Origin of the sequence: Synechocystis sp. PCC 7509 (assembly GCF_000332075.2) — a bacterium.
Taxonomy (GTDB): domain Bacteria; phylum Cyanobacteriota; class Cyanobacteriia; order Cyanobacteriales; family Chroococcidiopsidaceae; genus Aliterella.
In genome coordinates, this window is sequence record NZ_ALVU02000001.1 from 2,233,121 (window position 1) to 2,463,806 (window position 230,686).

Below are 230,686 nucleotides of genomic sequence, written 5' to 3' on the forward strand. Positions count from 1 at the left end.
GATAACCATGATAGCGTAAGGCAAGTAAAGGCTGGCGTTGAAACTTACCAAAAGCCTCAATAAAATCTCTATCGGTTATGTTTTGAGCTTCTAATCCCAAAGTTGGTAATACTAAGTCATTGCGAAAACGTAAAATTTGTTCGGGAAATTGCGCCGCTTGAACTATATCGTAGTATTCACCGCCCAAGGATTCAATGGTGGGTTCGTAATTGATACTAAGCAGGGGATTTGTCATGTTGATGTCTGCGCTACTACTTTCTTTTAGCTCAAAACTAGAGGCTTAGTGATTGGTCACTGGAAATTGTCACCCATTACCCATTATCCATTACCCATTTATTAGTCTTCAATTTGACCAACGCGACGAATATTGAGAATATCGCTCATTTTTTTGATTTGGACAAATACTTGTTCTAATTGATGACGATCGCGTATTTCCAAACCCAAGTCAATAATAGCCGGTTGTCCGTTAGTGGTTTTAACGTTAGCATTTCGTACATTGATACTGTAATCGCTGAGGCGAGATAAAATGTCTTTGAGTACGCCTACCCGGTCAATGGCTTCTATTTGTACGTCAATGGGGTAGGTTTGGGGACGACCTTTGTTTGAGTCTATAGGATTCCAGTTTACCGGAATTAAGCGATCGCCTTCCACAGTTTCAACATTTTGACACCCTTGGCGATGAATAGAAATCCCGCGATTGCTGCGCGTCACTACACCAATAATTGCTTCTCCAGGAATTGGACTACAACAACCCGCCAAGTGATACAACAATCCCTCTACCCCCGCAATGGGCGATTCGCTGGCTTTTTTGGTCGGTAAAGTAGTTCGGGGCGCAGTTGTTGGTAAAGTAATAACTTCTGTATTATCAACGCTTTGCTGGGTTTTAAATACTTCTCGCCAGCGATTGAGTACCAAGTTTAAAGTTACTTCTCCGTAACCCACCGCCGCTAATAAGTCTTCTACACTGTGATAGTTACACTTTAGGGCTACTTGCTCCATTGGCGCAGATTTTAGCAAAGATTCAAAGCCAGTTTTGCCTAGTTCTTTTTCTAACATATCTCTACCACGAGTGATATTTTCGTCGCGGTGCGATCGCTTGTACCATTGTCTAATTCGATTTTTTGCTGCCGATGTGCGCGCAAAATTCAACCAATCTAAGCTGGGATGGCTGTTTTTATGGGTCAGAATTTCGACAATATCGCCATTTTTAAGTCGTGTATCTAGCGTTACCATCCGTCCATTTATCCGCGCACCACAACAGCGATTTCCTACTTCTGTATGAATTCGATAGGCAAAATCTACCGTAGTTGCACCCGGATTCAAAGCAATTACATCGCCTTTAGGCGTAAACACATAAACATCGTCTTCAAACAAATTATCTTTGACGCTTTCCAAATATTCCTGCGCGTCTTTAAGATCGTTTTGTCCTTCTACTAACTGTCTTAGCCAGGTAAACTTTTCTTCCCCTGGGGCTATTTGCGTATAGTTGCTACCTTTTTCTTTATACTTCCAGTGTGCCGCAATTCCATACTCGGCGATATGGTGCATTTCTACCGTGCGAATTTGCAATTCTACGGGTCGCCCAGTGAAGCCTACCACCGCCGTATGCAACGATTGATAGTGATTTGGCTTCGGTAAGCCGATATAGTCCTTAAACCGCCCTGGAATCGGTTTAAATTCGTCATGAACTATAGCTAAAGCTCTGTAACATTCTTCATTAGTTTGAACCACAATCCGAATGGCGGCTAAATCGTAAATTTCCCTAAATTCTTTCTGTTGGCGCTGCATCTTTTGATAAATGCCATAAAGATGCTTAGGACGACCGCTAATATCAGTGTATTTAATTCCTGCTTGGTCTAGCCTAGCTTTTAATACTTCGGTAACTCTCGCAAGTCTAGCTTCTCGGTCGCCGCGTTTTTCGGCAACTAAGTCTTGCATTTGACGATAAGCTTCGGCTTCTAGGTATTTAAACGCCAAATCCTCCAATTCCCATTTAAACCGCCCAATTCCCAACCGATGAGCTAGAGGAGCAAAAATATCGCGGGTTTCAGTGGCAATACGGCGGCGCTTTTCGTCGGCTAAGTGTTCTAAAGTTCGCATATTGTGCAAGCGATCGGCAAGCTTGACTACAATTACCCGTATATCTTGCACCATTGCCAAAAACATTCGGCGGATGTTTTCTGCTTGACTTTCCGTCTTGCTAGAAAAATTAAACTTAGATAACTTAGTAACACCTTCTACTAATTGCCGGACTTCTGGATTAAATATTTGTTCTATTTGTTCAATTGTGATATCTGTATCTTCTACTACATCGTGGAGGAATCCCGCCGCAATCATTGCGCCATTACCGCCTAAATCGCGCAATAAACCCGCTACGGCTACCGGATGACAGATATAAGATTCGCCGGATTTGCGATATTGTCCTGCGTGGAGTTTATAGGCAAACTCAAAAGCACGACAGATGATCCCCGCGTCGCTAGAATCGTTATCTGATGATGTAATCAAACACTTATGTAGCCATTCAGGAAGATCGCAATCAAAGGAGGCAGTAGGAGCAACAACAACATTCATAGGATCGGGCTGCAATTAACTATTATTAGGTAGAACTATTAGGAAATGCGATCGCAATTATTGAGCGACTAAGAAAAAAAATATTAGGTTTGTTAATATTAGCGCCAATTGTGCCAAAACATAGTCAGCGCAAGTAGAAAAAATATTTGGATCGAAGTAGCAATAGTTTGCTAAACATCTCCAATTCATTTGTAGGGCAAAATTCTTTATATTAATTCTATGCTAAGTAGCCTTATGTTGCCAGAATATCAACAATTTGCTCAACTTTTAGAACAGATGCAAGCGGCATCTCAACAGCAAGATGTTATCGAGTTACGTTCTCGCTACCAAAAAGCCCAGCAATTTTTCCTAGAACAAATACTAACTTTAGAGCCAGCAGATAATTATCAAATCCGCTCCTACCAAACCGAGATTGCTAAGGAGTTGCAATTAATCGGAATGGATGTAAGATTTTTGCAAGCAGCCAAAGTACCAGAAACTTCCGCAATTAGACAAAAGCAACTACTCGCTCGCCTTCCCACCTTACTTAAATATTGCAATGCCATCCTGCAATTAACAACAAGTCTGTAAAACATGAAATCCCTACTCAGTATAGAAAATCTTAAAGTAGCCTATCCTCAACGCCGACAACTAGAACAACAGACTACTTGGGCAATAAACGATGTATCTTTAACTTTACAACCAGGCGATCGCTTAGGCTTAGTAGGAGAATCGGGCTGTGGTAAATCAACGTTAGGTAGAGCCGTGATGCGTTTGCTACCAGCAGGATCGCAAATTGAAGGTAGTGTAAGTTTTGATGGTAAGTCAGTTTTTGAAATGACGAGCGCCGAAGTACGAAAGTTTCGCGGCGAAGCTGTGGCGCTAGTATTTCAAGACCCGATGACAAGATTAGATCCGTTGATGACTATTGGCAAACATTGTACCGAAACTTTGCAAGCTCACTTGCCCCAACTTTCTGCCAAACAAGCTAAAGACAAAGCAATTTCTACTTTAGAAGCTGTAAGTATACCTTCTAGTCGCTGGAATCAGTACCCTCACGAGTTTAGCGGTGGTATGAGACAAAGAGTAGCGATCGCTTTAGCATTATTACTCAATCCCAAACTAATTGTTGCTGACGAACCCACTACAAGTTTAGATGTAACTGTCGCCGCGCAAATACTTAAAGAATTAACGAGATTGTGTCAAGAGCGAGACATGGCGCTGTTATTGATATCTCACGATTTGGCGCTAGTAGGGGAATACTGCGATCGCATGGGCGTAATGTACCAGGGATCGCTCGTGGAGTTAAACGACTCTAAAAGCGTCTTGCAGCAGCCCCAGCATGAATATACTAAAAGCCTTTTAAAAGCTGCGTTACGCTTGCACGAGAACGATGTCAAAGCCCCAATAAATCAGCAAGAGCGATCGCCATTACTAAAAATTTCTAACTTACAGCAACACTACACCATCGAGCCAAATATAATTGAGCGCTTGTTAAAAGTACAAGAGCAGACCATTAAAGCCGTAGATAACGTCAATTTAGAACTGTATGAAGGGGAAATATTGGGACTTGTGGGGGAATCTGGTTGTGGCAAAAGCACCCTTTCTCGTACCATATTGCAGCTAATTCGCCCTACGGGGGGAAAAGTACAGTTGCAAAACACCGAACTTACAACCTTGTCGCGGCAAAACTTGTTACAGCAACGGCGACAAATGCAAATGGTATTTCAAGATCCCCATGCTTGTCTAAATCCGATGATGACTGTAGGCGAAAATATTGCCGATCCTGTATTGATTCATAAGCTAGAAACTCCAGACTTTTCCGCACAGCAGCAAGCGCTAAAGATGTTGGAAAGAGTGGGTTTAGTTCCAGCACAGGAGTATTACGAACGTTACCCATCGCAGTTATCGGGAGGACAACAACAGCGAGTTGCGATCGCACGAGCGGTAATTACTCATCCTAAACTACTAATATGTGACGAACCTGTAAGTATGCTAGACGCGAGTATTCAGGCGCAAGTATTAGATTTGATGTTGGAATTGAAGCAGCAATTTGAACTAACGTATTTATTTATTACACACGATCTTTTTGTAGCGCGATTTTTATGCGATCGCATTGCGGTAATGCAAGCTGGACAAATTGTTGAAATTGGTGCTACCGGAGATATTTTTAATAATCCCCAGCATCCTTATACGCAAACGTTATTAAGTGCTGCACCGTTATTAGCGCGATCGTAAACTAACTACAATTATTTTTACCTATTCAGGACGAGGTTACTGAATTAATTGCGATCGTATTACATAGTACCTAAATTTTTAAGTATCCTTATTTGGGCAGATGTCAAATCAGAAGCACTAGAGATATTCAGGGAGAATCTCAGTTTTGCAAATAGTTAGTTGTAGATAGCATTCCATTAAGATAAGCAGTGCGATGAAAGAGAACTTGCGACACATTGTGTTTGTTTCATTGTGCGCCGGAGATTTTTACCAGTAATGGAAATAACCAGAAAAATCTAAATCGTGAGGTTTGGAAGCTCCGCACCTTCAGGTCGGAGAGATGTCACTCTAGTAGCCTAACAGACGAAGAGTAGGAAATCCTTGAACCCTTGTCGAGGGCTTTTGTCGTTACAATTTTATTTCCAAATAATATCCCGATGTGGGGTGATATCAAGAAAGCTTCTGAATATCGTTCTAATTTATGGTAGTGCGTCAATTCAATGTGGGATGATATAGTGACAGGGTGGTTTTAAACTCGAAGCATCTCTATGGATTGTCCTCTGTGTGGTCACATTAAAGCCCATAAACATGGCAAGATGCCGAACGGACATCAACGTTACCTGTGTCCCGCTTGCCATCAAACGTTCTCGGAATCCTTCGACAGTTTGTACTATCGTCGACATATTAGTCCTGAACAAATTCGCCAAGTGTTGCAAGCACATAGTGAGGGCAGTAGTTTACGAGGGATTAGTAGAACAACTGGGCTTGCCTACAACACAGTTGTGAGTATTGTTCGCGCTGCCAGTCAAAAAGCCCAATTGGTTCACAATGCCGAAGTCCAAGCTGTACAAACAGAGGAGGTAAGTGCCGATGAGATGTGGTCATTTGTCTCAAAAAACAGAAACAGTGTTGCGCTCAAGAACTAGAAGTCGGGGATTGTTGGATCGGTCTGAGTCTTGCCGATTCAAGTGGCTTAATTCTGGCGGCGCGAGTTGGCAAACACACTGATGAACTGATTGGTCAGTTAGTCCTCAACACCGAGGGAAAAACAAATTGCAAGCAATTTAACAGTGATGCTTGGGGCGGGTATGAGCGAGTTCTACCTCCTGAAATTCACCACTACATTGGCAAAGACAAAACGCAGCGATTAGAACGTACTAATGGTACTGTGCGACAACAAACCGGAAGATGGCATCGACGACAGAACAAGTTTGGTAAGGTGTGGGAACAGACAAAAGTGACAACTCGATTAGTGGTGAGTTACTTCAACTGGATTTGGCAGCATAGCCGATTCAAAACAACTGCTGCACAACGAGCCGGATTAGCAACGAGAGCGTGGAGTTGGCATGATATTGCTACCTATCCCACATTAATTTGATGCATCACCTAATTTATGATGATACTTAGAAAATCTCGACGATTGATCGGGCTTTACTTTATGCCGATATTTTTGGCGGATATCACCCCAATTTTCAGGGAATAGACGGAAACTTTCCGTACAATAAATAATTAGGCTTCATCTCATCTCTTTCACCTACCTCTTATGCCAAATCAACCCGCATCAGAAATCGAGTTGCTGCGCGCAGCGTACGCGGCTTTCAACGCGCGCGACATTGATACCGCTCTCGCCCTCATGACTCCCGACGTAGCTTGGCCGAGGGCGTTCAAAGGCGGTTTTGTCCGTGGGACTGAAGAAGTCCGCGCTTACTGGACGGAGCAGTGGAGCGAGATCGATGGACGCGTCGAGCCAGTTGCCTTTCACCCAGAGGATGCTGGGCAGATATTGGTCGAGGTGCATCAGGTCGTGCGCGATCTGTCCGGCGGCGTGCTTGCCGATGAACACGTTGGACACCGTTTCACCATTGAGCATGGCTTGATTCAAGCCATGGAAGTTTGTTCACTTCCATCGTCCAACCCCGGTGACTAACCAAGCGCTGTAGCCGACCGCCAGGGCGTACAGCGTCTCTGCTGAACTCCGTGCTTGGTTTCGCTCCGGCGGCGGTTGAGCTTGGCTCGTTAGACAGAAAGATATTCAGTGATTTTTGCTGTGTATCCTTGCAACTAATTCAATTTGGCGTTGGCGTAAGCCTGCCGTAGGCACAACCTGTCCTTTGGATAATCGCCCATAGTATCGAGATATCTCAAATAGGTTCTATATTAGTAGCAGAAGCAAAAGCGGCGGCAAACTCTTTAGCAAAATCCGTCAGCTTAACTCTTCCCATAATTGGTTTATGGCGATAATAATCCTCTGCTAGTAAACCGCTATAAAGACTGGCATACATTTCAACTAAACCAGCAGCAATTTGTGGATTCATCCCAGCGCCTTCTAAACCACTTAGCATTTGTTCGTTGGGAATAATTTTCCACTTTAGATCGGGGTTTCCCATAGCTGCACCTAAAATGCTTGCCGTTTCGTTACCTGTAAGTTCTTCACTTGCTACATACCGCACTTTTCTACCTACAAACGGTGTAACAATTTCTTCAGCAATTGCAGCAGCAATATCTATGGGAGAAACCCAAGGGATGATTTTGTCTGCACCATAGTTTGCGGCAATAAATCCTTGATTTTTAACCATATCTACATAAGCATATAGATTGTAGTAGAAAGAAGTTGGGCGAATATGGGTAAGGGCTACATCTGGTGGTAGTTCATTAAGAATCTTCTCTACATTGTGAGCGCCAAATAGAATTCCTGAACCTTTCTCTAGATGAGCGCCAATGGTACTTAGGTTGACTACACGCTTTACGCCCGACTGTTGAATGGCTTGGGCATAGTTATTGCCGATTCTGCGATAGTACGCAATTAGGTCGAGGCTAAGATCGAAGTAGTTGTTTGGCGGCACCATACAATACACGGCATCTGTACCTGTAAAAGTGGAAACTAGGAAATCAACGTCTTCCAATGTACCAATCGCGGCGATCGCACCCATTGCTTCAATATCTTTTTGCTTTTCAAGATTGCTGCTAATCACCGTAACCGTATGACCTTTTTGCACTAATTCCGTTGTCAGTGGCTTACTGATGTTTCCTAATGAACCTGTGACTACAAGTTTCATAAATTTTTCCTTTCATGTGATTTGCTTGAGTGAAAGTGAGCAGGATCTCGTTGCCGATGACCTGCCATACATGGCTTTTTCCCTAAAAAGAGTGGGGAAGATGTCAGTTTAGATTGCTATTACCAGTCGCATCTACATGGGGTCTAAATGTCCAGTTAATGCGATCGCCAACTGGACGAGCAGTTTTTGGCACTGCGTGAACCCAGTCTTCTTGACAGCCAGGGAGCATGATTAACAAAGACCCGCTCTCTAGTTGGTAGTCAACGGCTTGACCGCTCTCCTTGTGCCGCAGCTTAAATTTGCGAGTGCTACCCAAGCTTATTGATGCGATCGCAGGTCTTTTACCGATTTGAGGAAAATCATCGGAGTGCCAGCCAATCGAGTCTTTGCCTGTGAGGTAACGATTACCGACGGCAAAATTAAACTTATATCCGCTTAAAGCGTGAATGCGGTCGCGCGCCTCTAGCAAGAAGTCCGGCCAGGGAGCGGCTTTTATTTGGCTGCCACGATATGCGTAGTGCAGGTCGTCGCCAAATAAGGACTCCTCACGCGGTACAGGAATTAATTTTCCATACATACTTATTTCACCCCGCGTCCATTCTAGTTTCTGTGACTTTTGAAACCAATCGAGGTTATCTACGGAGTTGAGAAAATTGGGGTAAAACAGAACGGGCGGCTTAATTTTGGTTAGAAAACTACTCATGTATCTTCTCCTTTTATTAATTCCTTATGGTGAGGGGATGCCAATGGTTCGTTCTTCTCTACGAGACGCTACGCGATCGCCATCAGGTTATTAACTAACTGAAACTACCAAGGAATTTCTCCCGTTTCTGGATTGTATTCTTCACTAAAAAACCTTCCTGTTGGACTGTTGCTGTCAATAATGGCGTATTTGGCTATACGCGCACCAGCCTCCTCGACGGTTCCGGTTCCTCGGTGATTATTAAAATCGGTGGCAACAAAGCCGGGGTCGACAGCATTTACTTTAACTGGTGTATCACGTAATTCGTAAGCCAGGTTAATGGTATACATATTGAGGGCAGCTTTTGAGGATTGGTACACGGCTGCTTTATGGTTGTAATACGAATTGGTTGGATCGTCGCTTAAGGTAAGCGAACCCTGACTCGAACTTACATTTACGATGCGGGGTTGGGCGGACTTTTGCAGCAAATCCATAAAAGCTTGGGTGACTCTAACTACGCCAAACACATTAGTATCAAATACCTTTTTAAATGCGTCTATACTGGCATCAGTTGCTGATTGCGGCAAACCACCGCTAATCCCGGCGTTATTGATCAGCACATCCAACACTTCGGTTTTTTTGCCTATTTCGTCACGGGCTGCCTTTACCGATTCATCATCGCTGACATCTATTTGGATGGCTTCCAGATTGGTTAATCCTTCGGCTTTAAGCTTTTCGACAGCTTCCAATCCATTCTCCAAATTACGGCTGCCTAAGTAAATGTAGTATCCCTTCTGCAACAGTTGGCGGGCGGTTTCAAAACCAATACTTTTGTTGGACCCTGTTATTAGTGCTTTTTTCATGATTTGTTTCCTTGTAGTTATTAATTAATCTACTGATACAAGTAGATTTTGAAATACTGTTGTATTTAACCGTCTGGTGGCTGCTGTTACAAAGATCGTGGTAGCTCTCCTTTCTTTAGTTTTGCTTGCATATTGCTTCTACGTCTTCACGCGCGATCGCCGTCAGCATTAGTCAAGCGAAATATCTGCTCTTTCAGGTTGCTGTGTATCCGCCATCAATCACGATAGGCTGACCTGTAATGTAGCTGGCAGCATCAGAACATAAAAACACAACAGTTGCCGCGATTTCTTCAGCTTGACCCAGCCGCCCCATTGGGACAATCGGTGCCATCTGCTCTGGATTACCCTTAGAAAGGCGATCTATCATGTCTGTCGCAATCAGTCCAGGATTCACCGCATTAATCCGAATGCCTTGCTTGGCATAGTCAAGGGCAGCAGAACGAGTCAATCCCATTACGGCATGTTTACTAGCGATATAGGGACTTACCCCAGGAAAGGCAATCAGTCCGCCCATTGAAGAATTGTTGACAATTACTCCTGCTCCTTGAGTGAGCATCTGCTGAATTTCGTGTTTCATGCACAGAAACAGTCCCCTGACATTAATCGCTATCAGTTTGTCGAAGTCTTCAACCGATTGCTCATGGAGCGGCTTTGTGGGGGGGTCAATTCCGGCGTTGTTGAACGCACAATCTAAGCGACCGTAATATTCAACAGTTTTCTGAATCAGTGCTTTGACCTCTGCTTCACTCGATACATCAGAGCGCACAAATAAGCACTCAGCACCCGATTGACGAATCAAATTTGCGGTGTCTTCACCTTCCTTTTCGCGTCTGCCGGAGAAAACAACTTTTGCTCCAGCTTTGCCGAAGGCAAGAGCGGTTGCTTTGCCAATTCCTGAAGTCCCGCCTGTAACCAAGGCAACTTTATTCTCAAGTATTTTCATAGCTGTTTATTTTTAGTTGTTTAGTGGTTTCAAAGAATCATCGTGGCATCAGACAGACATCTGTTGGTTCAAAGCTATGTCCCGACTTGCAAAACAATTTTGCCGCGCGATCGCCCGCTTTGAGAAAGTTGATGCGCCTTTTTCACTTCTGTAAGCGGTAGAACCGTTTCGATGTGTATTTTCAATTTGCCTTCTTCAATCAAACGGTTAATTTCGGCTAGTTGCCCCGCGTTCGGCTTACAAAAGACAAAGGCAGCTTCTACGCCCGATTCGCGTGCTTTTTCTGCGGACGGAGTCCCCGCCGACGTAACCAGAAAGCCGCCCTTTTTCAGAGTTTGAAAGGCTCTCTCCTGGGTGTCGCCGCCGACTGTATCAAAAACTACATCAACGTCTTTGACGACTTCTTCAAACGGTTGACGTGTGTAATCAACGAATTCATCCGCGCCCAAATCGCGGACGTACTGTTCATTTTTTCCCGAAGCCGTGCCGATAACGATCGCGCCTTTTGCTTTAGCCAATTGAACAGCCATCGAGCCTACTCCGCCCGACGCTCCGGTGATCAAGATTTTTTGTCCGCTACTCAGATTTGCTAAATCGAACATCGCTTGCCACGCAGTCAATGTGCCGATGGGGATCGCTGCCGCCTCTTCAAAATTTAGGCTTTCTGGTTTGAGCGCGATCGCATCTGCTTTGGCGATCGCATATTCGGCATAACCACCAGAGAATCCCCCGGACACGGTCATCCCATAAACCGCATCGCCCTGCTGGAAATTTGTAACCTCAACGCCAACCTCTTCAATAGTTCCGGCGATGTCGCCGCCAAGAATGAGCGGAAGTTTGAGTCCGAAGTTTTCGCCCATCCCATCGCGGATTTTCCAGTCCGAGGGGTTGACTGCCACGACGTGAACTTTTACCAGAACTTCGTCTGCTTTCGGCTCTGGACGTTCGACATCGACGTAATTCAAAACGTCCTCATTGCCGTAGGTGTTAATGACAATTGCTTTCATCTTTTTTCCGATGTTTAGGTGGATGTTCTAACCAAGTGATTTCTCTGGTAATACTTCCAGTTCAACCGATAGCAATCCAACTTGCGCGTATTTAGGAGGGCGATCGCTTTGCCCTCCTTTATTTGGAGATAGCAGAAGTAGGTGTTTCGGTAAGGTTTACTGTTTTTGGCAGTCGTTGCAGGAGTTAACTTGATGAAACCTCAACAACATTTTCCGCAAAGCTCTTGTAAGCACTGCCTATTTGTTTAGCCATCGAATCAGGAAAGACATGAAAATCCCCAGTTTTCAGGGCTTCTATTATCCCTTCTGCCACAAGCAAGGGTGGCTCCGCAATCTCCGTCAGCCCTGCCGCATCGCCCATATCTGTAGCAATCGGCCCAGGATGAACGCTTAACACAACCGTACCTTGCTCGTTCAGTAGTTCTCTTAGTGCCTGGGTAATCGAATAGGCAGCAGCTTTTGAGGCGCAGTAAGTGACAGAGTTGGAGTAACTTTTCAGCGAAGCAACAGAATTGATCTGAGCAAAGACACCACCTCCATTAGCTTTGAGAACTGGGGCAAACGCCTGAGCCATGTAAATCAGTCCGTAGACGTTGATGTTCATCTGAAATTTGAGAGTAGCGATCGCATCGTCGCCCATGAGAGATCCAGCTTGAAAGACTCCCGCGTTATTAACCACCACTTGCACATCTTTGGCAGTTTGAGCGGCAGCAATAATAGATTGAGGATCGCTTAGATCAACTTGAATCGGCACTACCCGATCGCCGTATTGTTCAACTAATGAGGAAATACTGTCTAGATTGCGAACAGCCCCATAGACTTTGGCGGCTCCGTGTTTAATAAAGGACTCAACTATCGCTTTGCCAATGCCGCGATTTGCGCCTGTAACCAGAATAGTTTTGTCTTTGATGTCGTCGTAGTTCACTTGGATCTCTCCTTACAGTTTTCAATCGTTTAAAAGCAAATTCTCTTTAGCAATCTGCACGTAACTACTTAATAAGGACTTGCTGTTGGTCTAACTATAATTTCGCTGATATCCACATCATCAGGTTGGGAAATCGCAAATAAAATTGACCGAGCGATCGCATTAGCCGGAATATATATTTGTCTAAATTCTTCCATTCCTTTTTTGGCAGTTTCATCACTGATGCTATCGGCTAACTCTGATTGTGTTGTACCAGGAGAAATCACCGTTACCCGAATATCGCCGCCGACTTCTTGCCTCAATCCTTCAGATATCGCGCCAACGGCGAACTTAGTAGCGCAGTAAACCGCCGCCGTTGGATATACAGCATGACCGCCAATGGAGGAAAGATTAATAATTTGACCGGATTTTTGGGCTTTCATGATCGGAAGTACCGCCGCGATGCCGTACAAAACACCTTTGATATTGACATCGATCATGCGATCCCATTCCTCAACTTTCAATCGGTCAAGGGTTGATAAGGGCATGACTCCAGCATTGTTAATTAACACATCCACGCGACCAAATTTACTTAGAGTAAATTGGGCGATTTGTTCCATTTGACTTCGTTGAGTCACATCGAGAGTTTGATATTCAGCTATTCCGCCGTCAGCATGAATGTCTTTGGCGATCGCTTCTAATCTATCGGTGCGCCGCGCTCCTAAAACTACTTTTGCGCCGTTCTTTGCCAGTAACCGGGCTGTAGCTTCACCGATGCCGCTACTCGCACCTGTAATCACTACAACTTTCTGAGTGTTATCAGAAGTCATTAAAGTATCTCCAATTTCTTTTATGTTCGTGAGGCTAGATTATTTGGTAGTGCTAGGACTACTAGATTGAGCAGCGAAGACTTCCCGTAATGCTTGTGCAGCATCAATAGAGCGCGGAAATCCCGCCGTTACTGTCGTCAAGTAAACAATTTCTTTAAGTTCATTCTGAGTCACGCCTAGCCGGAGGGCATAGCCTGCATGAATTTTCAGTTGCGGCAGATTGCCTTGGGCAGCAAAAGCGGCGACAGCAGCAAGCTGACGAGTGCGATCGTCAAGCTCGCTCCGCGACCAAACTTCACCAAGAGAGTAATCTACAATTGCATCTGCTAAAAAGGGGAAATCTTGACGTAAGCCTTCAAGGACAGGCTGTCCAGCACCGCCTGACAACTTATTGATGACTTGATTGCCTTGCTTGCGGCGACTCTGGTTTTCTGGTGGAGTTTGGGCAGTGGCAGCAACAGGTAAGGCGATCGCAATACAAGATAAAAACGCGATCGCTTTATTTATCAGTTCTTTCCAGTACCTAGCTTGCCCGCGCTGGTAACTAATAGATTCACTGCTGCTATTGGCTCTAGTGACGATCGCAGCTTTGTTTTCTACGTTTAGCATAATGATTGATTTGAATTAAATAGATTGACCGCCAGAGACTTCGATTCTCTGAGCGTTCACCCATCTGTTGTCTTCAGAAAGTAATGATGCGATCGCGCCCCCAATGTCATCGGGAACACCCACTCGACCTAAAGCAGTTTGTGAGGCGATGAATTTATTAATCTCTGGATTGTCGCGGACTGAGCCGCCTGCGAAATCCGTTTCAATCGCGCCAGGAGCAACAACGTTTACGGTAATTTGTCTCGATCCTAGTTCTTTTGCCAGATATCGAGTCAACACCTCAATCGCCCCCTTCATACTTGCATAGGCGGAATACCCAGGTAGAGTAAAACGGGCAAGACCTGAAGAGAGATTAACAATCCTTCCCCCGTCTGCGATCAACGGCAGAAGTTTCTGCGTGAGGAAAAACACACCCTTAACCTGAATATTCATCAATCGATCGAAGTCTTCCTCGGTTGTCTCTGCAAACGGTGCATAAACACCAATACCTGCATTATTCACCAGAAAATCAAACTGCTCGCTCTGCCACTTATCTTGGAGTGACTGCTTGAGTTTCTCTACAAAACCATCAAAGGTTTTAGTGTCTGAACTGTCTAGCTGTATTGCAACGGCTTGACCACCCATCTCTTCAATGGTAGAGACGACGTTCTTTGCTTCGTTGAGACTTCTATTGTAAGTGACAATGATGGCAACTCCTTTTTTAGCAAGTGCTAAAGCAGTATTTTTGCCCAACCCTCGGCTCGATCCTGTGACTAATGCGATCTTCATGCTATTTGTCATAGTTATTCTCCTCATTGTTGAGATTAGCGATTTAATGAATGTGCGTTGAAAACTTTTACCAGCCCAAAGATTTAACACATTCGGTTGTTAGTCTTTGCTTACTGCATGGTTTTATCCTAGGCTTGAAAAGCTTTGACAGGAATACACAAACCTAGCAGATGATTGCCTAATCCTCTCAAGTCAGATAATCTTTCCTATAATGAACACAAAAGCAGCGTTTAGGTGAAGACAGCATGATTCAGACACAGGATCGCCAAAGTGCGATCGCTAACTGTAGAGAATTAGCGGCATTAGTCGATAGACACGCATCTGGTCAGGGAAACGGTTTTTATTCAACGGCGTTCGACCCCTTAGAGTTTATGCGAGAGAGCGACCCTGCTACCGCTATACAGGGAGTTAGCGAACCACTGCTGGCGATCGTAGTTCAGGGCAAAAAAGAAGTGCTGCTGAACGAAGAAACCTATCAGTACGGTGTCGCTCAGTATCTAGTTTTGTCCGTGGATTTGCCAGTGAGGGGATGCGTGGTAGAAGCGACCACCGATCAACCATTTTTAGGCTTTAAGCTGAGTTTAGACCCCGTTCAACTCTGTGAGATCATTGCTCAAATAAAAATAGACATCGGCAAGAAAGAATCAGTTAGAGGCTTGTTTGTCAGCAATGCAGACTCATCCTTAATTGATTGCGCTATTCGACTCACAAAGCTGTTAGATACACCGCAGAATATCCCGTTTCTTGCACCGATGATCGTCCGCGAAATCTATTATCATCTACTCATCGGCGAACAAGGGGAAGCGGTTCGTCAGATTGCCACTGCTGGTAGTAATATGCAGCGCATTGCTGAAGTGATTAAACGACTCCAAGCGGATTTTACCAAACCTCTGCGGGTCGAGGATTTAGCTGAACAAGCAAATATGTCTGCTTCGTCCTTACACCGCCACTTTAAAGCAGTCACTTCGATGAGTCCGTTGCAATATCAAAAACAATTGAAACTCTTGAGCGCTCGTCAGATGATGCTTATTGAAGACATTGATGCAACCCAGGCTGCTTATCAGGTGGGGTATGAGAGCGCTTCGCAGTTCAGCCGGGAATATGCTCGGATGTTTGGCGCACCACCCATCAGGGATATTGAGCGGCTGAGAGTAGCCTAAATATAACTACAGATGCAGCGTTGGTGTTAGTCCTGGAATACAATGTAGGCGCTGAACCACCTCTACCTATACGACGGCGATGAATAGACCTCTTGCAAAAGTCGGTGATAGAATAGCAGATAAGTAGCCCATTAGAAGTAAAAGTGACTTATAAAAAGGTAAAGAATCTAAAAGCGGAAGATTTTAAACGCTTGACTGGAGTGCATTTAGACATCTTTAATCAAAGGGTAGAAATAGTCAAGCAAGCGGAAAAATCACGAAAGAAACCTGGCAGACCACCAAAATTAAGGATCGAAGACCAAATTTTAATGCTCTTAGAATATTTACGAGAGTATAGAACTTTTTTTCATTTAGGTGCTACTTGGGGAGTAAATGAGTCCACAGCCTACCGAATTATTCAGAAAATTGAAAACATTTTAATCAAAGCTCCTCAACTAAGACTACCAGGAAAAAAAAGATTAATCGCCGATGATTGTCCGCTAGAAACCGTAGTAATAGATGTAAGCGAAACTCCCATAGAAAGACCTAAAAAAACAAAAAACCTATTATAGCGGCAAGAAAAAAAGACATACGTTGAAAGCCCAAGTGATTATTGACCAAAAGAATGGGCAAATACTATGTACCGCTTATGGCAAAGGGAGAGAGCAGGATTTCAAGTTATATAAAAGAAGTAAAATAAGAATTAGAAAAAAGGTTAGATGTTTAGCAGATAAGGGATACCAAGGAATTAAGAAGCATCATCATTTCAGTCAAACACCTAAAAAGAAACCAAAAAAAAGTAAGCTTTCTGTAGCAGAGATAAAAGAGAATAGAAAGTTAGCTAAAAAGAGAATAATTATTGAGAATATTTTTGCCCATTTAAAAAGATTTAAAATTTTACAAGGGCGATATAGAAATAGAAGAAAAAGATTTGGATTAAGGTTTAATTTAATAGCTTCTATTTATAATTACGAGCTTAAATTAAATGAAAATCAATCTTAAAGCTTATTTTTGCAAGAGGTCTATAGTACAAAACTCCCAAGTTGGCATAGATGGCCATTTTTGAGCTATATTCGCCCTCTGGGGTTTGTGATACCGTTTCTAAAACAAAATTGGGGGAATGTAATCTTCTTCCCACATTACATAGCTATTGCGTGATGCATTTCCCGACTTGCGGCGATTAACTCCTAAGCTCAAAAAACCATCGGGAATTACAGGAATAAGAGGATTAGCGCCAGTGGTGTGATAAACACCCATATCAACGGCGAAAAACCAATCGGTGCGCTCTGACCAGATAAACTCTAATAAAAATAACAGAAAATTGGGAATAAAGTTTTGATTTTCGTTATCCACTGGCGCATCGTCCGAACAAGGCAATTCCTCACTACTTGGTAAGTTGAGCTTGGAGTCAAATTTTACCATTGGATAATCCTCAATTCCTTGTCCCTTCTATTTTAAGTTTAAATTAGCCGCCAGTGCGATCGCCGGTGGTAGTATACGATGTTCTTGAATTTGAATGCGATCGTGTAAAGTTTCGGCGGTATCGTAGGGTAATATAGGCACGGCAGCTTGACATAAAATAGTCCCGCTATCTACTTCTGGGCTTACTAAATGCACCGTACAACCAGTTATCTTAACTCCCGCGTCTATTGCTTGTTCTACAGCTTTCACGCCTTTAAAACTAGGTAATAAACTGGGGTGGATATTGATAATTTTTCCAAGAAAAGCATTAATTAAAACTGGTGTAACTATTCGCATCCAACCCGCCATAATTACCCAATCAACACTATAATGCTGCAAACATTGAATAATTTGCAAATCTAATTCTTCCCGATTACTAAAATCGCGGTGATTTAACAAAACGGCTGGTACATTCCACTTAGCTGCCCGTTCTACGACTTTTGCACTGGGATTGTTGTAAATTAATACTTGAATTTGAGCGTTTAACTGCCCATTTTTGATAGCTGCTGCTACAGCTTCAAAGTTACTACCACTACCAGAAGCTAAAACTCCTAGTTTTAAAGGTGTTTCTGGGTTTGGGATAGAGGAACTACTTGGAGAAACTAAACTATAAGCAGATTCATCAATGGCTAAAGGCAGCGTCATACAGGAAAAAGTTGATAAATGGCAAAACTATATAGTAGGACGAGGTGGGATAATGAGGAAGTTACCGCCTGGATTTTTTTAACTCCCGCACTGATATTTTTGGGTGTATTTCTCCTTTACCCGATCGCTTATTTGTTTTACCTTAGCTTTACTGCGGGTAGTTTTACATCTTCTGGTATTAAATGGATAGGTTTAAGAAACTATTGGCGTTTGCTAGTTACCCCCGATTTTTGGCAAGTTTTAGGAAATACTGCTTATTTCACCATTGCGACAGTAATTCCTAGTTTAATAATTCCTTTAGGATTAGCCGTACTATTAAATCGTTCTATCAGCTTACGCGGACTATTACGCAGTGCCTATTTTTTGCCTTCAATAACTTCTCTTGTGGCGGCTGGTTTGGGATTTCGTTGGCTGTTTCAAACGGAAGGCGCGGTTAATGGACTATTAAATGTATTTGGATTTACGCCAATTTCTTGGCTGAGTAGTACAGTTTGGGCGATGCCTGTATTGATTTTATTAAGTATTTGGAAACAAATAGGTTTTAATATGGTGGTATTTTTGGCGGGGTTGCAAGCAATTCCGCCTAGTCGTTACGAAGCGGCGGAACTAGATGGCGCAAATGGTTGGCAGCAATTTCGGCATATTACTATACCTGGATTGCGCCCAACAATTGTTTTTGCGGCGATTACTACAGCAATTTTTACGTTACGGAGTTTTGAACAAGTATATGTAATTACTGGCGGTGGCCCGTTAAATACTACTAACTTGCTGGTGTACTATATTTACGGGGAAGCTTTTGGGCAATTTGATTTTGGTTATGCGGCAGCAGCAGCTACAGTGTTACTTGCGATCGCATTTATTCTCGTATACCTGCAATTGCAAACTTGGGAAGAAGATACTTAAATAGTTGACGATTCGTAGCTAGATACGGATTCTGTGTTTTTCTCTAAGGTGTGCATAGAGTTTAATGATAAAAACCCAAAGCCAACTTTGGAAGTTATATCTAGTATGGTATAAAACATCGTCTCTGTACCTTGATTAACGGCGTTAAACCCAGTATTACCAAGCAGCCAAACGATCGGGTAAAGCGTCCACAATACTAAATGCACTGATAACAATTTACGAAACACTTTTTTAGCTTGGGGATAGTTGCGTTCCGCTTGTTTGCGATATTGATTGACTAATAAATAAACCGTAGCCAAAAAAGCAAAGCAGCTAACAACATACCAAATATGCCCAATAGTTCTATCGGCGGAAATAGTCGCTACAAAACCTGTAGCAATCATATAAGCGTTAGCACCGAGCAAACTTGCGGTAATTGGTAAACTAGTTTTACCCAAAAAAGTTAAGTCAAGAATTAATAGCGGTGTGGACAAAAACCAAGTAATGTATCTTACCCAAACCGTAGGACGACCAGCAATAACGCTTCTACCTTGACCTAACGCCATTGATAAATATAAACCAGTGGCGATCGCACAAATAAAGAAATTAATTGTAAATAGTATCTTCCACCGCTCATTTTTGGCATTGTGCGCGCCGATTCCAAAAAAGATCGATCCCAGCGCCATCCCAATTACACCAATCCACAGCCAAATCTGAGCCATACTAAACCTTGAAAGCTAATAACGGTTAATTTACTAAGGTTTTGGTGGTTTGGCTTCCTCAAAAAGTAGGAAATTAAACTGCTATAAGTTGCCAAGTAAACTTGCTGAATCTGAATCTAAAAATAATGTTGCTTGACTGTGCTGGCGTAAAATGGAAGCTGGACAAGTTGGAGAAATAGGAAGTCGCAACATATTCTTGACGGCTATAGCTTTCCGCTTTTCTGGCGCGAGACAGAGGATCTTTCTACTCTGGCAAATCTGGCGAATTGTGAGAGTAAAAGCATATTGCGGTACGTCTTCAACGCTAAGAAAATGTCCTTCGCCTACTTGTTGCTGCCGAGTTGCTGGTTCTAGCTTTACTAATTTTATCTGCCTAGTTTCGTCGAAAGATGCTACCGATGGTTCGTTAAAAGCTAAGTGTCCGTTTTCACCAATTCCTAGAAAACATAGATCGATAGGTTGGGTTTGTAATAATTGACTATAGCGATCGCATTCTGCTAATGGTTCTACGGCATCGCCTTCTATATAATGAAAATCAACCGCATTTATGCGTTTTTCAACGTTTTTGTGTAAATAATAGCGAAAACTAGCCGGATGTTGGGGGCTAATTCCCAAATATTCATCAAGATGAAAAAATACAACCCGCGACCAATCTACACCACCCAAAGCAATTAGCGCCTCTAGAAACTTTAGTTGAGAGTTACCTGTTGCTAAAATCACCCTTGCTTGATTCTGGGTTTTTAGTAGAGATGATAAATAATTTTGGGCTATTTTTGCTGCATCATCCGTTAAAGTAGTTGAGCCGCATAGTCGTACTGTTAAATTATCAACTTGAAAGTTTTTAACAGGTGCGTGCAAAGAAGTTGTAAGTTCAAACATGAATTTTAGGGTAGAAAAGCTATGTTACAGCACTGGTATAAGCTAGGTTAGACTTTCACTATTTTAAATATCAATGAATTATTGGTTGATTAAGTCTGAACCGGAAACCTACAGCATTTTACACTTAAAAAAAGACCGTCAGACGGTTTGGGATGGAGTTCGCAATTATCAAGCGCGTAACTTTCTGCGCCAAATGCAGCAAGGAGACAAAGCATTTTTTTATCACTCTAATACCAAAATTCCCGGTATTGTCGGCTTAATTAGCGTAGCCAAACCCCAAATTGTCGATCCTACCCAGTTTGACCCCGATAGTAAATATTACGATCCTAAGTCCACTCCCGCAGCCCCGCGCTGGCAGACAGTTGTTATAGAATTTATTGAAGCTTTCCCAACTTTAATATCTTTAGAAACACTAAAACAAGAATTTAGTAGTGATGAACTTTGGGTAACAAGACGCGGTAATCGCTTATCTGTAATGCCTGTAGATGAAGTAATCGCTAACAAGATTTTGCTATTGACACGTTAAAAAACATCCGCCGGATCTGCTGATCGAAGTTTTCGCATTGCGATCGCACCCGAAACGCTACACATAATAACTGTTAGTACAAATACCGTTACCGCTCGATCTACCGTCATTGAAATCGGTAAAAGTGTCGCTGCATAGGTAACTTGATAGAGTCCAAAAGAAAGGGCAAAACCAGGAAGAAAGCCTAAAATCGCCAGCAATAACGCTTCTTGGGTCAAAACTCCCAGCAAATATAAGTTTGTATAACCCATTGCTTTTAGGGTGGCATATTCTGGCAAATGATCGGAGACATCAGCATACAAAATTTGATAAACAATTACGATCCCGACAATAAACCCCACTCCTACACCCAAACCAAATATAAACCCGATTCCCGTACCGCTTGCCCAATAATCTTTTTCAATTTGAGCAAATTCTTCAGTAGTCAACACTTTGACATCATCGGGTAAACCAGCAATTAGTTGACTTCGCACTTGTTCAATATCTGCGCCAGGAGTTAGATTAATTAGACCAACTTCGATTTGTTCTGGTTTGCGATCGGGAAACAGTTGTAAAAACGTTGAATCGCTAGTAATAACATTGCCATCCGCCGCAAAAGACGATCCGTTGGTAAATAAGCCTTTAACGCTAATACTTTTGCTATTTAGTTCTGTTTCCAGCGTACCTGTTTTATTAAAGCTATCGGCAATTGTGCCATATTCGGGACGACCAGCTTGGTCAAACAAAACCTGATTTAATAGCTTTAACTGGTCTAAATTTTGGTTAACTTCAGGAAGCTTAAACACAGGTTTTGCGGGATCGACTCCCCACACTAAAATAGCGCGGGTAATACGAGTTTCTGGATTGCGCCATAGTCCGCTATCAATGTAAAGAGGACTTACTGATGCTACACCTTCATAACTCAAAGTTTGATACAGACGTTCTCTAGAAAAGCTTTTGACTGCAATCAGTGCTTGCAATTGTGGATTAATTAAAACTAAATCGGCTTGTAAGCTGCGATGAGGTTTGACGGCGGAATCGTACAACGCACCCTCAAAACCCATTTGGATAAATATTAGCAAGTCAGCAAAGGCAATTCCAGAAATCGCCACAGCTAAACGGGTTTTTTCTCTAGTTACTTGCAGCCATGCTAGAGGAATTTTGTTAAACATAATTATTTTTGTTGGCTTTTCACCACAGTAGATCGTTCATAAAACCGTAAATTTTCACAAAATCAATCTTTGCTAAAGTCACCATCAAGCGAACTTGCTCTTTAGTTTTTTCAGTTCCATTTGAGCAAATAACTTTACTTGATGCGATCGCAATAATCACCCAAGGGTAAGTTTTGCGGCGAAAAAAGCGAAACCAAACAAATGATGTTTTGTACAACATGGCTTTCTGTTGTTAGTTAAAGCTTTACAGATGCGCGATCGCTTTCTTCCAGCTTGCGCTGTCTCATTAGTAAAAATAACGGTAATCCCAACGAAACCCCAACGAGCAAATTACTAGCAACATAAACCCATAGATTTTTCATTCCTAGCCGCGAACCTTCCCAGAATACAAAAACCCAAAGCACTAGCGATGACACAATCAAATCCATAGCAAAAAAGCTAGAGATGCGATTAATAAATAGTTGCTCAAAAAAAAGCTGTAAGTTTAATCCGTGTTTTACTAAAAAAGGCACAAATTGAGAATAAGGTAATATAGTTCCTAAAATGCAAAAAATTAAATAGGTAGTTTGAATCATAAATTCCTCCTTATATCAAACATTCGTTATAAGTTGAGTTAGAGCGGAAGTCTGTAGTTTTTGCAATTGCCTTTGAACTGTCTCTAAACTATTAAAGTTTTACGCCTTGACCATAGATAAAATATGTATCTGTAAGTTTTACCTGTGCTTGGAAGCCAGCTTGAGTTAGTTTGTGGAGCAAGACATCAGGTTGATAATAAATTTTAAATATCTGAAACTCTCGCTCGTCATTTAGCTTGCGCTTTTGGTAAATTTCATTTTTGTCTTGAAGCGGATGATCTTTAGCTGAAGATGTTATTTCAAAATAAGAATCAATAATCAAAACTTTGCCACCGGGAATAACTGAGTCATAAACTTTGCTCAAAAACTCATCAACTTTTATAGGGGGAATGTGAGATAGCCAAAAAGAAAAGAAAACTAGATCGTATTGTTTATCTGGTTGCCATGAAAATAAATCTAGCTGCCGATATTCTACGTTAGGAGCGTTGTTTAGTTTTTGGCGATTAATTTCAATCATTTCTTGGGAAGCATCTATCACTGTAACTTGCTTACCAATCTTCAAAAGTTCTTGCGTCCATATGCCAGTACCACAAGCTAACTCTAATATTGAATCAACAGTTCCTACTTGCTGGACAACATTTTTGAGAATAGCAACTTCATCAAACCAACGTTGGTTTATTTCCAATCCGCGATCGTAGCGCCCAATTCGATAAAACCATTCATCATATTCTTTAGCTCTAGCTTTGTAGTAAGTAATCTGTTCTTGGATTGTTTCTTGCGTCACTTGGTTTTCCTCCAAGGATTAAAGTTTATAAACATCTCATTAATGTAAGTTCACGAAAAGCTAGAGATTAATAGCTGTCTGTACTTGCAAATTAGTTAGCCCAGCAACCCGCTTGCTACCAGTAGGGTTGAGGCGAATTTTGACTTCTACTATACGGCGATCTAAGTTTTCTCCTGGTTGATCGCTAAATACTTTTTGACGCTCTACTTGTAAACCAATTTGCGCTACTGTGCCTTTAATTTCTCCATCAAAAGCTTGACTTGTAATTACTGCAAGCTGTCCAACTTTAACTTTACTAATATCAGTTTGATAAACTTCAGCTATTGCCAGCATTTTGTCAGTTTTTCCCATCTCAACAATCCCGTCATCGCTGAGTTTTTCGCCAGGGTAAGTATGAATTTTTAAAATTTGCCCTGCTATCGGCGAACGGATATAAGCTCGATCCAAAGCAGTTTGAGCGCTTTTGACGGCAGAAAGTGCAGTTTCTACCTCTGTCTGCGCTGCTTGCACATCTACTGGGCGCACTTCAGAAATTTGATTTAAGGTAGCTTTAGCTTGATTAATTTGAGCTTGCAGACTTGACAAATTACGGTCTTTAATTGCGATCGCTTCCTTTAATTGCGCCGATGCGGTTTCTGCTACCAAACGCTTGCTATCTAAGTTAGAAGCTGCGATCGCGCCTTGCCCATACAACTGTACAAAACGGTTATACTCAGCCGAAGCTGTGCGTACTTCCGATTCCCACCGAGCGATCGCCGCATTTTGAGTTTCATTACCACCATTTAATTCTGCCTCTAACTGCCTAATTGTTGCTTGTTGCGCCTGAATTTCCCCGGTTTTTGCCCCAGCTTTAACTTGATTTAGCTTGGCAATAGCGTTTTTTACTTGTTCTTTTGCTTGCTGTAATTCATCGCTGAGGCGATCGCTAGAATCTAATATTGCTAATACTTGTCCAGTTTTAACTATGTCCCCTTCAGTCACTAATAATTGCGCTAGGCGATCGCCATCCAAAGCCACCGGGGCAGCCAAGCTAATTGTTTCCGCTTCTGGCTCTAATCTGCCTAAAGCTGTTATTTTTTTTGCTGGAGGTGTTGTTACGACAGTCTGCGGGGCTGTTTGCGTCAACATTCCCGACTGAGAAATGCCATAATAAGCGATCGCACTTGTTGCCGCTATAGCTGCTATGACTAAACCAATTAACTTTTTATCTTTAGGAATGGGAAGAAGTCGCGCATCTTTCATATTTCTTCTCCTACATACTTAGATAACATTTCGCTTACCAACCCCCCTTGTTCTGTATAAGAAATAGTTTCTTCGCCAAATAACCGCCGCAAAACCAAGCCGTAAAGCGAATTCAGAACAAAATCAACCAGCACCCTTTGGGAAACTTGCAGATAGTTGGCAATCTCTGTAATTGTTTGTTCGTCTACTTCTCTAAGCTTTTGTTTAATCGATATATCTGACCAAGCCTGTTGTTGATGAAAATCAATCCATAGCAACGATTGCTTGCCTATACGATCTTCATTTTTAGCTACAAACTTAAACAAGCAAGCAACTCGCTCTTTTAACGTGGGCGGGTTTCCTGCTTCTGCTAAAAATTGCAATATATTTTGCTGTTCTAATTCTTCTACCAACTGCAAAAATAAAGCTTCTTTACTCGGAAAATAGTGATACAACGTTCCTGTAGAAACCCCTATCCCTTGCGCTAACTGCCGCATGGTAATTGAGCTATAACTTTTTTGAGCAAATAAGTCAAAACTTTTCATCAACAGTTCTTGGCGGTACTGGTCGCGGTCAACAATCTTCGGCATACTGAGCAACAGACTTAATACCTATAATTATCTCCGATCGCTAGATTTTATATCGAACATAAGTTATAAAATAACAGATTGTTAATTGAGGTGCAAGTATTGGTGACTTTTTTAAAATTCCCGTTGGGCAAATACTAGAATAGCGATCGCCAAAATCAATACAATATAAACCACGCCATAAGCAGCATTGGCTAGGAGTGTTAGCGAGTTTGGTAATAATTCTGATCCGTAAACTGCTAGATTTTTTAAGTCTAAACGCGATAAGTCAGGCAATATTAAGTATAGAGTTTGAGTTAGGCGCTCAAAACCAGGATTTTTACTAATACGCCCAATAGTAACTAAGTCTTGGCTAAAATTGCCCATCAAGAACACGGCAAAAGTTAGCAGTGTTGCTAGTACCGAACTTGTAAATACTCCCAAAGCCAAAGCAAAAGCAGTAATCAAACTTAGCTGCAAAACTAAAAACACCGCCGCCAGCAAGATGCTACTAAGTGAGTAATTAATACCTTGAAATTGCAACAAAGCAAGATAAATTACCATCATTACCGCGATAAGTAACCCTAAAACACTAGATAAACCTAAATGTTTGGCAATAATAAATTCAGCGCGACTAATCGGTTTAGCAATTAAAGATAAAACTGTGCGTTTTTCAATCTCTTTACTAACTAACCCCGTACCGACAAACACCGCCACAATTAAACCTAGTACACTCATCGCCGCCAGTCCAAAATCTAAAAAGATTTTGTCTTCGGTACTAGCGGCTATTTGCGGAAGTAGCTGCATAACTACTACCATTAGCAACGCATAGAAGCCAATAATGTATAAAATGCGATCGCGGATTACTTCCCGAAACACATTAGTTGCCATCACAAAAATTCTACCCAAACTCACTATAAACTTCCTTTAGCGTGTGGACGCAACGACGGGAATATTAGCAACAAACAACTGTAATTGTTGATCGGGATAGTCGGTAAGTTGCAATGATAGGCTTTTCACATCATCAAGTAAAGCTGTAGGAATGCTAATTGTCCCCGTATTATTTCCGTCGGGTGGTAATTCCTCTGGTAAGCCTTCAGTGTTGGCGCTTAAAGCTCGTCCGCGATCGTCGGTTACATCCATAAAACTATACAAAAAACGCACAGTTTTATCCCCTTTATTTTTAAAATCTAACTTCAATACCAATGCCCCGCCAGAATACCGAGCCGAGGTAACACTTAAAGTTACATCTTGATTAGTATTGCTAATGGGAAAACCTGCTTGAGGCGTTTCGGTAGCGGCCACTAATTGAGCTTTTGGCGCTACAGAATTATTACTTTGAGTAGTACGCACTTTTTGAGGTCTAACTTTCTTGCCTTTGCCAGAAATTCGGGCTTTGACGGTATTGAGAATATCTTGCTCTTTCAACATAACTACCGAGCCTTCTTTTTGCGAAGTGGGCTTGCGGACTTTTATTTTGGTAGCGGGGCGAGCATCAGGCTTAGTAACGCTTTTGAGTGCCTCATGTCCAATCCCGTAAGCCAACACCGAACTTAGATAACCCGAACCTACCATCAAGGTTAATAATACTAAAGTTAAAATTGCTGTGGAATTTAATTTCATTGGGCAAAATATATTTTAAAAAATAACAAAGTCGTTGTTATGATAATATATGCGATTGGATGGGCGATCGCGAACTTGATAGGTTTTAGATCCATCCAGCAAAAGTCGATATAGCATCGATATACTAAAATGTAGTCTGCGGCAGTTGGCCGAGCGGTTGAGGCAACGAGCTCATAATTCGTGTTAGGCAGGTTCAACTCCTGCACTGCCGATTACAAGTATTTCAACTATTGAAAGATTTTTTGTACCATCATTGGGTGAAAGTGCTAATATTTGTGATCGAGCTAGGGGTGTCTGATAGACCAGGCTGAGATAGTCCCTTAGAACCTGAGACTGGGTAATACCAGCGTAGGGAAGCTGTGATTAGAGGTAATAAATAATGCGGACAGAATGGATTGCCAAACGCCAGGGTCAAAGCAATGTGTCACAAATGCACTATGCTCGTCAAGGTGTTGCTACCGAAGAAATGCAGTATGTGGCAAAGCGCGAAAACTTGCCCGTTGATTTGATTCGAGCAGAAGTAGCACGGGGAAGAATGATTATCCCTGCCAATATTAACCATCCCAATTTAGAGCCGATGGCGATTGGGATTGCTTCTAAGTGTAAAGTCAATGCAAATATTGGCGCGTCGCCCAACTCCTCAGACTTGGCAGAAGAAGTTGCTAAGTTACATCTAGCCGTCAAATACGGCGCAGATACTCTCATGGATTTGTCCACTGGAGGCGGAAACTTAGATCAAATTCGCACTGCAATTATCCAAGCATCCCCTATACCAATTGGTACAGTGCCAGTATACCAGGCATTAGAGAGCGTTCATGGCACAATTGAAAGTCTTACCGCCGATGACTTTTTACACATTATCGAAAAACACGCCCAGCAAGGAGTAGATTATCAAACTATTCACGCGGGGATACTAATTGAGCATTTGCCTTTAGTACGCGATCGCCTAACCGGAATTGTATCGCGCGGCGGGGGGATTTTGGCGCGGTGGATGCTGCACCATCACAAGCAAAATCCTCTATATACTCACTTTAGCGACATCATCGAAATATTTAAAAAGTACGATGTGTCTTTTAGTTTGGGCGACTCTTTGCGTCCCGGCTGCGCGCACGATGCCTCTGATGCAGCGCAACTAGCAGAATTAAAGACGTTAGGACAACTAACTCGCCGCGCTTGGGAAGATGATATCCAAGTCATGGTAGAAGGGCCTGGTCACGTACCGATGGATCAAATTGAGTTTAACGTCAAAAAACAGATGGAGGAGTGTTCGGAAGCACCTTTTTATGTTTTGGGCCCGTTAGTTACAGACATTGCTCCCGGCTACGATCACATTACCTCAGCAATTGGGGCAGCAATGGCGGGGTGGTATGGCACAGCGATGTTGTGCTACGTGACCCCTAAAGAGCATTTAGGGCTGCCAAATGCGGAAGATGTGAGGAATGGGTTGATTGCCTACAAAATCGCCGCTCATGCCGCCGATATTGCCCGTCATCGTCCTGGTGCTAGAGATAGAGATGACGAATTATCTAAAGCTCGTTACAACTTCGATTGGAATCGCCAATTTGAACTATCTTTAGATCCAGAACGAGCGAAGGAATACCACGATGAAACTTTACCCGCAGACATATACAAAACTGCGGAATTTTGCTCAATGTGCGGGCCTAAGTTCTGCCCCATGCAGACTAAAGTAGATGCCGATGCGCTGACAGAGTTAGAGAAGTTTTTGGCAAAAGAGCCAGTTAAGGCGTAAATTTTGATTTTGTTGCAGTGCAACGTCTGAAATTTTGATGTAGAGACGTTGCACTGCAACGTCTCTACATTGCCCGAAATCGCTCTTGAAGGTCAGTAATTGTAAAAATTGACTGGAAATTCAAACCCGCCGACTTATACAACTGTTCTCCTCCCTGCTGTCTATCTACTAGCGCCATTACGTCAGTAACGCTATAGCCCGCGCCTGTGAGCCTCTCTACGGCTTGTAATGCTGATTGTCCGGTAGTTACCACGTCTTCTAGAACTACCACCGGCGCACCCATAGGTAAAGTTAAGCCTTCGATATACGCCATAGTTCCATGTCCCTTTGCTTCTTTTCTGATAATTAAAGCGGGAATTGGGCGGTTTTCATAAACCGAAACTACACTCACGGCGCTTACAATCGGATCTGCTCCTAAAGTAAGACCTGCCACTGCTTGAGTCTTGTTAGGAAGCTGGGATAATAGTAGACGGGCGATCGCAATTGCTCCTTGAGGATGTAAAGTTACTTGCTTACCATTAATGTAGTAAGAACTTTTTTGACCAGAAGAAAGTACAAAATCACCCTCTTGATAGGCTAAAGTACAAAATAAATCGAGCAAATGAGATTTTACGAGCGTTAAATCGGCATCAACGGCCCAAACTTCCGTATTTATCTGGTTGGGGATTTGGTTAGTCATCATTAAAATTTAATAGTTGTGGCAAAGCCAAAAATAAGCTAACACTGATGCTAGATGCAACCATAAACAAAAAATTTACAAGTGAGGAGCAACATTATGGGTATAAGATTTAATGGTTTGATAGGCGCTTTGGCGCTGTTTACAACGGTTTGTATTGGTTCTACCGCAACGGCGCAAACTACTCCAATAAACCAGTATTCTCAGCCCAAAACCCTCGCCGATCAGTTTGAGGAGGTGTTTTTTACTAACGATAAAGAGTATGTAGAAAATCGTTCTTTTCTGCGGCAGCTAGACTTTCTCCTCGGTTTTGGTTCGTTCAATACGTCCTTTACAGACAAGGAAATTACCGCCGATACCGAAGCAATTACTATTTTTTACAAAGAGGCGCTGTTACAGCAGGGTTCTAGCGATCGCGTAGTTAGGACTAGAGATTTACCAAATCCTTACAACACCTCAATTTTACGCTCTTCGCGTCCTAATGTTAGGCGTGGGGCTACACCTACACAATAAGAATTTTACCGCAATATTAACTTATTCTTGGCTTGGGGCATAAATATTTTATGTCCCAAATTTTATTAGACATCTCCGAAAACACTTAGAAGTATTCAGCCACTAGCTTTGAGCAGGCAATTGCATGATTATCAGCAAAGTAGTATTTTGAGATGCTTTTTATTAAAAACGTCTCAAAATATCAGTCTAAAATGTTAGTATGCATATATCCCTCTTCTGTCATTTTCCGAAGTAAGTCTTGCTGTAAAAGAGTTGCAGCCATTAATTGAGCAAGTTAATTATCATTATCAAAAAGATGAATGGGGTTTCCATCAACGATATTTAGATCGACAAGTACATATTATTGGTAAGATGCTTCTCCAAATCTATTGAAATGCACGATCTGGTAATTGGGTTATTTATCAACCGTTATGAGTTTGGACTACTAATTTAATCCCTTGTCAACAGGTTTGAGCCATTACCACCTTTATTCTCATAACTAATTATTTACTATCAGTCAGTACATAAATACTAACGTTGTGGCGATCGCAAATCATCTTGCTCATCATCAAACCCCCAATCGTCATCATCTCGTACTGGATTAGGCGACTTGTAAGGCGGTGTCAGCACTCGATAGTCAGCATCGTATACTGATTGCGTTTTTCCTACTTCAGAACTCTCCGGCTCTCGGTAACTATAGGAATAAACCGATCCTTGGCGTTTGCTGCTCTTGGGTTCGCTATTTACTTCGTAGCTTCTATCTTGGGGATAAGAATCAGCGTTCTGGGAGTCTTGCGTATTTTCTTCATCCTGCCAATCCTCGTCATTGATAGGATCTTCTAACCAGTCATCAGCGCTGTTATTGCTACTTGCCTCTTGAACTGGTCGCTTAGTATAAGGATTAGATGATGGTTGAGAACGAGACGGCGGTGTAACTTGGCGCTTTTTGGTGGGTTTGGGAGCAAAGTAATTTGCTAGATTAAATAAACTAGCGATCGCTATTGATGTACCGGCACCCGCAACTAAACTAATTAGAATCCATACTGCTAGTGGCAAAGCTGGAGTTGTTAAACCCAAAAATACCAAGGGAATAACTGGCGACCAATTTTGCACTAATAATAATGCTAGTCCCCCTAGGATTGCCAACAGCAAAATGATTTGCATAAATTAGTTTTGGTTGGGTGAAACGAAAATAATGTTAGATAGTCTAGAACTATTTTCTATTGTGCCTTTAAGTACGACCTTGCCACCGTTCGATGGGGATACAATCAATATCTAGCTGATCTAAAGTGCGGGCTACTACAAAATCTACTAAGTCTTCAATAGTTTGAGGGTGATGATACCAAGCAGGAATTGCTGGTACTATTCTAGCTCCAGCCTGGGCTAAAGTGGTTAGATTTTGCAGATGAATGAGGCTGAAAGGAGTTTCGCGCGGCACTATTACAAGTTTGCGCCCTTCCTTTAACTGCACGTCCGCCGCCCGTTCCAACAAATCTGAGCTTAAGCCCGCCGCTAACTTGGCGGCGGTACTCATACTACAGGGGATGACGACCATTCCTAGGGTACGAAAAGAGCCACTAGCAATATTCGCACCTACATCGCCCCAAGGATGACAAGTTAGTTTACCTAAGCCACTTTCGACTCCAGCTTGCTGTCGCCAAAATTGCTCTTGCTGGAATGGTTCTACAGGCATCTTTACATCTTGTTCTGACTGCCAAACCATATAAGTAGATTTGGAGGCAACAAGTTCGATATTGTACCCCGCCGCCAACAGAAACTTGACAGCGCGGACAGCATAAATCAGCCCGGATGCGCCAGTAACACCCAATATTATTGGTATTGGCGCAGGTAGGGAATCTAATTGAATAGGGTTAGACACGCAAAGTTAAAAATAGAGAACTATAGCTCATCGTCAGTATAAGGTTCTAAGTCCTCTTCATTCAATTGGTCGCCGTCCTCAGTAGCGTTGAAGTTATTGTTATTGGCAGTAGTTGTCTGACCATTATTACTACTATTTACCGTGACTAAATCAATTTGCTGGCGGTAATAGTCAACGTTTTTGACTTGAACTTCTACCCGATCGCCTAAACGATAAGAAGCGCGATTTTTGCGTCCGAATAGTGCTTGCAATCTAGCTCTATACTCATACCAATCATCTTTAAGCGAACTGACATGAACTAAGCCTTCAACTTGTAATTGTCTACCATTTTCTGCTTGCAGGGCAATTTCCACAAAAAAGCCGTAAGACTGCACTCCAGTAATTAATCCTTCAAAAACATCACCAGTACGCTGCTTCATAATTTGCGCCTTTTGCAGCCCTAACAAGTCTTCCTCCGCGTCTTGAACTTCTTTTTCGCGATCGCCCATGGGGACAATTACTCGTCCTAAATCTGCTTCTAGTTCTTGATGAATCTCTGTAGGTAAAACGTTCCAACTAATGTTACCTCGCGCCGAACTATGGCGAAGATTGACACTTTCCTTGGCGCGGGTGGTACGGCGATCGCGTCCTTGTTCAAATATGTGATGCAGTACCCTCTGAATCAGCAAATCGGCATAACGTCGCAATGGGTATGTACACCGGGTGTAATACTCCAAAGCTAAACTAAAATGAGGTTGAGGTTGCAGACTATAAGTAGAGTTTTTGAGCGTCGCTTGCAGTAAATAATTTAATACTTGCTCCGATGGCAAAGTGGAAAATTGCTCTAAAAAACCCTGAAAATCATTCGGTGTAACCAAATTATCCGTAAGAGTTAATTGCGCTCCTAAATTACTTGCAAGTTTAATCATTTCTTCTACGTCTTCTACATCAGGGGCGGATTGCGAGCGATAGATTGCTGGAACCCCAAGCGCTTGTAAGTGACTTGCGACTACTTGATTTGCCAGTAAGACAAATTCTGTCATCATCAACCCAATTGCTGGCGACGGTGGCTGATTTTCGCTAGAAGCAACTACTACTGCTCCTAAAATTCCTTCATCTTTGTATTGATTAAGGCGAGGTGGTAACTTGAGTTCAAAACTACCGCGTTGCAAACGCCCAACTCTAATTAATTCACTTACTGTCAAAAGCTGCTCTAGCTTGCTATTTACTTCTTCCCCAGGGCTGAGGGCTTCCTTTGCGGTTAATTGGTGATCTACGTTTATTACCGTCGGTTGAATTTCAAATTCAACTATTTGTCCGCTTGTAGCATCAATAGTAATCAGTACCGAGATGCAGAGGCGATCGCTTCCCGGCAACAAAGCGCAGCACTCTAAAACGGCTTCTGGCAACATCGGTAGGACTGTTTCGCCCAAATAAACAGCGCTACCTCGTTTTAACCCCTCTCGATCCAAGGCGGTTGATTCAGGGGTGATGTAGTGGGCAACATCGGCTATATGGACTCCAAGCTGCCAGTGTCCCGCCGGAGTTTGCTCTAAAGAAAAAGCATTTTCGAGCGGTATTGCCCCCATTCCTGTATCTTCTTCAACAATTGTCAAAGTAAAGAGCGATCGCAAGTCAAGCCTAGCTTTGATCTCGTTTTTACCAACAGTTTTAGGTAAGTTTTGAGCCGCAAGTTCTACCGAGGAAGAAAAAACTCTTGGTAAGTCATGCTTGCAGCAAACTAAATCTATATCTGCGGCGGCTTCCGCATCGCTACCGAGAATTTGGACTACTTTACCAACCGGGGGAAATTGGGCGAGAGGATAGCGTTGAATTTCTACGTGAACCAAATGATTAATTGCTTGCTCTAGGTTATGTTCGCCATCTGGTTGCAGATCGATTTCAAATAATAAGCGATCGTCTAGAGGTACAGCACGCATTGCGCCGTTATTTGCCTGTTTAATCCGGGCAAGCAAGCTGTGATTTGAGCGCTCGACAATTAGCTTTACTTCTCCTTCAGGACTGCGGCGACGGCTGCCTTCTTTGGTAAGTTTGACTAAAACGCGATCGCCATTCCAACCTGTACTCAGATGACTTTCGCGAATATATATATCTTCTACTCCTTCCCCTTGTTGAATTGCAAAGCAAAAACCTTTACTCGAACAGCGCAATTTTGCCTCAATCAAATCTTCTTCGTACACTCGGCGGTATTTGCCGCGATCTTTAGCAACGATCCCAACTTTTTCTAGGACATCCAAAGCAATATGTAGTTTGCCAATTGACTGTTCATCAGCACAATCAAGTTTTTTTTCTAGTACCTTGGCAGCTAGCAGCTTATCATCGGTAAAATTTGCCAGTAGTGTAGCGATTGAAAAAACTTCCATGTAGCGACCCGTCCTCCGGTGGAAAAATTATTATTATTACCATCTCAATCAGCGCGATGTAACCTTAATGCTACCCAATAGACACTTAGACTAGCAGCGCCAGCAAGTTTTTTGATGTTTTCAAGTTTTGGCTGGCGATCGCCCTAAAATTAATTGTTGCAACGGTAACTAAAGCGCTCGCCCTGTTAGTCCTTAAACAGGTAACTGTGGTTAACTATAGCAATCCTATTTGATTCATAGTAGGGGCGCAATGCATTGCGCCCCTACTACAACGTTCTATCTATTGTATTTATTCTAAGATCGAGCGGGCTTATCGATAAACATCTAGGATAAGAAAGTAATAATCAAGGGTCTAATTTTATCAAGTTAGTCTTTGATATTTTATAGATTGCCCGTAGCGATCGCACTTTTTGCGCCGCTAGATAAGTTAAAAAATTATTTTCGTAAATTGTTATATGTTGTTGGCTCAATTTCAAGAACACTATCCTCAAGCTTTTCTCTTATCGCAGTTACTAACTATTTATCAAGGTAAATTTGTAGTTCAAGTATCCGTCAAAATAGAAGGTGTAGTTCGTGCTACAGGCATGGCGGCGGCGGAAACGATAGAACTAGCAGAAGACCAAGCAAGAACAAGAGCGATCGCCCTAATTCCTACTCAAAACATTGTTTCTCCTCAACCCCCAGAAAGTAATAGCGTTACTTTTATCCCCAAAGTAACTGATACTAACTTAAGTAATTTAGATCGCAGGTTTACACCTACTGTTTCTCCTACAGAAAATTATCCAGAATTTGCCCCAATTAGTTTAAAAGATGACTTATCGCTAACAGAACTTAATTCTGACCCAGTAGAGGAATTTGGGGTTGAACTTAAAACTGCATTTCCTAACAATCCAGTCTCTGAACTTAGTAATGTTACGCCTTTTATCCCCCGTGACTCTAGAGAAGATGCCCAATTAATCGAGCCTACAGCCGTTACTGAGCCAATAGACCTATCTGATACATTGATTGCCATTGAAACAGAATTAAGAAACTTGCGCTGGACAGCCAAGCAAGAACACAATTATGTCCAACGCATTTATAAAAAAGAATCTCTCGATTTACTAAGTACGGAACAATTGTATGAATTTTTGCATTACTTACAAGTGTTTGCTCAAACTAGCAAAGAACTAGAACGTTTGGGGTGGGATAATCAACAAGGTCAAGATTATCTGATGGAAAACTACAACAAAAAGTCGCGCCAATACTTAAGCTACCAAGAATTAAAAGAGTTTTTGCAGCATTTGCAAGCAGCCAGCTAAAAAACAAATCCTCTTGTTTGCAAACAAGAGGATTTGTTTCTCCAAAACCAAAAGTTTTAGCTAACCACTGCCATTGGTCGGCTACCCGCAGCATGACGGTTGATTACTTGGTCAATTAAACCGTAATCTTTAGCTTCCGTTGGCGACATAAAGAAGTCTCGCTCGGTATCTTCGGCGATTTTCTCCAGGGGTTGACCCGTATGTTCGGCTAAATGCTCGTTGAGCTTTCTTTTGTGGTAAAGAATTTCTTTAGCTTGAATTTCGATGTCTGTAGCTTGTCCTTGCGCTCCGCCGAGAGGTTGGTGGATCATAATCCGCGAATTAGGCAAACTCATGCGTTTACCTTTGGTCCCCGCACTCAGCAAAAAAGCCCCCATACTAGCCGCAAGACCAGTACATATAGTACAAACATCTGGGCGAATGTGCTTGATTGTATCAAAAATGCCCATGCCCGCAGTTACTGAGCCGCCAGGAGAATTGATATATAAGAAAATATCTTTTTCTGCGTCTTCGGCATCTAAAAACAGCAATTGAGCAACGATCAAGTTGGCTAAGTTGGAATCAACTTTTTGTCCTAAAAACACTATCCGCTCTCTTAAAAGGCGGGAATAAATATCAAAAGCGCGTTCCCCGCGACCGGATTGCTCAATAACGATAGGAATCACTTAATTTAGCCCTGCTTATTTTGAGAATGTTCCTTAATTTTAGCGATTATCTGAGTTTTCCTTGGCGGTGTAAAGTAGAGTTTTCCCTAATCTCTACTTACTTGAGGAGAGGGACTAGCTTTAGCAACTATTGGTTGGCTAGGCGGCAGTCTTTCAATGGCAATTAACGATTCTATAATTGATTTGACTACGGGAGCGGCGGTAGTAGAGCCAAAAGCAATGCCTTTTGGTTCATCCACTACGACTAAAACTACATAACGGGGAGCTTCTATCGGAAAAATACTCACAAAGCTAGTAATTTTCGCTGCACTAGAATAACCACCCATCGGACTAGCTTTTTGAGCAGTACCAGTTTTTCCTCCCAAACGATAGCCGGGAATTTGAGCAGCTTTGCCTGTACCTTCTTTAACTACTTTTTCCATCATTGTTACTACCTGCTGGGTAGTTTTGGGTGAAAAAATTTGCTGGGGTGGTGGCAAAGTTGCTTGCCAGTGGCTTTGTCCTTTAGCATCTACAAGTCCGCGCACGACGTGAGGAGTAACCAATTTACCGCCATTAGCCAAAGCCGCATGGAGTTGGACTAACTTAATTGGGGTGAGCGAAAATCCTTGCCCAAAGGAAGTAGTAGCGCTTTCAATTGGATAGTTAATAAACTGTTTACGGTCTTTAATTTGCCCTACAGCTTCAAAAGGCAAATCTATACCTACAGGTTTATTTAAGCCTAATTTTTCCAACCATTTGTAATATTCAACGGGTTTCATTCTTTGCATAATTTGCACCATGCCAACATTGCTGGAATACTGCAAAATTCCGGCTACAGAGAGGGAGTAGCGATTTTCTCTTTCCGCATTTCTAATTGGCCAGCCGCCAACTTTAATCACATCGGGATCGCCAAATACGCTAGTTGGTTGAATTAAGCCACTCTCTAGAGCGATCGCCACATTTATTGGTTTAAACGTCGATCCTGGTTCGTAAAGGTCTGATAGCGCCCAATTTTTAAATAACTTTACATCTGATTTGTAATAAATATTAGGATCGTAGGAAGGGTAAGACACCATGGTTAGGATTGCCCCATCTTTGGCATCCATGACGATCGCACTACCGCGTTTAGCGCCAAACTTTTGTAATTGTTCCTTTAGTCGCAGACGGGAAGCTCTTTGCAGACGAGTATCGATTGTTAACTGTAGCCTTAAGTCATCTACGTGCAGAAATCCTGAAGGCAAGCGATTGCTTAGTAACGCTCCATCGCCCCGACGGTTAATTTTAACTGACTCTAAGGGGCGTTCTAGCCTCTTTTGTTGACTGTACTCTACTCCTGCTTGACCGCTACGATCGAGATTGACGTAGCCGACTATATCCCCAACTAAATCCTGTTGAGGATAAAAACGAGTATACCTGCGATCGCTTAACTCTATTCCTGACAAGCGTAACTTAGAAATCTTGTCGGCAATTTCTTCCTCTACTACTGGGGCTATTTTAATGCCTGTAGGACGGAGGCTAAATTGATTTACAAACTCTACGGCGGGGCGGTTCAACACGCTACTTAACTTGCTGGCGATTTCTAAGGGAGACTCTTTAAATAACTGAGGATGAGCGTAGAGAGTTGAAACTGGTCGATCGATTGCCAAAACATTGTTCGACCTATCTATTACTTGGCGACGGGGAGTAACTCGCCGCAAAACCTCTAATTGACGCTGTTGAGCCATACCCAATAGCTTTGTTCCCTGCAAGATTTGCAACCGATACAACTGTACTCCCAGCCCCACCCCTATACAGACAAAAAAAACCAAAATTAGCAACAACCTGACATAAGATAATTGCGGCTTTAAAGAGCTTCCATGCTTTGCTTGGGAGCGCGGCCTTTGCCGCCGTAGCCCTTGACGATTTTGGGGGCGGCGATCGCACTTGTTGCTATAAGAGGGAGGCAGCGAACTTGGCATTGGTTACAAAATAGCGAGTAGATTAGCGTCACACGAAGATTTATCTAGCATAGATGAGCCACAATATTACATTTAGGTAATATTAGTTTACTTTTAATAACCAGAAGGAATATCAATTTTTGGTGACGGTGGTTGCAGCGACGGGCGATCGCCCGTTATCGGACTAGATGTTTTTAAAATAATCGCGTCTGCCGGATTTGGTGGAACTAATCCTGTGGATGGTTGCTCCGCTTGAGTAGCCAATTGATTTTTTAGCACCTCATTAGTCGTAGTTAGTTGTCTTTCGTGCCGTTGCAAGCTTTCTAGCTTGCGAAATTCCCTAGCCCACTGTTGTTGTAGATAAACCGTAAAGCTATAAGTTAATAGCGTTCCGCCAATCAGCATCAAAGTAATGAGGCTAGAACGACGCTGCCAAAAACGCAGGCGTAAAAACCAAATTGGGACTGGACGCGATTTTAAGGAAGTGGGAACAGAGCGACTTCTGGGTTTGATAGTAGTAACTTGGCGATCGGATCTATTACCAGTTGTTTGAGTTCTACCAGGCGACTTAGGTTTAGAAACGACGGAGGGATTAGAAACAACACGCATAAAACTTGCTGGTCAAAATTGATTGAGCTATTAGTCCTTTACTCTCGGTTATTTTAGAAGTTTAATCAATGGCAAGGCACTAATTGCAGGAATTTTTTTTAGCTTTGGGTTTGCCATTAATCATTTTAGCCTTGGACTCAGTCTTAGCTATCTAACGCAAAATACATGATTGGGTAAAAATTAACAATAATTCTCGGTTTTTTGCCTTTTTACTGCATTTTTAGCTAAACCTCTACCTAGGGAAGTAGGCTAGAGCCAGAAAAAATGTTAACTTTTCAAACAATATTGGAAACGGCAATCATCAAAACATTGCCGCTTGCAGTGGATTAACTATTTGCTATCGCTAATTTTTTCCAAAAAAGTTGTGAATTAGCAAAAATAAGTACAATTGTACTTATTTAATAAAAGTCAACAAATGCGGTATCTTAATCAACAAGCGGCACATTTATGTTATGCCGCCATTGGTGAAAGAGGAGTTATGAAAACAAAAGTCATTGGTATTGCTTTGGTATTCGGTCTATTGGCAGGCGGTTTAGGAGCTTGCAATCAAACAGGCGATGGCACTAGCCCATCACCCGCAGAATCTCCCACAACATCTCCCGCACCTTCGCCCTAGTAGCTAGGAAAACAACTTTATTTTAAAGTTGGTGAAGTATTCTCCTACAAAAAATCTGCGTAAGCTCGTTGGATACAGGTAAATAACCCTAAATTCAGAAAGCTTTTGGCATATATTTGTAGGAGAATTATTGTATTTTGTTTAAAGCGCAAGTTTGCTAATGCTACTATTGCAATTTAGTACTTCTCATTACTGTCGCAAAGCGAGACTAGCGCTAGGCTATAAAAAAATATCTTATCAAGTAAGCAATCTAACCCCAGGCTTGCACATTCTCAAACTCAAGCCATTGACGGGACTAACAACATTACCTGTATTGTTACCCCAAGAAGTAGGACAAGTAGAGGCGATCGCTGACTCCACAAATATTTTTAAATTTTTAGAAAGTTATTGCCCCAAGCCGTCGCTATTTTTGCCTGATTCAAGGGAGCAAACCGAAGCAAATATGCTAGAAGATTGGTTAGATGAAAGCATTGGCACAGCAACTAGGTTTGTGTATTACCACTTCCGCGCTAGAGCGGGCAAATCTATCGATCCCAAAGTATTTAGCCAAGTCTTAATTCAAGTAGTCCAAAAACAATATGGAATTACTGACGCTACGGCAAAACTGGCAACCGAGAGAATAGAAATTGCTTTAGCCGAGTTATCGCGGCGCTGGAAGAAAAGTAGTTATTTAGTGGGTGAAGCTTTAAGCGTTGCCGATTTAACCGCCGCCGCCTTGCTGAGTCCTTTAGCTTTAATTCCCACCTATCAACAACAATATCCTTGGTTATTCGAGCAAATTAAGCAAATTCATTTAGTTTGCGGCGAACCATTACCACCGGGAATCGTTAATTAAAAATATCTATTTTACAGAAAATAAAAAATTAAGGTATGTTAGGCAAACGCCAACAATTATTTATGATTGGCATAGGTACAAGCCTAATTGTGGGAGCAACTTTATTTACCCCTAAACCGATTGTGCTGTCTATGCCACCACAAACCGAGATTCCAGAGGAAGTATTGCGGACGGAAATCATTGTAGCAGCCAGATCGCCCATTGATGGTAAACCGCTAACTGCTGCCGAGTACGCCGAACTGCAAGAATCACTCCAAGACTCTCCTCCACTAAAACTCAGTCCCAAAGTGAGGGAAACTATTTTTCTCCTACGTTTGCGCCAGTTAATTCGCACTTTTGCCCCCTTTTTGCCAATTTAAAGCCGTAAATTCTGAACAAAACTAAATTCAATTCCTTTGACACAGGATTGAACATATATGTATAAATATGACGATAAGAACTAAATTTATATACAAGCAGGTAGCTCCATGTCTATAACCATAGCCCCCGAACAGGTAGAGCGGATTGTTTGGAATCAGCACCAAGATCCTTTTGAAGTATTGGGCGCTCACGCCATCGAGCAAGATGGCAAAACGGTTTGGGTAGTGAGAGCCTACTTACCGAGCGCTGACAGTGCTTGGGTTGTACTGCCAGAAGAACGCCTAGAATACCAAATGTATAGTGTGCATAATCCGCATTTTTTTGAATGCACGATTGACACGCCAGAATTAACAAACTATCAGTTGCGTTTGCTTGAAGGCGATCGCGATCGGGTAATTTACGATCCTTACGCCTTCCGTTCGCCAAGAATCACAGATTTTGACCTACATTTATTTTCTGAAGGCAATCATCATCGTATTTATGAAAAACTAGGCGCTCATGCTACCGAAATTAACGGCGTTAAAGGAGTTTATTTCGCAGTTTGGGCCCCCAACGCTCGTAATGTCTCGCTGCTGGGAGATTTTAATTATTGGGATGGACGCAAAAATCAAATGCGTAAAGGTGCTACCGGAGTTTGGGAATTATTTATTCCCGAAGTCAAAGTTGGCGACAGTTATAAATACGAAATTAAAAACCAAGACGGTCATATTTACGAAAAGTCTGATCCTTATGGTTTTCAGCAAGAAGTCCGCCCCAAAACTGCCTCAATAGTTGCCGATTTAGATACTTATCAATGGCAGGATTCGCAGTGGATGGAGCAGCGCCGTCATAGCGACCCCTTAACGCAACCGATCTCAGTTTACGAAGTACATTTAGGCTCTTGGCTGCATGGGGCTTCAGAAACCCCGGCTACAGCACCTAACGGCGAAAGCGAACCTGTAGTTACCGTTTCAGAGCTTAAACCAGGGGCGCGATTTCTTACCTATCGAGAACTTGCCGATCGCCTGATCCCCTACGTCATCGAACTAGGATACACCCACATAGAAATGCTTCCCATTGCCGAGCATCCTTTTGATGGCTCTTGGGGCTATCAAGTAACAGGTTACTACGCGCCTACCTCCCGCTATGGTAGCCCGGAAGACTTTATGTATTTCGTCGATCAGTGCCACAAACACAACATTGGTGTATTAGTCGATTGGGTTCCCGGTCACTTTCCCAAAGATGGGCATGGATTGGCATTTTTTGATGGCTCTCACCTCTACGAACACGCCGATCCCCGTAAAGGCGAACACAAAGAATGGGGTACGTTAGTTTTTAACTACAACCGCCACGAAGTCAGAAATTTTTTAGTTGCTAATGCTTTGTTTTGGTTTGATAAATATCATATTGACGGAATTCGTGTTGATGCGGTTGCTTCTATGCTTTACCTCGATTACTGCCGTAAACCTGGCGAATGGCTACCTAATCAATACGGCGGTAGAGAAAACTTAGAAGCGGCGGATTTTCTGCGCCAAACCAATCATGTAATTTTTAGTTACTTTCCAGGCGCACTGTCCATTGCCGAAGAATCTACTTCTTGGCCAATGGTGTCGTGGCCTACTTACATGGGCGGGTTAGGCTTTAACTTAAAGTGGAATATGGGTTGGATGCACGATATGCTGGACTATTTCAGCATGGATCCTTGGTTTCGCCAATTCCACCAAAACAACATAACTTTTAGTATGTGGTACAACCACAGCGAAAACTTTATGTTGGCGTTGTCTCACGATGAGGTGGTGCATGGCAAGAGTAATATTATCGGCAAAATCCCCGGTGACACCTGGCAAAAACTAGCAAATATGCGCTGTTTGTTTAGCTATATGTTTGCTCATCCTGGCAAGAAAACTCTCTTTATGGGGATGGAGTTCGGGCAATGGAGCGAGTGGAATGTGTGGGGCGATTTGGAGTGGCATTTGTTGGAACACTCACCGCACCAGCAATTAAAACAATTTATGGGGGATCTCAACCGGATTTATCGGCAAGAAACCGCTTTATACACTCAAGATTTTGCCGAGCCAGGTTTTGAATGGATAGATTGCAGCGATAACCGTCATAGTGTAGTGTCGTTTATTCGCCGTGCTAAAGATTCGGAGGAGTTTTTGATTGTGGTTTGTAACTTTACTCCTCAGCCTCATTCGCACTATCGCATTGGCGTACCAGAGCCAGGGTTTTATACTGAGCTAATCAACAGCGATGCGCGGGAGTATGGCGGTAGCAATATGGGTAATTTGGGCGGTAAATGGGCAGACGAATGGTCGTGCCATAATCGCGCTTACTCCTTGGATTTGTGTTTGCCACCTTTGGGAGTTTTGATATTGAAGCTTAATCGAGAAAAAACTGCAACGATGCAATAGGTTTAAAATAATCAATTTTTATGGTACAGGTAATATGCCTGTACCATTTTTGTTTGTAGGCAGCATTAGCGCAAAACCTACTTTTTATTGGGGCGCACACTGCGTCTATTGGCACGAAGTTCATTTTCTTGACGGCGGCGATCGCGCCAAGAGGAGGCGGTTAAATAAATAATGCCCCCGCTCACCACTACTAATAAACCAAAAGCTGATACCGCCAAAATCGGTAAAATAGTCGTTTCTTCCACGTTACTTACAATCCATTACGACCCCAAACCACCATAGAAATCGACCATGTAAACAAAACTAATAATGAAACCCAACCCAGTGTCAAAATTTCCATACCAGTAAGCTCAAAACTAAAATTACAAAACAACTCTAAACTTTATAATACTTCCAAGGGAGTCCCGAAAGGTATTGAAGGGCGATCGCACTAAGCAAAATTCTATTAGTTTACAAAGTTTCCAAATAACTCAGCAAATCTGCCATTTCTTTTGTATTCGGCTGAAATTGAGGCATTGGCGGAGTCTCGCCGCTCACGACTTGGTGAATCAAACCATAACGAGATTTGTGCTTGGAAACTCCCTGCAAGCTTGGTCCAACGCTACCATCTCCTTGCCAACCATGACAACCTGCACAATTCATCTGAAAAATTGCCTGCCCTTGAGCAGCATTGCCTGAAATCGATAAAACGCTCTTGATATACGGATCGGATACTCGGATTCTATGAATGCCAAAAACCCCTAGCATCAGCGTCAACAGCACCGCCATCGCCAACAAAATTAGCTGCTGAATAATTGCGTCAGGTTTAGAAAGCTGTTTATCCAAGTTTACAATTTGAATCAGAATTACAAAAATATTTGATCTCCCTACACATAGCTTAAAAGTTCTTGTAAGTGTCGGCAAGTAAAATAATTGTTTTGCTCAAACAATTCTCAACTATAAATTACCTATTTGCCTAGATTGTCCGTACTGCAACCCCCAATCAAGGAGCATTTTTTGTCGGACATGAATTAGCATATTTTTTTAATAAAGTTCTTGTTTTGCTATAAATCGATAAAAAACTTAAGACTTTACCCAAATAATCTAGATAAGCAAGGATAATTATGGCGATCGCCACAGTTGTATAAACATCAAGTATTTTATACTTTTTCCCCGAAAAGTAAATAAAAGTTAGCGATAAGTCAATAGGCAAATCAATTCTTAACATTGCGGCGATAAGTTCAATCTAATTTGCTGTGATAAACTATTGGACGCAAGATAAAAATAACTACTTGAAAAGTAAGTATTAAATTACTAAAAAATTAATATTTAATTAGTAGCTAAGTAAGAATACTGTAAATATTCTCAAGCTTTAGTAATTGCGATCGCCCTTTGGCAAAATAGGATAATCGTTATGGAAATCGATCTACAAATTCAAGGCATTAATTTAAGGGGAGATGTTGCAAAAGTGTTGATATGATAACATTCAAGTAGGGAAGTAGTAGTATAAATAGTATCAAGATTAGCCATGATTACACAAGTATTGCATTGTCCTCACTGTCAGGGAGTAGATATTGTAAAAAATAGATACAAATTTGGTCTATCTATTTAACTTCTTACCAATACTTTTACAACACCTCCGGAAATTATTTGCTTATCTAAACCGCTTTTGGTGTTGGTATCTAGCAATCGGTTAGCTAAAGGTGCAAGCATTAACCGAACTTGAGTTTCGCGGATGTAATCTTTTGCTTGGGTTTTGAGTAAAGCGTGAGTTTTTAACAGGTTAATTTTATTAGTAGTAATTTCGCCCTCAATGTGCTTAATTAATTGGTGAGTGACGTACTCCATTACCACTGGTTGCAAGGTAAATAAACTTTGCTGTTTTTCAATTAAACTTCGCCGCTCTAAAGACATTAATGCTTCAAGGAGCCTAGCTGGTGTGACTTGTGGTACAAAATTTGCGAGTAACTGTTGTAAATTGACGCTTTGACGTTCAATTGCCAAACTATACATTACTTGCTCTTCTAAATCGGACAAGCGATTGAGTTGTTGGGCTAAAAGCTGGTGAATATCGCCAAAAATTGCCGCACCAGGCGTTAAAAACTCTAGGAATTTTGTTAGATTACCAGCAAAGAAGTCTTTAAGTGCGATCGCTACCATATTCAATGCTAAAGGATTGCCAGAATAGTAAGAGATTAATCTTTGCCATTCTTGAGATGAACCACAGTAGTTACCTTTAAGATTAAATATTGCTTGGGCGGCGCTAATTGGTAAACCCCCTAATTGCAACGAACGAATGGGGAGACATTCACCTTCTTTAACCGCAATACTTTGAGGCTTTTCCCGACTGGTAAGTAAAAGACAACTTTGATGTTCTGTTTCGCCAATACATCGGATTAGCTGACCGTAGCCATCGTAACTTTGTTGATAGCCGCTTTTGCAATCGTGAGAGCGCATAATTGTTTCTACATTATCTAAAATTAATAGACAACGATGCGATCGCAAACAGTCTAGCAAACACAATATCTGACTATCTAGGGAATGTGGGATAGTTTTTTGTTTGTTGGGGATAAATTGCAGCAATTCTGTTAATAAATCCGTTATTGGTGGCGCATTGCGGAGACTCCGCCAAATTATATAATCAAACTTTTCCTGAATCTGTTTCGCACAATGCACAGACAAAGTAGTTTTACCAATTCCACCCATGCCAAATAAACCAACTACGCGGCAATTTTCTTTAACAATCCATCGTTCTAAAGTTGCAAGTTCGGTTGTTCTACCGTAAATATTACCTAGTTGCGAAGCATCTCCCCAATCAATGCGGCTTTTGCTGACATCCTGACGCGGCGCTACTTTGCTAAAGGCGTACCGCCTAACAACAGACTGAACATTAGTTTTACTAACCTTTTCGCCTAATACTTGACTGAGAACTTGCCATAACTGAGAGCCTGCTTGTTTGAGATAACCAACTTCGTAGCCAGTATTTTGAGCAATTTGTTGATAAGAGTGTTCTTCCCAGACTTGGCGAAATACCGTAGCGTGAAGTTTGCTTAACCGTTCTGCGCTTAAGGCTTTTTCTACAACTATCAGTGCTTCTTCAGTGTTCATTGACTGGAAAATTCTTTGAGGCTTGTAAAGAGCCATACTAATTTTTTTTTGAATATACCTTCTGTTACTGAGATGACAATCTACGAACTTTTATGTCACCTTTAACGAACTATTTAGCACCCGCAAACTTTTAATTTCCTGCTAGTATCTTTTGCAAAGGCGATAGAAACTTAGTGTTTTTAACAAAGGCGAGCCAATACTTATGAGTAATAGCAATTTTTTATACTTACGCCGCCGTCAATTTATCCGAGGACTTTTAGCAACTACAGCATTTGCAACTACTACAAAATTTGGTACTGGTTGCAGTGCGGAAAAACAAACTCAAGCGACTTCAACAGGCGCAGGTAAATCTGTTGTCATGGGATTTATTTATGTTGGGCCTAAAGATGATTATGGATACAATCAGGCACACGCCCAAGGAAAAGCCGGAGTTTCAAAATTAGAGTGGGTGAAATCTGTAGAAGAAGCGAATGTTCCAGAAAATACTTCCGTAGAAGAAACAATGCGGAATATGATCGAACAAGATGGAGTAACAGTTTTGTTTCCCACCTCTTTCGGTTATTTCGACCCCCACATTCTCAAAATTGCCAAAGAATACCCAGAAGTTCAGTTTTTCCACTGTGGCGGACGTTACGAGGAAGGGAAGCATCCAAACAATGTTGGTAGCTACTTCGGCTACATTGATGAAGCCCAGTATATAGCAGGGATTGTAGCGGCCCATACATCTAAAACTGGGAAATTAGGTTTTATTGGTGCTAAAGCAATTCCTCAAGTTTTGCGTAATATCAATAGTTTCACCTTGGGAGCGCGTAGTGTGAAGCCAGAAGTGACAACCCAAGTAGTGTTTACGGGTGATTGGTCAATACCTGTCAAAGAAGCAGAAGCAGCTAATAGTATGGCAGACCAAGGTATTGATGTGCTGACTTGTCACGTAGATAGCCCAAAAGTAATTATGGAAACTGCTGAAAAACGCAATATTTTCTCTAGTGGTTACCACGCTAGTCAAGCTACGTTAGCGCCTAAAGGCTATCTTACAGGAGCAGAGTGGGATTGGACTAATGTTTATGCTAAATATGCCGAAATGATTAAAGAGGGAAAAACCCTAAACAATGGCGGGATTCCTCATTTAGTACGCGGTGGTTTAAAAGATGGCTTTTTGAAGATATCAGACTATGGTACGGCAGTCAGTGACGCAGCTAAAAAAGATGCTGATGCGGCTAAAGCAAAGTTTACTGATGGCAGCATGGTTATTTATAAAGGGGAGATTAAAGATAATACCGGAAAAGTTGCGATCGCAGCCGGGAAAGATTTTAAACAGCAAGATGCGGAATTAGAAAAAATGAATTGGTTAGCCGCCGGAGTTGTAGGAACTTTAGGTTAAATTTATGACTAATCGTAGACTAGCAACTCTGGAATCTGTTTTTATTCCCATTGGCGCGATCGCATTTTCTTTAGTATTATTTGGATTATTTTGTTTAGCTGTAGGTGCGAATCCTTTTGGAGTCTACGCCTCAATTTATAAAGCCGCTTTTGGTAGTTGGTATTCTTTCCAAAACACCTTAATTCGCTCTGCACCATTAATGTTAAGTTCCCTCTGTACAGCCCTTCCAGCCCAGTTAGGATTGATAATTATTGGCAATGAGGGGGCGCTGGTTGTCGGTGGTTTGGGGGCGATAGTGGCGGGTTTAAGCCTATCTGGAGCGACTTCTATAGTGGTGCAGCTATCTATGGCAGTAGCCGGGATTGTTTGCGGTGGTTTGTGGATTGCGGCGGTAGGGGCTTTGCGTTACTACCGGGGAGTAAACGAGACAATTAGTAGTTTGTTGCTTAATTATATTGCGATCGCACTTCTCAATCATCTCGTTGGTGGGCCATTAAAAGATCCCAGTAGTTTAAACAAACCTTCAAGTTTCCCCCTGGCGGCGACGGATATGTTGGGCAATATTCCCGGTACTCGCGTACATTACGGGCTAATTTACGGGTTAATTGCTTGCGTAGTTACCTACTTTTTAATTAAACATACTACCTTTGGTTTTGCCGCACGGACGGCGGGGGGAAATATCCGCGCGGCAAAAATTGTAGGATTACCTGTAGGCAAATTGACTATGGCAATTTGTTTTTTAGCGGGTTCTTGTGCAGGATTGGCGGGAATGGTAGAAGTTGCGGCGGTACAAGGACGCGCGAATGAGTCTTTAAATTCTAACTATGGTTACGCGGGGATTTTAGTTGCTTTTATTGCCCGTTACAATCCCTTAGCGGCGAGTTTGGTAGCCGTTTTACTTGGTGGGATTTTAGCGAGTGGGGGAATTTTGCAGCGCAGTCACAATCTACCGGATGCAACAGTTTTAGTATTTCAAGGATTAGTTTTTATTGTGGTGTTGTACAGCGAATCTCTCTACGGACGCTTGGCAATATTTAAAGAACGACAAGTAGTCAAAAGTCCGCCCACAGTCACAGTTTAATTACCAAGTATTAACAAAATGACTACAGAATCATTGGGTTGGTTAGGTGTACCATTAGCGATCGCAGCAGGTACTTTAAGAGGGAGCGCTCCCTTTCTGTTTGTTAGTCTGGGCGAGTGTTTGACAGAAAAAAGCGGCAAGATAAATCTGGGTTTAGAAGGAACATTATTAACTGGCGCTATGAGTGCTTATGCCATTTCTTACCTTACGGGTTCGCCTTGGCTGGGTGTATTAGTGGCAGGTTTGGCGGGGATGCTGTTGGGATTGATTCATGCTTGGCTATCTCAACAACCCAAAGTCAACGATATTGCGGTGGGGATTGCGATGATTATTTTTGGTAGCGGGATTGCTTTCTTTTTTGGTAAACCTTTTATCCAGCCTGCTGCGCCGCAATTACCAACTATAGATTTAGGTAGTTGGAGTAATTTCCCTCAAATAGAATCGGCTTTAAAAATTAGCCCGTTATTTCTCATCGGTGTAGCTGTAGCGCCCTTAATGCAATGGTTTTTTAAATCAACTCGTTGGGGTTTATATATCCGGGCGGTGGGCGATAGTCCTGATGCGGCTAAAGCAATGGGTATTTCAATATCGAAGGTGCGAATGCTGTGTATTATTGCTGGAAGTTTTTTAGCAGGAATTGGCGGGGCTTATTTATCTCTTTACTATCCGGGGAGTTGGACAGAACGTATTTCTAGCGGACAAGGATTAATGGCAGTTGCTTTAGTAATTTTTGCGCGATGGAATCCAATTCAATGTTTGTATGCTTCCTTATTATTTGGCGGCGCACAAGCCATTGGGCCAGCTTTGCAATCAGTGGGGATAAATTCTTATTACTACTTATTCAATGCTTCGCCGTACATTTTGACTTTGGCAATTATGATTTTTACCTGTTCGCCCAAACGAACGTTGATGGGTGCGCCAGGGGCATTAGGAACAGTTAATTAAATAAGGGGATAAAAAATGAGTGGACTTGGCGGTTTAAATAAGTTACCCGATGGGGTAGTTATTGGACTTGTACAGTTACAGTTGCCCACAGTAGTTACTCCTGATGACTTAACAATACAATGCGATCGCATTTGCAATATGGTAGGCAAAGCGCGGCGTAATTTACCTTCAATGGATTTGGTAGTTTTTCCAGAGTACGCCCTACATGGCTTATCAATGGACACTAATCCAGAAATTATGTGTAGTTTAGATGGAAAAGAAGTAACAGCTTTTCAAATTGCCTGTCGGGATAACAAAATCTGGGGTTGCTTTTCAATTATGGAATTTAACCCCCAAGGAAATCCGTACAATAGCGGCATTATTATTGATGACACTGGAGAAATTAAACTTTATTATCGCAAATTACATCCTTGGATTCCTGTAGAACCTTGGGAACCTGGAAACCTTGGTATCCCTGTCTGTGAAGGCCCAAACGGTAGCACTTTATCTTTAATTATCTGTCACGATGGGATGTTTCCAGAAATGGCGCGAGAATGTGCTTATAAAGGTGCGGATATTATGCTTCGTACCGCAGGATATACCGCCCCAATTCGTCATTCTTGGCAAATTACAAATCAAACTAATGCTTTTTGCAACTTAATGTACACAGCATCCGTTTGTATGTGCGGTACTGATGGTAGCTTCGACTCTATGGGCGAGGGAATGATTGTTAGCTTTGACGGTACGCCGATTGTGACAGGTAGCAGCCGCCCGGATGAAATTATCACCGCCGAAGTACGACCAAAATTAGTCCAAGAAGCGCGGCGACATTGGGGAGTTGAAAACAACATTTATCAATTTGGTCATCGGGGCTATGTGGCGGTAAAAGGTGGCGCACAAGACTGTCCTTACACCTATATGCAGGATTTAGTTAACGGCTGCTATCGCTTACCTTGGGAAGACGAGGTAATTCATACAGATGGCACTTCCTGCGGTTTTCCAGTTCCTACGCGGACATATCAAAATGTATTAACGGAGGCTGAAAAAGATGGGACGCTTTGTTGAAGCCGAACCCTATTTATATCCGTTTAATGGCGATTTGCGGAAAGAAAATACAGTTTTGCTAATCATTGATATGCAGACTGATTTCTGCGGAGTTGGCGGCTATGTAGATAAGATGGGCTACGACTTATCTTTGACTCGCGCACCGATTGAACCGATTAAAAAGGTTTTAGAAGTAGTGCGAAATCTGGGTTATCCCGTCATGCACACCCGCGAAGGACACCGCCCTGATTTAAGCGATTTACCAGAAAATAAACAATGGCGATCGCGTCAAATTGGCGCAGGAATCGGCGATAATGGCCCCTGTGGTAGAATTTTAGTTCGCGGCGAACCAGGATGGGAAATTATCCCAGAACTTGCCCCCGCACTAGGAGAAGCAGTTATCGACAAGCCTGGTAAAGGTTCTTTCTACGCCACCGACTTAGATTTATTGCTAAAACGTCAAAATATCCAAAACATTGTACTTGCAGGCATTACTACCGATGTCTGCGTGCATACAACAATGCGCGATGCCAACGATCGCGGTTATGAATGCTTACTTCTTACTGATTGCACCGCCGCCACCGATTACAGCAATCATTTAGCGGCTTTAAAAATGATTCAAATGCAAGGAGGAGTATTTGGGGCGATCGCACATTCCACAAATTTTATTCAAGCTATTAGCCCATAGATTTCTTGTAAGCTGTTAATCCATATTTTCCCCCTTTTTCAAGGGGGGCTAGGGGGGATCTCACGACGGGCAAAATACAGACCATACCTTATTATCAGGTGTAAACAATGGCAAAAGTTATAGATAATTCAACAACAATGCTACGTCTTAATAATCTAATTCCCCCAGAATTAGCCGTAGTAAATATGACTAAGAAATTCGGGACAATGACGGCATTAGATAACGTCTCAATGACTCTCAAACCAGGAAGTTTCCACGCTTTATTAGGGGAAAATGGCGCAGGTAAAAGTACCTTAGTTAAATGTTTGATGGGGTTTTATACTCCCACCTCTGGGAAAGTATTGATTGACAATCAATTACGTCAAATTGACAGTCCCCGCGATGCACATAAGTACAGTGTAGGTATGGTTTACCAGCATTTTACCTCAGTACCAGCGATGACCGTTGCCGAGAATTTGGTTTTATCCAAGTTTGACAGTCCAAACTTGATTAACTGGAAAGCTGAGAAGCGCGAATTAAATGCTTTTATGCAAACTGCGCCGTTTCAGATTCCGTTAAATATCCCCATTACTCAACTAGCGGCGGGACAAAAGCAAAAACTCGAAATTCTTAAACAACTGTATTTAAAAAATCGGATTTTGATTTTAGATGAACCAACCTCAGTTTTAACACCTGCTGAAGCCGACGAAGTTTTGGGATTATTGCGCCAACAAGTCAGTTTAGGACAATTAAGCGTATTAATGATTAGTCATAAATTCCGAGAAGTTACAGCTTTTGTAGATGAAATTACTGTTTTGCGTAAAGGTAAATTTGCCGGAAGCGGTTTAGTAAAAGACTTAACTGTTGCAGACATGGCGCATATGATGATGGGGGAAAAGCGATCGCCTACACCAGTATCAAAAGTAGCAATTACCGAAGTTAAGCCTGTATTAGAAATAAAAAATCTTCACGCTAATAAAGACAATGGTACAGAAGCCGTTGCAGGAGTCAATCTCAACGTTCATAATGGGGAAATTGTTGGAATTGCGGGAATTTCAGGCAATGGTCAAAGGGAATTAGTAGAAGTTTTAGCAGGTCAACGTTTGGCGACTTCTGGAGAAGTTTTAGTAAACAAAGAACCTTACACCGCCAAGCGCGAACAGATATATCGCCACAAAGTGTTTACATTACCCGAAGAACCTTTACGCAACGCTTGCGTAGCTTCTATGAGTGTGGCAGAAAACCTCGCTTTTAGAACCTTTGACAAGTCGCCGCAATCTGTTGGTGGCGCGTTGCTGGTAATGTCTGCAATCCGAAATGCTGCTAAAACTTTAATTCAAACTTTCTCGATTAAAACACCTTCAGCAGATACACCTGTAGGGAATTTATCGGGGGGAAACGTGCAAAGGACGGTACTTGCAAGAGAATTAGCGGCGGAACATATTAATTTACTAATTGCGGCTAATCCTTGCTTTGGCTTAGATTTTGCGGCGGTAGATTACATACATTCTCAAATAGTTGCAGCGCGAAATAGAGGTGTAGCAGTGATGTTAGTTAGTGAAGACTTGGACGAACTATTAAAACTAAGCGATCGCATTGTCGTCATTAGCGAGGGCAAATTTGTCTATGAAAGTGAAATTTCTCAAGCTGATTTTGCCACCATCGGTAGAAGTATGGCGGGACACTAATGCAATCAACTTTAATTCTCAAAGACTTACTTAATATTACCTCCCACCAAGAGGAATTACCCTGGCAACCTTTCCGCGAGGGAGTTGAAATTTACCGACTGTATGGGGATGGAAGCAGTGCGGCGGCGGCGTTATTACGCTACCAACCCTTAGCTAAAGTTCCCAGACACGATCATTTAGGTTTTGAACATATTTTTGTACTTTCTGGTTCGCAAACCGATGAAAACGGCGAACATTTAGCCGGAACTCTCGTTATCAATCCACCTCAAAGCAACCACAGCGTTACTAGCGATGCTGGTTGTATTGTTCTAGTCATTTGGGAAAAACCTATATCTATATGGTCTTAATATCTGCTCAACCTTACGATTACGAGTTGCCTGTTAAAGGTCTAGGATTGCTAATTATTGATATGCAGCGAGACTTTCTAGAACCAGGGGGTTTTGGTGAAGCTTTAGGCAACGATATCAGTTACTTACGTCAAATTGTACCAACAGTACAGCAATTATTAAAAACCTTTCGCCGCTTGCAGTTACCAATCTTTCACACTATCGAAGGTCATGCGCCAGATTTATCCGATTGCCCTAATTCTAAATTGCAACGAGGTAAAGGAAATCTCAAAATTGGCGATCGCGGATCGATGGGAAGAATTTTAGTTTTAGGCGAACCCGGTAACGCCATTATCCCCGAACTTAGCCCGATTGCTAGAGAGTTTGTAATTTCTAAGCCTGGTAAAGGCGCTTTTTGTCGGACTCATTTAGAAAAACTGTTGAACGAACAAGGAGTTAGTCATCTAATTATTACCGGAGTCACAACTGAAGTCTGCGTTCAAACAACCATGAGAGAAGCAAACGATCGCGGTATGGAGTGTTTATTAGTGGAAGATGCTACCGCTAGTTACTTTCCCGATTTTAAACAATCTACCTTAGAGATGATTCGCGCCCAAGGCGGTATTATCGGCTGGACAGCAACAGCAGCAGAGGTTTTAGAAGGTTTGGCAAGTTGGCAAGTTAAGTTAGCGGCTTAGTCCCCAAACTATTCATATATTCGCGCCAACCGCCCCATTGAGTTATATCTTTTTTCCCCTCACACAAACTCGGTTCGCCCAAAACTCCTAACACTATTTCACCATTAGCTAAACGTATTTTACCAATACACAACCCTGGTGGTTCTTGCCAGAGAATTTCGCCTAATCCAATACTAGGAACATTCCAAACTTCTAGAGCGATCGCACTTCCGCCAGTTTTAACTTTAATCATAGCTGGGTGGCGATCGTCTATTGACCACAGGCGATAACTAGCTTCTGTCAATGCTTCTCGAACAAATACCGCCCCTACCGCTAGTAAATTACCGTTCAATTCCAAACCTTGCATCAATGTTCCATTTACCGCAAGTTGCACGTTTTCCATAATTAATTTACCGAAAAAATATGTATCGATTTTACTGGCATTTCTTCGTAACATTGCGAACGTTGTGGGGGCGCAAAGCATTGCGCCCCTACGGTTAATGTTTACGAATCCTGCGCGATCGTTATATTTCCAATTACCAATGTGAGGAGAAATGACAAAATTTTGGTTAGGTGCATTACTACAAATTTCCGCCGTATTAGCATCGCAATGGCTAATTCCATCTAGCGTTAAAGCCGAAACCCCCACCCTTGAAAGCGAACTATTACCCGCATCCGTTGAAGAACAAGATAACGCGATGGCGCAAGTTACCTCGGTTTCGCAGTTATCCGACGTGCAAACCACTGATTGGGCATTTCAGGCATTACAATCGCTAGTAGAGCGCTACGGCTGCATTGCGGGTTATCCTGATGGCACTTTTCGCGGAAACCGCGCTTTAACAAGGTATGAATTTGCGGCGGGTTTAAATGCTTGTTTAGATAGAGTTAACGAATTAATTGCTACCGCCACAACGAGTTTAGTTACTAAAGAAGATTTAGTTGCGATCGCTCAACTACGAGAACAATTTGCCATAGAACTTGCAACTTTAAAAGGACGCATAGATGTATTAGAAGCTTCTACGGCAGAACTACAAGCAAATCAGTTTTCTACAACTACTAAGTTAAGCGGCTTAGTTTGGGCTAATGTAACCGGAGCATTTGCCGGGGATGATGTTTTACTAGAATCTACCGAATTAGCACCGCCAGCGAGCTTTGGCGGGGTGGTAGCAAGACGTGCAGCGCGGGATACGAACGGGAATCCAGTTGTTGCTACTAGAACCGAAGATCCTGAAGTTACTTTAAGTAATTTAGTATGGCTAAGTTTTAATACTTCCTTTACAGGCAAAGATAGTTTAGTTGTGCAACTAGCCGCCGGAAATGGCGATTCTCCAGCCAATCAATTTACTTCAGCAGGACTCTACAATACTTTTGGCGTTCCCTTTTTCGATCAAACTGCTGGTATTCAAGGGCTAGGCAATACTGTTGTCATTCGAGAATTATTCTACCAATTTCCCGTCGCTGACACTCTCCAATTAGTAGTCGGAACGCGAGTTAATTGGTATCGCTACTTTGACAACAACGCTTTTATCTTTATTTTAAACGGTGCAAACAGTTTTGACTCTAATAGCAGCACGTTATTAAACTCCATAGATCGCGGATCGGGAGGTGTAGCAATTTGGCAACCAAGCAAACAGTTTCGTTTAGCTGTCGGCTATTTGGGCGAAAATGACGAATTTCTCTCAAATTCCATTGCACCCGGCTTTAATACTTCTAGCGATCCCAACTTTGGCTTATTTGGGGGAAATTATACCGCTACTGCTGAAGCCACATTTTCACCAAGCGATCGCCTAAACTTGCGATTTCTCTACAATCGCGCTCGTACCCAAGCAATTAACGGTGTAGTTGGCGGTGCTATAAGTGATTCAACTTATCAAGGAGTAGCCGACGATGGAGTTTCCGCCATTTTCGATCCCCTCACCGGAACTGTAGCCGATGGTGGACTCGATCATTCTATGGCGGATGTGTTTGAATTTAACTTTGATTGGTTAATCGCTAAAAGTTTCGGCATTTTTGGACGCTATACCTATGCTAGTACCAACTTAAAACCCATTAACCAAGACATCAACGCCCAAGCAATTCAAGCCGGGGTAGCATTCCCCAATTTAGGTAAAGAGGGGGCATTATTTACCCTTTCCTACATTATCCCCTTTTCAATTTTAGATGGTCGTCAATACCTAGTTTCCGGTGGTGGAGATGGTGGGATTCAGTACGAGTTTGAAGCAAATTACTTTTACCCCATCACCGATAATATTGCTCTTGTTCCCGCCTTCTACCTAATTGCTAATCCCAACAACTTTAGCAGCAACCCCAATATCTATGTAGCCAATTTACGCGCTCAGTTTAGTTTCTAGCAAAGGTGCGATCGCCAAAATAAATCCAATGTATAGGGGCGCAATGCATTGCACCCCTATACTGAGTTGGGGGATTTCTTGTGGATTTAATAGAAAATACGCCCGATAACTCTTACTAGAAGCTCTACTCTAGGCAAAATCTTAATTTACCTCTTTGCGATCGCACTTTTAGTTATACTGCTATTGATTCCTTTCAATTATTTAGTATAAAATCTTACCTAAATACAATTGCTTACCAATTCATCAGGTATAGAACTAACGATAGATGGCAGTATAAACGCTGAAACAGTAGGTTTGGGTTAGTTGCTTTTTCATAACTTAAATGCTTACTTCACCAAAACCATTAAAAGATGTATTTTTCTGCCCTGAAGAATCAAATTTTTACTCTTACTGCTTGCAAAGCTTAGTATTAAATAACTGCTTAAGTTCTGAAACTATTATTGAATTTGGCTCTGGCGATGGTAGTCCAGTTATTAATTCTTTAAGCAAGCTAAAATTTGATGGGGTAGTACATGGATTTGAAATCAATAAGTTATCTTGCGAACTTGCAAATGAAAGGATAAAGGTTTACGGTTTAAGCGATAAATATATAGTTCATAATCGTTCTTTATTTGACACAACTAAACCTCAAGGAGATTATTTAATATCTAATCCACCTTATTTACCAGCAATAGATAACAAAATATATCAGCCATTTTTGCACGGCGGTACAGATGGAATAACTGTTACAAAACAGTTATTATCATTAGATTATAAAAATGTATTAGCGATGATTGCTAGTTATTCTAATCCTGTAGGTGCAATTGATTATGCTTTAACTAAAGGCTACCACATTGCCAATTTTATTATTTCCCCTTTGAATTTTGGTTATTATAGTTCTGAGCTAAAAGTCAAAAATCGCATTGAGGAATTAAAGCAAGAGCAAAAGGCTTTTTATTCTAAAAATATGTACTTGTTAGCAGGTGTATTATTTACAAAGCAAAGCGATCGCCAAGCAAATTTATCTACAGAGTTAGTACAATTAATGACGTGCTTATAACCTAACTTTACAACCTGCAAGGTAATTCATATCACACTACAAAAATAAGTTGCGGTGCTGAAAGTGCAATATTTTTTTTTGCAACTCTCCTGTCTCAGCCGCTTTCCTACGGCATTACCAGTTACCCATTCAGCAATCAATAAGTTATGCGAGTTATCCTCCAGCGTGTCACCGCCTCTAAAGTCTGCGATGAAATTGTCGGCAAAATTGGTAAAGGGTTAAACTTGTTCGTAGGCATTGCCAACACTTAATATTTGTACTCGCAGTGTAGAAAATAACACTGACTGTAGTAGATAATCAGTTTAAAACTTTTCTAAAAATTGGACTTTATACAACTATATAAAGTCCAATTTATCTAGGTTTTAGGTAATTTTACCTTATGTTGAGAGCAATGGGCATTGACGGCTGATTTAACAACACCATCAGCAAATTTGTCTACTCCTGCTACACCTAATTTGTCTTTGGTTTTTATAGGTAATTTAGCTTGAGTATCGGTCTTAATCTTATTTTTTACATTAACGTGTGGGTTACCAGAATTAAACTGATCGCAGGCTGTATAAGCCATTTCTACAAGTGTTGTGGTAGGAATTTCTATAATGTAGTGGTCATGTTTTGTGGTATCTCCCACTTGTAAAAAATCAGATTCTACTGCAAGTTGCATGAGATAGTTTTGAATATCTATTGGATATATTGTATCGTCAGCTTGTACGGGTATGTTGATACCCACTAATGAAACAATACCTAATGTTGTAATTATTATTTTTTTGAACATATTAAATTCACAAGTGATAGCTTGGATGCTTAGTTAAGTCTATAGCCTGCAAAAACAAGGTATAACTTACTACACTTATTATTATGAATATATTAGACACAAATCATGTCTAACTTATGTCTAACTTGTGTTTAAGTTAACTTTCTGGCGTTACTAAAGGGGTAATGGGTAATAATTTTAATGAGCAACTCCCAATACGGTATGAAAGAGGCTGAGATAAGACAAGTTACCAACGTCGGGAATAAATCATCACACTTTCAGCAACGCCAATTTTTTTACTTAGTCATCTCGATCAGACCTTTACAAAGAAGTTTTGCTATAAACCGTAGTTGTAAAATAGCCTTCATTAAAAAAACTAATTTGAGTCGATGCGATCGCGGGTTGGTTCTAATAATGAGAAGATATAAAAAAACTTAGATTTAAGGCAACTATGGCGAAAATTCAATTTTCTAAAGGTGTTGATGAAGATGTAACCCCAAATGTACGTTTGACTCGTTCGCGGGACGGGAAGCAAAGTACAGCAACATTTCTTTTTCAGAATCCCTCGGTTTTAAGCGGCAATAACGCCGATGACATTACGGGAATGTATATGATTGACGAAGAAGGGGAAATCGTCACCCGCGAAGTTAAAGGTAAGTTTGTTAACGGCAAGCCGGAAGCTTTGGAAGTATTTTACATCATGAACTCAACGGCAGAATGGGATCGGTTTCTCCGCTTTATGGAACGCTACGCCGAGAAAAACGATCTAGACTTCAACAAAGCGTAACTATATGCAACCCCACCCCGATACAGGCAAGATAATAGTTAATTGTGCGGTAATCACCGTTAGCGATACGCGATCGCACCTTACGGATAAAAGCGGTCAGTTAATCAAACAATTGCTCTTAAATGCCGATCGCGCGGTGGGATATTACACCATTATTAAAGACGAACCAACACAGATTAAAAGCCAACTGCAAGCATTAAATAACATTGATGTCGTAATTTTTAATGGCGGTACGGGGATAGCGCCTAGAGATACAACCTACGATGCTATTTCTAGTTTGCTAGAGAAGACTTTACCAGGGTTTGGCGAGTTGTTTCGATATCTTAGTTACAAGGAAATTGGTTCAAGAGCGATCGCTTCGCGCGCGATCGCGGGTGTATACCAAAATATATTAGTATTTTCTGTTCCTGGTTCTAGCAATGCGGTCAAACTGGCGATGAATGAGTTGATTTTGCCGGAATTAGAGCATTTAGTTACTCAGTTACAAGCTTAACTAATTATCCCAGCAAATACCCGCTCTTGCGCCCCAGTCATATAAAGCCTTTGGTCGGGTTCTGACCATTCAATGAGCAAATCACCGCCGGGGAGTTCTACAGTGGCTTTGCGATCGCATTTACCCGTTAATACGCCAGCTACTAGCGCCGCACAAGCACCCGTCCCGCAAGCTAGGGTTATACCTGCACCTCGTTCCCAAACGCGCATTTTTAGGCGATCGCGTCCTACAACTTGAATAAACTCAGTATTAGTTTTTTGCGGGAATGCGGGATGATGCTCGAATTGAGTGCCAATTACTGCTAAATCTATGGCGGCGACATCTTCCACAAAGGTTATACAGTGGGGGTTTCCCATACTTACGCAAGTAACTAACCAAGTTTTTCCAGCTACTTCTAGGGGTTCATTGATTACTTTTTGTTCAGGAGAACTTAAGGTAGTAGGAATTTCTTTTGCTAGGAGTTTTGGTAAACCCATATCAACTTTTACTTGACCATCTGCTAGTATTTGGGGAGAAATAACGCCAGCTAAAGTATGAATGTGATATTGAACGTTTTTGCTGTTATTTCCTTCCAAATCGGCGATAAACCCGGCTAAACAACGAATACCATTACCACACATTTCGGGTTCTGAACCATCAGAATTGATAATTCTCATAGTATAATCCGTGCCTTCAAGACCTGGAAGCGCAAAAATTACCCCGTCTGCGCCAATACCAAAATGGCGATCGCATAATTGAATTGCTTGTTCTGGGGATACTATAAGTTCTGAAGAAGCGCGATTGTCAACTAAGATAAAATCGTTTCCTAGTCCTTGATATTTAACAAACTCGATAGACACGGTTTTTAATCCTCCCGAAAGTAGCTGGCAAATACTATAGTTGTATGATATTTATCTATTTTTACTCAAGAAGTCGCAGTGTTTGCCAGGAATTTAATTGATGAAAAGTGACTTTGATGTATCTTCACCCAGCATAAAGCAAGTACAGACGCTGATTAAGGACGGTAAAGCCGTTGAAGTAAAGTTGCTTAGTGGTGATTTACTTAGTGGCAAACTATTGTGGCAAGATCAAACCTGTGTATGTATGGTTGATACCAGCGAACAGAGTATTACTATTTGGCGACAGGCGATCGCTTTTATCAAAGCCACAAATTAACCTCTTGCCAAAATCTGCTCTAAAATTGTTGGATCTTTAATTTCGCGATCGCGTGATAGTAGCAGCACTTTGGAGATAACTTCGGCGGTTTTGGGATCGTTGTCAGCAAAGGGTAAAAATATGCGATCGCGATGCTGAGAATGGACGGGGACAATACATAAATATCCTCCTGGTTGGCGGTGAACTCCAGCGCTACCCAGATGCACGGAATAACTACCTAAATGACCTTCTATCAAAGCATGGGAGTTTTCTAGTTTCACGTTAGTTATTTGTAGCAAACGGCAAGTTTCCCGCAGTAAAGCCGATCGCATTTCAACCGTGGAAGCAGTAGCTTCGGGATCTACTCCGCCTTGGTGCGCCACACTGACAACTAAATCTAAGTCGCGCATGACTTCGCTAAAAACTAGCGGTGAAACTTGATTTAGTTCCAATGGTTTCCATTCTCCACGCCTGGTAAACTGTACGCCTTCGATGGTTAAACCTTCCACTTCTGTAGGGGAAAAGTAGCCATCAACAAAAGTTAGCCAAACTGAGAGATCGAACTCGTGGAATGTGCGTCTAACACCTTCTTCCGGCTGACTTATCCAACCTCTTTGACCTAATAGTGCTAAAGCTTGCCTAGAATTAACTTGGTGTCCGGCGTAACGATGGGAAATAGTGCGATCGCTTCTTTCGGTGGTAGTGAGTATGTATAATTCCCGAAATACTTGCTTAAATGGCTGCTGGCGTTGGTTTTGAAAACAATCTTGCTGCCACAAATGCCATAAATTAGTTCCTAATAAATCGTAAGGGTGAGCAATGCGTAAACTAATATTGCCCGTTGGTGTAAGTCCGCGATCGTAAGATTGTAAAAATCGTCCTTGTTGTACCGGATAACCAATAACATTTTCGCCGATAAATACTAATTTTTCTAGCATCGGTGCTAGTACGGGATGGGTACAAAGTTGCTGCAATTCTTCCGCCGTAAAGCGATCGCCGCGACACATGGCTTGTTCTAGAGATAATCGCATTCTGGATGCTTGGCGAGTAATATCTTGTTTGCGTTCTTGCAATTGGACGATGCTTTGCTCTTTTTTGTATTTGGCGGGAATAGCTTTTAAAGGTTTTGAGTTATTTGTGATGGTTATTTTTGGTTGTCCTTGTTCAATGGCTAGAGCAACCACCAGATCCTCAATAGCTACAGTTTGGGGTTGTTTGACCAAATCGGCGATCGCTTGGGCTTCCATCGCCCACTGGAGGCGCATGGGGTCTGTATAACCAGCATTTCGAGCTAAGTTTTCTAGGGCAATACTAACGGCTAGTTTTTCGCTGGCTTGTCTTTGCGAACCAAATTGGCGGCTAGTACGCAGAAATTCTTGAATAATTTGGTAACGTTCTAATAAATCTTTATCGCGCTTTTTACCTTTCGCCAGTGGTAACAATCCTAATACTCTTAGCGCGTCTTGATTGCGTTTTTGCGTTACCCGATTTACTAATTCTACTTTTTCAACTTTTCCCAACATTGCATCAGCGAATAGCTGCGCCCGTTTGTGTCCACTTCCTCCAGAGGCGTATTGTGCGGCGTTGTCTAAAGCTTCCCAACGTTCGGCTTTCAATGCTTGATAAACTCGTGTAAACCAGTCTATATCTACCGCACCGTTTAATAAATCTTGTCCAGTTAGGGGGGTTTGTTCGCTAATTTGAGCGTTCCAAGTTTCTCTAATTTCTTGCTCAACTTGCCAGTTATCATCTTTAGTATGGGCGTGAATCCACCACACCGCTTGAGCAAAAGAGCGCCATTTTAAAGCAGATTCGACATAATTTGCCCATTGTGGCGCATAAATCGCTAATTCTATTAGTTGTTGTTGCCCGATATTAGCCGCTTTTACTTGAGTTGCAAAATCCTGTGGTGTTTCGCCGTCTTTGGGAAAAGATATGCGAATTAAATGGCTGAAAACTCTAGCTTTTCCACTGGTGTCATAACTCCAACCTCGCACCAACTTATTTTTATTAAAAGCTTGCAGTAAGCTTACAACATTATTTATACCCGGTAAACTTCGCAATGCTAAAGCTGGTTCTGATGCAACAGTTGGTAATTCGCCGCGTTTGAGTTCTATTTCAATAATACGCTTGGCAATGCGATCGCCTATCTCTAATAAGATTGGATATTGGGCTAAATTAGGCGGTAATTTTCTTCCAGTAATCTGTCCTAAATCTCTAAAATATTCAATTCCCGAACCTAAAACTTGATCTATTAAATCTGCTTCTGTTGCTGCACCGATACTAAAAGCCATTAAAACATCTTCCAGTGCAGGGCGATAGCGTCGTGCTTGCGGTGTAGGTTCAGGTTCATCTAGCCAGCGTAATAATTGCCAAAATCTTGTTTGCTGCGCGTTATTCCAATCTAATGCAAAGAAGGAACGATGATATTGATTTAAGGAAAACCAGCTATACAGTGAACCGCTATAACGCCAGTCATTCCTATCAAAATTAAAATTTTGTACGAATACTCCTTGAAAAACTAATTTAAAGCTAGTTGTTACTGCATCAAGGAGAAAGTCTACTACTGTTGAGGGTAATGGATGCGATCGCATTGACCAATAGCAAATAGCTTGAACTATATTTGGATACCGTAGTTTTTCTGTATCAATAAATAAAGTCTTGTAAGCCTTTTTCCACCGTAACTCATCACTAAAATTAGATTTATTATATTGACCTAAAGAAGCTAGGATTTGGAGTAACTCTAAATTACCTTCATCGTAGGATTGAGATAAGTTTTCTTGCCACCAAGTTTCCCACACTTCTCGCAGTGGTAAGAGTTTAATATCTTCTTCTAGAGGTTTTGTAAAATTGGGGTCAGGAAATCCATAACTGATATTTCCTAGCAATTCTTCTTGTGTTGTTTGGTAAGACTCAGTAATAATTGGTGTTTGGCGGTGAGTATGAATTAACTCATCTAAGGACTCTAAACAAGCTTGCGCGGCGGGTGTAGCAAATAAACGCGGTTGGGTTACGTCTCCTAATTTTGGCGCTGTACGCTGGCTTGGATCTAATAATCCTAAAGCATTATCTAATGTTAAAACTTCTTGACTATCTGCCAAGATTGTATCTAAAAGTTGCTTTTCTGTATCGGTTTGTTTTGGGTGCTGTAATTGATATTTTTGGGCTAGAGTGCGAGATTCTGCAACCAGGCGATTCTTCGCCACCATTTGACACAAAAGTTCTAATCCAGCTTGACGTTGCAATAAATTTGCATTTAATAATCTTTGTGCTGAAGACTTCGCATCTGTATCTGATTGATTGAGTAATAACTGTAATAATCCGCGCCGTAAATCCCCAGACTTGCGAGTTAGTAGGCCTTCTAACTCTATTGCTTCGGCGGGAGTAATTGTACAATTAGCTAAATTTTGTAAAACTTGCGATCGCACCCAACTACTATTATCACCAATGAGCGAAAGCAAAGTTTGCCTAATCTCTGCATCCCAAGGTTGAATTATTGCTAATTTGTAAGCAATAGACGAGCGATCGCTACTGCTGCAAACCGATAAGTATGGTATTAGTCGTTTAGGCGATCGCGTACCCAAGTTATAAACTAAAGCGGATGCTACACTTTCTTTACTTACAGAAATTGTCATCCAATCCCAAACTAACGGCTCTAAAACTTTAGTTTTGCTAGGAAAATTGGGAATAATGCGTTCTAATCTTTCAAATAAATCTTTTTCTTGAATACTGCTGCTAATCAATACTCTAAGTGCCGTAGCAACTACTCGTAAATCTTCATCATTTAAAGCAGGTAATAGAGCAATTTGGGCTTCATTTATTCCCAATTGAGCTAATAAATGTGCCGCGACAAACCGCCGCTCGACAATTGGATCGTTTAATAACTTACTAGCTGATGAAGTAGCTAAAACTGCATCATTAAAGGCAATTGTCCATAAAGCTAAATAAACAGTCTGAGCATTATTACTTTCTAAAGCTGCGGTTTGTTCTGCGGGATTTTCTAAAAACAGTGAAACTTGTTCTAATATTTCCTTAACTATCCGATTATTAACTGATTCCCAACCAAAACCAAACCAAACATCTACCGCCCTAACCGTAGCGCTAAACCGAGTTAAATCCTGTTCTATCAATAAGCGCAACATTCGCCGAAAAGCATCAGGATGAGCCTCATCAATAGTTTCTAAAATAGTTTGCCTTAAACCTTCTTGACGCTGTGCCGCCAATAATAAATTCTCTACAAAAGTCCAGCCATCAGCACGATTGGCGATTAATAAAGCACGGGTAACATGGCGACCCATTGCCCCTATTTCGTGTTCGCCTCTCCCGGAATCTAAGAGTATCTCAAAAACCTGATTTCCTTGTTCAGAATTACTATTGATTGCCACCGCAAACAAAATTCCTAACGCCTCGCTTGTATAGCCTAAATAAGGAGTCCAAGCAGCAAACCAAGTTATATCTTGCTCGTAACCTTCGACAGTAGAAAGTAACTGATTGAACCATTGGCAACGAGCTATATTATGAATTTCTGGCTTGTTGGGTGCGCGAAATGATTTGCGTTGCCAGCCTATTTGATAAGGCGAATATGAAAACAATTGCCATGCTGATTCTATGTATAAATAAATTTGCGGAAACAGTGACTCAAAAATGTTTAATCGTTCCTCAGCACTCAAAATATTAAGTTGATTAAAAGCTTTATCTTTCGCTTCATACCTGGTCTGATAGTCCGTATACGGTTGACCATTACTATCGCGCTCTAAAATAGCAAAAACTATTTCTTTTAATGTTTCTGGTAACTTGTTAGCACTAGCAACTTTAGTTTCTATCCAATCAGGAATGTAAAAAGTTTTTAGTTGTTCTTTAGCGTATTCTGGGTTTAACATTTTAGCCTCCTACAAGCGGTACTAAACGCAAGAACAAAAGTTCGCTATTGGGATTAACGATAATTTGGCTATCTAATTTATGTTGTTGAATATCGTCAACAAAAACAAAATACAATCCATCTTCAAAGGACTGCAACGCATTACCTACAGCGATTTGTGAGTCTACTCCTTGGTTTAAATCCTCGCCGCCCATATTTACTTTACCAAGCAAAACTTTTTGCTCAATTTCTGCTTTAGTAAATACCTTTACTAATCTTCTTTGTTCTTGACGAGTTTGGAAGGCTTCAACTTCGGTTAAAACAATCTGCGTGAGTAAAATTCGTAGAGTCAGGACTTCGCCACCTTCGCCTATACTTGGTGGCAATGGTACGCGCCAATCGGTGAATAAAGGCTTGGAACGCCCTAAAACCTTACCTGCAACAGTAATTGTAGACATAGTTAGACTAAGGAATTTGCAATCAATAGTCTAACTTACGCAAATTTTATTTCTGGGGACTATAGCGTTTTATTAACCTGGTAATTAAAGACGTAGCACTGCTACGTCTCTACAAATCTACATATCTCGCCAACTATCCATCGGCAAATACTCTAATAAGGTTTCCGATTCAATGGCTTTGACAATGGGTACGGCGGGTATAACTTTACTTATAGCGCCGGGATTAACCAGTTGCTCTAATTGATTTAAACCAGAGAAGCCGCCACATAGTAACAACTGATCTCCGGCTTGCAAGTGCATACTACCATCAGGAAAACGCATAAACTTACCATCGCGGCGGATGGCTTGAATTTGCACTGCATACTGACGGCGGATATCAAGCTCGGCGAGACTTTGCCCCACGGCTGGACTATTATTAGCTACAAATAACCAATGACAAGGATTGTTTTCTGCGGGGAGCGTCGCTGCACCGTTGGCTAATTCATCAAAAGCGGCTAACTCGTCACCTTCCCCAACTATTAATAAGCGATCGCCTTCTTCCAAAATTGTCTTACTATCGGGATAATCCAATTCCTCACCATTTGCCCTTCTTACCGCCATTAAGCTTACTCCCGTCAAGTAACGCATATCTGCTTCCTCGATAGTCATTCCGGTAAGTGGAGAGCCTTCGGGCAATGCGTACCAACGCCTGTTCATATCTTGAGTAGCTTGTTCTAATTCTCTTGCTACTTGCGCTGGCGATCGCTCTGGGCGTAAATCTAAGTAATGGCGATCGCGGATTTCTTTGATTTCTAACTGCATTGTACTCGCCGATAAGCCCATTTTAGTTAGCAAATGATTGGCTAATTCCAAACTTGCCTCAAATTCTGGCTGTACGACTTCCTGCGCTCCCAATTGGTAAAAAGTTTCAATATCTTTATCATGATTTGCCCTTACTACCAAGTCTAAGTCGGGAGATAATTCTAAAGCCCGTTTTAAGCACAGCCGCGTACTCATGGGATCGGGTAAAGTTATGGCTAAAGATTTGGCTCTTTCTACCCCCGCCGTTTCTAAGACGTGAAAACTTGCCGCATTGCCATAAACGTAAGATACCCCCGCCTCGCGCAACTGCTGAATCCGGCTTTCGGATTGCTCAATTACAACGATTGGATAGCCGTGTTCTTGAACTAACTTAACTAAATTGCGCCCTACACGCCCGTAACCGCAAACTATTATGTGATTTTGCTGGGGTAATTCCTCCGATGCGGCGATCGCTACATCTCCCGCTTCAATTAAAGTTCTTAACCAAGGCAATTCAAGGATTTTCGGTACTAAACGCAATACAAACGGCGTTAATACAAGAGTTACAGCCGTTGTTCCCAAAATTAATAAGTACACGCGGCGAGAAACTAAGCCCATTGATAGCCCTTCACTGGCTAAAACAAAGGAAAATTCCCCAATTTGCGCCAGTCCAAAACCTACCATCAAAGCAGTTTTCCAGGGATAGCCAAATACTTTTACGAGCGGAGTAACGATCGCAAACTTGCCGAGAAATACCAATAATACTAATCCCAAAATCAACTCTAGGTTTTGCCACAAAAAGAACGGATCGATTAGCATCCCAATCGCCGCAAAAAATAAAGTTGCAAAAATATCTCGCAAAGGCTCTACATAAGTTAAAGTTTGGTCTGCGTATTCCACCTCCGAAATCATCAATCCAGCGACAAAAGCGCCCATTTCAATTGATAATCCCAAATGCTCCGTAAGCAACGCAATTCCCAAACACAGCGCCACTACACCTAATAAAAATAGTTCTTTACTCTCAGTTTTAGCGAACAACCTCAATAGGGGTGGAATCAGCCAAATCCCCGCTACCACTGCTCCGGCGGCAAATAAGCCAATTTTAATTAATGCTGTACCTACAGCTATACCAATGGTTTCCGGTGGCTGCTCTAAAGCAGGTAAAACCGCCAGCATTAGCCCTAATGCTAAATCTTGAACTACCAACATCCCCAACATAACTTGACCATGGGGCGTTTCAGTTTCGTTGCGCTCCATCAAGCATTTCAACACAACGGCGGTAGAGGAAAGCGATAAAATTGCCCCTAAAAATACTCCTTGCGCTGGAGAACTTACCCATCCCACACCTACCGATACAATAGCTGTACCGATAATAGTTAAGACAATTTGCAAACCCCCGCCACCTAGACTTATTAGTTGAACTTTTTTTAATTCCGCCAGGGAAAACTCCACTCCCAAAGCAAATAATAAAAAGGCAACGCCAAATTGGGCTAAAGTTTCTACTTGGATTAATTCTTTAATTAGTCCTAATCCCGCCGGCCCGATTATCATGCCCCCCACAAGATAACCTAGTAAAACTGGTTGGCGAAACAATGCTGCTAATAATCCCCCTGCCGCCGACACTGCAAGGACTAACACTAGGTCGATAATTAGTCTAAAATCTTCTTGCACAAGCTTTATTAAAAAGAATATTAAGGTATATTAATTTACTGTAAAGCTTTTTTAGCAAAGATTTCAAGCAGATCGGGGACTAACTTTAGGAACGGGGATCGCTTAAGAAATGCGATCGCATGACGACAAAATCTCCCATGCGTAAAAACAACTCATGGCATAATGATCGCAACGTGCGTAAATTAGCTTAATTATTGAAAATGTCTAAATCCGCTATCTTAGTCCTTGCTGATGGCACAACTTATCGCGGTTTATCCTTTGGGGCAACAGGAACTACCATCGGAGAAGTAGTTTTTAATACCGGAATGACAGGCTATCAAGAAGTATTGACCGATCCCAGCTATCGCGGTCAAATGATAGTTTTTACTTATCCCGAACTTGGCAATACTGGCTGTAATGACGAAGACGAAGAATCAAGGGGCCCACAGGTAAGAGGAGCGATCGCCCGCAATGTATGCGATCGCCCCAGCAATTGGCGCTCCACCAGCAGTTTGTCCGACTACCTCAAAAAGCACAACATCCCCGGAATCTACGGCATTGACACCCGCGCCTTGACTCGAAAAATCCGCGTATTAGGGGCAATGAATGGCGGTATTTCAACAGAACTTGACGAAACCGATTTACTAGAATTGATCCAAACAGCGCCGGATATGGCAGGCTTAAACTTAGTACGGGAAGTTACGACAACAAAAGTTTACGAATGGTCAGAGGTCACTACTAATGTGTGGGAATTTAAACCCGCAACTGAACCAATAATCGAAAAACAACTAACCGTTGTCGCCCTTGATTTTGGAATTAAACGCAATATTTTACGGCGACTAGCTAGTTACGGTTGTCGGGTAATTGTAGTTCCCGCAAGTACGCCCGCCGAGGAAATTATGAAATACAACCCGGATGGCATATTTCTTTCCAACGGCCCCGGAGATCCCGCCGCAAATATTGAAGGGATAGAAACAACTAAAGCCTTACTAACTAGCCAAAAACCTGTATTTGGTATTTGTATGGGGCATCAAATTTTAGGGTTATCTTTGGGCGCTCAAACTTACAAACTTAAATTTGGGCATCGCGGCTTAAACCAACCTGCGGGTTTAGAGCAAAAAGTAGAAATTACTAGCCAAAACCATAGTTTTGCTCTCGATCCTGATTCTTTGCTCAATGCAGACGTAGAAATTACTCATCTCAACTTAAACGATCGCACCGTTGCCGGATTAAAGCACAAAACCTTACCAATGTTTTCGGTGCAGTACCACCCCGAAGCAAGTCCTGGACCCCACGATGCTGATTATTTATTTGAGCAATTTGTCACCTCAATGCGGACAAGTAGAGACGTTTAATAGCATATCTGTTAAATTTCTGGCAGATTGCACAAATTTTTTGTGCAAACTTATGGGTAATTGGTAATTGGTAAAAACAATAACGGAGAATCACGGTAACTAACATGGTAAATTTGACACCCAATTCTAGTTTTAGTTTGACGCTACGCTTAGAAATTCCTAACCGTGTGGGAATGCTGGCAAGTGTAACAGGTGCGATCGCATCCTGTGGCGGCAATCTCGGTCAAATCGACCTAATCGAGCAAACCCGCGAGGTTTCAATCCGCGATATTACAGTAGATGCAGCGAGTACCGAACACGCAGAAACAATTGTTGAATCTATTAAAGTTTTACCTGACATTAAATTAATAGATGTCTACGATCGCACTTTTAATTTGCATCGCGGTGGCAAAATTAGCATCACCAGCCGTATTGCAATTAAAAGCTTGGCAGATTTGGCAATGGCTTACACTCCAGGCGTGGGTAGAATTTGTATGGCGATTTCTCAAGATCCCGAACAGGCTTACCATTTAACCATTAAACAAAATACTGTGGCGATCGTTACCGATGGTAGCGCGGTACTAGGTTTAGGTAATTTGGGCCCAGAGGCGGCTTTGCCAGTCATGGAAGGTAAGGCGATGCTGTTTAAAGAATTTGCGGGGATTGATGCTTTTCCGATTTGCCTAGCTAGTCAAGACACCCAAACCATTGTCGAAACTGTCAAGCAAATTGCCCCAGTTTTTGGCGGGGTAAATTTGGAAGATATCGCCGCCCCCCGGTGCTTTGAAATTGAAAAGCTACTGCGCGAACAATTAAATATTCCCGTTTTCCATGACGACCAACACGGTACGGCAATTGTAACTTTAGCGGCGTTAATTAATGCCCTAAAACTGGTCAATAAGCCTATAGCTAAGGTAAAAATCATTATTAACGGTGCAGGGGCAGCCGGCGTTGCGATCGCCCGATTGCTGAAAAAAGCGGGAGCCGAAACTATTTGGATGTGCGACTCTAAAGGAATTTTGTCTACTCAGCGCCCCGATATGACCCCGGAAAAACTAGAGTTTGCGATCGATAAAATGGGTGGTTTAACGGCGGCGATGGTGGGCGCGGATGTATTTATTGGGGTTAGCGCTCCGGGGGTAGTTACACCAGAAATGGTGCGCTCCATGGCAAGCGAACCGATTGTATTTGCCATGGCAAACCCGATTCCTGAAATTCAGCCGGAACTTGTAACGGACTATGTAGCAGTAATGGCAACGGGGAGAAGCGATTATCCCAACCAAATTAATAATGTTTTGGCTTTTCCTGGGGTATTTCGCGGCGCTTTAGACTGTCGAGCCAGTACCATTACTACAACTATGTATCTAGAAGCTGCTTATGCGATCGCCTCCTTAGTCAAGCCTTCCGATCTCAACCGTCAACACATTGTCCCCTCAGTATTTGATGAGCGAGTTGTAGGTGCGGTTTCTGGTGCAGTCCAAAGAGCCGCAAGGCAAGAAGGTATTGCCGCAAATTAGCCTTTTGCGATGTCGCCAAGGGAATTTAGATGGCACTACAAGCGTGAAAGAAGTTCTAGGGCGATCAAATATATAATCCTTAAGAAACTTTTAGCTCGATTATTTAAAGGGTAAAGGGTTGATTTCCTTTACCTTTTTACTTGCGAAAATTAGCATAACCCTTTTGATAGAAAGACTATAATATTTTTGTTATATGAATTATTTACAATTAGAATTGGTTAGCTACAACAGCGTCATATTTACTTAAAACTTCTTTTGACTTGAACTAGCCCTTTTTTGGATTTTCTATAGTGAAAATTGCTTTAAAAAACCTATCAATGGGAGTGCTTGTAAATCTCTCTACAGTTAGATAACAGAAGTTAATTAAAGCAAACAAGAATGTGACCTTGGCTAGAGGTAGCGATCACTACTAAATTGTTATCGTTAGCGATTGTTGGTTAATTATCAGCTAATTTGAGCATATAACGCCAAGATTGTTATTTTTTAGATGCGATCACATTTTTATAGATGTTAAACGTAATTAAAAGATAGATTCAAAGCTTAATTTGTCTTAAAAGCTGCAAGGAGGAATTTGTGAACAAATTAACTGCTTTTTTCAAAAAACTACGGTTGCGTCAAGTCTTAACAGTATTTTTAGCTGGTGTATTGCTCGTAGTTAGTACAGCTTGTAATTCAGAACTTGCGCAAGGCGCAAACCCAAATAACCCGCCAGTTCAAGCTGGTGGAGCAAACAATCCTTATAAAAGTGGCGGCGACAAGTATACAAATTTAAAAATGTCTACAGACCCCAAGGTTAGTAAGACAGATGCTAAAGGTCAACAATCTAATTTAGATAGCTCAATACTTCTAGCTGCAAGCGATATTCTTTATCCTGGTGCAGAAACTCCCGCCGGTAGAGCAGAAAAAGAAACCCAGTTACCAATAAAAACTAACAAAGACTTTACAGAACCTAAAGTAGGTGGACTAAATCAACGTAATGCAGATTTAGGCGAACGCGTAGAAAATCGTGTAGAAGCTGCTAAAGATGCTTTTAAAGAAGCTGCGGGTTTTGTTAAAAATAAATCTGATGAAGCAGGAAGAAGACCAGAACTTCAAAGTAACCCGGCTTTGCACAAATAAACAATAAAGCGGTTGTTGCCCCAATTATTTAGGGCTAATTAATAATACTGGGGCAACTAATTAAAGGTTTAATTCAATCAAAAAACAACAGGAGTATGGCTATGAACAAGATAATTAATTGGGTTAAAAAAGCTAAATTGAGTCAAATACTTATGACTTTCTTAGCCGGGGCTTTACTAATATTTACTACCGCTTGTAACAGCGTCCAAGCTACAACACCAAATAATCGACCAAATGTTCCTTCTGGCGTACAACCAGATAAAGAATTAACATCGGGTAAAAACCCCCGTCCAGATGTTCCTAATGAAGCTACAACCAACCGCTTTCAAAAAGGAACAATGAATGATTTTAGCGACTTAGACCCTAGAGCCGAAAAAACCGAAAAAGGGATAGCCGATAAAGCCGCAGCTTTGAAAGAAAATGCCGAGCGCAACGTTATTGACCAAACCGGAAGTCTGGCAGGTAATACTAAGCGCATTCTGGATAAAAAAGGCGAAAATGCGGAGGATTTTGGTAAAAATCTAAAAGACAATGCCGAAGGTGCTAAGAAGAAAATTCAAGGTACAGCCGATGATTTGGCAAAAGGTACAAAGCGCGGTTCGGAAAATGTTAAGGACAACACTTTAGATGCAACTAAAGGTATTAATAGAGCGGCAGAAAACACCAAGGAAACTATCAAGGCAAATACTCCCGATACTAGAGAGTTGACTAGAGACGCTAGAAAAAACATTGATAAAGCTGCTGACAATACCAAGTCCGCAGGCAAAAACTTGGTTGACGACACTCAAACAAATGTAGAGAAAACTGGTAACTTTCTACAAAACAAATTAAACCAAGCTGCTAGAAGTACGAAGCAAAATTTGGATAAAGCTGGTAATGCAGTTAAAGATGCTGTAGATTAACTTAACCAGTAGTTAAACAGTAAAAGTCAGGACATATCCTGACTTTTACTGTTTAAATAACTTTTTTTTGTGCATACCAGCAATGCACAGCTATTCTCTGAATTTCCCGCCAAGAAACTTGATGCTGTCTAGCTAATTTAGCGCAATCTTCATATTCTGGTTGGACGTTAGAAATTTTCCCTTTTTCTGCCCAAGCAACTTTAACTTTGACTACACCATAATCTGTATCGACTTGTTGAATTTCTCGTCCTAAAATCCTCCTTTGCTGTAGGTAGCGACGAATCCCTAAAGTAGTAGTTTCTTTAAAAATAATCGCTTCGCAATCTGGCATTTTTTCCGGTTGGCAAATAACTGTAAGTAAAGTTCCCAAACGGGACTTTTTCATCGCGATCGCCTGAGTGAAAACATCCACCGCCCCCGCCTCAAACAAAGCCTCAAACACATAACCGATCGCTTGGGGACTAAGATCGTCAATTTGGGTTTCTAATACCGCCACAGTTTCAACCGCAGGATTAGAATCAATTTTTGGGTTTGTCTCTCCTATCCACAGCCGCAAAATATTCGGTAAAGCTAAATCTTGAGAACCGGCACCTAGTCCCACCTGTTGCAGTGTCATTGCTGGGGGAGAACCAAAGCTTGCAGCTAACGTAGTGGCGATCGCCGCCCCCGTAGGTGTAACTAATTCTTTCTCAATCCCATTACTATAAACAGGACACTGGCGCATCTCCCACAGCTTTAGAACCGCAGGTACAGGCACTTTTAGCTGTCCGTGAGCGGCGCGGACATTGCCGCCTCCGGTAGGAAAGGGCGAACAATATAGTTTTTCAATCCCCAGCCAATCCAAACCCAAACAAGTCCCCACAATATCGACAATGGCATCGATTGCCCCCACTTCATGAAAATGAACGCGATCGCTCTCTATGCCATGTACTGCCCCTTCTGCCTCTGCCAAACGGCGAAATACAGCTAAACTCCAAGCTTCGGCTTGGGGGGGCAATTGGGCATCAATAATTTGCTGTTCAATTTCTGGTAAATGCCGCCCATGATGCTGGTGATGGGTTAAATCTACATGAACTTTGGTTGCCCTTTGACCTTGGCGATGGACGCTTTCAACCCGCAACTGGTAATCTTGGGCAATACCCAACCTATTGAGATTCTCTCTTAAATAGTCTACAGGAACTCCCAAGTCGGCGATCGCCCCCAAGCACATATCGCCAGCAATACCCGTTGGACATTCTAAATAGGCTAGTTTCATACAGCAAGGGGCATTTTTAAGTTTCTTCAACACATTTATTATGGCGACTTTCTACAATCTTCATCCCGATAACCCTCAAACCCGCAGCATCGAACAAATTGTCAATCAACTGCGATCGGGGGCTGTGATGCTTTATCCTAGCGATACCGTCTATGCGATCGGTTGCGATCTTAATGTTAAATCCGCCGTAGAAAGAGTACGACAAATTAAGCAGCTATCAAATGATAAACCCCTAACTTTTTTATGTCCTTCCCTTTCTCAAGTTGCCACTTACGCAGTAGTTAGTGATGGTGCTTATCGAATTATGAAACACTTAATTCCTGGTCCCTATACCTTTTTGCTACCCGCCACAAAATTAGTTCCGCGCTTAGTTCTCAATCCCAAACGCAAAACTACAGGGATTCGCGTACCCGATAATCAAGTCTGTTTGGCTTTATTACAGGCTTTAGAAAATCCGATTATTTCCACGGCGGCTCATTTAACCGCCGCAGAAGATGAAATTACCCCCGTTTTGGACATAAATATTTCTCGCTTTGAACTATTCGACCGTTTAGAAAAGCTAGTAGATGTAATTATCGATGATGGCTCTGAAAAAACAAGCGATCGCGTTTCAACCATTATTGACTTAACTGGCGACGCGCCAATCATCGCTCGTCGGGGTTTAGGGTGGGAGCAAGCTGTAGTTTGGGCTAGTTAATATCTCAAACCGCCTGCTGCTTTTTGCGCGCCTTTTCATGGTGATGATATTTGTTTGCTGCCATACTCATACCCAAAAAACTCCAGAAAACCACTCCACCAAGAGCCAGCAAGATATTAAGAGATAGCATCTGGGCTAAAACTCCCAAACAAATAGCGCGAGATGCGTTAGCAAAGCCATCAGAGCGGGCTTCAAAATTTGTAAATAAATCGATTAACGCAATAATAATCCCGCCAAAATAAGGCAAAGCCCCAAACCAACCCAAAGTAAAAAACACATCCAAAATGCCGCTATCAAGCGTCACTTCTTGAAGTAAACCTTTTTCATTGACAAAATATTTACTGCCGATGCCGTTGCCCAAACCACTAGAAAAGGCAATGCTTATATTTCTTTGGTAAAGTTTTGCTCTAGCATTAAAGCTAGTATCTTTTTTAAGATTGGTCAAAGATTCAATCCGAGCGTTAATAATTTCTGCAAATGGTTCAATAGTGGTCAACGGAACTACGCACAAAGCCATAACAATAATGCTGATAAATAGCTGCATCTGCAAGCGTGGTTTCAATGTTCCTAATAGACTAATTAAACTAATAAACCAGCCCAGCCAAGCCGTGCGCACTAATGACAATAATAAAGATAAATAGCCGACAACCGAAGCTGGAACCCGGAGAAAATTATCGTTAGTCAGTAATATTAGCAATCCTGCTAGGAGAACATTGGCAAACGGGCTAGGAGAATTCATTGTACTAAATACCCGAATACCCAAGGGTTCTGGCGTACCATTGACCAGCAATCTAGTTTGAATAATCCAGTACCTGTCCCACTCTGGTGCTACTATGTACTGCACAATCCCATAAATTCCTGTAACTAGCACTCCCCACATAAAAGTGTTTTCTATAGTCTGCCGATATTTGGGATAGTTTCGCCAGTTTGCAAATAAATAAAAAGCAAAGACAACTGGAGTTAGCCAGTCTAAAAGCGCTCTTAAAGATACGGCAAGCGGATTTTTGACTATACCGATCATAAATCCGTAAACTACCCCAGCAATTGAGATTACAAGCGGCAATCCTCCCATGCGATAAGAGCGAGGTAGGTATTGAAAAAAGGCAATTAAGCTAATTAATGTCACTAAGAACGGCGCAGTCAAAATTACACCGCTACCATCCCAACCACTGCGATAATCAATTACGCGACGCAGCCACGGGGTAACAAACCACAGCCACCATGTAAAGCCTACATAAATAGTCGGATACTTGCCATACAAAAATAAACCAACAATTAACGAGCCGAGGGGAAAGAGCAAGCGTAAAATACTGCCCGCGCCTGCCAAAACAGCTACCGCAGAAAAAATTACTAGCCCCGAAATTGCTATCCAAGCAAATAGTTGAGGCGCACCGGGATTAGTGCTAACGGAAGAACCACTAATACTCATATATCTACACTTTTAAAAATATTTGATAGATGCGATCGCGCTCTTAACTACCGATAACGATTAGAGCAAATCTATTTTTGGTTAAAGGGTTTAAACTGGTCAAGTGTCTTTTACTTTAGCACCAAGAGAAATCAATTGCTCTACTCACGTTTTGCAGAGCTATTTAGGTCTTTTGGAAGGGTCTAATATTGATATCCGTTACTTCCGCACTTCTTGGCATACTCAAAGCATTTACTACAACTAATGCTACGTCTTGGGCTTGTAGTAAGCGATCGCCTTGATATATTTTACCCTCCATAGCATGAATATTTGCTTGTCTTGGGGTCGCCGTGCGTCCGGGATACACACTCAAAACCCGCACTTGATCGGCATTTACTTCTTCTCTTAAACTATCAGCGATCGCTTTTAAAGCGTGCTGAGTGGCGGCAAATTGTCCAACTTTGCCCGCCGGACGCATAATCACACTTGAATTAATAAATACTATCTGTCCCTGCTGCGATCGCACCATCGGCAATAAAGCTTGAGTTAATAAATAGGGAGCGCGGACATTAGAGCGGTACTGCAAATCGAGATCGGCAATATTAGCCGTTTCCAGTTTTCCCGGCACATATACCCCCGCACAGTGAACTAAAATATCGACATTGCCAAAATCTGCCTCAATGCAGGTTTTTAGCCTATTTATTTCTGCATCAACTGTTAAGTCTGCGCCATAACTCATAACTAATGAGCTAGTTTTTTTGGCGATATCAGCAGTTTTTTCTAAGTTTATTAAATTTCGTCCTACTAATCCTAACTTTGCTCCTGCGATCGCCAATTCTAAAGCGATCGCTTGACCAATGCCGCTACTTGCTCCGGTAACAACTGCAACTGCATCTTTTAAAGCCGTTTTTGCCGTCATTACGCTGTTTTTTCCTTTAATAAGTCGTGTTTTAATAAAGCGATCGCGGCTTTATTAATTACATCAATAGACATCTTCGATCTTTGCGCCATATCTAGTAAACTATGTTCGCCATCGGCTAAATTTAGCACCCACAATATAGCTAATTCGTTTATTGCCTCCTCCGCTTGTCCGCCTACAGCACGATACAAACCTCTTTTGCCTAATCTTGGTTCGCATTTAGGATTTTGGTTTAAGTAAGTTTTATTATTTTCCAGAATGTGTAAAATTGATAAGCACTGATGATAAGAATCTGCTACATATTCTGGTTGAACAAAGTCTAAGTTATCTGCCGAGGTGTGGTACTCCGGGAAGCTACCATGAGGCGACCTCATAAAACAACCCACCGCCAAATTGAACCCTGGCGAACAGTATTGTCTTTCGTCATAGCCATAGGGAAAGAAATCAATTATTTCATACTCCTTGCCAGAATTTGCTAGTACGTATTCGGCAATTTTGTCAATCTCTGCCTCGCCTTGACGGCTTTTTTTATAAGTAAACTTCCCCCCATCGCCTACGCAAGTTAGCACCAAACCATGTTTAATATTAGTAACTTTGGCTTCATTGTGACATAGCCAAGTAACAGAACCAATTGTTCCGGGAATAAACAAAAATCGGTAAGAATAACGATTTGGTAGCTTGTTTAAGTATTGAGCTAAAAATACCCCTACCGAGATTCCCGATAGATTATCATTACCTAAAGAAGGATGACAACTATGGCAAGAAATCAAAACTTCTTCCGTAGTTTCTCCAGCAATAAAATATTCTCCATAAGTTAAATGCCCAGATTCTAAAGAAGAATCAATAACTACCTCATATTCTCCATCAGGCAATTCTAAATATTGTTTGTGAGTTAAACAAAATCCCCAACTTTCTTTGTAATAGGTAGTTCGATAAGGAATCCAATCTGGGGAGTCGGGCAATGTATATAAGTGTTCCTTCAATGCCTCTAAAGACATTTTTTGATTAACAGGGACGCTGTAACTAACAACGTGGAGATTGGAGTTTTTAAAGTCTACAACTTTCTCTCCCCGCTCATTTTTAATATAAGCATCTTTAATATTCCATTCCTTCGGCACAGTCCAATCATATACCTCAGTTCCTGTCGGTACTTCCTGCACTTCAAGGGGAATATAACTTTTAATAATATTTAAAGTTTCGCGAAATCCATTCCCCGTAATACTGCGGCAAATTGGATACAGTCTTTCCATCAACTGATACATACTTTGCCCAACATCTTCAGTTTGGTTGCGCTCAAAATCCAGAGATTTTACACTATCTATAATCATTTTTACCTTAATTAATTCAAATTATCCAGTTAGTTTTCTATACTTGTGTTAGCCCTTCGCGCACAGCACGAACTAAATCTTCAGGAGTACCGATATCAAGAAAATTGCCATTTTCAAATACCTCCACTTCTACCTTTAACCCGCTATCAATAGCTGATTGAATCGCATCGTTAATTAAAACTTCTTCAAGTGGCACAATGGGCTGATTAGCTAAATATTGATGCAAAAACTCTGTAAAACTTGGTGTCCAAGCGGCGGTAAACCAGCTATAACGCAATGTGCTATGGGTGGGTTTATCGATTACTTTGCTAACACAACCTTTAGCGTCAAAATCAACCATCCCGCCTTTATAAGGTTGGTCTAAAGGCACAACTCCCAAAACCAAATCTGCTTCGCTATCACTAAGGTGAGCTAGTAAACGCACAAAAGCATCTTGGGGTTGAAAAATAATATCTGGAAATCCTAAAGTAACCACCGCATCTTGCACAAACTCATAAGCGCGATCCAAAGTATAAGGAACGCCGTACAAAGAGGTGACAACTAAATAGCCCAAATTCATGCCTACAAGCGAACCATCACCCAAATAAGCCGGAATATCCCACTTATTGGTACGCAAAAGTACGTAGGCTTTGCGAATTCCCGCTAGGCGCATACTTTCTAGTAAGTAATGGCAAACTACTTTCGGGCGCAAGCTACCATCGGTTGCTACCCGAAAACCAATTGGATACAACTCTTTGCTTCCAGGTAAAGGCGAAATGCGTCTTCCTTCTCCGGCGGCTGGAATCAAGCCGATCGCGCTTTGAATATTGTAATTTCTAATTGCCATGAGTTACCAGAAAGTATTAATGCGATCGCCTATGCAAGCTACCTAACGATTTAAAACCGTAGGCTGGAAAATTAGCACATCGTCAGCGCTGGGTGGTTTGGTATCGTAAAGAGCGGCTATATCTTCGGGTATACGTGCGAAGTCATGACCGCGCAAGTAGTCTCTCATTGTCGTTCCTGTACAAGCAGAATCAACGTTTGGCGCACCTTGTTTGGCTACTACATCATCAAAATGCACGGTGCGAAAGTCGATGCTAAAGCGCGTCCTACCAGAAGTATTGGGTACTGTGGAGTGCATCTGTGCGCCGGAAAAAACCATCACTCCCCCTGGTGGAGGCACAATTCTTACCTGCGGCTCGACTTCCATAGGTTCTTCGGCGTGGGGTTGTTGGCGCGTATCTTTTTTGATATGTTTGGTGGCGTTTTTGCGGCTTTCCTTGTTCCATTCATAATAATCGTAACCACTTGAGCCATTTTTTACAGGTTGACTCCAATAGCGGGGATGGAAAGCCATCACATTATCTGGCTCCACATCATAAATGGGAAACCACCAATTTAGCTGACAAGTAGGCGCAGAATACCAAGTATCGCGGTGAGGGTGGAAAGCGTAAGCAATACCAGAAGTTAGGTAATTGTCGCTGGTGGAAGTTCTCATGCGCGGTACGTCGAAGTAAGTTTTATTCAAGTCGCAACCTAGGTCGCTCAAAATTCCTTGCAGAAATTCCTTTGACTTAGGATGATGAATAAAAGCCGGCTTCAATGTAGCCAAAATTGCTACGTATTCCTCGACTGGCAGGCTGTATTGGGCTTTTTGTGGATCTAAAGGTGCAAACGCTTCCTTAATCATCTGGCGGGCAAATTCAACCATAGCGATCGCACTTGGACAAACAGAATAAACAAATATCTGTCCGTTGTATAGATGCTGTCTCCTATCTTCATCGCTTAATTTGGCATCAAAAAAAATTGAGTTCATTTTGCCTTATCTCCTAACAAATTCATCTGTGCTGCTAAATAAATAGCTGATCGCCAACATCTAAAATAAATATTCCATGCAACCTTGGATTTCACCAATTTTGCCGCCAAAACGCCGCATCCAAATTACCCGGTCTTCCTTAGTCCGAATTTTGACTAACAAGACTAACAAGCCTTTCCAGCCACCTAAAAATAACTTCAGTTTAACGAATTTACCTTTTAACAATCCATACCTATTTTTGACTGCCACCGCCGCCTTTGCCCAATTACGGGACTGAATGTAGTTGGCAACTAAATCGTGGCGTAAGCGGTAATGAATAGTAGCTTCAGGAATAAAGTGAAGCTCAAAACCCCCCTGTTGCGCTCTCCAACTAAATTCAATATCTTCCCCAAAAATCAGCGACTCATCAAAGCTACCAATAGTCTCGATCAAAGTGCGGGTGAACCCAATATTGCAACCGTTTCCCCAAGCAAAAAAGGGAGTTTCTTGGTGCGATCCTGGTGGTTCTTTTTGTTTATCTTCATGCTTCTGCACTCGCCAAGGCTCGTTAAGTTGTGTAAATTCTAATGGGCCGGTGACAAAGTCATACTTGCTGAGGGCATCACCCATAGCTGCTAACCAGCCGGGAGAAACTTGATCGTCAGCATCGCAAATTACAAAGGCATCGCTACTATTAGCTGCGGCTATACCAACATTGCGGACGTAGGCTACGCCTTGTTTGGCAAAAGCATCAACAATCCGCAGATTCGGTAATTTATCTGCATACTGTTTGACAACCGCAACGGTATTATCCGTTGAATTATTATTACAAACAATCACTTCCCACGCGCCAGACCATTGTTGCCGGGCTAGGGCTTCCAGTTGAAGTGCGATCGTATCAGCCCCATTGAAACAGGGAATAATTATGCTTAACTGAGCTTTTTGAGTGAGTTTACTGTTCATTTGGATGCAATCTCTGCGGGGAACATTGTTGCTCGACCTAAATAGTATTTTCCTGTAAAAATTATCTTTCTATTCCTACCAGCATCGACTCCAACAAAGACCAACTAAAGTCTTTATCAGCAATTTCAGTGACGGGTAATGGCCAATCAATTCCCAAAATGGGATCGTCATAACGCAGCCCGCGCTCGTACCCAGGCTCATATAACTTATTCATTTGATACATAACTTCTGTATCATCTGTAAGCGTTTGGTAGCCGTGAGCAAACATTTCTGGGATGTAAAGACTCCACCGATTTTCGGCGCTTAATTCTACGCCAACATGAGCCAAGTAGGTAGAAGAATTTGGGCGCATATCAACAATTACGTCATAGATAGCGCCTTGCGTACAGCGCACTAACTTGGCTTCGGTTAAGGGAGTGTCTTGATAGTGCAGCCCTCGGATAGTTCCCTGTTTGTGATTAAAGGCAATGCTACACTGAACATTTGCTACTTCTAAGCCACGATCGGTAAATTCTTGGGTGCAGAAAGTCCGAGCAAAGAAACCGCGACTATCTGCTCTTGGCTCGATATCAATAATAAATGCGCCCTGGAGTTCAGTTGTTGTAAATATCATGAATAGACTTGTACCTCTGGAATTGGCACTACAAAGCTTCCCCCCCACTCGCGAATAAATGCGGTTTGAGAGATAATTTCATCTTTAAGATTCCAAGGCAAAATTAGTAAGTAATCTGGCTTAGTTTCTTTGATATGGTCAGGGGACATAATTGGGATATGCGTACCGGGTAAAAACAAATTTTGTTTGTGAGGACTGCGATCAACGGTATAGTCAATAAAATCTGTCTTCACACCGCAGTAGTTGAGTAGCGTATTACCTTTAGCGGGCGCACCGTAAGCAGCGATTACTTTTCCTTGAGATTTTGCTTCAATTAAAAAGCTTAGGAGCTTGTGTTTTGTCTCTTTGACTTTTTCGCCAAAACTCAAGTAAGGCTCTAACTTATCTAACCCAGCTTCAATTTCCTTTTCTTTTAGCTTAATTGCGCGATCGCTTATTTTGACTTCACTAGCTTCATGCTGTCCATAAATCCGCAAGGAGCCGCCGTGAGTCGGCAATTCTTCAACATCAAATAAGGTCAAACCATGAGCAGCAAAAACTTGGCTAACCGTTAAAAATGAATAGTAAGAATAATGCTCGTGATAAATAGTATCAAATTGATTTTTCTGTATCAGTTGCAATAAATGGGGAAATTCCATTGTAATAATGCCCTTTGGCTTTAAAACAATTTTCATTCCCGCTACAAAATCATTCAAATCGGGTACGTGAGCTAAAACATTATTTCCTAGTAACAAGTCTGCTTGTTTGCCATTGGCGACCAATTCAGTAGCCGTTTGTACGCCAAAGAATTTGACTAAACTAGGTATACCTTTTTTTTCGGCTACTTTAGCTGTATTTCCTGCGGGTTCTATACCTAAAACCGGGATACCTTTTTCTTTAAAGTATTGCAGCAAATAGCCGTCATTACTAGCAATTTCAATTACTTGGCTATTAGCATCAAATCCAAATTTTTCTACCATCAAATCGGTATAACCTTTCGCGTGTTTTAACCAACTATCAGAGTAAGAAGAAAAGTAAGCGTAGTCTCCATCTCCAAAAATATATTCGCGAGACTCAAAGTCTTCTATTTGTACCAAAAAACATTTTTCACAAACATAGGTGTGTAACGGATAAAAGTTTTCAACTTTGTTTAGATGTTCTGGTTTTAAATAAGAATTGGATAATGGAGACATTCCCAAATCGGCAAAAGTATGCTTTAAGGTGGTTTTACAGAAGCGACACTGAGTCATAATTTAGTAGTAAATTGATTAATTTGGGCTAGGGTTACATCTCTCATAGGGGCTGAACTTTGATAGGCTCTTGTCCAATCCACAACCCAAGCTAGGGCGTTTTTAATATCCAATTTTGGGAACCACTTTAATTGATTGTGAGCCTTAGAACAATCTAGTTTTAAGTAGTTGGCTTCGTGAAGCTGGGGCAATGTTTCCACTGTCCAACCGCTATTGCCTTCCCACAGATTACTCATCTCGTTGACAATCCAACTTACGGGTTTAGCATCTTCTTCTTTAGAACCAAAGTTCCACCCTCCGCTAAAAGAACTGCCATAGTTGTAGAGATGCTCTGCTAGGGTGAGATAGCCATGCAAAGGCTCAAGAACGTGCTGCCAAGGGCGGGTAGCATTGGGATAACGGATAGTTACAGTTTCTCCTGCTAGCCATGCTCTAAGGATATCGGGAATTAGGCGATCGCCCGCCCAATCTCCTCCACCAATTACATTTCCTGCTCTAGCCGTAGCAATTCCTATAGAATTATCAGAATTACTAGCAGAATTTTTAAAAAAAGAATTTCTATAGGCAGCCGTAACTAACTCAGCACATCCTTTGCTACTACTGTAAGGATCGTGGCCACCCATGGCTTCATTCTCTCGATAGCCCCACACCCACTCCCGATTTTCATAACATTTATCTGAGGTCACATTCACAAAGGCTCGCACTCCCCCAGCCTGTCGTACCGCTTCTAGAATATTCACGGTTCCCATAACATTTACTAAATAGGTGTCTACAGGGTTGGCATAGGACTGACGTACCAATGCTTGTGCTGCCATATGGATCGCAATTTCCGGCTGAAAATCTTTGACTACTTGCTGCAACTGACCTAGGTCTAGGATATCTGCAAATATTGAGTCCATGCCGTCTCCAACTTTAGCCAAATTAAACAAACTAGGCTTTGTAGCTGGAGGCAGACTATAACCTACTACCTGAGATCCCAGAGATTGCAACCAAATTGAGAGCCAGCTTCCTTTGAACCCAGTGTGTCCAGTTAATAGAACTCGTTTACCTTGCCAAAAATTTGGAGTCATTACCATACATCACCATACCTTCCAAGGCGCTTTACCACTTTGCCATTGTTCTTCAAGATAAGTTTTATCCCGCAGAGTATCCATCGGCTGCCAAAAATCATCATGTTTGAAAGCTGATAATTGTTCCATCTGTGCTAATTTTTGTAGAGGTTCGTTTTCCCAAACTGTAGAATCATCTGCTATCAAGTCAATAACTTCTGGTTCTAAAACAAAATAACCACTACTTACCCATGCACCGTCACCTTCAGGTTTTTCCCGAAAGCTAGTAATTTTACTTTGTTCTTCTCCTAAACAAATTGCCCCAAATCTTCCTGGTGGTTGAGCAGCAGTTAAGGTTGCTAAAGTTTTTTGTTCTTTATGAAAAGCGATCAATTCTTGAATATTTACATTGCTGACACCATCACCATAAGTAAAGCAAAAAGTTTCATTACCAATATGCTCTCTTACTCTTTTTAATCGTCCCCCAGTCATTGTGCCATCGCCAGTATCTACTAACGTCACGCGCCAAGGTTCAGCATAGCCGCAGTGAACGTTCATTTGATTGAATCGCATATCAAAAGTGACATCAGACATATGTAAGAAATAGTTAGCAAAATACTCTTTAATTACATAGCCTTTATAGCCGCAACAAATAATGAAATCATTGATCCCATAAGTGGAATAAATTTTCATAATATGCCACAAAATCGGGTGACCGCCAATTTCTACCATAGGTTTAGGTTTAATGGTAGTTTCTTCACTCAATCGAGTACCTAGTCCACCCGCCAATATTACTGCTTTCATTGCATCACCTCAAATATACTCAAAAATGCGTTTTGTACTTTTGATAGAGCTAATTAGCACGTGCGCGAAAGTTAAGCAACATAAAAGTATTTAACTTACTAACTAACAATCTTAAGGCAGCAGTCTAGGAAGAACCGTAAAGTCAGAGTAAATCCACCTCTGTATATGTAAACTTTTGGTGAAGCCTAACTGCGTCGATATGTAAATGTACTTGTCTTGTTTGTTTTAAATGAATTCCTAAATTAATTATTATCAATATTATCCAAAAGTTACTAGAGCAAATGTTTTTTTTAATTTACTCATTTCTGTTAATTCGCAAAAGTAGGGCGATCGCTGTGCAAAGGTCAAATCTATAGCTCTAGGAGCGATCGCCTATTTTTACCTATACGTTGAGAGCGATCGCCCTTAGTGCTGGATGATAATTTTCTCCTAGCGGTGATTGGATATCCGACTTTTCGCGCCTTGCTGCTTTGACTTTGAAACTCAATTGCCAATATTTCTACAGAAAAGGCATGATTCCAGACTCTAACAAACACTAGCAATTTACAGCTAAAGTCTCTCCACAACTTACTCCTAGATATTTTAAGAGGATAATAAGCAACGTAGCCATACTTACGTACATCGCCGCGACTCTAAGTAAATTCAGTGTTGATACGGATCTAGATTATTTAGAGGAATGTCATGATCGAAAAAACATTGGGTTTTGAGGTTATCAGCTTTTTAAATGTTAATGAATTCTATTTTAAATTTAAAACTTGATATTTTTATCCATTACCTTGCTCAACCAATGTGGACAACAAACGTTTTCAGTAAAATTATCGTTGCTAATTTCTACTAGCAAATATCACACTAAAACTATGGAGTTAAGTATATCCAACTAACAAAAAAAAACCGCCTATATTTGGAGCAAAAAAATAATTATGATTGCCGAAACTATGAATGCTAACGATTTAATTAAAACCCTTGCTGGATTAAAACAAGAGCAGTTCAGTGGCAACTTGTTGGTAAAAAGCACAAGCACCGAGGGAAATTTAGCGCCAGATTGGAATTTTTGCTTGTTTCTGGGCAGAATTTTGTACGCCACTGGAGGCAATCATCCCGTTAGACGCTGGCAAAGAAACCTACTAGCTCAATGCCCGCAACTTGACATTGGGCAACTAAAACAATTGGTGGTCAATATTTCTAATCCAGCAACTTTGTCCGCCGTCACCAGTTGGGAATATCAACTATTACATTTAGGAGTAGAGCGCCACCAAATTAACCGCGAACAAGCAGCAAAAATCATCACTGCGATTGTTAGCGAAGTATTGTTTGATATTTCTCAAGCAACTCAAGTTAGCTTTCAAATCAAGCCAGAACATATATCAGTTCCCGTCCAACTGGCTTTGCTAGATCCAGGGCTAGTGCTGAGGGAAGTACAACAACAAAGAATGTTATGGCAAAAATCCCAAATTGGCGATCGCCATCCCAACCAAGCCCCTAACATTGCTCAAAAAGAACAATTACAACAACAAGTATCGGCTCCCGTTTACCAAAACCTTGTCAAACTGTTAGATGGACATCGGACTTTGCGAGAACTTGGCATAGTCATGAAGCGCGATGCGGTTCAAGTTACTAGCTCTTTACTGCCATTTTTAAAATCGGGAATAGTAGAGCTAATCGAACTTGCGGATTTTCCCGCTCCAGTGTTTCCTACCGCTACAAAACCCGCCGTAGAAAGCACCCATGCACCGCTAATTGCTTGCGTCGATGACAGCCCTTTAGTTTGCCAAAGTATGGAAAAAATTCTCACTAGCGGCGGTTATCGGTTCTTAGGCGTGCAAGACTCCTTACGGGCGATCGCAACTTTACTTAGTCGCAAACCCGATCTAATTTTCTTGGATCTAATCATGCCTAACACCAATGGGTATGAAATTTGCACTCAGTTGCGTAAAGTATCAGCGTTCCGCGATACGCCGATTGTGATCTTAACCGGAAATGACGGTATTATCGACCGTGTACGCGCCAAAATCGTCGGTGCTTCTGGTTTTTTGAGCAAACCAGCCAATGCCGAAACGGTGCTGGAAACAACCCGCCAGCACCTCCACGAATTTGTAGAAGACTAGCCTTAATTAAAGGCACGCTCACTTCAGTAAACATTTTTTTAACAGGACAACACCATGAGTACAGTTTTAGTCGTTGAAGATTCTCCTACCCAAATGGACGTAATTACTAGCTGCCTGCAAAAAGGCGGACTAACCGTAATGACCGCTATAGATGGCAAAGAAGCGATGACCAAAATTAGCAACCAAAAACCAGACTTAATTGTTTTGGACGTAGTATTACCCGATCGTAGTGGGTTTGAACTATGCCGCGATCTCAAAGCCGAAAGTTCTACCAGTGGCATCCCTGTCGTAATTTGCTCTACCAAGTCAACAGACATGGATAAGTTTTGGGGCAAAAAACAAGGGGCTGATGCCTACATTACTAAGCCCGTAGACCAAGAAGAACTGTTAAAAACAGTAAAACAACTGATTAAATAAAGCGTTTATAAGAGCGCATTGCCGCAGGAGATAGCGATGATATCTGAGTTTTTGTCTAAAGGCATTTCATTAGGATCGACAACTACCGAAGAAGCAGCAAAGGAGCAAGAGCAGTTTTTGCGCTTTCACCTAGCTCCCGACCTCAACGCCGCCTTGCCAGTGGAGCAAATGACCGAAGTATTCACCGTTTCCACTAATAAAGTTGTACCCATTCCTCATATGCCCCCTTGGGTAATTGGCGTGTACAACTGGCGGGGAGAAATTTTGTGGCTGGTGGATTTGGGCTACTTGCTAGGCGGTACGCCTTTGTACCAACAAGCGAGTAGCCGATCGCTTTACACGGCAATTGTGATCAATTCCCAGCAATCCGGCGGGCGACAAGGAGGCGGTAGCACGGCAGGAAAAAAAATGCTAGGACTTGCCGTTAATCGAGTAGAAGACATGGAATGGTTCAACTCTGACTTGATTCAATCGCCCCCAGAATCGGCGGTAAATGCGGCATTAGTGCCATTTTTACGTGGCTACTGGTTAAAAACTAATGGTGAAATTGTCGTTGTTTTAGACGGAAACTCAATTATCGCTGGAATGCCTAAATAATAGAGACGTAGCAGTGCTACGTCTCTACATTTAATGTTAAACGCCTATGTTTTAGCTTTATAGCTTTTTGTATTTCTATTGATCGCAGTTCAGAAAATTATCACTACATCCCAAATTTTAAGGTTGATATCATGACTCAAACTTCTCCCAAACCCTCCGATCGCAATATCGCTAATGGTCACAATCAAGCCGATGGCGATACAGAGGTTAGCGGTTTTTTCAAGTCAGCATTTCCTTCCCCCACTACCGAATTATCTACCTCTAGTCCTCAATCTGCGCCCGCACGTAAATCGACCGTAAGGCAGATGCCCCAAGAGATGAAAAGTTTCTCGTGGTGGCAACGTCTAGGTTTAAGACCTAAGTTAACTTTAGGCGCGATCGCACTTGGGGTTATTCCCTTAGCCCTGCTCGGTACTATTGCTTACAACGTAGCTGATAGAGAGATCGTTAACCAGCTTAATCAAACCAAAGAGGCTAAAGCCGTCGATTTAGCCAACCAGATGGAAGTTTTCTTACTCGAACGCTCTGCGGACGCTCTGTCTATAGCTGACTTACGGATTGTTGCCAATCCTAAAGGGCGAGCAACAGCTACCGCCAAAGAAAAGCAAGAGCAGTTAGATTCAATCGTCAAAAATTCCGGTTTTTATGACAGTATCGCCGTTTCCGATTTACAAGGGAACATTCTTCTGCAAAGTAGCGGCGAACCTGTCGCTACTTTAAGCGATAAAGATTATTTCCAAGAAGTCATCAAAACAAAAAAAGTAGCAATTACCGATCCACGACCATCGGTAGTTACTAAAAAGCTGTCCTTTTTCGTAGCTGCGCCAATTTTTGATTCTGCCTCTGGCAAATTTATTGGTGTAGTGCGGACTCGAACCCCAGGAGAAAAAATCACGAAACTCCTAGAAAACTTCGCCAGAAATAATAATAAATACTATGTTTTAGGCGCTGAGGGAGAGGTAATTCTAGCCAACGAACCGGAGCGTATTGGCAGAGATGCCAAGGCAGATTTCCCTAACCTAGCTAAACTCCAAGCCGCCAAAAAAACGGGTACAGCCTTGGGTAACGATGCCGTAAATAAAGATGAAGAATTAATTGGCTATACACCTTTTGAGAAATTTGAAGGTGTTCCAGAATTGGGCTGGAGTGCGGTAGTTTCCGAGAAATCAGATAGCGCCTATGCCGCCCAGTATGTATTGATCTGGGCGCTAGGTCTAGGTACTTTGGCTACCGCATTATTGGTAGGCGCTCTAGCAGCTTATGTTGCTAGACTTGCCACCCGCCCAATTTTAGAAGCTACCAGTACGGTAGAAAAATTAGGTAGAGGAGAATTTGATAACCGCGTAGAAGTAACCGGAGGCGACGAAATCGCGGTACTAGGGTCAAACATTAATAAAATGGCAGACCAGGTACAAATCTTGTTACGACAGCAGGAACTCGAATCTGAACAAGCCCGCTTATTTGCGGACGTTGCGAGTTCCCGCGCCGATAACGTCCAAGACGTAGAGGGAGTCTTCAACCAAGCTCTAGCCGGAGCTAAAGATATTCTTCAAGCCGATCGGGTAGTTGTCTATCGCTTCAAACCTGACTTTAGCGGCTATATTGCCAACGAATCGGTATCCCCTGGTTTTCCTCAAGCCCTTAATGACAAAATCGAAGACCCCTGTATCAGTGATGAGCTAATTGAAGCTTACAAACAGGGTCGAGTCGTGCCAACAAGTAATGTATTTGAAGCAGGTTTTCACCCCGACCACTTGGCATTGATGGAACGGCTGCAAATAATGGCAAATTTAGTTACGCCAATTATCAACAACAACGAACTCTACGGCTTGCTAATTGCCCACCACTGCACTGCACCCCACGATTGGCAACAAACAGAAATCACCTTCCTAACACAAATGTCCGAGCGACTTGGAGTAATTTTGGGTCGCGTCAGCTTCCTAGAACAAAAAGAAGCAGAAGCTACGCGCTCGGCATTGCTCAAAGATATCACTGTTAGCATTGGTCAATCTTTAAGCCCTGAAGATATTTTTAATCAAGCAGTTCAACAAGCCCGCCGCGCCATCAATTCTGACCGTGTAGTTATCTACAGCTTTAACGATAAATGGCAAGGCACAGTAACCGCCGAATCGGTAGGTGAAGGCTGGCCCAAAGCAATGGGAGCCAAAATCGACGATCCTTGCTTTGCCGACAAATACACCGAACGCTACAAAGCTGGTCGCGTCCAAGCTACCAACAACATCTACAAAGCAGGCTTGACAGATTGCCACATCAAGCAACTCTCTATTTTTGGTGTTCAAGCAAACTTAGTAGCGCCAATTTTACGCGGCGGTCAATTGCTGGGTTTACTTATTGCTCACCAATGCTCTGCTCCCCGCAACTGGGAGCAAGGAGAAATAGACTTGTTCTCCCAGCTTGCAACTCAAGTAGGTTTTGCTCTTGACCGCGCAAACTTGCTAGAGCAGCAAAGAGCGGCTAAAGAATTCCTGCAAAGACGAGCGCTAGAACTACTTATTGAAGTAGACCCCTTGAGCCGAGGCGACTTAACTATTCGCGCCAACGTAACGGAAGATGAAATTGGTACGGTTGCGGACTCTTACAACGCTACGATTGGTAGCTTGCGGAAAATTGTTACCCAGGTACAACTAGCAGCAATTCAAGTAGCGGCTACTACCACCGATAACCAAGGTTCTGTTCAAGGACTATCTTTTGAAGCGTTGCGTCAAACAAAAGAAATTGCTGGCGCTTTAGAGGAGTTGGCACTTATGACTACTTCTATTCGCGCCGTAGCTGCTAACGCATCCCAAGCAGAAGCGGCAGTAAAACGAGCCACCGACACGGTACGAGAAGGGGATTCGGCAATGAACCGCACGGTAGACGGTATCTTGGCAATTCGAGAAACGGTAGCGGAAACCTCGAAAAAAGTAAAACGATTGGGGGAATCTTCACAAAAGATTTCTAAAGTAGTAAACCTCATTGGTTCTTTTGCCGACCAAACGAACTTGTTAGCGCTAAACGCTTCGATTGAAGCGGCTCACGCTGGAGAACAAGGACGAGGATTTGCAGTGGTAGCCGATGAAGTTCGAGTATTAGCGCGCCAGTCTGCCGCAGCGACGGCGGAAATTGAAGCGTTAGTAAAAGACATTCAAACAGAAACCAACGAAGTAGTAGCAGCGATGGAAGCTGGTACAGAGCAGGTAGTTACAGGTACGCGCCTAGTAGACGAAACTCGCCAAAGTTTGAATAAAATTACCGCCGTGAGTACCGAGATTAGTCAATTGGTAGCGGCGATCGCCCTCGCCGCCGTTGCTCAGTCCAAAGCTTCAGACTCGGTAACGCACACTATGACCGACGTAGCCACTATCGCCGGAACAACATCAACAGAGGCTTCTAACGTATCTGCGTCGTTTACCGAACTACTAGCAGTAGCTCAAGACTTGAGCGCGAGTGTAGGTCAATTCAAAGTCAAATAAAAAGCCAATAAACGGGGAGGTAGAAATATTCTCCTCCTCTAACTATTTTCCATTCATACATAAAAAATTAGAGTAACCACCATGTTAGAGCAGCGTCTTAAAAAACCTATCAATAACAGCAACACCACCAACGGCAACCAAGCATCAATAAAAAGTGCCGAAGCATTAAGCGCAAAGTTGCCGTTACTACCACCAGTGAAGTCTTCTACTTCTTTGTGGGAGCGGTTAATTCAACCCTGGAACAACTTAAACTTTCAAACCAAGCTGGCTTTGCTGTTAATAGTTAGTACGGCTGTGCCAGTAATTGCAGTCACTCAAGGACTCACTTCTATCAACCAAAAGCGTGAGTTTGGGCAACTAAAAGAAAGTCTGCAAAAGGATGGACGAGCCTTTGCTGGGGAGTACGTTCTCTGGACGCAGGTAGAAAGTCAATCCCAAGCCCAAAACTTAGCTAATCTGCTCCAGGCTACCAAAATTGATTTAAGTAACCCTCAGCAAGTATTAGCTAACCAGCAATTGTTGAGAAACTCCTTAATCTTTGAAAATGGCGAAGATCCCGAATCCAGCAAAAACTTTCAAATTTTTACCGATGCTCAAGGTAGAACGGTTGCTCAAAATATCAAAGTTATCGAAGATACTTCTAATAACACCCCATTACCTGTAAAAACAGGAGTTTTAACTCCGCAAAAATATCGCTCAGTGTCTTTGCCAACAGGAATTAATCTGGGAAATATTCCCATTGTGAAAAATGCTCTGCAAACTGGTCGTCCATTAGATGGCATAGAGTTAATTAAAAGCGAACCTCTCCAACTATTAGGGTTAGATAAACAAGCAAATATTGGTTTGCGATCGCAACCTACCGCCAATCTTCCCGTTGCCAAGCAACCATCTCCTCAAGGAACTTATGATATTGATGGTGGCAATACAGGCTTAGTTAGCATGGCGGTTTATCCCGTCAAAATTAATAACAAGTTAGTAGGAACAGTCATTGTTGGCTCGATGCTTAACCGCAACTACGGTTTAGTCGATAAATTTTCTCAAAACTACAACGTACCTACAGCCACAGTGTTTGCTCAAGACTGGCGGGTAACTTCTAACGTTCCCTACAGCGATGGTAAAACTAGAGCTATTGGAACGCGGGTTGCTAGAGAAGTTGCCGAGAAAGTTCTCAATCAGGGGCAAGATTTTAGCGGACAAACTAATATTGTTGGTAAAAATTACCTGACGTTTTATACCCCAATCTACGATCATCAAAAAGCACTCAATCCAAGCCAAGCGAAGCCTGTAGGCATAGTCTACATTGGAACTTCACTAGCTGAGGTAGAGAGTTTAGCGAAAAATCAACAACTAACGGCTTACGGTATTGGCGGCGGATTATTGCTATTGATTAGTTTAATTTCTATTCCGGTAGCTGGTTCTTTCTCGCGATCGCTCAAGCGTCTATCTGTTTTTGCCCAAAAGGTAGGAGATGGAGAACAAGGACTACGATTAGAAACAACGGAGCGCGCTGATGAAATTGGTGTTCTTACTCAAGAATTAAATCAGATGGCGGCTAGTATTGACACTAACTTGGATAGCCGTCGCCTTGAAGCAGAACGAGCCAGATTTTTTACAGAAATTGCCACCGCTCGTAATGCTGATGAAAAAGCTATATTTAACCAAGCTCTTACAGGTGCTAGAGAAATTCTGCAAGTAGATCGTGTAGTTATCTATCGCTTTAATTCTGATTGGAGTGGTTATATCTTAAGTGAGTCAGTATTACCTGGCTTTCCTCGCGCTCTCAATAACAAAATTGAAGATGCTTGTATCAGTCAAGAGCTAATTGCAGCTTACAAACAAGGTCGGGTTGTCCCCACTAACAACGTATATGAAGCAGGTTTTCATCCCAAACATTTGCAATTAATGGACAAGTTGCAAATCAAAGCCAATTTAGTTACACCGATTGTTCAAGGAGAAGAATTATTTGGCTTACTGATTGCTCACAACTGTCAAAATACTCACGAATGGCAGCCGCTAGAAATTGACTTTTTGACCCAAATGTCTGCTCAGTTAGGACTAATCCTCGATCGCGTAAACTCCTTAAAGCAAACCCAAGCTGCCGCCGATCGTGCAGGTTTAGTTAGAGACATCACAGTAAAACTAGCTCAAGCGACTCAAGCAGACAATATTTTTGACACTGCTGTAACAGAGATTCGCACTGCTTTAAAAAGCGATCGCGTAGTTATCTATAGTTTTAACGACAAGTGGCAAGGTACTGTTACCGCCGAATCGGTAGACGCAAGTTTCCCTAAAGCAATGGGAGCCAAAATCGACGATCCCTGCTTTGCTGACAAATATGTACAACGTTACAAGGGTGGTAGAGTCCAAGCTACCAACAACATCTACAAAGCTGGATTAACCGAGTGTTACCTCAAGCAACTCTCGATCTTTGCTGTCCAAGCCAACTTAGTTGCGCCAATTTTACAAAACGGTCAATTGCTCGGTTTACTAATTGCTCATCAATGCTCCGCTCCCCGCAACTGGCAGCAAGGAGATATTGACTTATTCTCTCAGCTAGCAACCCAAATCGGTTTTGCCCTCGACCGTGCTAACTTGCTTGAACAGCAAAAAACAGGTAAAGAATTACTACAAAAACGAGCGCTACAACTACTTATTGAAGTAGACCCATTGAGCCGAGGCGACTTAACCATCCGCGCCAACGTGACAGAAGATGAAATTGGGACAGTAGCTGACTCTTATAACTCTACAATTAGTAGTTTGCGGAAAATTGTAACTCAAGTACAACAAGCCGCTATTCAAGTAGCCGCCACTACTACCAATAACCAAGACTCGGTACAAGGACTATCAACCGAAGCTGCGCGTCAAACGGAAGAAATTGCTTCCGCTTTAGCACAAATTGCCAAAATGGCTACTTCCATTCGCGCCGTAGCTGCTAACGCTTCTCAAGCTGAAGCGGCGGTACAACGAGCCACCAATACAGTAGAAGCGGGAGACTTGGCAATGAACCGAACTGTAGACGGGATCTTGGCAATTCGCGAAACGGTAGCGGAAACCTCGAAAAAAGTAAAACGCTTGGGCGAATCTTCGCAAAAGATTTCGCAAGTAGTAAACTTAATTGGTCGATTTGCTGCTCAAACAAACTTACTGGCGCTCAAAGCTTCCATTGAAGCAGCCAGAGCCGGAGAAGAAGGACGAGGATTTGCGGTACTAGCTGATGAAGTTCGAGTCTTAGCAAGGCAATCAGCCGACGCAACCGGAGACATTGAAGCGCTGGTAAAAGATATTCAAACAGAAACTAGCGCTGTAGAAGCGGCAATGGCAACCGGAACAGAGCAGGTAGTTACCGGAACGCGCCTAGTAGACGAGACTCGCCAAAGCTTAAACAAAATTACTGCCGTTAGTAGCGAGATTAGCCAATTAGTAGCGGCGATCGCATCGGCAGCAACCCTCCAGTCTGAAGCCTCAGACTCGGTAACGCACACAATGACCGACGTAGCCGCGATCGCTGGCAAAACCTCAACGGAAGTTGATTCGGTATCGGCTTCCTTTAATGACCTTTTAGTTGTGGCTCAAGAATTGAGTGCGAGTGTGGGTCAGTTTAAAGTCAGTTAAAAGAGTGGGGCAATTGCCGCCGCTATTGCCCTTCTTTATCGCCCAATATATTTATAAAAACCTGGTATTTAATATGGCAATCGATGCTGATATCCGCGACCACGCCTATCAATTTTTTATTCAAGAAGCGCCAGAGCTATTACAGTTAATCGAATCAGAGTTATTAACGGTAAAGAGCGATCGCAGTGTCTCTAAAGTTCATAATATGATGCGGGCGGCTCACTCCATTAAAGGGGGAGCAGCTAGTGTTGGGCTAGATACGATCAAAACTTTGGCTCATAGCTTAGAAGATATTTTTAAAGCTCTCCACCACCAAGAATTAGTCATTGATGACAAAATAGAAGGCTTGTTGCTCCAAGCTTATGACTGTCTGCGCGTACCTTTAATGGAACAGTTAGAGACAGGTTATTTTGACCCAGAGCAGGCAATGAGCGCCGCCGAACCTGTTTTTACTCAAATTGAAGCTCAGTTAGGCGATTTTATTGGTGCAGAAGGGGACTTGCCTAGCTCTATTGATTTAGGAGTAGACATTGCTTTATCTATTTTTGAAGTAGATGTCGCCCAAGGATTGGAGCGTTTGGAAGCCGTTTTAGCTCATCCCCAGGAGGAAGAAGTCGCTGGAGAACTAAGAGCGCAAGCTGAAGTATTTTCTGGGCTTGCCGAACTGCTTTGTATGCCAGGATTTGGAAATATTGCCCACACGGCGATCGCTGCTTTGGACGCTCACCCCGATCGGGCTTTGGAAATTACTCAAGTCGCCTTTGCCGATTTTCAGGCAGCACGAACCGGAGTTATGAATGGCGATCGCACTAAAGGCGGCGAGCCTTCGGCTCAACTCCTAGCTTTGGCAAGTAGTGAGATACCCTTGCCAACCTCGCAACCAACCAAGTTACAGCAAACAACTACCTTTCAAGAGTTTTCAGAGTTTTCGCCGACAGAGTTATTCTCCGAATCAACAGCAAGCGCCGACACGCATTTCTTTATTGATGCTGAAGATAACAGCATGATGTTAGATGATATATTTGGCGACTTGTCAAACACGGCAGAAGTTGCACCAATAGACAATATTGAAGTTATTACCCCACCGCTAACTTTAAAGAGCGAATTTGTAGCACCAAAGCTCGACTATGCCGATCCCGATCCAGGTGTAATGAGCATTGATGATATGTTTGGGGGCTGGTCTGGTCTAGATACTACCGAAAATGCGATCGCCGCCCAGCTAAATCCAGCTAATAAAGTTGAAGTTGATCAAGATACAGCTTCGGTAGACGATATTTTTGGCGACCTAAGTACAAGCTTTTTAACTCCACCATCTCAAATTGTAGAAATTGAAGCAACGAAGGTTGAACCACAGCTAGATTCTCAGCAGTTTGTTCAATCCATCGAGCAAGTATTCGATCGCCTCCCGTTAATGGCAGAGGGAGACTTACCAAAGCCAGAAAACCCCATTGCTATAGTACCTGCAAAAGCAAATTTACCTGTTACTAAGCAAGCTGCAAGCCACCGGGCTAAATCTAATTCACCCCAAAAAATCGAACCAAAAGCAATTCCCACCGCCGCAAATGCTCAAGCACAGCAGCAACTCTCAGTCAGAGTTGACTTAGAACGACTCGAACGAATGAACAATACCGTCGGCGAATTGGCGATCAACCGCAATAGTTTGTCACTGCAAAACGAACAACTACAAGCCACTGTTCAAGACCTACTACGCCGATTTAGCCAGTTTCAGAGTATGGGCAACCAGTTACGCAATCTCTCTGACCGGATGCTAGTTTCTCCAGAGCGGTATAACTCCAATACTCCCGATCGCAAATCCAACAACGAACCGTCAATTGCTGCTGTAAGTGGAGCTTCTTTTCGTCCGGTAGATTTTGACTCGTTGGAAATGGACAGCTACGGCGAATTGCACTCTTTGCTGCAAAAAACCTTTGAGGAAATTGTGCAGCTAGAAGAAACTGTTGGGGACGTAGTGCTACTAGCTGGACAATCTAGCCAAAGCGTAGACAAACAACGGCAAATGCTTTCTCACCTGCGAGATGACTTGATGTGGGCGAGAATGCTACCCATTGGCGAAGTGCTAAACCGTTTCCCCCGGATGTTGCGCGATTTGTCTACAAGTTATGACAAGCCAGCAGAGCTAAAAATCAACGGTACAGGTGTTTTAGTTGATAAGGCAGCTTTAGAGAAGCTCTATGACCCATTGCTACACCTAATTCGTAACTCCTTCGATCACGGCATCGAACGCCCGGAAGTGCGTCGCGAACAAGGTAAATCCGAGCGCGGACAAATTGAAATTAAAGCTTATCACCAAGGTAGCCAAACCATTGTTGAAGTTAGAGACGATGGGCGGGGGATAAATTTAGAACGCATCCGCAGCCGGGCGGTAGAAATGGGTTTATTGTCGGCAGACAAAGCCGACCATGCGTCAACTTCTAACTTATTAGAATTGATGTTTGAACCAGGGTTTTCCACCGCCAACCAAGTTAGCGAACTTTCGGGGCGCGGTGTGGGGCTAGATGTTGTTCGCAGTCAATTAAGAAGTCTCAAAGGTAGCGTCAGCGTAATTTCCGAATCAGGAGAAGGGACTTGTTTTACATTACGTATTCCTTTGACCTTGACTTTGGCAAAATTATTAGTTTGCTTTGTGGGTAATAGTGCCTTTGCCTTGCCTTCCGACAGTATCAAAGAAATTTTGATTCCAGAACCGGAACAAGTAAAGTTTTCTGGGGGAAAAAGATTTTTACATTGGCAAGGTCGCATTGCTCCTGCCTATCACCTCTCAGAACTACTAAGCTACGCGTGTCCTTTATCAGAATCTATGCCTAGCCAAGCCTTGGTAGCTGTTCCTTCTCCCGATGACTGGGCAGCGCCGATGTTATTGCTTGAGCAAGATGGTCAAATTTTGGCGCTGGAAATCGATCGCTTGGTTACTGAGCAAGAACTTGTAATTAAACCAATGGGAGATGCGATCGCATCTCCAAGTTATATCTACGGTTGTACAATCGTCGGGGATGGTAGCTTAATTCCGGTTATTGATGGGGCGGCGCTGCTAGAATCTTTTGTCGGACATGGTAAACATAAATCTGTAACAATTGGTAATGCTCAATTGCCTATGGCAAGCGAAAATGGAGCAGTAGCAATTTCTGTGCCAGCTTTGCCTCCGCAAAGAATCATGACAGAAACAGTTTTAGTAGTAGATGATTCAATTACGCTGCGGCAAACTTTGGCTTTAACTTTTGAAAAAGCTGGCTATCGAGTATTGCAAGCGCGAGATGGACGCGAGGCGATCGAACAGTTGCAAAAAAATTCGGCAACCATAAACTTAGTAGTCTGCGATGTAGAAATGCCCAACATGAACGGCTTTGAATTTTTGAGCCAGCGCCGACAAGATCCGGTAATTTCTAAGCCGCCAGTAGTAATGCTTACTTCTCGCAGCAGTGACAAACATAGGATGTTGGCAAAGCAATTAGGCGCTAGAGACTACTTTACTAAGCCTTACATTGAGCAGGAATTTTTGAGCGCAATTTCAACTATTATCAAGCAGGAAAATCCTTTGGGAGTGCCTGCCCTGAGCGGAAAATAATTATTTATTAACGGGGAGGCAACTAATTTATGAAAAATACTCTAGTCAAATCAAAATCTGCTAATTTGCAACAATCTTCTAGAAGCGATCGCACTGCATCGGTAAAAATGATTGTGTTTACAATCGGTAGTTTCGCTCTAGCTTTGCCTATTGAGATTGTCCACAAAGTTTTAAACCAAATTCCTGTTTATGGCAGTGGGTTAAATGGGGTAGGAGTTGCCCACGTGGGCGATCGCGAAGTTACGGTTATTGACTTGCATCGGCAATTATTTCAATCCAGCATCATCAATGAAACATCACAAAAAGGTTATTTGCTGATTCTCCATAGCAAAAGCGGCGAATTGTACGGCATTCCCGTAGCATCAGTTCCTCTGTTGATGGATTTACCTCTCTCTACTATTCGCGTGTTACCTGAGTCTTACCGTAACGGTGACATTCTCCAAATGGCTACTCATGTCTGTTATTTGCCGGAGGAAGAACCACCACTAACAATATTTTTAGTCAATCCTGAGCAAATGTTGCAAAGCAGTAGCAAGGAATAAAAAGTAATTATTGTTATTTATATAGTGCGATCGCATTTTTGGGGAAGTGCGATCGCACTTTTTTAGGCATTGTTGATTAAATGTATGAATTTTGGCAACGAGACGTTGCTTTATATTCCGTGCGATCGCTAATTTTTCGATGCTGCCTTTAATACTTTACTAAATTGTCCAATCTTCTACTTTTAAATTGGGGACTTTCTTAAAATCTTGCATATTTCTAGTTACAAGAACCCCATTATAAGCCAGCACAGTTGAGGCAATACGCAAATCCTGTGTCCCTATTTTAATTCTTTGAGCCTTGAGCGACTCGTAAATGATACAGGCATATGCATTATATTGAATTATCTGAAATTCAGATAATAGCATTACCGTTTCTACTAATCGCTGGTACGCGTTCGTCAATGCTTGGTCTGTTTTTTGCTTTAGCTTCTGCAACCTGTGCTAAACGTCCTCGCAGTTGTTCTTCGACATTAATTGCCGTCGTCGCTAAGGGTTCCGAATTTGCCCGCATGAGCGCAATAATTTGTGGGTGATTGCGTCCATACAAACTCAAATGGTCTGTATCCAAAACATAGAGATTCATTAGTCATCCGTCTCTGCATTCGCTTCGGAGCGAATCTGTGCCAATTTTTCTACCCAATCATCAAAACTGGGATCGTCAGCAAAAATTCCAGCTTGCTGCATATTCAAGCTTGAAAAATGCGGTGTAGTCGGCGGTTTTTGACTACCCCTAAGCTCGTTGGCGGCAGTTTGGGGAAGTTCAATAGTAATTAGCTTTCCCCTAGCAAGTTGAGTTTCTAAAGCTGCTTTGGCTCTAGAAACTGCTTCTTCTTCCGTTGCTCCGTACTCGCTAACTGTTGGCATTCCCATCACTAATGCCACAAATCTTTGTTCTGCTAAATTTTGAACAAATACCTGATATTGCATACTTAAATCCTCTCTACCTTATATACATATTTTGTAACAACGGCGAGTATTTTCCGGCGCGCGCAATAATAATGCTTCCCAATCTCGATTAACTCGCCGATTGAGAGCTACTACTAACCAAGGTGACACAGCTACAGGTTTTTCTTGTTCGGCTTCGTTTTCTTCAGTAGATAACAGCCTTGGTGCTGTTATTATTTCTTCTGGCGGTACTACTACCGATACAGGTGCTTGTGCTTGTTCAACTTTGGGCGGCGTTAGTGGATTTGTCAGTTGTTCTTCTGGCGGTACTGCACTTTCTTCTTCTGGAGTTGCTTCGGAATGCGTCATATTTATGACTGAGCCAATTCATTAGTGCTATCAACGATTGGTGTCAGTAATACTTCGTCAACTTCGTCACTAAAAGCCGCAGCGAGTTCTGGGCTAGAAATTGCTAAAGCACTCTCGTGCCACTCATGTATCAATACATCAAGCCTATCTATAGCTCCAATCTCCGATCCTACAAGGCGAAAAGCCCTCTCTAACTCTGTGATTAATTCATTTAGCTCCTGAGAGTCAAATACTTTCAGCCATTTATGGGGATGCTCCTCAGCAATCTGCTCTCCAAGCTGCAATCGGTAAGCAACGTTAACTATGTCAAACACAACTTTTGCTTGCGTAGCTGACTTTACCCAAAATGTCATATCATCACGAGGCAACAAGGCAAAATATTCATCGTTGCGAGTGATAGTTACTGGATGCTCTCTAGCCCGATCTAAAATTCGACCCGGTTGCCGATTTAACTCCGTAGCTGTAACTAATTCATCACCGTAAACACTACTTGAGGCAGAGATCACCATAGCCCAAAAGCCTCTTGCTAAGAGTCAAAATGTTCTTCAATTTATATAATTGTAATTATATACGTATTATTATACGTAAAGCCGCAAAGAGTTTTTAGCGATTAGCAACAGTGATGGCACAAAAAATCAGTGCGATCGCATTTTTTTATTGATATAACCTCACAAGGTAAAGCGATTTCAAACAGTGCTTTTACGGGATAACCACAAGATACTTACATCAATCAAGTATAATTACTGAACTTTGAATATAGGTGATAGGAATGTTGTTTGAGGTGGGTAAGTTATTAGTAACAGGGAACGAAAGCCACACACCACCCAACGGACACACTCAAATGAAAACTGAACTACAAGCCAAGTACATCCAATTTCTTAACAACAAAAAGAACAAAGACGGCAACAAAGGTTTCACCTTAATCGAATTATTAGTTGTAATTATCATTATCGGTATTTTAGCTGCGATCGCTCTACCTAACTTCCTTAGCCAAACTGCTAAAGCCAAGCAATCTGAAGCCAAGAACACTATCAGTTCTGTTAACTCTGCTCAAACTGCTTACCGCCAAGACAAGGCTGTATTTGCTGGTGGTACTAACGGCATGGCAGCATTGGCTCTTGGTTTGCCTACAACCACTGCTAACTACTCTTACACCTTTGGTGCTGCCGCCTCAGACCTCGTTGCAATTACCGCTGCAAAAACTGATGCTGCTCTTAAAGCTTATACAGGTGGAAGTGCAAGATATACGGATGCCACAGTAAGCGAGAGCATCATTAATAGCGTTATATGTGAGTCCAAAACAACAACTGTTGATGCTACTACTCCTACAGGTGGTACTACAGTCAAAGCTACTTGCAATACGGCTAACGCAGTTGAACTTGGTCAACCATAATAGCTACTAAAACCTATTTACTCCAAAGATAGCTGCCAAGCGGCTAAAGGCAACTCTTTTCAAGGGTTGCCTTTATTTTATGGATTTAATCATTCAGATAAAAAATTGCTTTAGTGGTAAGTCAATAAATCCACTTATGTCTAAATTACTAATTTATTCAAATAAAACTTATGAAACTACACTTTAAAGCAAAATATCTGCAATATCTAAATAATAATTTGACTCAAGGTTTTACTTTAATTGAACTTCTAGTTGTGATTATTATTATTGCTGCACTGGCGGCTATTGCGTTACCTAGCTACCTCAATCAAACAGTTAAAGCCAGACAAGCTGAAGCTAAAAACACCATTGGTGCTATAAATTCTTCCCAGACAGCTTTTAGAGTTGCCAACCCTAGCTTTGCTAATAGTATTGCTCAATTAGCAGTGGGATTGCCAGACGATACAGTCAACTACACTTATCAAGTTACCAGCACATCAGATTTTAGCCAAACTACTGCTCAAGCAAAAAATCCTGCTCTCAAAGGTTATTCTGGAGCTTTAGAAAGTTATGCTGACACTTACCAACACCCACTAATCACAAGCGTTCTTTGTGAAGCTGCCCTCCCTGGAATATCGCTACCTAGTGTACCTGCTCCTGGCGCACCTCCCGACTGTGCAACGGTGGGGATGGTGACTGTTGGTAGATAGTTTTTTTGAATTTGCTTACAACTGATGCAAAACATCTGGTTAGACGCTTAATTTGCTCTTATCATGGCATCATCCCTTTGTAATTTGCTAATGATGAATTTGCAAGCACAGACTTATCAATTGCTAAATGACGGCAACTATAATCAAATTGCAAGTCTTTACGAACAGGCTATCGAAACTGAACCTAATGTAATGTCTCATTACTGGTATCTGGGTTTAGCCTACTTACTGCAAAATTATGAAGAAGATGCCCAAGCAACCTGGATGTTAGCCATAGCCGAAGGCACACCGGAAGAAGTAGAAGAATGGACAACAGAATTAGTCAATATTCTCGATTTTGAAGCTCAACGGCAAGTAAATATTTCTAACCTTAAAAATAGTTGGTTAATTCGACAGCATATTAGGGAAATCACTCCAACTTTTGTTAATAACTTATTACACTTACTACAGCTTTCAATTGATTTAGATGAATTAAATCCAGAAATTTTTGAAAACTGGCAATTAGCAACAGTTATAAATCAAGCAGATTCAACAGAAATAGATACAGATTTATTGTTGCGGGTAATAAAAAAAATTATTAAGTTTCCAATTCCAGAAGTTTTAGAATTTGTTGAAGCTTGTCTACCTCATCAAGCCCAAAATCCCACGGCATTAATTGATACTATAATCCCCGTTGCGATCAAAGTTGCTTATCAAGCTCGAAGACCAGATTTTGCTGCCAACTTAGCCCAATTATGTCTCAAACTAGAGCCAAACCATTCAGAAGCATTGAGACATTTATCTTGTTTTTATTCCAATGCTAGGTTACATCAACAAGCGATAGAAACAGCTAAACGTTTTTTTACTAACTCTACTAACACTTCTTGGCAACTTCAAGGCAGTTATCTAATTTTACGCGCATTGCTTACTTGTGGAGCTTGGTTAGAAGTAGAACCCGTTGCCCAACGTCACAAATCCTTAGTTAGAGACTTGGTACAAAATCCACCTCAAGATTTAGAACCAAGTGAAGCTAGTTTGCTTTTATCTAGCAACTTTTTCTTGCCATACATTCAAGACATACCCAAAGAAACCCATTGGCTACAAAATCAGATTGGCAAAATATTTCAAGTAAGTTTACAAGCTGGTAGTTCTGATTTTGTGAATCTACCTTACACTAATACCAAAGAAACAACTAGACCTCTCAAGATTGGTTATATTACCCATGCTTTCGTGGGTCATTCCGTCGGCTGGCTGGGTCGCTGGCTAATCCAGTACCATAACAAAGAAGATTTTAAAACTAACCTCTACCTAATTCATCAAAATTTAGAAGAGTATGAGTGGTTGAGAGACAAAGTAGAAGATATTTATAACTTTGACTCCAACTATCAAGAAATTGCTAAACAAATCAAAGCAGACGAAATTGATATTCTAATTGATTTAGACAGTCTCACTCTAGATACAACCTGCAAAGTTTTAGCCCTCAAACCTGCGCCTATACAAGTTACTTGGCTAGGTTGGGATGCTTCGGGAGTTCCAGCAATTGACTACTTTATTGCCGACCCCTATGTATTGCCTGAAAACGCTCAAGACTACTACAGCGAAAACATTTGGCGCTTACCTCAAACTTATGTGGCGGTAGATGGTTTTGAAGTGGATGTACCAACACTACGCCGCGAACATTTAGAAATTCCCCCAGATGCGGTAATTTACTATAGCGGTCAAACGGGCTACAAACGCAATCCTGAAACAGTCCGTTTACAAATGCAGATTATTAAACAAGTTCCCAATAGCTATTTTTTAGTCAAAGGCAAAGCAGACGAGACATCAGTTAAGCAATTCTTCACCCAAGTTGCTGAAGCTGAAGGAGTAGATCCAAATCGATTAAAATTCATACCTAGAGATGAAAGTGAGTTAGTACATAGAGCAAATTTAGGCGTTGCTGATGTAGTTTTAGATACCTATCCTTATAATGGCGCAACCACAACCTTAGAAACTCTATGGATGGGCGTTCCTCTAGTCACAAGAGTTGGCGAACAATTTTCCGCTCGTAATAGCTACACTTTTATGATGAATGTAGGCGTAACTGAAGGCATTGCTTGGACAGATGAGGAGTATGTAGAGTGGGGTGTACGCCTAGGCAAAGAGCCAGAATTACGGCAACAAGTAGCTTGGAAACTGCGCCAATCGCGGCAAACTTCCCCTTTATGGAATGCAAAGCAATTTACCTGCGAAATGGAAAAAGCTTACAAGCAGATGTGGCAAAATTATATTGATAACTTGAGCCAATCTAGTGAGGGAAAGTAAGTATGTCTCAGCCATACCCAATTGAACAAATCTCTTTCAACTTAGACAAGATTCTTCAAGAAGTCGAACAAGGCGAACCAATACAAATTAGTTGGCAAGGTAAGCAAGTTGCGGTCATGCTTTCAGCATCAGAATACGAGCGATTGCTGAATAAACAAATAGGATTTTGGGAATCTGTAGAACAGTTTCGCCAAGAATACGAAATAGAAAAAGCTGATATCGATCCCGATCAAGTCTTTGCAGATGTACGAGATAAATTTACGACAAAAATAAATAATCATGGGCAAATTGAGCGGATGTTGCTAAATTCAGAGCATGAAAATGATTTTGTGTGATTTCAAAATCAATGTAGAGACGTTGCATTGCAACGTCTCTACACCAAAATTAGTACATCTAATCAGCAACGCCATTGAGTATCTATCCCAGTAATTACGGTCAATATCAGGATAAAAATAATGGAATTTGTTGAATTAAAACAACTTGTAGAGAGTAATGCTAAAAGTATTGAAGCTTTGGCGAATGAAAGCAGTCAATCTCTGCAAAGGTTTGAGCAAAGGTTTACAGTTTTGGGTAATGAAATTAGCGATCTTAAAGATACCGTTTTTACGCTTGCCCAAATAGCAAGCGACCATGAAAAGCGGCTTACACAATTAGTCGGCTACTCAATTACAGGCGAAAGCGACAGATTGGACTTGCTGCAACGTCTTCAAAAATTAGAACGCCGAATTAATCAACTAGAAGAAGGCGATCGCACGTAATTAGGAGAAACCGCTATAAGAATAAAATAGCGATCGCGCTGTCAATTAGGAGTTAGCAACGATGGGTTTTCAATTTAAGCAAAATTTTAGCCAACTGATAGGCGCGTCCGTTGCATCCCTACTATGCACGGGAGCAATAGTTGCTTTACAATTGCCTCAATTAACCAAGCTAAACAATAAAGCAAAAACTGCTTCAGTAGCAGATTTTCAAAAACAAGTAGAGTCCGAAAAGCTACAGTTGCAATTGCTGCGTAAAATTCCTAGCTTGGGATTTGATCGTGCGATCGCAGATTGGACTTTTATAAACTTCCTCCTCTATTTTGGCGACGACGATGCGCGGGAAAAAACTGGCTATAGTCTTAGCCCAGAATACTTTGAAGTAATTATTGACCGCGATCCATATTTTTTGAGGTCTTACTTATTCCTTTCTTCTAGCACAACTCTATATGCAGGAATGCCTGAAAGGTCGGTCGCTTTGATGAATAGGGGGTTAAAATCTCTGTCTCCTCAAATCCCTGCCAAGTCTTATTATGTTTGGCGCTATAAAGCAATAGACGAACTACTATTTCTTGGGGATGCTAAAGCTGCTAAAAACTCCTATACCAAAGCCGCCGAGTGGGCGAGTACCTACTCAGACGATGAGAGTAAATATGTAGCTCTTTTTTCTCGCCAAACCGCAGCCTTTTTAGCTGCTAACCCCAATAGTAAAATTGCTCAAATTACTTCTTGGACATCGGTTTTAGGCAATGCTTTTGACGATCGCACTCGTCGCCGCGCCATTAGCCAAATTCAAAAATTAGGTGGTATAGTTACGGTCACACCAGAAGGAAAACTTAACGTACAACTTTCTAAACAAGTAAGTGATTGAATACTCAATATTATTCTTACTTCAAATTACCTTCAGTAACATAATCTCTAATATTTGCTACCACAGCTAAAGAACTTAATCCTTGCTCGACTAAATCGGGAAACTGGCTTAAACTTTCCACAATATTATCAGCAAAATTGTATCCATTATTACCATAATTGAGGGTTAAATACTCTAGCAACTCTAAAGCGTAATCGCCAAAATTCATAATGTCCGCAATACAAGCTAACTTAAATATCTTTTCTGGTGTTTTTAAAGCTGTGTTTACCCCCTCACCAATTAAATCGCGGAAGTAAAAAGCATCTCCCCAAAGTATTTGACCAGGATGTGCATTTGATGTCACAGGCGATCGCTTACGCGCACGACGAGCAGTATACAAATCAAATAATGTAAATCCTTGTTTTCGCATAAAAGTATCTACATCTGCAAATAATGGTTGGTTTACATATAAATGTGAAAACTCAACTTCCACTTGCACCGCCAAAATACTGTTTGCTAATACTTGAGATGCACCTTGCAAAACCTGCACATCTGCCCCTTGAACATCTACCTGTAAAAAATCAATTTCCTTTATTCCTTCACTTTGACAAAAAGTATCTAAAGTTGTTGTAGGAATGTCTATAGTAAAATCTAATTCCATCACTTCATCAATTCCCATAAACCTCTGCAAATAATTTTCATTGGGTAAATATAAAGAACTGCACATAGGATGTTTTGTTACATACAATGTGCGATCGCCCTCGGATTCACTAAGCGCTAGAGGTATGTGTTTTTCATTCCAACTTACTTGTCTTACTTCAATTTCATTATTTGCTTGTTCGCAGGCATCTTCATCTGCATCAAAGCCATAAATAGATAAACGCGAACCAAATATATCCCATCCTTTACTAGCATAGTCATCTTCTTTTTCTAACTTCCGTGAGCCAACATTGCAAATTGTTAGATAGGTTTTATTTAAACGACCACTTTTGTTTAGACTTTCCAGAAAGATAGACATAATAATTTATTACTAATTCAATACAGATCGTTTGATAATTGAGTATACTAGCAGAAAATATTAACAAAAAAATTATTATGGAAAATACCAATTTTTCATAAATCGTACTAACAAATAAGAAATAAAATGAGTATAAAACTACATATTGGTGGTAAAGAAACCCATCCTGATTGGAAAATATTAGATGTTGAACCACGCCCAGAAGTTGATTATGTAGGCAATGCTTTAGACTTAAGCCAATTTCCAAGCGATTCTCTAGATGCCATTTATGCAAGTCACGTATTAGAACATTTTTTTTACAACATAAATAGTGAATTAATTACTACCCTCCAAGAGTGGCATCGGGTACTCAAGCCAGGCGGCAAACTTTTGATTAGTGTACCTGACTTAAAAACCTTATGCTGGCTCTATATCAATCCGAATATGATGCCGATGGAGCGTTACCACTTGATGCGGATTATATTTGGGGGGCAAACAAATATTTACGACGTGCATAAAGTAGGTTTTGATTTTGAAATCTTAGCTATGTACTTAGAAGATGCTGGTTTTGAAGCTTACGAGCAAGTAGCTGAATTTGGGATCTTTAATGATTGCAGTAATTTACGAATATTAGATACTTTGATCAGTTTAAATGTAGTAGCAACTAAATCGTCATAGCAACGTTCACTCCGAATAGATTAATTTGTCGTCTATCTTGAGTGGTAATATCTTAAGCAATAAAAAAACTACGCAAGATCATACCAAAACTTTCTCTTGCGGTAGTAATTACCGCACCCCTTGCGCCGAGAGCTAAGTCTTGTGATAGTGTAGAAAAGTAGAAAGGCGATTCCCATACATCATACATCCGCGCTTAGGGAACACTTCTCACCAAACATTTACCCAACTCAATCGGAATTTAATTGAATTTATGGCTCAACAAGTCACTCACCCCATGGTGAAGTTGCAGCGCCACGCGCACTCACTTGTAGAATCCAAAATCCTTAAGCTAACAGATAGCATCTCGAAAATGGCACTGCTTTACGGTAGCGAATGGGCTTACTGGAAAAAAGAACTACTAGATTTTGGCTTTACGACTCAAGACCCCATAGGCGACCTCTTAGCCGTAGAAAATTGGGACGATGAATAATCGCTCTCAAAGGCAAGCTGCTAAGGCTTTAGAGAGTTGTTTAGCGCTAGTATAGCGATCGCCAGGGAGGGGTTCGGTAACGCAATCGATCACCTCCCGCAATTGGGGAGTAATTGTTAATAAACCATCAATATTGAAACGATAACTTTTACCCCGTTGGCGGAAAAACTTAAACGGAGTTTCCCCCGTCAATAAAAAGATCAACGTCGGCCCAATAGCGTACAAATCTGACTGAATCAATGGTTGTCCGCGTTCCTGTTCGGGAGCGCAATAACCTTCTGCGCCGATTCGCGTCCCCGCATAAGTGCCAATCTCTTTAACCGCGCCAAAATCTAACACAACAATTTGCCGATCAAAAGTGCGTAACATCAAGTTGGCGGGCTTAATATCGCGGTGAATTAAAGGGGGCTGTTGATGGTGAATATAGTTTAAAACATCGCAAGTTTGAATCATCCAGGCGATCGCTTTTTCTGGACTTACCGCGCCTTGCTCGTGAACTATGTGTTCCAAGTCTTGACCGTGAATTAGCTCCATTGCCAAGTATTTTTTGCCCGCTTCCAAAAAGAAATCATAATACTTAGGAATCCCCGAATGATGCAGCGTCTTTAAAGTCCGGGCTTCTCGCTCAAATAACTCTTGCGCCTTGGCGATTTTTGCCATATCTGCATTCATTTCTTTTAAAACTAGCAGTTGCGGCGTACCCGCAACCGATCTAGCTTTATCCCAAGCTAAATAAGTAGTCCCCATCCCTCCTTGTCCTAAAGTCCGCAATATATGATACTGACGAACTACTCTTTGTACCAAAATCGGTTCGCCGCAATGAATGCAAAATAAATTGTTGGGAGGGTTGCCACTATGTTGACAATGGGCTGAAGATGGATAAAGACTTTTTGCGGTTACTGGTATTTGTGCCTGAAGTTGAAACTTCAAAATAGGGCCGCCCTTGGCTAATTGCAACAAGCAACCATCAGTAATGGGAGTTTGAGCAACCAAAATGCCATCTACAAAAGTTCCATTTGTGCCTTGATTAATCGCCTGCCAAGCACTAGGATGAGGCAAAGAATTAATTTTACGCAGTTCTAAATGATGCCGGGAAACCAAAGGTTCTGTTAAGATTACATCATTATCTGGCGATCGCCCAATCCGAACGACCGACGTTTTGTCAGTAAATTTCCACTCTTTGATAGTGGTGTTTTGCCCAGGATGTAATAACGACAGCGTGACCACATTGATATTGTATATTTAAAATTGCGAGGAGTTGCGAGGAGCGACTTTTGCCCGAACCAAGACTGCCGTAATATTATCGTGACCGTTGTACTGATTTGCCAGATCAATTAAAGCATTAACTCCTTGGTCTAAATTACTACTAGAACTTAATAGCGGGTCTAAATGGCTTTTCCAATATTGTTCGACTAAATTGTTGTCTGATAGACCGTCAGAAGCCAAGATAAATAGAGTATCTTCATTTAATTCTAAAAATTTCACATCAGGATTGACGTAGTTTTCATCTCGTGGGCCCAAGGCTTGGGTAAGTTGGTAGGCATCGGGACGCGCATAAGCAATAGATGGTTCTACTCCCCGTAAAATCTCTCTTTGCCCCACTTCATGGTCTAAAGTTACCTGCTCTATGCCAATTTTCCGATTTAGTCTATACAAACGGCTATCGCCTACATGAGCCACAGCTACTTGATTATCTTGCAGCAATACCATTACTAAAGTTGTTCCCATGCGTCCTACTCCCGAACGAGCATCTTGTTGATTGGCATCGTAAATTACTTTATTTGCCAACTGTACCGCCTCGCGGATGACTTCTTCGCTGGGGAGTTGCGCCGATTGCCAGTTGGATTGAAAGTATTGTTGTAGTGTTTTTACTGCTAGACTACTTGCCACTTCGCCGCCTGCGTGTCCGCCCATCCCATCACAGAGAATATATAACCCTCGTGCTTGAATATTTTTGCCTCGCGGAAATTCCAGCTTATTTACTGCTGTCTCAATGCCAAAACAATCTTCGTTGTGTTGGCGTTGACCGCCTACGTCTGTAAGACCAGCATCTTCTAAGCCGATCAATTGCATCGGCAAAACAATAGTTGGTGTATCATCTGTCTGCATAACGTTAGTTGAGGGTTTATCGAGTTGGATAACGGTGGAAGGATCGATATCACTACTACTAGAACTAATTTCTGCTTGATTAGTTGCCGCAGTAGAGACGGGCGACGTTGCTGGTAAAGGTGGTAATTGACTAATTATTTCCATTAACAGAAATTGCAATTGTTCTACAGTGTGAATTTCACCTGCTTGCATTTGCGCTAGTAATTCAACCATAGCGCCAACTTTAGTTCGTTGGGATTCACCAAATAAATGTTGCCATAGTTTTCCTAGTTCTTGTAAAGACGTTGCTTGCTCGTTATTAATACTGCCAATAGGTTCAAGGTACAAGCGTTGTAAAGCCAAAGTCCCTTGAGAGTTTATTCGCAAATTGGATAATTCCAACAAGCTACGACAAGCATTCCAGGGAATCAATGCCGCCCATAGTTCGGTCATTGCTAACAGCAATTGATCGATTTGTAGTGCTGTAGTGTTGTTATCCTGCCACACTTCCGGCAAATGTCGCCACAAAGAGCGATCGCTCAATAATAATACTTGTCTACCCTCGTGCTGCCAAGCATCGTGTAGCTGAGGAATTACTTCCCCTAATTGAGAGTGCAAAAGTAAATAAGTTTTTGCGGTTTCGCCAATTTCTACCGTATTAGTGGTATCGGCTTTGAGGAGCGATATTTGTAATGGCTGACAATCTAATACTTTACACTGGATTTCTTTAGGCGCAGGCGGGGGCAATGGTTCAAGTACCTGATAGCGCTGCTGAGAGTCTAAATATAATCCGATGGTTAATAGCGAACTTGAAACGTCGCTATTTGCTTCTTGACTCGCCACCATAGGCGCAAGTTGTTTATTTTTGGAGATAATTGCCCACCAGACTAAACCTGTTTTAGTGCCGCAATTGTCACACTTATTTTGATTTAACGCTACCTTACTGCTACATTGCGGACAAATTTTGTAGCTCAACGATGTACCGCAATTTTGACAAAACTTGTTTTTAGCTGGGTTTTCACTCTTACACTGGGGGCAAATCAGCATGATGTACTAATAAATCCTCTATTGCCGCTTTGTAGGGCTTGGAACCTCTGAATTCATAGCGTTTGTTAACGCAATACATTTAAGTTGCCACAATTAATTATTTTTTTCTCATAGTAAAATCAAAATATGTTAATTAGCGATCGCCACCCTGTCGAAGTGCTATCACTTGATTCTAATTCATAGGTGCTTATTTTGACAAACAATAAATAAAGTCAATTGCGAATTTTTTAGTTTATATTGTCTAATCGCTTAGTATATAGTAATCCTAAATCAATTGTGAACGTTGTAGAGATAATGTTTACGAATCAAATAGGATTGCTATATCTCTTAGAATGTATCTAAGTAAGTAAAAACTATTTAAGCAAATCTTTGACTTCGTTTTCCGTAAGATTACGTAGACAACCTGGTTGTAAGTTATGTAAAGTCAATTGATTGATAGCGACTCTAACTAAACGTAAAGTAGGAAAGCCAACTTTAGCAGTCATGCGCCTTACTTGGCGGTTGCGTCCTTCAGTTAAAGTTATTTCTAGCCAAGCTGTAGGAACATTTTTGCGAAACCGAATTGGGACATCTCGCTCTGGTAGGAGGGGTTCATCGGTTAATAGCTTGACAATAGCAGGACGAGTAAGGCGATCGCTTATCATAACTCCAGATTGCAATTGATTGATCGCATTAACATCAGGAATCCGTTCTACCTGCACCCAATAGGTGCGAGGATGTCCAAACTGAGGATGAGACAGACGGTGCTGCAATTGTCCGTTATCGGTCAATAACATTAGCCCTTCGCTGTCCCAATCCAAACGCCCTACCGGGTAAACATCTGCTACCGATATATAATCTTTTAACGTCCGCCTCTTGAAAAGTTTTGCGCCGGGAGACCCGGACGCGCAAACTTTCCGCTTTTCGCCGCTACTGTCGGTAAACTGACTTAAAACGCCGTAGGGTTTATTAAACAAAATATATCGGTAACTCATCAGTGTTTACGCCGCTTTTACTAAGCCGCTATGCTTGAGTAAAGGCTCAGTGCTGGGTTCGCGCCCTCGAAAAGCCTTAAATACTTCCATAGGGTGTTGGCTGCCGCCTAATGCTAATACTGTATCGCCAAAACGTTTTCCGGTGGATGCGATCGCCTCCTCTGAATCTAGCCCCGCTTCTTCAAAAGCCGCAAAAGCATCAGCACTCAAAACTTCCGCCCATTTGTAGCTGTAGTAGCCCGCAGCATAGCCGCCAGCGAAAATATGACCAAAAGCACATAAAAACGCATCTTCCGGTAGCGGTGGCAACACGGTATTAGTTTGGGCGATGCGGTTGCGGAAATCGTTGGCGCTTTCGCCTTTTCCTGGTTGGTAGCGGTGGTGCAGTTGAATGTCTACACTACTAAAGTAAACTTGTCTGAGCATGACACTACCGCTCATATAGTTTTTAGCCGCTACTAGCTTGTGGTAATAATGCTCTGGTAAAGCTTCCCCCGTTTCGTAGTGTTTTGCCATCCCCATTAAAGTTGGGTAGTGATAGCACCAGTTTTCCATAAACTGACTGGGCAATTCTACCGCGTCCCACTCAACATTGTTAATCCCAGAAGCATCGGCATAATCCACTTTAGTTAGCATATGCTGCAAACCGTGACCAAATTCATGAAATAGCGTTTCTACTTCACCAAAGGTCATTAAGCTAGGTTTGCCATCTACGGGGGGCGATTGGTTGCAAACTAAGTAAGCTACGGGTTTACGCAGAGTAGTTGTGCCATTTTCGGTAATTTTTGCTCTCCCCATACAATCATCCATCCAAGCACCGCCGCGCTTTTCGGCGGGACGGCTATAAGGGTCAAGATAAAAATGGGCGATTTCTGTACCTTTTTCGTCTGCTACTTGGAAATATCTAACATCTTCGTGCCAAACTGGGGCTTGACCGTCCGCCGCCGTGATAGTTACGCCAAATAAGCGGTTGACTAAAGAAAACAAGCTTTCTAATACTTGCTCTAAAGGAAAGTAAGGGCGCAATTCTTCGGCGCTAAAGTCAAACTTTTCTTCGCGCTGGCGTTCTGACCAAAAACTAATATCCCAGTGTTTTAAGTCGCTATTGGCGGGGTTTTTGCTTGCTGCAAAAGCTTTTAATTCTTCTAAGTCTGTTTTAGCCGCTTCGTAGCTAGTCGCGCGTAATTCTTCTAGTAATGCCTCTACCGCTTCGACGCTGGGGGCCATTTTTCGCGCTAGACTCAATTCGGCAAAACTATCAAAACCTAGCAACGGAGCTTTTTCTTGGCGCAACTGTAAAATGCGTTCAATTAAGGGCGTATTATCTAATTCGCCACTAGATGCGCGACTAATAAAAGCTTTGTAGACCTTTTCCCGTAAGTCGCTACGGGTGCTGTGCTGCATGAAAGGGCCAAAGCTGGGAAAATCTAGCGTAATCCGCCAAGGGCCGTTTTCTGGGGTGGCATTTTCTTGCCCAGCATCGCGGGCAGTTTGAGCCGCTAAACTAATTAAGCTAGGGGGTAAACCATCAATTTCTTCTTTTGTAGTCAAATCCAAGCTAAAAGCTTTGGTTGCATCCAAAACGTGGTTAGAGAATTTAGTCGAAAGCTCGCCTAATTCTAGTTGGATAGTATTAAAACGCTCTCTTTTTTCTCCTTCTAAGCCAATTCCCGATAGTTCGGCATCTTTAATTGCTGCTTCCACAATCCGTTTTTGGGCGGGTTCTAATTTATCCCAATCTTGGCTAGAGTGCAGTGCTTTGAAGGCGTTGTAAATGGGTTGACTTTGACTGAGTTTGTTAAAAAATTGGATAACTTGCGGTTGGACGCTTTCGTAAGAAACGCGCAATTCGGGGCTATTTTTGACACCCATTAGATGTCCTACTATACCCCAACTCCAAGTTAAGCGATCGCTTAATCGGTCTAAGGGTTCTACTAAGCCGCTCCAAGTAGGCTGTACTTTAGCTTCTAACTCTGTAAGTTCTTGGTCTACTTGCGCCAATAACTGGGTCATTGCGGGGACAATCTGCTCTGGCTTAATTTCGGCAAAAGGTGGCAATCCCTTACCGATTAGCAATGGATTTTCAGTAGTGGTTGTACTCATAAGCTAATTAATGTTTATCCTTTTTTCTATTGTTACTGTTTCCGAAAAATACCTGTTTAGTAATTACCGTCAATACATTTAACAGCATTACAAATTCTAGGTTATACTAATTAAAACGTAGTCGTTATGAGTTTATTATATTATGGCAGATAACACCACAGAAAATCTAGTAATTATTGGTTCAGGCCCGGCGGGTTATACGGCGGCGATATATGCAGCTAGAGCAAACTTGAAACCATTAGTATTTGAGGGTTTTCAAGCGGGAGGATTGCCAGGGGGTCAGTTGATGACGACGACGGAAGTTGAGAACTTTCCAGGATTTCCCCAAGGGATTACTGGACCCGAATTAATGGATAACATGAAGGCTCAAGCCGAGCGTTGGGGAGCGGAACTATATACAGAAGATGTAATTTCTGTAGACTTTAGCCAGCGTCCTTTTGTGGTGCGTTCGGAGGAGCGGGAAGTTAAAGCCCATAGTATTGTAATTGCTACGGGAGCGACGGCAAAAAGATTAGGTTTACCCGGAGAACATCAGTTTTGGAGTCGGGGAATTTCCGCTTGTGCAATTTGTGATGGTGCTACGCCAATATTTCATCGCGCTGAATTAGCGGTAATTGGTGGCGGCGATTCGGCGGCGGAAGAATCAATTTATTTGACTAAGTACGGCGATACAGTAAATATGCTGGTGCGTGGGGACAAAATGCGCGCTAGTAAAGCGATGCAAGACCGCGTATTGAGCAATCCCAAAATTACCGTCCATTGGAATAGCGAAGTTGTAGATGTGTTTGGAAATGACAAGCACATGGAAGGAGTAAAAATTCGTAACCTTAAAACCAATGAGGAAAAGGATTTACACGTTAAAGGATTATTTTATGCCGTCGGTCATAAGCCAAATACCGATTTATTTAAAGGGCAATTAGAACTAGACGATGTTGGTTACATTGTCACTAAGCCGGGTTCAGTAGAAACTAGCGTTGAAGGCGTATTTGCGGCGGGAGATGTGCAAGACCATGAGTTTCGCCAAGCAATAACGGCGGCGGGAACAGGCTGTATGGCGGCAATGTTGGCGGAAAGGTGGTTGTCGGTGAATGATTTACTGCAAGAATTTCATCAAGTACCAGCAACGGCAAATAATGAGTTAGAGCATGAAGCCCAAAAGCCAAGTACAGAATCACAGGAGTTTAACGTACAGGCTACACGCCATGAAGGAGGCTATGCTTTACGTAAATTATTCCATGATAGCGATCGCTTGTTAATAGTTAAATACGTTTCCCCTGGTTGTGGCCCTTGTCATACCTTGAAACCGATTTTGAACAAAGTAGTTGATGAATTTGATGGTCAGATTCACTTTGTAGAGATTGATATTGAAAAAGACCGAGATATTGCCGAAAACGCTGGAGTTAATGGTACGCCAACGATTCAATTGTTTAAGAATAAGGAATTATTGGTTGAATCTAAAGGTATCAAGCCAAAAAGTCAATATCGCCAGTTAGTAGAAAGTCATTTGTAATATCGGCAGCACAAAATCTTGCGGACTTCAAGATAAGACCCTTTTGCAGGGGGTTTGGGGGAGGCAACTCGTCCCCCAATGGGGGGTCTGCCCCCCAAACCCCCCATTTCTTGGTTTTTCTTAAAAAGTAATCGGATTGAATTAGCTTCCCAAATCCTGTATATTTGCGACACGCCCAAGCCGCAAATACTACTGCAATTTAATTTATATGACTGCCACCAAACGCAAGCTACCCAACATTTTTTCCTCGGCGGCGCGTCCTAGTATTTCCCAGCGATTAATGCTGATAGGCTTAGTTATGAGCCTATTTTTTTTGTTAATAGCTCTATTTGGTTCGGTGTTTCAGGGTTGGGGATGGTTGCAAAACCCCTCCGAGTCGCTAAGTAATCCAATTCACGAACCGCCGTCAATTAGTCACTTTTTTGGCACAAGCCAGCAAGGTTATGATGTATTTTCCCGGACTTTATTCGGTACGCAAGCTGCTTTACAAGTAGTGATTTTGGCAACGGTGCTGAGTGTCGTAATTGGCGTTCCTTTGGGACTTGTGAGCGGTTATATTGGCGGCAGACTTGATCGCATATTATTATTTTTAATGGATACTATCTATACGCTGCCAGGACTATTGCTATCAGTGACTTTGGCTTTTGTTGTGGGTAGAGGTATCTTAAATGCGGCGATCGCCATTAGTATTGCATACATACCCCAATATTATCGAGTTGTGCGCAATCATACGGTCAGCGTCAAAACCGAGCTTTTTATTGAAGCAGCGCAATCAATGGGGGCTTCTACTTGGCGGATACTATCGCGCTACTTGTTTTTAAATGTAATTGCCAGCGTTCCGGTATTATTTACCCTAAATGCGGCGGATGCGATTTTAACTTTGGGTGGCTTGGGCTTTTTGGGGTTAGGATTGCCCGAACAAGTACCAGAATGGGGTCACGATTTGCGTCAAGCACTAGAAGCTTTACCTACAGGTATTTGGTGGACGGCGTTATTTCCAGGATTAGCAATGACTTTAATGGTTGTTGGTTTGTCTTTGGTGGGAGAGGGATTAAATGATTTCATTAATCCCCGGTTGCGGAAAGAAAATAGTAATTTTGTACCTTAATGAGCAATATGGGTAATGTTGATATAGAGTCTCAAGTAATTGGGATTGATTTAGGTGGTACGGCAATTAAATTGGGGCGATTTACAGCCGATGGTACTTGCTTGCAGTCATTAAGCGTTGCTACACCTCAACCAGCGACACCAAGCGCCGTTGTTGAAGCTATCTTAGACGCGATTTCCTTAATTGACCCCCAAGGATATAGTAAAGCGATTGGTGTTGGCACTCCAGGAGCCGTTGATGTAACCGGACGCATTGCGGTAGTGGCAATTAATCTATCTAATTGGCACAATGTCCCCTTAGCGGACTTGTTAGAAGCTAAATTAAACTTGCCTACACTTCTAGCCAATGATGCCAATTGTGCGGGTTTAGGGGAATATTGGCTAGGTGCAGGGAAACAGTTTCAAAACTTAATTCTAATTACCCTCGGTACGGGAGTAGGTGGGGCGATTATTCTTGATGGTAAATTGTTTACCGGACATCGCGGCGCGGCGGGAGAATTGGGATTAATTACTTTAAATCCTGATGGTCATAGATGTAATAGCGGCAATCAAGGTTCTTTAGAGCAATATGCTTCAGCCCCAGCTATTCGCCGCCGTACAGGTTTAGAACCTTCTCAGTTGGGCGAATTAGCAAGTTCTGGTGACGAAAAAGCCTTAACTTTTTGGCAAGAATATGGCAAGGACTTAGGGGCAGGAGTTGCAAGTTTAATTTATATTTTGACACCAGAAGCGATCGCAATTGGCGGCGGTGTATGCGCTAGTTTTGAATTTTTCTTACCTTCTATGCAAGCAGAGATTGAACGCCGGGTTTTGCCTAGTTCCCGTGCGGGTTTGCAGATACTCAGGGCGCAACTAGGCAATAAGGCCGGAATGGTAGGCGCGGCTAAATTGGCTTGGTCTTTATTACCGTAGAGACGTTGCACGATTATTGTAGAGACGTTGTACCGCAACGTCTCTACCCAACGCCTACACCTCAACCGGGGTGGGGATTTGCACTGATGGGGGTGTTAGACGCGCCGTTGCTGCTTCAATAAACCCACTAAATAAAGGATGAGGCGCACTAGGTCTTGATTTAAACTCTGGGTGGAATTGAGTAGCAAGAAAAAAGGGATGATTAGGTAATTCGATAATTTCTACCAAGCGACCATCAGGAGAAGTACCGCTAATTACATAGCCAGCTTCTAAAAGCAAGTTGCGGTAAGCATTGTTAAACTCGTAGCGGTGGCGGTGGCGCTCGTAAATTACTTCTTTTCCGTAGAGTTTATGAGCTAAAGTATTTGGCTCAATGCGACAAGGATACAACCCTAAACGCATTGTACCGCCCAAATCTACCACGTCTTGCTGTTCGGGCAATAGATTAATTACTGGATGAGCGCCTGTTGAGTCAAATTCAGCACTATTAGCGTCTTTTAATCCTGCCAGGTTTCGCGCCCACTCTACCACCGCACATTGCATTCCCAAACATAAACCCAAAAAAGGAATTTTTAGTTCTCGCGCATACTGTACCGCCGCAATTTTTCCATCTACACCCCGAATCCCAAAACCTCCCGGTACTACTAACCCGTCAATTCCTTCTAGATACTTTTTCGCATCATCGGTTTCCAAGTCTTCCGAATTTATCCACCGCAATTGTAATTCTCCCCCAGTGGCCAAGGCTGCATGGCGCAAGGCTTCGGTGACGGATAAATAAGCGTCATTTAATTGCACGTATTTACCAACAATACCAATTTCTATTTTGTGGGTGGGGCGATAAAGATGGTCAACTAAATTTTGCCATTGAGTAAGATTTGGTTGGCGGTGTTCGAGATGGAGTAATTCTATTGCTTGCTCGGCTAATCCTTCCCGTTCTAACATTAACGGTACTTCGTAGATACTGATAGCATCTTGGGATGTAATCACGCACTCTACAGGTACATCGCAAAACTCTGACATTTTTAACTTTAAACCCAAAGGCAACGGGCGATCGCACCTACAAACTAAAATATCTGGTTGAATACCAATAGAGCGCAACTCTTTAACAGAATGCTGGGTTGGCTTTGTTTTCATTTCTCCGGCGGATGGAATCCAAGGTACTAAGGTAACGTGCATATACAACACGTTTTTTCGCCCGACATCTTTCCGAAACTGACGGATTGCTTCTAAAAAAGGCAAAGATTCAATATCGCCTACTGTCCCACCAATTTCTGTAATTACAACGTCAGGATTGGTATCGCGAGCAACTCTTTGAATGCGGTCTTTAATTTCGGTTGTAATATGGGGAATTACTTGGACTGTACCCCCCATATATTCGCCGCGTCGCTCTTTATTTAACACCGCTTGATAAATAGAGCCTGTAGTCACACTATTAAGCCGTGACATCGGTGTATCAGTAAATCGTTCGTAGTGTCCCAAGTCTAAATCTGTCTCCGCACCGTCGTCGGTAACAAATACCTCTCCATGCTGAAAAGGACTCATTGTACCGGGATCGACGTTAATATAAGGATCTAGTTTGAGAATAGATACCGAATAATCCCGCGATTTTAATAATCTACCCAAACTCGCCGCTACAATACCTTTACCAATACTGGAAACTACGCCCCCAGTAACAAACACAAATTTAGTCATATAATTTTAGCCGTAAAAACAATTATAGAAATCCACCCCGTTAATTGTGCCACAATACTCGCTGTTAGCTTTTGTCGGGAAAAGTAATCGCATCAATGGCAATATCATAAATATCTATTACTATTTTGGCGTGAGAAAACTTTTAGGATCGGCATTATTCGGGATAGTTTCCATGACATCCCCGGCGTTAGCACAACAAGCATTAACGGTGGTTTATCCTCCTTCTGAACATCAAACTACCGCTAACCAAATATTTTTGATTGGTACAGCGCCAAAGGGCGAAGTATTAGTAAATGGTAAACCTATCAACCGCAGTCCGGCGGGACATTTTGCCCCTAGTTTCCCGTTAAAAGTGGGAGATAATTTATTTACTTTGCGCTACCAAAACCAGCAGTTAGAAATTAAAGTTAAACGCTTATCTACCATTCAATCGCCGCCAAAAGGATTAGCTTTTGCACTCGATTCTCTAACGCCATCGGTAGATATAGCAAGGCTTCCAGGGGAAATTATTTGTTTTGGAGCGATCGCGCCCGTCAATGCCAAGGTTAGTATAAACTTAGCTAGTCAAACTATTGCTTTACTTCCCCAATCCCAAAATGTCCAACTACCGCCCAATTGGGCGGCGCTGACAGAGCAAAACCGACCGATTACAGCATCGGTCGCCGGGAAGTACAAGGGGTGTACAACGGCTTTGCAACCCGCTAGTTTAGGATTACCAGAATTTCAGCTAACTATTGATGGCAAAACAACAAAGCAGCTAGGTAAAGGTAAAATAACCATCCTTTCCCCCTTACAGCTAGAAGTTGCCGAAGTTACAGCCGTTTCTGGGGTAGCGCGGACGGGTGCGAGTACCGATAATTCTCGGCTTACTCCTTTACCCAAAGGGACGCAGGCGACAATTACCGCCAAAGAGGGAGAATGGTTACGTTTAGATTATGGCGGTTGGATTAATAGTAAAGAAACCCGGATTTTAAAAGGTGTAACGCCGCCTACTTCAATTATTCGTAGCGTCCGCGCTCGTCAAGTAGCGGGAGCAACAGAAATCGTATTTCCTTTGCAAGTACCCGTACCTGTAAGCGTCCAACAAGGTGAAAAATCTTTTACCCTAACCCTCTACAACACTACCGCCGAAACTGATATTATCCGCTTAGATGATGACCCGCTAATTTCTCGCCTAGATTGGCAACAGGTGGCTACTAAACAGGTGCAATATACCTTTAACCTCAAAAATGATCAACAGTGGGGTTACAAGCTCAGATACGACGGTACGAGCTTAGTTTTAACTATGCGTCATCCACCAAAAAAGGGACAAGAAACCCCACTTAAAGGGATTAAAATTTTGCTCGATCCCGGTCATGGTGGTAAGGAATTAGGTTCAAGAGGCCCCACAGGTTATCCCGAAAAAGATATTAATTTGTTGATGTCTAAGCTAGTGCGATCGCATTTAATCGCCAAAGGCGCAACAGTATATATGACGCGGGAAGCAGATATTGATGTTGGTTTGGGCGATCGCGTGGCAATGATTGATAAACTAGAACCGGCGATCGCTCTTTCTATCCACTACAACGCTTTACCTGATAGCGGCGATGCTATAAACACTAAAGGAATAGCTACTTTTTGGTACAACGCCCAAGCCCACAGTTTAGCTTTATTTATGCATAATTATTTAGTCAAAAAGCTGGCTCGTCCTTCCTACGGCGTGTACTGGAATAATTTAGCCTTAACTCGTCCCACTGCTGCGCCTTCAGTGTTGCTAGAACTAGGTTTTATGATTAATCCCAACGAGTTTGAGTGGATTACTAACGCGCAAGAACAACAATTATTAGCAACAACAATTTCCGATGGTGTAACCGAGTGGTTTGACGTTAACCAATAATTTTCTTGACGTGCTGCCTTATTTTGGTTACAACCGATTCAAAACTCCAAAACAAAAACATGGTTTTGATAAATTATGCCCAAGCACCCCAAATCGCAAAAGTAATCCCAGGATCTTGGATATTGAGAAACATTGTCCGACCATCGGGAGAAAAGCAAACTCCACAAAGTTCTGAACTGTTGAGGGCGTTTCGAGCAAACTGATACAGTTCTCCTTGAGAATTAACGCCAACAATGCGATCGCTACCTTCTCCATCTTCGCACAAGAATAAATCGCCAGCCGGTGACAAAGTGACATTATCTGGGCTTTCTAGTACCGTTCCACTGTTTGGCTCTACAAATAGCTCAATAGTACCGCCATCAATTGCCTTTTTCCCAGGAATATAGCGCCAAACTTGTCCTTTTTGAGCCGCACCGCCATTAGTGCAGGTAAAGTACACTTCGCCATTGCCATAAATTATTCCTTCCCCACGCGAAAACTGAGCCGCCCCTTTATTAAAACCTTCAACTCTTACAGTAGACCTCTTGCAAAAATAAGCTTTAAGATTGATTTGCGTTTAAGTTAAGCTCATAATTATAAATAGAAGCTATTAAATTAAACCTTAATCCAAATCGTTTCCTTCTGTTTCTATATCGCCCTTGTAAAATCCTAAATCTTTTCAAATGGGCAAAAACATTTTCAATAATTATTCTCTCTTTTGCTAGTTCTCTATTCTCTTTTTTCTCGGCTACAGAAAGCTTATCTTTTCTTGGCTTCTTTTTAGGTATTTGACTAAAATGATGATGCTTTTTAATTCCTTGATATCCCTTATCTGCTAAACATTTAACCTCTTTTTTAATCCTGATTTTGCTTCTTTTATATAACTTGAAATCATGTTCAGAACCCTTGCCATAGTACGTACACAGTATTTCTCCATTTCTTTGATCGATAACTACTTGGGCTTTCAACGTATGTCTTTTTTTCTTGCCACTATAATAGCTCTTTTGTTTTTTTTAGGTCTTTCTATGGGGGTCTCACTTACATCTATTACTACCGTTTCTAGCTGATAATCATCGTCAATCAATCTCTTTTTCCCTGGTAGTCTTAGTTGAGGAGCTTTAATTAAAATATTTTCTATTTTTTGAATAATTCGGTAGGCTGTAGATTCGTTTATTCCCCAAGTAGCACCTAAATGAAAAAAAGTTCGGTACTCTCGTAAATATTCTAAGACCATTAAGATTTGGTCTTCTACCTTTAGTTTTGGCGGTCTGCCAGTTTTCTTCCTTGATTTTTCCGCTTCCTTGACTATTTCTACCATTTGATTAAAAGTGTCAAAATGCACTCCAGTCAAACGTTTAAATTCTTCCGCCTTTAATTTTTTTACCTTTTTATAAGTCACTTTTACTTCTACTTAGTCACTTCCCTACGATTTTATCATTAACTTTTGCAAGAGGTCTAGTATCGAGGGCGGGGTTTACGTCTTCAATGCGTACCCATTCAACGTCCATTGATTCGCCTATAGCAAAACCTGTTTTGGTAATGGCTTGGGGTCTATTTTTAATTTTTAATGCTTCTAAAACTCCTCCTGCTTGTAATATTCCGGGTTGAGTAGGAATAAAACGATAAAACAGGCTATCGCCTCGATCTTCAGTTTGATAAACAATTCCGGTGCGCGGATCTACGGCGATCGCTTCGTGGTTAAATCGTCCCATACTTACAAGCGGTATCGGCTTTACAAGTCCTGTAGCGCGGGATGAAACTTCAAAATTGTAGCCGTGAAGCTGAGAAATATTATCGGGATTATCTGGCGTATTAGTTTCGGGAGTAGAGGTATTTTCTTCGCAACTAATCCACGAACCCCAAGGAGTTGCGCCCCCCGCACAATTGCGATAAGTTCCAGCAAGAGAAGCATAATCTTTTATTAGTTGGCGATTTGCGCCCACAATTAACGTAGTTGTACCACCAGAGGCGAGGGGATCGTATTTCTGATTTTCTGGCGCTATAACTTTTGTCATAGAACTGGGGCTAAGTTCGTGATTGCGAACTAAAATTGTTGTTCCGTTAGTACCTGTAAAGGCTGCCATGCCATCATGATTACCAGGAACAGAATTGCGATCGCTCATAGTATCCCCAGTCTTTGAAAAAGCTCTATACTGAAAGCCTTTAGGCAAATCTAATAAGCCATTAGGATCGGTTTGCAGCGCCCCGTAGCCTTTGCCAATTACTTTTTTACCTATGGCTTCTCTAGAGTACAAAGCTCTTAAAGGAGCCGCAAGCAGCGCAGAAGTTGCTCCAGCGCCTATTAAAGTGAAAAACTGGCGACGCGATACAGTCATAGAGATTTTGGAGATTTTTTCTATATACGTCCATACTTTAGTCAATTTCCATGGCGATCGCACAAAGGGCAGGTTAATTTATGGTTAACCAAAAGTGGTGTGTTGTCTCAAATTAGTCAATTTAATTTGTAAGGCGATGGTAGTTTACCCTAGTTTTTGCTCGGCTTTCCCTTTCATAACTTGTTGATAAATCTCTATAGAGCGATCGTTGAGTTTGTTGGTGTCATAGTGCTTTTCTACATAAGCCCTACCTGCTTGACCCATAGTCACCCAATTAAGGGGATTTTCTATTAATAGCGCCAATTTTTCTACTAAAGCATCCACATCTTTCTCTGGAACTAGAAAGCCAGAAACCCCATCTTCAATAAGTTCGGGAATCCCAGCGTGCAATGTTCCAATCACGGGCATTCCCATCGCCATTGCTTCTTTCAATGTATTAGGAATACCCTCTTGATTGCCGTCTGATGCGGTTACACTCGTGGCTATAAATATAGAGGAGCGATTGAGAATCTCTACAACTTCTGGCTGCCGTTTCCAACCTAAAATTTTTACTTGCTCGTTTACCGCTAACTCGTCTATTAATTGCTGTAACGATGATCTCAATACACCATCACCAATGATGTTATATTCAATTTTTTTATGGCTTTTAGCAAGCTTTGCCACTGCACGAATACAATATTCTATACCTTTTTTTTCGACCAAGCGACCAGTGGTTACAAGTCGCACAAATCCGTCTACAGGTATTCGAGGAGTATAAGCAAACTTACTGCAATCTATACCTGATTCTAAAACAGCTAACTTGTTTTGATCGCAACCAAGTTTGAGTAATATATTTTTGAAGTAGTTACAGTTTGGCAGAAAAAAATCCCCAGTTGGAAATAGTTGACGATAAATATTTTCTCCCTCTTTGTAGATAAATTCAGTAATATCATAACCGCGAAAAGATGTAACTAATCTACCTTCAATCGCACCGAGTTCGCGCAATACCATTATCGGCAGCGCTAACGTACCAAACTGGCAGTGAATGATGTCATAAGGTTCTTTCCCTACTAAAGATTTCGCTCGGTAAAGCAGTCGCAATGATAGTGCTTGAGTGCCATATTTGAAGATATTGAGGCTTCGCAACGCCACTAAAAGATTTTGAGAGAAATTAGGTAATAAAGTTATGCCTTTAAGCAAACGAAGTAAAAAATTTTTGGGAATTTTAGGTACGTAGTAAGTGCGTTCAAGTAGATGATATTTTTCTACATTTGGATGTACGTTAGTTGTCTCTAATTCTACATTCTCTTGAATTGCATAAATATCAATCGTAAAACCACGATCAATTAATCCTACAATTTGATTTAATATAAATGTCTCCGATAGAACCGGAAAACTAGCAACAACAAAAGCAACTCTCATAGGTTTTTTCTGTTTTTTATTTTAAAAAAATTTATTTGTTACTTTTTTAAACTATTTTTCAAGTAAAATGTAAATTTTAATGCTGTTTTTAAAACATTTTTTATAGCAATAAATTTTAGCTTCAGTTAGTTTCTTTATCTAAATTAGCATCTTGTAAATATTTGGTAAAGATGAAAATTTTGAGTAAATGCGAACTTATAATCTATCTTAGAGAAGATTTTTCAATATATAGAATCCTTTTTGAGTTATAAAATATGGATAGCCCCCAAGGCTGGCGGATAAAAATCCGGTTTCCCCAAAAAAGGGGCTACGGAGCGGAACCAACTTGCTTTTTAAGCGCTGATTTAGGATTGCTATAGGCGCAATTTGTTTATAGCTTAAATTAAACGAGTTAAGTCAAGCTTAAGTAATTCAAATTAAACCAAAGGCTTAAATGTCTAATGTCTTACAAAACTTAATTAAAAACTTTTGTTTTGTCAAATTCTAAGCGTAAAAAAGAAGTCTATAAGTTTATAAATAGACGCTCAAATCAAATTTTTGCAAATGAAAACTTTTGTGTTAAAGCATTAGCAATCGAGTAAAAAAAGCCTATGCCAACAGTTTCAGTAGTTATTCCTACTTACAATAATATAACTTACTTACCAGAAGCTCTAGAAAGCGTCCTCAATCAAACTTTTACCGATTTTGAAGTCATAATTATTGATGATGGAAGTTTGGATACAACCCAAGAATGGATTAGCAACTTGGTAGATGCGCGGATAAAAACAATAGTGCAAACTAATCAAGGTGCGGCAGTAGCTCGAAACACTGGAATTGCTTTTTCTTCAGGAGATTATATAGCCTTCTTGGATAGTGACGACTTATGGGAGCCAACAAAACTAGAAAAACAAGTGCAGTGTTTAGCAGCAAATCCCGATGTCGGTTTGGTAAATACTTGGATTAAGAATATAGACAATCAAGGTAATTATTTAGCTATTGTGCCAGCACCGGACGCAGAGGGCAATGTCTGGAATCAGATCATAGAGGAAAATCTAATTTTGTGTGGTAGTGTGCCAACAATCCGTCGTCGTTGTTTTGAAGAAGTTGGTGTATTTGACCCCGATTTGCTGTCGGCAGAAGATTGGGATATGTGGATTCGTCTAGCCGCAAATTATTCTTTTGCGTTGATTAAAGAACCTTTAGTTTTATACCGCCAGCATTTAGGAAGCAAATCTAACAATTTAGAAAAGCATTTATTATATCGATTGAAAACAATTGATAAAACATTTCAATCTGTTTGTCCCCAATTAAAATATTTAAAAAAGCGTGCGGTGGGGCGGGCTTATTTGGCAATAGCTTGGAAATCGCTGCTCCAAAATAATTACAAAGCAGTTAATAAGTACCGCCAGCAAGCATTGACCTACTTCCCAGAATTACAAAGCAGCTATAGCTACAAGCGTTTGATTTTATTAACCTTGGCAAAACAGTGGTTAAGTAATGAAACTTATACTTTTTTGAAAAGGTTGGTACAAAGATTTTCTCTTGACCAAAGGAAAGGGGAAAAGGAGATTTTTGCGATCGCTGTCCGCGCCTATACTAAAGTTATCACCTATGGCGATCGCTCTTTTATAAGTTCAAAAAGCCGTCTGTAGCAAATCCTTAATTAATTGTGGGGAATGGCAGCCACCGCGCGATCCAAAATATAATCAATAAAGCGATCGCCATGCCATCAGTAGTTTTTAATCGTAATTGTTGCCATTGAACTCGATGAGTATTCGGGCTTGTAAAACCCCGGACTGTCATCGCATTTGCCATTTGCTCGGCTCGCAGTAACAAATTTTCTAATAAGCGCTCGGCGACTAGCATCCAGACTCTAATTGCTCCCTTGACACCGAGCTTTTTCCAATTGATGGCGCGGGTATTGACGGAGCGAATTAGGTTTTGCACTTCTTCTAAAACTAGCGGAATAAACCGCAAAGATAGAGTTAGGGTCAAAGCAATTTCTGTCACCGGAACTTTAAAACGGCGCAAAGGACGCATCAAGCTTTCAATTCCGGCGGTAATTTCTTCAGGAGCGGTAGTTAGTAAGTAGAGATTGCTGCTGTAAATGACATTAAATATTAGTGTACTGACGCGAATAGCTAGTTCTAGACTTCGCCTAGTAATTGTAAATCCCTTGATTTGAAATAGTACATATTGGTAATCTGAGGCAATAGCAAGACTAGGATCGATTGGTGGTAGCCGGGGTTGGTACTTGACATTGAAGGAGTCGGGGACAAAAGCACCTAAAAGAAACACAAAGCCAGACAGCATCAATAGCCAACCCATTTGTTGCTTCCAGGCGCGGAGCGGAATTTTAGCAGTTAGAGTAATCGCAATTAGCATTAATACTAAAGCAATCCGCCAAGGCGAACTAGCTAGAATAGGCGCAGCTAGAAAACTTAAGAGCCAAATTAGCTTGACTCTAGGATCGAGTTTGTGCAGCCAAGTAATCGGTTGTTCTAGGTATAACCCTAAAGGAAGATTTCGCAGTAAATCCATTCGTGCAAATTGTAGCGCTGTAATCCAAGATAATTGACTTCAGGGGAAAACTTATCAAAATTTCCCCAAGGACTTATTGCTAATGACTTTTAACGCGAGTAGCACGATTAGTTGGACTGCCAGTATTTTCAACCTCACGGACTTTTTTGCTGCGCCAAAATAAGCGGATGGGTGTACCAACAAAGCCTAGCTGCTGGCGAAACTGCCTTTCAATATAACGCTTGTAGTTTTCAGGAAAGCGGGAGGCTTCATTTACAAATAGGGCGATCGCCGGAGGCTGTGTACTTACTTGCGTACCGTAATAAATTTTACCTTGACGACCTTGGCGGCTAGTAGGTGGTGAATGCCAGCGTACAGCTTCTTCTAGCACTTCGTTAATTACCGAAGTAGTGACGCGGCGTTTGTGAGCGGCGGCGGCGACATCGGCTAATTCGAGGATTTTTTCGACTCTTTGCCCAGTTTTGGCGCTGACAAAAATCATTTCTGCCCATTCTATAAAATATAGTCGCTCTTTAAGAGTTTTTTCGTGGTCGTAAATAGTATAGGAATCTTTTTCGACAGCATCCCATTTATTTATTACGACGACACAAGAGCGCCCTTCTTCTTCAATTCGCGCCACTAATTTTTGATCTTGCTCCGTAACTCCATCTTCCGCATCAAGTACCAATAAAACTACATCGGCGCGGCGAATAGCTTTAAACGCGCGGTTGATGCCAAAAAATTCTGCACCGTATTCAACGTTTTTCTTGCGACGAATTCCGGCGGTGTCGATTAAACGGTAAGTTTTGCCATCGCGTTCAATTACAGTATCGATCGCATCGCGGGTAGTACCAGAAATTGGACTAACGATCGCTCTATTTTCCCCGACAAAAGCGTTTAGTAAGCTAGACTTGCCCACATTTGGTCGTCCAACGATCGCAATTTTTACTTCATCTACGTCGGGAAGATCCTCAGCAAGCGGTAAATGAGCAACTACAGCGTCTAATAATTCTCCTGTACCATTGCCATGAATCCCAGACATGGGGAAAGGTTCGCCCAATCCCAGTTCCCAAAATTGCGAGGCTTGGGATAAGCCTAGTTCGGCAGATTCGCATTTATTGACAGCTAGAACCACTGGGACGCTTTGTTGGCGCAACCATTGGGCAATTTCTTCATCGGCGGCGCAAATTCCCGCTTGACCGTCTACGATGAACAGGGCGGCACTAGCTTCTTTGAGAGCTAGGGCAGCTTGTTCGCGGATTTGGGGTAAAAATTCGGTATCGTCGTCAAATACTAACCCGCCCGTATCGACTACAACAAAATCACGATCGCCCCAGTAGGCATTAACATAAGTGCGATCGCGGGTAATTCCTGGTTCATCGTACACAATAGCCGCCCCCGTCCCTGCCAGACGATTTACTATTGTAGATTTGCCCACATTGGGACGACCGATAATTGCGACTATTGGTAGAGACATAAAAGTAAAAAATGCTTAGTTATTTATATTTTAGCTGTCTCTTTAGTGGGGTAGTTAAATTTGATATGCTGATCGGAAGCAACTAACCATAAAAACCATGTCTGTACTCTCCATTCCTACTTTTCCCTTAACGGCGGTAGTGGGTCAAGAAGCCATAAAATTAGCTTTATTGCTAGTAGCTGTCGATCCAGGATTGGGGGGAATTGCTATTGCTGGTAGGCGCGGTACAGCTAAATCAGTTATGGCGCGTGCGCTTCATGCTCTGTTACCACCGATTGAAGTAGTTAAGGGGAGCATATTTAACGAAGAAACAGGAATTGATAATGTTGATACCCAAATAATTCCCGCTCCCTTTATTCAAATTCCCCTGGGTATTACTGAAGATCGTTTGCTTGGCTCGGTAGACGTAGAACAATCGGTAAAAACTGGAGAATCAGTTTTTCAGCCAGGTATACTTGCTCAAGCCAACCGGGGAGTTTTGTATGTAGACGAGATTAATTTATTAGATGACCAAATTAGCAATCAACTATTGACGGTTTTAAGCGAAGGGCGCAACTTTATTGAGCGAGAAGGGATTAGTTTTGAGCATCCCTGCAAACCTTTATTTGTGGCTACCTACAACCCCGAAGAAGGTACTTTAAGGGAGCATTTACTCGATCGCATTGCGATTACTTTGAGCGCCGATGCAGTTTTAGGTTTAGATCAAAGAGTCCAAGCGGTAGACCAAGTTATTCAATACTCTGCGTCTCCTCAAGAGTTTCTGCAACAGTACGACGAAGATTTAGACAACCTCAAAACTCAAATTATTTTGGCGCGAGAATGGCTTAAAGATGTCACGATTAGCCAAGAGCAAATTATTTATTTAGTTGATGAAGCTATCCGCGCGGGAGTGCAAGGACATAGAGCCGAACTATTTGCCGCTAAAGTAGCTAAAGCGGCGGCGGCGATTGATGGACGCAATAAAGTAAACGCCGAAGATTTGCGCCGAGGAGTGGAACTCGCGATCGTTCCTAGAGCTACAACCATTCAAACGCCCCCAGAGGACGCGCCACCGCCACCGCCACCACCTCCCCAGAATCAAGAAGAATCCCAGCAAGAGCAAGAGGAGCAAGAAGAACCGGAAGAACCCCAAAAAGAGGAAGAAGAAACGAGTATTCCTGAAGAATTTGTTTTTGACGCGGAAGGCGTAATTTTAGATCCCAGCGTGTTGTATTTTGCTCAAATGGCGCAAAGGCGAGGAAAATCTGGCGCTCGAAGTGTAATTTTTTCCGACGATCGCGGACGTTATATTAAACCAATGTTGCCTAAAGGTACAGTGCGCCGCATTGCTGTAGATGCAACTCTTAGAGCCGCCGCACCTTATCAAAAAGCCCGTCGAGAACGTCAACCAGATAAGCGGGTAATTGTCGAACAATCAGATGTACGTGTCAAACGTTTAGTCCGTAAAGCTGGAGCGTTAATTGTCTTTGTTGTCGATGCGTCTGGATCTATGGCATTAAATCGGATGCAGTCGGCTAAAGGTGCGGTTTTACGCCTGTTAACCGAAGCTTACGAAAACCGCGATCAAATATCATTAATTCCCTTTCGCGGCGAACAAGCAGAAGTTTTACTACCTCCAACTCGTTCTATTTCCGCCGCCAAAAAACGCCTAGAACGAATGCCTTGCGGTGGTGGATCTCCCTTAGCACACGGCTTAACTCAGGCGGTAAGAGTCGGCACTAATGCCCAAATGAGCGGCGATATTGGGCAAGTTGTAATTGTGGCAATTACCGATGGACGCGGGAATATTTCTTTGTCGCGCAGTTTGGGCGAACCTTTAGCTGAAGGTGAAAAGCCCGATATTAAAGGAGAATTGCTTAATATTGCGGCAAGAATTCGGGCTTTAGGAATGCAGTTATTGGTAATTGATACGGAAAATAAGTTTATTTCTACAGGGTTTGCGAAGGAACTAGCGACAACATCTGGCGGGAAGTATTATCATTTACCAAAAGCAACAGATAGCGCGATCGCATCGGTAACTAAAGGCGCTATGGCAGATTTGCGATCGCGTTAGAAAGGAATTAATATGTTTTCGCTTATTTCTTCGCGGACTTCCCGACTAACGTAACGCGCATGATGGAGACAATCTACCAATAGCTTATTGGCATAATAATATTGCTTCAATACTTGCTTTTGATGTTTGCTAAATCGACAATTTTTTAGCTGTTGAGTATAGCTGTGTAAATGAGCAGTATTTGAGCCTACTTCGCCAGCAAAATCATTATCCAATGTTAAAGCAAAGTCAAAGTCAAGGTTAAGGATAAATTCTAAAGATAAAGCCCGAAAAGCTGAGGATTTTAATGGTATTTTAATTTCTTCAGATTTTTGCTTATTCCAATTGAGAAAATGCAATAAAATTTCGTCTTTGGCAATTATCGCATTAGCTCGGTATTTGATTAAGTTGAGCAAATAGTCGGCATTACGTAACATCCCAGCTAACAATAAAAATACTTCTCTCCAGCGATTTTCAGTCAAACGCTCGACTAAATTTTGCAAAGATTGTTCTAATAGTTGGGGCGTAGCACTATTGACGATTTCTCTAGCTGCAAAATACTCGTGCAGTGCCAAATCGGAGAAGGAGTAGATACCTTTTGACTGCTGTACAACTACGCCATGCTGTGCCTCAATAGATTTTAATACTGCTGTGCTGTTAAGTTTTACTTCTTGGCAATTAGTTGTGGCATTAGGTAAATTAGTGATGTAGTCGCTAATATAGTCTTCTACAACTTGCTGAGTAAAAAAATAGTCGCCAGTATTAAAAGTTTTAAAGGCGATGTAACTTAACAAATCTTGCTTGCTTTGCAAAGATATTTTTTTATATATTTCACTTCTTTCTAAATCGTATTTACTATCCCACTGTTTCAATAATATTTCTAATCCATCACTAAAAAATTGCGAGTTATTTAAGGGAAACTCGGAAACTTCTTCAAATACTAAGTCAAGCATTGTTAGTAACAATGAATTTGTATTATTTTTTTTAATACTTTCATGCTTGCCACTTTTGTCTACACTAGCTAACTTTTTTTGCTCTACCCATCTATGAGTAAAGTTAGTAATATGCATTTTATCTATTGTCATTAATTTTGAAACATTTAATTCTAAAGTGTTCACTAAGTTTTTCATAATAATATTTTTATATCTGTTTGTTTATTGGAGATTTAAAACCCTTGTTAAGCGCCTTTGCGCACCATTTGAGGTTGCAGCAAAGATACTAATTGCTCTTTTCCTCTTTGCAAGTATCTAGTTACAGTCATTGGGCTAATACCAATTTTTTTTGCAGCTTCTTTGCGCGATAGTTCTTTAAGAAATACAAATTCAACGGCGGTTCTAGTATTTTCTTCTAACTGACTCATTGCCCCTTGTAGTTGTTCGCGATCTTCAGCTTGTTGTTGCAGATTAGTAGCTTGAAAATCGGGTAAAATATCCCCCAAAGTTATCGGACAATCAAAATTTTGTACCATTGTGCTATCTAAACTCAAAGCCATGCGATTTTGAGCAGCTAAATTGCTGTCGTACCACTCTTGAACAGATATATTAAGCTGACGAGCAAGTTCAATATCTGTAGGACAACGACCTAAAGTTATTGTTAATTCTCTACGAACTTTTTGTCCTTGATTATAAACTTCTTGCCAACGACGAGGTATTTTTACAAGCCCAGAGCGATCGCGTAAAAAGTGCATAATTTCACCGCGAATATAAGGTACAGCAAAAGAACTAAACGCATAGCCTTGTTTGGGATTAAATCGCTCGATTGCCCGAATCAAACCGAAATATCCAATTTGTTCTAGGTCTTCGTAAGGCTCGGTGCATTGATGGCTAAATTGATGAGCAATTTTACGGACTAATCCTGTATGCAGATTTACTAATCTATTGCGAAGTTCAATAGAGGGATTTTGATAATATGCAACTAATAATTCTAGGCTGTCGGACTTGATACAAACTTGAGTTGCCGCCATATAAATCCTACTTTAAATAATAATCTCTTTACCTAAGTAATAATTGAGGACTGGTTACTTAAACTTTCCTCAAATCGCTGAGATTATTGTCCGTAGAATAAGCGGATCAAACCATCGTTGTTTTACTGAAATTATTAAAGGAATGACAGGCTAACCGCTTATTTCTACGTATATTCTCTGAGTAATTGAATAAACGGTTAAGTTTAATAGAGAAAAGAAGTGTCCCAATGTAAAGGGAGAAGACTAGAGCAGGTAAGGAAAAAGATTATTTTTTAGCGGTTGTCCACAAGCAAGTTAGGCGTAAAGTTGGATAAGGGAAAGTTTTGGCAGGGAAATTTGAGTAAATACAATCTCCGTACTAAGCTATAGCTAAAATAGAGGATGCACGTATATGTACATAAAAGCGCGATCGCTATGGACATTTTAGAAATCAAGCGCGAAGTTGCCTTATTGTCTAACCGCCTGGGTAAAACTCAGGACTATCTTTGACATCCCAGCCTTAAACGCCAAAATTCAAGACTTAGAACAAGTAGCTTCACAGCCGGAATTTTGGGAAAACCAAGAAGCGGCGCAAAAGACGTTGCAAGAGCTTGGCAGCCTCAAAGATCATTACAGCCAATACCACCAATGGCAGGCTAGTTTAGAGGATACCAAGGCAGTTGTAGAGCTATTAGAGCTTGAAAATGATGAGGGATTACTCACCGAAGCTCAAACCAATGTCCGCCACCTGCACAAGGAACTCGACGGGTGGGAATTGCAACAACTCCTATCAGGGACTTATGACGAAAAAGGCGCAGTTTTGACTATTAATGCTGGCGCCGGCGGTACAGATGCTCAAGATTGGGCGGAAATGCTGCTCCGAATGTATACCCGGTGGGCAGAAGAACAGGGCTACAAAGTGACATTAGAGGAAATTTCCCAAGGAGACGAAGCGGGGCTAAAATCTGCCACTATAGAGATTGCTGGACGCTATGCTTACGGTTATTTGCGATCGGAAAAAGGTACTCATCGTTTAGTGCGAATTTCACCTTTTAACGCCAATGATAAGCGGCAAACAAGTTTTGCGGGGGTGGAAATCATGCCTTTGATTGACAACAGCGTACATTTAGATATTCCCGAAAAAGATTTGGAAATTACAACAACCCGCGCTGGTGGTAAAGGTGGGCAAAATGTCAATAAAGTAGAAACCGCCGTAAGAATTGTTCACATCCCGACAGGGGTTGCCGTGCGTTGTACCCAGGAAAGAAGTCAACTGCAAAATAAAGAAAAAGCTCTAGCTATTTTGAAAGCCAAGCTATTAATTATCGCGGAGGAGCAACGCGCCCAAGAAATTGCCGAAATTCGCGGCGATATAGTAGAAGCAGCTTGGGGAAACCAAATCCGCAATTACGTATTTCATCCGTACCAGATGGTCAAAGATTTACGTACTAATGTAGAAACAACGGCAGTGACTGATGTCATGAATGGGGAGATAGATTTATTTATTCAAGCTTATTTGCGGCAGGAAAATCACTTAGTCGATAGCTAAAAAATAGACGCTCCGCCGGAGCGCTTCTGTTAAATTGATTGAGTAATCCGTCATAAATATAAAGCCAATATGAACTCACAAACCACCCAAAAGCCAGAACCAACAGCAGCAAAACCAAGTTATGTTAAGCTTGCCATGCGCAATATGGTACAAAAAGGGGGAACTTCTGTACAACATTTTGCTTTGACAGCGATCGCTTTATTAGTAGTATTGGTAGGGCTTGCCTACCTAACGCGCTAATAAAATGGAGAAAATAATGTGCAAGGTAGAAGTAAGCGTACAAGACACTCGCCCTGAAAACCTTACAGAGACTGCGATTCCTTGGGAATTGTGGTTTGAGTGCTGGATTACCCACTTAGAAACTCAATTACCTCTGGCAAATATTTACGAACTTAGTTTGCGCTTAACTAACGATGCCGAAATTAGAGTTCTTAACCAGCAATACCGCCATCAAGATAAACCTACCGATGTATTGGCTTTTGCCGCTTTAGAAGTGGATTTTCCCATGACTGAAGAAATGCGATCGCATCAGCCGTTATATCTTGGTGATATTGTTATCTCAGTAGATACTGCTAGTCGCCAAGCTACTGAGCAAGGTCATTCATTGCAAACAGAATTGGCATGGCTGGCAACTCACGGTCTACTTCATCTTTTAGGTTGGGATCATCCTGATGAAACTAGCCTATTACAGATGCTAGATCAGCAAGCTGTTTTATTGCAACTCATCGGGTTGACCATTAATGACCAATACAATTCCCCATCGGCATAAAAACCTTAATTTTCACCTGCTACAGGCGTAATTTGCTCGTGACTGCTATAGCAATTCAACTAACAACTACTTTTTCGGTTGTCGTCTCCTGTCTATGCCTCCAAACCCTCCGACATCAACGCCTAGCCGACCAGAGAAGGTTGCTCCAGTGCGCGAGTTATCCTGGCTTGTCGCCGCAAATTTGTTTGTTAGCTTTAAATACGCTTGGTGCGGAATAACTTATGCTTTTCAAACTCAGCGTAATTTTCGCATTCATGTAGGGGTAGGCGTTTTAGCAATGGGGTTAGCAATTTTTTTACGATTGCAACTTCTGGAAATGGCAGTAATTGGACTTACTAGCGGTTTAGTGCTAGTGATGGAGTTACTAAATACAGCTATAGAATCTGTGGTTGATTTGACCGTTAAGCAGTCTTACCACGACTTAGCAAAAATAGCTAAAGACTGTGCGGCGGCGGCGGTTTTAGTTTCAGCACTGGTAGCTGTTTTAGTGGCAGGCGTTTTGATTATGCCTCCTTTAATTGTGCTAATGCGAAGTCACTGGGGATAAAAAAGCTGATTTTGCCCGCTCTTGACTTAAACCCAACCTAAAATTAGGAGAAAATTGATTTTTGATTATAGTTATTGATAATTACGATAGCTTTACTTATAACTTGGTGCAGTATTTAGGAGAACTAGGAGCGAAGTTTCCTGTTGCTCGTGATATCCAAGTTTACCGTAACGACCAAATTTCTCTGGAGCAAATCCGCCAATTGCAGCCGGAAGGAATAGTTATTTCTCCAGGACCCGGCCGCCCAGAAGATGCGGGAATTTCTCTAGAGATAATTCGTCAGCTTGGGCAAACTGTACCAATTTTGGGGGTGTGCTTGGGACATCAAAGCATCGGGCAAGTTTTTGGGGGTCAGATAGTCTTGGCTCCTGAATTAATGCACGGCAAAACCTCACAAATAACTCATACTGGTGTAGGAGTTTTTCGCGGTTTAGATAATCCCATGACCGCAACTCGGTATCATAGTTTAGTAATTGAGCCGCAAACTTGCCCGGAAGTGTTAGAAGTTACGGCTTGGGTTGAAGATGGCACAATTATGGGAGTTAGACATCGCAACTACCCTTATATTGAAGGCGTACAGTTTCACCCCGAAAGCGTACTGACTACTTTAGGTAAGCAATTATTGCGAAATTTTTTGGCACAACTACCGTCGTCTATAGGGTGAGGAGAAATTGATGAAAAGGCGACAGATACTAGGCTACGCGGGGGCGGGGTTAGCAATAACCCTATTGACAAGTTTACAGTCCCAGGGTGTGGCACAAACCGGGGAATCTTTATCGATTCAATGGCTAGGTCATACTTGTTTTTTGTTTAGTAGTGGCAAAACGCGAATTTTGGTTAATCCCTTTCGGACTCTTGGTTGCACGGCAAAATACCGCGCTCCTAAAGTGGAATCGGGTTTAGTGCTAATTAGCAGTCAGCTATTGGATGAGGGAGCGGTTGAAGGTTTGCCAGGTAAGCCGCAGCTAATTTACGAGCCTGGGGTTTATCGATATAATGACATTCAAGTTCAAGGAATTAATACTATACACGATCGCGTTAATGGGAGAAGATTCGGCAACAATGTAGCTTGGCGCTGGAAACAAGCGGGAATAAATATCTTGCATCTAGGTGGCGCGGCGGCTCCGATTTCCATTGAGCAAAAAATTCTCATGGGTCGTCCTGATATACTGTTAGTCCCCGTTGGCGGTGGTGTAAAAGCCTACAACCCGACGGAAGCCCAAGCAGCAATTCAAGCCCTTAATCCCAAATTAGTGATTCCAACTCATTACAGCACCCAAGCGGCGGATAGCAGTAGTTGCGACCTGGTGGCGGTAGAACAGTTTTTGGAATTAATGAATGGTACTCCTGTACGTCGCGCCAATAGCGATACTGTAGCAATTAATTCTGGCAGTTTGCCTGAAAATGACATGGCAATTCAATTACTAAGTTACAAATTCTGAGGTATTGCGATCGCATTTTTATCTAGACGTTTTAGTAAAATGCTTAACTAAAACGTCTCTTCTTTTTAATCATCGATGGAGTTTCCATTTACTTCTAGAAATCACTCAAAATAAACATTTTTACTGGATATAGCAATCTTAAATCAATTGTGAACTTTGTAGGGCAATACATTGCGCCCCTACGAGATAATGTTTATGAATCAAATAGGATTGCTATAGTTAGTTAAATAACTGTATAAATAAAAACTTTTGCTTTATAAAGCCAATGCTAAATTCTTATTTAACAATTAATGTACTAATGTAATGAAAATTGGAATTTTAACTTATCACTGTACAACAAATTACGGCGCAACTTTACAAGCCTATGCGTTACTAACAGCAATTAAACTTCAAGGATGGAAAGATGTAGAAATTATCAACTACCAACCCCTAGCAATGCTGAGAGTATTCTTTATTAGACCAGTTCAGCCAATTAATAAAAAACTTCAAATAAATACTCAACTTTTTGTAAATTTAAGAAAATGCTTAAATATGAGAAGGTTTGTATTAGACAATTTACGATTGAGCCAAAAAAAGTATTACACAAAGGCCAGTTTAAAAAAACATTGTCAGCACTACGACGTAGTAATCTGCGGTAGCGATCAAATATGGCGAATTGATCCCATTGAAGGCTTTGGATCTGAGTTTTTTTTAGATTTTGTTTATAAAAAAACCGCTCGCCAAAAAATAAGTTATGCTGCCAGCTTTGGCGATACAGATACTTTAAAAAATCATCAAGAATCAATAATAAACCTACTCAAAAGCTTTGATACAATTTTGGTTCGAGATGCCAATAGTGTAAAGATAGTACAAAAAGAATGTAAGCTTCCAGCCGTAAAGGTTGTAGATCCTACATTTTTAATTAATTACGATGCGATCACTGTATTGCCAAAGCTCAAAGAAAAATATCTTTTACTTTACAACCAAAAATATTTTACAAATTTAGAGGAAGATTTTATAAAATCGATAGCAAAAAATAAAAACTTAGTAATAGTTTCTGTTGGGCAAGTAAATAAAATAGCCAATGTAAACATTGTAGAAGCTGATCCTAAAAAATGGCTGGGTTATTTTAAATTTTCTACTTACATTGTTACAAATACCTACCATGGAACAATATTTTCAATTATTTTTAAAAAGCAATTTACTGTAGTTCTTAATGAGAATAAATCAAATAAGATCGGCGATTTATTAAAAGATTACAATTTAGAAGATCGAATTTGTGCAACGCAGCTAAAAACCCCAAATTTCGAGCATATAGTGGATATTGATTACAATAAAGTTGAGGAAAAGTTACAGTTAGCAGTGGCTCATTCTAAAAATTATCTCTTTGCAGCGCTTAAAAATAGAGAGAATTTAGGAAATATATCTGAGGGTAGCTGATAGAGGGTTGTTATAGGTGACGCGATCGCTTTAGCTAAGATTTTGCTAGAGAAAGCAATTAAAAAAATTCACTGGAGCGTAACAGCAGTGTCATAGCAACTTCACACAAGGGTTATAGATTGATAAGAGTAAGCAACTAAAGAGTTAGCTAAATTTTAAAAATGCCCGTAAAAAGACCCGAATCTGGTCGTCAGCCTCAAAATATACTACTTAATACATCTCCCAAAATGAATAATCAAAAAACAGCTTCTTGGCGCAAAAGCGCTACTTATCTATCCCTGATCCTCCTAGGTGCGGGAGCAACATTTTCTGGTAATTATTTAGCTGATAAAACCCAAACCGCTCCAGCTATCGCTGCGCCAGCAATTAGTAATAATGCGATTGCTCAATTACCCAGTGCGACCAACACTAACTTTGTAACTTCAGTAGTAGAGCAAGTAGGCCCGGCGGTTGTTCGCATCAATTCTTCGCGCACAGTGACGCGCAACTTGCCAAACGACCCGCGTTTGCGCCGCTTTTTTGGCAATGACTTACCGCGATCGGGAAGTAGAGTTGAAAGAGGAACTGGATCGGGCTTTATTATTAGCAAAGATGGACAAATTTTGACTAACGCCCACGTAGTTGATGGCGCGACCAATGTAAACGTTATTTTAAAAGATGGTCGGCGCTTTACGGGTAAGGTGTTAGGCACTGATCAAGTAACGGATGTAGCGGTAATCAAGATTCAAGCCGAGAATTTACCTACGGCTAAACTAGGCAATTCTGAAGGTTTAAAGCCTGGAGAATGGGCGATCGCTATTGGCAATCCTTTGGGACTTGATAACACCGTCACCACTGGAATTATTAGTGCTACAGGTCGTTCTAGCAGTGCTGTAGGAGTTCCTGATAAACGGGTGGCATTTATTCAAACTGATGCGGCGATTAATCCTGGTAACTCTGGAGGCCCGCTATTAAATCAGCGCGGTGAAGTTGTGGGAATGAATACAGCGATTATTCAAGGTACGCAAGGCTTGGGTTTTGCAATTCCCATCAATACAGCCGGAAGAATTGCCAATCAATTAATTGCTCAGGGGAAGGTCGATCATCCTTACTTGGGAATTGAGATGGTAGCACTTACACCCGAAGTCAAACAAAATTTTAACAGCGATCCTAGTAGCGGTTTAAATATTACCGAAGATCGAGGGGTGTTAGTCGTGCGCGTTTTACCTAATTCACCCGCCGCTACTTCTGGATTAAAAGCTGGAGACGTAATTCAACAGCTAAACGGTCAATCCGTAACTGATGCGGAGAGCATTCAAAAAGCCGTAGAAGAGGCTTCAGTAGGTGGTAGCTTGCGCTTAGACTTACGGCGCAACGGGCAAACGCTCGATCTAGCAGTACGCCCTGGTGCATTACCTGACAACGTTCAGTAGACCTGTTAAACACACTAGGTATTGATTCTAAATCCCTCTCTCAAAGCAAGAGAGAGGGATATTTAGGGCGAAAGTTTATAAATTTCTCAAGCTTTTAACCTAAAAAGACACAAATAAATAGCAAAAGCGATCGCCTAATACCTAATTATTCCTCAAAAACTGCTCTGAGTCGCAAAAATGCGCTATTTAAACCGACGCAACATTAAGGAATTTGTAACTACGCTAACAGAGCTAAAAGCCATCAATGCCCCGGCGGCGGCAGGATTAAGCACAAAACCAAAGCTAGGTAATAATAACCCCGCCGCAACCGGAATACCTAAAGTATTGTAGGCAAAAGCCCAAAATAGATTTTGGCGAATTTTCAAAAAAGTCGCCCGACTAAGGGTAATAGCAGCGACAACATCAGATAAAGAGTCTCGCATTAAAACAATTTGAGCGGCTTCCATGGCTACTTCTGTACCTGCTTTAAGGGCAATACCAACATCTGCTTGAGATAAAGCTGGTGCATCATTAATGCCGTCTCCTACCATGGCTACATAATGATTTTGCGCTTGAAGTTGTTGGATTGCTTGGGCTTTTCCGGCGGGACGAACTAGCGCCATAATATCAGCTTTTTCTAGTTCTAATTGTGCGCCTACTATCTCGGCAGCTTCTAGGGTGTCTCCGCTCAACAGCATGACTTTCAAACCCATTGAGCGTAATTGTTTTATTGTGCTTTTCGCCTCTGCTCTTAGGGTATCGCTGACAGCAATTAATCCTAATACCTGACTATTAGACGCTACAAATACGACAGTTTTGCCCTTAGCTGCTAAAGCTACACTTTGCGATCGCATTTGCTGGCTAATATTAACGTTATTTTGACTTAACCATTGATAATTACCTAGTAAAATCTGCTTGCCCTTAACTACTGCCGATACTCCTAAACCTGGCTCGGTGTAGTAATCTTTGGCGGCGCAAATAGATAAATTTTGCTCTTTGGCTGCTTGGACAATTGCGGTGGCTAACGGGTGACAAGTACCGCTTTCTACCACCGCCGCTAGTTTCAATAGTTCGCCCTCCGACACTACTAAATTATTACCGTCCATCACTACAACATCGGTAACAATAGGATGACCGCTAGTTAGAGTACCAGTTTTATCAAAAACCACTGTATCTAACTTGTGGACTTTTTCTAAAACATCTCCGCCTTTAATCAATAGTCCCTTTTGCGCTCCCACTCCCGTACCAACCAAAATCGCTGTCGGTGTTGCAAGTCCCATAGCACAAGGACAAGCTACTACCATCACCGCTATAGCTAGTTTTAAACTCAACAGCAGTGGTGAAGGCTGGAGCAATTGCGCCTTTGCGAGGTGTTGAGCGTGGAGTGTCATATCGTGACTGCTCATTTGCCCAGGTAGCAATACCTCTGTCCAAATATGCGTACCAACAAAGTACCAAAATAAAAAAGTTAATATGGATGCTGCTAATACGCCATAAGTAAAATACCCGGCTACAGTATCAGCTAATTTTTGCACTGGCGCTTTGCGAGTTTGGGCAGCTTCTACCAGTGCGACTATTTGCGCTAAGGTGGTGTCTGCTCCGGTACGAGTTGCTTGGAGGGCAAAAGAGCTTGACTTGTTCAATGTTCCGGCGGTGACGGTATCTCCTAACTGCTTAATTACTGGAAACGCCTCTCCCGTTAGCATTGATTCATCTATGGTTGTCTGCCCCGCTACTACGTTGCCATCTACAGGAATTTTTTCTCCTGGTAGGACTTGTATCCATTCTCCTACTCGCACTTGATCTGCAGGAATTTCGACACTAGAAGTAGATTGAAAATTATTTTCTATCCCTACTGCTTGCGGTGCAATTAATCGTGCTAATTGTGGTTGCAGTGCCAATAATTGCCTAAAAGCAACGGCGGCTTGACCTTTGGCTTGTTGTTCTAAAGTTCTACCTAGCAAAATAAAGCCTAGTAGCATAACTGGCTCATCAAAAAAGCATTCCCAGCCCAAAGGCGGAAATAGTAAAGCTACTACACTGGTGATATATGCCGTTACAGTTCCCAATGCTACCAAAGTATTCATGTTTGGCGCATTTCGTCGCCAGCCACGCCAACCTTCGACAATAATCGGTCTTCCGGGGATAAGTAAAGTTATAGTTGCAAGTCCCCAATGCAACCAAATATTTTTTAATATCGGTAGCGTTAATATACTTTCGGGCAGATGTCCTAAGCTGGAAAAAATTAATAGCAGTAAGGCTAAAAGTAATTGCTTTAAAGCGGCGCGAGATTCCCGTTGCTGTCGTTCGCCAAAATCTTCTATTGTTGGTGTTTCTCCCGCAATTGCTTCGCGTGGCTTAGTGGGAAACCCCGCTTCTGTCAAACGTGCTGCTAATTCCTGCGGCTCGACCGAGGGTTGACACTCTACGACAGCAACCTCTGTAACTAGGTTTACACAAGTTGCGATCGCACCGGGATGCTTTGCTAATTGTTTTTCTACAGTTTTGACACAACCGCCACACTTCATCCCTGTAATGTCTAGAATAATCGTCTTACTAGCTGATGGCTCTTGGGGCGTTAAGTTAGACGCAGGGGAAGCGAGTTGCATAAAATTTTGCAGATTGTTACGACACCTTAATACTTCTTAACTTTAGCGCTTCTAAGCTAGTGGTGAAGTAACTTAAGCTCAATCTCCTTAAGAAATTAGCCAAAATCCATTTTTTTGCCAGTATTGTTTTCTCAGCGTCATCTCTAATTGTTCTAAGGTTACTATTTTCTTCTCTAACAGTAATTCCCCTAGCTTTTTATTTTTTAGATATTGTTCTGCTAATACTTGATTTAGTTGTTCTTGGGTTATTAATTCTTCGGCAATTAGAATCTCTCCCAAGCGAACGTTTTGTTCTGTTAGGGCTTGGGTAACTTTATCTGGGGAAATTATTTTCTTTTCTACTAAAACTTCACCTAGTTTTTTACCACTCTTATTTTGATCTACTAAAGCTTCTTGCAATTCTGTTTTTGATATTAATCCCTTACGGAGTAGCATCCTACCTAGCATAGGTTTTGAGATTTGTTTTAAAGTTTTTACGAACATTTTGTACCTTTGGTCACCTATTTGTATTAAAGGTTTCTATATCGTTAGGTTTTGCTTAAACTTCTTAGCAACGTCCATATATTTTGTCTTTATTTATACAATGATTTATTCAACTTAGAACAAATGTTATCTACTATTGGCTATTTATTGAAGCGCGACCATCTCGCTAAGGGATCTATAGAAAGAAGTAAACCTGTCACTTTACTTTAATTTTATTGATTTTTGAACATATTATCAAGTAGAGCTACTGCCCAGAATAAACAAACTGACTAAAGTGCCACTATTCCAAAGACTGTGAAGCAGCATTGGAGCGAGTAAATTGCGCGATCGCGTATACACAAAACCTAATACTACCCCTAGTACCATCAACGGCAGAACTTCTGACAAACTCAAGTGAGCGATCGCAAACAAAAAAGCACTAATTAAAATAGCTTGCCATACCGAGAAGTAACGAGTTAGAGAAGGTAATAAAAAACCTCTAAACAAAAACTCCTCAAATAGCGGTGCAGCAACGGCGGCGGTAAAGAAGAATATCCCAAGAGCTATTTTATCTTGCCCTTCTAAAACTAAAGATAACAAAGGATTGCTGCCGCCAAGTCCTTGCCATAGTTGTTGATTGAGTAGGGAAACAACTACAACTAAAGGAAGAGCCGCGCAATAGCCGCCTAGACCCCACAAAAACCAATTTTCTCTCAGCTTGACACGAAACCAACTTGGCGGCAAAGGTAAAAATTTCTTGATGGACAAGTATAGTACAGTCACAGCACCGAAGGACAAAAATAGATAAGTTGCCAAAGTATATAAAGCTTGGACTCTGACACTAGCAACTCCTGGCTTAATTTGCAGTACAGAAAATATTAGTGGGACAATTATCTGTCCCATCAAGAAAAAGCCGACAATAAATACTTGCCAGACTATTTCCCAGTCCCAAGGGGTTGTCCAAACTGTTTCTCCATTTTGAGAAAATACAGATTCTTTGCCCTTTGTCAAGCGATTTATTGTTAAATAAATTAGTAGTGATAAACCAATTAAACCTGTTACGGCGGGAATGCTGCTAATAATCGCTAATTTTAGCAATGCTTCCTCAGCAAGCTCTTGTTCTCTAGCTTGGAGTAGCAATTTCGCCTGTGGGCGCTGTTGTAGCTCGTAAAGTTGAGCTAGAGCGCGTCCTTGAAACCAACCTTCTAAGTTTGCTTCAATTAACGCTTCAGCATCGGGAAGTAATTGGGGTGGATTGTTCCATAATCCTGTTAAAACAGAACCTGTAGCAGCTAAAGAGTTATCTTGAGGCGAATTGATAACCTGAAGCCATGTTTGTAGTGCTGGCTCAATTTGTTTTTGCTGTACTTGGAGAATGCCTAAACGTAAATTTAGTTCAGCAATTAATTTTTTGATTTGAGTAACAGATTTAAGTAATTGTGCTTGCTGTGAGGAGCGGGAAGCATCGCTAATGGGGGCAAGTTGAGAATCGGGCTTAGGCAATGGAGCATTACTTTTGGCTGCTAGTTGCAGTTGATTTTGAGCCTTTGCTAAGTTTGTTTGCGCGGATTTTTGCGCGTCAAGATATTGCTTCGTTGCCGATTCTAGAGGATTTTCGCCTAGGAGAGTTTTACTAGCTTTGGCAAGATTGGGGTCAGCATTTGCGGGTGACAACTGTTGAGCGCGAAGTAATAGGTTAGTTTGGTACAATTCCAAGCGGCTTTGGATTTGCGGTTGCTGCCAACTTGCCCATAAGGCACTCCCAGCCAAGAAAATGATTGCTAAAGTGAGCAAACTTAGAATTAACCGCTTAATTGTCATGAATCTTGAATTACTCCTATTTAAACGCCCCTAAGCTTAGTCCAAAGATGCCTACAGTAAAGCGATCGCCTAGGGAAATCACCACAAACTGCATTATGACATTTTGCCCGTTACTTAGAAATTAATTGAGTAGCTGGCTAAGGGTCTGGTAAAATAACGCTGATTTGTTTTGCGTTCACCACAGCAGTTTATCAGGCTATAAGAGGAGAAAAAGATTGACCACTCGCGCGATCGTTGTCCGTCATGGTCAAAGTAGTTATAACACCGAGCGGCGCATCCAGGGACGCAGCGATGTTTCTTCTTTGACTCAAAAAGGTCGTGACGATGCCTTAAAAACTGGTACTGCCCTCAGTCACCTCAATTTTGCCACTATATACAGCAGTCCTTTACAACGAGCAAAAACAACGGCAGAAATTATTAAAGAGTGTTTAGCAACTCCTGCCCAAATTCAAAGCACTGATAATTTAAGAGAAATTGACTTGTCTTTGTGGGAAGGTATGCTGTCTCAAGAAGTTAAAGACAATTTGCCTGAAGACTATCGTTTGTGGAAAGAGCATCCTGACGAATTTGTGATGCTTTTACCTGAAAAGGACGGTGGAGAGAAAAAATATTTTCCGGTTGTATCACTTTACGAGCAAGCGCGGCAGTTTTGGCAAGAAATATTAGCCCGCCATGATGGGGAAACCATTTTAATTGTGGGGCATAATGGCATTAATCGGGCGTTAATCAGCACAGCGCTAGGAATTGCACCTAATCGCTACCATTCTATTCAACAATCTAACTGTGGCATCAGCGTTCTCAATTTTTCGGGACAGTTGGGGCAAAGCGTCCAATTAGAATCAATGAATCAAACCGGGCATGTGGGTGATTTTTTACCCTCTTTGCGTCCAAATCATTGCGGAGTAAGATTGTTGCTGGTACGTCATGGGGAAACAGAATGGAATCGCCAAACCAAGTTTCAAGGACAAATTGATGTGCCTTTAAACGATAATGGGCGATCGCAATCTCGTCTAGCCCAGAAGTTTCTCAAAGACATAGAGTTTGATTTTGCTTTTAGTAGTCCGATGCTACGTCCAAAAGAAACCGCCGAAATTATTTTACAGTCTCACCCCCAGATTGAATTGCAATTGCTTGATGGCTTAAGAGAAATTGGTCATGGTTTGTGGGAAGGAAAATTAGAAACAGAAATTGAGCAAACTTATCCGGGAGAATTGGAGAAGTGGCGGACTGTACCGCAAGAGATCCAAATGCCTGAAGGAGAGAATTTAGAGCAAGTAAGAAAGCGTAGTATTGAGGCTTGGCAGCAAATTGTTAATTATGCACTCCTTCAGCAGTCGCAGACAGGTTTAGTAGTAGCTCACGATGCTACTAATAAAGTTTTGCTATGTCATGTTTTAGGTTTAGATAATCAATATTTTTGGAACTTCCGTCAAGGGAATGGAGCGGTAAGTGTGATTGATTATCCGCAAGGGTTAGATGGTTTACCCGTATTGCAAGCAATGAATATTACAACTCATTTAGGCGGTGGTGTATTAGATAAAACTGCGGCGGGCGCGTTGTGAAGTTGAACTACTAAAAATATGACCAGCGAATTGCTACAACAAGTGCGGGTAATAGATCCTGTTGCCAAAAGCGATCGCATTGCTGATGTGGAAATTTGCGATGGGGTAATTAAGGCGGTACAAGACAACATCTCCGAATGGTCTAACGATACTCAAGTGCGCGATTGTCGCGGGTTGGTATTGGGAGCGGGGTTAATAGATTTATACAGCCATTCTGGAGAGCCAGGTTTTGAAACTAGAGAAACTTTGTCATCGTTGTTAGAAGCGGCGGCGGCGGGAGGTTTTACTAGGTTGTGTATTTTGCCTGATACGATGCCAATCTTAGATAATCTTGCCGCGATCGCACTAATCCAACAAAAAAGGCGAGAATTAACAAATCCTTTACCCAAAATGTATGTTTGGGGGGCATTGACTATCGGTGTCCAAGGGCAACAAATGACCGAACTTGCCGAACTTGCAAAAGGATCTGTTGGCTTTGCTGATGGTAAACCCGTGGCAAATTTGGCACTGCTAAGGCGATTATTGGAGTATTTGAAGCCTGTTGGTAAGCCCGTTGCCTTGTGGTGTTGCGATCGCCAATTGGTCGGTAATGGGGTGATGCGCGAGGGTACAGACTCAATTATTTTGGGTTTGCCTGGAAATCCCCACTTTTCCGAAACAACGGCAATCGCGGCAGTCATAGAATTAGTAGCAGCAATTGGTACACCCGTGCATATTATGCGCGTTTCTACCGCTCGTAGCGTCCAGTTAATCGCCCAAGCCAAAGCCCAAGGATTGCCGATTACCGCTAGTAGTAGCTGGATGCACTTATTGCTCGATACTAAGTCCCATTACAACTACGATCCTAATTTGCGTTTAGAGCCACCTTTGGGCAACCCGCGCGATCGCCTAGCATTACTTGAAGGAGTAAGATCGGGAGTTATTGATGCGATCGCCCTCGATTTAGCTCCCTATACCTACGAAGAAAAAACCGTTGCTTTTGCGGAAGCACCCCCAGGAGTGATAGGGTTTGAACTAGCTTTAGGCTTGCTGTGGCAGCAATTGGTAGCCAACGGTCAATGGTCGGCTTTGGAACTTTGGCGCTCTATTAGCCTGAATCCAGCCAATTGTTTGCAACAAACAATTAAAGAAATTTGTCCCGGTAATCCTGCCGAACTGACTTTGTTTGCGCCCCAGCTTTCTTGGCTTGTAGAGGCTAAAACCCTCAAGTCTCTTGCTACTAATACTCCTTGGCTAGGGCAAAAAATTACCGGGCGCGTGGTACAAACTTGGGTAACGTAATATTTTTTTAACAGTTTTTCGCGGAATTCCCCTCCCTCAGCGCCGCGCTATCCATCCCCTCCCTGCGAGGCGCTGATGATTCTATCTGTGATGATGTTGTACCGCAGGTACTACGGGTAGAGGAGATAGATGAAGAATTGCCAATCTATGTTATAATATTATCACCAATAGACAATATTGATAATGTATCGAGCTTACAAGTTTAGATTGTATCCAACTAACGAACAAAAAACAGCCTTAGCGAAAAGCTTTGGCTGTTGTCGTTGGTATTACAATTACTCTCTAAATCTGTGTCAAGAGACTTACAAGTTGTCTGGTAAAAGTTTATCTAGAGGTGCTTTACAAGGTTTATTACCTAGCCTTAAAAAAGAATATGTTTGGTTAAGCGATGCTTATTCACAATGCTTGCAGTATGTGGCACTTAATCTGTCTACAGCCTACAAAAATTTCTTTGACAAAAAAGCAGGGTTTCCTAAGTTCAAGTCAAGGCATGGTAGGCAATCAATTAGTTATCCTTCTAACGTAAAGTTGGAGGATGATTATATATTGATGCCGGGTAAAGTTGGAAAGATTTACTGCCAGCAAGAGCGAAAGTTTGACGGAATAATCAAGACTGTTACAGTCTCTCTTAATCCCGATGGTAAATACTTTGCAGCAATTTTAGTTGACGATGGAAAAGAAAACCCAACACTTTCTAGCGAGGGAAAAGCGGTAGGAATTGACTTAGGATTAACTCACTTTTGTATTACCAGCAATGGTAGTAAATTCGACAATCCTCGTCATCATAGAAAACACGCCCATAACCTCAAAAAGAAACAACAAAGTCTTGCACGCAAACAAAAAGGTAGTAATACTAGGCTTAAAGCCAAAAAGCTAGTAGCCAAAATTCATTCAAAAATCAAAAGAGTTAGAGAAGATTTTTTACACAAGCTATCCCGCAAGATAGTAAACGAAAACCAAGTTGTTGCCGTAGAAAATCTCAATGTTAAAGGTATGGTACGAAACCATAATTTAGCTAAAGCTATTAGTGACTGTGGATGGGGTCAATTTTGTACCATGCTCAAATACAAGTGCCAGTGGGACGGAAAAACCTATATTGAAGTAGACAGGTTTTTCGCTTCTTCTAAAACTTGTAATGTTTGCCTCAATAAAATAGGTAGTTTGGCGTTAGATGTGAGATCGTGGGATTGTGCTAAGTGCAAAACTCATCACGACAGAGACATAAATGCTGCTCTCAATATCAGAAATGAAGCCTTGCGGATATTGTCGTTAGGAACTAGCGACACAGCCAATGGAGGGAATGTAAGTCAACCTGGTAAAACTTCGGTTTTGTTAGATGCTGTTCCCCGTGAAGTTGGAAACCCCACCCCTCTTTAGGGTGGGGTAGTTCATTCCAAGTCACCGAGGCGATTGGGGGGCCAAAAACGTACTACAGCACGACCAATGATCTGATTTTTTGGCACAAAACCCCACATATGACTATCACAACTATTGTTGCGGTTATCACCCAGCATTAAGTAAGAGTTTTGCGGTACGGTAATCGGGCCTAATTCATAATTAGGGGCATCGGCGATGTATTCTTCGGATAGAGCGCGATCGTTGATGTAAACTCGCCCTTGGGTAACGTGAATTTTGTCCCCTGGTACGCCAATTAATCGCTTAATATAAGCATCTTTAATTTCAGGGACTTCTGGCTTATTGGGATCTGGATGCCAAGGATCTAGGGTTTCGCTTTCGGGAGAAGCAGGAACAAGTTGCTGCGAACAAACTTTAGCGCTATTGGGAGGCATAAATACGACAATATCTCCCCGTTGCGGCGATTGAAGGCGATAACTTACTTTATCGATAATCAATTTGTCATTGATTTGCAGAGTTGGTAGCATTGAGCCTGTAGGAATCCAACGCGCTTCAGCTACGAAGGTACGAATTCCCAAAGAAAGAATAATACTAAGAGCGATCGTTCTACCTAGTTCGCCTAGCCATGAACCTTCACGATCTTTTTGCGAATTGTTATCAGACACTTGCTTTGACTCGCGGGACATATATATTTAATAGCCTAAATAAGAATTTTTAGTAATGTTGTTAGCTAGATTTTTAGAGACTTTACCTATCTAAGTTTAAAGTTTTCTACATAAAATATGTTAATTTTGGCACGATCACCACTAAAAAAATTTAGCTTGCCAATTATTGCCATGGCCCTCAATTCCAGTTTACTTATCCGTCACGCCACAATTATGCTCCCTGATGGGGAATTTTTAGTTGGAGATGTGCTAGTGCGCGATCGCCTCATTGTCCAAGTTGCTCCAGAAATTACGGCTTTGGGTACTAAAGAAATAGACGCAACGGGATTGACTTTGTTGCCGGGAGTTATTGACCCCCAGGTACACTTTCGCGAACCCGGTTTAGAACACAAAGAAGACTTGTTTACAGCTAGTTGTGCCTGTGCCAAGGGTGGAGTAACGTCTTTTCTAGAAATGCCCAACACGCGCCCGCTAACAATTACTCAGGAAGCTTTAGATGACAAGTTGCAACGGGCAGCGCAAAAATGTGTAGTTAATTATGGTTTTTTTATTGGTGCTACTGCCGAAAATTTGCCAGATTTACTCACGGCTAATCCTACCCCCGGCATCAAAATCTTTATGGGTTCGATGCACGGGCCATTGTTGGTAGATAGCGAAGCGGCGTTAGAGGCAATTTTTGCACGCGGTAAGCGCTTAATTGCCGTCCACGCTGAAGATCGAGCCAGAATTGAGGCAAGGCGCTTAGAATTTGCCGGAATCCACGATCCAAAAATCCATTCGCAAATTCAAGACAATCAAACGGCGTTACTTGCTACCCAACTTGCTGTAAAACTAGCCAATAAGTATCAGCGCCGCCTGCATATTTTGCATATGTCAACAGCCGAAGAAGCGGATTTTTTGCGGCAAGATAAACCAAGCTGGATAACAGCCGAAGTCACCCCCCAACACTTGCTATTAAATACTAATGCTTACGATACTATCGGCACTTGGGCGCAGATGAATCCGCCCCTAAAATCGCCCCACGACAACGAAGTTCTCTGGCAAGCTTTATTAGATGGAGTCATAGACTTTATCGCTACCGATCACGCACCCCATACTTTAGCGGAAAAAGCCCAAGAATATCCTAATACACCGTCGGGAATGCCGGGGGTAGAAACATCGTTGCCATTGATGCTAACGGCGGCAATGCAGGGGCGTTGTACAGTGGCACAGGTGGCTAATTGGATGTCTAGTGCCGTAGCTAAAGGATACGGAATTGCCAATAAAGGTGCGATCGCACCGGGTTATGATGCAGATTTAGTATTGGTTGACTTGGAGACTTATCGCCCGGTTGTCCGCGAGGAATTATTAACTAAATGTGGCTGGAGTCCTTTTGAGGGTTGGAAACTGACGGGATGGCCAGTAATAACTATTGTCGGCGGTCAAATTGTTTACGAAAACGGCAAAGTAAATACAGAAGTGCGCGGGGAAGCTTTGAAGTTTGCCGATAGTTAATATCTTGCACTTTCTAAAGCAACTTTTATCCCTAAAGCAATCAAAATTACTCCCATAGTTTTTTCTATATAGTGCGACATCGATAAAAACCGTTTTTTAACTATGGGATGAGAAATTGCTACTGCTAATAAAGTAAACCAGCCTAATGTAAATACAAACATCTGTAATCCATAAAGCGCTCTTATACTTACAGGTGTATTTGGACTAATAACTTGGGTAAATAAACTAAAGAAGAACAAAGTAACTTTAGGATTAAGTATATTAGTAATAAATCCGATTCTTATTGCTTGTTGTCTACTTAGGTCGTGCTTTGATTTTGTGGCATTTATTTTCCCACTTGGTTGAGCTTTTAAGGATTTATAACCGATATAAATTAAATAAGCTGCACCTAAAAGTTTGATAAAGGAAAACAAAACAATTGATTTAGAAATAATTACCCCAATTCCAACTAGCGTATAAGTTACATGAACTAAAATCCCTAGCGATATACCCAAAGCTGAATAAATACCAGTGCGGCGAGAGTAGACTAAACTATTGCGACAGATAATAGCAAAATCTGGGCCAGGACTCATAATTGCTACTAACTGAATAATTGTAATACTTAGAATTTGGGCATAAAAAGACATTTTTAAAACCTTTGACTACAAAAACTCTTTTAATTTGAGTGGCACACCAAAATTAAACATTTCTACTTGTCGCTGCTGGAGTTTATAAGTTAAAGATAATTTTAAATAAGTTGGTGGTTTATTAGCTAATCTTTCCGCCCATTCAATCGCCACAATGCCTAAAGGATATTCCAGTTTATTCCAGTAACTTTCTAAATTTAATTGCTGAACTTCGTGGCTTTCTAAACGATATAAATCTAGATGGTACAGAGGCAAACGCCCTTCGGTATACTCATTAATTAAAGTAAAAGTTGGGCTAACAATTGGTTCGGTAATTCCCAAGCCTTCGCCAATGCCTTGAACTAAAGTAGTTTTACCACTACCCAAATCTCCCTCTAATAAAAGTACACTACCAGCAACTAAAGATTGTCCTAGCCTTATCCCCAATAGTCGCGTAGCTTCAGCATCGGCAAGTAATATGTTCACAGGAGTTTTACCTTCAACCATAAGCGCGACTGTACCAACGCAATAACACTCCTGCTAGGCGTTGGGGGTTGTGTCTAACTACACCTGTGGCTTCGTCTTCATCCATGACATTTGCTAGGATAACGCGTCGCCCTAACTTTGTAACCAATTCGCGGTCGAGAAATACCGGATGAGAGTTTTCTTGAGCATAACGTTTTAAACTACGAGGCGAGGGATATTGTTTGTGGACTAATACGGCATTAAATAACTTTTCGCCACAAGCATTATCGATCGCTCTAATATGATCGGAAACGGTATAACCGTGAGTCTCTCCTGCTTGGGTCATGATATTACACACATAAATGCAAGGTACAGGGGGGACTCTACCGCCGCCTTTGCGCCGGGATGCGATCGCACTGGTTATTTCTGGTACTAATAAGTTAGGAATAACGCTAGTGTAAAGGCTACCTGGCCCAATAATAATACAATCAGCTTCTTCAATGGCTTGGATTACTTTCGGTAAGGCGGGAGGACTTGCGGGGATACTACCAATTTTGAGAATACTTCCGCCAGCTTCGGTAATATTTGATTCCCCTTCAATGCGTCGTCCGTCGGCTAATTGCGCCCACAACCGCATATCGCTAAGGGTTGCGGGTAATACTTTTCCTCTTACGGCTAAAACATCGGAACTTGCTGCGATCGCTCTTTCCAAGTCTCCGGTAATATCGCTCATTGCCGTCAAAAATAGATTACCAAAACTATGACCCGTTAAACCATCCCCTGCTGTAAATCGATACTGGAATAGTTCTGTTAGTAGTGTTTCCTCCGATGCCAAGGCTGCCAAACAGTTGCGAATGTCCCCTGGTGGTAAAACCCCATTTTCTCGTCGCAATCGCCCAGAGGAGCCGCCATCGTCCGCTACAGTGACAATAGCAGTAATGTTATTGCTGTAAGTTTTCAGTCCTCTAAGTAACGTTGATAGACCTGTCCCGCCACCGATAACAACAATTTTTGGGCCGCGATGTAAGCGACGATAGCTAAGTAATACATCGATTAATTCTTCATCACCTTCTGGTCTTAAAACTTCTGTAATTGAACTAACAGTACGAGTTTGTCCCCAGAAAATTAACAATAGCCCGAATAGCAGAATTAAGGGGCCGCTAATATAGTTTGGCAAAAAGTTGGCGATCGTGCTTACTAAGTCTTGTATCAGTTGAATTGCATAAAAAATGGGTGTCAGCTTCACCCATATTGCTAAACCTAAAGCCGTGAGTACAACGCCACCAGCACTTATTAGCAACCAGCGTTTGACCGATAACCCTGGGGAAAGCCATTTAAACCATTGGCTAAGTCTATACTGAGTGCGATTGCGCGACTCTTGCCTAAATAGGTTGATGGCTTGTTTGAAATAACTGATTGACATAGGCTAATTTGACAGGGATTCACAAAATGGCTAGGACGCGATTTTGAATTTAAGCGATGCTACTCTAGTTTTCAACCGTAGGAACTTAAATTCATTGTTCAAGGCTTACTTTAAGTTAGCTTCGTCCACTACCTTAATACTTTTGAGGACGTTGAGGCTGGTTTTTTAGTTGCCATCAAGGTTTATCGGTAACAATACATATTTTATACAATTAATGTCAGGCTTAATCCTACTATCTAAGTGCATAATTTTACTGGCGCTATCTTTATCTATCTAATAGTTAATAAGAGTTAATTGTCTATTCAAAAATTAATTATTAGTTAATGATTATATTGCAATTAAAATTTTACTGTTATTAGCTGATATTTTCTTTGTCTAAATACCTGATAAATATTATTTAATTTCAACTAAACTGCTTATAATTATATAAAACTTATATTTAGTGTTTTTGAGATGGAAAAGCGGATTTTAGGATTAGATCCAGGTTTAGCTATTTTAGGGTTTGGAACAATTTGCTATCAAGTAGAAAATTGTGCAGCTAATGATTCTACTTCTGCTTATACTCTTGCCGCTAAAGTAATGAATAAATCAGTAACTCTCCTAGATTTTGGAGTAATTAAAACTGCTGCCAATGTAGAAATGGGTAAGCGTCTTTGCATTATTTACGAAGACTTAAATACACTTATGGAGGAATGGAAACCCGATCTTGTAGCTGTTGAAAAATTGTTTTTTTACCGGATGGCAAATATTATTACTATAGCTCAAGCTAGGGGAGTAATGATGTTAGTATTAGCTCAACATCAAGTTCCTTTTGTTGAATTTACACCAGCTCAAATTAAACAGGCGCTTACAGGCTGGGGTAATGCAGATAAGCAGGAAGTTCAAGAGGCGGTAGCACGAGAATTAGAGTTAGATTATATTCCGCATCCCGATGATGCTGCTGATGCTTTAGCAGTAGCGTTAACGGCATCTTTTCACTTATAAAAGTTTTTGATTATAGTTTTTTAGCTATTACAACCCTAATATTGATTTGATAAATTACATTTCATTGCTACAATTGTTGCATTATCGCGAGCGCCGCGTGTCAACACTAAATCAATCGTGTTATTGACAGCTACTTTTAAGTTTTGATCTTCTATAAAAATTTTTGCTAGCTCGGTTTGTGGTACTAAATCCCAAACTCCATCGGAGCAAAGGATAATAATATCGTTTTGTTCTAAAAATATTGATAATTCCAAGCCAAAATTTTCTAATGTCTGTACATAGTTAGAGCTTAAGTTTGATTTTGAGCCAATACATTTAGTTAAAATATTTCGTTGTTTGTGTTTGTAACTTTCTTCATAGGTAATGTCACCCTCAGCTAGGAGCATAGCTACTAATGAATGATCTTCGCTCAATTGACAGATCATATTGTTGCGAATTAAATAAATGCGACTATCTCCTACGTGAGCAATTCTTAAATGACGGCAATTAGCCCAAACTATACTTAAAGTAGTTCCGCCATTATTCACATTCTCATAAACACATTTATTTGCTTTTTCAACTACAGATACTAACCATTTATTACATCTTTCTGCACTCTCATTAATACAATCAATAGGTGCTTCAATTACTGTTTTTACAGCTAAATGACTAGCAATTTCACCTTGAGCCAAGCCTCCCATTCCATCAGCTAAAACTGCTAAAATTGTATCTTCATGGCTGCTAGAATACTGTTGCACTCCATAATTATCTTCATTATGCAGACGTTGCATAGATAGTCCGATTGTAGAGTAGCTTTCTACATCCCATTGCACTTTGCGGTTGCTAAATGTTTGGTGAGTTTCGCTTAATGTTTTGGTCAATTGATCTAGACCAATTCTGTCTTCTACAATAACAGAAAGACAAAGACTAATAATTTGGTAGATGCCTGGTATAGGTGGAATATCTAAAGAACTAAAATTGAGCTTTGAGTTGGGCAATTGTTGGTAAATAGACTGATAAAGTAAAGTACCTATAATATAAGCGCTTGTTTTCTCACTAATTGGACAATTAAAACCAACTTCTGGGGCGCAGTAATCAGTTTGTTTACCGAATGCAACCTGTTCGCCGAGCAGATGAACATTAGTTAAATCAAAAAACTTGATTGTCGAATCTACTTGAATAAATGGCGAAATTACCTGAAAACAACACCAGCCTTGCTGATAAATTTGCTGAAATAATTGGCAAATTTGATTAATAATTTTGATAGATACTTCGCAGCTATGTTTTTGCTGCAACCAAATATCTAAAGTTTGTCCTTCTAGGGGTAAATAACTTAGTAGAAGTAACTTTGATTTTGTTAAACTATGAGTATTTTCTACAACCTCGTCTTCTAAATAGTCATAATTTTCGGTAGATTCCCATTCTTCATCAAAGTAGCTATCAGGAGTTGATAGCTGGTTGTAGTTATTAAATAGTTGATTTTCTTCCACCACCATAGCAAAATTGCTTGGATTTGGAATGTCGTCAACTACAAAATTAGTTTGCTCAATTGATTTTATATCAGGAGGGTTAAAGCTAGTTTTTAAATAATCCTCACTGGCAATATTTAAAAATAATTCTACTTCTTCTATACTAAAAGTTAGGAGTTTTGCTATTATTGAGTTTTCTTCAAGAATATGGCGCAACTGTAATTCTCGACTAAGCCCGCCATTTACATCGCCAATACGCAATAAACCAAAATTATCTACTTCTGGGTTAGTATTAGCTCCTACTTTTTGAATAAAAACCTTGTAATAATCTACATCAGCAAACTTACCTAAATGCGTCTTGACAACTAAGTAAAAATTATTTAGTTGAAAACAAGTATCTTCTTGAACAATTAGACAAGACATATTAAAAAATATATTTATAACGAAACAATGTTTTAGAATAATTTGCTAAGTTATCTAAGTGTTGTTGTAAAAATTGTATTCGATTTTTTAATCCTTGTAAAAGATCAGGGCAATAAAGCTCAAGACTTGATCAATTATTTGCAGATAAAAGCTATTTATAAACTTTTAACCACACAAAAAAATAATTAAGAGGGATTCAAGCCTTCTCAATTATTTTCCTACCTATTTTGAAAAAATCCTGCTGACGGTAGTTAGAAATAGCCGCTCATCAAAATTAAACCACAGCTATTATCGCCCGTTCTAGAGCCTGTAAAGCCGTGTCTACCTCAAAAGCGGAAACAATGAGCGGTGGTACGAACCGGATAACTTTGGGGCCTGCGGGTACGAGTAACAAGCCTTCATTCATCGCCGCCTTAACCACATCGCTAGAAGTTAAGGGGATATCTTGAGCTAATTCCATACCATTAATTAAACCCCAGCCGCGCACCTCCGCAACAATATTCGAGTATTTTGCCAAAATTGCTTTTAAGCCTGCTCTTAGTTGTTCACCACGCTCAACGACGTTTTGGAGTAATAAATCGCGTTCGATGGTTTCTAGGACGCATAGCGCCGCCGCACAAGCTAAAGGATTGCCGCCAAAGGTACTAGCATGATCCCCCGGATTGAAGACATCGCAAAAAGACTTACACAGCATTGCACCAATGGGGATACCACCGCCCAAACCTTTAGCACTGGTGAAAACATCAGGCTCAATCCCTAAGTTTTCGTAACCCCATAGTTTTCCGGTTCTACCTACACCTACTTGGACTTCATCTAGCATTAATAAAATGCCCGTTTCATCGCAAATATCGCGGAGACGCTGGAAATAAGCGCGATCGCCCGGACGAACACCGCCCTCTCCCTGCAAGGGTTCTAGTAAAATTGCCGCCACACCGCGATCGCCGGAATCTAATTCAGTTATTGCCGTTTCTACAGCTTTGACATCGTTATAAGGCACGTAATGAAAACCGGGAACTAAGGGACTAAAATCTTTTTGGTACTTTGGCTGTCCGGTGGCGGTAATAGTTGCTAAAGTGCGTCCGTGAAAGCTGGCAGTAGCAGTTAAAATAATTGGCTCATCAATTTTTTTGACTGTATGGGCGTATTTACGAGCAAGTTTAATCGCTCCTTCGTTTGCTTCCGCGCCAGAATTACAGAAAAACACCCGATCCGCGCAAGAAGTATCGATCAGCTTTTTAGCTAACTGACCTTGAACGGGAATGTAGTATAAATTGGAAACATGATGCAGGGTTTGAATTTGCCGGATTACGGTTTCCACTAAAGCGCTGTGAGCGTGTCCTAAAGTGCAAGTAGCAATTCCGGCAACAAAGTCTAGATATTCGCGCCCTTGAGTATCCCAAACCTTACAACCTTCGCCTTTTTCTAAAGCTAAAGGAAAGCGCCCGTAAGTCGTCATTACCGAGCGATCGAAACTACTTGGATCGTAGGGACTACCTAAAACTGGGGCAGATTCGGCGGGTATAGAGAGATTTTCAACTAAATCTATACTCATTAATCACTCCTTTAAAAGTTATTTATTTTTATCAAGTTTAATAGCTGCCAGCCAAAAATTTTGTCCGATTTGATTCAACTAGCCATAATTGGCAGAAAAAACAGTTATAGATAGGGCATTGCCTATTCAAGGGATGAAAATCATCGACGGCAATCTTTGTGGATAGAGACGTTGCAGTGCAACGTCTCTACACAATTTTGCATTGCTTATATAATTCAAAGCTAACACTATCGGCAAACCCCTGTGTATTCAACCTTCGAGCAAAAATATCGCCGTATCCAAAAAGAGTTACTCGCAGGTGCGATCGCCCTTGGGGGTGTTTTTATCATTGGCACTTTATGGTATTGGCTGGTAGAAGGTTGGACTTGGGAAGATGCGGCTTATATGACCGTAATTACTCTTGCTACTGTTGGGTTTGGGGAAATTAACCCTTTGGGCAACCGGGGGCGTTTATTTACTATCTCCTTGATTTTAATGGGAGTAGTGACTATTGGTTATATCGTCAATCGTTTTACAGAAGCATTAATTCAAGGTTACTTTCAAGAAGGACTTCGAGTTAGGCAACAACGGCGGGCGATGGAATCACTAACAGGACATTATATTATTTGTGGTTGCGGGCGTACCGGGCAGCAAGTGGCTTTAGAATTTGCCGCCGAAGCGGTTTTATTTGTAGCTGTTGATTTAAGTCTTACTTCGATTCAAGCGGCGCAGCAATTAGGTCATATTGCCGTTCAAGGGGATGCTACTTTAGATGAAACTTTAATTAAAGTAGGGATTGAAAGGGCAGTGGGTTTAGTGGCGGCTTTGCCATCGGATGCGGAAAATTTATATACTGTGCTGTCGGCAAAAACTTTAAATCCCAATATCCGCGCGATCGCGCGAGCAAGTAACCGAGAAGCGTTGCAGAAGCTGCAACGGGCGGGAGCTGATGCCGTAGTCTCCCCCTATATCACGGGCGGCAAAAGGATGGCGGCGGCGGCGCTCAGACCCCAGGTAATGGATTTTGTAGATGGTATCCTGACTGGGGGCGATCGGGAGTTGTATATGGAAGAATATCGTCTCGATCCGGCGGTTTGTCCTTGTATTGGTCAGTCGTTAAAGGAAGCCAGGTTACGCAGTCAATCGGGGGCTTTGGTGTTGGCGATTCGGCGCGTTGATGGTAGTCTAATCGGTGGCCCGACGGCGGAAACAATTTTGATGGCGGGAGACTTACTAATTTGCATGGGTACGGGGGAACAGTTGCGGCAAATTAATCAAATCTTAGGCCCGATTCGCTATCGCGTTCCGCGTCCGCCTAAGCAGGGAACAAACAATTAGTCTAATTTCAAAGCATTAACTGGTACTTCGTCCCAAGTTGCTACTGTGCGCATATTCGCTACCCATCCGGCGGATTTTTGGCTGTCGGTTAAGTTATGACCAAAAGATTCGTGACAATCAATAGCTTGGGCTTCGTCGCGGCAAGCAATGCAAGCATGAATCATCCCCGATGGATCGATTTGTTCGTTTACCCAAATAGTCAAGGCTATTACCTCCTATAAAAAAATTGATAATTTATTTAATGATTCGCCTGTAACTCGGCAAATTCTCCAGTCTGGTAGGACTTCTGCGCCCATACGCTCGTAAAAAGTAATCGCATCACTATTCCAATCTAAAACGCTCCACTCCAATCGTCCATAGCCGCGCTCTACAGTTAGTTTGGCTAAATAACCTAAAATCTCTTTCCCAATTCCCTGACGGCGGTATTTAGGTAAAACAAATAGGTCTTCTAAATATATTCCTGGTTGCGTGAGAAATGTTGAGTAATTAGGAAAAAACAAGGCAAATCCGGCAGTTTCGCCGTCATATTCCGCAATTATTGCCTCAACGTAAGGATGAGAACCAAATAAATGTTCCTGCAAAGCTTCTACACTGCCTGTAACGGCATGAGCTAACTTTTCGTACTCTGCTAGGGCTTGGATTAAACCAAACAGTTTCCCTACGTCATCCAGTGCGGCTGGACGTAATTTTAAGTTTATTTCCATACATACATCTACGGCTGCTTTTAGATTTTAGCCATACTTTCGCCCTAGAATCAGAATTATTTTAAACTAGCCAACCTTTTAAGCGTTTGGCTATTTGGGGTCGTCGTAATTTTCGCATCGCTTTACTTTGAATTTGCCTGACTCGTTCGCGGGAAAGATTGAACAAACAGCCAACTTCTTCCAACGTACAAGGTTCGCTAGTCGTTAAACCATAACGTAAGGAAATCACGTCTTTTTCTCTGGGAGTTAACACGTCTGCTAATACATCCCAAATTTCTTGGCGCATCATGGTTTCATTCATTTGCTGTTCGGGGGATTGTCCGTCTTCATCTTCCAGCAAATCTACGAGTTCAGTATCTTCTTCTTTGCCTACACGATGATTTAATGATAGAGATTTACGCCTTAGTTGTTGCAATTGGCGCAGTTGTTCGGGAGTTGTATCTAAAGCTTGGGCTAATTCGTTTTCTGTGGCGTTGCGATGTAGTTTTTGCTTGATTTCTCGCTGGGCTTTCTTGAGTTTATTTAGTTTTTCAACGATATGTATTGGTAATCTAATAGTTCTAGCATCATTGGCGATCGCTCTAGTTATTGCTTGTCTAATCCACCAATAGGCGTAAGTAGAAAATTTGTAACCTTTATCGGGATCGAACTTTTCTGTCGCTCGATTCAATCCCATTGCGCCTTCTTGAATTAAGTCTAAAAATTGTACGCCTCGATTCAAATATCTTTTCGCAATGGATACGACTAAACGTAAATTTGAGCGAATCATTTTCCGTTTGGCTACTCTACCTTGATATAGCTTTTGTTCTAGCTGGCGTTCGGTTAAACCAAAAGCGGCGGCGGTTTCTGCTTGGGTAGCACGGCGATTTAGTTTGCTACTCAAACTTTCTTGCAAGTTATCTACTTCAACTAAAAACTGTACTCGTTTTGCTAACTCTACTTCTTCGTCTGCTTTTAGCAATGGATAACGCGCCATTTCTTTGAAGAAGGCTCCCACTGCGTCGTCTGAATCTGTCTTGCGATATCCTGATGGTCTAGCTGCGGCTAAACTATCTCCATCTCTATCTTCAGAACCTCCAATTTCTACGTCTTCTATTTCTCCTACTGCTGCTATGTTTTCTAAAGACGGTTCTTCTAAATCGTCGGTATGAGAATTACTTGTTTCTTCTATTGGTAACAAAATATCAATTGATTCTAATTCAGTAATATTCATATTTTTGTTTAGGTAAAATGTGACGTATTTACTTTGTAATTGAAGCAATGCTTTTACAGAATTACTTAAATTGAAGTACCTTAGCCTATTGGCTCTTGACTACATAGCAGTTTGAATAAGTAAAATTTAGTATATTTTTTAAATGTTAAGTTGTTACTTCTATTTTCTCCTTCTATTTTTATCTTTGAAGATGATTCTGTTCTTATCCTAGCGCTAATTCAAAAATAAATGTTTGTGCTGTTGCTATGGATGCTTTTTATAGTTTTCCTAGACGGACTTATATTGAGTTATTTTGAAGTTAGATAAAGCTACACTGCAAAAATAACTTAACTAATAAATTTATTTAGCTACCAAGAAATGCCTATAATCAATCCTAAGCACTCTCTAAGTAAATTTTAACTATATTCTCACCAAACTATCAAAACTTATTAACAACCTTTGCAATTAAGTAGCTAAAATGAATGATGGCAATATTTGATTGTTGTGCTAGGACAACTTTGTTTGATCGGTTTTTAAGTCGATGATGGAACATTTATGCCTAACTATTACTGATTTATCGCCCTCAAAAACAGAATCTCATACATCTCAAAGCTTTACTCTCTACCGATGGGGAGAAAATATGATTTTTTAAATAAGTACCTACGTAATATTAGTTACAACTTTAAGGGCGATCGCTCAAACTTATGTCAATAATGGGCTAATTATGGCGTTTATGTTGGGCATTATTGAGTATAAAAAAATCATACTTTAAACTAAAGCTTTAATTAAGGATACCTCTGATTTATGTATATACCTAAATTAAACGAGTCAAGTTTTGTCGTAGCAGAGCCTATAAGCATTTATCAGCCGCAGTCAAACAATCCTAAATGGATTGAGGTATTGGTTGACTGTCCGGGAGCTACGGGTATATACACGTACAAGTTGCCAGAAAGTATGTTGTTTGTAAAACTAGGTAGTATTCTAAGTGTTCCTTTTGGTACGCAACAAGTAGGCGCGATCGCAATTCGGTTATTAGAGCAACCAAGCGCTGATGTACCTATCGATAAAATCCGCGAAGTGGAAGAAGTAGTAAGTGTGGGTTTTTTTGGTGCAACTTATTGGGAATTGTTGCAACAAGTAGCAGCGTATTACTATACATCTTTGATGGCAGTAATTAAAGTAGCATTACCACCAGGTTTACTAGGACGAAGTCAGCGCCGTATCCGTCTAAAGTCTGAAAATATACCTGTAGGTGGAGAAGCTTTTTTACCGCTCGCTGCTAAACAAGTATTGGAACTACTGAAAAGTCAAAGTCAGGGCGAGTATAGCGCTAAGTATCTCAAAAATCAGATTAAAGGATCTGCTTGGGGAATACAGCAACTCTTAAAACGTGGTTGGGTAGAAAGTTACTTAGAATTGCCAAGATATACCAAACCTCAAACAAAACCCGCAGTAACTCTAGTTGGAAGTATATTATCGGGAGAATTAAATAAGCGTCAACAAGAAATTTTACAAATACTACGCGATCGCGGTGGCGAATTATGGCTAAAAGAATTTCTCTTGCTATGCAAAACTACTCTACCGACTCTAAAAACCCTTGCCAGTAAAGGATACATTGTTATTGAACAGCGCGAAGTTTTACGCCAAGAAACATCGCCATTACAAGCACAAGATCGCCCAAAAACCTTAACCAATGCTCAATCTGAGGCTTTGGCAAAGATTAATAGTTTAGATAGTGTTGCAGAAGTATTGTTGCATGGAGTTACAGGATCGGGAAAAACTGAAGTCTATTTACAAGCGATCGCACCAATACTAGCAAAAGGCAAATCCGCCTTAGTATTAGTTCCCGAAATTGGCTTAACACCCCAATTAACCGACAGGTTTCGCGCCCGTTTTGGGGAAAAAGTTTGTGTTTATCACAGTGCTTTATCCGATGGCGAACGTTACGACACTTGGCGACAAATGCTAACGGGAGAACCCCAAGTAGTGATTGGTACGCGTTCGGCGGTATTTGCGCCTTTACCGAATCTGGGCTTAATAATTTTGGATGAGGAACACGATAATAGTTTTAAACAAGATAGTCCCGTTCCTACTTACCACGCTCGAAATGTTGCAAAGTGGAAAGCAAAGTTAGAAAATTGTCCGTTAATTTTGGGTTCGGCGACTCCATCATTAGAAAGTTGGGTAAATAGAACAAAAGATAATAGTTATTACTTATCTTTACCAGAACGCATCCAATCGCGTCCTTTACCGCCGGTAGAAGTGGTAGATATGCGTAAAGAGTTGCAACTAGGCAATCGTTCCATATTTAGCCGTTCGCTGCAAGAAGCGCTAAAAGATATGAAGGCGCGAAGTCTTCAAGGAATATTATTTATTCATCGGCGCGGACATAGTACGTTTGTATCTTGTCGCAGTTGTGGTTATGTAATTGAGTGTCCAAATTGCGATGTTTCTTTGGCTTATCACCAAACCGAAACTGAGGGAAGTAAACTATTGCAGTGTCATTACTGTAATTATGTGAAACCGCATCCTCGCAATTGTCCCGAATGCAGTTCGCCGTACTTAAAGTTTTTTGGTAGCGGGACGCAGAGAGTAGCACAAGAATTAATTCAACAGTTCCCCGAATTACGGTTTATTCGATTTGATAGCGATACAACGCGCACAAAAGGCGCTCACCGTAACTTATTAACGCAATTTGCTAATAAAGAAGCTGATTTATTGGTAGGGACGCAAATGTTGACTAAGGGGTTAGATTTACCGCAAGTTACTTTAGTTGGCGTAATGGCGGCGGATGGATTGTTACATTTGGCAGATTATAGAGCTAGTGAAAGAGCCTTTCAAACCCTAACTCAAGTAGCTGGGAGAGCTGGGAGAGGGGATGATCCAGGACGGGTAATTGTCCAAACCTACACCCCCGATCATGCAGTAATTGAAGCTGTACAAAAACACGAGTTTGAGCCTTTTATCGCTACAGAGTTAGAACAAAGAGCGGCGCTAAATTATCCACCTTATGGGAGACTAATTTTGTTGCGCTTAAGTAGCATAGAAGCCGAGATTGTCGAGCAAACAGCGCAGAAAATAGCCGAGGTTTTGGCAAGTACAGCTTACGACATATTAGGCCCAGCACCCGCCAACGTTTTGCGAGTTGCTAACCGTTATCGGTGGCAAATTATGCTGAAATTTGCTGAGGAATCTTTACCGCAATTACCCAATTGGGAAGAAGTGCGATCGCATTGTCCGCCATCAGTTAGCCTCACCATTGACGTAGATCCGTTAAATATGATGTAGAGACGTTCCGGTGGAACGTCTGTTTCAAAAATCTAATTTTCAATTTTTAAGCCCGATTGGACGCGCCACAAACTAGCATAAATTCTTTGCTGTACTAATAACTGTTCGTGAGTCCCTTGTTCTACAAGTTTTCCCTGTTCCATTACATAAATGCAATCGGCATTACGTACCGTAGAAAGACGATGAGCGATCGCAATTGTGGTTCTATTGACGGTAATTTTGTCTAAAGACCTTTGAATCGCCGCTTCTGTCTCATTATCTACCGCAGAAGTTGCTTCATCTAATATTAGTATCGGGGGATTTTTTAAAACCGCACGCGCGATCGCAATTCTTTGTCTTTGTCCCCCCGATAGCTTTTGTCCTCTTTCCCCCACAATAGTTTCATAACCTTGGGGAAGTTCTTTAACAAATTCGTGCGCTTCAGCAATTTTGGCGGCGGCGATTATCTCTTTTTCCGTAGGAGAGATCGTCCCGTAACTAATATTTTCGCCTACTGTACCGTGAAATAAAAATACATCTTGACTGACTAAACCAATATGCGATCGCAAGTTTTTAAAATCTAACTCCCGAATATCCACCCCATCCAAGCTAATAGTTCCCGATTGCACCTCATAAAGTCGCAGTAATAGCTTAACTAACGTGCTTTTACCCGAACCTGTAGAACCGACAATTGCAATAGTTTTTCCTGCCGGAATATGCAGTGATAAGTTCTCAATTACTGGGTTGCGCCCATTGTAAGCAAAATTTACGTTTTCAAATTCCAACTCACCTTTTACCGAGGGTAAGGAAATATTACCTGTATGAATGGCAATCGGCGTATCGAGTAAATTCATTACTCTAGTTGTTGAAGCCATCGCTCTTTGATACTGATCGAAAGTCTCGCCTAATCTAGTTAAAGGCCACAACAAGCGCTGAATTAAAAATACGAGCGTGCTATAAGTACCAACCGAAATATCGCCCCTTACCGCCGCTAAACCACCGTACAACAGCAACGCTGTAAAACCTGCCAAAATAATCATGCGAATTAAGGGGACAAAAGCCGCCGAAAGTGCGATCGCATGACGGTTACTTTGACGGTAAGCTTCACTATCATTCCTTAATCTGGCAATTTCGTAGTCTTCGGTAGTAAAGCTTTTAATCGTGGTGATACCCGTAAGATTATTAGTTAATCGCCCGTTAAGCAAACCCACTGTTTCCCTGACAGCAGCGTAACGAGGGGCTAGACGACGCTGAAAGGCGATCGCTCCCCACAAAATAAATGGCATGGGTAGCATTGCCATCCAAGCCACTCCAGGAGCCAAAATAAAGAATGCCCCGCCAATAATTAATACGGTAGTAGTGACTTGAATTAAATCATTTGCGCCTACATCCAAAAACCGCTCTAGTTGGTTAATGTCATCGCTCAAAATGGACATCAAACCGCCGGTACTGCGTTCTTCAAAATAGGCAAGTTCCAATTCTTGCAAATGCTTGTAGGCATCTAGCCGTAAGTCATGCTGAATATTTTGCGCCAAATTGCGCCACAACCGAGCAAAAGCATACTCAAACACTGATTCTAGTACCCAAACAATTACCGTCAAGATCGAAAGCACAACAAATTGTCCGTAGACATCTCGCACACCATAACGAGCAATAATTGAATCTTGTTGCTTGACAACTACATCTACCGCAATACCGATTAAAGCTGGTGGCGCGAGATCGAATAGCTTATTTAAAATTGAGCAAGTGGTTGCCAGCCAAAGAAGCCGCCGATAATTGCTACTGTAGGATAATAAACGCTGAAGCGGTCGGTTGGTGGTTGATTTTTTTTTGGCGTTGAGACTGGTTATCTGCTTTTTGGGCGATCGCAATGACACTATAAACAAACCTAAATACTAAATTTCACCTTAAAGGATTTTTAATTTTGGTTCAACACGGGGCTAAGTGTTGTTTGCTTAGTATGAGCAGATAGAGAGTTTAAGCAAGGCGATCGCATTACTACCGATAACTAATCGGCTTTAGTTTCACACCTATGCAGAGCAGGTTTTTGCTGACAGCACCAAAACCCACTAGCGCAAAATGGATTGCTAAAGTTTGGTAGTTCAATCGTTAGGTAGTTGGTTACACTACAAAGCAAGTGATATAAATTTTGTAAAGGTATGTAGACCTAAATCTGAATCTTAATCAGCGCTACTGTAAGACTTTTAATGATGACAACGCTAAACGGGCGGTATCAAGTTATTCAGGTTTTAGGACATGGCGGGTTTGGCGAAACCTTCCTAGCAGAAGATACTTATTTGCCTTCTCGCCGTCGCTGTGTAATCAAGCAGTTGAAGGTGATGAGCAACCCGCAAATCAACCCCGCAGGACAACAGAAGTTTCAGCAAGAGCGCTTTGGGCGGGAAGCTGCAACTTTAGAAAAGCTAGGGGAAGGTAGCGACCAAATTCCTAAGCTTTTTGCCTACTTTGCCGAAAACGATCAGTTTTACTTAATCCAAGAATGGATTCAAGGGCCTACCTTAACCGATGTTGTCACCGCCCAAGAAACCATTAGCGAACCTGACGCTAAAAATATTTTGGTAAGTTTATTATCTGTCTTGGACTACGTTCATAGCGGCGGCATTATTCACCGCGATATCAAACCAGATAATATTATTTTACGCAACTTAAATAACCAGCCTGTTTTGATTGATTTTGGAGCAGTCAAAGAAACAGTTGCCACGGTAATTAATGCTCAAGGGAAAAGCGATCGCTCAATTGTCGTTGGTACACCGGGTTTTATGGCTCCAGAACAAGCCGCCGGAAGACCGATTTATGCCAGCGATCTTTACAGTTTGGGCTTGACAGCAATTTATATGCTTACAGGCAAGCATCCCCAACAGTTAGAATTAGACTCGGAAACTGGCGAGATTTTGTGGCACAAATACGGCCCAAATGTGAGTCTAGAACTAACTAAGGTACTCGATCGCGCAATTAACTACCATCCGCGCGATCGCTACACTACCGCCCAAAAAATGCTAGAAGCAATTCAAGCAATTAGCTTACCACCTAGACAATCAACCTTAGCAACTGTGGCTGTAGCTCCTGCTATGAGTCAGTTTCCTACGGTACTTTCCCCCGCTAAAAATGTGGTAGAAATTGCAACTCAAGGAGATGGAAAAAGAAATTTAATTATCGGTGGTTTATTAGCAACGGGGTTAGTTGGGATTGCCGCTATGTTTGGTTTTGGACAAAGTCAACTACCCAAGTCTTCTGATTCAACAACCCCAATAGCACCAGTACCTAATTCTAGTGTCGCCGAAAAGCGATCGCCTGCGGCTAGTTCCCAAAAAGTTTTACCTAGTTCTCCGCCATCTCCAACCCCGATTTTTTCTTCCTCACCAACCCCAGAAGTTTCAACTCCTCGTTCCTCCCCAACCCCGATTTTTTCTTCCTCACCAACCCCAAAAGTCCCAACTCCTCTTTCCTCTCCAACTCCAACCCCAATTTCTTCTTCCTCACCAACCCCAGCTAATAACAAAGTAATTGGTTTCCCGCCAGGGACTTCGCAAAGCACAGTAAGGGCGGCTCTAGGAAATCCCAAAACTAATACAAGAGGAATTTGGGGTAATACTCGCGCCGTCATCTATGAGTTAGAGCCGGAGCGCATTACCTTGGGCTATTTGTATGATCGCAATTCTGGAAAAATTCGGCAAACAGAGGTAGCTTTTGCCCAATCAGTAGAATCTGACGTAATGCAAGCAACCTTACAAGGAATGCTAGGAGATCGTTTTTCTGATGTTATTAATAGAGGTTTAGAGCAAGTACGCCAGCGCCAAACTAATCGCTATTCCTTTAATACAGGCAATTTAAAAGGCACAATCGAGAGAAACGAACGCGATCGTATTTATATTGGTGTTTGGGAAGCGGATTTACATTGAAATAGCCAAAAATAATCGCTTTCCCAATCTCATCGCTAACGATTAGGGATTTGAAGACAATCCTTAAAATAATAAATACTAAGACTATTTTTACAGGAAGGTAAAGTAATTATGGCGATCGCCTTAGATAGAGCGGCATCTAAGACTATGACTCTTGAAGAGTTTTTTAGTTATGACGATGGTACGGATGCGATGTATGAGTTGGAAGATGGAAATTTGATAATTATGACGGCGGAAAGTGAAATTAATCGACGAATTGCTATGTTTCTCCTTGTCTGCTTTGTGCAACAAGGTATTTCCGCTTATCGGCTATCGATGAAAACAGAAATTGTGACGACAGGTTCGCGGGTGCGCGTTCCCGATTTAATAGTATTTTCCGAGGAGTTGGCAGCAGCGATGGTGGGAGCAAAAAGATCGACTGTAATGCCAGAAATGCCAGCGCCGCTATTAGTAGTTGAAGTGGTCAGCCCAAATCAAAGCAGTCGCGATTACCGCTACAAGCGCTCGGAGTATGGAGCGCGAGGAATTGCCGAGTATTGGATTGTCGATGCGATCGCGCAAAAGGTGACGGTGTTGGAATGGGTAGAAGGATTTTACGAAGAAAAGATATTTGTCCAAGAGAGCAAGATTGCTTCGGCTATATTTCCCAATTTAGAACTAACTGCAACTCAAATACTACAAGAATAAAAAAAGCTTGCTATTAGACTAATAGCAAGCTTCAAAGTTTAAGATCGGCGTTATAGACCTACTTAATACTTACTTTCGCACCAGCTTCTTCAAGCTGCTTCTTGGCATCTTCAGCTACGTCTTTAGTTACAGCTTCTTTAACTGGCTTTGGTGTGGATTCTACTAAATCTTTAGCTTCTTTCAAGCCCAAACCTGTCAAAGAGCGAACTACTTTTAGTACCGAAATCTTCTTATCAGCAGGTACTTCTTCCAAAATTGCATCAAACTCCGTTTGCTCCTCTACAGCTTCGGGAGCAGCCGCAGCGCCGGGGCCTGCCATCATCATCATACCGCCCGCAGGAGCAGCAGCACTTACGCCAAAGGCTTCTTCAATTTGCTTAACTAGCTCAGAAGCTTCTAGCAAAGTAAGAGTTTTTAGTTGTTCGAGAATTTGATCGGTGGTAGCAGACATTGATTAACTCCAATAAAATTGTAATTGTTTTAAACGATTAAGCTGCAACGTCGGTTTCGGCGCTGCCATCTTCTTTATCTGCCACAGCCTTGAGAGCGCGACCTAAAGAAGCTGGGACTTCATTAATGCTGACTGCCAACGCTGTAGCTACACCATTAATAGCACCAGCAATTTGAGCAATAAGCTGTTCTTTCGATGGCAAATCACCGAGGGCTTTTACGTCTGCTTCTTTCAGCAAACGCCCTTCCATGACACCGCCGCGCAGTTCGGTTTTTTTGCTGACTTTTTGAAATTCCTGGTAAGCTTTAATTGCTCCAGAAATATCTTCTTTTACTAGCAAAAAAGCTGATGGCCCTTTGAGCAATTCGTTCATTGGCTGCCAGTTAGCCTGACCGTCAATAGCAATGCCCATCAAGGTATTTTTAGATATCTTGCACACTGTCCCTGATGGACGCAAGCGCCGCCGCAAGTCCGTAATTTCAGCTACGGTTAGCCCTTGATAGTCGATGGCAAGAATTAGTTGCGCTTGGCTCAAAGTTTCTTTGATTTCCGCAACCATTGCTTGTTTATCTTTTAGCGTTCTACCCATGTTTATCTCACCTCCTTAAATAAAACATTGCTGTCCCCATAGAAAATCAAAAACCCGACAGATTCTGCCGGGTAACGAAGTCATATTTTCGATGCCATACTCTTTTTATAGAGCGATCGCATTTCCAAATACAAACCTCGGCAGGATATTAAGCGTAATCGCTCCTGCGGTCTTCGGCTTTTGCTATGAAGTTTTTGAGCTTTGTTTTCTTTGGTTTAAACTCCGTCGGTTTTCATGTCACGCAGGGCATTGATATCAACTTGAATTGATGGTCCCATTGTTGATGATACATACATTGTCCGCCAGTAGCGCCCCTTGGCTCCCGATGGACGGTTGCGTTCGATGGTTTCTTGCAATGCTTTCAAGTTTACAAGCAAATCTTCTGGTGCAAAAGCTGCCTTGCCAAACATAACATGAACTATGCCTGTACGGTCGGCACGAAATTCTAGTTTCCCAGCTTTAAATTCAGAAATCGCCCCTGCGATGTCATTTGTTACTGTACCACCTTTTGGCGAGGGCATCAAACCACGCGGGCCTAGCACCCGTCCTAGTTTGGCGACTTGAGGCATCACGTCAGGAGTAGCGATTAATAGGTCAAAATCCATCATCCCTTTTTGGATTTCATCGATTAATTCCTCTGAACCTACTAAATCTGCTCCGGCGGCTTTTGCCTCGGCTACTTTTTCACCTCTAGTAATCACGGCTACTCTAATAGTTTGTCCCGTGCCTTTGGGCAATGCTACAGTAGTTCGCAGTTGTTGGTCGGTATACTTGGGGTCAATTCCTAGCCGGATATGAGCTTCAGCAGCTTCAGAAAACTTAGCTGTTGCTGTCTCTTTCAATAACTGTAAAGCTTCCATTGGCTCGTAAGCTTTTGGTTCTACTTTTTTGTTCAGTTCTACCAGTCGGCGGGACATTTTTTTGGTCATTTTTCTCCTGGGGTTAATTGCGAAGCTGTGCCTCTCCCCCTAATAAAGTTATTTTTGGCTTAATCTATTCTAAGTTTCAGCGATCGCAACTCCCATGTTTTTCGCTGTTCCGGCGACAATTTTCATCGCCGCATCAATGTCATTGGCATTGAGGTCAGGTAATTTTGTTTGGGCAATTTCTTGTAATTGCGCCTTTGTAATCGAGCCAACGCGCTTTTTATTTGGTTCGTTTGAACCTTTTTCGATGCCTGCTGCTTTGCGAATCAACACTGAAGCTGGGGGAGTTTTGAGAATAAAGGTAAAACTCCGGTCTTCAAATACCGATATTTCTACAGGTATTACTGTCCCGGCTTGGTCGGCGGTTTTGGCATTATATTCTTTGCAGAACATCATGATATTTACGCCGTGTTGACCTAAAGCTGGCCCTACTGGTGGTGCGGGGTTGGCTTTCCCAGCGTTTAACGCCAGTTTGATTATTGCTACTATTTTTTTCGCCATCGGTTTGTCTTAGCCTTGTTTTTCGACTTGATTAAATTCCAGTTCTACGGGCGTATCGCGTCCAAAGATCGATAATAGCGCCTTTAGCTTGCTTCGTTCGGGACTTACTTCTATTACTTCGCCTTCAAAGTCTTTAAAGGGCCCTGATAAAACAATAATTTTATCTCCTTCACCAATGTTAATTTTAACTACTGGTTCTTGTTCGCTGGTTTGTTTGAAGATTCGTTCTACTTCGGCACTACTTAATGGTAAGGGTTTAACGTGACCGCGTCCCCTACCCGTACCCCGTCTTTGCTCTGCTCCCACAAAGTTTATAACATGGGATGTATTTTTTATTACCTGCCATGCTTGGTCGTAGATTTTCCATTCCCCGGTTTCCGAATCATGCCAGCGTTGCAACTTGATTAGCACGTAGCCAGGAAATACTTTTTCTTTGCTATCTAGCCTGCTGCCGTCTTTGCGGATTTTAATTGCTTGGGTTTGAGGAATTTCTATTTGAACGATTTTATCAGCGACATCTAACGTTTGGGCGCGTTGTTCTAAGTCGGCTTTTACCTTCTTTTCACAGCCAGAAGCAACTTGCACAGCATACCAACGCGCCGATGACGACGTTGAAATGGTGTTTTCGTCGTCTCTTTGTTCTTGGCGCTGATCATTAGATTCATCTGTTGCGTAGTTCATTTAGAATACCTGTTTTGATGCCCAAGAAAATAACCCGTCTACAAGGTAAATTATCCCTGCTGATAAAATTACCATTAACAAAACGGCGATTGATTCGCTAACTAATTGTTGACGACTTGGCCACACTACTTTATCTAGTTCTTCTTTTGTGCCTTGAAAAAATTTTGTTGGGCTAAATCCATTATTTGATTGAATCTCAGCTTCGTTCTTTTTATTCACGGGTAGCTTTTTGCTCCTGGAAACTTTACACCTATAACAGTTAATTATATGATTTACTGTCTCGTGGCGCTCCTAAGTTACCTTAACAGGACTTTCTTCCACACAATAATTCTGCCCGACTGCGATTGCTTACCGATCTCTCGGTTTTGACAATGCTTTCGGGCAGAACTTGTTTCAGCGCGCCCTGGAGGACTTGAACCCCCGACATCAGGTTTTGGAGACCTGCGTTCTACCAACTGAACTAAGAGCGCCCAATGTGTTAAACGGCTACAGTTTTTTAACTGCGATCGCCCAGATTTATCACTATATCACATTGTCGCTGCAAATAATAGACGTTGATGTCAACGTCTTTAACTAATCGCATCTTTACAAAGGTCGGTCAAACCTTTGTTTGATCCGGGTTGCCTTACCAACGCGATCGCGCAAGTAATAAAGTTTAGCACGGCGAACTTTACCCCGACGCAAAACTTTGATGCTTTCAATCCGGGGTGAATGAAGTAAAAATACTCTTTCTACACCTATACCTTGAAATATTTTCCTCACGGTAATGGTTTCATTAATGCCACCATTGCGCATGGCAATAACTACGCCTTCGTAAGGCTGAGTGCGTTCTTTGCCGCCTTCTTGGATTACTACACCTACCCGCACAGTATCGCCTACATAGATATCGGGTAAGTTCGACTTTAACTGCTCCGCTTCAATGGAGCGGATGATCTCTTGAGCATTCATGGTCAAATTAAAAAACTCACAAATATCAATTGTAAGTCTATAAATGCAGTTGAGTCTAGTAAATTGTCCAATTTGATGTTGCGATCGCACCAGCGTCTATCTCTAAAAGCTTATTTCGTTAACTAGATGACTTTAAGAAATTTATCTGTATATTAAGAATATTAACAAAGACTTGCGTGAAATCCCAGTCTTTAGATTATGGAAGGATCAATACTTGTGACAGCATTACCACTGGTTCAAAGCAAAGAAGCCTGTTTACTAATTGAGGAATTTTTCCAAGCCTCCGCAGGTAAATGGCGTTCAGAGCGGCGTTATTACACTTTGCCAGAGGGCGAAACTAAAGAGATGGTAAGCTTGATTGAGATTCAGTTTTTAGCTCAAGGATGCGACCAATTGCAAAAGTTGGCACAATTGCACCAATTGAGCGATTTAGAAAGTTTGACTTGTGGAGCTTACGTTAGCTGGGATAGTACCGATTCAGTATCGGGAAAAAAGCAAGCTAAAGGTTCGACAATATTTGGAGTCCGAGGAAACACACTGTATCGCGATCGCGGTTTTGCTACGCCCAAGCCTGTAAAAGCGGACTATTATTTTATTAACGACAAAACTATGTGTTTGCGAACCGAGTATAACGGCTCAGTATTTGAAGAAGAATTAAAGCTAGTTGGTAGTAATTATCGGACAAGACAAACAATTATTTCTCGTGCTGGCGAGCAACAAATGATTGGTCAGTATTTAGAAACACGTCTTGCGTAAAACTGTAGAGACGTTACATCGCAACGTCTCTACTAATCTAATAATGGCTGCCAGATTTGCGATGATGAACGGCAGTAAGACTATCTGAGTGTAATAATTTACCATTGGTTGCGATCGCATAAACTATCCAATGATCTCCAGCTTCCATGCGATTGCTAACAGAACATTCAACGTAAGCTAAAGCATCGCTAAGTACCGGAGAACCATTAGCCGCTTTTTCGGTGGCAATGCCTGTAAATCTATCCTCCCCCGGTGTAAAAGGTTTAAGAAAATGCTTCATCAAACCTAAATGTTTACCTTCAGCGAGGATATTGAGAACAAAACTTTTACCTGGATACATCAGCGATTCTACTGCTCGGTCTTTGGCTACAGCAATTGTCAAGCCGGGAGGATTAAACGTTGCTTGAGAAACCCAAGAAGCCAACATTCCACTAGCTACATCGTCTTGCTGGGAAGTGACGACACACAATGAACCTACCAATTGACCCACAGCTTGTTCGACAGTAGTAGCTGGAACTCTTGGAGTGCGAACTTTTTTAGTTTTTTTCAAAGCTTGAGCAAAATCTGTACCCGCTTCTTCGCAGAGTTTGATAATGACATCATTGGGTTTAAATTTGACGCGTAGAGTTTCAAATCCAAAACGATAGCCAGCGTCGCGGAGTTTGCTTTCAAGTAAATCAATTGCTTCACCACTCCAACCAAAAGAACCAAAGACCCCGGCAAGTTGACTGTTAGTAGCCGTAGAAAGGACAATGCCTAAAGCGGTTTGCACAGGTGTAGGCATATGACCGCCAAGAGTAGGCGAACCGATAATAAATCCGGCGGATTTTTCAATCGCTGCTTGAATTTCGGCAGGTTCTGCGACTTCGCAATTGATTGATTCGACACCAACTCCAGCTTTAGTAATTCCCCGTGCGATCGCTTGTGCTAAAGTTGCCGTGTTGCCATAAGCCGAAGCGTATAGTAAAGCTACTTTGATATCTTGAGTATTCTGTTGTTGACTCCAAGTCCGGTAAACTTGGGTTAGTTCTGGTAAAGCTTCCCGCACTAATGGCCCATGTCCTGTTGCGTAGAGTCTTACAGGAAAAGGTGCTAATTTATCTAAAGCTGTCTCTACTTGTCGGGCATTGGGAGCCATGAGACACTCGTAGTAATAACGCCTGTCTTCGTTAAATATTTCCCACCCTTCATCAAAAACTTGATCGCCGCAGATATGAGCGCCAAATAACTTATCTGTGTAAAGTATCTCAGTTTGGCGATCGTAGGTACAAAGTTGGTCGGGAAAACGAGGGTTTGGGGTGGGAATAAATTGGAGATTATGACCTTTACCTAAATCTATTGTTTCTTCTCCTTTAATAACGAGAATTTTTAAATCAATATCTGGTAGTGCAGTACGGAGGTTGATCGCACCTGGGTTTGAAGTTACAAAAGTTATTTGCGGTGCTACTTTGAGTAAGGCTTTGAGGGTGACAGCGCGGTTGGGGTTGACGTGACCTAAAATCACGTAATCTATTAGTTCTACGTCAAAACGCTGGTGTAAAGCTGCTAAATATATCTCTGTAAACGTTTCGCCGGGGGGATCGATTAGCGCTAGTTTGTCGCCGCGAATTAAGTAAGAATTGGCGGTTGTGCCTCTTGCTAAAGCATATTCAATTTCAAATCTTAACTGAGTCCAGCTACGCGATCGCAATACGCTGGTATCGGTAGCAATGGGAAGAACCTGTACGTCGCGTGGTTTCATATTCAGGTAAATAAGTTTTTGGTAAAAAGCAGAGGTTTTAAAAGTCTTTTTGTTAGTAGTAGGGGCGCAATGCATTGCGCCCCTACACCGCTTTTTGCCTCCCCTTAAAAAGGGGGGAAAATATACATCAGGGGATTTGGTTAGTAATAGTTTCCTACTTTACGATGGTGGACGGCGGTTAGAGCTTCGAGTTTTGAAACTCTCCCCGCGTCAACGGTACTGTAAACTATCCAATGATCGCTAGTTTCCATACGGGTAGTAACGACGCATTCAAGGTAAGCCAGAGCATCGGTTAATATTGGCGAACCATTTTCCGCCCTTTGGGTTTTAATCCCTGCAAAACGATCCGCACCAGGAGAGAAGCGCTTTAGAAAGTGCTTCATTAAATGTAAATGGTTTCCTTCTTCTAGCACGTTGAGGACAAAGCGATCGCCCACTTGCATTAATGACTCAATCGCTCGGTCTTTGGCAACAGCAATTGTTAACCCTAGGGGTATAAAACTTGCTTGAGACACCCATGATGCCAGCATGGCGCTAGTTAAATCGCCTTTTTGGGCTGTAATGATGTAAAGCCCGCTACTAATGCGCCCTAGAGCTTTTTCGAGGTTGCTATCGATGGCTTTAAGTTCCTTAATACTGCGATCGCGCGTTAGCCATTGTCCTAAGTCTGTACCTGCTTCCTCACAAAGTTTGTAGGTGTTTTCGGTAGGTGAAGTTTTAATCCGAATGGCTGGAAATGCTGCCGATAAACCTAAATCTCTAAACTTACTTAATAACGGATCGATAGGTTCGTCATCGCCGCCCCCAGACTCATATAAACCGATAGCTTGCTTACCTTTAGCTGCGGCTAAAACGGTACTTAGAGCGGTTTTAACGCTAGAATTTGCTGAGGTCGGGGGCATAGAAATTACTATTCCAGCGCTGCGACTGACAAGTTCTTGAATTTCCTGTAAATCGCTCGATCGCATATCGATCATTTCGACAGCGACTCCGGTTTTGGTAATCCCACTAGCTATTGATTGAGAAAGGCGATCGCTATATCCATAATCGGATACATAGAAAACCGCTACAGTAGTTTCAGCTTTAGCTTTAGTTTGACTCCAAGTCCGGTAACGTCCGGTTAATTCACAGACATTATGCTGTAACAATGGCCCGTGTCCGGTGGCGATGGTTGAAATCGTCCCTAATTCGTCCATCCGCTTCATCGCTGATAGTACCGAACGAGCATTGGGAGCCATTAAACAGTCATAATAAAAGCGAAAATCCGCTTCTATTGCCCCTAAGTCTTGATCAAAAGTATATTCATCGCAGTAGTGCAACCCAAAAGCGTCACAAGTGTAGAGAATCTGGGTTTGGCGATCGTAAGTGAACATTGTATCGGGCCAATGCAAGTTTGGCGCACTGACAAATTCTAATTCGTGTCCGTTACCCAAGTCTAAAACTTCGCCATTTTTGACAATTTGCTTTTTAAATGGCTGGTGTACCATATCTTCTAAAAACTGCAAAGCGACTTTTGACCCGACTACCGTTATTTCGGGGTTTAATTGCAGAATATCTTTAACTAATCCGCTATGATCTGGCTCGGTGTGACTGATAACTATGTAATCTATTTCTACAGGATTAATTAATTTCGTCAGCGTGTCTAAATACAACTTGCGGAATTTTTCGTGACTTGTATCTACTAAAGCTGTTTTTGCACCGCGAATTATAAATGAATTGTATGTAGTACCGTTTTGCAGTCCAAACTCGATGTCAAAGCGATCGCGCTCCCAATCTAAGGAGCGAATCGCTGTTGTGTTAGGCGCAATTTCGGCTATTTGTGTGGTTAACCGCTTTTGGTTAGTGTCAGTGAGCGCTACCATCGGTCGTCTCCTTAGCAACTACCCTTCATTCTCTCACGCGCGACAAGTAAAGTTTTATTAAAAATTTTATGGTTTGGTTAAAAAATCTTAATCATTTTAATTAGTCTGTAAATTTGCAAGATTTCTTGCTTTTTTACAGGCTTTTTTTTATTTGCTCATTAAATCTATTTATTAGCAACTACCAAAAGAGGGGCAAAGTATTCTTACTTAAGACAGACTTTGGCTAAACTACTCCTTATAATTCTGCCAATTGTAGGATGTAAAACCTGATTAATCAAGGCATTCTATTAATAAGGTTAATAGAAACCTGCGCTAAAAATTGAGGCAAAAAGATGAAACTGTTACTCACAGCTACTACTGCTACTGCAATTATCAGTACAATTTGTTTAGTAGCTCCAGTTAAAGCAGAAAATCCCGCCCACGTTCGACAGTTATTAGAAACTAATCAATGTCAAAAATGCGATTTAAAAGGAGCGGATTTAAGTAGCGCTCATTTAATTGGTGCAGATTTGAGAGATGCAAACTTACAGCAAGCTAATTTAGCAAATGCCAACTTAGAAGGAGCGGATTTGACGGGTGCAAATCTTAAACAAGCAACCTTACTAAATGCCTTTGCTTCCGATGCTATTTTTAATGAAGCCAATCTTACAGGTGTTAATTTTAGTAGCGCCAAACTCTACAATGCCGATATGGATGGCGCAATTGTAGCTGGGGCAAACTTCAACAATGCTAAACTGTACGGTGCAGACTTATCTAAGTTTTAGAAAAATCATCTACTTAGGAATTTGCTTATCTACTAAAGCAATTTGCTGAGTAAAGTAATCTTCTTGGTATTGCAACTGTTTGGCTAAATCTAAACCATTTTGAAACGCAATTAAAGCTTCGGGATAATTACCTCTTTTGATATTAATCTGTCCAATTTGATCGTAAGTGTTCATCATTCCGTAAACATTTACAGCTTGCTCGTCAGCTTGCAAAAGAATTTGACTTGTTTGTAAAGCTTCATCAATTTGATTTTGAGAGCTATACAAAGTAACTAATTTTCGGAGTGCGTCGCCTGCTTGAAAAAACTGTTGTAATGCCCACGCAGAAGTATAAGCTTGTTGATAAGCAGCAAAAGCTTGTTCTAGCTGACCTAATACTTCGTAATCATTAGCGATCGCCAAGTGCAATGTCGGAATTTCTGTAAGTAGCTTTTCTTGCTGGTAAATTGCTAGTAATTGTTGCTTAGTATCTACTGCTTGCTGGCGTTGCTTGGAGCGATCGTAAAGATAAGCTAACTGCTGCAAATATGCTAATTCCCCAGGGCGATTACTTTTAGCTTTTGCTAGACTTAGCAACTGATTGTAACTAGCTACTGCTTGGGGATAGTCAAACCAACTCAAATGTAATTCAGCAATGGTTTGTAACGTTTCTTCGGCGGCGGTGCTACCTTGGGGCTGAAGGACTAAAATCTGGTTGTAAACTGCTAAAGATGATTTTGGGACTCGTACCTGCTGGAAAGCCGTAGCTAAAGCTGTTAATAGCTGCAAATCGTTACTAGACTTTAGTTGCTGCGAAATTGTATCTAACCTTTGAGTAATTACCTGTACTTGATAGCGTTCGTTTTCCGTCCAGGCGATCGCACCGACGCGCCCCAAAGCCTGAATTTCAGCCAAAAACCCCAATACTCGCCGCAATCTCAATTCTCGATTCCAAGTCTCAAACGCGCCTAATTTATCTCCCCCACTTAACTTAGCTTGAGCTTGATTATTTAATTCATCTAACGCCACCGATAAGTTTTTTTGCTCCTCTGGAGTAGGAGAGGAGGAAGGTAGAAGCGGATCGGGGGTTTTGATTTCTAAAGGATTAACGGGAAACTCTGCGGGGGGAGCTTTTGTGGTTTGGGCGATCGCATTTGTACTAACACATAGCCAGAAAGTAGCGCCAATCAATAGTTTTAGCACCAAGCTTTGAGGAGAATTTTGTTTGTATAGCTGAGTGCTTGACTGCATAAGGTTAAAGGCGTGAATTATTCAAGTATATTGACGTACAAAAGCAAAAAATTATCCTGAAAAATGGCTAACCTCAAGCTTTAAAATACAGAAATTAGACATTTTTAAGTACATTGTCAATCAAATGACTCATTCTACCGATATTACAACTTTAGCCCGATGGATGGCTGCCGATTTTAGCAACCAGGAACAAGCTTTTGAAAATCCGCCCTTTTTTGCTCATATTCGCGTTTGTATGCGTCCCTTGCCCCTAGAATTGCTGTCAGGAGTGAGTTTTTATATCGAGCAAGCCTATGATTATATGCTTAACACTCCCTATCGAGTCCGGGTGCTGAAATTGATGGTAACAGGCGATCGCATAGCAATTGAAAACTATACTGTCAAGGAAGAACAGCAATTTTATGGCGGATCGCGCTTTAAAGAACGTCTTAAAGCTTTAACCGCCGAGCATTTAGAAAAACTACCCGGCTGCGATATGCTCGTAGATTGGACAGGTAGCGCGTTTAAAGGTGTTGTCGAACCGGGAAAAGGTTGTATTGTTTTCCGCAAAGACACAAAAACTTATTTAGATAGCGAATTTGAAATTGACGGGGATAAATTTATCAGTTTAGATCGAGGGCGAGATATTGAAACCGACGAACATATCTGGGGTTCGGTAGCGGGAGCATTTCAATTTGTGCGTAAAGCTAGTTTTGCCGACGAAGTACAAGTTAGGTAAATAAAAGCTAACTCTATCTGTTTAATTTTCCGCAGAATCTAAATTATCTTCAGGAAAAACAACATCTTCATACACCAAGGAAATTGGGCAATGAAAATCAACACTTTGTAGCTGAATTTCCATTTCTATGCCGTTTGTGCCTGTTTCTTCAGGTATATAAGGGCTTAATTCCCATATTCCTTGTTGATTTCGGCGGTAGCACTCCACAGCCATTCTATCTACGTCCACTAAGACGTATTCTTTTAAGCTGTCAATCCGACGATAATTGCTAAATTTTCGTCCCCGATCGAAGGCTTCGGTACTGGGGGAGAGAACTTCCATAATTAAGATTGGGTGATAGATTATTTTACGGGCGGTGCGATCGCTTTGGTCGCAAGTTACCGGAAAAATGGGTCTAAAGCCCCGTTGCTTCAGCACGGCTTTATATTTTCTTTGATTTTTATATTCTCCAATGTGCTATAATATACATACCGCCTAACCGACGGGCAACTTGACTCAACCGAACACGTCCTAGTAGCGTGGTGTCCGGGCAAACGTTGTATACGGTGTAGTACCGATGGGCAGTCGGGAATCGAAAGTGTCTGGGCAATCAGATCGCCGGGGATGTGTAGTTTTTGCATATCTAGGTAGTGGGTGAAACACCAGTAATGGAAATAACCAGAAAAATCTAAATCGTGAGGTTTGGAAGCTCCGCACCTTCAGGTCGGAGAGATGTCACCATCACATCTGGATAATGAAAGGGTCCATTTTGAGAAATTCCTACTTTAGCATCTGCCATAAAGACTTTACAGCCAGAACCCCGCAGGTGATTTTTTAGTGCAGAGGTGAGGTTTATAGCAATGGAGTTATGGGGTAAAATTCCCCCAGTCATAGCAAAGACTTCTCCATTTATATATTCATACTTAGGCGGCTGTAATTCTTCCCATGCCAAATACTCTGAAGGAGTCATCAATTGGGGATGTCTTTGAGCAATCATCAATAATTTATCCTTTTAAAAAAATTGACAAACTAATACCTTTAGTTTGTCATCAAAATAAAATTCAATTAAAGCGATCGCCTGCAATTGACTTACTCTCCAATTAATATATTTACTGTAAGTTAGCGGGTACAGTTTCCGGGACAGTCCAGTAATACACAGTATGCTGACGAGTTGGCCCTTGAACTTGTACAACCCGATCTGGCTTCCATTCGCCCATATCAAAATCGTGGGAGACAATGCGTGTACCAGGTTTCAGTTGCCTAAATAACTGCGGGCGCAATTTAACATTAATATCTGGCAGCAAATAGAGTGTAACTACCGTAGCCTCACTCAAATCGGTCTTAAATAGGTCTTGTTGACGAAATTGAACGCGATCGGTTACTTTTGCCGCCTGAGCATTAGCGTTAGCTTCGCTAATCCGTTCAGGGTTGATATCTATACCTACTCCCCGCGTACCGTATTTTTGCGCCGCCGCAATCACAATTCTTCCGTCACCACTACCAAGATCGTAGAGAACATCACCTTTTTTGACATTAGCTATTTGCAACATTTGAGTTACAACTTCGTCGGGTGTTGGTACGTAAGGAACATCTGGTTCGCGTTCGGGAGCTTCAACTTCAGTAGTAGCAGGAGTTTCAATTGTAGTCGGGCTTTGTTGGGCTTGAGCGTCAAAATCTCGTTGTTGGGTGCAGCCAGCAAACATTAAGCTACTAACACCGATTGCTACTACGAATAATTTTTTAAACTGCATAATTTCTCCTGGTAAGAGTTGGTTAATTTTGATAGGAAGAACGCCACAATAGCGGCAAACCAGCCACGACTACCGCCACGCCAAAAGCCGCCCCAATGCCTGTATAAACTAGGCTGGAATAGAGCAAGTAGCCGCAGACGAGGCAAAACAACATTGGCGTAATTGGATAAAAAGGAACGCGGAAAGGACGGGGAGTTTGAGGTTCTTTAGCTCGTAAAACAAATAGCGATACTCCGCTCAAAAGAAAAAAGAACCAAAAAACCGGGGCGGTGTAATCTACCATTGTTGTAAAGCCTTTACGGGTAAAACTACCCAGCAATACCAAAGCTAAAGTAATCGCACCTTGGACGAGGAGGGCATTTTTGGGAGTGTTGGCGCGATTCCAGTGTCCCAAAAAAGAAAAGGTGCGAAAATCTTGCCCCAAAGCGTAGTTAGTCCGAGCGCCAGTAAAGATATTGGCGTTAGTTGCGCCCAAAGTTGCGATCGCAATTAGTAAGCTAATAAACAATGCTCCTGGTTGTCCAAAAGCACTACGCATCAAATCGGCGGCGACAGCTTCTGATTGCGCCATTGCCGTTAATCCCAAGCCATGCAAGTAGGCAAAGTTGATTAACAAATAAATGGTAGTAATAATGCCAATACTCCACATTAGCAACCGCACCATGTTCTTTTTGACGTTGTGCAACTCCGCAGATATGTAAGCTGCTTCATTCCAGCCGCCAAAGGAAAACAATACAAAAACCATTGCCGAACCCCAGTTAGTTTGGGTGGTAGCGGGAGCAGTTACAGGTGGCACAGAGGGCGCAATAAAGGTAGCTCCGACGATAATTACCAATAGCAAACCCAAGACTTTAGCGATACTCAGCCAGTTTTGCGCCCATTTTCCTTGCTCAACACCGACAATATTTAAACTTGTTAGCAAAATCACCGCCAGGGCTGCATAAATAGACGCTGAGTAGTCGCCAAGACGTAATAACTCGGAGGCATAATCGCCAAAAACAAAGGCAACTGTAGCAATAGAGCCAGTTTGAATTACTGTCATCCGCGCCCAAGCAAATAGAAAAGCTACTTTAGAGCCAAAGGCACGCATAAAGTAATGATAATTGCCACCAGCATGAGGATAAGCTGTAGCTAATTCTCCGTAGCAAAGAGCGCCAATTAACGACATTACACCGCCCAAAAACCACGCTAGTAGCACCGCAGAATTACTACCTAAATTGCTGGCGACTATAGAGGGGGTTTGAAAAATCCCCACACCGATAACTAAACCAACAATTAGCGCTAACGCATCTCCCAGAGCGATCGCACTTTTGGGAGCGGCTACTTCACTTAAAACTACAGCCCCGTTTACACTATGCTCTGTGCGTTGTGCCATTCCACCTCCCAATGTTTTTCTAAATGCTTGAAAATTTGCGATCGCACCAATGATTATTTGCCCTCGTCAAAACTTTGACTTAAAATTAGTTTTGCAAATAAATGTGACCAGAAAGTGACAGCAGTTTTTACTCTAATTACAGTCCTGAAAAGTTATAGCCAACGCCAAGTATTACCCCTACATCTGTTTCATCAACAAACCCGACATTCACTCCGGCTGTTGCTGTAAATTGGGAGTTTATAGGTACATCTATACCACCTGTTAGTAGTACACCTACCTCAGTATCATCGCCTGTAGAAATTACTGCGCCACCGCCAATATAAGGAGCGACACTAAATCTAGTTATTTCCAAATTTTCGGCAGGAAAATCGACGGTTACAGGCAACAAAACCGATACATTATCACCAAATAAAACTGAAGGTCGTACTGACAAGTTTCGTGTTAAACCAACTTTGCTTAGGACACTAAAAGAACCTTCTCCTATACCTGTGTCACCGCCAATCCCAATGTTTCCACCAACCCCAATATAACTAGAACCAGAGCGAGTTGCTCTACCAGGATTAACACCGCCAAAAGGTGGATTACTACCATCAGAGGGCGGTGTTTGAGTTGACGGTGTTGTTGGCGTATAATCGCTCGGTGGTGTTTGAGTTGACGGTGCTGTCGGCGTACTATCGCTTGGTACAGTATTATCTAAGGGTGCTGTTTGTGTAGTATCGCTCGGTATAGTGTCATCTAAGGGTGCTGTTTGTGTAGTATCGTTTTGGGGTGCAGAAAGTTGAGCCATAAAATTATAATCGGCATCTTTGCTCTCAAAACTTGGTTTAATTTCCTCTGTATTTTCGGCAATTATTAATGTATTTCGTTCTGGTGATTCTGTAGTTTGAGCTTGGGCTGCAATCCCACTTAAAAATATAGAGGCGGTGGTCATACCAATTAACAAATAAACCTTTTTTAGACTCATAGCGATCGCAACTCCTTACTGATAAACTAACAAAAGATTAAGGGCAATAATTTTTTTGGCTTCATTGCTTTCTGTTGCGATTTACTTCTAAAGATAGAGGTAAAATTGCAATATAACAGTAGCGACAGCCGTTAAAAGATAGAGCCTTAAAAGTAATAGATTAAAAATAGTAATTATTTAATCTGTTACTTTTATAGTGATCAACAAATGTGACCACAAAGTGACAAAAACTTAAAATTTGGAACTAAGGGGCAATTTGATTTGAAAAGTAGAACCAAGCCCGACTTTACTAACAACACTAATTTGCCCGTGATGAGCTTTAACAATTTGCTCGGCGATCGCAAGTCCCAAGCCAAAACCGCCACTAGCCTTGCTACGTTCCCCCTTCACGCGATAAAATCGTTGAAAAATATGCGGCAAATGTTCCGAGGAAATGCCTACCCCACTATCGATAACTTGAATCAATCCTTGATGGGCTTGAATCGATAGTTTTAGCTGCACCGTACCGCCATCATCGGTATACTTGCAAGCATTATTAAGCAAATTCATGACTGCTTGACGAATCAAGTTTGCATCGGCTGTTATTTTTACTGGTTGCGGTGGGAAGTCGCTAATAAAATTTAGCTTTGGAGATGGAAATTTATCGGCAACTTCCGCTAATACAGCCCTTAAATCTACGTTGGACAAAGTTTCTGGGGGCAATTTTCCTTCATGACGCGCCAAAAATAACAATTGAGTGACAAGCATACTCATCAACTTAGCCGCCTCAACAATTTTTTCAAACCGTCTTTGCTGAGAATCATCTCCCGGAGGCGCAAGCAACCCCACTTGAGCATTACTAATGATTGCGGCTAAAGGATTACGCAACTCGTGAGAAGCATCCGCCGCAAAGCGCTGCAATTGGTCGTAAGATTGACGAATTGGTTGCATTGCAAGTCCCCCCAAAACCCAACCGACAAGGGCGATCGCCCCTAAAGTTCCCAGCACTACCACTGTTAGAACTATTCGCAACTGATTTAAAGCTTCTCGAACCGATGTAAAGGCGATACCAACTTGAACGTAACCGATTAATAATTTATCTTGACGAACGGGTAGCGTTACCTCACGTACCCAATCATGACGATTTTTTGTTGGCTTAATTGTTTTAAATTCTAAGATTTTTTCTAACTTTTCTGGGGGAGCAGTACCGAAAAACTGGACTATAAATCCTCTCTCGTTATACCACCGCGCATAAGTTATCGAACTATCCAAGGGTTCGGGATTATTACCCAACAACGGGACATTTTCTAAATTTACCTGTTTTTGATTTTTATAAAATTGCTGCTTGACACTAGCGGCCATGATTCTAGCTTTTTTGTAGAGTAAGCGATCGGTGGTTTCTAGTTGGTCTACAGCTTCAATGTAATAAATTAAGGAGGCAAAAATAATTACAATGCTGCCCATAGACAGAGTAAACCAACAAGCTAAGTTTTGACGGCTACGATTGAACATGAGGAGTTTGGAAGCGATAACCCATCCCGTAAATAGTCTCAATCCAATCGGTAGCATCTAACGATTGCAGACGTTGGCGCAACCTTTTAACTAAAGTAGTTACTGCATTGCTTTCCGGCTCTGTACCCCATTCCCATAGAGCGTCTTCAATGCGATTGCGGCTTAAAACTTGTCCTGGATGACGAAAAAAATATTCTAGTAACTGAAACTCCCGCGCTGTAAGTTGTACCTTATTTATGTCCCGCTCTACAGTAAGAGTATTCAAGTTTAGGCGCAATTTACCTACTGTAAGCATATCTGCTTGTAAAACAGGCGATCGCCTCCCTAACGCTCTTACCCGCGCTAAAAGTTCGATTAAATCGGTAGGTTTAACTAAATAATCATCCGCACCCGCATCTAAACCAGTAACTTTATCTGTAGTAGTATCTTTAGCAGTGAGCATAAGTACGGGTGCAGTTTTCCCTAAACTTCGATACTGACGACACAAGCTCAAACCGCTAATATTAGGCAACATCCAGTCTAAAATCAGCAAATCGTATTCTTTTTGAGATAGCAGCCATTGCGCCGTTTCTCCATCTTCCAGCCCGTCTACAATATGTCCAGATTGCAATAAAACTGTCTGGATTGGTTCTAATTGGGCGGGGTCATCTTCTACGAGTAAGATTCTCATGCTGACCGACTTCACTATTTTCTAATTTTTATGCTAGAAAAGCTAAAGCCATTTGTACGTCTTCCAGTAGTAAGAATCCTCAAGAAATAATTGAGAATGCCGCGATCGCCAATGCAAATTGTTATTACTTTCGGGCGATGACTAAAAAATATGTTTTCTATGAGTGCAGCAATCGACCGGAAAAAGTGCAGATGAATTTTTTAAAGAAGTGGTAAAATAGGAAGTTCATCAAAATAATACCCCTAAAATCACCCCGAACATGGTCAAACTGCGATTAAAGCGCTTTGGAAAAAAACGCGAAGCAAGTTACCGGATAGTAGCAATCAATAGTCGCGATCGCCGCGATGGTCGTCCTCTAGAAGAACTAGGCTTTTATAATCCCCGCACCGATGAAGTAAAATTAGACGTTCCGGGAATTATTCGTAGACTCTCTCAAGGCGCTCAACCATCGGAAACCGTGCGTAGTATTTTACGCAAAGCTAATGTTTTTGAACAAATCAGTGCCTCAACTTCTCAACAATAACTCAACAAAAATGCCCGATTATCCTGGCTTAGTGCGCTTTCTCATTGAGCCATTTTTAGAATCTACTGCCTCAATAAGTATCGATTGCGAAACTTCCGAAAATGCCGCCAGAGTTTGGATTCGCATCGCTTTTGAAGGAGAAGACAAAGGGCGAGTTTTTGGTCGTGGCGGGCGCAATATTCAAGCAATTAAGACATTAGTAGCGGCGGCGGCAGCCTGTGCTGGTCATTCAGCCTACTTAGATGTTTATGGTAGCTCTCCCTCTAACTCCTTCGAGGGAGAAATTGGAGAGCGAGAAAATTCCCCAAGAGCTAGAGAACCGCAGCGCGAAAGCGCCCCCAAGCCCGCAATTAAGCTTCGTCCTCGCTTAAATTTGGATGGTGACAGTTAATTAACGGTTAGCTTGCATTTTTAGGCGTTGCAAGCTAACTGCCAAAAACCTTTTGGCTTAGTAGCAATTACAATCTTTATCATAAAAATATTTATGGCAGAAGCATCGACGATTCAACTGCCGAGCGTTGAAAGTGCGATCGCCTTATCGGGAGAACGCGAAGAAAATCTCAAAGCGATCGCTAGGCAAACCGGAGCGTTGCTGGTACTGCACGGGCAAGAATTGTATATTTCGGGAACCCAGCCGCAAGTTGAACTAAGTTGTAAATTGGTGCGGAGTCTTGAATACTTATGGATTAAAGGCAAAAGTATTTCACAAGCAGATATTTTGACTGCTAGGCAAGCTTTGGATACCGAGCGCCAAGCGGAATTGCAAGATTTGCAGCGAGATGTTGTAGCTAAAACCCGTAAGGGTGAAGAAATCCGCGCTAAAACTTTTCGGCAAAGGCAATATATTCGCGCTCTTAATCACAACGATTTAATTTTTTGCTCCGGGCCTGCGGGTACGGGTAAAACCTTTCTCGCTGTAGTTGTTGCCATGCAAGCACTTTTAGCCAACAAGTACGATCGCATAATTTTAACTCGTCCGGCGGTAGAAGCAGGGGAAAAACTCGGCTTTTTGCCAGGAGACTTGCAGCAAAAAGTTAATCCTTATCTGCGTCCGCTTTACGATGCGATTAATGAATTTATCGATCCTGAGAAAGTCCCAAGTTTGATGGAGCGCGGCGTAATTGAAGTAGCTCCTTTAGCTTATATGCGCGGTCGCACTCTCAACAATGCTTTTATAATTGTAGACGAAGCCCAAAATACTACACCTTCTCAAATGAAAATGGTGCTGACTCGTTTGGGTTATCGTTCGCGGATGGTAGTAACGGGGGATATGACGCAGACGGATTTACCTTTAAATCAACAGTCAGGATTAGCTGTATCTTTAAAAATTCTGCAAAATGTGGAAGGTATTGCTTTTTGCGAATTTTCTCAAAAAGATGTTGTCCGTCACCCTTTGGTACAAAGAATTGTTGCTGCTTACGAACACTACGAGAAATAACGATTTTAATTATTTGCGTAATTGAAGGTGTAAAGGTTTACTCAAGAATTTTAATCTTTTCCTTTAGCACCTTTTCAACTTGTTTTGGGGCTTGCATATTTGTGAATAGTTGAATTGCCTGGTTGAAGTTTGTAATACTTTCATCTTGCTTATTCATTTTTTTATAAGTCAATCCTAATTGAAAGTAAGCTTCTGCTAAGTCGCATTTTGCCCCAATACTTTCCAACAAAGTTATTGCTTCTAAATGTTGCTGAATGGCTATTACAAATAATTTTTTTCGCCTGTTTATTTCTGCTAAAGCGTTAAGGGTTTTTGCTTGTACTTGTGTATAATGACTTTCTTGAGCAAAAAATAAGGCTCGATGATACATCTCATCTGCTTTTTCAAATTCTTTCAAATTAACGTAGGTTTGACCGATTAATTGAAGAAAATAAGCAAATCTGCCTGTATATTCTGGTACTTCTTTAGTTAAAATAGCTTGGTAAATAGGCTCTAATAAAAAACAAGATTTTTTGCTACAACCTAAATAAGAATTTATCAATGCCAAACAAACAGTTGCTTTTTCTGCCCAACGATGATGAGGAGTATCTTTAGCAAGAGCGATCGCATTCTGAAATAAGTCTGCGGCGGCGGTTAATTCCCATAAATCTATTTTGTATAAACCAATGCTTAATAGAGAATCAATCTCAATCATTTTTAAGCAATAAATAGTATGTTGACTAGGAGGCAAAGCCAGAGATGTTAAATTTTGGGTTGCTAAAGTAATCGCTTTTTCTTGGCAATCGATAGCTTGATGAATGTTGCCGACAATCCAGTAAAGATCGCCCAAAATGTTGTACATTTCGCTGAGATGGCGATCGCCGGAAATTCTATTAATTACTCCCGTAATGGCAGCTAACACGGGTTGCAGCAAACCCAAGCGATACAAAGTGCTACCCAAAGGTAAATACTGTCGCCATTGATTATTTCTAGTTTTTAAAATTACCTTAGCGGCTTTGTTAAAATCAGCAACAGCGATGTAGTGATAGTAAGCTTCCAATGCTTGCAAGCCATCTTTAATCGTCTCAATAGTCTCGATGCTATTTGTCCAAAATTCTGCGGCTTTGTGATTTACAGTTACCCACTCATCGCTAGTTCGCAATTGAGAAATCGCTTCAGCGCGAATTACTGGGTGCAAGTAATATTCATTGCGATCGCATTCCAACAAAGAGCGATTGCGTAAAGAGTTAATAATCTGTCTTTGCTCAAAAGTTGGTACATCCCAAAGCAAAGCTAAAACTCCTTGAATAGGGATTTTTGCCACATCTTGATAGCGATAGCACCCCAAACGGCAAAATAAGCGATAAGCTTGCGGATCGATGCTTTTTAGGCGGTTGACTTGACTTGAGACTAAATTTTTTAAATCTGTTGGAATTAATAAGTCTTCGTGGTTTTCTTGCCAATAGGCGATCGCATCCCCAGCAAAATCAGCTTGAATCGTACCGCACAGTATACCCATTGCTTTAGCATTGCCACCATAAGCAGCATGGATTTTTTGTAAAGTCGCAAGATCGATATTAGTTCCCTGAATACTAAAAAACTGCTGCCAAGATTCTTGAGTTAAACTCGGCAAGCGATAGTGTTCAATATTAATGCTAGGTTCGCAGAGGCGATCACGGCTGGTAATTAGCACCGTAGCTTGTACTCTAGAATCCGTCAAAACTCGCAATAGGTCTACATAGCTGCGGTGCGGGGAAATAAACTGTCCTTGGCGATCTAAAGCTGGTTCTAAGTTATCGATTAAGATGCCAATTTTCCGAGTTTGCAGTTGCTTTTTAAGTCGTGCTAAGTTAACGCCAAATTCAACGCCAGACTCCTGTTGTAAATCTTGCTTTAGCCATTCTTCTACTACTCGTTCCGCCGAAGTAATGTTTTGCGTCTCCTTTGCCATCAAAAGCTCTAAAACAACCTCAAAGCCTTGATGTAGATATTGTTGAGCTAAAGTTGTTTTGCCTAAACCGCCTTCACCTTGAATAACGATCGCTTTGTTGCCGCGATCGCTTAAATTATTGAGATGGGCGATCGCCTCAGCGCGTCCAATGAAATTATTACTTTTGGGCTGGATTTGATGGGTTACTGGGCGATCAAAGGAGTGCAAATATCTTTCTACGACACTGCGAAAGCTGATTTTGGTAATTTTTTCTCCCAATTCTCTTGAGAGCAATTTCCACAACTCGGAGCTAATATCTTTGATATGCCCTTCGGTGTAGCCGTAGTATTCGGCAATTTCTAAATATTTTCGTCCCTGCCAAACTTGCTGAAGAATAGTTCGTTGCAGTTGTGAAAGGCGTTCCCCAGTCTTCGTTAAAACTAAACTATCTACCCATATCAATGCTGCTTCAGCGTCCATACTTAGCTATGTATGAATTAAATTCAAGTATAACTTGTTACTCCTAAGAGGCAACTAATGTTGATTTTGCGATTAAACTTATTTCCGACTTTTCCGACCTTTGAGCCGAAAAAACTCCCGACTTCTACCGACTGACAAATGCTTTTAGTTTCTCTTAGCTTTAAAGCATAGAGGCAAGCAATTAAAAAAATATGATAGACACGCTGCAATTCCATCTATCTACAACAGATTTAGCAGGTCAAAATTATGGGCAAATTCAAGAGCGCGTTAAGTTTTTAGTTAAGCATTATCTAGCAAAAGAAGAACTAGGCGATCGCTTACAAGATTTACCCCTTCAATTTAATCATCCCCAACCGCGTCCTTGGCAAGGAATCGATTGGCAGTCTATCAACCTCGATCAAATTGTTGGCATTAACCCAGAGGTGTTTCTATCAATTATTTTAGGCTCAATAGACACAGAAGCACCAATTCGCGGCTATACGCAAACAAGCAGACAGTATTTAAACACTTTGCACCCCCAACTAGCACGTTTTGTCGGCGGAATTGTCGAAAATGGCTCTTTAGTAGAGATTGGGTTGTGGGAAAAAGAGGAACGCCAACATACTCCAGCTTTAATTAAAATCTACACCCAGCTAACAGGCAAAAAAGTAACTCCTAATGTCCGTGCTGTTAGACAATATCAACCTTCGGGAGATTATTACACAGACCTTTATATTCATGGACTGCACCGCGTCGCCACTGAATACGGTGCAACCTGTCTTTATCTCTGGCTGGTGGCGCATACAACGGGGCAATTGCAAATGGTTCTAGAAGAATTAGTCAAAGACGAAATGAACCACATGACCAAGTTTTGGGGATTTGGAGTTTGGGCATTCCCTGACAACTCACTGCTGAAAATTGGACGCACATTGATAAAACAGCGCCCTATTTATAGCAAAAGCCGTAGTAGTTTGCTTGGAACTCTAAGCCGCATGAGCGAGGTGTTGAACTGGCAACACTGGTCTTTGACCAATCGAGCAACTTTTACTTTCACCTGCATTTATATTCTTAACCATCTTTGGAGTTGGAGTAAAAGCCTAACTCCAGAATACTTGCAAGAACTATTTGGCGAACCCTTAACTACTCAAGAACCACAAATTTTATGATCGATCTTTCAAAATTACCAAGTGATTTAAACCCCCAACTCTTACCTCCGCACGTAGCGATAATTATGGATGGTAACGGGCGATGGGCTACCAAAAAAGGATTACCGCGCGTTGCGGGACATCGCCAAGGTGCAAGAGCGCTCAAAGAACTGTTGCGTTGTTGTAAAGATTGGGGAATTAAGGCGCTGACTGTTTATGCTTTCTCAACAGAGAACTGGCGACGACCATTTGCAGAAGTAGATTTTTTGCTGATGCTATTTGAAAAATTGCTCAAGCGAGAATTAGCCCAAATGCACCAAGAAGGGGTCAGGGTATCGTTTATTGGGGATTTGTCAGCTTTACCTGAGTCTTTGCAAAACCAGATCGAGCGATCGCAAAAAGAAACCGCGCAAAATCAAGAAATCTACTTTAATGTTGCCGTTAATTATGGTAGCCGTAATGAAATAACTAGAGTTTGTCATCAAATAGCAACTAAAGTTCAACAAGGAAAGCTGAAGCTTGAGGAAATTAGCGAAAGTTTAATTTCTCAACACCTTTACACGGCAAACACTCCCGATCCAGACTTGCTAATTCGTACTAGCGGCGAGATGCGACTAAGCAATTTTTTACTCTGGCAATTGGCTTATACAGAAATGTATTTTACCAATATTCTTTTTCCCGATTTTGATCGCAATGCTTTTTATCAGGCGTTGTTAGACTACCAAAAGCGCGATCGCCGTTTTGGTAAAATAGCGGTTTCTGCTTAGTTAGCGGTTTCTCTACTGGCAATTCGGCTCTATTGATGCCACGAGCTATTGTAGTTTGTGACAGCGAAAAGTCTGTGGGGAAGGTTTCCTTCCGCAGAGCTTTTCAAGACATGGGAGTAGGATAGTAAAGTTAGCAATTTTCAGCAAAACGCGACTTCTCTTTATTAATTCTCTTTTCTAATTACTTATGACCTCCAACACTTTGAAAGAATTTCTAGAATCCTGTGAAACCCTCTCTACGCTGCGGCTAATTGTCACCAGCAGCGCGGCGGTGTTGGAAGCGCGAGGAAAGATTCAGAAGCTTTTTTATGCCGAATTGCCCAAGGGTAAGTATGCAAATATGCACACTGAAGGGTTTGAATTTCATTTGAATATGGATGAAATCGTCCAAGTGAAGTTTGAGACGGGAGAAGCAAAGCGAGGGAATTTTACTACCTACGCGATTCGGCTATTGGATAAGGAAGGAAAATCAGCGCTAAGTCTGTTTTTGCAATGGGGGAAGCCGGGGGAGTACGAAGATGGACAGGTTGAGGCTTGGCAGGCTCTTAAAGCGCAGTATGGCGAAGTTTGGACACCAGAACCTGTAGGCGAACTATAACGAGGCGTAGAGGGAATTGAAAGGCTTTTGGTGCTTGGTTTTAGTGGTGTTTTTTTTGGGTGGTGCGGCGCAAGCTGGACAATTAGAAAGTAGCCTTGCTGGTTTTCCGCGTTGGCAAAAGCTAACAGTACAAGCGGCTTCGGGGGATCTGATTTATCCCGATTGGATGGCGGGTACTTGGAATGTAACGAGTACCTTAGTAGATGTAGCCGCGCCTTTAGCTCCCGATCTAGTTACGCCAGGTTTTGAAAGCAATCGCCGCAGTTTAAATGTACCTGTAAGCTTTACAGTGCGCTTTGTACGGGATGCAAAGCAAAATTTGGTTGCCGATCGCGCTTTTAATGGTTTGAACCTAGCAAAGGCTTATCTAGGTCGCTCTGTTATTGCTGTTAAAACCGATCCAACTTCTCCTAATAAACAAATTACTTTGTTAAAAAGCGATCGCACTCTCCTATCTTCCGTTACTGGACGCGCTACAGAATCGTTACAAAATAACAAGTTTATTACGGCTGAGGTGTTTCAGCAATTGTTTAAAGGCGGTTCGCAACCTTATTTCAATGAGGTTGAAAGCACTACGGCTTATCAATATCTAGCTAATTCAACTATTGAAGCCGATCAAGTTACGGCGGTTTATCTTTCTCCTCAAGATCCTGATTATTTTAAAGCCAATTCTCAACCTGTGACTTTGTATCGCTACCGTCTGGAGTTTTTGCACCTTGATGTCTCTCCGCAGTGAGATGTTTATTTTGGCTGCTTTAGTTTAGGATTTTGCTTGCTGCTAAAGACTTCTTGTGTTACTTTTGTAGTATATAAATTACAAATGTAGCCGCGCTCAAAGTGTCGGCTTGAAAATCATGGCGACATTTAAAGATATTGTTAATTACTACAAGCCTTATCATGCGATCGCCATCTTTAGTATTACGGCATCTAGTATCTTTGAAGTTGTCGATTTGGTTGTACCTTACGCTATCGGACAGATTTTAAATGTGTTATCGCGTCAGTCATTAGATAAGCCTGTAGAAAATGCGATCGCATTTTTAGCACAAATCACTCAATTACCGCAAAATCAGCTACTAAGCGTAGGGTTTTTATTAGGCATAATTTTTATTGTGACAGTAATTAAAGCGCCGATTCAAGTTTGGACTACTTGGTGGTTTCATTGGGACATTGCTTTGCGAAGTCGTCAAAATCAAGCGCTGAAAACTGTAGAAAAGATCCTAACTTTACCATTAGAATTTTATGATGAAAATAACCCCGGACGGATTGCCGGACGCATTGCTAGAGGTTTAGAAAATCATACTTGGACTTATCCAGAAATCGCTGGACAATTAATACCCAAGCTATTTCGAGTTTTGGGGATTTTTATCATGATTTTGTTTATCGAATGGCGAATTGCTTTATTATTTCTGGTTTCATTTATCGTCATTCTCAGTATTAGTCTAAGAGACTTGAAGCAGTTAATGGAACAAGAACGGCACTTAGATAAGTATATGGAAAATACTCAAAGCCGGACTTCAGAAATTGTTACCAATATCAAAACAGTTAAGGCATTTGCAACGGAAGCATTAGAACTCAAACGCCAACGCCAGCGCCTAGATAGGGAATTTAAAATAGTTGATTACCGGATTCATTTCGGATACATCAAGCTATCTACTTGGCAAAAAACAATTATTCAGTTTTGCGTGTTTGTAGTGCTAGGTTTAACTTTGGTTGCTACTTTCCGGGGTCAAATTTCCCTTGGTCATTTTGTAACTACTTTCACTATTTCTAGCATGGCTTATGCAGAGATGGAGCCAATTAACAATTTGGCAGAAATTTTTGCGCGTCGTTATGCTTCAATGCTACGATTTCATGAATTTATGCAGCAACCAACAGGAGTTGATGCAGCGAGTTTAATTGTTCCATCTAAAGGCGATAAAGAATATCGATTTACTGGCAAATTAGAATTAGCTAATGTTAGTTTTGGCTACGATGCGGAAACACCGGTTTTACAAAACATTAATCTACTAATTGAACCCAATCAAACCGTAGCTTTAGTTGGTCGCTCCGGTTCGGGTAAATCTACTTTAGTAAAGCTACTATTTCGTTATTTTGAGCCAAATAGCGGTCAAATATTAATAGATGGTCAAAATATCCGTAACCTAGATGTTGCCAATTACCGCCGCAGATTAGCGATCGTGCATCAGGAAGTAGATGTTTTTAACGGTACTTTGCTTGATAATCTTACCTATGGCGATCGCACTGCTAGTTTTGAGCAAGTCCAAGAAGCCTGTAGAATCGCTAGAGTTGACGAAGTTATTGAACAGTTACCCCAAGGATATTACACCGTTGTTGGCGAACGCGGCGTAAGGTTATCGGGAGGACAAAGGCAAAGATTAGGAATCGCGCGGAGTCTACTCGTTAATCCCGACATCTTAATTTTTGACGAGGCGACTTCTAGCTTAGATTACGAGTCTGAGCGCTCGATACAGTTGGCTATGCGCTCTATTTTGGGTACGCGCACTACAATTATCATTGCTCACCGTCTTAGTACCGTGCGAGAGGCAGATAAGATTGTTGTTTTAGATCGCGGTAAAATTGCTGAAGTTGGTACTCATGCTCAGTTATTGCGTCATCAAGGTATTTATCACCGCTTACACGCTTTGCAAGAAACGGGAGAACTTTTGAGTTAATAGAGCGGCAAGATATTTTTATAATTCTTGTACTATTTCAAAAATACCGTGCTATGATTATAAATCGTGGATCGCATGGGTCGATGTCCGAGTGGTTAATGGAGACGGACTGTAAATCCGTTGCGAGAGCTACGCTGGTTCAAATCCAGCTCGGCCCATTTTTAAAAGTATGGTTTGCATACGCAAATCATATTTTTTTTGCCCGTGTAGCTCAGTGGTAGAGCACTTCATTGGTAATGAAGAGGTCATGAGTTCAACTCTCATCACGGGCTTATCTCAAAAATACTTGCTACAGAAGGCTTTGAGGCTTAAAGAAAAACCTTAAGCTCGTAGATAAGCGGCTTGGTATGACTGTTTTTGCTCTAATTGACTATGAATTGACTATGAATTGACTATGAATATCTTGTGCTAAGGTAGAACTGTTGAGTTTAATAGTCAATATGGAAGCAATAAGAAGTTCTCACGGAAGTGTCGGTTTAGAGGTATTTCAAGGTCGGTTGCGCTTACGCTTACCTAGAAAGCTTTTTAATGGCAAGCAAACCTACTTGAGCTTAGGGGTTGATGATACTAAGCTTAATCGTAAGATTGCAGAGGCGAAAATACGCCAAATAGAGCTAGACATTTTAAGCGAGAATTTTGATTCCACACTAACTAAATACAAAGCTCAAACTCATTTGGCGGTAGTGGAAAATCTCATTCCTAAGCAACAAATTGACTTGTCTAATTTATGGTTGAAACATCGTGATTTTAAACAACCAAATCGTAGCCAAAGTTGGCTAATGACTTGTAACCAACAAACAAAGTATTTAGCAAAATGCCCTTATAAGTCACTAGAGAAATCCAAGGAGATATTTAACTGGATTATTTCAAATATTCCTGCTCACAGCGCCAAGCGCTTAGTAGTTGAGCTATCAGCTTGCTGTGATTGGGGGGTAAAAAATAATTTCATTACCGATAATCCTTTTAAAGGTTTAGCTAGTAAAATTGACCTTAAAAAAGTTAACAGTGAAGATAACGACATTAACCCATTTAGTAAAGAAGAAAGAGATGCAATCGTTGCAGCTTTTAAAGCTAATTCCTACTATAATCATTATGCTAATTACGTGTTATTTTTATTCCTCACGGGGGCTAGACCATCAGAAGTTATAGCCTTGCAATGGAAGCATATTAGCAATAAATCTATCTGCTTTGAACAAGCTGTAGTTCGTAGCCCCAAAGGATTGATGCTAAAACAAGGTTTAAAAACTCAAAGTAAGCGGGTTTTTCCTGTTAATGCCCAGTTGCTTGAATTGCTTAATAGCATGAGGCTAGGCTTAGATATAAATCCTGATGACTTAGTGTTTCCTGCTCCTACTGGTAGCTGGATCGATATTCACAATTTCAGAAATAGAGCTTGGAAAACAATTATGTCCTCGCTTAATATCGAATATCGCAAGCCCTATCAGACGCGCCACACTTTCGTAACTATGGCACTAGAAACTGATGTCAGCATTCCCCAAATTGCTCGTTGGGTTGGTAATTCTCCTCAAGTAATTATGGAAAGCTATGCAGGCACGATTAGAAAAGTTGCAGTACCTGAGTTGTAATTAAATAAGTTTAGTTCCAATTGCCGACTAAAGTATAAGCAGACCAAAAATAAGGATGGGTAAGATTAAGTTTAGTGCCGTTTAGGTTTGGTGGTAATACGACACTTTGACCATTAGATAATAAAATGCGATCGCCTTCTAGTTTAACTTTGCCTTGCAGCAAAGAAAGTTGGGCTTGTCTAAGGGCTTCGCTACGAGTAGGAGCAGTTTTTAGTTGAGAATAAAATTCGCTCATCAAAGTCAATGATGCTGTATCGCTGACATACCAAAGACTGCCAATTACAGTTTTTACCCCGGCTTGAAATGCTAACCCCGCAAAACCTAGCTCGGCTTGTTCGTCGCCTAAAGCTGTTCTACAAGCACTTAGTACGAGCATTTCTATAGTAGGGCTTTTGTTCCAACCTGATTCGCTGGTGTACTGGCGCAGTTTGTCGAGAGATAGTTTTTCGCCCCAAAATTGAATAAATGATTTACTCTGCTCTCCTTTTTGAAATTCTGCATGAGTAGCTAAATGAATAATGCCGTAACGTTGCTCTTGAGTTAGAGATTTAAGCTTATCAAGGGTAAATTCTTCATCCAAAAATCCCATCCCCTGCGACCATAGTTTTTTAGCTACTTCTGATATTTCTACGGCTACGGCGGGTAAGGGTACTTGCTCCTGGGTACTTTTAGAAATCCCCATTGCCAATAAAGTTGAGGAGCGTAAATCGCTGTAGCGCGTATCAGTCATACCAAAACTGGGAATGAGCGCAATACTATACTTTTCAATCAAAAACTGCTTGCCATCGTGGAGAGCGGCTAACGGAATTGAGCGCAAATGATTGTCGGCGGAGATAATTAGAGTCTGGACTTTATTTGCTTGTAATTCAGCTTCCAATGGAGCAATTAACAATTCATGCAGTTTTTGGGCAGCAGGCAAATAGCTAGTAGTGCCAGTTTTGCGGGGATTTGTGACTTCTTGGCGAAATTCTAGGGCTAAAAGCTTAATATCTTCGGCATTGGCTCTTAAAGTAATGCGGCGCACAGGTAAAGGATCGGAATTTTGGGTAGCATTTTTACTCGGTAGCACGAGAACTAAATCTAACCGATCTTTGAGAGTAACAAAATAGCTTAAAGCGGGTTTTTGTTTAGTTTTTTGGGAGATATTGTACAACTCTTGAGAAACTTCTCTTAAAGTCGGGGTTCTCGGCGGTGGTAAATCTAATTGTTGAGCGGTGGTTTTTGATTGCTGTTCGTCAAATAAAGTAGCCGCTTGCTCGGTGGGAGCGCTGCGGAAGGTCTTTTCAAAAGTTGGTCTATCGATGAAGGCTATTTTGCTAGGTTGATTGGGGTCGGCGGCGGTTTGTCGAACTAAAGTAAATGCGCCAGAAAGCTTACAAATTTGGTTGCCAGAGCGGTAGTAGGTAGTTGTAACTGTACCTGCAAATACACCATCTGATTGCAAAGTACCGTTAAAAGTATCTGTAATTGTGCCTACTTGGTCAGCATTAGCTTGGTCAGGTTCGCCGGAAGTGCGATCGCTTACTGTAAATCCTTCCCCCTGAAGTAAGCTATCTTGAATACTAAATTGCGAAACATTTTGCCCTATACCACCCCGCAAAATACCTCCATTTTGATAAAGGGGACGTTGGATGTCTTCAAACGCGCCATTAACTACACAGCGTCCGCCAGTATAAGCAAAGTTTGGTCTTTTTAGTATCCAGGCAATGCCTTTGTATTCGGGATTTTGGGCGATCGCAATTTGTGGTGCAAATCCTCCAAATATTAACAATATTGCTGCACTCAGCCTACCCAACTTCAGCATATAAAAACCTAGTACCCTAGCTTTGATGGTAAACCGAAGCGATCGCAAAACTGAATAATACACACGTCCTATTCGTTGACAATTAAATAATACGCGTCAGTATGTTAATTCCGTGAAGGTAAATCTTGATTATAAAATTGTCCTTCTGGAAATGGTCTACTAGCAGGCCAATATATTGATACATGAATATCAAGTTTTTTCAGGTAGTCACACATTAGGGGACAAACATCCTGCCAATCTAAATTTCCTAGTCCACATCCTAATGCTGGCATTGCTAAAGATTTTATACCTTCTTTTTTATAATTTTCTTGAAGCCATTGTAGACCTTGTTCAATTCCATTAATATCAGAATTATTTCTCCAGTGATGTTTTGTTGGAAATAATAAAAACCCTGTTTCTTCACTGATTTCCTCTAAATTTGTATCCTCTGCTAGTTCGGTAAATATTGAAGATTCACGCTTATATACATAAGGGCTTCCCATCTTTAAAGTACCATTACGACATAAGTCTTGGTAATAAACATACATATCGGGAAATCTATATTTAGCTGTTGATGCAAGACCTTTTCCCATAACACCAATACAATTAACACTTATTGTCATTGTTTGCATCCTAGAAAAAAACATATCTCCCTCAATAAAAGAAATATTTTGTGCATTTTTAAAACGGATGCTTTTTTGGGGCAAAAAGAATGTTTCTGGCTCTACGATAACTGGCAATTGTTTAAAATTTCCATTGTCATAACTATTTAAAGTTTCTTCTATATTGTGTTTTGCTTTTTGACTTGAAACATAAATTGATTGAATTAAATTTGATGGGACAGATTCCGGCACTAAGCATTCAGCCATTATTTTTCTTTTTGAACCATCCTCTGAATTCCACCATTCAATATCTATACCCTTGATAATTTGAGCAGCTACTTCTTTATAGCTAGAAGCAGGTAAAATGTTTGTTAACTCATTTGCAGCATTACCTGTGGTAATAAAAGTGCCTTGAATATTTAATATGCTTGGCTTGATTGCCAAAACAATAATTCCATTGTTTGGATGTTCTCGTAATACTCTATACAACATAGGATTTCGAGGCTGAAAATAGAAATTAGTAAAGTCCCATAAGCTTTTGCCATTTGGAGTTGTTTTATTTTTGCGATTTAAAACTATTTGATTATCATATATAGTTTTACTTTGAGTAAATTGTTTAGCAACACTTGTGTGAGATAAGATTCCTCTTTCTAATATAGATTTAAGATTACTACTATGAGTTATGTAATAAAAGCTATCAACAGTTTTTTTGCGTTTCATATTTAACAAGCTTTTTTCTACCTTTAGTATTGAAACTTAATATATATTTGTAATTTAGTGCTGCTTGTTAAACATTTTGCTTTGTCAACAAACAGCGATTATCAATGTATCAGGTTAATGAAATTGTTTGCTAAACATTAAATCTAAATAGCAATACATCGCCTTCTTGGACAACGTACTCTTTACCTTCACTGCGAACTAAACCTTTTTCTTTGGCTGCACCCATCGATTTATTTGCTACTAAATCTTTATAAGCTACGGTTTCCGCACGAATAAAACCGCGCTCAAAATCAGAATGAATTACTCCGGCGGCTTGGGGTGCAAACATTCCGGCATGGATAGTCCAGGCGCGAGTCTCTTTTGGACCGGCAGTGAAATAAGTGCGCAATCCTAAAAGCTCGTAGGTAGCCCGAATTAACGATTTTAAACCGCCTTCTTCTACACCTAATGAAGCGAGAAAATCTGCTCTATCTTCGGCAGGTAATTCTACGAGTTCTGCTTCTACTTGTGCCGAAACTATTACAACTTGAGCGTTTTCTTGGGCGGCAATTTTTCTAACTTCTTCAACCCATTTATTGCCTGTTGCTAGTTCTTCTTCTGATACATTTGCCGCATAAATAATTGGTTTATTAGTTAGCAATCCTAAATCTTTAATTGATGCTAATTCTTCTTCATCTAGGTTCACTTGACGGGCTGGTTTACCTGCATTTAAAGCGGTAATTAATTTTTCTAATACTAATACTTCTGCTTGAGCATCTTTATTTGCACGGGCTTGCTTGCGAGTGCGATCGCATTTACGTTCAATTTGGTCTAAATCTGCTAAACCCAATTCTAAATTGATAATTTCAATATCTCTAGCAGGATCTACCGAACCACTGACATGAATAATATCATCGTTATCAAAACACCGTACTACATGAACGATCGCATCTACTTCACGAATATGAGACAAAAATTTGTTGCCTAAGCCTTCGTTTTGACTTGCACCTTTAACTAAACCCGCAATATCTACAAATTCTATCCGCGTCGGGACAATTTGCTCAGACTTGGAAATGTCAGCTAAAACTTGTAATCGCTCATCGGGAACCGATGCAATCCCTACGTTTGGTTCAATTGTGCAGAATGGGAAGTTGGCAGCTTCCGCCTTGGCATTGGCAACCAAGGCGTTAAATAAGGTAGATTTTCCGACGTTAGGTAGTCCAACAATTCCGGCTTTGAGCATGATACTTTTTCTTAGGCTTACTATTGCCAGGATATCAAAACTACACGCTACTATATATTTTGCACGATGGTGCGATCGCACTTTGCCGAAAACTCAGAAAGGCGATCGCACTGGGTCTAAACTGGTGTAGGAATTGTTTGGGGAATTGGCGCAGGTACGGTTTCGGGGACAGGGGAAGGGATTGGTTGAGGTATAGGACTTGGTACGGGTTCTGGGGATGGTATAGGTTCGGGTAGTGGTGGCTGAGGATTTGGTTCAGGTAAGGGGCCAGGATTGGGATAAATCATAGTTAACCTAACAAGTTATTCGACTTTAATTTAGGTTAAGTAGTCTAGACAAAATTTTCATCCTTCAAAATAGTTACGACTTGAGATTTGTACAAGTTTAAAAACTAATGATGTTTTTAGCGACTCAGGCATAATTAGCCCGTGCGATCGCATTATAAAAGTAGCGGGAGCGAATGTTTTACACCCGCAAACCCCCAAATGTGGGAATTTCGATAACCCTACATTCTTCGTCCTATCAGGCAAAAATTGAACGAGGACTTCCCGCTACAAAGGACTATAGCTCACCATTCGCAACCATTTGAATAATGCGAGGGATTCCCGGATCGAAGCCTCCCATATCCCAAGACAAAGGATCGGTGGGATCTACCAAAGTTAATTGGTAAGGTGCAAGGGTGACATACACCGCTTTGATATCTGGGTTGATTTTCTTACGGTACTGCGCTAAAGCTTGCGAGGGATGCTTATTTCCCGCCCAACTTTCCGAATCAGTCCAAAAGCAAATTACATCGGCTTTGAACTTGTTTTTAATCATCCAGTCGTAAGCAACAGACGCATCTGTTCCACCGAAGTTTTGGTTACTAGACTTCTTCAGCGCCGAACTAAACGTATCTTTGGCGGTAATTCCCAAATAACGAAAGTCGGTAGCAAAACCGCGAATTTCGTAGTTTTTCTCAGCCTTAGCTGTCACCAAAGCCATCGCTGTCGCAATCTCGCAACAACTCAAACCAACGGAATCAACTACAACGCCTGACATCGAACCGGAGACATCTACAGCGTGCATAAACACTTTACCTGTGGGTTCTACAACCTCAAAAGACATTTCCAACGCCTTTTCTAAAATGTCTACAATCCGAGGTACGGGTTGCCAAGTTTTTTGGCTGCGTCCGAGTTTTCCCCCAGAATTATAGGTTTTTAGCGCTTTAAGGACATCAATAGGGTGGATGCGTCCTTTACGAAGATGCTCTTTACTATTTAACGTTGCTTCCAGGCGCTTTAAGTTAGCCTTTCCATCGGTTCGCAATACATCTAATTGAGTTAACGAACCTAAGTTACGCAACATTGCACCAATGGGCATTTCTTCAAACAGTAATTGCCATGCGGCTTTGTCCATTTTGCCTACGGGAGCAGCCATTTCATGAGTTAGGTGTCCTTGAGAAATAGCTTGATGTGTTTGTTCGGGGTTGCGTTTTAGCCATTCGTACCACCAAATTTGAGCAAGAGCGGGGTTAGGAATCTCTTTAGGCAATTCTTCCCATCCTTTAACTACCCATTCAAACAATTGGCGGTGTTCCTCTGTTGGTGGTTTAACGTGAAATAATCGCAAAGCATCTCGGTGAGTAAACCCTTGACGTTGTTGATACTTCAATAGCTGGTAAGCCAAGCCTTTGACATCTTCCCGCGATAGCCAAGTTTTGCCCGATTCTCGCACCACTTTACCAAAGCCGCGCATAGACTTTGTATAGCTCAACCATTCATAAAAATGGCTACCAGTACGGATAACTGTAGAAAATATTTCTTGAAATGCTTGCTTTGCTTCCTTGCTTTCGCCCATTGAGAGCAACACTAAAGCCAAAATAGGAGCGCTGTTGTTGATAGAGCGACCATCACTAGCATAGACAATTTCTTTAGCTACGCGGGTGGGGTCAGAGGCGATCGCACTTACCAATACATTAGCAAAGTCATCGGTTAGTTCTTTCTTTCCAGCGTAGTAGGTGCTTGTCGCCGTCCCAATCAGCAAGCAGCGACGCAACATACCCCAAATGCCAGCATCAAAAGTATAGCCGCCAGAACGTCCTTTAATCATCTCTGCTTCCCGTCCAGGAATAGTTTGATTTTGGGGAGTTCCCGACTTTTTCTTAGTAAAAAAGTTGTAATTCATTCTGTTTCCTCAGCCTTTGCAGGCAAAATATGTGTGATGGGGCAGGAATCGAACCTGCGACCACTAGATTATGAGTCAATAACCCTAGTTCTTCGGTCTTTACAGACAAGTTGCGAATAAGGATGTTTTAGCGCTCTACCACTGAGCTACCCATCACAAGTTTTTGATTTTGGTGTAACAGAGTAGGAATCGAACCTACAAACCTTGCGGTACTAGATCCCGATAACCCTCAATTCTTCGTCCCTTAAGGGCAAGATTGCGAACTAAGGCTTTTTAAACTAGCGCGTTTACCATTTCGCCACCTGCTACATATACGTCTTTACTTATTTAGATTTTTTGGTGTAGCAGAGCGGGAATTGAACCCGCACCCCCGGCGAATTAAGGTTTTTTTCGTTAATAGCGATAACCCTCGATTCTGCGTCCTTTTCAGGCAAAAATTGGCGCTCTACCAATTGAGCTACCCGCCACAAGTAATTTAATCCTCATCACTAAATATCAATCGTTTTCCAACATCTCGGTGAAATGCTTTGTATTACAAATGTAGTATATGTATTTTCAATTGTCAAGAGTTGGAGCAATAATTTTAGGTTTTTGGCTCAAAGTCACTACGCGCGCTAAAATTCTGGGGCTAAAATAAGCGCGATCGCCTTTACTATGACAATAAATTGGGAAACCGCCAAAACCTACGAAGACATCTTCTATCACAAAGCTGATGGCATCGCCAAAATTACTATCAATCGCCCCCACAAGCGCAACGCCTTCCGCCCAAAAACTGTTTTTGAACTCTACAATGCGTTCGCTGATGCTAGAGAAGATACAAGTATTGGTGTAGTTCTATTTACGGGTGCGGGTCCGCATACTGATGGCAAATACGCCTTTTGTTCTGGCGGCGATCAAAGCGTACGCGGTGATGCTGGCTATATAGATGATGATGGTGTTCCCCGCCTCAATGTCTTAGACTTGCAACGCCTGATACGTTCTATGCCTAAAGTTATTATTGCTTTAGTAGCTGGCTATGCGATCGGTGGCGGTCATGTTTTACATTTGATTTGCGATCTAACTATTGCCGCCGATAACGCTATATTTGGGCAAACTGGCCCAAAAGTCGGGAGTTTTGATGGTGGATTTGGTGCGAGTTATCTGGCGCGGATTGTGGGGCAAAAAAAGGCGCGAGAAATTTGGTATTTATGCCGCCAATACACCGCTACTCAAGCGCTGGAAATGGGTTTAGTTAATACCATCGTCCCAGTGGAACAATTAGAAATAGAAGGTATCCAATGGGCAAAAGAAATATTAGAAAAAAGCCCGATCGCAATTCGTTGTCTAAAGTCGGCTTTTAACGCTGATTGTGACGGACAAGCAGGGTTACAGGAATTAGCCGGTAATGCCACTATGCTTTATTACATGACTCAAGAAGGCGCAGAGGGCAAACAAGCATTTTTAGAAAAACGTCCCCCCAACTTTCGCTCTTTTCCTTGGTTGCCTTAAGTTGAAGGTTTTATAAATTACTTTTTGGCTAATAAAATTTATAAGCAATATAAAAAATCGCACCTCTAATTAATTGAGGTGCGATTTTAATCTAGATGTTAAATCAGTATACAAAAATGAGAAATCTAAAACTTTGAGCAGGCTAAAACACATTTTCTGTTTTTATTGTTTTATACTCTAGCGCTGCATCTATCTAATTGCGTATTAGTTGTTGGTCTAATTACTTGGTTAGACTTTTCGGAAGATTGGTTTATTTCACGAACTAAAGGACGCTCGGCAGCTACGGCAGGCATTGCATCAGGCAAATTCATCATGTCTTCTAAGTTTTCCCAAGAGGGAGCAAAGGCGGGGATCGCCAAAGAGCAAGCCTTCCAGCCTCCGTGGACCGAGCCATCTAGCAATTGGCACGTACCACCACGTCGTCCTTCTGACTTGTAATAACGGCAATAACGGCAAGCCGATGTAAGGAGGTTTGAGGTTTTCATAAAAGGCTGACTGAAGAACTATCTATGTCTTTCATTTTGCTACTATGAAGAAAACGCCCTTTCTTTATCAAAGTATTATGAGACATGGTTTGTAGCGATCCCTAAGCAAAATTCATTTCATACTTTCTTTAGATTGTGATGAGATTTAACTTAGTTTTAGTAATATTTCGACATAAAGGATTTACTTACGTAGTAATTTTAATAAATTCAATTTGGGGATCAATGTTAAACAATTTTTAATTGCTGTAAAATTGGCTGCAATTTACGAAAAAACTATATTAAGAACAAGTAAACTTATGCTTATATTTAATCAAAATAACTGGTGTGCAAGCGCGAAAACGATCGCAAAGTAGCTATTATTCCGTGCTTTTGGGGATGTGAATATTAAAGAATTGATGTTTATATGCAAAAGCTCAGTAACTTCACGGATGAAGAAAAACAAATAAATAATTAATTAAAAGATGCCTAAAAAGATAATTGCTTCTAGCTGATTAGCTCTAAAACTCTTTCACAGCGCAAATACAGCAAACTTGCCAGCGTTGTAATTCCCCAGGAGGCGTAGGAGCTTGGCATTGAGGACAAAGAGGCAAATTACAATTTTTCTGCTGCGTTGTTTTTACCCACTGGCTAAAGGCTGCTTGAGCATCTTTGCACTTAGGTGCTTTGGGTTCAGTTGAGGTAGCTTTCGCCAAAACGCTAGGATGAACGCCCCCAAAAAAATTATCAGCAGTGGCGCGATTTTTGGCAATAGTTTCGGGCCGTTGCCATTGCGCCGTCGAAAAGCGAATATCAGTTAAAGGACTAGGCAAATAAACATTTAGCTTAGTTAAAATACGCGATCGCTCCATAGTCAAAGTCTGCGCCCAAGCGGCGCTAGAAGTTGCCACCCACAACACATTTTTTTGGATTGATAATAATTGAGTATGGGGAGTAATAGCACTACCCACAACTTGCGACCAATATTGCAACGCTAGTTGAAAAGGCTGTTGTTGCAAGCTGCTTTGCTGAAGGACATTAGCTAAAATCCGATCGATGGATTTGAAGGACATGGCAGGATTTAGAGTGGGAATACCAAAAGAAGCGATACGATAAATTTAATTGCCCAACAGATTTTACTTAAATTATAGGTAGTCCGCATGGCGGTGAAGGGCGATCGCAGCAGAAAAACGTGAATGGAGAACCGTCCCATGGGACTGATTGACCGCATCAAACGAGTAATTCGCGCCAATACTAGCGATCTAGTCAGCAAAGCAGAAGATCCAGAAAAAGTGCTAGAGCAAACTGTTGCCGAAATGCAAGACGATTTGGTGCAATTGCGGCAAGCTGTAGCTAGTGCGATCGCTACCCAAAAACGTACCGAAAGGCAAGCAAATCAAGCGGAATCTGTCGCCCAAGACTGGTACAGCCGCGCTCAACTAGCCTTAAATCAAAATAATGAAGTTTTAGCCAAAGAAGCCCTAACTAAGCGCAAATCTTACCAAGAAACCGCTACAGCCCTAAAAGCTCAAATGAGCGAGCAAAGTAGTGTTGTCAACAGGATTAAAAAAGATATGCAAACTTTAGAACTAAAAATTGGCGAACTAAAAACAAAAAAAGATATGTATATCGCTAGAGCGCGTTCGGCAACCGCTTCACAAAGGCTAAATGAAATGTTAGGAGGAGTCAATACAACAAGTTCTTTAAATGCCTTTGCCCAAATGGAAGAAAAAGTATTACAACTTGAGGCACAATCAGAGGCGATCGCCGAACTTGGAACTGATGACTTACAAAAACAATTTACTTCTCTTGCCGCCGCCAGCGATGTCGATGCGGAACTAGCGGCATTGAAAGCTCAAATATCATCAAACCCCGCCCAGCTACCGCCTAAATCTATAGAAGAATCCTAGAAGAATTGTTAATATAGCTAGTAGTAAAAATTGCTTAAAAATTATCCTTACTGGGAGCAGAAGTAAAACGCTTGAGCTTAAGTTAAAAATAACAGCATAGGCTCATTGGTTGAATTTAAACTAGGCATTCAATTAGCCGCCCCGTCCATAAACCCTTGTAAACCTAAAACGGAATTAATAATAGTTATGGGATTATTTGATCGCATTAGCCGAGTTGTCAGATCGAACCTGAACGATATGGTCAGCAATGCTGAAGACCCAGAAAAAATGTTAGAGCAGTCGATCCTAGAAATGCAGGAAGACTTGGTTCAGTTGCGTCAAGGTGTGGCTCAAGCGATCGCCGCGCAAAAACGCTCCGAACAGCAGTACAATCAATCACAAAATGAAGCTAATAAGTGGCAGCGCAACGCCCAACTAGCATTACAAAAAGGTGACGAAAACCTAGCCCGTCAAGCTTTGGAGCGCAAAAAAAGCTTTGGTGAAACAGCTACTAGCCTAAGAACTAGCCTAGATTCCCAAGTCGGTCAAATTGACACTCTCAAGCGTAGCTTAATTGGACTTGAAAGCAAAATCTCTGAGGCGAAAACCAAAAAAGATATGCTCAAAGCCCGTAGTGCCGCAGCTAAAGCCCAAGAGAACTTACAAAGTACCGTAGGCAGATTGGGAACAAGCAGCGCCATGGCAGCTTTTGAGCGGATGGAAGAAAAAGTATTGATGCAGGAAGCCCGCGCTCAGTCGGCGCAAGAATTGGCAGGATCGGATCTAGAGAGCCAATTTGCGATGTTAGAATCCGGTAGCGGTGTAGACGATGAATTAGCCGCCCTCAAAGCTCAAATGTCTTTAGGCCCTGCTACTTCTGCGAGTACCCCTTCACTTCCTCAAGCCACCGATAAACCAGCCAACCCACAATCTAACGAGGTTGTAGATGCGGAACTAGACCAGTTACGCAAGCAGTTAGACAACCTTTAAGTTGCCCGCAAGTCTAAACCAAATCAGCACTCTAGTAGACCATTACTAGCAATTAGTCTATTAGAGTGCTTTAGACAGAGTAATAATTTTTAGCGGTCAGTTCGGTTTATTGTAGGAAAAGGCTTAAACAATAAAATTTATGAGTAACGCGATCGCCATTAACGATCCAGAATTTGACACCGAAGTAATCCAAGCAAGTCAGCCAGTTTTAGTATACTTTTGGGCTGCTTGGTGCGGCCCTTGTCGTTTGATGTCCCCAGTCATAAACTGGGCAGCAGAGAACTATAGCGATCGCTTGAAAGTAGTAAAAATGGAAGTAGACCCAAATCAAGTCACCGTCAAGCAATATCAGGTGGAAGGCGTACCCGCGTTAAGACTATTTCAAGGTTCGCAGCTAATAGCCTCCTCCGAAGGTGCGATCGCTAAACCCAAATTAATTAGCTTTCTCGATCCTCATCTCAATTAATAGCGCGATCGCACCTTCAAAAATTGGTTATGGAATTTGCTAAACGTTTAAATTTTCTGCAAGCAAATGTGTTTGCTGATATGGATAAAGCAAAGGCGATTGCGAGAGCGGCAGGTAAGGAGATAATCGACTTGTCTTTGGGTTCTTCTGACTTAGCTACTGCACCGCACGTAATTGACGCAATTGCCCAATCGCTGCACGATCCTCGTACTCACGGTTATTTGCTGTTTAACGGGACGCAAAAATTCCGTCAAGCGGCGGCTAATTGGTACGAGCAAAAGTTTGGCATTGCGGTAGATCCAGAAACTGAAGTTTTGCCCTTAATTGGCTCTCAAGAAGGTACAGCCCATTTACCCCTAGCAATACTAAATCCTGGCGATTACGCTCTATTGCTCGATCCGGGATATCCTTCTCATGCGGGGGGAGTTTATCTAGCTAACGGGCAAATTTACCCGATGCCAGTTCTAGCAGAAAATGCCTTTTTACCAGTGTTTGAGGATATTCCTGCTACCGTTCTTGCTCAATCGAAGATGATGGTACTTAGCTACCCTCATAATCCCACCAGTGCGATCGCACCTCTTACTTTTTTTCAAACCGCCGTTGCTTTTTGTCAGCAGCATAATTTAGTTTTAGTCCATGATTTTCCCTACGTGGATATGGTATTTGACGAGCAAGTAGCACCCTCAGTTTTGCAAGCTGATGTTGATAAAAGCGTGTCTATTGAGTTTTTTACTCTTTCTAAGTCCTACAATATGGGCGGTTTTCGCGTTGGTTATGCGATCGGTAACTCTCAACTAATTCAAGCTTTAAGACAAGTAAAAGCCGCCGTTGACTTTAATCAGTATCAAGGAATCTTAAACGGGGCGATCGCTGCAATGACTGGCGATCAAGCCGGGGTAGAAGCTGCTAAAGACACCTTCCGTCAACGTCGAGATACTTTTATCACAGCTTTAAACCAAATTGGCTGGCTTGTTCCTACTCCCTCCGCCACTATGTATATTTGGGCAAAGTTACCCGCTCCTTGGTCTAGTAATTCTATAGAGTTTTGCACTCATTTAGTAGAAGCTACCGGAGTTGCGGCTTCCCCTGGTGCAGGCTTTGGCAAATTTGGCGAGGGGTACGTGAGATTTGCTTTGGTACACGAGCCAGCTATTTTAAAAGTCGCTGCTCATAAAATATCTGAGTTGTTTACCGAAAAGTTCGGCTTGTAGTCCCGTTGCTTACTCCGATTTTTTGTATATGTACCCAATTTAATCTCAAGTCTCTATTAAATACTTGACTTTTTACGCGAATAATGTTCAATTCCTAACTCTCCCAGTTTTAGAAAGTCTTTCTAAATTCATGCAAAAGGTTTATGATTAAGTTATTTACAACCTTAACTACTACCTTTAGGATGATTTTGCTTATTTAGTTTGGTTTAAAATATACAAATAAACTTTACAAAAATCTTAATATGCTTTTTAATTTAAAGTGAGCTTTGAAGTCGCACTTTAAAGCTCAATCAGTCAACTTGGCTACAACTTTTCAATACTTTTTTAATCGAGTTCCATAACTAATAAACTCGTGGGTAGCAATAGAAAAAGTCCAAAGGTAAAATCCGGTGAAGCTTCACCCCAACATACTAAACTAAAACGTTTATTGGTTGTTGAAGATAATAATCTCAATCGGTTAATGCTAGATGATTATCTAGTTTTTTGCGGTTATCAAGTGCTTAGTTTAGCTTGTGGAGCTAAGTTTTTTGAGGAATTAGCTGCTTTTCAACCGCACTTAATTTTATTAGACTTGAAGTTGCCAGACATTGACGGTTATAGTATATTAGAGCAACTACAAAATGATTCGCAGTGGCAAAATATTCCAGTAATTATTGTTTCGGCTTTTGCTTTTAAAGCTGATAGTCAACGAGCTTTAAATCTAGGTGCGCGCCAGTATTTTATTAAACCAGTTAATCTAAACGATTTGAGCCAAGCTATTTCTCAAGAACTAAATAAGTGGTCTAATTAAAAGCAAAGTAATCTAAACTCAGTTCGATCTTTGGCTGTTTACATATTCTTCAAAAACTAAAGTCAAATTTTGCAAGTCTTGACCAACATCATTAACAATAGCTTCTAGTTGAGCAATTAGTAAAACTGCTGTTTGCAGCCGATTGAGGTTGGACTCAAGATCGCGGCGATACTGGTTTTCAAATTCATCTAAATTCATATTTATAACTAGGATATTGCTAACTTACTTAAAATTTTATTTTTATCCCTTTCTACTAATTTAATCTGCCACACAGATAAATCTATGCTTAAATGCCATAATTTCATCTTAATAATCAAAAAGTTGATAACAACTTTACAAAATTATATAAGTATAATTTAGCACTTGTGATATTAATTTTTCAGTATTTGCACTTAAAAAACTAAAAAAATAAATCTAATACTTGCGATCGCCAGATGTCTGACAACTATTAACCAAAGTAGAATTAAGAAACGGTGGCATTTAAGAACGGCGAAGCAGCGCCAAAACCGAGGGAAATTTTCGCTCGCAAGCTAGAGCAAAAAGCCAGCACTGTTATAAATGGGCGCAACGTGATGACAAAGACACAAACCTTGCTAGAACCAGAAGATTTGCCCACACAGATAATACCAGCAAAAAAAGCAGCTAACTCACCATTAGTAAAAGACAGAGAACGTTTAGCCGCTCGCCTTAAAGAAATCCCCAGAGAACCGGGAGTGTATATAATGCGCGATATTAGCGATCGCATTATGTATATAGGCAAATCAAGGGCGCTAAGATCGCGCGTTAGTTCCTACTTTAGGCAAGCACAGAAACTCAGCGATCGCATTTCTATGATGGTAAGGCAAGTAACAGAAATTGAATTTATTGTTACCGATACCGAATCTGAGGCTCTAGCACTCGAAGCAAATTTAATTAAGCAGCATCAGCCGTATTTTAATGTCTTACTTAAGGATGATAAAAAATATCCCTATGTTTGCATTACTTGGTCGGAAGAATACCCGCGCATTTTTATCACTCGCAACCGCAGAATAGGGAAAGAAAAAGATAAGTTTTATGGCCCGTACACGGATGCGGGGCTATTGCGGAATGTATTGCGGATAGCTAAACGCCTTTTTGCCCTCAAGCAACGTCCGCAGCCCTTATTTAAAGATCGTCCCTGTCTTAACTACGATTTGGGTAAGTGTCCGGGGGTATGTCAAAAATTAATTACACCAGAAGACTACCGAAAAACCGTCCAGAAAGTGGCAATGGTATTTCAAGGACGAGCGCAGGAATTGGTTGATATATTAACCGCGCAGATGCAGAAATCCGCCGAGGAAATGAACTTTGAATCGGCGGCGCGACTGCGGGATCAAATTGCCGGGTTAAAGTCGCTTAACGCCCATCAAAAAGTATCTTTGCCTGATGATACCGTATCGAGAGATGCGATCGCACTGGCGGCTAACGAGCAACACGCTTGTATTCAATTATTCCAAATTCGGGCGGGAAAATTGGTAGGGAGACTAGGTTTTGTTGCTGATATTCACGCCGACGCGGGAGCGATTTTACAAAGAGTATTAGAAGAACATTATCAAACGGCGGATTCTGTAGAGATACCTACAGAGATATTAGTTCAGCACGAATTGCCGCAGACAGAGATGTTAGCTGAAGTATTGAGCGATCGCAAAGGGCGAAAAGTAGCGATTCTTACTCCCCAGCGCTCGACAAAAGCTGAATTGATTGAAATGGTTGAACGCAATGCTGAGTACGAGTTGGCGCGGACGCAAAAGTTAAGCGATGCTAATTCTCAAGCGATGGAAGATTTAGCCGCTATTATAGATTTGCCCGAATTACCGCGCCGCATTGAAGGTTACGACATTTCCCACATTCAAGGCGCTAATGCGGTTGCGTCGCAGGTAGTATTTATCGACGGATTGCCAGCTAAACAATACTATCGCCATTACAAAATTAAAAACCCTAACGTTACGGCGGGACATTCGGATGACTTCGCAAGTTTGGCTGAGGTAATTAGTCGGCGTTTTCGCAAGTATGGACAAGATCCACAATTAGCACGGGTGGGAAATCCTGATTGGCCAGATTTAGTGATGATTGATGGCGGTAAAGGACAATTATCTTCAGTAGTGGCAGTTTTGCAAGAGATGAACTTGCTAGAAGATTTGCACGTAGTAAGTTTAGCAAAGCAACGAGAGGAGATATTTACACCGGGGGAATCAAAACCGATTCCTACTCAATCAGAACAGCCAGGAGTGCAGTTATTGCGGCGGTTGAGAGATGAAGCCCATAGATTTGCAATTAGTTTTCACAGACAACAGAGAAGCGATAAATTAAAGCGATCGCGTTTAGATGATATTCCAGGTTTGGGCTACCACAGACAAAAGCAATTACTCGCACATTTTCGCTCTGTTGATTATATCCGTCAAGCAACTACAGAGCAGTTAACCCAAGCGCCGGGGATTGGTTCGCATTTAGCCCAGGAAATCTACAATTATTTTCATCCGGCTTAAGATAGAGTCCTCACTTTAAACGCAAACAAAATGACAAATACGATTGACTACGATTTAAAAGAAATCCTAACTAGGCTAGATGGTAGGTTTGATAAGCTAGATAACAAAATAGACAGACTAGAGGGAAAAATCGATAAAGTGGCTGAAGACCTTGGTGACTTCAAAACAAAAGTAGCTGAGGAATTTGGGGCTTTAAGGTCAGAAGTGACAAAAGATAATGCTGCTTTAAGGTCAGAAGTGGCAAAGGACAGCGCTGCTTTAAGGTCAGAATTGACAAAGGATAACGCTGCTTTAAGGTCAGAAGTGACAAAGGATAACGCTGCTTTAAGGTCAGAAGTGACAAATTTAAGAGAGCAAATGAACGTAGGTTTTAGTGGATTTAAAACAGACTTAGTTAGAGTTGAAACTTCTTTAAAAGGCGAAATTGAGATATTAGCAGAAAAAGTTGACGGTATTACCAAACGAATCGATACCCAAGAATTTATCAATCGTGGTGTAATTATCGGTTTAATCTTGGCGGTGTTAGGTGGCTTTGCTAAGGTTTTTGGGTTAACAAATTAGTTTTATGACCTTAGTAGTTGAAGAAGTTTTAAAAAAATTACCAGGTGATGTATTCGGCGGATTAAGGAAAAGCGATCGCCTTCTTACTACTCTACGAGAAAACACTGCGCCTATTCCTCAAGTAATAACCCAAAGTAATATACCTTTAGAGACTGTAGATTGGGACGTGGTTATCTGCGGCGGGACGTTAGGAATTTTAATTGGGTTTGCTTTAGTCAAACGAGGCTGGCGCGTAGCTTTGTTAGAGCGAGGGGTTTTGCGCGGGAGAGAGCAAGAATGGAATATATCGCGCTCGGAATTGGAAGTATTTTTAGAATTGGATTTGTTAAGCCAGCAAGAATTAGATAATGCGATCGCAACTCAGTATAACCCCGCCCGTGTTAGCTTCCTTGGCGGTACAGAAGTCTGTATAAATGACGTTCTCAATATTGGCGTAGATCCCATTTATTTACTAGAAACCGTCAAAAATAAATTTCTGGCGGCGGGTGGTAAGCTATTTGAAAATACTGCCTTTGATAGCGCTGTCGTTCATCCTAATGGCGTTTTAGTGTCTAACACTTTTAGCACCCGTTTGTTGTTAGATGCGATGGGTAATTTTTCCCCCATAGTTCAGCAAGCAAGACAAGGAAAAAAGCCTGATGGTGTTTGTTTAGTTGTAGGTAGTTGCGCTAAAGGATTTCCGCCCAATAATCAGGGGGATTTATTAGCATCATTCACGCCTTTACTCAATAATTGTCAATACTTTTGGGAAGCTTTTCCGGCGCGCGATGGGAGAACTACTTATTTATTTACCTACATGGACTTAAACGCGCAACATATTGGATTAGAGACATTGTTTGCCGAATATCTGCGTTTATTACCAGAGTATCAAAATGTAGAACTAAGTCAATTACAGTTGCAAAGGGCGCTATTTGGTTTTTTTCCCGCCTACCGTCAGCAATTATATTTCCCTTGGGGGCGAATTTTACCCATTGGCGATAGTAGCGGAAATCAATCACCATTAAGCTTTGGCGGTTTTGGCTCAATGGTACGTCATCTCAAACGTTTAACTTTAGGGATTAATGAAGCTTTAAATACAGAACAGTTATCAGCGCCAGCATTGAAGCAATTGCAACCTTATCAGTCTAATTTAAGCGTTACTTGGCTATTTCAAAAGGCAATGAGAGCAAGTATAGGTCAAAAACTTGACTCCAATCAAATTAATAGCTTACTTTCTGCCGTATTTGCTCAAATGCAACAACTAGGCGAACCAGTTTTAAAGCCATTTTTGCAAGATGTAGTGCAGTTTTCTGGCTTAACGCAAACTCTACTCAAAACTGCTCAAAATCATCCCTTCTTAATTGCTAAAGTAATTCCTCAAGTCGGTATATTTAGCTTAGTGGACTGGACTATTCACTATATCAGCTTGGGAATTTACACGGTTTTATTTAAGATAGGCGCAAGATTGCCAGGTTGGGTAAAATATTTACCCCCCGCACAGCAATATTACTGTCATCGCATTTTAGATCAATGGCAATATGGTTCGGGATACGATCTATTTTCTAACAATTTTTTTGATTAGCTAATAGACTCTCCACTCTCTGGCGGCTGCGAACTACTTTAGCTGGTATCCCAACAGCAACAGAATATGGGGGAATATCTTTAGTTACTACTGCTCCTGCGCCAATTACACTACCTTCACCAATAGTTACGCCATCTAATATTTTTACTCCGTAACCCAGCCAACAATTATCTTCAATGACTATACCCCGACAAGTCAATCCTTGTTGGCGAATCATCTCTATCGGGTCGGAAAAAATGTGATTGTTAGCAATAATGCCGCAATGGGCTGCAATTAAACAATACTTACCAATTTTGACATTGCCAGGGCCGCCAATACAGGTATAGGAGCCAATAAGTGTATGTTCGTCAATTTCAATACAGCAGTTATCGCCGGATGAACCAATAATTACTCCTTTGTCGATTTTAACTCTAGACCCAATCAAGACTTTACTATTGATGGCGCGGATGATTATGCTCGCACCACTAGCAATATAAGAGTCGCTACCAACTTCAATTTTATTAGCTCCAATTAATTCAGCGCCGTCTTGAATATAAACTGACCTTCCTATTTTTTTAAAGATTAGACGGTAAGCCAGATTGCGGATGAAGACTCCGCCAGCAATTAGCGGAATCCAATTTAGACAAGTAGTGATTAAAAGCTCTTTTGCACGTGTAAACTTAGCCGTGTCAATGAAGATCATGGTTTTATCGCTCTAATGCTTTATTTATAAAGTGCTGTTGCTCGATCTTGGCGTGTATAGGATCGACCCTTATTTTCAATAAAAGCGAAGTTGAGACTAATAGGTTTCAATTTGGTAAAAAGTCATCGCCCAAGTACGCCCGGTTAAGGCTTCGTGCATTAATGAGCTACTCAATCAAACGGTTTTGTTTAGCTGGCAACTAAGCAGACCATTGACATTTGCAAATAAATATGCACTTGCTTGAATCGGTCTGTAAAATCGATAGATTGATTTCTATTTAGTCACCGCAATACTAAAAATGTCTTTGATTTTAAGCGCAATATTTTCTAAATTGTTGTCTGCCCAAGCTATGGGGGACAATCTCCAACATTTGACATAATATTAAATTCCACCATCGGGGCAAATAAATAGGTGCTTCCCCGGCTGCGGTGGCGGTTTTCTTGTATCCAGTTTCTATGGTTATCTGCTGTAGTCACAATAGAAAAAGCTGGTCTGAAGACCGTTTAAGTTTACTTTCTTACCCTAATACTAACAATATATTTAGAGTGTTTTATAAAGTTAAGATAAAGCACTCCTGTAAAGACATAAAGAAACGATGAAGCTAAATATCGACGTTTCTCAATTCAAAAATCCAGAAAAGTTAAATTTTCCGGTATTTTTTTAAATTATTGGTTAAGAAGGTTTTTAAGTTAAAACAGTAACAATAGCTAATTAATGGCTTATTTTTAGCTATTAATCCAAAAAAAAGGGATTTGCAGCCAGAATCGCTAATTAATTTTTTTATTCTTTTTCCGTGTACCTGTGCTTCTGCGGCTGATTAACTTGCTTATTGTTTTATATTTGACACTCAATAGCTTTGTCCAATCTTTACCAAAAACACCATGCAGCAGAATATAAAAGCAAGGAATGATAAATAAAGTAAGCATTGTTGCGATCGCCATACCGCTAAAAACTACAATTCCTAATGGTTGCAAAAATTCTGTACCTTCACCAATTCCTAGCGCCAGAGGAAACAAACCCAAAATAGTAGTAATAGTAGTCATCATAATGGGGCGCAATCTTTGGGGTGCAGCTTGCAAAATTGCCGCCGTGCGTGCGTCTTGCTTGGAAAGGTTAATGCTACTACCTTGCTCTTCTAAAATTTGATTGGCTAGTTCTACCATCAAAATCGCCGCGTTTACGACTATACCCACCAGTAATACCGCACCAACTAAAACAGTTGCACCGATCGCAGTATTAGTAATATAAAGCCCAAACAACCCACCAGCTAAAGCCAGAGGTACTGTTAGCATAATTACTAATGGATCGATAAGCGAGTTGTATTGTACAGAAATAACCACAAAAATCAAGAAAGTAGCTAGTCCTCCCAATAGCTGCAAAGATTTTTGTAATTCTCTATTAGTCTCCGCCGCCGCACTAGGAACAATAGAAACACCTTCGGGTAATTTAATAGTGCTGACAACTTGCTGCACTTCCGCCAGCGCATCGCCTAAACTTGCTCCTTCGCTGAGATTTCCCGCCAGAATAAAAGCTTGTCTTTGATTAATTCTTTGAATTTCTCCCGGTGCTTGTCCGGTACTAATAGTGGCAATATCTGCAAGGCGAATTTGCTGATTATTTTGCACAAACAAAGGCAAACTTTCTAACTGGGAAGGTTGGTTAATAGATTCTCGCGCCAACTGGACGCGCACATCTACTAATCGATTTCCCCGTTGAATTTGTGTTGGTACAGAGCCTTCAATTGCTGTTTGTATCGTATCGCCAATAGCTTGCGCTGTTAGTCCTAAATCTGCTACTCGTTCCCAATCGGGACGAATTTGAATTTCTGGTTGGCGGGGGTCAGCATCGGGGCGAAATTGAGCGAGTTTTATGCCTTCTAATGCTTGAACTACTTGAGCGCCAGCTTCTCGTAACGTGCGATCGCTCTCACCTTGCAAGATTACATCAATTTCCGATCCTTGAGCGGGAGTATTCGTTAAAATTAGTCCTCGTACTTGACCTGGAGTAATATTTAACCTAGTTCCTACTAAGTTAAGTTTGGCAAATTCTGGCTTTAGTTTCTCTGCAAAAGCTTCGGTATCTTCCCCTGGTTTGAGCGTAATTGTACTACTACTGCGTAAAGGATTTTCTGTGGTACTGCTACCAAATAATGAGCCTCCTACTGTAGTAAACGCATACTCTGTTTCTGGTTGACGGCGGAGGATACCATCAACAATTTCCATTATTTGCTGACTTGTTGCTAACGGCGTACCAGGGGGAAATTGAGCGCGGAGGTTAACTTGTCCGGTACTAATGCGGGGGAGAATTTCTTGGGGAATTTGCCCAATCATCCACACCGTACCGCCACCTAAAATAATTACCGCCGTTGCAACTACAATTAGTCTATAGCGTACTACTCGCCCCAAAAATCTAGCGTATCCTTGGGTTGCGGCTTCAAAGCGATCGTTAAAAGTACGAATTAGCCAAAAATTGCCTACATTACTAGACCAAGGAATTGATAATAGCCGAGAAGCCAGCATCGGGACGATGGTAATAGCAACTAATAAACTTGCAGCAACGGCAAAACTAATAGTTAAAATAAGTTCGTTAAATAATAGGGAAATAAAGCCACCAATAAGTAAAAATGGCAGTACCGAAACTAAGTTGGCGCTAGTAGCTGCAACTAAGGCTGATTCTACTTCTTGAGCCGCTTCTTGAGCATTGGCGGTAGTTTCGCTAGGCGTTAGTGGGCGATCGCCTTTGCCTGAAGTTTTGTTAGTATTAACAGCAATATTTTCTAAAATTACGACAGATGTATCAATAGCTTGACCGATTCCTAAAGTCAAACCTGCCAGACTAAATACATTTAAAGTTAGTCCGAATAGACTCATTAAAATAATTGCCGCCAACGTACAAAGCGGAATTGCCAAAGTAATAATAAATGTTTGTCTCAGCGAACCCAAAAATAACAACACGGCGGCGGCGGCAAGTAATGCCCCAGTAACCGCAGAATTAGTAACGTCTGCTAAGGAATTACGAATAAACCGAGATTCGTCAGAAGTTGGCGTTAGTACCATATCGGCGGGAATCAAGCCGGATTGACGCAACTCCTCAATTCTTGCCTTCACCCCATCAACAATATTAATAGTGTTAGCGTCGGGTTGTTTTTGAATAGATAGTTTTACGGCGGGTTGACGGTTGAGAAAAACAGAGACTCTTTGATCTTCTGTGCCATCATTTACTTGGGCAAAATCTCTTAAATAAACTTGACGGCGGGGAGTTTCAGCATTAGCCGTCCCCACATCAAAAGATAAATTATTGATTTCTTCGGCGTTTTGAAACCGTCCCACTGTCCGAGTTAATGGCTCAGAATTATCTCCTTGAATGCGTCCGCCCGAAATATCTTGATTGCGCGCTCTCAACCCATCTAAAACATCAACTAAACCAACTCCCACAGATTGCAAGCGGTTGAGATCAACATTTACACCTACTTCTTCTTCCGCCGCTCCCGATACATCTACTGATGCAACTCCGGGGACAACGCTTAATTCGCGGGCTAATTCTTCATCTGCAAATACCCGCAAATCTTTACCTTGCAATGAGGTAGAAGTTAGCGCCAATTCGTAAACAGGCAACTGAGAAGGATCGAACTTAAATATTCTTGGTTCTTCTATCGTATCGGGAAGATTGCCTCTAGCACGGTTAAAAGCTGCCGTAGCATCGTTAAGGGCTTGGTCGATATCTCCCCCTGGTTGAAAAAATAAGTCTAAGCTAACTTGTCCTTCACGAGTGCGAGAAAATACTTGCTCAACATTTTCTGTTGCTGCTAATGCTTCCTCTAACGGTCTAGTAATTTCATCAATAGCAACTTCAGGAGAAATGCCTGGAGCATCAAGCCTGACACCAATCCGGGGATAAGTAATTGATGGCAGTAAATCGACTTGAATAGTTGTAAAAAAGAATATTCCCAGCACTACTACAGCAAGGGTCAGCATCAATGTACCAATATGCTGTTTGATTGCGATCGCACTAATACTAAATCCTGCGACTTTTCCGTTATCCTGCATTACTTACTGTCCTTTTGGTGCTGTCCTAGAAAGAATTGATATGTTTACAGTTTCGCCATTTTTTAACGGTTTGCTACTTCGAGAAACATACCTTTCGCCTACTTTTAGCCCCGATATAACTTCTACTTTGCCATCCGCGCGATCGCCCAATGTTACCGGACGAGCGACAACCTTGGCTTTACTTTCGGCTTCTTCAGTAACTACAAACACTGTCCCCGTCTTGCTTTCCTCTTGCTCCCCTCCCCCTTGTTGCTGTTGTCCAGCCAAAGCCGATTGCGGTACGACAACAGATTCTTGGTTGGAATTAATAAAACTTACTCGCGCCAGTAATCCACTACCAATACGACCATTGCTATTGGGAATCACTACTTCTATGGGTACTAAACGCGCTGTAACATCGGCGGCGGGGTAAATGCGAGTAACTTGTCCGTTTAAGGTTTCTTGGGGAAAAGCATCTAGTTTGACACTAATTGATTGCCCAATACTAATGTTTCCTAGCTCCTTATCGGAAACTTCCACCCGTACTTGGATGCGGCTAAAATCGGCAATTTGCAATACCTCGTTACCCGGCTGAATTAAATCCCCAGGTTCTTGCAGTCTTTGTAAAACTAACCCAGAAATGGGCGCTACTAACCGAGTATACGATCGCCTTTTTTGTTCTTGAGCTACTACCGCTTGTTGGGCTACTACCCTGCCTTGGGCGGCGGCTACAGCTTGTTGTTCTGTCGTTACTTGTTCCTGTGCGGCGCGGAGAGTTTGGGCGGCTGTCCGGGCGGCGGTTTGGCTCTGCTGGGCTGTTTGACTTGCGATCGCCCCTTCCCTAAGTAAACTTTGTTGTCTTTGCGAATCTGCTTGCGCTTGAGCTAATTCTAATCTGGCGCTTTCTACTTGGGCGCGAGCATTACTTACTTGACTATTACTTCTTGCTACTTCGCTTCTTAAGGCTGCAAGTTCCGCTTCTGCTGCGTTTAATTGCGTTCTTAAAATTGAGTCGTCTAATTGGGCGACAATTTGCCCTTGTTTTACAAAATCCCCCACGTCTACATTTAAACCTAACAATTGCCCTTCTACTTGACTTCGCAATGATACAGTTCTAATCGGCTCGGTACTACCGGTATAAGTAGGCGCAGAAGTTAATGCTTCTGTCCGAGAAATGCTTATATCTACTGCCGTTGGTCGATTTGCTTGTTGCGGTTGAGCGTCGGCGGCTTCTTTGGGCGTACAACTACTGCCAAGCATTGCTATACCTACTACTAAAGCACTTAATAAGTAGCGATAATCTTTTTTGTCTGCTGGTTTGGGCGCTTTAGCCATTTCAATCATTAACTCCGCTCCTATCAATGCAGTATCACCGCCCATCGGGAGGCAAATAATAGTTGTTCATTACCAGAACTTACAACTTTTGTAGGGATTTATTAAGTTATCTAAATATTTGGTATGCTTAATTTTAGCGCAAGTTGGAAAAGATGAAATCTATCAATTAAGCGAAGCATAACAAAGCAAAATTAGTTAGGTCTTGGTGTTTAATTGAGATCGCAAAGCGCTAAACAAAGCAGCAAGTAAAAGTTTTTAGGTGTTGGACTGCATCAAAAATTGCAGAAAGGGCAGTTAATTAGGAAACAAATGGCTAATATCAAGTTTATAAAAGAAGAAAAAGAAGCGATCGCAGCAGATGGGGCAAATCTGCGTATCAAAGCAATAGAGAATGGGATAGATATTTATACCCTTAGAGGTAAAATGATGAACTGCGGCGGCTATGGACAGTGCGGTACGTGCATTGTAGATATAGCCGAAGGACTAGAAAATTTATCGCCCAAGACAGACTTTGAAAATCGCAAGTTGAAGAAGAAGCCATCCACCTATAGGTTAGCTTGTCAAGCGTTAGTTAATGGGCCGGTGAGCGTCATCACTAAACCTAAATAAGCATTAAATAACTCTTTGGTAATCGATACGCCAACAGTTTTTTTACTACTGCTCTTGATAATTCCAAAGTAATCCCCCATCAACAAAGAATGTTGAACCAGTAATATAGTCAGCGTCGGAGGAAGCTAAGAACTGCGCGATCGCACTAACATCTTTGGGTTGTCCTAAGCGATTGAGGGGAATATTTTTTAGTAAAGCCCCTAAAGCAATTGGATCGTTTAATAGCTTACTATTCATTGGTGTTGCGATCGCTCCTGGTGCGATGTTATTAATCGTGATACCGTAAGGGCCTAATTCCACCGCCAAGTTGCGCGTCATCATCTTTAAGCCGCCTTTACTAGCACAGTAAGCCGTGAAGTTGGGAAAAGGTAACTCCTCGTGTACAGAACTAATATTAATAATTTTCCCGGTGCGCTTTGTTTGCATGAGATGCTGGACAAAAAACTGTGTAGCAAAAAAGCAACCTTTCAAGTTGATATCTAGCACCTTGTCATAATCTGCTTCGGTAACTTCCCAAAAAGGAGCATTAGTTTCTATTGCGGCATTATTGACTAAAATATCTAACTGACCAAAATGTTTAATTGCTTGGTCAATTAGCTGACGAAGTTCGCTAACAACACTAATATCAGCTTTAATAATCAAGCCTTTACTTCCCGTTGCTTCTACTTGTTTTAAAGTTTCCTCGGCTTCTGTAATATCAGAACGATAGTTAATGACAACAATTGCTCCGGCGGCGGCTAAACTAATTGCAATGTCTTGACCAATTCCCTGACCGCTACCTGTTACCAAAGCAATTTTACCCTCTAGCTTCATCTAAAAACCCCTCTAGATTTATATTGGCGCAATCAAACCGTACAGATTTTAGACTATCCAAATAGTTAAAACCTCAACCAAAATAGAGATAAAGCCCTAAATATTTGCTCTAATTGAAATCTTTGTTTATCCTCTAGCTATGAAGTCAAGAGGATCAAAGAGAAGTTGAGCGAACGATCTTTAGCCATCGAAGAACAAGCTTGGGAAACGCTAGAAAAGTCAATTATTTATTACCATGAGAAACCTATTGGCACTATAGCCGCTCTCGATCCAGGTATTGACGCGGCAAACTACGATCAGTGTTTTATTCGAGATTTTGTTTCCGCCGCTCTGGTTTTTCTAATTAAAGGTAAAGCAGATATTGTACGGTTTTTTCTGGAAGAAACGCTAAAATTGCAGCCAAAAACAACGCAGTTGGATTGTTTAAAGCCCAGTCGTGGCTTAATGCCTGCTAGTTTTAAAATTGGCTTTGCTAACGGACAGGAGTATTTAAAAGCTGATTTTGGCGATCATGCGATCGGTCGGGTTGCGCCAGCCGATGCGGGTTTGTGGTGGATTATTTTGTTGCGGGCTTATACTATCTCTACTGAAAGTAAAGAGTTTGCGTCTCGTGGCGATTTTCAAGAAGGGATTAGATTAATTCTTGAACTATGCTTAGTTACTCGCTTTGATATGTATCCAATGGTGTTAGTTCCCGATGGTGCGAGTATGATTGACCGTCGTTTGGGACTTTACGGACACCCTTTAGATATTCAATCGTTATTTTATGCAGCTTTAAAAGCCAGCTTAGAATTGCTAACGCCAATTAAAGAAAATCAAGCAATTATTCAAGCTGTGCGTAACCGCTTAGATCCATTAGTTAAGCAACTGAGGGAAAATTACTGGTTAGATTCGGGGCGCTTGAATGTAATTTATCGCTTTCAAGTAGAGGAGTATGGCGAAGAAGCCCTCAATCAATTCAATATTTATTCTGACTCTATCCCTTTTTATCGGTTGGCGAAATGGCTGCCCGAAGCTGGGGGTTACTTAGCGGGGAATTTGGGGCCAAGTCAGTTAGATTGTCGGTTTTTTTCCTTGGGTAATTTGATGGCGATTGTTGCTTCTTTAACGGACGAACAACAATCCCATAAAATTTTAAATTTAATTGAATTGCGTTGGAGCGATTTAATTGGTGAAATGCCGATGAAACTTTGTTATCCAGCTTTAGAAGATGTGGAATGGCGAATTGTTACGGGAGCCGATCCTAAAAATCGTCCTTGGTCTTATCATAATGGCGGTAGTTGGCCAGTTTTATTATGGATGTTGACGGCGGCGGCGAAAAAAATGGATAGAGGCGAATTAGCCCATCATGCGATCGCTATTGCCGAAAGAAGATTAATTGAAGACAATTGGCCTGAATACTACGATGGCCCCGATGGTCGCTTGATTGGGAAAGAAGCCCGAAAGTATCAAACCTGGACAATTGCCGGGTACTTGTTGGCTAAAGAGTTGATTGCTAATCCTAGTCACCTAAAACTGATTGCTTTCGATGCTTAAGGTTGATAGACAGACGGCAGCGTTAAAATTATTAGGGACTATTACGCGCTGCTTTTTATGTCTCCTTCTGCCCATACTCCCGATAACAATACTATTCGTATTCGTGGCGCTAGACAGCATAACCTCAAAAACATCGATTTAGAATTACCGCGCGATCGCCTAATTGTTTTTACAGGGGTTTCAGGTTCCGGTAAATCTTCCCTAGCTTTTGATACGATCTTCGCTGAAGGTCAGCGCCGTTATGTAGAATCTCTTAGCGCCTACGCTCGGCAATTTTTGGGACAGCTAGATAAGCCGGATGTTGAAGCTATCGACGGCTTAAGTCCGGCTATTTCTATCGATCAAAAATCTACTTCCCACAATCCTCGCTCTACGGTAGGGACAGTTACCGAGATTTACGACTATTTGCGTTTGTTATTTGGACGCGCGGGAGAACCTCATTGTCCGATTTGCGATCGCTCTATTGCACCGCAAACCGTCGATCAAATGTGCGATCGCATTATGGACTTACCCGACGGTACACGCTTCCAAATCCTTGCGCCCGTCATTCGCGGTAAAAAGGGTACTCATCGCAAATTGCTTTCGAGTTTAGCTTCCGAAGGTTGGGTGAGAGTGAGGGTAAATAATGAGGTGCGCGAGCTATCTGACAACATCGATTTAGATAAAAATTATACCCACACTATCGAAATTGTTATTGACCGCTTAATTAAAAAACCTACTATTGCCGAGCGTCTAAGCGATTCTCTAACTACTTGTCTGCGTCTTGCTAGTGGAATTGCGGTTATTAACTTGATAAATGATACATCGGGTAAGACAGGTGGAGTCCAAGCTGATAGTAAGTATAACTCAACTAGCGAAAAAATAGCAAAGGAAAATGATGATTTAAACTCTACAAATACCCCTAATTCTTATCAACAAGAATTGATTTTTTCGGAAAACTTCGCCTGTCCAGTACATGGTGCAGTTATGGAAGAATTATCGCCGCGTTTATTTTCTTTTAATTCTCCTTACGGTGCTTGTCCAAACTGTCACGGATTGGGTAGCTTACAAAAGTTTGCCGCCGAGCTTGTAGTTCCAGATCCCCAAGCGCCGGTATATGCGGCGATTTCTCCTTGGTCAGAAAAAGACAACTCTTACTACTTATCACTGCTTTACAGTGTCGGACAAGCGCACGGGTTTGAGATTCAAGCTCTTTGGCACAAACTCACAGAGGAGCAACAGCAAATAATCTTATACGGTAGCGACAAACCCGTATGGATAGAAGATCGTAAAGATTACAGACGTTACGCGGGAGTGCTGCCTATTCTCCAGAAGCAGTACAAAGAAGCTTCAGAGTTGCAAAAGCAAAAGTTAGAGCAGTATTTAGTTAATCAGCCTTGCGAAGTCTGTTTAGGTAAAAGATTAAAACCCGAAGCGCTGGCGGTGAGGCTGGGACAGTATCGAATTACTGACTTAACAGGCGCATCGATTGGGGAGTGTCAGCAAAAGTTACTAAAAATGCAACTAAGAAGTCGCGCCTTACAAATTGCCGACTTGGTGCTAAGGGAAATCAAAGCAAGGCTGCAATTTCTCTTGGATGTAGGTTTAGACTACCTCACCCTAGATCGTCCCGCGATGACGCTCTCAGGAGGCGAAGCGCAACGAATTAGACTCGCAACGCAAATAGGTTCGGGATTAACGGGAGTATTGTATGTTTTGGACGAACCGAGTATTGGTTTGCATCAGCGAGACAACGGACGATTATTGCAAACGTTGACTAAATTAAGAGATTTGGGAAATACGCTAATTGTTGTCGAACATGACGAAGAAACAATTAGAGCCGCCGATTATTTAGTAGATATTGGCCCTGGTGCTGGTGTTCATGGCGGTTATATTATTTCAAAAGGTAATTTAGAAACCTTATTAAATGCCTCTGATTCTCTCACAGGTGCGTATTTATCAGGAAAACGCGCGATCGCAACTCCCACTCTTCGCCGCGAAGGAAATGGGCGTAACTTATCAATAAAAAATGCTTGTCGCAACAACCTACAAAACATTGATGTAGATATTCCTTTAGGCAAACTTGTCAGCGTTACCGGGGTTTCGGGTTCGGGAAAATCTACTTTAGTTAACGATTTACTGTACCCAGCATTGCAACATCAATTAACGCGCAAAGTGCCTTTACCTCAAGGATTAGATGAAGTTAAAGGACTAAATGCTGTAGATAAAGCGATCATTATTGACCAGTCACCAATCGGGCGTACTCCTCGTTCTAATCCAGCTACTTACACAGGAGTTTTTGATGTCATTCGTGAAGTATTTACCCAAACCATTGAAGCCAAAGCTAGAGGCTACAAAGCCGGACAATTTTCCTTTAATGTTAAAGGTGGACGTTGTGAAGCTTGCGGTGGACAAGGGGTAAATGTCATTGAAATGAATTTTTTACCAGACGTTTACGTGCAATGCGAAGTATGCAAAGGTGCGCGTTATAATCGCGAAACTCTGCAAGTTAAATTCAAAGATAAATCTATTGCTGATGTTTTAAATATGACCGCCGAAGAAAGTCTAGAATTTTTTACAAACATTCCTAGAGCCGTAAATAGATTACAGACATTAGTAGATGTAGGTTTAGGTTACGTGAGACTAGGACAACCAGCAACTACTTTATCTGGCGGCGAAGCGCAAAGAGTAAAATTGGCATCAGAATTATCCCGTCGAGCTACTGGAAAAACTCTTTATTTAATTGATGAACCAACTACAGGCTTATCTTTTTATGACGTACATAAATTACTAGATGTATTGCAACGTTTAGTAGATAAAGGTAACTCAATTTTGGTAATTGAACATAACTTAGATGTAATCCGTTGTTGCGATTGGGTAATAGATTTAGGACCTGAAGGCGGTAATAAAGGTGGCGAGTTAGTTGCTGTAGGTACACCAGAACAAGTCGCAGCTAATTCGCGCTCTTATACAGGGCAATATTTAAAACAAGTATTGCAACAACATTCAGCAAAATGAAAATTTTACCCAACTATCTCTCGCCATTAAATTATTTTGATCGGTAAAAGTTTAGGACTGGAGAAAATAATGTTAATGAAAATAGGTAAATGATATCAAAAATAATTATTTCACAAATATAGCAATCCAAAGCTCAATTCATAGACATTAAATCTGGGGGGCGGCATTTTTGGACAGAATCCTTTTGACCAAAAGATTCCTTCACAATCTATTGCGCCCTTACAAATATATTTGGCTCAATTGATAAACGCTATATATTCTTTGATGTTAATAAATCGCTAAACACGGAATTTTTATACTTTTTTGATATAGCTTTGAAATAAATAACTGCTTTATTTATTGTTGGTAAAACTTCCAAACTCTCTATCGTAGAATCAAACAATTTGGGATTTATTTTAAGTTCTGACAAAGTTTTAGCATTTACTTTGCCATATAACTCTTGAACTATTAATTCAACAATATTTTTGTGAGCATCTATAGAACTACCTTCCGCTTGCAATCTCTTCTTATCAACTCCCCATCTCAAAATATTTAATAGTTGTTGTGCAGAAATCCATGCAAAGCTAGAGCTAACTACAGCTTTGACAAACACTGCCAAATATTCTTTGATTTCGCCCTCTACTAAGTCTGATTTTACTAATAATTCTTGCAGCAATAACAAATGTCGATCTAGCGTACCGAGATTAAAAGGCGCAATTTCACTAATTAACATATCTTGAGAAGAATCTACCGTTGTAAAATTTTCTTCTAAAGCATTAATTAATAAATGAATTTCTGTAGGTTTTGACCAATCAAATTGACCTAAAAAGAAAGCTTCTTCGTATCCAGGAATTAAACCCTGAAAATAAATGGGGATCTGTTCACCAGATTGAATAATTTTATACAAAGCAATTTCCAAAGTTTCTGTAGGCCAACCTAGATTATGCACAGTCAAAAACTTCAATTTACCAGGCTGAGATAAAACAAGAGCATTGAGTAACAAATGTACGGCTTCACCAACATTTTGACCGACTATATAGCGTTCGGGGGCGTGTAAATTAATGATTTTACCTTGCTCAATTTTATTATCTACTTGCTGGCACACTGAGCTATTATCTAGCATATGAGTAAAGCGCACCATCGAATAAGTAGTATTACCCTGAAGTGCAGCTTGGGCAAATTGCCATTCAGCAATTTTTTTAGTTGCTGCATATACTTCACAAGTAAAGTATCTAGAAGCTTTACCCGTAGATGAAAAGACGCATTGTTGAACGTTGTAACTTTCGCATAAACGAATAATATTTTCAATGCCGAAAATGCTAGTAGTAACAGTTTCGTGAATCTTGATTTCCGCTAACCAAGGTAAACGTTGAGCAGCTAAATGGAATACAAAACTTGGTTGTTCAGCATCAAAGATAGATTTAAGAGTCTCATAATCTCGAACATCAGCCGCGTAAAAGGCATGAGGTATTTGTTTTTCGCTGGTAAAATTTATGGTTGAAGCATTTGTACCACGAATTTTATCTACAGAAATTATTCGTCTTACTCCTAACTGGGCAAGTTTTTTGATAAGTTGACTGCCAACACAACCCTCTCCACCAGTTACCAATACTACTTTGTCGTCAACTAATCTCCTAATTTCTGCTGTATATAAGTAAATCTGACGATTCCACACATCCCCAAAAGGATCTTCTGTTAGTTTGCCTACAGCTAGATAAGATTGAATTAAGTCTGTTGTTAGTGCCTGCAAATCGGCGATAACGGCGGGATTTTGAGGTTCTGGAGAACCTGGAGGCACTAATTGCTGGATATTTTTGACAATTTCCGCCTTACTAGCAATATTAGCAAGCGATCGCTCAATCTTCTGCTTCATTTAAGAAAAAAAAGTTTAGTATAAATTACCACTGCTTATATTTTCCTCGAAGGTAATGGCAGTCCTCAAATAAATTACTAAATATATGTCAAAAGTCCTAATATATATTTGCCGTAATAACTTTACCTTAACTTTATAAAAATGTAGAAAATAAAAAATTATTTGTCACGACATAAATTTGCATTATTGATTAACCTAGCTTAAGGTGTATCTGACACCGTTAAATTAAAGCGTTTTTTAAATATAATCTTATGTTCATTAATTTAATTGCCGACTATGGCAACGGCGATCCGGCTTTTGCAGAAGTAGTGCAACAACTTTCCATAGGCTTATCTAATACTCAAATTCATTGTCT

At 41.5% G+C, this 230,686-nt stretch carries 212 protein-coding genes, 7 tRNA genes, 1 pseudogene, 1 riboswitch and 1 other annotated feature (2 of these 222 cut by a window edge); of the genes and pseudogenes, 100 read left to right on the forward strand and 120 right to left on the reverse strand.

Annotation, left to right across the window (positions count from 1 at the left end):
• Together SYN7509_RS0211265 and SYN7509_RS0211270 are read right to left on the reverse strand one after the other, a co-directional pair.
• Nucleotides 1-235, reverse strand: the beginning of a protein-coding gene (locus SYN7509_RS0211265; protein WP_009630705.1) for a protein adenylyltransferase SelO. The gene continues 1,172 nt to the left of window position 1, outside the view; the window shows 235 of its 1,407 coding nt (coding positions 1-235); the start codon lies at nt 233-235; the stop codon falls past the left edge of the window.
• Nucleotides 236-336: 101 nt separating this feature from the next.
• Nucleotides 337-2,571 carry a RelA/SpoT family protein gene (locus tag SYN7509_RS0211270; RefSeq protein WP_009630704.1) on the reverse strand — a complete coding sequence of 745 codons (2,235 nt, stop codon included), beginning with the start codon at nt 2,569-2,571 and terminating at the stop codon, nt 337-339.
• A 219-nt stretch (nt 2,572-2,790) separates the two neighbouring features.
• Between SYN7509_RS0211270 and patD the strand changes: the two genes are divergently transcribed.
• The 4 genes from patD (at nt 2,791) to SYN7509_RS0211290 (ending at nt 6,694) form a co-directional block, all read left to right on the forward strand.
• Complete coding sequence (gene patD, locus SYN7509_RS0211275; RefSeq protein ID WP_038020925.1) at nt 2,791-3,141, forward strand: heterocyst frequency control protein PatD; 351 nt, start codon at nt 2,791-2,793, stop codon at nt 3,139-3,141.
• Nucleotides 3,142-3,144: 3 nt separating this feature from the next.
• On the forward strand, nt 3,145-4,788 hold the full coding sequence (locus SYN7509_RS0211280; protein WP_009630702.1) for an ABC transporter ATP-binding protein: 1,644 nt from the start codon (nt 3,145-3,147) through the stop codon (nt 4,786-4,788).
• A gap of 527 nt (nt 4,789-5,315) precedes the next feature.
• Nucleotides 5,316-6,145 (forward strand): IS1 family transposase gene (locus tag SYN7509_RS29200; protein WP_148297933.1). Its coding sequence is split into 2 segments (ribosomal slippage): nt 5,316-5,657 and nt 5,660-6,145, totalling 828 coding nucleotides; the frame shifts between segments, so codons are not numbered across the junction.
• Between the two features lie 165 nt (nt 6,146-6,310).
• Complete coding sequence (locus tag SYN7509_RS0211290; protein ID WP_009629884.1) at nt 6,311-6,694, forward strand: nuclear transport factor 2 family protein; 384 nt, start codon at nt 6,311-6,313, stop codon at nt 6,692-6,694.
• A gap of 214 nt (nt 6,695-6,908) precedes the next feature.
• On the opposite strand, the gene SYN7509_RS0211295 is transcribed toward SYN7509_RS0211290, so the two are convergent.
• The 9 genes from SYN7509_RS0211295 to SYN7509_RS0211335 form a co-directional block, all read right to left on the reverse strand.
• Nucleotides 6,909-7,823, reverse strand: a complete 915-nt coding sequence (locus SYN7509_RS0211295) for an NmrA family NAD(P)-binding protein (RefSeq protein WP_009629883.1) — start codon at nt 7,821-7,823, stop codon at nt 6,909-6,911.
• A gap of 103 nt (nt 7,824-7,926) precedes the next feature.
• The gene (locus tag SYN7509_RS0211300; RefSeq protein WP_028954249.1) at nt 7,927-8,526 is read right to left on the reverse strand and encodes an alpha-ketoglutarate-dependent dioxygenase AlkB family protein; all 600 of its coding nucleotides are present in this window, start codon (nt 8,524-8,526) and stop codon (nt 7,927-7,929) included.
• Nucleotides 8,527-8,630: 104 nt separating this feature from the next.
• Nucleotides 8,631-9,368: an SDR family oxidoreductase gene (locus tag SYN7509_RS0211305; RefSeq protein WP_009629879.1), complete on the reverse strand. Its 738-nt coding sequence runs from the start codon at nt 9,366-9,368 to the stop codon at nt 8,631-8,633.
• Between the two features lie 193 nt (nt 9,369-9,561).
• Complete coding sequence (locus SYN7509_RS0211310) at nt 9,562-10,311, reverse strand: SDR family oxidoreductase (protein ID WP_009629880.1); 750 nt, start codon at nt 10,309-10,311, stop codon at nt 9,562-9,564.
• Nucleotides 10,312-10,385: 74 nt separating this feature from the next.
• Nucleotides 10,386-11,318, reverse strand: coding sequence for an NADP-dependent oxidoreductase (locus SYN7509_RS0211315; protein WP_028954250.1), 933 nt, complete (start codon nt 11,316-11,318; stop codon nt 10,386-10,388).
• A gap of 184 nt (nt 11,319-11,502) precedes the next feature.
• Entirely contained in the window at nt 11,503-12,243 is a 741-nt protein-coding gene (locus tag SYN7509_RS0211320; protein ID WP_009629979.1) for an SDR family oxidoreductase, read from the reverse strand.
• Between the two features lie 68 nt (nt 12,244-12,311).
• A complete protein-coding gene (locus tag SYN7509_RS0211325) occupies nt 12,312-13,052 on the reverse strand; it encodes an SDR family oxidoreductase (protein WP_009629978.1) in 741 nt (246 codons plus the stop codon).
• Nucleotides 13,053-13,091: 39 nt separating this feature from the next.
• Nucleotides 13,092-13,661: a carboxymuconolactone decarboxylase family protein gene (locus SYN7509_RS0211330; RefSeq protein WP_009629977.1), complete on the reverse strand. Its 570-nt coding sequence runs from the start codon at nt 13,659-13,661 to the stop codon at nt 13,092-13,094.
• A gap of 15 nt (nt 13,662-13,676) precedes the next feature.
• Nucleotides 13,677-14,456 carry an SDR family oxidoreductase gene (locus tag SYN7509_RS0211335; protein WP_227501494.1) on the reverse strand — a complete coding sequence of 260 codons (780 nt, stop codon included), beginning with the start codon at nt 14,454-14,456 and terminating at the stop codon, nt 13,677-13,679.
• Between the two features lie 218 nt (nt 14,457-14,674).
• Between SYN7509_RS0211335 and SYN7509_RS0211340 the strand changes: the two genes are divergently transcribed.
• The gene (locus SYN7509_RS0211340) at nt 14,675-15,589 is read left to right on the forward strand and encodes an AraC family transcriptional regulator (protein ID WP_009629975.1); all 915 of its coding nucleotides are present in this window, start codon (nt 14,675-14,677) and stop codon (nt 15,587-15,589) included.
• 143 nt (nt 15,590-15,732) lie between these two features.
• Nucleotides 15,733-16,570, forward strand: a protein-coding gene (locus SYN7509_RS28505; RefSeq protein ID WP_202807229.1) for an IS5 family transposase whose coding sequence is annotated in 2 segments (ribosomal slippage) — nt 15,733-16,118 and nt 16,117-16,570 — 840 coding nt in all. Because the reading frame shifts where the segments join, the coding sequence is not laid out codon by codon here.
• 99 nt (nt 16,571-16,669) lie between these two features.
• Here SYN7509_RS28505 and SYN7509_RS25750 read toward each other — a convergent pair.
• Together SYN7509_RS25750 and purN are read right to left on the reverse strand one after the other, a co-directional pair.
• Nucleotides 16,670-16,990: a Uma2 family endonuclease gene (locus SYN7509_RS25750; protein ID WP_009632762.1), complete on the reverse strand. Its 321-nt coding sequence runs from the start codon at nt 16,988-16,990 to the stop codon at nt 16,670-16,672.
• A 27-nt stretch (nt 16,991-17,017) separates the two neighbouring features.
• Nucleotides 17,018-17,674 carry a phosphoribosylglycinamide formyltransferase gene (gene purN, locus SYN7509_RS0211360; RefSeq protein WP_009632763.1) on the reverse strand — a complete coding sequence of 219 codons (657 nt, stop codon included), beginning with the start codon at nt 17,672-17,674 and terminating at the stop codon, nt 17,018-17,020.
• Between the two features lie 18 nt (nt 17,675-17,692).
• Between purN and SYN7509_RS0211365 the strand changes: the two genes are divergently transcribed.
• Complete coding sequence (locus SYN7509_RS0211365) at nt 17,693-18,577, forward strand: carbohydrate ABC transporter permease (protein WP_009632764.1); 885 nt, start codon at nt 17,693-17,695, stop codon at nt 18,575-18,577.
• Here the strand turns inward: SYN7509_RS0211365 and SYN7509_RS0211370 are convergent.
• Both SYN7509_RS0211370 and SYN7509_RS0211375 read right to left on the reverse strand, forming a co-directional pair.
• Nucleotides 18,574-19,278: a bacteriorhodopsin gene (locus SYN7509_RS0211370; RefSeq protein WP_009632765.1), complete on the reverse strand. Its 705-nt coding sequence runs from the start codon at nt 19,276-19,278 to the stop codon at nt 18,574-18,576. The genes SYN7509_RS0211365 and SYN7509_RS0211370 overlap by 4 nt on opposite strands.
• Nucleotides 19,279-19,359: 81 nt before the next feature.
• Nucleotides 19,360-20,157, reverse strand: a complete 798-nt coding sequence (locus tag SYN7509_RS0211375; protein WP_009632766.1) for a glucosamine-6-phosphate deaminase — start codon at nt 20,155-20,157, stop codon at nt 19,360-19,362.
• Nucleotides 20,158-20,230: 73 nt separating this feature from the next.
• Here SYN7509_RS0211375 and SYN7509_RS0211380 point away from each other — a divergent pair, with 73 nt between their 5' ends.
• Nucleotides 20,231-20,683 carry an EVE domain-containing protein gene (locus tag SYN7509_RS0211380; RefSeq protein WP_009632767.1) on the forward strand — a complete coding sequence of 151 codons (453 nt, stop codon included), beginning with the start codon at nt 20,231-20,233 and terminating at the stop codon, nt 20,681-20,683.
• On the opposite strand, the gene devC is transcribed toward SYN7509_RS0211380, so the two are convergent.
• From devC to SYN7509_RS0211420, 8 genes are all read right to left on the reverse strand, one after another.
• Nucleotides 20,680-21,834, reverse strand: coding sequence for an ABC transporter permease DevC (devC, locus tag SYN7509_RS0211385; RefSeq protein WP_009632768.1), 1,155 nt, complete (start codon nt 21,832-21,834; stop codon nt 20,680-20,682). The genes SYN7509_RS0211380 and devC overlap by 4 nt on opposite strands.
• A 19-nt stretch (nt 21,835-21,853) precedes the next feature.
• Entirely contained in the window at nt 21,854-22,054 is a 201-nt protein-coding gene (locus SYN7509_RS0211390) for a hypothetical protein (RefSeq protein ID WP_009632769.1), read from the reverse strand.
• A gap of 16 nt (nt 22,055-22,070) precedes the next feature.
• A complete protein-coding gene (locus SYN7509_RS0211395) occupies nt 22,071-22,409 on the reverse strand; it encodes a DUF2834 domain-containing protein (protein WP_009632770.1) in 339 nt (112 codons plus the stop codon).
• Between the two features lie 91 nt (nt 22,410-22,500).
• Nucleotides 22,501-23,193: a class I SAM-dependent methyltransferase gene (locus SYN7509_RS0211400; RefSeq protein ID WP_009632771.1), complete on the reverse strand. Its 693-nt coding sequence runs from the start codon at nt 23,191-23,193 to the stop codon at nt 22,501-22,503.
• 60 nt (nt 23,194-23,253) lie between these two features.
• Entirely contained in the window at nt 23,254-24,435 is a 1,182-nt protein-coding gene (locus tag SYN7509_RS0211405; RefSeq protein ID WP_009632772.1) for an ABC exporter membrane fusion protein, read from the reverse strand.
• Complete coding sequence (locus tag SYN7509_RS0211410) at nt 24,432-25,004, reverse strand: TetR/AcrR family transcriptional regulator (RefSeq protein WP_009632773.1); 573 nt, start codon at nt 25,002-25,004, stop codon at nt 24,432-24,434. Before SYN7509_RS0211410 ends, SYN7509_RS0211405 begins: the two co-directional genes overlap by 4 nt.
• 111 nt (nt 25,005-25,115) lie before the next feature.
• Nucleotides 25,116-25,895, reverse strand: coding sequence for an ABC transporter permease (locus SYN7509_RS0211415; protein ID WP_009632774.1), 780 nt, complete (start codon nt 25,893-25,895; stop codon nt 25,116-25,118).
• A 12-nt stretch (nt 25,896-25,907) separates the two neighbouring features.
• Nucleotides 25,908-26,603 (reverse strand): hypothetical protein, encoded by a 696-nt coding sequence (locus SYN7509_RS0211420; RefSeq protein ID WP_009632775.1) that lies wholly within the window; start codon nt 26,601-26,603, stop codon nt 25,908-25,910.
• 139 nt (nt 26,604-26,742) lie between these two features.
• On the opposite strand from SYN7509_RS0211420, the gene SYN7509_RS0211425 reads away from it, so the two are divergent.
• Both SYN7509_RS0211425 and thiC read left to right on the forward strand, forming a co-directional pair.
• Nucleotides 26,743-26,815 (forward strand) — tRNA-Ile (locus SYN7509_RS0211425).
• Nucleotides 26,816-26,879: 64 nt separating this feature from the next.
• Nucleotides 26,880-26,975: riboswitch (TPP riboswitch) on the forward strand.
• Nucleotides 26,976-26,982: 7 nt separating this feature from the next.
• Nucleotides 26,983-28,353, forward strand: coding sequence for a phosphomethylpyrimidine synthase (gene thiC, locus SYN7509_RS0211430; protein WP_009632776.1), 1,371 nt, complete (start codon nt 26,983-26,985; stop codon nt 28,351-28,353).
• Nucleotides 28,354-28,417: 64 nt separating this feature from the next.
• Here thiC and pyrE read toward each other — a convergent pair whose 3' ends face one another.
• Nucleotides 28,418-29,035, reverse strand: a complete 618-nt coding sequence (gene pyrE / locus SYN7509_RS0211435) for an orotate phosphoribosyltransferase (protein WP_009632777.1) — start codon at nt 29,033-29,035, stop codon at nt 28,418-28,420.
• Nucleotides 29,036-29,128: 93 nt separating this feature from the next.
• On the opposite strand from pyrE, the gene SYN7509_RS0211440 reads away from it, so the two are divergent.
• Together SYN7509_RS0211440 and SYN7509_RS31910 are read left to right on the forward strand one after the other, a co-directional pair.
• Nucleotides 29,129-29,542 (forward strand): hypothetical protein, encoded by a 414-nt coding sequence (locus SYN7509_RS0211440; RefSeq protein ID WP_009632778.1) that lies wholly within the window; start codon nt 29,129-29,131, stop codon nt 29,540-29,542.
• A 352-nt stretch (nt 29,543-29,894) separates the two neighbouring features.
• Nucleotides 29,895-29,975, forward strand: a pseudogene (locus tag SYN7509_RS31910) (IS1 family transposase); the annotation flags it as partial.
• Nucleotides 29,976-30,052: 77 nt separating this feature from the next.
• Here SYN7509_RS31910 and SYN7509_RS0211445 read toward each other — a convergent pair.
• The 3 genes from SYN7509_RS0211445 to SYN7509_RS0211455 form a co-directional block, all read right to left on the reverse strand.
• The gene (locus tag SYN7509_RS0211445; protein ID WP_009632779.1) at nt 30,053-30,685 is read right to left on the reverse strand and encodes a LapA family protein; all 633 of its coding nucleotides are present in this window, start codon (nt 30,683-30,685) and stop codon (nt 30,053-30,055) included.
• 67 nt (nt 30,686-30,752) lie between these two features.
• Nucleotides 30,753-31,400, reverse strand: a complete 648-nt coding sequence (locus tag SYN7509_RS0211450) for a flavin prenyltransferase UbiX (protein ID WP_009632780.1) — start codon at nt 31,398-31,400, stop codon at nt 30,753-30,755.
• Between the two features lie 20 nt (nt 31,401-31,420).
• Nucleotides 31,421-33,763 (reverse strand): ribonuclease R family protein, encoded by a 2,343-nt coding sequence (locus SYN7509_RS0211455; protein ID WP_009632781.1) that lies wholly within the window; start codon nt 33,761-33,763, stop codon nt 31,421-31,423.
• A 455-nt stretch (nt 33,764-34,218) separates the two neighbouring features.
• Between SYN7509_RS0211455 and SYN7509_RS0211460 the strand changes: the two genes are divergently transcribed.
• Nucleotides 34,219-35,061: a hypothetical protein gene (locus tag SYN7509_RS0211460; RefSeq protein WP_009632782.1), complete on the forward strand. Its 843-nt coding sequence runs from the start codon at nt 34,219-34,221 to the stop codon at nt 35,059-35,061.
• A 56-nt stretch (nt 35,062-35,117) separates the two neighbouring features.
• Here SYN7509_RS0211460 and clpP read toward each other — a convergent pair whose 3' ends face one another.
• From clpP to SYN7509_RS25755, 3 genes are all read right to left on the reverse strand, one after another.
• On the reverse strand, nt 35,118-35,726 hold the full coding sequence (gene clpP / locus SYN7509_RS0211465; protein WP_009632783.1) for an ATP-dependent Clp endopeptidase proteolytic subunit ClpP: 609 nt from the start codon (nt 35,724-35,726) through the stop codon (nt 35,118-35,120).
• An 86-nt stretch (nt 35,727-35,812) separates the two neighbouring features.
• Entirely contained in the window at nt 35,813-37,666 is a 1,854-nt protein-coding gene (locus SYN7509_RS0211470; RefSeq protein WP_009632784.1) for a peptidoglycan D,D-transpeptidase FtsI family protein, read from the reverse strand.
• Between the two features lie 93 nt (nt 37,667-37,759).
• Complete coding sequence (locus SYN7509_RS25755) at nt 37,760-38,254, reverse strand: hypothetical protein (protein WP_009632785.1); 495 nt, start codon at nt 38,252-38,254, stop codon at nt 37,760-37,762.
• A 415-nt stretch (nt 38,255-38,669) separates the two neighbouring features.
• Here SYN7509_RS25755 and SYN7509_RS0211480 point away from each other — a divergent pair, with 415 nt between their 5' ends.
• From SYN7509_RS0211480 to glgB, 4 genes are all read left to right on the forward strand, one after another.
• Nucleotides 38,670-38,870, forward strand: coding sequence for a hypothetical protein (locus tag SYN7509_RS0211480; RefSeq protein ID WP_009632786.1), 201 nt, complete (start codon nt 38,670-38,672; stop codon nt 38,868-38,870).
• Nucleotides 38,871-39,030: 160 nt separating this feature from the next.
• Nucleotides 39,031-39,705, forward strand: coding sequence for a glutathione S-transferase family protein (locus SYN7509_RS0211485; protein WP_009632787.1), 675 nt, complete (start codon nt 39,031-39,033; stop codon nt 39,703-39,705).
• A gap of 35 nt (nt 39,706-39,740) precedes the next feature.
• Nucleotides 39,741-40,064 carry a hypothetical protein gene (locus SYN7509_RS0211490; RefSeq protein WP_009632788.1) on the forward strand — a complete coding sequence of 108 codons (324 nt, stop codon included), beginning with the start codon at nt 39,741-39,743 and terminating at the stop codon, nt 40,062-40,064.
• A gap of 108 nt (nt 40,065-40,172) precedes the next feature.
• Nucleotides 40,173-42,458: a 1,4-alpha-glucan branching enzyme gene (gene glgB / locus SYN7509_RS0211495; RefSeq protein WP_009632789.1), complete on the forward strand. Its 2,286-nt coding sequence runs from the start codon at nt 40,173-40,175 to the stop codon at nt 42,456-42,458.
• Nucleotides 42,459-42,535: 77 nt separating this feature from the next.
• On the opposite strand, the gene SYN7509_RS30465 is transcribed toward glgB, so the two are convergent.
• The 4 genes from SYN7509_RS30465 to SYN7509_RS25760 form a co-directional block, all read right to left on the reverse strand.
• On the reverse strand, nt 42,536-42,703 hold the full coding sequence (locus SYN7509_RS30465; RefSeq protein ID WP_009632790.1) for a hypothetical protein: 168 nt from the start codon (nt 42,701-42,703) through the stop codon (nt 42,536-42,538).
• A 5-nt stretch (nt 42,704-42,708) separates the two neighbouring features.
• A complete protein-coding gene (gene petN / locus SYN7509_RS28510; protein WP_009632791.1) occupies nt 42,709-42,798 on the reverse strand; it encodes a cytochrome b6-f complex subunit PetN in 90 nt (29 codons plus the stop codon).
• Nucleotides 42,799-42,908: 110 nt separating this feature from the next.
• On the reverse strand, nt 42,909-43,283 hold the full coding sequence (locus tag SYN7509_RS0211505; protein ID WP_028954259.1) for a c-type cytochrome: 375 nt from the start codon (nt 43,281-43,283) through the stop codon (nt 42,909-42,911).
• A 762-nt stretch (nt 43,284-44,045) separates the two neighbouring features.
• A complete protein-coding gene (locus SYN7509_RS25760) occupies nt 44,046-45,581 on the reverse strand; it encodes an NB-ARC domain-containing protein (RefSeq protein ID WP_051482580.1) in 1,536 nt (511 codons plus the stop codon).
• Between the two features lie 166 nt (nt 45,582-45,747).
• On the opposite strand from SYN7509_RS25760, the gene SYN7509_RS0211520 reads away from it, so the two are divergent.
• The 8 genes from SYN7509_RS0211520 (at nt 45,748) to SYN7509_RS0211555 (ending at nt 53,354) form a co-directional block, all read left to right on the forward strand.
• Nucleotides 45,748-46,926, forward strand: a complete 1,179-nt coding sequence (locus SYN7509_RS0211520; protein WP_009632795.1) for a BMP family ABC transporter substrate-binding protein — start codon at nt 45,748-45,750, stop codon at nt 46,924-46,926.
• A 4-nt stretch (nt 46,927-46,930) separates the two neighbouring features.
• On the forward strand, nt 46,931-48,007 hold the full coding sequence (locus SYN7509_RS0211525) for an ABC transporter permease (RefSeq protein ID WP_009632796.1): 1,077 nt from the start codon (nt 46,931-46,933) through the stop codon (nt 48,005-48,007).
• Between the two features lie 18 nt (nt 48,008-48,025).
• Nucleotides 48,026-48,952, forward strand: coding sequence for an ABC transporter permease (locus SYN7509_RS0211530; RefSeq protein ID WP_009632797.1), 927 nt, complete (start codon nt 48,026-48,028; stop codon nt 48,950-48,952).
• 15 nt (nt 48,953-48,967) lie between these two features.
• The gene (locus tag SYN7509_RS0211535) at nt 48,968-49,996 is read left to right on the forward strand and encodes a formamidase (RefSeq protein ID WP_009632798.1); all 1,029 of its coding nucleotides are present in this window, start codon (nt 48,968-48,970) and stop codon (nt 49,994-49,996) included.
• Nucleotides 49,980-50,663, forward strand: a complete 684-nt coding sequence (biuH, locus tag SYN7509_RS0211540) for a biuret amidohydrolase (RefSeq protein ID WP_009632799.1) — start codon at nt 49,980-49,982, stop codon at nt 50,661-50,663. Before SYN7509_RS0211535 ends, biuH begins: the two co-directional genes overlap by 17 nt.
• 107 nt (nt 50,664-50,770) lie before the next feature.
• Nucleotides 50,771-52,330 carry an ABC transporter ATP-binding protein gene (locus SYN7509_RS0211545; RefSeq protein ID WP_009632800.1) on the forward strand — a complete coding sequence of 520 codons (1,560 nt, stop codon included), beginning with the start codon at nt 50,771-50,773 and terminating at the stop codon, nt 52,328-52,330.
• Nucleotides 52,330-52,677 (forward strand): cupin domain-containing protein, encoded by a 348-nt coding sequence (locus SYN7509_RS0211550; protein WP_009632801.1) that lies wholly within the window; start codon nt 52,330-52,332, stop codon nt 52,675-52,677. The genes SYN7509_RS0211545 and SYN7509_RS0211550 overlap by 1 nt, the downstream gene beginning before the upstream one ends.
• Nucleotides 52,668-53,354 (forward strand): cysteine hydrolase family protein, encoded by a 687-nt coding sequence (locus tag SYN7509_RS0211555; protein ID WP_009632802.1) that lies wholly within the window; start codon nt 52,668-52,670, stop codon nt 53,352-53,354. The genes SYN7509_RS0211550 and SYN7509_RS0211555 overlap by 10 nt, the downstream gene beginning before the upstream one ends.
• On the opposite strand, the gene SYN7509_RS0211560 is transcribed toward SYN7509_RS0211555, so the two are convergent.
• Complete coding sequence (locus tag SYN7509_RS0211560) at nt 53,338-53,736, reverse strand: allophanate hydrolase-related protein (protein WP_009632803.1); 399 nt, start codon at nt 53,734-53,736, stop codon at nt 53,338-53,340. The two genes, SYN7509_RS0211555 and SYN7509_RS0211560, sit on opposite strands and share 17 nt — an antisense overlap.
• A 151-nt stretch (nt 53,737-53,887) precedes the next feature.
• Between SYN7509_RS0211560 and SYN7509_RS0211565 the strand changes: the two genes are divergently transcribed.
• A complete protein-coding gene (locus SYN7509_RS0211565) occupies nt 53,888-55,684 on the forward strand; it encodes an iron uptake porin (RefSeq protein WP_009632804.1) in 1,797 nt (598 codons plus the stop codon).
• 322 nt (nt 55,685-56,006) lie between these two features.
• Entirely contained in the window at nt 56,007-56,723 is a 717-nt protein-coding gene (locus tag SYN7509_RS0211570) for a methyltransferase (protein WP_009632805.1), read from the forward strand.
• A 355-nt stretch (nt 56,724-57,078) separates the two neighbouring features.
• On the opposite strand, the gene SYN7509_RS0211575 is transcribed toward SYN7509_RS0211570, so the two are convergent.
• Nucleotides 57,079-57,495, reverse strand: a complete 417-nt coding sequence (locus SYN7509_RS0211575; RefSeq protein WP_009632806.1) for a hypothetical protein — start codon at nt 57,493-57,495, stop codon at nt 57,079-57,081.
• Between the two features lie 430 nt (nt 57,496-57,925).
• Here SYN7509_RS0211575 and psb28 point away from each other — a divergent pair, with 430 nt between their 5' ends.
• Together psb28 and SYN7509_RS0211585 are read left to right on the forward strand one after the other, a co-directional pair.
• A complete protein-coding gene (psb28, locus tag SYN7509_RS0211580; RefSeq protein ID WP_009632807.1) occupies nt 57,926-58,261 on the forward strand; it encodes a photosystem II reaction center protein Psb28 in 336 nt (111 codons plus the stop codon).
• 4 nt (nt 58,262-58,265) lie between these two features.
• Complete coding sequence (locus SYN7509_RS0211585; protein ID WP_009632808.1) at nt 58,266-58,754, forward strand: MogA/MoaB family molybdenum cofactor biosynthesis protein; 489 nt, start codon at nt 58,266-58,268, stop codon at nt 58,752-58,754.
• On the opposite strand, the gene dapF is transcribed toward SYN7509_RS0211585, so the two are convergent.
• The gene (dapF, locus tag SYN7509_RS0211590; protein ID WP_009632809.1) at nt 58,751-59,593 is read right to left on the reverse strand and encodes a diaminopimelate epimerase; all 843 of its coding nucleotides are present in this window, start codon (nt 59,591-59,593) and stop codon (nt 58,751-58,753) included. The genes SYN7509_RS0211585 and dapF overlap by 4 nt on opposite strands.
• Before the next feature lie 100 nt (nt 59,594-59,693).
• On the opposite strand from dapF, the gene SYN7509_RS0211595 reads away from it, so the two are divergent.
• Nucleotides 59,694-59,909, forward strand: a complete 216-nt coding sequence (locus SYN7509_RS0211595; protein ID WP_009632810.1) for an Hfq-related RNA-binding protein — start codon at nt 59,694-59,696, stop codon at nt 59,907-59,909.
• Here the strand turns inward: SYN7509_RS0211595 and SYN7509_RS0211600 are convergent.
• The 3 genes from SYN7509_RS0211600 to SYN7509_RS0211610 form a co-directional block, all read right to left on the reverse strand.
• Nucleotides 59,906-64,768 carry a DUF5724 domain-containing protein gene (locus SYN7509_RS0211600; RefSeq protein ID WP_009632811.1) on the reverse strand — a complete coding sequence of 1,621 codons (4,863 nt, stop codon included), beginning with the start codon at nt 64,766-64,768 and terminating at the stop codon, nt 59,906-59,908. The genes SYN7509_RS0211595 and SYN7509_RS0211600 overlap by 4 nt on opposite strands.
• 1 nt (nt 64,769) lies before the next feature.
• The gene (locus tag SYN7509_RS0211605) at nt 64,770-65,204 is read right to left on the reverse strand and encodes a hypothetical protein (protein ID WP_009632812.1); all 435 of its coding nucleotides are present in this window, start codon (nt 65,202-65,204) and stop codon (nt 64,770-64,772) included.
• A 117-nt stretch (nt 65,205-65,321) separates the two neighbouring features.
• Nucleotides 65,322-67,655, reverse strand: a complete 2,334-nt coding sequence (locus SYN7509_RS0211610) for a cation:proton antiporter (RefSeq protein ID WP_009632813.1) — start codon at nt 67,653-67,655, stop codon at nt 65,322-65,324.
• A 200-nt stretch (nt 67,656-67,855) separates the two neighbouring features.
• Between SYN7509_RS0211610 and carA the strand changes: the two genes are divergently transcribed.
• From carA to SYN7509_RS0211630, 4 genes are all read left to right on the forward strand, one after another.
• Nucleotides 67,856-68,989, forward strand: coding sequence for a glutamine-hydrolyzing carbamoyl-phosphate synthase small subunit (gene carA / locus SYN7509_RS0211615; RefSeq protein ID WP_009632814.1), 1,134 nt, complete (start codon nt 67,856-67,858; stop codon nt 68,987-68,989).
• Between the two features lie 104 nt (nt 68,990-69,093).
• The gene (locus SYN7509_RS0211620) at nt 69,094-70,485 is read left to right on the forward strand and encodes a malic enzyme-like NAD(P)-binding protein (RefSeq protein ID WP_009632815.1); all 1,392 of its coding nucleotides are present in this window, start codon (nt 69,094-69,096) and stop codon (nt 70,483-70,485) included.
• A 573-nt stretch (nt 70,486-71,058) separates the two neighbouring features.
• Nucleotides 71,059-71,604, forward strand: a complete 546-nt coding sequence (locus SYN7509_RS0211625; RefSeq protein ID WP_009632816.1) for a DUF6658 family protein — start codon at nt 71,059-71,061, stop codon at nt 71,602-71,604.
• A gap of 101 nt (nt 71,605-71,705) precedes the next feature.
• Nucleotides 71,706-72,506, forward strand: a complete 801-nt coding sequence (locus SYN7509_RS0211630) for a DUF6658 family protein (protein ID WP_009632817.1) — start codon at nt 71,706-71,708, stop codon at nt 72,504-72,506.
• Between the two features lie 52 nt (nt 72,507-72,558).
• On the opposite strand, the gene larC is transcribed toward SYN7509_RS0211630, so the two are convergent.
• On the reverse strand, nt 72,559-73,761 hold the full coding sequence (gene larC, locus SYN7509_RS0211635) for a nickel pincer cofactor biosynthesis protein LarC (protein ID WP_009632818.1): 1,203 nt from the start codon (nt 73,759-73,761) through the stop codon (nt 72,559-72,561).
• 40 nt (nt 73,762-73,801) lie between these two features.
• Here larC and SYN7509_RS0211640 point away from each other — a divergent pair, with 40 nt between their 5' ends.
• The gene (locus SYN7509_RS0211640; protein WP_009632819.1) at nt 73,802-74,458 is read left to right on the forward strand and encodes an L-threonylcarbamoyladenylate synthase; all 657 of its coding nucleotides are present in this window, start codon (nt 73,802-73,804) and stop codon (nt 74,456-74,458) included.
• Between the two features lie 4 nt (nt 74,459-74,462).
• On the opposite strand, the gene SYN7509_RS0211645 is transcribed toward SYN7509_RS0211640, so the two are convergent.
• The 11 genes from SYN7509_RS0211645 to SYN7509_RS29695 form a co-directional block, all read right to left on the reverse strand.
• A complete protein-coding gene (locus SYN7509_RS0211645) occupies nt 74,463-75,887 on the reverse strand; it encodes an O-antigen ligase family protein (protein ID WP_009632820.1) in 1,425 nt (474 codons plus the stop codon).
• 163 nt (nt 75,888-76,050) lie between these two features.
• Nucleotides 76,051-76,785: an SDR family oxidoreductase gene (locus tag SYN7509_RS0211650; RefSeq protein WP_009632821.1), complete on the reverse strand. Its 735-nt coding sequence runs from the start codon at nt 76,783-76,785 to the stop codon at nt 76,051-76,053.
• Complete coding sequence (locus SYN7509_RS0211655; RefSeq protein WP_009632822.1) at nt 76,785-78,113, reverse strand: DUF4910 domain-containing protein; 1,329 nt, start codon at nt 78,111-78,113, stop codon at nt 76,785-76,787. The genes SYN7509_RS0211650 and SYN7509_RS0211655 overlap by 1 nt, the downstream gene beginning before the upstream one ends.
• Before the next feature lie 37 nt (nt 78,114-78,150).
• Nucleotides 78,151-78,939 (reverse strand): sugar phosphate nucleotidyltransferase, encoded by a 789-nt coding sequence (locus SYN7509_RS0211660; protein WP_009632823.1) that lies wholly within the window; start codon nt 78,937-78,939, stop codon nt 78,151-78,153.
• Nucleotides 78,940-78,981: 42 nt separating this feature from the next.
• A complete protein-coding gene (locus SYN7509_RS0211665) occupies nt 78,982-79,911 on the reverse strand; it encodes a phytanoyl-CoA dioxygenase family protein (protein ID WP_009632824.1) in 930 nt (309 codons plus the stop codon).
• Between the two features lie 60 nt (nt 79,912-79,971).
• A complete protein-coding gene (locus SYN7509_RS0211670) occupies nt 79,972-80,853 on the reverse strand; it encodes a glycosyltransferase family 2 protein (RefSeq protein WP_009632825.1) in 882 nt (293 codons plus the stop codon).
• A 61-nt stretch (nt 80,854-80,914) separates the two neighbouring features.
• Nucleotides 80,915-81,466, reverse strand: a complete 552-nt coding sequence (gene rfbC / locus SYN7509_RS0211675; protein ID WP_009632826.1) for a dTDP-4-dehydrorhamnose 3,5-epimerase — start codon at nt 81,464-81,466, stop codon at nt 80,915-80,917.
• A complete protein-coding gene (locus SYN7509_RS0211680) occupies nt 81,463-82,695 on the reverse strand; it encodes a class I SAM-dependent methyltransferase (protein ID WP_009632827.1) in 1,233 nt (410 codons plus the stop codon). The genes rfbC and SYN7509_RS0211680 overlap by 4 nt, the downstream gene beginning before the upstream one ends.
• The gene (rfbG, locus tag SYN7509_RS0211685) at nt 82,692-83,765 is read right to left on the reverse strand and encodes a CDP-glucose 4,6-dehydratase (protein ID WP_038021559.1); all 1,074 of its coding nucleotides are present in this window, start codon (nt 83,763-83,765) and stop codon (nt 82,692-82,694) included. Before rfbG ends, SYN7509_RS0211680 begins: the two co-directional genes overlap by 4 nt.
• Before the next feature lie 9 nt (nt 83,766-83,774).
• Nucleotides 83,775-84,548 (reverse strand): glucose-1-phosphate cytidylyltransferase, encoded by a 774-nt coding sequence (gene rfbF / locus SYN7509_RS0211690; protein WP_009632829.1) that lies wholly within the window; start codon nt 84,546-84,548, stop codon nt 83,775-83,777.
• A gap of 350 nt (nt 84,549-84,898) precedes the next feature.
• Nucleotides 84,899-85,084, reverse strand: coding sequence for a hypothetical protein (locus tag SYN7509_RS29695; protein ID WP_148297981.1), 186 nt, complete (start codon nt 85,082-85,084; stop codon nt 84,899-84,901).
• Nucleotides 85,085-85,468: 384 nt separating this feature from the next.
• On the opposite strand from SYN7509_RS29695, the gene SYN7509_RS0211695 reads away from it, so the two are divergent.
• The 7 genes from SYN7509_RS0211695 (at nt 85,469) to SYN7509_RS0211725 (ending at nt 98,877) form a co-directional block, all read left to right on the forward strand.
• The gene (locus SYN7509_RS0211695; protein WP_009632830.1) at nt 85,469-86,653 is read left to right on the forward strand and encodes a response regulator; all 1,185 of its coding nucleotides are present in this window, start codon (nt 85,469-85,471) and stop codon (nt 86,651-86,653) included.
• Nucleotides 86,654-86,707: 54 nt separating this feature from the next.
• Entirely contained in the window at nt 86,708-87,070 is a 363-nt protein-coding gene (locus SYN7509_RS0211700) for a response regulator transcription factor (protein WP_009632831.1), read from the forward strand.
• Between the two features lie 36 nt (nt 87,071-87,106).
• A complete protein-coding gene (locus SYN7509_RS0211705; RefSeq protein WP_009632832.1) occupies nt 87,107-87,667 on the forward strand; it encodes a chemotaxis protein CheW in 561 nt (186 codons plus the stop codon).
• Nucleotides 87,668-87,798: 131 nt separating this feature from the next.
• Nucleotides 87,799-91,140 carry a methyl-accepting chemotaxis protein gene (locus tag SYN7509_RS0211710; protein ID WP_009632833.1) on the forward strand — a complete coding sequence of 1,114 codons (3,342 nt, stop codon included), beginning with the start codon at nt 87,799-87,801 and terminating at the stop codon, nt 91,138-91,140.
• Between the two features lie 81 nt (nt 91,141-91,221).
• Nucleotides 91,222-94,752: a methyl-accepting chemotaxis protein gene (locus SYN7509_RS27620; protein ID WP_009632834.1), complete on the forward strand. Its 3,531-nt coding sequence runs from the start codon at nt 91,222-91,224 to the stop codon at nt 94,750-94,752.
• Nucleotides 94,753-94,825: 73 nt separating this feature from the next.
• Nucleotides 94,826-98,335, forward strand: coding sequence for a hybrid sensor histidine kinase/response regulator (locus tag SYN7509_RS0211720; RefSeq protein ID WP_009632835.1), 3,510 nt, complete (start codon nt 94,826-94,828; stop codon nt 98,333-98,335).
• Nucleotides 98,336-98,364: 29 nt separating this feature from the next.
• The gene (locus SYN7509_RS0211725; protein ID WP_009632836.1) at nt 98,365-98,877 is read left to right on the forward strand and encodes a chemotaxis protein CheW; all 513 of its coding nucleotides are present in this window, start codon (nt 98,365-98,367) and stop codon (nt 98,875-98,877) included.
• A 159-nt stretch (nt 98,878-99,036) separates the two neighbouring features.
• On the opposite strand, the gene SYN7509_RS30680 is transcribed toward SYN7509_RS0211725, so the two are convergent.
• The 5 genes from SYN7509_RS30680 to SYN7509_RS0211745 are packed head-to-tail and all read right to left on the reverse strand — an operon-like array spanning nt 99,037 to nt 100,640.
• A complete protein-coding gene (locus SYN7509_RS30680; RefSeq protein ID WP_009632837.1) occupies nt 99,037-99,243 on the reverse strand; it encodes a type II toxin-antitoxin system VapC family toxin in 207 nt (68 codons plus the stop codon).
• Entirely contained in the window at nt 99,230-99,460 is a 231-nt protein-coding gene (locus SYN7509_RS30685; RefSeq protein ID WP_009632838.1) for a type II toxin-antitoxin system VapC family toxin, read from the reverse strand. Before SYN7509_RS30685 ends, SYN7509_RS30680 begins: the two co-directional genes overlap by 14 nt.
• Nucleotides 99,460-99,804 (reverse strand): hypothetical protein, encoded by a 345-nt coding sequence (locus SYN7509_RS0211735; protein ID WP_009632839.1) that lies wholly within the window; start codon nt 99,802-99,804, stop codon nt 99,460-99,462. The genes SYN7509_RS30685 and SYN7509_RS0211735 overlap by 1 nt, the downstream gene beginning before the upstream one ends.
• Before the next feature lie 18 nt (nt 99,805-99,822).
• Nucleotides 99,823-100,131 (reverse strand): hypothetical protein, encoded by a 309-nt coding sequence (locus tag SYN7509_RS25780; RefSeq protein ID WP_009632840.1) that lies wholly within the window; start codon nt 100,129-100,131, stop codon nt 99,823-99,825.
• A gap of 2 nt (nt 100,132-100,133) precedes the next feature.
• The gene (locus tag SYN7509_RS0211745) at nt 100,134-100,640 is read right to left on the reverse strand and encodes a hypothetical protein (RefSeq protein ID WP_009632841.1); all 507 of its coding nucleotides are present in this window, start codon (nt 100,638-100,640) and stop codon (nt 100,134-100,136) included.
• A 260-nt stretch (nt 100,641-100,900) separates the two neighbouring features.
• Here SYN7509_RS0211745 and SYN7509_RS31550 point away from each other — a divergent pair, with 260 nt between their 5' ends.
• The 6 genes from SYN7509_RS31550 (at nt 100,901) to SYN7509_RS0211775 (ending at nt 106,122) form a co-directional block, all read left to right on the forward strand.
• Nucleotides 100,901-101,524: a type IV pilin-like G/H family protein gene (locus tag SYN7509_RS31550; protein WP_009632842.1), complete on the forward strand. Its 624-nt coding sequence runs from the start codon at nt 100,901-100,903 to the stop codon at nt 101,522-101,524.
• A 170-nt stretch (nt 101,525-101,694) separates the two neighbouring features.
• The gene (locus SYN7509_RS25790; protein WP_009632843.1) at nt 101,695-102,213 is read left to right on the forward strand and encodes a type IV pilin-like G/H family protein; all 519 of its coding nucleotides are present in this window, start codon (nt 101,695-101,697) and stop codon (nt 102,211-102,213) included.
• Nucleotides 102,214-102,276: 63 nt separating this feature from the next.
• On the forward strand, nt 102,277-104,496 hold the full coding sequence (locus SYN7509_RS0211760; RefSeq protein WP_051482581.1) for an O-linked N-acetylglucosamine transferase, SPINDLY family protein: 2,220 nt from the start codon (nt 102,277-102,279) through the stop codon (nt 104,494-104,496).
• Between the two features lie 2 nt (nt 104,497-104,498).
• A complete protein-coding gene (locus tag SYN7509_RS25795; RefSeq protein ID WP_009632845.1) occupies nt 104,499-104,831 on the forward strand; it encodes a type II toxin-antitoxin system prevent-host-death family antitoxin in 333 nt (110 codons plus the stop codon).
• Between the two features lie 120 nt (nt 104,832-104,951).
• Nucleotides 104,952-105,254, forward strand: a complete 303-nt coding sequence (locus SYN7509_RS0211770; RefSeq protein ID WP_009632846.1) for a hypothetical protein — start codon at nt 104,952-104,954, stop codon at nt 105,252-105,254.
• Between the two features lie 61 nt (nt 105,255-105,315).
• Nucleotides 105,316-106,122, forward strand: a complete 807-nt coding sequence (locus SYN7509_RS0211775) for a hypothetical protein (RefSeq protein WP_009632847.1) — start codon at nt 105,316-105,318, stop codon at nt 106,120-106,122.
• A gap of 16 nt (nt 106,123-106,138) precedes the next feature.
• On the opposite strand, the gene SYN7509_RS0211780 is transcribed toward SYN7509_RS0211775, so the two are convergent.
• On the reverse strand, nt 106,139-107,119 hold the full coding sequence (locus SYN7509_RS0211780; protein WP_009632848.1) for an FkbM family methyltransferase: 981 nt from the start codon (nt 107,117-107,119) through the stop codon (nt 106,139-106,141).
• 126 nt (nt 107,120-107,245) lie between these two features.
• Here SYN7509_RS0211780 and SYN7509_RS0211785 point away from each other — a divergent pair, with 126 nt between their 5' ends.
• Nucleotides 107,246-107,776, forward strand: coding sequence for a class I SAM-dependent methyltransferase (locus tag SYN7509_RS0211785; protein WP_009632849.1), 531 nt, complete (start codon nt 107,246-107,248; stop codon nt 107,774-107,776).
• 250 nt (nt 107,777-108,026) lie between these two features.
• Nucleotides 108,027-108,245 (forward strand): DUF4327 family protein, encoded by a 219-nt coding sequence (locus SYN7509_RS0211795; RefSeq protein ID WP_009632851.1) that lies wholly within the window; start codon nt 108,027-108,029, stop codon nt 108,243-108,245.
• Between the two features lie 6 nt (nt 108,246-108,251).
• Here SYN7509_RS0211795 and SYN7509_RS0211800 read toward each other — a convergent pair whose 3' ends face one another.
• From SYN7509_RS0211800 to SYN7509_RS0211815, 4 genes are all read right to left on the reverse strand, one after another.
• Nucleotides 108,252-109,472, reverse strand: coding sequence for a protein kinase domain-containing protein (locus SYN7509_RS0211800; protein ID WP_009632852.1), 1,221 nt, complete (start codon nt 109,470-109,472; stop codon nt 108,252-108,254).
• Between the two features lie 15 nt (nt 109,473-109,487).
• Nucleotides 109,488-111,380, reverse strand: coding sequence for a serine/threonine phosphatase (locus SYN7509_RS0211805; RefSeq protein ID WP_028954264.1), 1,893 nt, complete (start codon nt 111,378-111,380; stop codon nt 109,488-109,490).
• A gap of 353 nt (nt 111,381-111,733) precedes the next feature.
• The gene (locus SYN7509_RS0211810) at nt 111,734-112,354 is read right to left on the reverse strand and encodes a pseudouridine synthase (protein WP_009632854.1); all 621 of its coding nucleotides are present in this window, start codon (nt 112,352-112,354) and stop codon (nt 111,734-111,736) included.
• Between the two features lie 6 nt (nt 112,355-112,360).
• Complete coding sequence (locus SYN7509_RS0211815) at nt 112,361-114,457, reverse strand: M3 family metallopeptidase (protein WP_009632855.1); 2,097 nt, start codon at nt 114,455-114,457, stop codon at nt 112,361-112,363.
• Nucleotides 114,458-114,599: 142 nt separating this feature from the next.
• Between SYN7509_RS0211815 and trxB the strand changes: the two genes are divergently transcribed.
• The 3 genes from trxB (at nt 114,600) to SYN7509_RS0211830 (ending at nt 117,986) form a co-directional block, all read left to right on the forward strand.
• On the forward strand, nt 114,600-115,967 hold the full coding sequence (gene trxB / locus SYN7509_RS0211820) for a thioredoxin-disulfide reductase (protein ID WP_009632856.1): 1,368 nt from the start codon (nt 114,600-114,602) through the stop codon (nt 115,965-115,967).
• 208 nt (nt 115,968-116,175) lie between these two features.
• Nucleotides 116,176-117,075 carry an ABC transporter permease gene (locus SYN7509_RS0211825; RefSeq protein WP_009632857.1) on the forward strand — a complete coding sequence of 300 codons (900 nt, stop codon included), beginning with the start codon at nt 116,176-116,178 and terminating at the stop codon, nt 117,073-117,075.
• Entirely contained in the window at nt 117,075-117,986 is a 912-nt protein-coding gene (locus SYN7509_RS0211830; RefSeq protein ID WP_009632858.1) for an ROK family protein, read from the forward strand. The genes SYN7509_RS0211825 and SYN7509_RS0211830 overlap by 1 nt, the downstream gene beginning before the upstream one ends.
• Nucleotides 117,987-118,040: 54 nt before the next feature.
• Here SYN7509_RS0211830 and SYN7509_RS0211835 read toward each other — a convergent pair whose 3' ends face one another.
• Nucleotides 118,041-119,678 carry a CTP synthase gene (locus SYN7509_RS0211835; protein ID WP_009632859.1) on the reverse strand — a complete coding sequence of 546 codons (1,638 nt, stop codon included), beginning with the start codon at nt 119,676-119,678 and terminating at the stop codon, nt 118,041-118,043.
• A 46-nt stretch (nt 119,679-119,724) separates the two neighbouring features.
• Between SYN7509_RS0211835 and SYN7509_RS0211840 the strand changes: the two genes are divergently transcribed.
• Entirely contained in the window at nt 119,725-121,554 is a 1,830-nt protein-coding gene (locus SYN7509_RS0211840) for an N-acetylmuramoyl-L-alanine amidase (RefSeq protein ID WP_227501496.1), read from the forward strand.
• A 73-nt stretch (nt 121,555-121,627) separates the two neighbouring features.
• Here the strand turns inward: SYN7509_RS0211840 and SYN7509_RS0211845 are convergent, their stop codons facing one another.
• From SYN7509_RS0211845 to SYN7509_RS0211865, 4 genes are all read right to left on the reverse strand, one after another.
• Nucleotides 121,628-122,104 carry an alkaline phosphatase PhoX gene (locus tag SYN7509_RS0211845; protein ID WP_084610667.1) on the reverse strand — a complete coding sequence of 159 codons (477 nt, stop codon included), beginning with the start codon at nt 122,102-122,104 and terminating at the stop codon, nt 121,628-121,630.
• A protein-coding gene (locus SYN7509_RS28515) for an IS5 family transposase (protein WP_202807208.1) occupies nt 122,094-122,932 on the reverse strand; the annotation gives its coding sequence in 2 pieces (ribosomal slippage) (nt 122,094-122,542 and nt 122,542-122,932; 840 coding nt in all). Before SYN7509_RS28515 ends, SYN7509_RS0211845 begins: the two co-directional genes overlap by 11 nt.
• A gap of 16 nt (nt 122,933-122,948) precedes the next feature.
• Nucleotides 122,949-123,869 (reverse strand): alkaline phosphatase PhoX, encoded by a 921-nt coding sequence (locus SYN7509_RS25800; protein ID WP_009631861.1) that lies wholly within the window; start codon nt 123,867-123,869, stop codon nt 122,949-122,951.
• A 144-nt stretch (nt 123,870-124,013) separates the two neighbouring features.
• Complete coding sequence (locus SYN7509_RS0211865) at nt 124,014-125,270, reverse strand: glycosyltransferase (protein ID WP_009631862.1); 1,257 nt, start codon at nt 125,268-125,270, stop codon at nt 124,014-124,016.
• A gap of 590 nt (nt 125,271-125,860) precedes the next feature.
• Between SYN7509_RS0211865 and SYN7509_RS0211875 the strand changes: the two genes are divergently transcribed.
• Nucleotides 125,861-126,901 (forward strand): glycosyltransferase family 2 protein, encoded by a 1,041-nt coding sequence (locus SYN7509_RS0211875; RefSeq protein ID WP_009631864.1) that lies wholly within the window; start codon nt 125,861-125,863, stop codon nt 126,899-126,901.
• 7 nt (nt 126,902-126,908) lie between these two features.
• Here SYN7509_RS0211875 and SYN7509_RS0211880 read toward each other — a convergent pair whose 3' ends face one another.
• Nucleotides 126,909-127,790: an energy-coupling factor transporter transmembrane component T family protein gene (locus SYN7509_RS0211880; RefSeq protein WP_009631865.1), complete on the reverse strand. Its 882-nt coding sequence runs from the start codon at nt 127,788-127,790 to the stop codon at nt 126,909-126,911.
• Between the two features lie 79 nt (nt 127,791-127,869).
• Nucleotides 127,870-129,246, reverse strand: coding sequence for a ribosome biogenesis GTPase Der (gene der / locus SYN7509_RS0211885; RefSeq protein ID WP_009631866.1), 1,377 nt, complete (start codon nt 129,244-129,246; stop codon nt 127,870-127,872).
• A gap of 97 nt (nt 129,247-129,343) precedes the next feature.
• On the opposite strand from der, the gene bchD reads away from it, so the two are divergent.
• Entirely contained in the window at nt 129,344-131,299 is a 1,956-nt protein-coding gene (gene bchD, locus SYN7509_RS0211890; protein WP_009631867.1) for a magnesium chelatase ATPase subunit D, read from the forward strand.
• On the opposite strand, the gene SYN7509_RS25805 is transcribed toward bchD, so the two are convergent.
• Both SYN7509_RS25805 and SYN7509_RS0211900 read right to left on the reverse strand, forming a co-directional pair.
• Entirely contained in the window at nt 131,296-132,408 is a 1,113-nt protein-coding gene (locus SYN7509_RS25805; RefSeq protein ID WP_009631868.1) for an NACHT domain-containing protein, read from the reverse strand. The genes bchD and SYN7509_RS25805 overlap by 4 nt on opposite strands.
• Before the next feature lie 47 nt (nt 132,409-132,455).
• Entirely contained in the window at nt 132,456-133,241 is a 786-nt protein-coding gene (locus SYN7509_RS0211900) for an RNA polymerase sigma factor SigF (protein WP_009631869.1), read from the reverse strand.
• 414 nt (nt 133,242-133,655) lie between these two features.
• Here SYN7509_RS0211900 and prfB point away from each other — a divergent pair.
• The 8 genes from prfB to SYN7509_RS0211940 all read left to right on the forward strand — a co-directional run bounded on the left by prfB (nt 133,656) and on the right by SYN7509_RS0211940 (nt 140,358).
• Nucleotides 133,656-134,769, forward strand: a protein-coding gene (gene prfB / locus SYN7509_RS0211905) for a peptide chain release factor 2 (protein WP_148298096.1) whose coding sequence is annotated in 2 segments (ribosomal slippage) — nt 133,656-133,727 and nt 133,729-134,769 — 1,113 coding nt in all. Because the reading frame shifts where the segments join, the coding sequence is not laid out codon by codon here.
• Nucleotides 134,770-134,838: 69 nt separating this feature from the next.
• Nucleotides 134,839-135,009: a DUF3285 domain-containing protein gene (locus tag SYN7509_RS28520; RefSeq protein ID WP_009631871.1), complete on the forward strand. Its 171-nt coding sequence runs from the start codon at nt 134,839-134,841 to the stop codon at nt 135,007-135,009.
• A 16-nt stretch (nt 135,010-135,025) separates the two neighbouring features.
• A complete protein-coding gene (gene ybeY, locus SYN7509_RS0211915) occupies nt 135,026-135,538 on the forward strand; it encodes an rRNA maturation RNase YbeY (RefSeq protein ID WP_009631872.1) in 513 nt (170 codons plus the stop codon).
• A gap of 94 nt (nt 135,539-135,632) precedes the next feature.
• Nucleotides 135,633-136,085, forward strand: coding sequence for a diacylglycerol kinase family protein (locus SYN7509_RS0211920; protein WP_009631873.1), 453 nt, complete (start codon nt 135,633-135,635; stop codon nt 136,083-136,085).
• A gap of 61 nt (nt 136,086-136,146) precedes the next feature.
• On the forward strand, nt 136,147-136,749 hold the full coding sequence (locus SYN7509_RS0211925) for an anthranilate synthase component II (RefSeq protein WP_009631874.1): 603 nt from the start codon (nt 136,147-136,149) through the stop codon (nt 136,747-136,749).
• Between the two features lie 10 nt (nt 136,750-136,759).
• A complete protein-coding gene (locus SYN7509_RS0211930; protein WP_009631875.1) occupies nt 136,760-137,527 on the forward strand; it encodes an MBL fold metallo-hydrolase in 768 nt (255 codons plus the stop codon).
• A 303-nt stretch (nt 137,528-137,830) separates the two neighbouring features.
• The gene (locus SYN7509_RS0211935; RefSeq protein ID WP_009631876.1) at nt 137,831-138,946 is read left to right on the forward strand and encodes a polysaccharide pyruvyl transferase family protein; all 1,116 of its coding nucleotides are present in this window, start codon (nt 137,831-137,833) and stop codon (nt 138,944-138,946) included.
• 227 nt (nt 138,947-139,173) lie between these two features.
• On the forward strand, nt 139,174-140,358 hold the full coding sequence (locus SYN7509_RS0211940) for an HhoA/HhoB/HtrA family serine endopeptidase (protein WP_202807315.1): 1,185 nt from the start codon (nt 139,174-139,176) through the stop codon (nt 140,356-140,358).
• A 182-nt stretch (nt 140,359-140,540) separates the two neighbouring features.
• Here SYN7509_RS0211940 and SYN7509_RS0211945 read toward each other — a convergent pair whose 3' ends face one another.
• The 3 genes from SYN7509_RS0211945 to SYN7509_RS0211955 all read right to left on the reverse strand — a co-directional run bounded on the left by SYN7509_RS0211945 (nt 140,541) and on the right by SYN7509_RS0211955 (nt 145,229).
• Entirely contained in the window at nt 140,541-142,946 is a 2,406-nt protein-coding gene (locus SYN7509_RS0211945; protein WP_009631878.1) for a heavy metal translocating P-type ATPase, read from the reverse strand.
• A gap of 87 nt (nt 142,947-143,033) precedes the next feature.
• Nucleotides 143,034-143,429, reverse strand: coding sequence for a hypothetical protein (locus tag SYN7509_RS27630; protein ID WP_009631879.1), 396 nt, complete (start codon nt 143,427-143,429; stop codon nt 143,034-143,036).
• A gap of 234 nt (nt 143,430-143,663) precedes the next feature.
• Nucleotides 143,664-145,229 (reverse strand): CPBP family glutamic-type intramembrane protease, encoded by a 1,566-nt coding sequence (locus tag SYN7509_RS0211955; protein WP_009631880.1) that lies wholly within the window; start codon nt 145,227-145,229, stop codon nt 143,664-143,666.
• A gap of 215 nt (nt 145,230-145,444) precedes the next feature.
• Here SYN7509_RS0211955 and SYN7509_RS0211960 point away from each other — a divergent pair, with 215 nt between their 5' ends.
• From SYN7509_RS0211960 to SYN7509_RS0211970, 3 genes are all read left to right on the forward strand, one after another.
• Nucleotides 145,445-146,791: a histidine phosphatase family protein gene (locus SYN7509_RS0211960; protein ID WP_009631881.1), complete on the forward strand. Its 1,347-nt coding sequence runs from the start codon at nt 145,445-145,447 to the stop codon at nt 146,789-146,791.
• A gap of 18 nt (nt 146,792-146,809) precedes the next feature.
• Nucleotides 146,810-148,072, forward strand: a complete 1,263-nt coding sequence (locus tag SYN7509_RS0211965; RefSeq protein WP_009631882.1) for a dihydroorotase — start codon at nt 146,810-146,812, stop codon at nt 148,070-148,072.
• A 183-nt stretch (nt 148,073-148,255) separates the two neighbouring features.
• Entirely contained in the window at nt 148,256-149,449 is a 1,194-nt protein-coding gene (locus SYN7509_RS0211970; RefSeq protein ID WP_009631883.1) for an RNA-guided endonuclease InsQ/TnpB family protein, read from the forward strand.
• A gap of 11 nt (nt 149,450-149,460) precedes the next feature.
• On the opposite strand, the gene lepB is transcribed toward SYN7509_RS0211970, so the two are convergent.
• Nucleotides 149,461-150,114, reverse strand: a complete 654-nt coding sequence (gene lepB / locus SYN7509_RS0211975) for a signal peptidase I (protein ID WP_009631884.1) — start codon at nt 150,112-150,114, stop codon at nt 149,461-149,463.
• Between the two features lie 96 nt (nt 150,115-150,210).
• Between lepB and SYN7509_RS0211980 the strand changes: the two genes are divergently transcribed.
• Nucleotides 150,211-151,587, forward strand: coding sequence for a dihydroorotase (locus SYN7509_RS0211980; protein WP_009631885.1), 1,377 nt, complete (start codon nt 150,211-150,213; stop codon nt 151,585-151,587).
• Here the strand turns inward: SYN7509_RS0211980 and SYN7509_RS0211985 are convergent.
• From SYN7509_RS0211985 to SYN7509_RS0211995, 3 genes are read right to left on the reverse strand one after another with little or no spacing between them, the layout of a single operon-like run.
• On the reverse strand, nt 151,584-152,213 hold the full coding sequence (locus SYN7509_RS0211985; RefSeq protein WP_009631886.1) for a LysE family transporter: 630 nt from the start codon (nt 152,211-152,213) through the stop codon (nt 151,584-151,586). The two genes, SYN7509_RS0211980 and SYN7509_RS0211985, sit on opposite strands and share 4 nt — an antisense overlap.
• A gap of 15 nt (nt 152,214-152,228) precedes the next feature.
• Nucleotides 152,229-152,678 (reverse strand): tRNA (adenosine(37)-N6)-threonylcarbamoyltransferase complex ATPase subunit type 1 TsaE, encoded by a 450-nt coding sequence (gene tsaE / locus SYN7509_RS0211990; protein WP_028954269.1) that lies wholly within the window; start codon nt 152,676-152,678, stop codon nt 152,229-152,231.
• A gap of 13 nt (nt 152,679-152,691) precedes the next feature.
• Nucleotides 152,692-154,080: a gluconeogenesis factor YvcK family protein gene (locus SYN7509_RS0211995; protein ID WP_009631888.1), complete on the reverse strand. Its 1,389-nt coding sequence runs from the start codon at nt 154,078-154,080 to the stop codon at nt 152,692-152,694.
• A gap of 453 nt (nt 154,081-154,533) precedes the next feature.
• On the opposite strand from SYN7509_RS0211995, the gene ruvC reads away from it, so the two are divergent.
• Nucleotides 154,534-155,064, forward strand: a complete 531-nt coding sequence (gene ruvC / locus SYN7509_RS0212000) for a crossover junction endodeoxyribonuclease RuvC (RefSeq protein ID WP_009631889.1) — start codon at nt 154,534-154,536, stop codon at nt 155,062-155,064.
• A gap of 35 nt (nt 155,065-155,099) precedes the next feature.
• Here the strand turns inward: ruvC and SYN7509_RS0212005 are convergent, their stop codons facing one another.
• Together SYN7509_RS0212005 and SYN7509_RS0212015 are read right to left on the reverse strand one after the other, a co-directional pair.
• Nucleotides 155,100-156,935, reverse strand: a complete 1,836-nt coding sequence (locus SYN7509_RS0212005) for a protein phosphatase 2C domain-containing protein (RefSeq protein ID WP_009631890.1) — start codon at nt 156,933-156,935, stop codon at nt 155,100-155,102.
• A 274-nt stretch (nt 156,936-157,209) separates the two neighbouring features.
• Entirely contained in the window at nt 157,210-158,487 is a 1,278-nt protein-coding gene (locus tag SYN7509_RS0212015; RefSeq protein WP_009631891.1) for an aspartate aminotransferase family protein, read from the reverse strand.
• 243 nt (nt 158,488-158,730) lie between these two features.
• Here SYN7509_RS0212015 and SYN7509_RS0212020 point away from each other — a divergent pair, with 243 nt between their 5' ends.
• A complete protein-coding gene (locus tag SYN7509_RS0212020) occupies nt 158,731-159,804 on the forward strand; it encodes a potassium channel family protein (RefSeq protein ID WP_009631893.1) in 1,074 nt (357 codons plus the stop codon).
• On the opposite strand, the gene SYN7509_RS0212025 is transcribed toward SYN7509_RS0212020, so the two are convergent.
• From SYN7509_RS0212025 to SYN7509_RS0212035, 3 genes are all read right to left on the reverse strand, one after another.
• A complete protein-coding gene (locus SYN7509_RS0212025) occupies nt 159,801-160,007 on the reverse strand; it encodes a hypothetical protein (protein WP_009631894.1) in 207 nt (68 codons plus the stop codon). The genes SYN7509_RS0212020 and SYN7509_RS0212025 overlap by 4 nt on opposite strands.
• A gap of 12 nt (nt 160,008-160,019) precedes the next feature.
• On the reverse strand, nt 160,020-160,508 hold the full coding sequence (locus SYN7509_RS0212030; RefSeq protein ID WP_009631895.1) for a GNAT family N-acetyltransferase: 489 nt from the start codon (nt 160,506-160,508) through the stop codon (nt 160,020-160,022).
• A 61-nt stretch (nt 160,509-160,569) separates the two neighbouring features.
• Nucleotides 160,570-161,721 carry an RpoD/SigA family RNA polymerase sigma factor gene (locus tag SYN7509_RS0212035; protein ID WP_009631896.1) on the reverse strand — a complete coding sequence of 384 codons (1,152 nt, stop codon included), beginning with the start codon at nt 161,719-161,721 and terminating at the stop codon, nt 160,570-160,572.
• Between the two features lie 783 nt (nt 161,722-162,504).
• Between SYN7509_RS0212035 and priA the strand changes: the two genes are divergently transcribed.
• Nucleotides 162,505-164,988, forward strand: coding sequence for a primosomal protein N' (gene priA / locus SYN7509_RS0212040; protein WP_009631897.1), 2,484 nt, complete (start codon nt 162,505-162,507; stop codon nt 164,986-164,988).
• Nucleotides 164,989-165,020: 32 nt separating this feature from the next.
• Here priA and SYN7509_RS0212045 read toward each other — a convergent pair whose 3' ends face one another.
• Nucleotides 165,021-166,817 carry an ABC transporter ATP-binding protein gene (locus tag SYN7509_RS0212045; RefSeq protein WP_028954270.1) on the reverse strand — a complete coding sequence of 599 codons (1,797 nt, stop codon included), beginning with the start codon at nt 166,815-166,817 and terminating at the stop codon, nt 165,021-165,023.
• A gap of 357 nt (nt 166,818-167,174) precedes the next feature.
• On the opposite strand from SYN7509_RS0212045, the gene SYN7509_RS0212050 reads away from it, so the two are divergent.
• A complete protein-coding gene (locus tag SYN7509_RS0212050) occupies nt 167,175-168,887 on the forward strand; it encodes a serine/threonine-protein kinase (protein WP_009631899.1) in 1,713 nt (570 codons plus the stop codon).
• 111 nt (nt 168,888-168,998) lie between these two features.
• The gene (locus SYN7509_RS0212055; RefSeq protein WP_009631900.1) at nt 168,999-169,574 is read left to right on the forward strand and encodes a Uma2 family endonuclease; all 576 of its coding nucleotides are present in this window, start codon (nt 168,999-169,001) and stop codon (nt 169,572-169,574) included.
• 58 nt (nt 169,575-169,632) lie between these two features.
• On the opposite strand, the gene rplL is transcribed toward SYN7509_RS0212055, so the two are convergent.
• The 8 genes from rplL to rplS all read right to left on the reverse strand — a co-directional run bounded on the left by rplL (nt 169,633) and on the right by rplS (nt 173,676).
• Entirely contained in the window at nt 169,633-170,025 is a 393-nt protein-coding gene (gene rplL / locus SYN7509_RS0212060) for a 50S ribosomal protein L7/L12 (RefSeq protein ID WP_009631901.1), read from the reverse strand.
• A 37-nt stretch (nt 170,026-170,062) separates the two neighbouring features.
• Complete coding sequence (gene rplJ / locus SYN7509_RS0212065; protein ID WP_009631902.1) at nt 170,063-170,614, reverse strand: 50S ribosomal protein L10; 552 nt, start codon at nt 170,612-170,614, stop codon at nt 170,063-170,065.
• Between the two features lie 38 nt (nt 170,615-170,652).
• Nucleotides 170,653-170,809: a sequence feature (ribosomal protein L10 leader region), on the reverse strand.
• 20 nt (nt 170,810-170,829) lie between these two features.
• Nucleotides 170,830-171,543 carry a 50S ribosomal protein L1 gene (gene rplA / locus SYN7509_RS0212070; RefSeq protein ID WP_009631903.1) on the reverse strand — a complete coding sequence of 238 codons (714 nt, stop codon included), beginning with the start codon at nt 171,541-171,543 and terminating at the stop codon, nt 170,830-170,832.
• Nucleotides 171,544-171,612: 69 nt separating this feature from the next.
• Nucleotides 171,613-172,041, reverse strand: a complete 429-nt coding sequence (gene rplK, locus SYN7509_RS0212075) for a 50S ribosomal protein L11 (RefSeq protein ID WP_009631904.1) — start codon at nt 172,039-172,041, stop codon at nt 171,613-171,615.
• A gap of 9 nt (nt 172,042-172,050) precedes the next feature.
• Complete coding sequence (gene nusG / locus SYN7509_RS0212080; RefSeq protein ID WP_009631905.1) at nt 172,051-172,722, reverse strand: transcription termination/antitermination protein NusG; 672 nt, start codon at nt 172,720-172,722, stop codon at nt 172,051-172,053.
• Nucleotides 172,723-172,941 carry a preprotein translocase subunit SecE gene (secE, locus tag SYN7509_RS0212085; protein WP_009631906.1) on the reverse strand — a complete coding sequence of 73 codons (219 nt, stop codon included), beginning with the start codon at nt 172,939-172,941 and terminating at the stop codon, nt 172,723-172,725.
• A 178-nt stretch (nt 172,942-173,119) separates the two neighbouring features.
• A tRNA-Trp gene (locus SYN7509_RS0212090) sits at nt 173,120-173,192 on the reverse strand.
• Nucleotides 173,193-173,307: 115 nt separating this feature from the next.
• Nucleotides 173,308-173,676 carry a 50S ribosomal protein L19 gene (gene rplS, locus SYN7509_RS0212095; RefSeq protein ID WP_432205684.1) on the reverse strand — a complete coding sequence of 123 codons (369 nt, stop codon included), beginning with the start codon at nt 173,674-173,676 and terminating at the stop codon, nt 173,308-173,310.
• A gap of 192 nt (nt 173,677-173,868) precedes the next feature.
• Between rplS and SYN7509_RS0212100 the strand changes: the two genes are divergently transcribed.
• Nucleotides 173,869-174,426: a phycobiliprotein lyase gene (locus tag SYN7509_RS0212100; RefSeq protein ID WP_009631908.1), complete on the forward strand. Its 558-nt coding sequence runs from the start codon at nt 173,869-173,871 to the stop codon at nt 174,424-174,426.
• Between the two features lie 37 nt (nt 174,427-174,463).
• On the opposite strand, the gene SYN7509_RS0212105 is transcribed toward SYN7509_RS0212100, so the two are convergent.
• Together SYN7509_RS0212105 and SYN7509_RS0212110 are read right to left on the reverse strand one after the other, a co-directional pair.
• The gene (locus tag SYN7509_RS0212105; RefSeq protein ID WP_009631909.1) at nt 174,464-176,167 is read right to left on the reverse strand and encodes a diflavin flavoprotein; all 1,704 of its coding nucleotides are present in this window, start codon (nt 176,165-176,167) and stop codon (nt 174,464-174,466) included.
• Between the two features lie 140 nt (nt 176,168-176,307).
• Complete coding sequence (locus SYN7509_RS0212110; protein ID WP_009631910.1) at nt 176,308-178,029, reverse strand: diflavin flavoprotein; 1,722 nt, start codon at nt 178,027-178,029, stop codon at nt 176,308-176,310.
• A 332-nt stretch (nt 178,030-178,361) separates the two neighbouring features.
• Between SYN7509_RS0212110 and SYN7509_RS0212115 the strand changes: the two genes are divergently transcribed.
• Entirely contained in the window at nt 178,362-178,793 is a 432-nt protein-coding gene (locus tag SYN7509_RS0212115) for a pentapeptide repeat-containing protein (protein WP_009631911.1), read from the forward strand.
• A gap of 9 nt (nt 178,794-178,802) precedes the next feature.
• Here the strand turns inward: SYN7509_RS0212115 and SYN7509_RS0212120 are convergent, their stop codons facing one another.
• A complete protein-coding gene (locus SYN7509_RS0212120) occupies nt 178,803-180,023 on the reverse strand; it encodes a tetratricopeptide repeat protein (RefSeq protein WP_009631912.1) in 1,221 nt (406 codons plus the stop codon).
• 124 nt (nt 180,024-180,147) lie between these two features.
• Here SYN7509_RS0212120 and SYN7509_RS0212125 point away from each other — a divergent pair, with 124 nt between their 5' ends.
• Entirely contained in the window at nt 180,148-180,741 is a 594-nt protein-coding gene (locus SYN7509_RS0212125; protein WP_009631913.1) for a chromophore lyase CpcT/CpeT, read from the forward strand.
• Nucleotides 180,742-180,762: 21 nt separating this feature from the next.
• Here SYN7509_RS0212125 and SYN7509_RS25815 read toward each other — a convergent pair whose 3' ends face one another.
• From SYN7509_RS25815 to rppA, 7 genes are all read right to left on the reverse strand, one after another.
• Nucleotides 180,763-181,158 carry a Uma2 family endonuclease gene (locus SYN7509_RS25815; RefSeq protein ID WP_009631914.1) on the reverse strand — a complete coding sequence of 132 codons (396 nt, stop codon included), beginning with the start codon at nt 181,156-181,158 and terminating at the stop codon, nt 180,763-180,765.
• Between the two features lie 250 nt (nt 181,159-181,408).
• Nucleotides 181,409-181,717 (reverse strand): Uma2 family endonuclease, encoded by a 309-nt coding sequence (locus SYN7509_RS0212135; protein ID WP_009632328.1) that lies wholly within the window; start codon nt 181,715-181,717, stop codon nt 181,409-181,411.
• A gap of 112 nt (nt 181,718-181,829) precedes the next feature.
• A complete protein-coding gene (locus SYN7509_RS0212140) occupies nt 181,830-182,471 on the reverse strand; it encodes an SAM-dependent methyltransferase (RefSeq protein ID WP_009632329.1) in 642 nt (213 codons plus the stop codon).
• A gap of 22 nt (nt 182,472-182,493) precedes the next feature.
• Nucleotides 182,494-183,846 carry an APC family permease gene (locus tag SYN7509_RS0212145; RefSeq protein ID WP_009632330.1) on the reverse strand — a complete coding sequence of 451 codons (1,353 nt, stop codon included), beginning with the start codon at nt 183,844-183,846 and terminating at the stop codon, nt 182,494-182,496.
• 136 nt (nt 183,847-183,982) lie between these two features.
• Nucleotides 183,983-184,810, reverse strand: coding sequence for a hypothetical protein (locus SYN7509_RS30690; protein WP_009632331.1), 828 nt, complete (start codon nt 184,808-184,810; stop codon nt 183,983-183,985).
• 231 nt (nt 184,811-185,041) lie between these two features.
• Nucleotides 185,042-186,301: a sensor histidine kinase gene (locus tag SYN7509_RS0212155; protein ID WP_009632332.1), complete on the reverse strand. Its 1,260-nt coding sequence runs from the start codon at nt 186,299-186,301 to the stop codon at nt 185,042-185,044.
• Complete coding sequence (gene rppA / locus SYN7509_RS0212160; protein ID WP_009632333.1) at nt 186,288-186,971, reverse strand: two-component system response regulator RppA; 684 nt, start codon at nt 186,969-186,971, stop codon at nt 186,288-186,290. Before rppA ends, SYN7509_RS0212155 begins: the two co-directional genes overlap by 14 nt.
• Nucleotides 186,972-187,230: 259 nt before the next feature.
• Between rppA and rpsP the strand changes: the two genes are divergently transcribed.
• From rpsP to SYN7509_RS0212175, 3 genes are all read left to right on the forward strand, one after another.
• On the forward strand, nt 187,231-187,494 hold the full coding sequence (gene rpsP / locus SYN7509_RS0212165) for a 30S ribosomal protein S16 (protein WP_009632335.1): 264 nt from the start codon (nt 187,231-187,233) through the stop codon (nt 187,492-187,494).
• A gap of 10 nt (nt 187,495-187,504) precedes the next feature.
• Nucleotides 187,505-187,885: a KH domain-containing protein gene (locus SYN7509_RS0212170; protein WP_009632336.1), complete on the forward strand. Its 381-nt coding sequence runs from the start codon at nt 187,505-187,507 to the stop codon at nt 187,883-187,885.
• A gap of 93 nt (nt 187,886-187,978) precedes the next feature.
• A complete protein-coding gene (locus SYN7509_RS0212175) occupies nt 187,979-188,932 on the forward strand; it encodes a PhoH family protein (RefSeq protein WP_009632337.1) in 954 nt (317 codons plus the stop codon).
• Between the two features lie 37 nt (nt 188,933-188,969).
• On the opposite strand, the gene SYN7509_RS0212180 is transcribed toward SYN7509_RS0212175, so the two are convergent.
• Nucleotides 188,970-191,321 (reverse strand): tetratricopeptide repeat protein, encoded by a 2,352-nt coding sequence (locus SYN7509_RS0212180; protein WP_009632338.1) that lies wholly within the window; start codon nt 191,319-191,321, stop codon nt 188,970-188,972.
• Nucleotides 191,322-191,512: 191 nt separating this feature from the next.
• On the opposite strand from SYN7509_RS0212180, the gene SYN7509_RS0212185 reads away from it, so the two are divergent.
• From SYN7509_RS0212185 to SYN7509_RS0212220, 8 genes are all read left to right on the forward strand, one after another.
• A complete protein-coding gene (locus SYN7509_RS0212185; RefSeq protein WP_009632339.1) occupies nt 191,513-192,466 on the forward strand; it encodes a hypothetical protein in 954 nt (317 codons plus the stop codon).
• Nucleotides 192,463-193,212 carry an isoprenyl transferase gene (locus SYN7509_RS0212190; RefSeq protein WP_009632340.1) on the forward strand — a complete coding sequence of 250 codons (750 nt, stop codon included), beginning with the start codon at nt 192,463-192,465 and terminating at the stop codon, nt 193,210-193,212. The genes SYN7509_RS0212185 and SYN7509_RS0212190 overlap by 4 nt, the downstream gene beginning before the upstream one ends.
• A 187-nt stretch (nt 193,213-193,399) precedes the next feature.
• The gene (locus tag SYN7509_RS0212195; protein ID WP_009632341.1) at nt 193,400-193,810 is read left to right on the forward strand and encodes a ChuX/HutX family heme-like substrate-binding protein; all 411 of its coding nucleotides are present in this window, start codon (nt 193,400-193,402) and stop codon (nt 193,808-193,810) included.
• A 43-nt stretch (nt 193,811-193,853) separates the two neighbouring features.
• A complete protein-coding gene (locus tag SYN7509_RS0212200; protein WP_009632342.1) occupies nt 193,854-194,546 on the forward strand; it encodes a DUF6816 family protein in 693 nt (230 codons plus the stop codon).
• Between the two features lie 118 nt (nt 194,547-194,664).
• Nucleotides 194,665-196,482 carry an ABC transporter ATP-binding protein gene (locus tag SYN7509_RS0212205; RefSeq protein WP_009632343.1) on the forward strand — a complete coding sequence of 606 codons (1,818 nt, stop codon included), beginning with the start codon at nt 194,665-194,667 and terminating at the stop codon, nt 196,480-196,482.
• A gap of 77 nt (nt 196,483-196,559) precedes the next feature.
• Nucleotides 196,560-196,640, forward strand: a tRNA-Tyr gene (locus SYN7509_RS0212210).
• Nucleotides 196,641-196,682: 42 nt separating this feature from the next.
• Nucleotides 196,683-196,754: transfer RNA gene (locus SYN7509_RS0212215), tRNA-Thr, on the forward strand.
• A gap of 168 nt (nt 196,755-196,922) precedes the next feature.
• Complete coding sequence (locus SYN7509_RS0212220; RefSeq protein ID WP_009632344.1) at nt 196,923-198,068, forward strand: site-specific integrase; 1,146 nt, start codon at nt 196,923-196,925, stop codon at nt 198,066-198,068.
• Between the two features lie 10 nt (nt 198,069-198,078).
• On the opposite strand, the gene SYN7509_RS27640 is transcribed toward SYN7509_RS0212220, so the two are convergent.
• From SYN7509_RS27640 to SYN7509_RS29715, 8 genes are all read right to left on the reverse strand, one after another.
• Complete coding sequence (locus SYN7509_RS27640) at nt 198,079-199,935, reverse strand: CHAT domain-containing protein (protein WP_148297983.1); 1,857 nt, start codon at nt 199,933-199,935, stop codon at nt 198,079-198,081.
• A 41-nt stretch (nt 199,936-199,976) separates the two neighbouring features.
• On the reverse strand, nt 199,977-201,173 hold the full coding sequence (locus SYN7509_RS27645) for a DarT ssDNA thymidine ADP-ribosyltransferase family protein (RefSeq protein ID WP_009632346.1): 1,197 nt from the start codon (nt 201,171-201,173) through the stop codon (nt 199,977-199,979).
• A gap of 130 nt (nt 201,174-201,303) precedes the next feature.
• Nucleotides 201,304-202,395, reverse strand: a complete 1,092-nt coding sequence (ychF, locus tag SYN7509_RS0212235; RefSeq protein ID WP_009632347.1) for a redox-regulated ATPase YchF — start codon at nt 202,393-202,395, stop codon at nt 201,304-201,306.
• A gap of 116 nt (nt 202,396-202,511) precedes the next feature.
• The gene (locus tag SYN7509_RS30470; RefSeq protein ID WP_009632348.1) at nt 202,512-202,682 is read right to left on the reverse strand and encodes a hypothetical protein; all 171 of its coding nucleotides are present in this window, start codon (nt 202,680-202,682) and stop codon (nt 202,512-202,514) included.
• Nucleotides 202,683-202,956: 274 nt separating this feature from the next.
• Nucleotides 202,957-204,561 carry a TROVE domain-containing protein gene (locus SYN7509_RS0212245; RefSeq protein ID WP_009632349.1) on the reverse strand — a complete coding sequence of 535 codons (1,605 nt, stop codon included), beginning with the start codon at nt 204,559-204,561 and terminating at the stop codon, nt 202,957-202,959.
• Between the two features lie 33 nt (nt 204,562-204,594).
• A tRNA-Met gene (locus SYN7509_RS29705) sits at nt 204,595-204,717 on the reverse strand.
• Nucleotides 204,718-204,731: 14 nt separating this feature from the next.
• Nucleotides 204,732-204,870: transfer RNA gene (locus SYN7509_RS29710), tRNA-OTHER, on the reverse strand.
• Between the two features lie 28 nt (nt 204,871-204,898).
• Nucleotides 204,899-205,029, reverse strand: a tRNA-OTHER gene (locus SYN7509_RS29715).
• Nucleotides 205,030-205,215: 186 nt separating this feature from the next.
• On the opposite strand from SYN7509_RS29715, the gene menB reads away from it, so the two are divergent.
• A complete protein-coding gene (gene menB / locus SYN7509_RS0212250) occupies nt 205,216-206,049 on the forward strand; it encodes a 1,4-dihydroxy-2-naphthoyl-CoA synthase (RefSeq protein ID WP_009632350.1) in 834 nt (277 codons plus the stop codon).
• A 170-nt stretch (nt 206,050-206,219) separates the two neighbouring features.
• Here the strand turns inward: menB and SYN7509_RS0212255 are convergent, their stop codons facing one another.
• Together SYN7509_RS0212255 and SYN7509_RS0212260 are read right to left on the reverse strand one after the other, a co-directional pair.
• Nucleotides 206,220-206,534, reverse strand: coding sequence for a hypothetical protein (locus SYN7509_RS0212255; protein WP_009632351.1), 315 nt, complete (start codon nt 206,532-206,534; stop codon nt 206,220-206,222).
• A 497-nt stretch (nt 206,535-207,031) separates the two neighbouring features.
• Nucleotides 207,032-207,583 carry a DciA family protein gene (locus SYN7509_RS0212260; protein ID WP_009632352.1) on the reverse strand — a complete coding sequence of 184 codons (552 nt, stop codon included), beginning with the start codon at nt 207,581-207,583 and terminating at the stop codon, nt 207,032-207,034.
• A gap of 123 nt (nt 207,584-207,706) precedes the next feature.
• Between SYN7509_RS0212260 and SYN7509_RS0212265 the strand changes: the two genes are divergently transcribed.
• From SYN7509_RS0212265 to SYN7509_RS0212285, 5 genes are all read left to right on the forward strand, one after another.
• Nucleotides 207,707-208,420, forward strand: coding sequence for a PspA/IM30 family protein (locus SYN7509_RS0212265; protein WP_028954275.1), 714 nt, complete (start codon nt 207,707-207,709; stop codon nt 208,418-208,420).
• A gap of 186 nt (nt 208,421-208,606) precedes the next feature.
• Entirely contained in the window at nt 208,607-209,389 is a 783-nt protein-coding gene (locus SYN7509_RS0212270) for a PspA/IM30 family protein (protein ID WP_009632354.1), read from the forward strand.
• Nucleotides 209,390-209,528: 139 nt separating this feature from the next.
• The gene (locus tag SYN7509_RS0212275) at nt 209,529-209,855 is read left to right on the forward strand and encodes a thioredoxin family protein (protein WP_009632355.1); all 327 of its coding nucleotides are present in this window, start codon (nt 209,529-209,531) and stop codon (nt 209,853-209,855) included.
• 29 nt (nt 209,856-209,884) lie between these two features.
• Entirely contained in the window at nt 209,885-211,066 is a 1,182-nt protein-coding gene (locus tag SYN7509_RS0212280) for an LL-diaminopimelate aminotransferase (RefSeq protein WP_009632356.1), read from the forward strand.
• Between the two features lie 352 nt (nt 211,067-211,418).
• Nucleotides 211,419-211,856 carry a response regulator gene (locus SYN7509_RS0212285; protein ID WP_009632357.1) on the forward strand — a complete coding sequence of 146 codons (438 nt, stop codon included), beginning with the start codon at nt 211,419-211,421 and terminating at the stop codon, nt 211,854-211,856.
• Between the two features lie 18 nt (nt 211,857-211,874).
• On the opposite strand, the gene SYN7509_RS0212290 is transcribed toward SYN7509_RS0212285, so the two are convergent.
• Nucleotides 211,875-212,054, reverse strand: a complete 180-nt coding sequence (locus SYN7509_RS0212290; RefSeq protein ID WP_009632358.1) for a hypothetical protein — start codon at nt 212,052-212,054, stop codon at nt 211,875-211,877.
• 275 nt (nt 212,055-212,329) lie between these two features.
• Between SYN7509_RS0212290 and uvrC the strand changes: the two genes are divergently transcribed.
• Genes uvrC through SYN7509_RS0212305 form a run of 3 tightly spaced genes read left to right on the forward strand, consistent with a single transcriptional unit; the run spans nt 212,330 to nt 216,482 of the window.
• Nucleotides 212,330-214,360, forward strand: a complete 2,031-nt coding sequence (uvrC, locus tag SYN7509_RS0212295) for an excinuclease ABC subunit UvrC (RefSeq protein ID WP_009632359.1) — start codon at nt 212,330-212,332, stop codon at nt 214,358-214,360.
• 30 nt (nt 214,361-214,390) lie between these two features.
• A complete protein-coding gene (locus SYN7509_RS30695; protein WP_009632360.1) occupies nt 214,391-214,921 on the forward strand; it encodes a hypothetical protein in 531 nt (176 codons plus the stop codon).
• Nucleotides 214,922-214,925: 4 nt separating this feature from the next.
• The gene (locus SYN7509_RS0212305; RefSeq protein WP_009632361.1) at nt 214,926-216,482 is read left to right on the forward strand and encodes an FAD-dependent monooxygenase family protein; all 1,557 of its coding nucleotides are present in this window, start codon (nt 214,926-214,928) and stop codon (nt 216,480-216,482) included.
• Here the strand turns inward: SYN7509_RS0212305 and SYN7509_RS0212310 are convergent.
• From SYN7509_RS0212310 to SYN7509_RS0212320, 4 genes are all read right to left on the reverse strand, one after another.
• A complete protein-coding gene (locus SYN7509_RS0212310) occupies nt 216,463-217,164 on the reverse strand; it encodes an acyltransferase (protein WP_009632362.1) in 702 nt (233 codons plus the stop codon). The two genes, SYN7509_RS0212305 and SYN7509_RS0212310, sit on opposite strands and share 20 nt — an antisense overlap.
• Before the next feature lie 347 nt (nt 217,165-217,511).
• A complete protein-coding gene (locus tag SYN7509_RS31320) occupies nt 217,512-217,640 on the reverse strand; it encodes a hypothetical protein (protein WP_255327309.1) in 129 nt (42 codons plus the stop codon).
• Nucleotides 217,641-217,931: 291 nt separating this feature from the next.
• The gene (locus SYN7509_RS0212315) at nt 217,932-221,210 is read right to left on the reverse strand and encodes an efflux RND transporter permease subunit (RefSeq protein WP_009632363.1); all 3,279 of its coding nucleotides are present in this window, start codon (nt 221,208-221,210) and stop codon (nt 217,932-217,934) included.
• A gap of 3 nt (nt 221,211-221,213) precedes the next feature.
• Entirely contained in the window at nt 221,214-222,533 is a 1,320-nt protein-coding gene (locus SYN7509_RS0212320) for an efflux RND transporter periplasmic adaptor subunit (protein WP_028954277.1), read from the reverse strand.
• A 300-nt stretch (nt 222,534-222,833) separates the two neighbouring features.
• On the opposite strand from SYN7509_RS0212320, the gene SYN7509_RS0212325 reads away from it, so the two are divergent.
• Complete coding sequence (locus tag SYN7509_RS0212325; protein ID WP_009632365.1) at nt 222,834-223,133, forward strand: 2Fe-2S iron-sulfur cluster-binding protein; 300 nt, start codon at nt 222,834-222,836, stop codon at nt 223,131-223,133.
• 45 nt (nt 223,134-223,178) lie between these two features.
• Here SYN7509_RS0212325 and SYN7509_RS0212330 read toward each other — a convergent pair whose 3' ends face one another.
• A complete protein-coding gene (locus tag SYN7509_RS0212330; RefSeq protein ID WP_009632366.1) occupies nt 223,179-223,946 on the reverse strand; it encodes a glucose 1-dehydrogenase in 768 nt (255 codons plus the stop codon).
• A 165-nt stretch (nt 223,947-224,111) separates the two neighbouring features.
• Here SYN7509_RS0212330 and SYN7509_RS0212335 point away from each other — a divergent pair, with 165 nt between their 5' ends.
• On the forward strand, nt 224,112-225,482 hold the full coding sequence (locus tag SYN7509_RS0212335; RefSeq protein WP_009632367.1) for a glycoside hydrolase 100 family protein: 1,371 nt from the start codon (nt 224,112-224,114) through the stop codon (nt 225,480-225,482).
• A 57-nt stretch (nt 225,483-225,539) separates the two neighbouring features.
• Nucleotides 225,540-228,479 (forward strand): excinuclease ABC subunit UvrA, encoded by a 2,940-nt coding sequence (uvrA, locus tag SYN7509_RS0212340; protein ID WP_009632368.1) that lies wholly within the window; start codon nt 225,540-225,542, stop codon nt 228,477-228,479.
• Nucleotides 228,480-228,729: 250 nt separating this feature from the next.
• Here the strand turns inward: uvrA and SYN7509_RS0212345 are convergent, their stop codons facing one another.
• Nucleotides 228,730-230,331: a polysaccharide biosynthesis protein gene (locus SYN7509_RS0212345; RefSeq protein WP_009632369.1), complete on the reverse strand. Its 1,602-nt coding sequence runs from the start codon at nt 230,329-230,331 to the stop codon at nt 228,730-228,732.
• A 251-nt stretch (nt 230,332-230,582) separates the two neighbouring features.
• Here SYN7509_RS0212345 and SYN7509_RS0212350 point away from each other — a divergent pair, with 251 nt between their 5' ends.
• Nucleotides 230,583-230,686, forward strand: partial view of an SAM hydrolase/SAM-dependent halogenase family protein gene (locus SYN7509_RS0212350; protein WP_009632370.1) — the beginning only. It continues 682 nt past the right edge of the window; the window shows 104 of its 786 coding nt (coding positions 1-104); it begins with the start codon at nt 230,583-230,585; the stop codon falls past the right edge of the window.

Excerpts from the sequence above, each read along its gene's own strand:
- SYN7509_RS30690 (WP_009632331.1), bottom strand. The coding sequence starts at position 184,810 with ATGAGTCTAAAAAAGGTTTATTTGTTAATTGGTATGACCACCGCCTCT.
- SYN7509_RS0211945 (WP_009631878.1), bottom strand. The coding sequence starts at position 142,946 with ATGCAACTCGCTTCCCCTGCGTCTAACTTAACGCCCCAAGAGCCATCA.
- rplK (WP_009631904.1), bottom strand. The coding sequence starts at position 172,041 with ATGGCGAAAAAAATAGTAGCAATAATCAAACTGGCGTTAAACGCTGGG.
- SYN7509_RS0211920 (WP_009631873.1), top strand. The coding sequence starts at position 135,633 with ATGCCTCCAAACCCTCCGACATCAACGCCTAGCCGACCAGAGAAGGTT.
- SYN7509_RS25780 (WP_009632840.1), bottom strand. The coding sequence starts at position 100,131 with ATGACGCATTCCGAAGCAACTCCAGAAGAAGAAAGTGCAGTACCGCCA.
- rfbC (WP_009632826.1), bottom strand. The coding sequence starts at position 81,466 with ATGATATTTACAACAACTGAACTCCAGGGCGCATTTATTATTGATATC.
- SYN7509_RS0211930 (WP_009631875.1), top strand. The coding sequence starts at position 136,760 with ATGAAAAGGCGACAGATACTAGGCTACGCGGGGGCGGGGTTAGCAATA.
- SYN7509_RS0211470 (WP_009632784.1), bottom strand. The coding sequence starts at position 37,666 with ATGCCAAGTTCGCTGCCTCCCTCTTATAGCAACAAGTGCGATCGCCGC.
- rplL (WP_009631901.1), bottom strand. The coding sequence starts at position 170,025 with ATGTCTGCTACCACCGATCAAATTCTCGAACAACTAAAAACTCTTACT.
- SYN7509_RS0211485 (WP_009632787.1), top strand. The coding sequence starts at position 39,031 with ATGCTACTATTGCAATTTAGTACTTCTCATTACTGTCGCAAAGCGAGA.
- SYN7509_RS0211305 (WP_009629879.1), bottom strand. The coding sequence starts at position 9,368 with ATGAAAAAAGCACTAATAACAGGGTCCAACAAAAGTATTGGTTTTGAA.
- SYN7509_RS0211455 (WP_009632781.1), bottom strand. The coding sequence starts at position 33,763 with ATGGAAGTTTTTTCAATCGCTACACTACTGGCAAATTTTACCGATGAT.
- SYN7509_RS0211535 (WP_009632798.1), top strand. The coding sequence starts at position 48,968 with ATGAGTGGACTTGGCGGTTTAAATAAGTTACCCGATGGGGTAGTTATT.
- SYN7509_RS0212145 (WP_009632330.1), bottom strand. The coding sequence starts at position 183,846 with ATGGCACAACGCACAGAGCATAGTGTAAACGGGGCTGTAGTTTTAAGT.
- SYN7509_RS0212115 (WP_009631911.1), top strand. The coding sequence starts at position 178,362 with ATGAAACTGTTACTCACAGCTACTACTGCTACTGCAATTATCAGTACA.
- bchD (WP_009631867.1), top strand. The coding sequence starts at position 129,344 with ATGTCTGTACTCTCCATTCCTACTTTTCCCTTAACGGCGGTAGTGGGT.
- SYN7509_RS0212050 (WP_009631899.1), top strand. The coding sequence starts at position 167,175 with ATGATGACAACGCTAAACGGGCGGTATCAAGTTATTCAGGTTTTAGGA.
- SYN7509_RS0211825 (WP_009632857.1), top strand. The coding sequence starts at position 116,176 with ATGACTGCCACCAAACGCAAGCTACCCAACATTTTTTCCTCGGCGGCG.
- SYN7509_RS0212035 (WP_009631896.1), bottom strand. The coding sequence starts at position 161,721 with ATGAATATTACTGAATTAGAATCAATTGATATTTTGTTACCAATAGAA.
- SYN7509_RS0212325 (WP_009632365.1), top strand. The coding sequence starts at position 222,834 with ATGGCTAATATCAAGTTTATAAAAGAAGAAAAAGAAGCGATCGCAGCA.
- SYN7509_RS0211705 (WP_009632832.1), top strand. The coding sequence starts at position 87,107 with ATGATATCTGAGTTTTTGTCTAAAGGCATTTCATTAGGATCGACAACT.
- SYN7509_RS0211745 (WP_009632841.1), bottom strand. The coding sequence starts at position 100,640 with ATGGTGATCTCTGCCTCAAGTAGTGTTTACGGTGATGAATTAGTTACA.
- SYN7509_RS0212330 (WP_009632366.1), bottom strand. The coding sequence starts at position 223,946 with ATGAAGCTAGAGGGTAAAATTGCTTTGGTAACAGGTAGCGGTCAGGGA.
- larC (WP_009632818.1), bottom strand. The coding sequence starts at position 73,761 with ATGAAACTAGCCTATTTAGAATGTCCAACGGGTATTGCTGGCGATATG.
- SYN7509_RS0211375 (WP_009632766.1), bottom strand. The coding sequence starts at position 20,157 with ATGTTTGAACTTACAACTTCTTTGCACGCACCTGTTAAAAACTTTCAA.
- SYN7509_RS0212320 (WP_028954277.1), bottom strand. The coding sequence starts at position 222,533 with ATGATTGAAATGGCTAAAGCGCCCAAACCAGCAGACAAAAAAGATTAT.
- SYN7509_RS0211670 (WP_009632825.1), bottom strand. The coding sequence starts at position 80,853 with ATGAACAGTAAACTCACTCAAAAAGCTCAGTTAAGCATAATTATTCCC.
- pyrE (WP_009632777.1), bottom strand. The coding sequence starts at position 29,035 with ATGATGACTAACCAAATCCCCAACCAGATAAATACGGAAGTTTGGGCC.
- SYN7509_RS0211315 (WP_028954250.1), bottom strand. The coding sequence starts at position 11,318 with ATGAAAGCAATTGTCATTAACACCTACGGCAATGAGGACGTTTTGAAT.
- SYN7509_RS0211810 (WP_009632854.1), bottom strand. The coding sequence starts at position 112,354 with ATGAGTTACCGATATATTTTGTTTAATAAACCCTACGGCGTTTTAAGT.
- SYN7509_RS25790 (WP_009632843.1), top strand. The coding sequence starts at position 101,695 with ATGAAACTACACTTTAAAGCAAAATATCTGCAATATCTAAATAATAAT.
- SYN7509_RS30685 (WP_009632838.1), bottom strand. The coding sequence starts at position 99,460 with ATGAATCTCTATGTTTTGGATACAGACCATTTGAGTTTGTATGGACGC.
- rppA (WP_009632333.1), bottom strand. The coding sequence starts at position 186,971 with ATGAGAATCTTACTCGTAGAAGATGACCCCGCCCAATTAGAACCAATC.
- thiC (WP_009632776.1), top strand. The coding sequence starts at position 26,983 with ATGCGGACAGAATGGATTGCCAAACGCCAGGGTCAAAGCAATGTGTCA.
- SYN7509_RS0211935 (WP_009631876.1), top strand. The coding sequence starts at position 137,831 with ATGAAAATTGGAATTTTAACTTATCACTGTACAACAAATTACGGCGCA.
- SYN7509_RS0212255 (WP_009632351.1), bottom strand. The coding sequence starts at position 206,534 with ATGAAAACCTCAAACCTCCTTACATCGGCTTGCCGTTATTGCCGTTAT.
- SYN7509_RS0211965 (WP_009631882.1), top strand. The coding sequence starts at position 146,810 with ATGACCAGCGAATTGCTACAACAAGTGCGGGTAATAGATCCTGTTGCC.
- SYN7509_RS0211405 (WP_009632772.1), bottom strand. The coding sequence starts at position 24,435 with ATGAAAGATGCGCGACTTCTTCCCATTCCTAAAGATAAAAAGTTAATT.
- priA (WP_009631897.1), top strand. The coding sequence starts at position 162,505 with ATGTATATACCTAAATTAAACGAGTCAAGTTTTGTCGTAGCAGAGCCT.
- SYN7509_RS0211900 (WP_009631869.1), bottom strand. The coding sequence starts at position 133,241 with ATGGCGGCAACTCAAGTTTGTATCAAGTCCGACAGCCTAGAATTATTA.
- SYN7509_RS0211300 (WP_028954249.1), bottom strand. The coding sequence starts at position 8,526 with ATGAGTAGTTTTCTAACCAAAATTAAGCCGCCCGTTCTGTTTTACCCC.
- SYN7509_RS0211340 (WP_009629975.1), top strand. The coding sequence starts at position 14,675 with ATGATTCAGACACAGGATCGCCAAAGTGCGATCGCTAACTGTAGAGAA.
- SYN7509_RS0211785 (WP_009632849.1), top strand. The coding sequence starts at position 107,246 with ATGAGTATAAAACTACATATTGGTGGTAAAGAAACCCATCCTGATTGG.
- SYN7509_RS0211410 (WP_009632773.1), bottom strand. The coding sequence starts at position 25,004 with ATGCCGAAGATTGTTGACCGCGACCAGTACCGCCAAGAACTGTTGATG.
- SYN7509_RS25795 (WP_009632845.1), top strand. The coding sequence starts at position 104,499 with ATGTCTCAGCCATACCCAATTGAACAAATCTCTTTCAACTTAGACAAG.
- SYN7509_RS0212345 (WP_009632369.1), bottom strand. The coding sequence starts at position 230,331 with ATGAAGCAGAAGATTGAGCGATCGCTTGCTAATATTGCTAGTAAGGCG.
- SYN7509_RS0211290 (WP_009629884.1), top strand. The coding sequence starts at position 6,311 with ATGCCAAATCAACCCGCATCAGAAATCGAGTTGCTGCGCGCAGCGTAC.
- psb28 (WP_009632807.1), top strand. The coding sequence starts at position 57,926 with ATGGCGAAAATTCAATTTTCTAAAGGTGTTGATGAAGATGTAACCCCA.
- ruvC (WP_009631889.1), top strand. The coding sequence starts at position 154,534 with ATGGAAAAGCGGATTTTAGGATTAGATCCAGGTTTAGCTATTTTAGGG.
- rfbG (WP_038021559.1), bottom strand. The coding sequence starts at position 83,765 with ATGACTCCAAATTTTTGGCAAGGTAAACGAGTTCTATTAACTGGACAC.
- SYN7509_RS0211700 (WP_009632831.1), top strand. The coding sequence starts at position 86,708 with ATGAGTACAGTTTTAGTCGTTGAAGATTCTCCTACCCAAATGGACGTA.
- SYN7509_RS0212055 (WP_009631900.1), top strand. The coding sequence starts at position 168,999 with ATGGCGATCGCCTTAGATAGAGCGGCATCTAAGACTATGACTCTTGAA.
- SYN7509_RS0212110 (WP_009631910.1), bottom strand. The coding sequence starts at position 178,029 with ATGGTAGCGCTCACTGACACTAACCAAAAGCGGTTAACCACACAAATA.
- SYN7509_RS0211445 (WP_009632779.1), bottom strand. The coding sequence starts at position 30,685 with ATGCAAATCATTTTGCTGTTGGCAATCCTAGGGGGACTAGCATTATTA.
- SYN7509_RS0211530 (WP_009632797.1), top strand. The coding sequence starts at position 48,026 with ATGACTACAGAATCATTGGGTTGGTTAGGTGTACCATTAGCGATCGCA.
- SYN7509_RS0211335 (WP_227501494.1), bottom strand. The coding sequence starts at position 14,456 with ATGAGGAGAATAACTATGACAAATAGCATGAAGATCGCATTAGTCACA.
- SYN7509_RS0211985 (WP_009631886.1), bottom strand. The coding sequence starts at position 152,213 with ATGTCTTTTTATGCCCAAATTCTAAGTATTACAATTATTCAGTTAGTA.
- ybeY (WP_009631872.1), top strand. The coding sequence starts at position 135,026 with ATGTGCAAGGTAGAAGTAAGCGTACAAGACACTCGCCCTGAAAACCTT.
- SYN7509_RS0212310 (WP_009632362.1), bottom strand. The coding sequence starts at position 217,164 with ATGATCTTCATTGACACGGCTAAGTTTACACGTGCAAAAGAGCTTTTA.
- SYN7509_RS0211795 (WP_009632851.1), top strand. The coding sequence starts at position 108,027 with ATGGCTCAACAAGTCACTCACCCCATGGTGAAGTTGCAGCGCCACGCG.
- SYN7509_RS0212315 (WP_009632363.1), bottom strand. The coding sequence starts at position 221,210 with ATGCAGGATAACGGAAAAGTCGCAGGATTTAGTATTAGTGCGATCGCA.
- SYN7509_RS25760 (WP_051482580.1), bottom strand. The coding sequence starts at position 45,581 with ATGGCTCTTTACAAGCCTCAAAGAATTTTCCAGTCAATGAACACTGAA.
- SYN7509_RS0212305 (WP_009632361.1), top strand. The coding sequence starts at position 214,926 with ATGACCTTAGTAGTTGAAGAAGTTTTAAAAAAATTACCAGGTGATGTA.
- SYN7509_RS0211775 (WP_009632847.1), top strand. The coding sequence starts at position 105,316 with ATGGGTTTTCAATTTAAGCAAAATTTTAGCCAACTGATAGGCGCGTCC.
- SYN7509_RS0211720 (WP_009632835.1), top strand. The coding sequence starts at position 94,826 with ATGGCAATCGATGCTGATATCCGCGACCACGCCTATCAATTTTTTATT.
- SYN7509_RS0211295 (WP_009629883.1), bottom strand. The coding sequence starts at position 7,823 with ATGAAACTTGTAGTCACAGGTTCATTAGGAAACATCAGTAAGCCACTG.
- der (WP_009631866.1), bottom strand. The coding sequence starts at position 129,246 with ATGTCTCTACCAATAGTCGCAATTATCGGTCGTCCCAATGTGGGCAAA.
- SYN7509_RS0211655 (WP_009632822.1), bottom strand. The coding sequence starts at position 78,113 with ATGATTATAGATAGTGTAAAATCTCTGGATTTTGAGCGCAACCAAACT.
- ychF (WP_009632347.1), bottom strand. The coding sequence starts at position 202,395 with ATGCTCAAAGCCGGAATTGTTGGACTACCTAACGTCGGAAAATCTACC.
- SYN7509_RS0211605 (WP_009632812.1), bottom strand. The coding sequence starts at position 65,204 with ATGTCTACAATTACTGTTGCAGGTAAGGTTTTAGGGCGTTCCAAGCCT.
- biuH (WP_009632799.1), top strand. The coding sequence starts at position 49,980 with ATGGGACGCTTTGTTGAAGCCGAACCCTATTTATATCCGTTTAATGGC.
- SYN7509_RS0212265 (WP_028954275.1), top strand. The coding sequence starts at position 207,707 with ATGGAGAACCGTCCCATGGGACTGATTGACCGCATCAAACGAGTAATT.
- SYN7509_RS0212005 (WP_009631890.1), bottom strand. The coding sequence starts at position 156,935 with ATGTCTTGTCTAATTGTTCAAGAAGATACTTGTTTTCAACTAAATAAT.
- SYN7509_RS0211865 (WP_009631862.1), bottom strand. The coding sequence starts at position 125,270 with ATGAGAGTTGCTTTTGTTGTTGCTAGTTTTCCGGTTCTATCGGAGACA.
- SYN7509_RS0211630 (WP_009632817.1), top strand. The coding sequence starts at position 71,706 with ATGAACAAGATAATTAATTGGGTTAAAAAAGCTAAATTGAGTCAAATA.
- patD (WP_038020925.1), top strand. The coding sequence starts at position 2,791 with ATGCTAAGTAGCCTTATGTTGCCAGAATATCAACAATTTGCTCAACTT.
- SYN7509_RS28520 (WP_009631871.1), top strand. The coding sequence starts at position 134,839 with ATGAACTCACAAACCACCCAAAAGCCAGAACCAACAGCAGCAAAACCA.
- SYN7509_RS0211970 (WP_009631883.1), top strand. The coding sequence starts at position 148,256 with ATGTATCGAGCTTACAAGTTTAGATTGTATCCAACTAACGAACAAAAA.
- SYN7509_RS0211710 (WP_009632833.1), top strand. The coding sequence starts at position 87,799 with ATGACTCAAACTTCTCCCAAACCCTCCGATCGCAATATCGCTAATGGT.
- SYN7509_RS0211560 (WP_009632803.1), bottom strand. The coding sequence starts at position 53,736 with ATGGAAAACGTGCAACTTGCGGTAAATGGAACATTGATGCAAGGTTTG.
- SYN7509_RS0211695 (WP_009632830.1), top strand. The coding sequence starts at position 85,469 with ATGATTGCCGAAACTATGAATGCTAACGATTTAATTAAAACCCTTGCT.
- SYN7509_RS0211440 (WP_009632778.1), top strand. The coding sequence starts at position 29,129 with ATGGGTATAAGATTTAATGGTTTGATAGGCGCTTTGGCGCTGTTTACA.
- SYN7509_RS0211760 (WP_051482581.1), top strand. The coding sequence starts at position 102,277 with ATGGCATCATCCCTTTGTAATTTGCTAATGATGAATTTGCAAGCACAG.
- SYN7509_RS31550 (WP_009632842.1), top strand. The coding sequence starts at position 100,901 with ATGTTGTTTGAGGTGGGTAAGTTATTAGTAACAGGGAACGAAAGCCAC.
- SYN7509_RS0211525 (WP_009632796.1), top strand. The coding sequence starts at position 46,931 with ATGACTAATCGTAGACTAGCAACTCTGGAATCTGTTTTTATTCCCATT.
- SYN7509_RS0211780 (WP_009632848.1), bottom strand. The coding sequence starts at position 107,119 with ATGTCTATCTTTCTGGAAAGTCTAAACAAAAGTGGTCGTTTAAATAAA.
- SYN7509_RS0211280 (WP_009630702.1), top strand. The coding sequence starts at position 3,145 with ATGAAATCCCTACTCAGTATAGAAAATCTTAAAGTAGCCTATCCTCAA.
- trxB (WP_009632856.1), top strand. The coding sequence starts at position 114,600 with ATGGCAGATAACACCACAGAAAATCTAGTAATTATTGGTTCAGGCCCG.
- SYN7509_RS0211570 (WP_009632805.1), top strand. The coding sequence starts at position 56,007 with ATGCTTACTTCACCAAAACCATTAAAAGATGTATTTTTCTGCCCTGAA.
- SYN7509_RS0212175 (WP_009632337.1), top strand. The coding sequence starts at position 187,979 with ATGGCAGAAGCATCGACGATTCAACTGCCGAGCGTTGAAAGTGCGATC.
- SYN7509_RS0211575 (WP_009632806.1), bottom strand. The coding sequence starts at position 57,495 with ATGTTCAAAAAAATAATAATTACAACATTAGGTATTGTTTCATTAGTG.
- SYN7509_RS0211620 (WP_009632815.1), top strand. The coding sequence starts at position 69,094 with ATGGTAAATTTGACACCCAATTCTAGTTTTAGTTTGACGCTACGCTTA.
- SYN7509_RS0212275 (WP_009632355.1), top strand. The coding sequence starts at position 209,529 with ATGAGTAACGCGATCGCCATTAACGATCCAGAATTTGACACCGAAGTA.
- SYN7509_RS0211645 (WP_009632820.1), bottom strand. The coding sequence starts at position 75,887 with ATGAGTATTAGTGGTTCTTCCGTTAGCACTAATCCCGGTGCGCCTCAA.
- menB (WP_009632350.1), top strand. The coding sequence starts at position 205,216 with ATGACAATAAATTGGGAAACCGCCAAAACCTACGAAGACATCTTCTAT.
- SYN7509_RS0211380 (WP_009632767.1), top strand. The coding sequence starts at position 20,231 with ATGAATTATTGGTTGATTAAGTCTGAACCGGAAACCTACAGCATTTTA.
- rplJ (WP_009631902.1), bottom strand. The coding sequence starts at position 170,614 with ATGGGTAGAACGCTAAAAGATAAACAAGCAATGGTTGCGGAAATCAAA.
- SYN7509_RS0212100 (WP_009631908.1), top strand. The coding sequence starts at position 173,869 with ATGGAAGGATCAATACTTGTGACAGCATTACCACTGGTTCAAAGCAAA.
- SYN7509_RS0211735 (WP_009632839.1), bottom strand. The coding sequence starts at position 99,804 with ATGCAATATCAGGTATTTGTTCAAAATTTAGCAGAACAAAGATTTGTG.
- SYN7509_RS0211550 (WP_009632801.1), top strand. The coding sequence starts at position 52,330 with ATGCAATCAACTTTAATTCTCAAAGACTTACTTAATATTACCTCCCAC.
- SYN7509_RS30680 (WP_009632837.1), bottom strand. The coding sequence starts at position 99,243 with ATGCTATTATCTGAATTTCAGATAATTCAATATAATGCATATGCCTGT.
- SYN7509_RS0211835 (WP_009632859.1), bottom strand. The coding sequence starts at position 119,678 with ATGACTAAATTTGTGTTTGTTACTGGGGGCGTAGTTTCCAGTATTGGT.
- SYN7509_RS0211390 (WP_009632769.1), bottom strand. The coding sequence starts at position 22,054 with ATGTTGTACAAAACATCATTTGTTTGGTTTCGCTTTTTTCGCCGCAAA.
- SYN7509_RS0211420 (WP_009632775.1), bottom strand. The coding sequence starts at position 26,603 with ATGAAATTAAATTCCACAGCAATTTTAACTTTAGTATTATTAACCTTG.
- rplA (WP_009631903.1), bottom strand. The coding sequence starts at position 171,543 with ATGACCAAAAAAATGTCCCGCCGACTGGTAGAACTGAACAAAAAAGTA.
- rpsP (WP_009632335.1), top strand. The coding sequence starts at position 187,231 with ATGGTCAAACTGCGATTAAAGCGCTTTGGAAAAAAACGCGAAGCAAGT.
- SYN7509_RS0212280 (WP_009632356.1), top strand. The coding sequence starts at position 209,885 with ATGGAATTTGCTAAACGTTTAAATTTTCTGCAAGCAAATGTGTTTGCT.
- SYN7509_RS25805 (WP_009631868.1), bottom strand. The coding sequence starts at position 132,408 with ATGAAAAACTTAGTGAACACTTTAGAATTAAATGTTTCAAAATTAATG.
- SYN7509_RS0211880 (WP_009631865.1), bottom strand. The coding sequence starts at position 127,790 with ATGGATTTACTGCGAAATCTTCCTTTAGGGTTATACCTAGAACAACCG.
- SYN7509_RS27645 (WP_009632346.1), bottom strand. The coding sequence starts at position 201,173 with ATGAAACGCAAAAAAACTGTTGATAGCTTTTATTACATAACTCATAGT.
- SYN7509_RS25750 (WP_009632762.1), bottom strand. The coding sequence starts at position 16,990 with ATGGTAAAATTTGACTCCAAGCTCAACTTACCAAGTAGTGAGGAATTG.
- SYN7509_RS0211325 (WP_009629978.1), bottom strand. The coding sequence starts at position 13,052 with ATGACTTCTGATAACACTCAGAAAGTTGTAGTGATTACAGGTGCGAGT.
- SYN7509_RS0212155 (WP_009632332.1), bottom strand. The coding sequence starts at position 186,301 with ATGTTCAATCGTAGCCGTCAAAACTTAGCTTGTTGGTTTACTCTGTCT.
- SYN7509_RS0212290 (WP_009632358.1), bottom strand. The coding sequence starts at position 212,054 with ATGAATTTAGATGAATTTGAAAACCAGTATCGCCGCGATCTTGAGTCC.
- SYN7509_RS0211270 (WP_009630704.1), bottom strand. The coding sequence starts at position 2,571 with ATGAATGTTGTTGTTGCTCCTACTGCCTCCTTTGATTGCGATCTTCCT.
- SYN7509_RS0211545 (WP_009632800.1), top strand. The coding sequence starts at position 50,771 with ATGGCAAAAGTTATAGATAATTCAACAACAATGCTACGTCTTAATAAT.
- lepB (WP_009631884.1), bottom strand. The coding sequence starts at position 150,114 with ATGTCCCGCGAGTCAAAGCAAGTGTCTGATAACAATTCGCAAAAAGAT.
- SYN7509_RS0211650 (WP_009632821.1), bottom strand. The coding sequence starts at position 76,785 with ATGACGGCAAAAACGGCTTTAAAAGATGCAGTTGCAGTTGTTACCGGA.
- SYN7509_RS0212220 (WP_009632344.1), top strand. The coding sequence starts at position 196,923 with ATGGAAGCAATAAGAAGTTCTCACGGAAGTGTCGGTTTAGAGGTATTT.
- SYN7509_RS25755 (WP_009632785.1), bottom strand. The coding sequence starts at position 38,254 with ATGCGTGTTGTTTCTAATCCCTCCGTCGTTTCTAAACCTAAGTCGCCT.
- SYN7509_RS25800 (WP_009631861.1), bottom strand. The coding sequence starts at position 123,869 with ATGACTGTATCGCGTCGCCAGTTTTTCACTTTAATAGGCGCTGGAGCA.
- SYN7509_RS0211395 (WP_009632770.1), bottom strand. The coding sequence starts at position 22,409 with ATGATTCAAACTACCTATTTAATTTTTTGCATTTTAGGAACTATATTA.
- SYN7509_RS0211815 (WP_009632855.1), bottom strand. The coding sequence starts at position 114,457 with ATGAGTACAACCACTACTGAAAATCCATTGCTAATCGGTAAGGGATTG.
- devC (WP_009632768.1), bottom strand. The coding sequence starts at position 21,834 with ATGTTTAACAAAATTCCTCTAGCATGGCTGCAAGTAACTAGAGAAAAA.
- SYN7509_RS0211805 (WP_028954264.1), bottom strand. The coding sequence starts at position 111,380 with ATGCTGATTTGCCCCCAGTGTAAGAGTGAAAACCCAGCTAAAAACAAG.
- rfbF (WP_009632829.1), bottom strand. The coding sequence starts at position 84,548 with ATGAAAGCAGTAATATTGGCGGGTGGACTAGGTACTCGATTGAGTGAA.
- SYN7509_RS0211490 (WP_009632788.1), top strand. The coding sequence starts at position 39,741 with ATGTTAGGCAAACGCCAACAATTATTTATGATTGGCATAGGTACAAGC.
- SYN7509_RS0212180 (WP_009632338.1), bottom strand. The coding sequence starts at position 191,321 with ATGGACGCTGAAGCAGCATTGATATGGGTAGATAGTTTAGTTTTAACG.
- SYN7509_RS0212140 (WP_009632329.1), bottom strand. The coding sequence starts at position 182,471 with ATGCAGTTTAAAAAATTATTCGTAGTAGCAATCGGTGTTAGTAGCTTA.
- SYN7509_RS0212190 (WP_009632340.1), top strand. The coding sequence starts at position 192,463 with ATGATCGATCTTTCAAAATTACCAAGTGATTTAAACCCCCAACTCTTA.
- SYN7509_RS0211640 (WP_009632819.1), top strand. The coding sequence starts at position 73,802 with ATGGCGACTTTCTACAATCTTCATCCCGATAACCCTCAAACCCGCAGC.
- SYN7509_RS0212105 (WP_009631909.1), bottom strand. The coding sequence starts at position 176,167 with ATGAAACCACGCGACGTACAGGTTCTTCCCATTGCTACCGATACCAGC.
- SYN7509_RS0211460 (WP_009632782.1), top strand. The coding sequence starts at position 34,219 with ATGTTGTTGGCTCAATTTCAAGAACACTATCCTCAAGCTTTTCTCTTA.
- SYN7509_RS0211565 (WP_009632804.1), top strand. The coding sequence starts at position 53,888 with ATGACAAAATTTTGGTTAGGTGCATTACTACAAATTTCCGCCGTATTA.
- SYN7509_RS0211980 (WP_009631885.1), top strand. The coding sequence starts at position 150,211 with ATGTTAATTTTGGCACGATCACCACTAAAAAAATTTAGCTTGCCAATT.
- SYN7509_RS0211600 (WP_009632811.1), bottom strand. The coding sequence starts at position 64,768 with ATGTTAAACCCAGAATACGCTAAAGAACAACTAAAAACTTTTTACATT.
- SYN7509_RS0211995 (WP_009631888.1), bottom strand. The coding sequence starts at position 154,080 with ATGTCAATCAGTTATTTCAAACAAGCCATCAACCTATTTAGGCAAGAG.
- SYN7509_RS27620 (WP_009632834.1), top strand. The coding sequence starts at position 91,222 with ATGTTAGAGCAGCGTCTTAAAAAACCTATCAATAACAGCAACACCACC.
- SYN7509_RS0212185 (WP_009632339.1), top strand. The coding sequence starts at position 191,513 with ATGATAGACACGCTGCAATTCCATCTATCTACAACAGATTTAGCAGGT.
- SYN7509_RS0212260 (WP_009632352.1), bottom strand. The coding sequence starts at position 207,583 with ATGTCCTTCAAATCCATCGATCGGATTTTAGCTAATGTCCTTCAGCAA.
- SYN7509_RS0211660 (WP_009632823.1), bottom strand. The coding sequence starts at position 78,939 with ATGGCAATTAGAAATTACAATATTCAAAGCGCGATCGGCTTGATTCCA.
- SYN7509_RS0212245 (WP_009632349.1), bottom strand. The coding sequence starts at position 204,561 with ATGAATTACAACTTTTTTACTAAGAAAAAGTCGGGAACTCCCCAAAAT.
- SYN7509_RS0211955 (WP_009631880.1), bottom strand. The coding sequence starts at position 145,229 with ATGACAATTAAGCGGTTAATTCTAAGTTTGCTCACTTTAGCAATCATT.
- SYN7509_RS0211725 (WP_009632836.1), top strand. The coding sequence starts at position 98,365 with ATGAAAAATACTCTAGTCAAATCAAAATCTGCTAATTTGCAACAATCT.
- SYN7509_RS0212135 (WP_009632328.1), bottom strand. The coding sequence starts at position 181,717 with ATGATTGCTCAAAGACATCCCCAATTGATGACTCCTTCAGAGTATTTG.
- SYN7509_RS0211830 (WP_009632858.1), top strand. The coding sequence starts at position 117,075 with ATGAGCAATATGGGTAATGTTGATATAGAGTCTCAAGTAATTGGGATT.
- purN (WP_009632763.1), bottom strand. The coding sequence starts at position 17,674 with ATGACGCTGCCTTTAGCCATTGATGAATCTGCTTATAGTTTAGTTTCT.
- SYN7509_RS0212205 (WP_009632343.1), top strand. The coding sequence starts at position 194,665 with ATGGCGACATTTAAAGATATTGTTAATTACTACAAGCCTTATCATGCG.
- SYN7509_RS0212170 (WP_009632336.1), top strand. The coding sequence starts at position 187,505 with ATGCCCGATTATCCTGGCTTAGTGCGCTTTCTCATTGAGCCATTTTTA.
- SYN7509_RS0211555 (WP_009632802.1), top strand. The coding sequence starts at position 52,668 with ATGGTCTTAATATCTGCTCAACCTTACGATTACGAGTTGCCTGTTAAA.
- SYN7509_RS0211520 (WP_009632795.1), top strand. The coding sequence starts at position 45,748 with ATGAGTAATAGCAATTTTTTATACTTACGCCGCCGTCAATTTATCCGA.
- SYN7509_RS0211875 (WP_009631864.1), top strand. The coding sequence starts at position 125,861 with ATGCCAACAGTTTCAGTAGTTATTCCTACTTACAATAATATAACTTAC.
- nusG (WP_009631905.1), bottom strand. The coding sequence starts at position 172,722 with ATGAACTACGCAACAGATGAATCTAATGATCAGCGCCAAGAACAAAGA.
- SYN7509_RS0211940 (WP_202807315.1), top strand. The coding sequence starts at position 139,174 with ATGAATAATCAAAAAACAGCTTCTTGGCGCAAAAGCGCTACTTATCTA.
- SYN7509_RS0212030 (WP_009631895.1), bottom strand. The coding sequence starts at position 160,508 with ATGGAAATAAACTTAAAATTACGTCCAGCCGCACTGGATGACGTAGGG.
- uvrA (WP_009632368.1), top strand. The coding sequence starts at position 225,540 with ATGTCTCCTTCTGCCCATACTCCCGATAACAATACTATTCGTATTCGT.
- SYN7509_RS0211480 (WP_009632786.1), top strand. The coding sequence starts at position 38,670 with ATGCGGTATCTTAATCAACAAGCGGCACATTTATGTTATGCCGCCATT.
- carA (WP_009632814.1), top strand. The coding sequence starts at position 67,856 with ATGTCTAAATCCGCTATCTTAGTCCTTGCTGATGGCACAACTTATCGC.
- SYN7509_RS27630 (WP_009631879.1), bottom strand. The coding sequence starts at position 143,429 with ATGTTCGTAAAAACTTTAAAACAAATCTCAAAACCTATGCTAGGTAGG.
- SYN7509_RS0211370 (WP_009632765.1), bottom strand. The coding sequence starts at position 19,278 with ATGGCTCAGATTTGGCTGTGGATTGGTGTAATTGGGATGGCGCTGGGA.
- SYN7509_RS0211585 (WP_009632808.1), top strand. The coding sequence starts at position 58,266 with ATGCAACCCCACCCCGATACAGGCAAGATAATAGTTAATTGTGCGGTA.
- SYN7509_RS30470 (WP_009632348.1), bottom strand. The coding sequence starts at position 202,682 with ATGATTTATCCCAATCCTGGCCCCTTACCTGAACCAAATCCTCAGCCA.
- SYN7509_RS0211330 (WP_009629977.1), bottom strand. The coding sequence starts at position 13,661 with ATGCTAAACGTAGAAAACAAAGCTGCGATCGTCACTAGAGCCAATAGC.
- SYN7509_RS0211665 (WP_009632824.1), bottom strand. The coding sequence starts at position 79,911 with ATGAACTCAATTTTTTTTGATGCCAAATTAAGCGATGAAGATAGGAGA.
- SYN7509_RS0211680 (WP_009632827.1), bottom strand. The coding sequence starts at position 82,695 with ATGACTCAGTGTCGCTTCTGTAAAACCACCTTAAAGCATACTTTTGCC.
- SYN7509_RS0211365 (WP_009632764.1), top strand. The coding sequence starts at position 17,693 with ATGGCAAAACTATATAGTAGGACGAGGTGGGATAATGAGGAAGTTACC.
- SYN7509_RS30695 (WP_009632360.1), top strand. The coding sequence starts at position 214,391 with ATGACAAATACGATTGACTACGATTTAAAAGAAATCCTAACTAGGCTA.
- SYN7509_RS0212120 (WP_009631912.1), bottom strand. The coding sequence starts at position 180,023 with ATGCAGTCAAGCACTCAGCTATACAAACAAAATTCTCCTCAAAGCTTG.
- SYN7509_RS0211770 (WP_009632846.1), top strand. The coding sequence starts at position 104,952 with ATGGAATTTGTTGAATTAAAACAACTTGTAGAGAGTAATGCTAAAAGT.
- petN (WP_009632791.1), bottom strand. The coding sequence starts at position 42,798 with ATGGAAATTTTGACACTGGGTTGGGTTTCATTATTAGTTTTGTTTACA.
- glgB (WP_009632789.1), top strand. The coding sequence starts at position 40,173 with ATGTCTATAACCATAGCCCCCGAACAGGTAGAGCGGATTGTTTGGAAT.
- SYN7509_RS0211310 (WP_009629880.1), bottom strand. The coding sequence starts at position 10,311 with ATGAAAATACTTGAGAATAAAGTTGCCTTGGTTACAGGCGGGACTTCA.
- SYN7509_RS0212270 (WP_009632354.1), top strand. The coding sequence starts at position 208,607 with ATGGGATTATTTGATCGCATTAGCCGAGTTGTCAGATCGAACCTGAAC.
- SYN7509_RS0211595 (WP_009632810.1), top strand. The coding sequence starts at position 59,694 with ATGAAAAGTGACTTTGATGTATCTTCACCCAGCATAAAGCAAGTACAG.
- SYN7509_RS0212195 (WP_009632341.1), top strand. The coding sequence starts at position 193,400 with ATGACCTCCAACACTTTGAAAGAATTTCTAGAATCCTGTGAAACCCTC.
- SYN7509_RS0212125 (WP_009631913.1), top strand. The coding sequence starts at position 180,148 with ATGACTCATTCTACCGATATTACAACTTTAGCCCGATGGATGGCTGCC.
- SYN7509_RS0212015 (WP_009631891.1), bottom strand. The coding sequence starts at position 158,487 with ATGAGTATAGATTTAGTTGAAAATCTCTCTATACCCGCCGAATCTGCC.